165 protein-coding genes, 4 tRNA genes, 2 pseudogenes and 1 riboswitch are annotated in these 230686 nt (G+C 42.5%); of the genes and pseudogenes, 91 read left to right on the top strand and 80 right to left on the bottom strand.

What is annotated here, in order from left to right; genetic code table 11:
• From M1P97_RS03830 to M1P97_RS03910, 17 genes and pseudogenes are all read left to right on the top strand, one after another.
• Positions 1-551 (top strand): annotated as a pseudogene (locus tag M1P97_RS03830) (beta-galactosidase); the annotation flags it as partial.
• 427 nt (positions 552-978) lie between these two features.
• Positions 979-2592, top strand: a complete 1614-nt coding sequence (locus M1P97_RS03835) for an alpha-L-fucosidase (RefSeq protein WP_195375325.1) — start codon at positions 979-981, stop codon at positions 2590-2592.
• A gap of 2 nt (positions 2593-2594) precedes the next feature.
• A complete protein-coding gene (locus tag M1P97_RS03840) occupies positions 2595-5063 on the top strand; it encodes a hypothetical protein (RefSeq protein WP_249388429.1) in 2469 nt (822 codons plus the stop codon).
• A 38-nt stretch (positions 5064-5101) separates the two neighbouring features.
• Complete coding sequence (locus tag M1P97_RS03845) at positions 5102-6631, top strand: sulfatase (RefSeq protein WP_195375327.1); 1530 nt, start codon at positions 5102-5104, stop codon at positions 6629-6631.
• A gap of 20 nt (positions 6632-6651) precedes the next feature.
• A complete protein-coding gene (locus tag M1P97_RS03850; RefSeq protein ID WP_249388430.1) occupies positions 6652-8856 on the top strand; it encodes a sialate O-acetylesterase in 2205 nt (734 codons plus the stop codon).
• Positions 8857-8863: 7 nt separating this feature from the next.
• Positions 8864-10273 (top strand): sialate O-acetylesterase, encoded by a 1410-nt coding sequence (locus M1P97_RS03855; RefSeq protein ID WP_249388431.1) that lies wholly within the window; start codon positions 8864-8866, stop codon positions 10271-10273.
• Positions 10274-10374: 101 nt separating this feature from the next.
• Positions 10375-11316, top strand: a complete 942-nt coding sequence (locus tag M1P97_RS03860; protein ID WP_249388432.1) for a metallophosphoesterase family protein — start codon at positions 10375-10377, stop codon at positions 11314-11316.
• Between the two features lie 14 nt (positions 11317-11330).
• Positions 11331-12668: a GDSL-type esterase/lipase family protein gene (locus M1P97_RS03865; protein ID WP_195375330.1), complete on the top strand. Its 1338-nt coding sequence runs from the start codon at positions 11331-11333 to the stop codon at positions 12666-12668.
• Positions 12669-12800: 132 nt separating this feature from the next.
• Entirely contained in the window at positions 12801-14960 is a 2160-nt protein-coding gene (locus M1P97_RS03870; protein WP_249388433.1) for an alpha-L-fucosidase, read from the top strand.
• Positions 14961-15047: 87 nt separating this feature from the next.
• Positions 15048-17597, top strand: coding sequence for a glycoside hydrolase family 95 protein (locus M1P97_RS03875; RefSeq protein WP_394803876.1), 2550 nt, complete (start codon positions 15048-15050; stop codon positions 17595-17597).
• A 234-nt stretch (positions 17598-17831) separates the two neighbouring features.
• Complete coding sequence (locus M1P97_RS03880) at positions 17832-19277, top strand: sulfatase-like hydrolase/transferase (RefSeq protein ID WP_249388435.1); 1446 nt, start codon at positions 17832-17834, stop codon at positions 19275-19277.
• A gap of 45 nt (positions 19278-19322) precedes the next feature.
• Positions 19323-20378, top strand: a complete 1056-nt coding sequence (trpS, locus tag M1P97_RS03885) for a tryptophan--tRNA ligase (protein ID WP_195375334.1) — start codon at positions 19323-19325, stop codon at positions 20376-20378.
• 231 nt (positions 20379-20609) lie between these two features.
• The gene (locus tag M1P97_RS03890) at positions 20610-21128 is read left to right on the top strand and encodes an RNA polymerase sigma-70 factor (RefSeq protein ID WP_195375335.1); all 519 of its coding nucleotides are present in this window, start codon (positions 20610-20612) and stop codon (positions 21126-21128) included.
• A 102-nt stretch (positions 21129-21230) separates the two neighbouring features.
• On the top strand, positions 21231-21971 hold the full coding sequence (locus M1P97_RS03895) for a porin family protein (protein ID WP_195375336.1): 741 nt from the start codon (positions 21231-21233) through the stop codon (positions 21969-21971).
• A 3-nt stretch (positions 21972-21974) separates the two neighbouring features.
• On the top strand, positions 21975-22820 hold the full coding sequence (locus M1P97_RS03900; protein WP_249388436.1) for a FecR family protein: 846 nt from the start codon (positions 21975-21977) through the stop codon (positions 22818-22820).
• 8 nt (positions 22821-22828) lie between these two features.
• Positions 22829-25525 carry a TonB-dependent receptor gene (locus M1P97_RS03905; RefSeq protein WP_249388437.1) on the top strand — a complete coding sequence of 899 codons (2697 nt, stop codon included), beginning with the start codon at positions 22829-22831 and terminating at the stop codon, positions 25523-25525.
• A gap of 4 nt (positions 25526-25529) precedes the next feature.
• Positions 25530-26591, top strand: a complete 1062-nt coding sequence (locus M1P97_RS03910; protein ID WP_249388438.1) for a DUF4249 domain-containing protein — start codon at positions 25530-25532, stop codon at positions 26589-26591.
• Between the two features lie 4 nt (positions 26592-26595).
• On the opposite strand, the gene M1P97_RS03915 is transcribed toward M1P97_RS03910, so the two are convergent.
• Both M1P97_RS03915 and M1P97_RS03920 read right to left on the bottom strand, forming a co-directional pair.
• Positions 26596-26787, bottom strand: coding sequence for a hypothetical protein (locus tag M1P97_RS03915; RefSeq protein ID WP_229058715.1), 192 nt, complete (start codon positions 26785-26787; stop codon positions 26596-26598).
• Between the two features lie 27 nt (positions 26788-26814).
• The gene (locus tag M1P97_RS03920; RefSeq protein ID WP_195375340.1) at positions 26815-27297 is read right to left on the bottom strand and encodes a cold-shock protein; all 483 of its coding nucleotides are present in this window, start codon (positions 27295-27297) and stop codon (positions 26815-26817) included.
• Positions 27298-27606: 309 nt separating this feature from the next.
• On the opposite strand from M1P97_RS03920, the gene M1P97_RS03925 reads away from it, so the two are divergent.
• Positions 27607-30369: a TonB-dependent receptor domain-containing protein gene (locus M1P97_RS03925; protein ID WP_394803881.1), complete on the top strand. Its 2763-nt coding sequence runs from the start codon at positions 27607-27609 to the stop codon at positions 30367-30369.
• Between the two features lie 18 nt (positions 30370-30387).
• Positions 30388-31410 carry a DUF4249 domain-containing protein gene (locus tag M1P97_RS03930; RefSeq protein WP_249388439.1) on the top strand — a complete coding sequence of 341 codons (1023 nt, stop codon included), beginning with the start codon at positions 30388-30390 and terminating at the stop codon, positions 31408-31410.
• Here M1P97_RS03930 and M1P97_RS03935 read toward each other — a convergent pair.
• The 8 genes and pseudogenes from M1P97_RS03935 to M1P97_RS03970 form a co-directional block, all read right to left on the bottom strand.
• Positions 31382-32281: an endonuclease/exonuclease/phosphatase family protein gene (locus tag M1P97_RS03935; RefSeq protein ID WP_249388440.1), complete on the bottom strand. Its 900-nt coding sequence runs from the start codon at positions 32279-32281 to the stop codon at positions 31382-31384. The genes M1P97_RS03930 and M1P97_RS03935 overlap by 29 nt on opposite strands.
• Positions 32282-32357: 76 nt before the next feature.
• A complete protein-coding gene (locus tag M1P97_RS03940; RefSeq protein ID WP_249388441.1) occupies positions 32358-33536 on the bottom strand; it encodes a glycoside hydrolase family 130 protein in 1179 nt (392 codons plus the stop codon).
• 9 nt (positions 33537-33545) lie between these two features.
• Positions 33546-35348, bottom strand: coding sequence for an aryl-sulfate sulfotransferase (locus tag M1P97_RS03945; RefSeq protein WP_249388442.1), 1803 nt, complete (start codon positions 35346-35348; stop codon positions 33546-33548).
• A gap of 98 nt (positions 35349-35446) precedes the next feature.
• Positions 35447-37195, bottom strand: a complete 1749-nt coding sequence (locus tag M1P97_RS03950) for a RagB/SusD family nutrient uptake outer membrane protein (RefSeq protein ID WP_249388443.1) — start codon at positions 37193-37195, stop codon at positions 35447-35449.
• A gap of 31 nt (positions 37196-37226) precedes the next feature.
• Positions 37227-40241, bottom strand: coding sequence for a SusC/RagA family TonB-linked outer membrane protein (locus M1P97_RS03955; protein ID WP_249388444.1), 3015 nt, complete (start codon positions 40239-40241; stop codon positions 37227-37229).
• A 440-nt stretch (positions 40242-40681) separates the two neighbouring features.
• Positions 40682-40828: pseudogene (locus tag M1P97_RS03960) on the bottom strand (Rpn family recombination-promoting nuclease/putative transposase); the annotation flags it as partial.
• A gap of 8 nt (positions 40829-40836) precedes the next feature.
• On the bottom strand, positions 40837-41874 hold the full coding sequence (locus tag M1P97_RS03965; RefSeq protein ID WP_249388445.1) for an endonuclease/exonuclease/phosphatase family protein: 1038 nt from the start codon (positions 41872-41874) through the stop codon (positions 40837-40839).
• Positions 41875-41935: 61 nt separating this feature from the next.
• A complete protein-coding gene (locus M1P97_RS03970; protein WP_195375124.1) occupies positions 41936-42823 on the bottom strand; it encodes an AraC family transcriptional regulator in 888 nt (295 codons plus the stop codon).
• Between the two features lie 105 nt (positions 42824-42928).
• Here M1P97_RS03970 and M1P97_RS03975 point away from each other — a divergent pair, with 105 nt between their 5' ends.
• Positions 42929-43672, top strand: coding sequence for an SDR family NAD(P)-dependent oxidoreductase (locus M1P97_RS03975; protein ID WP_075555852.1), 744 nt, complete (start codon positions 42929-42931; stop codon positions 43670-43672).
• Position 43673: 1 nt separating this feature from the next.
• Here the strand turns inward: M1P97_RS03975 and M1P97_RS03980 are convergent, their stop codons facing one another.
• Positions 43674-44498 (bottom strand): hypothetical protein, encoded by an 825-nt coding sequence (locus M1P97_RS03980; protein WP_249388446.1) that lies wholly within the window; start codon positions 44496-44498, stop codon positions 43674-43676.
• A 163-nt stretch (positions 44499-44661) separates the two neighbouring features.
• Here M1P97_RS03980 and M1P97_RS03985 point away from each other — a divergent pair, with 163 nt between their 5' ends.
• Genes M1P97_RS03985 through M1P97_RS03995 form a run of 3 tightly spaced genes read left to right on the top strand, consistent with a single transcriptional unit; the run spans position 44662 to position 47776 of the window.
• Entirely contained in the window at positions 44662-45210 is a 549-nt protein-coding gene (locus M1P97_RS03985) for an RNA polymerase sigma factor (protein ID WP_195375126.1), read from the top strand.
• Positions 45194-46468 carry an outer membrane beta-barrel protein gene (locus tag M1P97_RS03990; protein ID WP_249388447.1) on the top strand — a complete coding sequence of 425 codons (1275 nt, stop codon included), beginning with the start codon at positions 45194-45196 and terminating at the stop codon, positions 46466-46468. The genes M1P97_RS03985 and M1P97_RS03990 overlap by 17 nt, the downstream gene beginning before the upstream one ends.
• 42 nt (positions 46469-46510) lie before the next feature.
• On the top strand, positions 46511-47776 hold the full coding sequence (locus tag M1P97_RS03995) for an LVIVD repeat-containing protein (protein WP_249388448.1): 1266 nt from the start codon (positions 46511-46513) through the stop codon (positions 47774-47776).
• 49 nt (positions 47777-47825) lie between these two features.
• Here M1P97_RS03995 and M1P97_RS04000 read toward each other — a convergent pair whose 3' ends face one another.
• From M1P97_RS04000 to M1P97_RS04015, 4 genes are all read right to left on the bottom strand, one after another.
• On the bottom strand, positions 47826-49493 hold the full coding sequence (locus tag M1P97_RS04000; RefSeq protein WP_249388449.1) for a RagB/SusD family nutrient uptake outer membrane protein: 1668 nt from the start codon (positions 49491-49493) through the stop codon (positions 47826-47828).
• A 21-nt stretch (positions 49494-49514) separates the two neighbouring features.
• On the bottom strand, positions 49515-52766 hold the full coding sequence (locus M1P97_RS04005; protein ID WP_195375129.1) for a TonB-dependent receptor: 3252 nt from the start codon (positions 52764-52766) through the stop codon (positions 49515-49517).
• Between the two features lie 115 nt (positions 52767-52881).
• Entirely contained in the window at positions 52882-54042 is a 1161-nt protein-coding gene (locus M1P97_RS04010; protein WP_249388450.1) for a FecR family protein, read from the bottom strand.
• 53 nt (positions 54043-54095) lie between these two features.
• Positions 54096-54617 carry an RNA polymerase sigma-70 factor gene (locus tag M1P97_RS04015; protein WP_249388451.1) on the bottom strand — a complete coding sequence of 174 codons (522 nt, stop codon included), beginning with the start codon at positions 54615-54617 and terminating at the stop codon, positions 54096-54098.
• Positions 54618-55106: 489 nt separating this feature from the next.
• On the opposite strand from M1P97_RS04015, the gene fsa reads away from it, so the two are divergent.
• Positions 55107-55763, top strand: coding sequence for a fructose-6-phosphate aldolase (fsa, locus tag M1P97_RS04020; RefSeq protein WP_195375132.1), 657 nt, complete (start codon positions 55107-55109; stop codon positions 55761-55763).
• 92 nt (positions 55764-55855) lie between these two features.
• On the opposite strand, the gene M1P97_RS04025 is transcribed toward fsa, so the two are convergent.
• The 3 genes from M1P97_RS04025 to M1P97_RS04035 form a co-directional block, all read right to left on the bottom strand.
• A complete protein-coding gene (locus M1P97_RS04025) occupies positions 55856-56251 on the bottom strand; it encodes an HU family DNA-binding protein (RefSeq protein ID WP_249388452.1) in 396 nt (131 codons plus the stop codon).
• A gap of 430 nt (positions 56252-56681) precedes the next feature.
• Positions 56682-59090 (bottom strand): ABC transporter permease, encoded by a 2409-nt coding sequence (locus M1P97_RS04030; RefSeq protein ID WP_249388453.1) that lies wholly within the window; start codon positions 59088-59090, stop codon positions 56682-56684.
• A gap of 19 nt (positions 59091-59109) precedes the next feature.
• Positions 59110-61509, bottom strand: coding sequence for an ABC transporter permease (locus tag M1P97_RS04035; protein WP_249388454.1), 2400 nt, complete (start codon positions 61507-61509; stop codon positions 59110-59112).
• A gap of 203 nt (positions 61510-61712) precedes the next feature.
• Between M1P97_RS04035 and M1P97_RS04040 the strand changes: the two genes are divergently transcribed.
• Positions 61713-62528 carry a response regulator gene (locus tag M1P97_RS04040; protein WP_249388455.1) on the top strand — a complete coding sequence of 272 codons (816 nt, stop codon included), beginning with the start codon at positions 61713-61715 and terminating at the stop codon, positions 62526-62528.
• A gap of 13 nt (positions 62529-62541) precedes the next feature.
• On the opposite strand, the gene M1P97_RS04045 is transcribed toward M1P97_RS04040, so the two are convergent.
• The 8 genes from M1P97_RS04045 to M1P97_RS26240 form a co-directional block, all read right to left on the bottom strand.
• On the bottom strand, positions 62542-63858 hold the full coding sequence (locus M1P97_RS04045; protein WP_249388456.1) for a DUF4933 domain-containing protein: 1317 nt from the start codon (positions 63856-63858) through the stop codon (positions 62542-62544).
• A 287-nt stretch (positions 63859-64145) separates the two neighbouring features.
• Complete coding sequence (locus M1P97_RS04050) at positions 64146-66833, bottom strand: alpha/beta hydrolase family protein (RefSeq protein WP_249388457.1); 2688 nt, start codon at positions 66831-66833, stop codon at positions 64146-64148.
• A gap of 118 nt (positions 66834-66951) precedes the next feature.
• On the bottom strand, positions 66952-67572 hold the full coding sequence (locus M1P97_RS04055) for a TlpA family protein disulfide reductase (protein ID WP_249388458.1): 621 nt from the start codon (positions 67570-67572) through the stop codon (positions 66952-66954).
• Between the two features lie 92 nt (positions 67573-67664).
• The gene (locus M1P97_RS04060) at positions 67665-68891 is read right to left on the bottom strand and encodes a hypothetical protein (RefSeq protein ID WP_249388459.1); all 1227 of its coding nucleotides are present in this window, start codon (positions 68889-68891) and stop codon (positions 67665-67667) included.
• Positions 68892-68913: 22 nt separating this feature from the next.
• Complete coding sequence (locus M1P97_RS04065) at positions 68914-69606, bottom strand: ABC transporter ATP-binding protein (protein ID WP_317242353.1); 693 nt, start codon at positions 69604-69606, stop codon at positions 68914-68916.
• 185 nt (positions 69607-69791) lie between these two features.
• The gene (locus M1P97_RS04070; RefSeq protein WP_249388461.1) at positions 69792-70376 is read right to left on the bottom strand and encodes an RNA polymerase sigma factor; all 585 of its coding nucleotides are present in this window, start codon (positions 70374-70376) and stop codon (positions 69792-69794) included.
• Positions 70373-70765: a hypothetical protein gene (locus M1P97_RS04075; protein WP_249388462.1), complete on the bottom strand. Its 393-nt coding sequence runs from the start codon at positions 70763-70765 to the stop codon at positions 70373-70375. Before M1P97_RS04075 ends, M1P97_RS04070 begins: the two co-directional genes overlap by 4 nt.
• A 23-nt stretch (positions 70766-70788) precedes the next feature.
• On the bottom strand, positions 70789-71010 hold the full coding sequence (locus M1P97_RS26240; protein ID WP_075555876.1) for a 4Fe-4S binding protein: 222 nt from the start codon (positions 71008-71010) through the stop codon (positions 70789-70791).
• 158 nt (positions 71011-71168) lie between these two features.
• Between M1P97_RS26240 and nudC the strand changes: the two genes are divergently transcribed.
• Together nudC and M1P97_RS04090 are read left to right on the top strand one after the other, a co-directional pair.
• Complete coding sequence (nudC, locus tag M1P97_RS04085; RefSeq protein ID WP_249388463.1) at positions 71169-71945, top strand: NAD(+) diphosphatase; 777 nt, start codon at positions 71169-71171, stop codon at positions 71943-71945.
• Positions 71946-71978: 33 nt separating this feature from the next.
• Positions 71979-74114 carry a S9 family peptidase gene (locus M1P97_RS04090; protein WP_249388464.1) on the top strand — a complete coding sequence of 712 codons (2136 nt, stop codon included), beginning with the start codon at positions 71979-71981 and terminating at the stop codon, positions 74112-74114.
• A gap of 75 nt (positions 74115-74189) precedes the next feature.
• On the opposite strand, the gene M1P97_RS04095 is transcribed toward M1P97_RS04090, so the two are convergent.
• From M1P97_RS04095 to M1P97_RS04110, 4 genes are all read right to left on the bottom strand, one after another.
• Positions 74190-74696: a hypothetical protein gene (locus tag M1P97_RS04095; RefSeq protein WP_195375144.1), complete on the bottom strand. Its 507-nt coding sequence runs from the start codon at positions 74694-74696 to the stop codon at positions 74190-74192.
• A gap of 139 nt (positions 74697-74835) precedes the next feature.
• The gene (locus tag M1P97_RS04100; protein ID WP_249388602.1) at positions 74836-75441 is read right to left on the bottom strand and encodes a lysophospholipid acyltransferase family protein; all 606 of its coding nucleotides are present in this window, start codon (positions 75439-75441) and stop codon (positions 74836-74838) included.
• 218 nt (positions 75442-75659) lie between these two features.
• The gene (locus M1P97_RS04105; protein WP_249388465.1) at positions 75660-76196 is read right to left on the bottom strand and encodes a DUF4858 domain-containing protein; all 537 of its coding nucleotides are present in this window, start codon (positions 76194-76196) and stop codon (positions 75660-75662) included.
• A gap of 646 nt (positions 76197-76842) precedes the next feature.
• On the bottom strand, positions 76843-77835 hold the full coding sequence (locus M1P97_RS04110; RefSeq protein ID WP_249388466.1) for an Rpn family recombination-promoting nuclease/putative transposase: 993 nt from the start codon (positions 77833-77835) through the stop codon (positions 76843-76845).
• A gap of 484 nt (positions 77836-78319) precedes the next feature.
• Between M1P97_RS04110 and M1P97_RS04115 the strand changes: the two genes are divergently transcribed.
• Positions 78320-79105: a hypothetical protein gene (locus M1P97_RS04115; RefSeq protein WP_249388467.1), complete on the top strand. Its 786-nt coding sequence runs from the start codon at positions 78320-78322 to the stop codon at positions 79103-79105.
• A gap of 1 nt (position 79106) precedes the next feature.
• Entirely contained in the window at positions 79107-79259 is a 153-nt protein-coding gene (locus M1P97_RS04120) for a DUF6383 domain-containing protein (RefSeq protein ID WP_249388468.1), read from the top strand.
• Positions 79260-79343: 84 nt separating this feature from the next.
• Here M1P97_RS04120 and M1P97_RS04125 read toward each other — a convergent pair whose 3' ends face one another.
• The 8 genes from M1P97_RS04125 to M1P97_RS04160 all read right to left on the bottom strand — a co-directional run bounded on the left by M1P97_RS04125 (position 79344) and on the right by M1P97_RS04160 (position 93885).
• Positions 79344-81737, bottom strand: a complete 2394-nt coding sequence (locus tag M1P97_RS04125) for an FtsX-like permease family protein (RefSeq protein WP_249388469.1) — start codon at positions 81735-81737, stop codon at positions 79344-79346.
• A 16-nt stretch (positions 81738-81753) separates the two neighbouring features.
• Entirely contained in the window at positions 81754-82812 is a 1059-nt protein-coding gene (locus M1P97_RS04130) for a hypothetical protein (protein ID WP_195375016.1), read from the bottom strand.
• A gap of 18 nt (positions 82813-82830) precedes the next feature.
• A complete protein-coding gene (locus tag M1P97_RS04135) occupies positions 82831-85149 on the bottom strand; it encodes an ABC transporter permease (RefSeq protein ID WP_249388470.1) in 2319 nt (772 codons plus the stop codon).
• A 167-nt stretch (positions 85150-85316) separates the two neighbouring features.
• A complete protein-coding gene (locus M1P97_RS04140) occupies positions 85317-87686 on the bottom strand; it encodes an ABC transporter permease (protein WP_249388471.1) in 2370 nt (789 codons plus the stop codon).
• A gap of 23 nt (positions 87687-87709) precedes the next feature.
• Positions 87710-90115: an ABC transporter permease gene (locus M1P97_RS04145; protein ID WP_249388472.1), complete on the bottom strand. Its 2406-nt coding sequence runs from the start codon at positions 90113-90115 to the stop codon at positions 87710-87712.
• 14 nt (positions 90116-90129) lie between these two features.
• Positions 90130-91380 (bottom strand): efflux RND transporter periplasmic adaptor subunit, encoded by a 1251-nt coding sequence (locus tag M1P97_RS04150; protein ID WP_195375019.1) that lies wholly within the window; start codon positions 91378-91380, stop codon positions 90130-90132.
• A 4-nt stretch (positions 91381-91384) separates the two neighbouring features.
• Complete coding sequence (locus M1P97_RS04155) at positions 91385-92863, bottom strand: TolC family protein (protein WP_195375020.1); 1479 nt, start codon at positions 92861-92863, stop codon at positions 91385-91387.
• 128 nt (positions 92864-92991) lie between these two features.
• Positions 92992-93885, bottom strand: a complete 894-nt coding sequence (locus tag M1P97_RS04160; protein ID WP_249388473.1) for a hypothetical protein — start codon at positions 93883-93885, stop codon at positions 92992-92994.
• Positions 93886-94110: 225 nt separating this feature from the next.
• Between M1P97_RS04160 and M1P97_RS04165 the strand changes: the two genes are divergently transcribed.
• Complete coding sequence (locus tag M1P97_RS04165; RefSeq protein WP_249388474.1) at positions 94111-95475, top strand: sigma-54-dependent transcriptional regulator; 1365 nt, start codon at positions 94111-94113, stop codon at positions 95473-95475.
• A complete protein-coding gene (locus M1P97_RS04170; protein ID WP_195375022.1) occupies positions 95472-96473 on the top strand; it encodes a sensor histidine kinase in 1002 nt (333 codons plus the stop codon). Before M1P97_RS04165 ends, M1P97_RS04170 begins: the two co-directional genes overlap by 4 nt.
• A 5-nt stretch (positions 96474-96478) precedes the next feature.
• Here the strand turns inward: M1P97_RS04170 and M1P97_RS04175 are convergent, their stop codons facing one another.
• The 7 genes from M1P97_RS04175 to M1P97_RS04205 form a co-directional block, all read right to left on the bottom strand.
• Positions 96479-99145: an ATP-binding protein gene (locus M1P97_RS04175; RefSeq protein ID WP_249388475.1), complete on the bottom strand. Its 2667-nt coding sequence runs from the start codon at positions 99143-99145 to the stop codon at positions 96479-96481.
• A gap of 110 nt (positions 99146-99255) precedes the next feature.
• Complete coding sequence (locus M1P97_RS04180; RefSeq protein ID WP_249388476.1) at positions 99256-101643, bottom strand: TonB-dependent receptor; 2388 nt, start codon at positions 101641-101643, stop codon at positions 99256-99258.
• 78 nt (positions 101644-101721) lie between these two features.
• Entirely contained in the window at positions 101722-102135 is a 414-nt protein-coding gene (locus M1P97_RS04185; protein WP_229058684.1) for an ATP-binding protein, read from the bottom strand.
• A gap of 14 nt (positions 102136-102149) precedes the next feature.
• Positions 102150-104087, bottom strand: a complete 1938-nt coding sequence (locus M1P97_RS04190; RefSeq protein ID WP_195375025.1) for a SpoIIE family protein phosphatase — start codon at positions 104085-104087, stop codon at positions 102150-102152.
• A 7-nt stretch (positions 104088-104094) separates the two neighbouring features.
• Positions 104095-105036 carry an ABC transporter substrate-binding protein gene (locus M1P97_RS04195; RefSeq protein ID WP_195375026.1) on the bottom strand — a complete coding sequence of 314 codons (942 nt, stop codon included), beginning with the start codon at positions 105034-105036 and terminating at the stop codon, positions 104095-104097.
• Between the two features lie 7 nt (positions 105037-105043).
• Complete coding sequence (locus M1P97_RS04200) at positions 105044-105778, bottom strand: anti-sigma factor antagonist (RefSeq protein ID WP_195375027.1); 735 nt, start codon at positions 105776-105778, stop codon at positions 105044-105046.
• Positions 105779-105928: 150 nt separating this feature from the next.
• On the bottom strand, positions 105929-107119 hold the full coding sequence (locus M1P97_RS04205) for a helix-turn-helix domain-containing protein (RefSeq protein WP_249388477.1): 1191 nt from the start codon (positions 107117-107119) through the stop codon (positions 105929-105931).
• 101 nt (positions 107120-107220) lie between these two features.
• Here M1P97_RS04205 and mnmD point away from each other — a divergent pair, with 101 nt between their 5' ends.
• Positions 107221-107877: a tRNA (5-methylaminomethyl-2-thiouridine)(34)-methyltransferase MnmD gene (gene mnmD, locus M1P97_RS04210; RefSeq protein WP_195375029.1), complete on the top strand. Its 657-nt coding sequence runs from the start codon at positions 107221-107223 to the stop codon at positions 107875-107877.
• Here mnmD and trxA read toward each other — a convergent pair whose 3' ends face one another.
• Both trxA and dnaE read right to left on the bottom strand, forming a co-directional pair.
• Positions 107878-108192 (bottom strand): thioredoxin, encoded by a 315-nt coding sequence (trxA, locus tag M1P97_RS04215; protein ID WP_195375030.1) that lies wholly within the window; start codon positions 108190-108192, stop codon positions 107878-107880.
• Positions 108193-108265: 73 nt separating this feature from the next.
• Entirely contained in the window at positions 108266-112069 is a 3804-nt protein-coding gene (gene dnaE, locus M1P97_RS04220; RefSeq protein ID WP_195375031.1) for a DNA polymerase III subunit alpha, read from the bottom strand.
• 336 nt (positions 112070-112405) lie between these two features.
• On the opposite strand from dnaE, the gene M1P97_RS04225 reads away from it, so the two are divergent.
• The 5 genes from M1P97_RS04225 to tsf all read left to right on the top strand — a co-directional run bounded on the left by M1P97_RS04225 (position 112406) and on the right by tsf (position 116224).
• Complete coding sequence (locus tag M1P97_RS04225; RefSeq protein WP_249388478.1) at positions 112406-113050, top strand: porin family protein; 645 nt, start codon at positions 112406-112408, stop codon at positions 113048-113050.
• A 213-nt stretch (positions 113051-113263) separates the two neighbouring features.
• Positions 113264-113719, top strand: a complete 456-nt coding sequence (gene rplM, locus M1P97_RS04230) for a 50S ribosomal protein L13 (protein ID WP_028729882.1) — start codon at positions 113264-113266, stop codon at positions 113717-113719.
• 5 nt (positions 113720-113724) lie between these two features.
• Complete coding sequence (gene rpsI, locus M1P97_RS04235; protein WP_028729881.1) at positions 113725-114111, top strand: 30S ribosomal protein S9; 387 nt, start codon at positions 113725-113727, stop codon at positions 114109-114111.
• A gap of 136 nt (positions 114112-114247) precedes the next feature.
• A complete protein-coding gene (gene rpsB, locus M1P97_RS04240; protein WP_075555905.1) occupies positions 114248-115093 on the top strand; it encodes a 30S ribosomal protein S2 in 846 nt (281 codons plus the stop codon).
• Positions 115094-115234: 141 nt separating this feature from the next.
• Positions 115235-116224 (top strand): translation elongation factor Ts, encoded by a 990-nt coding sequence (gene tsf / locus M1P97_RS04245; RefSeq protein WP_129729990.1) that lies wholly within the window; start codon positions 115235-115237, stop codon positions 116222-116224.
• A gap of 79 nt (positions 116225-116303) precedes the next feature.
• On the opposite strand, the gene M1P97_RS04250 is transcribed toward tsf, so the two are convergent.
• The 4 genes from M1P97_RS04250 to M1P97_RS04265 form a co-directional block, all read right to left on the bottom strand.
• Positions 116304-117497: a pyridoxal phosphate-dependent aminotransferase gene (locus M1P97_RS04250; RefSeq protein ID WP_249388479.1), complete on the bottom strand. Its 1194-nt coding sequence runs from the start codon at positions 117495-117497 to the stop codon at positions 116304-116306.
• An 81-nt stretch (positions 117498-117578) separates the two neighbouring features.
• Positions 117579-118796 (bottom strand): bifunctional 3,4-dihydroxy-2-butanone-4-phosphate synthase/GTP cyclohydrolase II, encoded by a 1218-nt coding sequence (locus M1P97_RS04255; RefSeq protein ID WP_195375034.1) that lies wholly within the window; start codon positions 118794-118796, stop codon positions 117579-117581.
• Positions 118797-118802: 6 nt separating this feature from the next.
• The gene (locus M1P97_RS04260) at positions 118803-120722 is read right to left on the bottom strand and encodes an LptF/LptG family permease (protein WP_249388603.1); all 1920 of its coding nucleotides are present in this window, start codon (positions 120720-120722) and stop codon (positions 118803-118805) included.
• A 102-nt stretch (positions 120723-120824) separates the two neighbouring features.
• Positions 120825-121208 carry an START-like domain-containing protein gene (locus tag M1P97_RS04265; protein WP_195375035.1) on the bottom strand — a complete coding sequence of 128 codons (384 nt, stop codon included), beginning with the start codon at positions 121206-121208 and terminating at the stop codon, positions 120825-120827.
• 198 nt (positions 121209-121406) lie between these two features.
• Between M1P97_RS04265 and M1P97_RS04270 the strand changes: the two genes are divergently transcribed.
• The 3 genes from M1P97_RS04270 (at position 121407) to M1P97_RS04280 (ending at position 122958) form a co-directional block, all read left to right on the top strand.
• Positions 121407-121480, top strand: a tRNA-Met gene (locus tag M1P97_RS04270).
• A gap of 210 nt (positions 121481-121690) precedes the next feature.
• Positions 121691-122071, top strand: a complete 381-nt coding sequence (locus M1P97_RS04275; RefSeq protein ID WP_249388480.1) for a GntR family transcriptional regulator — start codon at positions 121691-121693, stop codon at positions 122069-122071.
• Between the two features lie 5 nt (positions 122072-122076).
• The gene (locus M1P97_RS04280; protein ID WP_195375037.1) at positions 122077-122958 is read left to right on the top strand and encodes a slipin family protein; all 882 of its coding nucleotides are present in this window, start codon (positions 122077-122079) and stop codon (positions 122956-122958) included.
• A 529-nt stretch (positions 122959-123487) separates the two neighbouring features.
• Here M1P97_RS04280 and M1P97_RS04285 read toward each other — a convergent pair.
• Positions 123488-124426 carry a FimB/Mfa2 family fimbrial subunit gene (locus tag M1P97_RS04285; RefSeq protein ID WP_195375038.1) on the bottom strand — a complete coding sequence of 313 codons (939 nt, stop codon included), beginning with the start codon at positions 124424-124426 and terminating at the stop codon, positions 123488-123490.
• Between the two features lie 585 nt (positions 124427-125011).
• Here M1P97_RS04285 and M1P97_RS04290 point away from each other — a divergent pair.
• From M1P97_RS04290 to M1P97_RS04360, 15 genes are all read left to right on the top strand, one after another.
• A complete protein-coding gene (locus M1P97_RS04290; protein ID WP_195375039.1) occupies positions 125012-127060 on the top strand; it encodes a response regulator in 2049 nt (682 codons plus the stop codon).
• A gap of 1202 nt (positions 127061-128262) precedes the next feature.
• Positions 128263-129555, top strand: coding sequence for a fimbrial protein (locus tag M1P97_RS04295; RefSeq protein ID WP_249388481.1), 1293 nt, complete (start codon positions 128263-128265; stop codon positions 129553-129555).
• A gap of 231 nt (positions 129556-129786) precedes the next feature.
• The gene (locus M1P97_RS04300; protein ID WP_249388482.1) at positions 129787-131160 is read left to right on the top strand and encodes a fimbrial protein; all 1374 of its coding nucleotides are present in this window, start codon (positions 129787-129789) and stop codon (positions 131158-131160) included.
• 33 nt (positions 131161-131193) lie between these two features.
• Positions 131194-132105 carry a FimB/Mfa2 family fimbrial subunit gene (locus M1P97_RS04305; protein WP_249388483.1) on the top strand — a complete coding sequence of 304 codons (912 nt, stop codon included), beginning with the start codon at positions 131194-131196 and terminating at the stop codon, positions 132103-132105.
• A 20-nt stretch (positions 132106-132125) separates the two neighbouring features.
• Positions 132126-133193: a fimbrial protein gene (locus M1P97_RS04310; RefSeq protein WP_249388484.1), complete on the top strand. Its 1068-nt coding sequence runs from the start codon at positions 132126-132128 to the stop codon at positions 133191-133193.
• A gap of 29 nt (positions 133194-133222) precedes the next feature.
• Positions 133223-134491, top strand: coding sequence for a fimbrial protein (locus M1P97_RS04315; RefSeq protein WP_249388485.1), 1269 nt, complete (start codon positions 133223-133225; stop codon positions 134489-134491).
• Between the two features lie 340 nt (positions 134492-134831).
• Complete coding sequence (locus M1P97_RS04320) at positions 134832-135962, top strand: hypothetical protein (protein WP_249388486.1); 1131 nt, start codon at positions 134832-134834, stop codon at positions 135960-135962.
• 31 nt (positions 135963-135993) lie between these two features.
• Positions 135994-136980: a fimbrial protein gene (locus M1P97_RS04325; RefSeq protein ID WP_249388487.1), complete on the top strand. Its 987-nt coding sequence runs from the start codon at positions 135994-135996 to the stop codon at positions 136978-136980.
• 42 nt (positions 136981-137022) lie between these two features.
• On the top strand, positions 137023-139767 hold the full coding sequence (locus tag M1P97_RS04330) for a DUF4906 domain-containing protein (protein ID WP_249388488.1): 2745 nt from the start codon (positions 137023-137025) through the stop codon (positions 139765-139767).
• Positions 139768-140485: 718 nt separating this feature from the next.
• Positions 140486-140932, top strand: coding sequence for an HU family DNA-binding protein (locus tag M1P97_RS04335; RefSeq protein WP_249388489.1), 447 nt, complete (start codon positions 140486-140488; stop codon positions 140930-140932).
• Positions 140933-141065: 133 nt separating this feature from the next.
• Entirely contained in the window at positions 141066-141458 is a 393-nt protein-coding gene (locus tag M1P97_RS04340; RefSeq protein ID WP_249388490.1) for a hypothetical protein, read from the top strand.
• A 1-nt stretch (position 141459) separates the two neighbouring features.
• Positions 141460-141981, top strand: coding sequence for a hypothetical protein (locus M1P97_RS04345; protein ID WP_229058584.1), 522 nt, complete (start codon positions 141460-141462; stop codon positions 141979-141981).
• Between the two features lie 245 nt (positions 141982-142226).
• The gene (locus M1P97_RS04350; protein WP_195374089.1) at positions 142227-142784 is read left to right on the top strand and encodes a DUF3575 domain-containing protein; all 558 of its coding nucleotides are present in this window, start codon (positions 142227-142229) and stop codon (positions 142782-142784) included.
• 8 nt (positions 142785-142792) lie between these two features.
• Positions 142793-144280, top strand: coding sequence for a DUF3868 domain-containing protein (locus tag M1P97_RS04355; RefSeq protein ID WP_249388491.1), 1488 nt, complete (start codon positions 142793-142795; stop codon positions 144278-144280).
• Positions 144281-144383: 103 nt separating this feature from the next.
• On the top strand, positions 144384-144728 hold the full coding sequence (locus tag M1P97_RS04360; protein ID WP_075556837.1) for a hypothetical protein: 345 nt from the start codon (positions 144384-144386) through the stop codon (positions 144726-144728).
• Between the two features lie 120 nt (positions 144729-144848).
• Here the strand turns inward: M1P97_RS04360 and M1P97_RS04365 are convergent, their stop codons facing one another.
• The 4 genes from M1P97_RS04365 to M1P97_RS04380 are packed head-to-tail and all read right to left on the bottom strand — an operon-like array spanning position 144849 to position 149438.
• Complete coding sequence (locus M1P97_RS04365) at positions 144849-145490, bottom strand: thiamine diphosphokinase (protein ID WP_195374091.1); 642 nt, start codon at positions 145488-145490, stop codon at positions 144849-144851.
• Between the two features lie 25 nt (positions 145491-145515).
• Positions 145516-146577 carry a PDDEXK nuclease domain-containing protein gene (locus tag M1P97_RS04370; RefSeq protein WP_195374092.1) on the bottom strand — a complete coding sequence of 354 codons (1062 nt, stop codon included), beginning with the start codon at positions 146575-146577 and terminating at the stop codon, positions 145516-145518.
• A gap of 60 nt (positions 146578-146637) precedes the next feature.
• Positions 146638-147231 carry a nicotinamide riboside transporter PnuC gene (pnuC, locus tag M1P97_RS04375; RefSeq protein WP_195374093.1) on the bottom strand — a complete coding sequence of 198 codons (594 nt, stop codon included), beginning with the start codon at positions 147229-147231 and terminating at the stop codon, positions 146638-146640.
• A 5-nt stretch (positions 147232-147236) separates the two neighbouring features.
• Positions 147237-149438, bottom strand: coding sequence for a TonB-dependent receptor (locus M1P97_RS04380; RefSeq protein WP_249388492.1), 2202 nt, complete (start codon positions 149436-149438; stop codon positions 147237-147239).
• A 62-nt stretch (positions 149439-149500) separates the two neighbouring features.
• A riboswitch (TPP riboswitch) is annotated at positions 149501-149617 on the bottom strand.
• Between the two features lie 140 nt (positions 149618-149757).
• Here M1P97_RS04380 and rimP point away from each other — a divergent pair.
• The 9 genes from rimP (at position 149758) to M1P97_RS04425 (ending at position 159602) form a co-directional block, all read left to right on the top strand.
• Complete coding sequence (rimP, locus tag M1P97_RS04385; RefSeq protein ID WP_195374095.1) at positions 149758-150225, top strand: ribosome assembly cofactor RimP; 468 nt, start codon at positions 149758-149760, stop codon at positions 150223-150225.
• Between the two features lie 9 nt (positions 150226-150234).
• Positions 150235-151506: a transcription termination factor NusA gene (gene nusA, locus M1P97_RS04390; RefSeq protein WP_195374096.1), complete on the top strand. Its 1272-nt coding sequence runs from the start codon at positions 150235-150237 to the stop codon at positions 151504-151506.
• Positions 151507-151529: 23 nt separating this feature from the next.
• Positions 151530-154571 (top strand): translation initiation factor IF-2, encoded by a 3042-nt coding sequence (infB, locus tag M1P97_RS04395; protein WP_249388493.1) that lies wholly within the window; start codon positions 151530-151532, stop codon positions 154569-154571.
• A gap of 2 nt (positions 154572-154573) precedes the next feature.
• Entirely contained in the window at positions 154574-155065 is a 492-nt protein-coding gene (locus M1P97_RS04400; RefSeq protein WP_195374098.1) for a CvpA family protein, read from the top strand.
• A gap of 30 nt (positions 155066-155095) precedes the next feature.
• Positions 155096-156541 (top strand): Fe-S cluster assembly protein SufB, encoded by a 1446-nt coding sequence (gene sufB, locus M1P97_RS04405; RefSeq protein ID WP_195374099.1) that lies wholly within the window; start codon positions 155096-155098, stop codon positions 156539-156541.
• A gap of 24 nt (positions 156542-156565) precedes the next feature.
• Positions 156566-157321, top strand: a complete 756-nt coding sequence (gene sufC, locus M1P97_RS04410; protein WP_195374100.1) for a Fe-S cluster assembly ATPase SufC — start codon at positions 156566-156568, stop codon at positions 157319-157321.
• Complete coding sequence (gene sufD, locus M1P97_RS04415) at positions 157314-158666, top strand: Fe-S cluster assembly protein SufD (protein ID WP_249388494.1); 1353 nt, start codon at positions 157314-157316, stop codon at positions 158664-158666. Before sufC ends, sufD begins: the two co-directional genes overlap by 8 nt.
• A gap of 95 nt (positions 158667-158761) precedes the next feature.
• Complete coding sequence (locus M1P97_RS04420; RefSeq protein WP_195374102.1) at positions 158762-159142, top strand: VOC family protein; 381 nt, start codon at positions 158762-158764, stop codon at positions 159140-159142.
• Between the two features lies 1 nt (position 159143).
• Positions 159144-159602 (top strand): GNAT family N-acetyltransferase, encoded by a 459-nt coding sequence (locus M1P97_RS04425; protein WP_195374103.1) that lies wholly within the window; start codon positions 159144-159146, stop codon positions 159600-159602.
• Here M1P97_RS04425 and M1P97_RS04430 read toward each other — a convergent pair.
• From M1P97_RS04430 to M1P97_RS04475, 10 genes are all read right to left on the bottom strand, one after another.
• Positions 159599-160162 carry an RNA polymerase sigma-70 factor gene (locus M1P97_RS04430; protein ID WP_195374104.1) on the bottom strand — a complete coding sequence of 188 codons (564 nt, stop codon included), beginning with the start codon at positions 160160-160162 and terminating at the stop codon, positions 159599-159601. The two genes, M1P97_RS04425 and M1P97_RS04430, sit on opposite strands and share 4 nt — an antisense overlap.
• A gap of 157 nt (positions 160163-160319) precedes the next feature.
• Positions 160320-163619 carry a DUF5107 domain-containing protein gene (locus M1P97_RS04435; RefSeq protein WP_249388495.1) on the bottom strand — a complete coding sequence of 1100 codons (3300 nt, stop codon included), beginning with the start codon at positions 163617-163619 and terminating at the stop codon, positions 160320-160322.
• 123 nt (positions 163620-163742) lie between these two features.
• Complete coding sequence (locus M1P97_RS04440; protein ID WP_249388496.1) at positions 163743-165329, bottom strand: RagB/SusD family nutrient uptake outer membrane protein; 1587 nt, start codon at positions 165327-165329, stop codon at positions 163743-163745.
• 23 nt (positions 165330-165352) lie between these two features.
• Complete coding sequence (locus M1P97_RS04445) at positions 165353-168652, bottom strand: TonB-dependent receptor (RefSeq protein WP_249388497.1); 3300 nt, start codon at positions 168650-168652, stop codon at positions 165353-165355.
• Positions 168653-168765: 113 nt separating this feature from the next.
• A complete protein-coding gene (locus M1P97_RS04450) occupies positions 168766-169971 on the bottom strand; it encodes a FecR family protein (protein WP_249388498.1) in 1206 nt (401 codons plus the stop codon).
• A 90-nt stretch (positions 169972-170061) separates the two neighbouring features.
• Positions 170062-170646, bottom strand: a complete 585-nt coding sequence (locus tag M1P97_RS04455; RefSeq protein ID WP_195374109.1) for an RNA polymerase sigma factor — start codon at positions 170644-170646, stop codon at positions 170062-170064.
• 139 nt (positions 170647-170785) lie between these two features.
• Positions 170786-172150 (bottom strand): alpha-L-fucosidase, encoded by a 1365-nt coding sequence (locus M1P97_RS04460; protein ID WP_249388499.1) that lies wholly within the window; start codon positions 172148-172150, stop codon positions 170786-170788.
• Between the two features lie 79 nt (positions 172151-172229).
• Positions 172230-173852: a RagB/SusD family nutrient uptake outer membrane protein gene (locus M1P97_RS04465; protein WP_249388500.1), complete on the bottom strand. Its 1623-nt coding sequence runs from the start codon at positions 173850-173852 to the stop codon at positions 172230-172232.
• Between the two features lie 37 nt (positions 173853-173889).
• Positions 173890-177276 carry a TonB-dependent receptor gene (locus tag M1P97_RS04470; RefSeq protein ID WP_249388501.1) on the bottom strand — a complete coding sequence of 1129 codons (3387 nt, stop codon included), beginning with the start codon at positions 177274-177276 and terminating at the stop codon, positions 173890-173892.
• 219 nt (positions 177277-177495) lie between these two features.
• On the bottom strand, positions 177496-178260 hold the full coding sequence (locus tag M1P97_RS04475) for a FecR family protein (RefSeq protein ID WP_249388502.1): 765 nt from the start codon (positions 178258-178260) through the stop codon (positions 177496-177498).
• A 328-nt stretch (positions 178261-178588) separates the two neighbouring features.
• Here M1P97_RS04475 and M1P97_RS04480 point away from each other — a divergent pair, with 328 nt between their 5' ends.
• The 14 genes from M1P97_RS04480 (at position 178589) to M1P97_RS26245 (ending at position 199630) form a co-directional block, all read left to right on the top strand.
• A complete protein-coding gene (locus M1P97_RS04480) occupies positions 178589-179533 on the top strand; it encodes a FecR family protein (protein WP_249388503.1) in 945 nt (314 codons plus the stop codon).
• 232 nt (positions 179534-179765) lie between these two features.
• A complete protein-coding gene (locus M1P97_RS04485) occupies positions 179766-183053 on the top strand; it encodes a TonB-dependent receptor (protein WP_249388504.1) in 3288 nt (1095 codons plus the stop codon).
• An 11-nt stretch (positions 183054-183064) separates the two neighbouring features.
• A complete protein-coding gene (locus M1P97_RS04490; RefSeq protein WP_249388505.1) occupies positions 183065-184624 on the top strand; it encodes a RagB/SusD family nutrient uptake outer membrane protein in 1560 nt (519 codons plus the stop codon).
• A gap of 248 nt (positions 184625-184872) precedes the next feature.
• Positions 184873-186543, top strand: a complete 1671-nt coding sequence (locus tag M1P97_RS04495) for a hypothetical protein (RefSeq protein ID WP_249388506.1) — start codon at positions 184873-184875, stop codon at positions 186541-186543.
• A gap of 214 nt (positions 186544-186757) precedes the next feature.
• On the top strand, positions 186758-189220 hold the full coding sequence (locus M1P97_RS04500; protein WP_249388507.1) for a sugar-binding domain-containing protein: 2463 nt from the start codon (positions 186758-186760) through the stop codon (positions 189218-189220).
• A gap of 9 nt (positions 189221-189229) precedes the next feature.
• The gene (locus M1P97_RS04505; protein WP_195374118.1) at positions 189230-190633 is read left to right on the top strand and encodes an arylsulfatase; all 1404 of its coding nucleotides are present in this window, start codon (positions 189230-189232) and stop codon (positions 190631-190633) included.
• Positions 190630-192681, top strand: coding sequence for a glycoside hydrolase family 20 zincin-like fold domain-containing protein (locus M1P97_RS04510; RefSeq protein WP_249388508.1), 2052 nt, complete (start codon positions 190630-190632; stop codon positions 192679-192681). Before M1P97_RS04505 ends, M1P97_RS04510 begins: the two co-directional genes overlap by 4 nt.
• Before the next feature lie 203 nt (positions 192682-192884).
• The gene (locus tag M1P97_RS04515) at positions 192885-195551 is read left to right on the top strand and encodes a glycoside hydrolase family 2 protein (protein WP_249388509.1); all 2667 of its coding nucleotides are present in this window, start codon (positions 192885-192887) and stop codon (positions 195549-195551) included.
• A gap of 130 nt (positions 195552-195681) precedes the next feature.
• A complete protein-coding gene (locus M1P97_RS04520; RefSeq protein ID WP_394803877.1) occupies positions 195682-196467 on the top strand; it encodes a glycoside hydrolase family 16 protein in 786 nt (261 codons plus the stop codon).
• Between the two features lie 286 nt (positions 196468-196753).
• Positions 196754-197086, top strand: coding sequence for a DUF5684 domain-containing protein (locus M1P97_RS04525; RefSeq protein WP_195374122.1), 333 nt, complete (start codon positions 196754-196756; stop codon positions 197084-197086).
• 147 nt (positions 197087-197233) lie between these two features.
• A complete protein-coding gene (locus tag M1P97_RS04530) occupies positions 197234-198448 on the top strand; it encodes an aminotransferase class V-fold PLP-dependent enzyme (RefSeq protein WP_195374123.1) in 1215 nt (404 codons plus the stop codon).
• A gap of 10 nt (positions 198449-198458) precedes the next feature.
• A complete protein-coding gene (locus M1P97_RS04535; protein ID WP_249388510.1) occupies positions 198459-198860 on the top strand; it encodes a VanZ family protein in 402 nt (133 codons plus the stop codon).
• A 28-nt stretch (positions 198861-198888) separates the two neighbouring features.
• Complete coding sequence (locus M1P97_RS04540) at positions 198889-199512, top strand: ribonuclease HII (protein WP_249388511.1); 624 nt, start codon at positions 198889-198891, stop codon at positions 199510-199512.
• Positions 199505-199630, top strand: coding sequence for a hypothetical protein (locus M1P97_RS26245; protein ID WP_262923222.1), 126 nt, complete (start codon positions 199505-199507; stop codon positions 199628-199630). The genes M1P97_RS04540 and M1P97_RS26245 overlap by 8 nt, the downstream gene beginning before the upstream one ends.
• A gap of 461 nt (positions 199631-200091) precedes the next feature.
• Here M1P97_RS26245 and M1P97_RS04545 read toward each other — a convergent pair whose 3' ends face one another.
• The 8 genes from M1P97_RS04545 to M1P97_RS04580 all read right to left on the bottom strand — a co-directional run bounded on the left by M1P97_RS04545 (position 200092) and on the right by M1P97_RS04580 (position 206480).
• A complete protein-coding gene (locus M1P97_RS04545; protein WP_195374126.1) occupies positions 200092-200517 on the bottom strand; it encodes a SufE family protein in 426 nt (141 codons plus the stop codon).
• Between the two features lie 10 nt (positions 200518-200527).
• On the bottom strand, positions 200528-201484 hold the full coding sequence (locus tag M1P97_RS04550) for a M20 family metallopeptidase (protein ID WP_394803882.1): 957 nt from the start codon (positions 201482-201484) through the stop codon (positions 200528-200530).
• Positions 201485-201545: 61 nt separating this feature from the next.
• Positions 201546-203324, bottom strand: coding sequence for a gamma-glutamyl-gamma-aminobutyrate hydrolase family protein (locus M1P97_RS04555; protein WP_249388512.1), 1779 nt, complete (start codon positions 203322-203324; stop codon positions 201546-201548).
• A 56-nt stretch (positions 203325-203380) separates the two neighbouring features.
• Complete coding sequence (gene gyrB, locus M1P97_RS04560; RefSeq protein ID WP_195374128.1) at positions 203381-205336, bottom strand: DNA topoisomerase (ATP-hydrolyzing) subunit B; 1956 nt, start codon at positions 205334-205336, stop codon at positions 203381-203383.
• Positions 205337-205507: 171 nt separating this feature from the next.
• Positions 205508-205579: transfer RNA gene (locus tag M1P97_RS04565), tRNA-Glu, on the bottom strand.
• 11 nt (positions 205580-205590) lie between these two features.
• The gene (gene rpsT / locus M1P97_RS04570; protein ID WP_007655189.1) at positions 205591-205845 is read right to left on the bottom strand and encodes a 30S ribosomal protein S20; all 255 of its coding nucleotides are present in this window, start codon (positions 205843-205845) and stop codon (positions 205591-205593) included.
• 41 nt (positions 205846-205886) lie between these two features.
• Positions 205887-205958: transfer RNA gene (locus tag M1P97_RS04575), tRNA-Glu, on the bottom strand.
• Between the two features lie 132 nt (positions 205959-206090).
• Positions 206091-206480: a DUF2721 domain-containing protein gene (locus M1P97_RS04580; protein ID WP_129729740.1), complete on the bottom strand. Its 390-nt coding sequence runs from the start codon at positions 206478-206480 to the stop codon at positions 206091-206093.
• Positions 206481-206570: 90 nt separating this feature from the next.
• On the opposite strand from M1P97_RS04580, the gene recO reads away from it, so the two are divergent.
• On the top strand, positions 206571-207296 hold the full coding sequence (recO, locus tag M1P97_RS04585) for a DNA repair protein RecO (protein ID WP_075555991.1): 726 nt from the start codon (positions 206571-206573) through the stop codon (positions 207294-207296).
• A gap of 70 nt (positions 207297-207366) precedes the next feature.
• Positions 207367-207438: transfer RNA gene (locus M1P97_RS04590), tRNA-Arg, on the top strand.
• Between the two features lie 140 nt (positions 207439-207578).
• Here the strand turns inward: M1P97_RS04590 and M1P97_RS04595 are convergent.
• The 3 genes from M1P97_RS04595 to M1P97_RS04605 form a co-directional block, all read right to left on the bottom strand.
• Complete coding sequence (locus M1P97_RS04595) at positions 207579-208160, bottom strand: DUF3575 domain-containing protein (RefSeq protein WP_195374129.1); 582 nt, start codon at positions 208158-208160, stop codon at positions 207579-207581.
• A 197-nt stretch (positions 208161-208357) separates the two neighbouring features.
• Positions 208358-208768: a hypothetical protein gene (locus tag M1P97_RS04600; protein ID WP_195374130.1), complete on the bottom strand. Its 411-nt coding sequence runs from the start codon at positions 208766-208768 to the stop codon at positions 208358-208360.
• Between the two features lie 181 nt (positions 208769-208949).
• Positions 208950-209906 carry a hypothetical protein gene (locus M1P97_RS04605; RefSeq protein ID WP_195374131.1) on the bottom strand — a complete coding sequence of 319 codons (957 nt, stop codon included), beginning with the start codon at positions 209904-209906 and terminating at the stop codon, positions 208950-208952.
• A gap of 152 nt (positions 209907-210058) precedes the next feature.
• On the opposite strand from M1P97_RS04605, the gene M1P97_RS04610 reads away from it, so the two are divergent.
• The 7 genes from M1P97_RS04610 (at position 210059) to nagB (ending at position 221272) form a co-directional block, all read left to right on the top strand.
• Positions 210059-211051, top strand: a complete 993-nt coding sequence (locus M1P97_RS04610; protein WP_249388513.1) for a sugar phosphate isomerase/epimerase family protein — start codon at positions 210059-210061, stop codon at positions 211049-211051.
• Positions 211052-212186: 1135 nt separating this feature from the next.
• Entirely contained in the window at positions 212187-215540 is a 3354-nt protein-coding gene (locus M1P97_RS04615) for a DUF6383 domain-containing protein (RefSeq protein ID WP_249388514.1), read from the top strand.
• 338 nt (positions 215541-215878) lie between these two features.
• Positions 215879-217066 carry an OmpA family protein gene (locus M1P97_RS04620; RefSeq protein WP_249388515.1) on the top strand — a complete coding sequence of 396 codons (1188 nt, stop codon included), beginning with the start codon at positions 215879-215881 and terminating at the stop codon, positions 217064-217066.
• Positions 217067-217394: 328 nt separating this feature from the next.
• Positions 217395-218291, top strand: coding sequence for a diaminopimelate dehydrogenase (locus M1P97_RS04625; RefSeq protein WP_075556003.1), 897 nt, complete (start codon positions 217395-217397; stop codon positions 218289-218291).
• Between the two features lie 10 nt (positions 218292-218301).
• Positions 218302-219150 (top strand): prolipoprotein diacylglyceryl transferase, encoded by an 849-nt coding sequence (gene lgt, locus M1P97_RS04630; RefSeq protein ID WP_195374135.1) that lies wholly within the window; start codon positions 218302-218304, stop codon positions 219148-219150.
• A 3-nt stretch (positions 219151-219153) separates the two neighbouring features.
• On the top strand, positions 219154-220353 hold the full coding sequence (locus M1P97_RS04635; RefSeq protein ID WP_195374136.1) for an FprA family A-type flavoprotein: 1200 nt from the start codon (positions 219154-219156) through the stop codon (positions 220351-220353).
• A 106-nt stretch (positions 220354-220459) separates the two neighbouring features.
• Positions 220460-221272, top strand: a complete 813-nt coding sequence (gene nagB, locus M1P97_RS04640) for a glucosamine-6-phosphate deaminase (RefSeq protein ID WP_122356435.1) — start codon at positions 220460-220462, stop codon at positions 221270-221272.
• A gap of 64 nt (positions 221273-221336) precedes the next feature.
• Here nagB and M1P97_RS04645 read toward each other — a convergent pair whose 3' ends face one another.
• Entirely contained in the window at positions 221337-221822 is a 486-nt protein-coding gene (locus M1P97_RS04645) for a hypothetical protein (RefSeq protein WP_249388516.1), read from the bottom strand.
• Between the two features lie 191 nt (positions 221823-222013).
• Between M1P97_RS04645 and M1P97_RS04650 the strand changes: the two genes are divergently transcribed.
• The 3 genes from M1P97_RS04650 to M1P97_RS04660 all read left to right on the top strand — a co-directional run bounded on the left by M1P97_RS04650 (position 222014) and on the right by M1P97_RS04660 (position 225508).
• A complete protein-coding gene (locus tag M1P97_RS04650; protein WP_249388517.1) occupies positions 222014-223618 on the top strand; it encodes a hypothetical protein in 1605 nt (534 codons plus the stop codon).
• A 140-nt stretch (positions 223619-223758) separates the two neighbouring features.
• The gene (locus M1P97_RS04655) at positions 223759-224373 is read left to right on the top strand and encodes a porin family protein (protein ID WP_195374139.1); all 615 of its coding nucleotides are present in this window, start codon (positions 223759-223761) and stop codon (positions 224371-224373) included.
• 94 nt (positions 224374-224467) lie between these two features.
• The gene (locus M1P97_RS04660) at positions 224468-225508 is read left to right on the top strand and encodes an alpha-L-fucosidase (protein ID WP_195374140.1); all 1041 of its coding nucleotides are present in this window, start codon (positions 224468-224470) and stop codon (positions 225506-225508) included.
• Here the strand turns inward: M1P97_RS04660 and M1P97_RS04665 are convergent.
• Positions 225502-225765 carry a tetratricopeptide repeat protein gene (locus M1P97_RS04665; protein ID WP_195374141.1) on the bottom strand — a complete coding sequence of 88 codons (264 nt, stop codon included), beginning with the start codon at positions 225763-225765 and terminating at the stop codon, positions 225502-225504. The two genes, M1P97_RS04660 and M1P97_RS04665, sit on opposite strands and share 7 nt — an antisense overlap.
• 157 nt (positions 225766-225922) lie before the next feature.
• Between M1P97_RS04665 and topA the strand changes: the two genes are divergently transcribed.
• Positions 225923-228277 (top strand): type I DNA topoisomerase, encoded by a 2355-nt coding sequence (topA, locus tag M1P97_RS04670; protein WP_195374142.1) that lies wholly within the window; start codon positions 225923-225925, stop codon positions 228275-228277.
• A gap of 85 nt (positions 228278-228362) precedes the next feature.
• Here the strand turns inward: topA and argS are convergent, their stop codons facing one another.
• Positions 228363-230156 (bottom strand): arginine--tRNA ligase, encoded by a 1794-nt coding sequence (gene argS / locus M1P97_RS04675; protein ID WP_195374143.1) that lies wholly within the window; start codon positions 230154-230156, stop codon positions 228363-228365.
• Positions 230157-230686: the final 530 nt, after the last annotated feature.

The raw sequence follows: 230686 nt of genomic DNA on the forward strand, positions 1-230686 counted from the left end.
TTCCTTATATTGCTTCAACACTCGACGATCAGGTGATGAACCGATTGGAGAAAGGCGAAAATGTCTTGCTTTTATTGGCTCCGGGAAGTATCTTGCCGGAAAAGGGAGGAGATATTCGTGTCGGCTTCTCGTCTATCTTCTGGAACACAGCCTGGACAAACAAGCAACCTCCTCATACATTAGGTATTCTCTGTGATCCCAAACATCCGGCACTGGCAGCTTTCCCGACAGAGGGTTACAGCGATTACCAATGGTGGGATCTGGTGAGCAATTGCAACGCAATGGTTCTGGATGATTTTCCGGCAGATTACCGTCCGGTTGTACATATTATTGACGATTGGTTCACGAACCGGAAGCTGGGAATCCTGCTGGAAGGCAAGATCGGTAACGGTAAATTGATGGTATGTAGTGTTGATTTGCAAAAGGATCTGGATAAGCGTCCTGCTGCCCGCCAGTTCCGTCAAAGCATTTTACAGTATATGGCATCTGATCGTTTCAATCCGTCTATCTCGATCGATCCGGAAAAGGTCAGAGCTTTGTATAAAAAGTGAATAACATTTTATGGGAAGTGGTCTCGCCTGTGCAGGAAACAATGGTAAACTTAAAATGTTCTATTGGCATTCTTAAAAAAATGTTCTTAAAAAGATGGGAAGCAACGGAGCCGAGACAGCCGGCAAGGTGAATACTTGTAATCTCTGTTGAAATGATTATCCATCTATAAACTAAAAATATCCATTGTCATAGTAAGCTAAAATCCGTTTTTTTGCATAAATTCTAATATCATCAATCAATGAAAAACCTAATTGTAAATCATTGTTAGCTGTTTGAAGGATTGGCTGAACAAGGAGGAGACCTTAAAACATATATGAGTTAAAGTAATCAGTCCAATGAAAGTGACCATAAAATAGTAGACGTTATATAAAAAAATAATAACGAAGAGATTGATTTATAATTAGTTTTGATAATAAATATTTACTCATGAAAAATAGTAGAAGTCTTATATATTCAATTTTATTGATGCAATTGGTAATTGTATCGAATGCTCAGGAAAGAAAACTGGATTGGGAAGAACTACGCAAACATTTTGAATGTCCGGCATGGTTTGCAAAGGCTCGTTTCGGAATATGGGCTCATTGGGGTGCCCAATCTCAGCCGGAAGAAGGTGGTGGTTGGTATGCACGCCACATGTATATGCCGGATGTGAAGAATGAAACCTGGGGAAAGAATGCTTATCCTTATCATTGTAAAACGTATGGGCATCCGTCGGAAAAAGGATTTAAGGATGTGATTCATGCCTGGAAAGCAGATAAACTGAATGCGGATTCTTTGATGCGGTATTTTAAAAGTTTAGGTGCTAAATATTTTGTGATCATGGCAAATCATCATGATCATTTCGACAACTTCAATTCAACTTATCATCCTTGGAACTCTGTTAATGTTGGTCCGAAACGTGATATTGTAGGTGAATTTGAAAAAGCTGCAAAGATGTATGAGATACCATTTGGTGTATCCTCTCATGATGATCGTTTTATGGATTGGTGGCTTCCTGCTTTCGGGCATGATAAGACAGGTGCGTATGCAAATGTCCCTTATGATGGGAATATGACCAAAGAAGATGGTACGGGTAAATGGTGGGAAGGATTGGATCCGGCAGATTTATATGGTTTGCCTCCGGCAAAACGAACACCGGAATGGGTAGAGAGTGTAAAACGAAATTGGGTACAGCGTCATACTGAATTAATTACGAAGTATGATGTAGATATGTTGTGGTTTGACGGGTATGGATTTCCTTATAATGAATATGGGAAAGAGCTTTGTACGACCTACTATAATCATCGTATGCAAAAAGATGGGAAGATCAAAGCTCTAGTTGCCGGTAAGTTTACTAATGAACCGTCAACGATAAAAGATATAGAATGTGGTGGTGCCAATGAGATCCTTCCACAGGTTTGGCAGGGGACACTAACTCCAAATAGCTGGTTTTATAAAACCGAGAGACCTTTGCGTCACAATGCGCGTACCATAATCGAGATGTTGATTGACATGAACAGTAAAAACGGAAATCTACTTCTGAATGTTGAATTGCGTCCGGATGGTACTATTCCGGAAGAGCATAAAGTTATTTTGGATGAAGTGGGAGCATGGGTAAATCTGAATAGTGAAGCGATTTATGGTAGTAAACCGTGGAAAGTTTATGGTGATAACCTGAATTCGATTGTTCAAAGACTGAAAAATGAGAAGAATCCTTCGGAAACAGATTTGGAGGCACTAAAAAAAATGGAAGGGGGAAATGAGCAGTTTAATGAACGTACCATCAGTAGTCCGATATATGGTAGCAATGAAGTACGTTTTACGACAAAAGGAGACGTTCTCTATATATTTGTGTTAAATCCGGAAGAAGGTCTCATTAAGCTATCGACACTGGGCTTGCAATCGAAATATAATCCCGGGAAAATAAAAACGATACAAATGATAGGTGGAGACGGCATATCGAAATTTACTCAGAATGCAGAAGCTCTACTCTTGTATGTACCTTCCCAACGACCCAATAAACAGGCTGTTGTTTTTAAAACTGTTTTTGAAAAAGATTGAATATGAAGAAAGTAATTTTGACAGGAGTTTTGGTAGGCCTTGTTCTTACGGTTGGATGTAATATACAGAAAGAGGTAAAGTCTATTCCGGATGCTATTTCCGGTATTTATCCCCGTTTAGCTTATTATAACAATGAAGGAGAGTGTGGAACAGGTGCGATAGTCCCTTGGGCGGATCGGTTGTGGGTGATCACATACGGACCACATTTGCCCAACGGTTCTTCCGATAAATTATACGAGGTGACACCTGATTATCAGCAGATAGTACGTGATGAAAGCATTGGTGGAACTCCGGCCAACCGGCTGATACATAAAGAAAGCAGCCAACTATTTATCGGTCCTTATGCCATTGATACTACGGGTAATGTGCGGGTCATTCCTTGTTCTGTCATGCCGGGACGCCATACAGGTAATGCCCGTCATTTAACAGACCCGGCCAACAAAATCTATTATGGAACCATGGAGGAAGGTTTCTATGAAGTGGATGTCAATACTCTTGAAGTGAAAGAGTTGTATCAGGATGGTAATAGCAAGAAGGGGATAAAGGATGACACCAATGACGTGCTGCCCGGTGTACATGGAAAAGGCTTGTATTCCGGTCAGGGCGTACTCCTTTTTACCAACAATGGAGAGGGAACGCAAGAGGCACTGAAGAAATTTGATGTGGAAGCGGGTGTTTTAGCCGAATGGGATGGTAAAGACTGGAAAGTGATCCGACGAAATCAGTTCACGGAAGTGACAGGCCCCGGCGGTATTGATGGAAATGCGAACCCGGATACCGATCCGTTATGGGCTACCGGGTGGGATCATAAATCTGTTTTATTGGGAGTGCGTGATGCTAAAAAAGGCTGGTCTTTTTATCGTCTTCCGAAAGCAAGCCATAGTTATGACGGTGCACATGGGTGGAATACCGAATGGCCGCGTATCCGTAATGTCGGAACAGCCTCTCATCCGGATTATTTAATGACAATGCATGGTATGTTCTGGCGTTTTCCTGGTCAGCTAACAGTGGACAACAGCGCAGGCATTCGTCCGCGATCTGCTTATCTGAAAGTAGTAGGCGACTTTACCCGCTGGAATGATCAACTTGTCTTTGGTTGCGACGATTCTGCTCAAAAAGAGTTCCTGAATAAACGTAAGGTCAAAGGGAATATGGAGGGACCCGGACAATCCAATTCCAATCTGTGGTTTACCTCTTTTACGAAACCGGATGAATTAGGCCCGGCAACAGCCGAAGGAGCCGTTTGGACAAAGGAAAGCGTGAAAGCAAACGAAGTTTCCGAACCTTTCTTGTTTGCCGGTTGGCCAAATCGTATCGGCTGGATCAAGAATCAGGGAAAACAACCAGTCACTTTTTCTTATGAAGTAGATGAAAGAGGAACTAACGAATGGAAAACATTGAAAGCTGTTACACTGAATCCCGGAAAGGCCGCAAGTGTACAGTTCTCATCAGAAGATAAAGGAGAATGGATCCGTGTGAAAGCAGATAAAGCCACATCGGCAACAGCCAGCTTTTCCTATACCTCATCCGATGACCGTCCGTTACAGCCTTCGGATATGTATAAAGGACTAGCCTCTGCTACCGATGTAAATGTAACCGGAGGTCTGCTGTATGGGCTTGGCGACAACCGCCGTGCGTTAGGCTTGCTGGCTAATACGGTTGAAAATGGTCAAATTACTGAAACCGGCTACTATGAAATGGGAGATAAACTGGAGTTGATTCGTAAAGAAGATGCTCAAACCGCTGATTTTATCCGGTCTGAATTTGCCATTCCTCAACAGGTTGTATCAATAGAGAATAGCTCGGTGTTGATTGTTGATGATTTAGAACGCAGATGGCGTTTACCTTTAGGGAATGAAGCCTATACAGAGTTGACAAATCAGGGAGCACTCCGTGTTTGTCGCGAAGTTGCAACAGAGCGTGACTTGTTCTTTTCTATGGGAACATTTTATGAACTTCCGGCTGAAAACGCAGACGGTTATGCCAAGATTCGTCCGATCGCTACCCATAATTATCGTATCAACGATTATGCCTCTTACCGGGGAATGCTTGTCCTGAGCGGAGTGAATCCGGAAGAGGGAGCAGGTAATGAACATATAATTATATCCAATGATGGTAAAGCGGCTGTTTGGGTAGGTGTTATCGATGATTTGTGGCTATTGGGAAAACCGGTAGGTAAAGGTGGCCCGTGGAAAGACACAGAAGCGAAAGCCGGCATTCCGTCTGATCCTTATTTGATCGGATTTTATGACAAGAAAGAGTTGATGTTGTCGCATCAGTCTGCCGAAGATATCACCTTCACTATTGAAGTAGATCCGACAGGAAATGGCGATTGGATGGAATATCTGGTGCAACGGGTAAAATCCGGAGAGAAGTGGACGCATAAATTCCCTAAAGAATTTCAGGCTCGCTGGATTCGTTGCTCTGTGGATACTGACACAAAAGCGACAGCATGGCTAGAGTATAGATAAGTTGATCGTAAATATTTGCCATGATAAAATATCAAAAAATGAAGAAAAGAATTATTATATCTGGATTATCGGCAGTAGCTCCGTTGTTATTGTCTGCACAAACGGCACAGCCGAATATAGTCTTGTTTCTGGTAGACGATATGGGATGGCAGGACACCTCCGTCCCCTTCTGGAATCAGGAAACCCCTTTCAACCGTATGTTTCATACTCCCAATATGGAACGCCTCGCTGAGCAGGGGGTAAAGTTTACATCCGCATATGCTTGCAGTGTAAGTTCTCCTACCCGGATTAGTTTGTTTACAGGAATGAATGCTGCCCGTCATCGTGTTACAAATTGGACATTACATCGTAATCAGAATGTCGACAGCAAACATAAAGTACTGGATTTCCCGGAATGGAATGTGAATGGACTTTGCCCGGATGCCAGTATCGAACGAACTTGCCAGGCATTGCCTTTAGCACAGGCTTTGAAAGATGGAGGATATTATACCATACATTGCGGGAAAGCCCATTTCGGAGCAATTGGTACTCCGGGTGAGAACCCCTTGAATTTGGGCTTTGATGTGAATATTGCCGGACATGCCTGTGGTGGTCCAGGTTCTTATCTGGGAGAAGAAAATTATGGGGCTCCAAAAGACGGAACGAAGGATATCTGGGCAGTTCCCGGATTGGAGAAATATCACGGAACAGATGTGTTTCTGACGGAAGCAATTACCCGTGAAGCGATTGACCGTTTAAACCGGCGCGACAAAGCGAAACCATTCTTTCTTTATATGGCGCATTATGCAGTACATGTTCCCGTCAAACCCGATAAACGTTTCTATCAGAAATACATCGATCGTGGCTTGGACGAACGTGATGCTGCTTATGCCACATTGGTTGAAGGAATGGATAAAAGCTTAGGTGATCTGATGGATTATCTGGAGCAGAATAATTTGTCGGATAATACGATTATCATTTTTATGTCGGACAATGGAGGTCTGAGTGTTGAAGCCAGTGTGAGAAGCGGAGAACTCAATGTTCATAATCGTCCGTTGAACAGTGGAAAAGGCTCCGCCTATGAAGGGGGAATCCGTGAGCCGATGATTGTTTCATGGCCGGGGGTAACAAAAGCGGGTACCATCTGTGATGATTACCTGATTATTGAAGATTTTTATCCGACATTGTTGGAAATGGGAGGTGTAAAAATGCCGGATACACCTCAAACGATTGATGGAGAAAGCTTTATTCCTCTGCTCACCGGCAAAGGAAAGAATCCGTCCAAAGGGCGTTCGCTTTACTGGAATTATCCGAATAATTGGGGACCGGTCGGTCCTGGCATTGGAGCAACCTGTTCTATTCGCAAAGACGATTGGAAACTGATTTATTATTATGCTACAGGGCAGAAGGAACTTTTTAATTTGCGAGATGATATTGGAGAAAATCACGATTTATCAGCAAAAGAGCCTAAACGGGTAGAGAAACTATCCAAAGAGTTGGGCAAGCATTTACGGAAAGTGGGAGGCCAGCGTCCTGTATTTAAAGAAACGGGTATGCCAGTGCCTTGGCCGGATGAAGTTCACAAATAGCAACTTAACAAATTGATAAGATGAATAATATTCGAATTTTAGGAATGGTAGCAGGTTTATTATTGCTAATAGCCAATTTGAATGCACAAATCAGTCTGCCGTCCATTTTTACGGATCACATGGTTTTGCAACAGAGAAGCGAAGTTCCGGTATGGGGATGGGGGAATTCCACAAGTATAGTGAAGGTTGTTGGTAGTTGGGCTCCGCAGGATACATCAATCGCTGTTGTCGGACCGGATGGAAGCTGGAAAACAAAACTAAAAACAGTGGCTGCCGGAGGACCCTATACGTTGCATATAATAGGAAACGGTGATCGTGTATTGCAGGATGTTATGCTGGGAGAAGTCTGGCTTTGTAGTGGACAATCTAATATGGAATGGACACCTATGCACAATATTGATAATCGGGATAAAGAAATAGCTGCGGCGAATTATCCGAATATACGTTTTTTTCATATACCCAGGCGTGGTGCTGCGACTCCACAGAATCATGTGGATGCACTTTGGGCTACGTGTACACCTGAAGTAATGAAAGGGACGAGTGCTGTGGCCTATTTTTTCGGTCGTGATTTACAGAAAGAACTGGGTGTACCGGTGGGACTGATTGTTTCGGCTTGGGGAGGTACTCCTGCAGAAATATGGGCTCCTGAAAAACCGATAATGGATAATCCGCAAATATATAAAACGCTTCCAACAAAAGCGAATCCCTGGCATCCCAAAGAACCGGGAGCATTGTATAATCAAATGATACATCCGATTACTCCGTATGGTTTGGCAGGAGCAATTTGGTATCAGGGAGAATCAAACCGTGACTATCCGGAGTCTTATGGTCTTATATTAAAAACACTGATTGAAAGTTGGCGGGAGAAGTTTGAAAAAGAACTTCCGTTCTATTTGGTACAGATAGCTCCTTTTGCTTATGGTTCTGATGATAATGGACCGGCTTTGGTCCGTGAACATCAGGAGTGGGTTTCACGTAATGTCCCCGGAACGGGAATGGTTGTTGTTGCGGATTGTGTTGCAAATGTGAAAGATATTCATCCAACAGATAAGCAAAGCGTTGGTCTGCGTTTAGCGAATATGGCTTTAGGTAAAACATATGGCCGGCTTGCATCCGGTTATGAGAGTCCGTTGTTTAAGGAGATGACAGTCAAGAAAAATAAGGCTATTATTTCATTCTTACATGCTGAAAGTGGATTGATAGCTAAGGGAAAACAAATTGTCGGTTTTCGAATTGCCGGAGAGGATGGGGTGTTTGAACAAGCGGAAGCTAAGATTAAGAATAATACAGTTGAAGTCAGTTCTTCGCGGGTAAAGAATCCGGTCAGTGTTCAGTATTGTTTTGATGATGCAACTATTGGTAATTTGTTCAGTAAAGAAGGATTGCCTGTTGCTCCTTTTCGTACTGCCAGGGATTGTTCTTCTCATGCTCAGGTGTCTGATGAGAATCCGGCTGACAAACCCTGGGCGACCGGCGGAGGCATTAAAAATGCAGAGTGGCATGGTTTTAGGGTGTATGAATCCAAAATAGATGAATTTACCATCTGGATAGCCGAACCCAAAACTCCGGCCAAAGGTAAGCCGTGGGTCATGCGGATACAAGATTTCGGTGATGGTTTCCATTGGCAAATCAATGAAAAATTATTGAATTCGGGAGCTTATGTGGTTGCTATCAATTCGTATAATGTGTATGGTGCCGATTATGGGTTGAACCTGATGGATAGTTTGTATAATGTAGCGCGTCATCATTTTGGCCTGCCCGAAAAATGTGCTTTGGCCGGTGTCTCCCGGGCAGGCCTTTCAGCCTATCGTTGGAGCATACGACATCCCGAACGTGTGGCATGCATCTATTGCGAAGGTCCGGTGTTGGACTTTAAAACGTGGCCGATGTCTTGGTCTCCATCTGCTAATAACTGGGTTGAACTGAAACGTTATTATGGTTTCACCGGTGATGCGGAGGCGATTGCATATAAAGGAAATCCAATCGATAACCTGAAGCCTATTGCAAAGGCCAAAATACCTATCAGGCATGTGATTAGTCTGACGGATGAGCATGATACGAAGATCGTTCCGAATGATAAAAATACCTTGAAAGCTCAACAGTATTTGCGGCAGATGGGACACGATATGGAAGTTGTGGTTACTCCCGAAGGAATGAATGTGCCCTACGCATTTGATGATGAATCAGTTGAATTTATGATTTCAAATGCTGTTTATAATAAATAATAATACAATGAATTACATCAAAACTCTTGCCGCTTTGTTAGTCGGCTGTTCGTTTAGCGCAAAGGCGCAAACATATACTCCGATCTCTTTGCCCGCATTGTTCTCGGACCATATGGTCTTGCAACAGGAAGATTCCGTGCCGGTTTGGGGATGGGGAAACGCTAGTTCGACACTGAAAATCGTAGGCAGTTGGGCTCCTGAAGATACGGCCTCGGTAATGGTTGATGATAACGGTCGTTGGATGGGGAAGATCAAAACAACCCGTTACGGAGGGCCTTATAACTTGCAGGTCTTTACGCCTAATAAAGGGGATGAAGTGCTGTTGAAAGATGTCATGTTGGGTGAAGTGTGGGTGTGCAGCGGACAGTCCAATATGGAATGGTCTTCTGGCAATGGCATAAATAACCAGCAGGAGGAGATCGGAGCGGCCAACTATCCGAATATCCGCTTCTTTAGTTTGGCGAAGCAGGCTAGCAGGTCGCCGCAGGAGGATTGCCGGGCCGTGTGGGAAACTTGTACGCCGACGGTCATGCAAAAGCGAAGTGCCGTGGCTTACTTTTTCGGCAGGCTCCTGCACCAGCAGTTGAAAGTGCCGGTCGGACTGATTGTTTCGGCTTGGGGTGGGTCCAATGTGGAATCTTGGATACCGGAGGAATTGATACCTGACACACCGGAACAGCGGAAACTCATGCAGAGCCGGAAGAACCCCTGGTGGCCGGTCGAATCGGGAGTGCTTTACAACAGTATGGTCAACCCGCTTCTCCCTTACCGGATTGCCGGGGCTATCTGGTACCAGGGAGAGTCCAACCGAGATGATGTCCAGCCGTATGCCACCTATATGAAACAGCTGATTCAAACCTGGCGTAAAGGGTTTGACAAGGAATTTCCTTTCTATCAAGTGCAGATAGCTCCCTATAATTATAAATCGACCGACAACGGCCCGGCCCTGATTCGTGAAGCACAAGAGTTGGTGGCACGTACTGTCCCGCGCACGGAAGTGGTCGTCACCAACGACTTGGGTGAATTTGGCAATATACATCCTGCCCGTAAACAGGAAGTCGGTATCCGGCTAGGTAATATTGCGTTGAAAGAGAACTATGGGATGCTGGAAAGCGAAGAGGTTCGGAGTCCTTTCTTGACCCATGCGGAGGTGGAAAAGAACCGGGTGATCCTTACTTTCAACCATGCGGTGGATGGATTGGTTTGTAAAGGCAAGGAGGTGAAAGGTTTGCAAATAGCCGGTGAAGATGGCGTTTTCAAGGAGGCCAAAGTGCGTATGGAAGAAAGCCGTTTGGTTGTCTATGCATCGGGTATCAAATCTCCTGCCTTTGTCCGTTATTGTTTTGATGACGCAACGGAGGGAAACCTGTTTAATAAACAAGGATTGCCGGTGGCTCCTTTTCAAAAGAAGTTATAGGTGGAATAATTATTAGTAATCTATAAACCAATAAAATAATAATTTAAACGATGAGTTATTTAAAATCAGTGTATTTTTGTTTGGCCGTAACAGTACTGTGTATGGTTACGACTTCTTGTGTAAAAAAAGAAACTCCGGTAAGATTTGCTATCGCATCAGACTTTCATGCTCCGGATGTGCCGGGAGGGAAAGAACGTGTTGAGGCATTTATTAAAGCGGCTAATGACGAGAATGTGGATTTTATCATAGAACTGGGAGATTTCTGCCGACTAGACAGCGCTAGCCAAATATATAGAGAAGTATGGCATAATTTTAAAGGAGAAAAATACCACGCCATAGGAAATCATGATCTTGACCGTTACAATGTAGATGAATATGTACAGGGAATGGGGATGCCGAATCGTTATTATTCGTTTGACAAAGAAGGTTTCCATTTTGTGGTACTTGATGGTAATAATTATTTTGATGGTGAAAACATCCATCATTATGACCATGCTAATTATGGAGCTTTCCCTTATACAAATCATTCTTATTTGGATAAGGAACAGATGGAGTGGCTGGCTAAGGATTTGGCATCAACAGATTTGAAAGTTGTTCTATTTTCTCACCAAAGCCTTGATAGCGAACTGAAGAATGGTGCGGAGGTACGAGCTATATTGGAAAAAGAAAATGAGCGTGCCGGGTTTAAAAAAGTCGTATTGGCATTCAGTGGACATAACCATAGTAATTATACGAAAGAAATCAATGGCATTTCTTACATGCAGATTAATAGTGCTTCCTATGTTTGGATTGGTGAACCAACCCAGACGGAAAAGAGATTTCCGAAAGAAATTAATGAGAAATATTCTTTGATGGCATATTCGATGATGTATGACAAACCATTATATGCTATTGTTACGTTGACGGAAGATGGAGCTGATGTCAAAGGGGTAAAAGCCCAATTTATGCCACCTGCACCTAAAGAAATCGGTTTGGGGGATTCAATAGGAGTCTATCCGTTGGTATCGGTTATAGAGGATGCTTATGTTGAATTTGCAGACTGAAAAAGAGGAAGAGTATGAGATATTTACTTATAACCATTACCCTTTTTCTGTCAATATTTTGTTTCGGACAAAAGATTAAAGTTGCGTGTGTAGGGAATAGTATTACCTATGGAGCCGGAATTGTGAATCGTGAAAAAAATAGTTACCCGGCACAATTGCAAGTTTATCTGGGAGATAAATACGAGGTTCGTAATTTCGGCAGTAATGGGGCTACTACGCTTCATAAAGGTGATTATCCCTATATGCAGACAGAAGCATATAAACAAGCGATAGCCTACTGTCCGGATATTGTTTTCATTAAATTAGGTACGAATGATTCCAAACCTCAAAATCTTTGTTATCAACAAGATTTTGAGTCTAATTATAGGGCGCTTATCCGAAGTTTTGCCCGACTTTCTTCGCGACCACGAATTATTCTGTTATCACCTCTTCGTTGTTTTTTAACAGAAACAGCATCGATAAAAGATCGTGTAATTCAGAAATCTTTTGTTCCGGTTATAAAGGAAATTGCCCAGGATGAAAAACTCGAATATATAGATCTTTATGATTTAATGGGAGATGAATATGATCAGTCATTGATGCCGGACCGCCTTCATCCGTCTTCTATCGGAGCCGGTCGGATTGCTCAGAGGTTATATGAATATTTAAATCCCGAGCAATATGATTCTAATCCTTGCACGCATCCGATATGTGGAAATGAATACCGGAGTGGGGCTGGGTGGAAAGAAGGGGCTGACTGGCATGCGGTGTCAGAGGAAATCACACAAATAGTCTCTTCCAAAAAGCTGGATATTTTGTTTTTGGGGAATTCAATAACACAAGGATTCGGAGGTAGTCGTAGTCTTGTTACTTATAAACCGGGAAAAGCGGTAGCCGACAGTTGCTTTACGAATCTTTGCTGGGAATCTGCCGGTATTTCGGGAGATAGAACAGAAACGTTACTTTGGCGTATTTTGAATGGACGTTATGAAAAATCTGTCCCTTCTTATGTGGTAATAACGATCGGTGTGAATAATATTGTAGCCGGACATCGTGCTGAAGATATAGCAGATGGTATACAGAAGGTTGCCAAAATTAGTAGAAAACAATTTCCCGATTCAAAGATTTTGCTCTTAGGGTTACTGCCTGTCGGGTTGGAGAAAACATCAGAGAGAAGAATACAATATGACTCTATTCATGCAAAATTGGAACAACAAGACTGGGGAAGTATTAAGTATGTGAATCCTACCCCCTGGTTCACGGATGAAGAAGGGCGGTTAAAAGAAGAATTGTATGGTGGTGATCATTTACATCTCACCCCAAAAGGGTATGAAGTGTGGTGTGAACATATGAAAGAAGTCCTTTTTCAATAGCGAATTAACCGGGCATGTAGATTAAGATAACTCTGCAAACCATTGCGTAATTATTTTGTATCGTTAATTTGTTGAATTAGAGAATTAAACTGTATTTTTGATATCTAAATACATTTATCATATTAAACACACATGAAAAAAATCTATTCTTTTTTGCTTGGAACAGTGCTTTTGTCTGCCTGTTCGCAAACACAAGACACGGGTCTGCCTTTTCAAAATACGATTGAAATTAATGAGGAAGATAGTAAAGAACTCATCATACAGAAGGCGGCTCATGTTGTGCCAACCCCAAATCAGTTGGCTGCATTACAAAATGAGTTTATAGCCTTTATCCATTTCGGACCGAACTCTTTTACTCGTATGGAATGGGGGAATGGTATGGAAGATCCGAAAATATTCGATCTGAAGGAACTCGATACCGACCAGTGGTGCGAAGCCATGAAAGCTGCCGGGATGAAAATGGTTATTATTACCGTGAAGCATCATGACGGATTTGTTTTGTGGCAGAGCCGCTATACGAAACATGGAATTATGTCGACCGGCTTCAGAGATGGGAAAGGAGATGTTTTGAAAGATTTGTCTGCTTCCTGTCAGAAATATGGATTGAAATTGGGAGTGTATTTATCTCCGGCCGATTTATATCAGATAGAAAACCCGGAAGGACTCTATGGAAATCTGAGTAAATATACCAAACGGACAATTCCGCGTGAAGTACCCGGAAGACCGTTCGCCAATCAAACGAAATTTGAATTTGTAGTAGACGATTATAACGAATATTTCCTGAATCAGTTGTTTGAGGTACTGACTGAATACGGGCCTATTCACGAAGTCTGGTTCGATGGCGCCCATCCGAAACGGAAAGGCGGACAAACGTATAATTATCCTGCCTGGAAAGAATTGATTCATAAATTAGCTCCGAACGCAGTAATCTTTGGTCGTGAGGATGTACGTTGGTGTGGTAATGAAGCCGGTGGAACCCGGCCGACGGAATGGAATGTGGTCCCTTATCCCGAGAACCCGGATACAACCTCTCATTTCCCGGATATGACAGACCCGGTATTGGCTGATAGGGATAAACTGTATCAGGGGAAATTCCTGCATTATCAACAGGCCGAAACCAATACTTCCATCCGGGAAGGCTGGTTCTACCGTGACGACACACACCAGAAGGTCAGAAGTGCCGACGATGTATTTGATATATACGAACGTGCAGTAGGTGGAAACTCGACTTTCCTGTTGAATATTCCCCCCAACCGTGACGGGAAATTCTCTCCGAGAGATGTCGAGTCGTTGAAGGAAACAGGTAAACGTATCCGTGAAACGTATTCTACGGATCTGTTGGCCGGAGCGAAGGGGCCGCAGGAAATTCTGGATGGTAAGGACGATACTTATTTACTGATGGAGGGTAATAAGAAAGAGTTTGTGATTACAACCCCTTCTCCGGTTACGGTAAACCGTATCATGCTTCAGGAAGCGATCGCGACGAATGGAGAACGCGTGGAGAAACATGCCGTAGATGCCTGGATAGACGGTGCATGGAAAGAGATAGCCATCTCCACTAACATCGGTTACAAACGTATTTTGCGTTTCCCGGAAGTAACGACCGATAAACTTTGTTTCCGGCTGTTGGAATCACGTCTGACACCGGCTATCAGTCATATATCTGCTCATTATTATAAATCTCGTCCGCCTCAGTTGAGTTTCAGTCAGGATGTGAACGGATTAGTAACGATCGAACCACAATTGCAGGATTTTGGATGGAAGTCTCATGGAGAGAATGCCGCAAGTAATCTGAATGCCGGTTATAAGATCTATTATACCACTGACGGAACAGAGCCGACTGAAGAATCCACAGAATATAAAGAACCTGTTAAACTGGATCGCTGTGAACTGAAAGCTGTAGCAGTTTTGCATGGTGAGAAAGGAACTATGTCTGCTGAACGACTGGGATTGATCAAGAAAGACTGGAAGTTGTTGGAGACTAAAGGTAATAGTAATCTGCCTTATCTTGCTATAGATTTAGGAAGTAATCTCGAATTGAACGGATTTGCCTACAAACCGCAGTCTGGTAAGGGCTTTAAAAGGGGAGTGGCAAAAGGCGTTGTTAAAGTGAGTGATGATGGACAAAATTGGAAAACGTTGGAAAACTTTGAATTCGGAAATTTAGTGAATGATCCGAGTAAACGGTATCATTATTTCAAGAAAGCGACCTCTGCCCGTTATGTACGTATCGACATAACCGAAATGGCACAGGAAGGTGAGCTTACGATAGCCGATTTTGATCTGCTCTGATTGAAAATACTTTAAAAACTTTTGATGTCTCCGGAAAACAATTACTTTTGTCTTCCGGAGATATTTTTTTAATCTAATTCTAAATCCATGATTATGCGAGTACTATCTTATTTTATGTGTTTGTTTCTACTTTTGGCGTGCGCGAAAACACCAGAGGAGAAACCCTTAACTTTATGGTATGACAAACCTGCCGGAAACTGGAATGAAGCACTGCCTATCGGGAATGGACATGCCGGGGCAATGGTGTTCGGGGGAGTCGACTCCGAACAACTTCAGTTGAACGAAAATACTCTTTACAGCGGTGAACCTTCGGTGATCTTTAAAGACATAAAGGTCACTCCCGAAATGTTTGACAAGGTGGTCGGGCTGATGAGGAAAGAAAGATATAAAGAAGCAACCGATTTGGTTTGTAAAAACTGGCTCGGACGTTTACACCAATATTACCAGCCGTTTGCCGATCTTCATATTCAAAATAATAAAACCGGAGAAGTCAGTGAATATAAACGTGACCTGAATATCTCGGATGCAATAGCAAGTACAAGATATGTGCAGAACGGCATTCGTTATGAACGGGAAGTTTTTGCTTCAAACCCGGAAAATGTGATTGTCGTTTGCTTGAGAAGTGATAGTCCGGAAGGAATCGATATTACTCTTGATTTTACATCGGAACATCCTACTGCCGTGCAGAAAAGTAAAGACGACCGTCTCGTAGTGCAGGGGAAAGCCCCCGGCTATGTGGAACGCCGTACGTTTGAACAGATGGAAAGCTGGGGTGACCAGCATAAACACCCCGAATTGTATGATGAAAAAGGTAACCGTAAATTCGACAAGCGCGTACTGTACGGAGATGAGATAGATAATAAGGGAATGTTGTTTGAAGCACAACTCAAACCGGTCTTACCTTCGGGTGGTAACTGTGAAATTACCGATTCTGGTATACATATCAGCCAAACGGATGAGGTTTATTTCGTAATGAGCTTGGCGACCAGCTATAACGGATACGATAAAAGCCCCAGCTTGGAGGGGGTAGACCCGGCCGGAAAAGCAGCCGGCATACTTGATAAAGCTACTGCATACAATTACAAGGAACTGAAGAAAAGACATCTTGACGATTACCGCAATCTGTTCAGTCGTGTCAAACTGGATCTGAAATCCGATGAGGAGCAATTAGCTTTGCCGACAGACGAACGGATTATCCGTTTTGATGAGAAGGCCGATCCGGCTTTGTCTGCCCTCTTGTTTCAGTACGGACGCTATCTGATGATCAGCGGTTCGCGTCCCGGGGGACAGCCGCTGAACCTGCAGGGTATCTGGAATAAAGAGATCGTTCCACCCTGGAACTGTGGCTATACGCAGAATATCAATCTCGAGATGAACTACTGGATGGCGGAAACTGCAAACTTGTCGGAATGCCAGGAACCATTGTTCACTCTGATAAAGGAGTTATCGGAGACTGGTGCCGAAACAGCCCGTAACATGTATGGCCGGCGTGGTTGGGTGGCTCATCACAACACTTCTCTCTGGCGCGAGTCGTTGCCGAACGATAATGTCCCAACTGCCTCTTTCTGGCCAATGGTACAAGGATGGCTTTGTAGCCATTTGTGGGAACACTACCTTTATTCGGGCGATAAAGAGTTTCTGAAAAATACGGCTTATCCGCTGACGAAAGGAGCTGCAGAGTTCTATGCCGACTGGCTGGTCGATGATGGCGAAGGCCATCTGGTTACTCCTGTCGGTGTCTCTCCCGAAAACTGGTTCGTAACACCTCAGGGGGAAAATACTGCTTTGAGTATGGGCCCGACAATGGATATGGCTATCATACGTGAAACATTTGAACGTACAATTAAAATGTCTGAAATGTTCGGTCTGGATCCTGAATTGCGAACCGAGTTGGAAGGCAAGTTAGCCAAGCTGCTGCCTTACCGCATCGGTAGCCGCGGACAGTTGCAGGAATGGATGTACGACTTTAAGGAGCAAGATCCCAAACACCGCCATCTGTCTCACCTGTACGGGTTCTATCCGGGTGATCAAATCACTCCCGATGCTACTCCCGACTTATTCAAAGCTGTCGAGCAAAGCTTAAATTTGCGTGGCGATGCTGCCACCGGCTGGTCGATGGGCTGGAAGATCAACTGCTGGGCACGTTTGCTGGATGGTAATCATGCGTATGCGATCATCAAGAACTTATTCAATCCCGTTCAGTTTGGCCCGAAGAATAGAAATGGCGGCGGTTTGTATAGCAATATGCTCGATGCTTGTCCGCCTTTCCAGATCGACGGAAACTTCGGCTATACCGCGGGTGTTGCCGAAATGCTGCTGCAAAGTCATGCCGGATTTATCCAATTGCTGCCAGCTCTTCCGGATGTATGGAGCGAAGGAGCTGTCTCCGGCCTGAAGGCGCGTGGCAACTTTGAAGTCGCAATGAAATGGCAACAAGGCAGTCTGTCTGAAGCTACCATCCTTTCCGGAAGCGGGAAGGAGTGCCGGTTGAGAACATCCCTTCCTATTGTGGTGAAACAGGGTGGTAAAGCGATAGCAACTTCTTCTCCGGTTACTTCCAACGGGAAAGAATACTATGAAACGGTCTTTGCTACTGTAGCTGGGAAGAGCTACCAGGTAAGTCCGATTACTCCCTGAGGAAATCTCTAATACATGGGAAGTATTTATATTTGTCTGCCGATATAATCTGTTGTCGACGCCCTCGGCAATATAAACGACGTCCTCGACAATATTGTTGACGTCCTCGACAATTCTGCCGACGCCCTCGGCAACAGATTCCATCAGCAGGTAATCAGGATAACCTTCTGTCTGACATAAACTTACTTCCTGATAATTATGACAAACAAGCGCATAACAAAAAACAGATATCTTATGAATAAAAAATTGACCTTATTAAGTACTGCCATGCTGTCTGCAACGAGTTTGTTGGCCGTAGACAAAAAGCCGAACATCATCCTGATTCTTGCTGACGACATGCGGGGAACTGCCATGAATTTTCTGGGGGTGGAAGACGTCCATACTCCGAACTTAGATAAATTAGCTGCCGAAAGCACGGTCTTTTCCAATGCCCATATTATGGGAGGAACTTCCGGGGCCGTCAGTATGCCGAGCCGTGCCATGCTGATGACGGGGAAATATCTTTATACGCTGGAAAAGCAGGGATCGACTGTTCCCGAAGATCATATACTGATCGGGGAAGCCTTGCAACAGGCCGGGTATAACTCCTTCCATACCGGTAAATGGCATAATGGATACCAGGCAATGAACCGTTGCTTCAACGATGCGGAAGGAATTTATTTCGGTGGAATGTATGACCACTGGAACGTGCCGCTCTACAACTATAATGCAGATGGCAACTATGGAAAAAAGCGTCCGGTAGTCAAAGACTGGGCGAAGAGCAACGAGGTAACCTACGAAGTGGGCGAATATATGTATTCCGGCAAACATTCGGTGGATATCTTCACGGATGATGCTGTCAGATACATTGAAAAACAGAAAGGAGCCGGTAAACCGTTCTTCCTTTCCGTGGCTTACATGTCGCCTCACGATCCGCGTACGATGCCCGACGAATATATGCGCCAGTACGACCGCGATAATATCCAGTTGCCTCCTAATTACATGGATAAACATCCTTTCGACAACGGAGAACTGGTGATCCGTGATGAGGTATTGGCAGCCATTCCCCGTGTACCGGATGAGATAAAGAAACATATCATGGAATATTATGCCATGGTGACACATGTAGACCGCCGCGTGGGCGATATCATCCAAGCCCTGAAAGAAACCGGAGAGTATGAAAATACGATTATCGTCTTTGCCGGTGATAACGGGTTGGCTGTCGGACAACACGGACTGATGGGAAAACAGAACGTTTACGAACATAGTGTGCGTGTCCCCCTGATGATTAAAGGTGCAGGCAGTAACGCCCAGGGACAGAAGAGTGATAAATTATGCTACTTGATCGATGTATTCCCAACCTTGTGCGATATGGTCGGAACGGATATCCCGTCATCGGTGGACGGCGTGAGCCTTATCCCGGCCATAGAGGAAGACAAGGCGGTGAGAGATTACCTGTATTACTGCTACATGGATAACCAGCGTGCCATATCCGACGGGGAATGGAAGCTCTGCGAATATCATGTGAAAGGTGTACGCACCACCCAACTGTTCAACCTGAAGAACGATCCGTGGGAGTTGAATAACCTGGCTGGTGATAAAAAACAGGCAAAGCTAATCAAGAAGCTGCGTAAGCAAATGACGCTGGAACGGGAGCAGACGAAAGACAATTCGACTTTCTGGGACGGATTTGTATTCTAAAATTACTATCTTTGCGGCTGTTTGAATAAAATAAAGAATTTAGAAATGGAAACAGTAGTAAGTGGCATCAGGCCAACAGGTAATTTGCATCTGGGGAATTACTTCGGAGCAGTAAAGAGTTTTCTGCAAATGCAGAATGAGTATAATTGCTTTTTCTTTATTGCAGACTGGCACTCCCTGACTACACATCCGCGTCCGGCAAATATCCGTGAAAGTGCAAAGACGATCCTGGCCGAATACCTGGCTTGCGGTATCGATCCGGAGAAGGCTACCATCTATATACAGAGCGATGTTCGCGAAGTGGCAGAGTTGTATCTCTACCTCAATATGAATGCCGGTATCGGTGAGTTGATGCGTACGACTTCGTTCAAGGATAAAGCGCGTCAGCAACTGCATATCGACCGTGTAAATACCGAAGAGGGTGATGTCGAGAGAGAGATCTTTAACGAAGGAAACAAGCATAGTGTAAATGCCGGTCTGTTGACTTATCCGACTTTGATGGCTGCCGATATCATTATCCACAAAGCTTTGAAAGTGCCGGTAGGGAAAGACCAGGAACAGAATATGGAGATGGCGCGTCGTTTCGCCCGTCGTTTCAATTCTACCTATGAGGTTGAATTCTTCCCCGAACCTGCCTCTTTCCACCTGACAGAGAAGGCCGTAAAAGTGCCGGGTCTGGATGGTTCCGGTAAGATGGGTAAGAGCGAAGGCAACGCAATCTATCTGATCGATGACGAGAAGGCTATCAAGAAAAAGGTAATGAAAGCTGTTACCGATGCAGGTCCTACGGAACCGAACAGTGTGAAACCCGAACCGATCGCCAACCTGTTCGCTATGATGGATATCGTATCAACAAAAGATACGTACGATTTCTTCAATGAGAAATACAATAACTGTGAGATCCGTTACGGCGATATGAAGAAGCAGTTAGCCGAAGATATCAACAACTTCTGTGCTCCTATCCGTGAACGTATCATCGATATCCGTTCCAATGAGGAATATATGGAAAAAGTAGCCCGCATGGGAGCTGAAAAGGCTTCAGCCAGCGCTGCAAAAACTCTGGCAGAGGTTCGTGAGATTATCGGTTTCCGTCCGTATTGATGATAAGATCATTATAAATAAAAAGGCACGCAAAAAGTAATGTTTTGTGTGCCTTCTTTATTTATGGTATAGTGAAGCCTCCTAATCTTGTATCATCCTATCAAATTGGGTAGTGGATTAACTATCCTTTAGCTCATTATTTCTTAAATATGTGATAAAGAAGCTGAAATTCTACCTGATTATCAGGAAAACTCTTTTACTTTGTAGCGAATAGTTACAGATAACAAACGTATGGCAACCATTTCCAGTGGAGAGTTTGAGCGGTATTTCAAGGATTTGTATAAACCCTTGTGTCTTTTTGCGCTCCGATTTACTGAACGGTTAGATGATGCGGAGGATATTGTCCAACAGGCTTTTGCCGATGTATGGGATAAAAATATCAATAATATACTGATTGATAATCTGAAGTCGTATATGTATCAGGCTGTACGTAACCGTTCCCTTTCGCTTGTAACACAGCCTGCCGATCTGCAGACTACCGACCAGCTTCCGGATATGGAAGACTCATCGGAGGAAGAGCAGATCTACAATGCAGAACGCGACGCCCGCCTGTGGAATGCGATAAACGGCTTACCTCCCGAACGCAAAAAAATCTTTTTACTTTCAAAGCGCGACGGTCTGAAGTACCAGGAGATCGCCGAAGAACTGAATATCTCAATAAAAACGGTTGAGAATCAGATGGGGAAAGCATTGAAGGCATTGCGTGAGACGGCGGTACGTATCTATAACTTTCTCTTTGGTCTGGCGTGATCAAATAAAAAAGTGCTGATCGGAATAGGGGTTTTTTCAGGCTTCTTTGTCTTAGAGACAAATGGTATTACAAATTTTGTTTCACTAAGAAAGAGAATGATGATGAAAAAGATGATTTTTGGAGTGATGTTGACGATGATGTTGATGTGTGTGACGAGTGTCAGTGCACAGTGGTCTGTAACCCCTGAGGCAGGAATAACTGCTATTAAACGGAATAGCTTTACCAATGACAGCTGGCGTGCCGGATGGAAAGTCGGGGTAGGTTTGGAATATCAATTTACACCCCGGTTCTTTTCAATGAAGACCGGGTTGTATTATACACAGCGAGGGTATTCGGAGCAATATTTTTATTACAGAAATAACATGACCTCTCCTGGCGTTCCTTCGCAGACAACAACCGAGTGGTATTCAGGTTCTGTTAACAGACATTTCTTGCAGGTGCCCATTCTGGCGAATTTCTCGTTCGATCTGGGTAAGGATATCCGCCTGAATGTTGGAGTAGGACCTTATTTTGCGGTAAGTCTGGCCGACAGAACGGAGAGCTATATAATGGATTCCAACTATGGAATGTATCCGTACTACGGTGGTTATTACGGCAATGGTTATTATGGCGGTTACTATGGTAATTATTATGGCGGATATTATAATTCCGGATACAATAGGAGAGATCTTCGTCCATTCGACTGGGGAGTGAATGCCAATATAGGCCTTGAAGTAAAACAATGGGTTGTAAATCTGGGATACGAAGTTTCACTCGGACAGGAATATACCGGAGAAACGATACAGGCAAACTATCATAGCTTGAGCTTATCATTAGGATATAAGTTTAAATTAGGAAAATAATAAATGAACAACGAGCAGGGAAATAAATTGGAGCAACGCATTCGTTTCGTAGCGAAACACTACGAGGAAGGACGTTTGGATACTGATAAGGCCTGGCAACAGTTTGCCGGGAAGCATCAGGTACGCCGTACGGTTTCTTTCCGTCGCTACTGGATGGCTGCAGCATCGGTATTTTTACTGCTCATTGGTTTCGGAACTTATTTTATAACAGAACGTAAATCCCCGGAATGGGTGGCTGTAACAACCGGACCGGGACAAATAAAAGAAGTCTACCTGCCTGACAGTACACTGATCTCGATGGCAGGAAGTTCTTCCATACGATATGATGTGAAGACGTACGGAAAGGAAAGGCGTGTAGTGAAGATGAAAGGAAAAGCCTTTTTCCAGGTGACGCGGAACGAAGCACGCCCTTTTTCTGTGTATACTGAACGGACGGAAGTGACCGTATTGGGTACCAGTTTCCAGATAAACGAGCAACCCGGCGGAACAGACGTGAATGTGATGACCGGTAAAGTAAGCTTTGGTGCTACCGGAAGTGAAACGAACAAGGTTATATTAACAGCCGGTATGTCGGCTTCGTACTCTATGGAAAGCAACGGAATAACAATACTTGAAGAAGAAGACCTTAATAGCCTGTCATGGAAAACCAGACAGTTGCGTTTCAATGATACTCCGCTGGAAAAGGTTATCGATGATTTGAATAAATACTATCAGGTAAAAGTAATCAATAAAACAGAAACCCCGAATCTGAAACTGACGGCTACTTTCAATGATCTTCCGTTGGAAGATGTTTTACTGGTTATCAACCAGACGCTGGATACCCGCCTGGCTCCTGATCCCAATAAATAAGTTTACCTATGGGACGTATATGGATATTACTGACAGGAATTCTTATGCTTTTTCCGCAGGTAAAAGCCGGGGGACTGGCTACTGTGGTTAAACTTCCGGTTGAGCCTACGCCTACGGTAACAATGGATATGCGTCAGGTTTCCTTGTTGGAGATATTGCAGGAACTGGAAAAGCAGACCGGGATCTTTTTCTCTTACGAATCATCTATGCTCGATGATTTCCCGAAGATGTCGTTTAAGGCCCAGGACGAATCACTGTCTTATTGTCTCAGAAGATTATTTTACTCTTTGCCTGTTACTTACCGGATGACTGGGCAGATCGTGATTTTGAAACGAAAGCCCCGGCTGTATACCATAAGCGGTTTCGTGCGTGACTCGGTATCCTACGAAAGTCTTATTAATGCTTCGGTATTCGAACGCAATACCAGGAGTGGAACAACAACAAATAATTACGGCTTTTACAGTATTACTCTGCCTCCCGGGAAGGTCACCTTACGAGCCTCCTTTGTCGGTTATGATGCGAAAGAGGTCACCTTTGAGTTATCTCGTGATACGCTGGTCGATATACCTTTACATGCTATCGGGACATTGGGGGAGATTGTCGTGGAGGGCTTGAATCCCCGGTCGGAAGTATTAAATACACGTACGGGGGTAGTGGAGGTACCCTCCTGGCGCATCAAGTCGATGCCGGCCTTGCTGGGGGAGACGGATGTGGTGAAAACCCTGCAACGACTGCCCGGCGTTGCAGTAGGGGTGGAAGGGATGACCGGTCTCCATGTGAGGGGAGGCAATGCCGACGGAAACCTTTACTTGCTTGACGGTAACCCGGTTTATCACACCAATCATCTGCTTGGTTTCTTTTCAGCCTTTAATCCTGATGCCGTCAAGAATACGACATTTTATAAAGGGAGCTTTCCTGCCGAATATGGAGGAAGGCTCTCGTCGGTTGTAGATGTGAGGACAAATGATGGCGACCGTTACGAATATCATGGAAACTTCTCTATCGGTTTGCTCGCTATGCGGGGGAACCTGGAAGGGCCTATTATAAAAGGGAAATCTTCATTCAACGTTTCCGTCAGACGTACCTGGATGGAACTTTTCACCTGGCCGATACTAAAAGCTGTAAATAAAGACAGGAGCGATAAACTGAAAGGCGGGTATCACTTCTTCGATATGAATGCCAAAGTAAACCACTCTTTTAGCGACCGCACCCGCCTTTATATGAGTTTTTATATGGGTAGCGACAGTTATCTCAATGGAGAAGAGTTTAGTTATGGAGATCGTCTTGGTAAGGATTTTCGTTGGCGGTGGGGAAATCTGATCGGTTCAGTGGGAGTGAATCATGTATTCAATAATAAACTGTTTGCCAGTTTTACGGCGGGATATACACGTTACCGTTCGCATATCATACAAGATAAGGCAGATTATGCACAGTCTTCCAACGTTAATGAAGAAAGGGTATACAACCAGGAAAGCCACTACCGTTCGGCTATGGAAGATATGAGCCTGCGTGCATCATTCGATTACCGTATACATGAGAAACATCGCCTCCGTTTTGGTGGTGATTATCTGTTTCATAATTTCCGCCCTGAACAGAATACGATGAAGAGCTGGTATAAGGATTCGGTAAAATCGCAAGAGACAAATACGATATATGCCAATTCGCTGATTCACGGGCATGAAGTCTCTTTGTTTGCCGAAGAAGAGATGCATGTGATGGAACGCCTTAAGACGAGTGTAGGTTTGCGATATACATTATTTACTGTACAGGGGGAGACTTATCAGTCTTTTCAACCGCGTTTGTCGATACGTTATCTGTTGGCCCGTAACTTCTCTGCCAAACTGTCATATTCGAAAATGAATCAGTATATCCACCTTCTTTCCAACAGCTATATCAGCCAGCCGACAGATATCTGGGTGCCCGTAACCCGTAATATCCGTCCGATGAATGCGCATCAGTATACCGCCGGGCTTTACTATACGCTTAACAAGCTGTATAATTTCTCTATCGAAGGATATTATAAACGGATGAACAACCTGATCGAATACAAAGATCGCTTTCCGGTAGGGATCGATTATTCCAATTGGGAAGAACGGGTAGGGGAAGGCTATGGCCGTGCCTACGGAATGGAACTTATGGCGCAGAAGAAGACAGGGCGTTTGTCGGGCTGGATCGGTTACACATTATCCTGGTCGGATCGTCTCTTTCCGGATGGAAGTGTAAATAAAGGCCGGCGTTTTCCTTCCAAATATGATAACCGTCATAAGGTAGACGTCGTGGCTACTTACAAATTGTCTCGCAAGGTGGAATTGACTGCCGCCTGGATGTTTGCTTCCGGTAATTATATCACGATCAAGGATCAGGTGTATCATGGAGGTACGGGACAGACGAATAACGGCTATTTACATGGTAGTGGCATCATTTCAGGGGGAGACGGTTACGATTATGCATCCAGTTCCCGAAACAATTACCAGTTGGCTCCTTATCACCGTCTTGACCTGGGGCTTAACTTTTACCGTTATAAAAAGAAGGGGCGTATGGGAATTTGGAATCTTAGCCTTTGTAATGCTTATTGCCACCCGAACCCGTTTAGTGTTGAGACAAAATACGACACTGATTCCGTTACCGGAAAACGAGAGATCTATCTGGAGCAATCGATCTTGTTTCTGTTCCTGCCTTCCGTATCATATACCTATAAATTCTAATACGATGAAGAAAATATTATCCATATTACTGCCACTTTTGCTTTTATGCATTTCTTGTATACGTGATGTCGTGCTGAAACTCGATCCGGTGCCTCCGGTATTGGTGTTGAATGCGTCTATCACACCTGAACGCGAGGTGGCTGCATTTCTTTCGAAAAGCTGGTTTTTACTGGATAGTGTTCCTGAATGCGATCTTCCTGATAAGGGAGTGAAGATAGATGTGTATGTAAATGATACTTTCCGTGGCAGTATGCAACGTTCGGATAATCCGGCTGACAGTACCGAATACAAAGGACAGTTTAAGTTGTCCGGTTGCCATGTAAAGGCTGGTGATAAAGTGAGGTTGGAAGCCGGGGCATCCGGTTTCGATCCGGTAGCGGCAGAGACGGTGATCCCTCAGAAGACGGATATTATTTTACTCGACACAGTGGGATTTCTCAAACCGAATTCTTTTAGCTCTCATCTTTTAAGGATGTATATTACGTTGCACGATAAACCTGCTGAACGTAATTACTATCGTCTGGTTGTGGAACAATTGGTTGAATTTCATAAAGGTGACAGTGTGATGTGGGTGAGTACGTTTTGTGATGAAACATGGAGAAATACCATTACCGGTGATGATCTGGTGGATACTTTTGATAATTTCTCTTTTTACGTTTTTCGGTTGACTTATGATGATCCGGTATTCCAACCCGATATTCCTTCACTAGCTTATTATGACGGCCCTTATTGCCGAGGTATTTTCCCGGATGACTTGTTTAATGGAAAGGATTATACGGTGACAGCTTCGTTCACTCCCAATTATTCATTTGTCACCGACACCTTGTCGGCCACCGTACATTACGATGTCCATCTTTTGTCGATTTCGGAGGCTTATTATAACTATCTGAAAGTGATCCGTAACTTCTTCATCCCGTTAGGGGATGCTAACATGGATGCTTTGCTGGAACCCACTTCCACCTATTCAAACGTAACCGACGGCTTCGGTGTTGTGACTGGCTATCAGAAATCGACACGTCGCATCACCATGCCCATCGGCAGTGTGCCCCCTTATTACGAATGGTAAGTACTTATACCATCGAGGGGTGCAGCTTTTTGTAGTTTTCTATGCGAATCGCTCTTTCTTCGGGGGAAAGATGGGCAGGAAGTTCAATCGTCGTCCTTGGGCTGATAGCTATAAGAACCACTTCGCCTACGCTTTTTTTATACTCTTTCAGTGAATTCTCTATTAGCTGGTTTGTTAAACTTCTTTCTGATCGCATATTCTTTTCTTATTAAATGATTGTTTATTAATCTTCTGATGCCTCTTCTACGGCGGGTAATTCGTTTTCCAGGCGAATGTTGATCGCATTCATGCCTTTCATGCCGCGTTCGAGGTCGAATGTAACGATATCCCCTTCGGTAATTGCCGAAGACAAGATATTGTTTACATGGAAAAAATATCTTTCCCCATTTGATAGTTCTTTGATAAAACCGAATCCTTTAGAGGTATTGAAGAAGTCTACTTTTCCTTTTAGGATAACCGGTTCCTCTTTCTCTTTTTTAGGTACCGATATCAGTATCTCTTCCTGTTTAATCTCTTCTTTTTTGACATTTTCTTCCGGTGGAGTCGAGGTAATCACCCCATTCTCATCAACATAAGCAATCATGTCTTCGAAGCTGTTCGCTTTAGGAGATAGTTTTCTTTCTTCTTTCTTTTTTTGTTTTTCTGCTCGTTTTGCGAGTCTCTTTTTTTCATTTTCACGTTTGTCTACGGTAACGGATCTTGCCATGTAGCTAATAATTTTATTATAAGATAAATACTAATTCGGAGTAAGGTGTAGAATTAAAGGAGAGGCCTGCTTAATATAATGTGTAAATAAGGAGAACTGTGCAATAATGATTCGTAACTCTAACTCTTTCACAAAGATAAGAAAATAAATCGAAGAATCCTTTTTTCTGTATAGATTTAAAAATAAGATACAATAGTTGGCATATATTAGTGGGACGGGGATTCTCGATTTATTCTGTTATTTTTGTCCTGCCCGATAGGGGTATTTCCGGAAATCCAGTCTAAAGGATAGATATCAACAATGAGTAAGATGAAAAAAGTATCCCCTGCAAAATTATTTGCCCGTGTTACAATGGTTGTGATGATGATGATGATTGCTTTGTCCGCCCTCCAGGCGCAGACAAGAGGTGCGGATGAAACACGGAAGGTTACGTTGAATATGCAGAAGGCTTCCATGCGGGAAATTCTCGACGAGATCCAGAAGCAGACCGGGGTAACCTTTTCCTATGAATCATCTTTGTTGAAAGAGCTTCCGAAAACCAGCTTCAAAGCAGAGAGTGAGGCATTACCGGATTGTCTGGAGCGTTTATTCGCAAATCTGCCGGTAGTGTATAAGTTGACAGGAAACGTGGTGATCCTGAAGCGTAAACCAAAGCAGGTAACGGTCAGTGGTTTTGTGCGTGATGCGAAATCCGCCGAATCCCTGATCGGGGCCTCGGTTTATGAAGCTAATACCCGGATGGGGACGGCTTCTAATAATTTCGGCTTTTTCAGTTTGACATTGCCTGCCGGAGAAATAAAGATACAGGCGTCCTATATCGGATACGGAAGCCTGGTGTATGATCTGGAAGAATTGGACCGTGATACAACATTGGCAATAGACCTGGTGCCAACAGCTTCTTTACAGGAAGTGGTCGTGACGGGGGCGGCGAATAGTAAACAGTCGGTACTCAGTACGCAAATGGGAGCTTTGGAAATCGATCAGAAAACAATCAATGCAACACCGGTGATGTTCGGTGAGGCGGATATTATCAAAACCCTTCAGTTGACACCTGGTGTGTCTGCCGGTACGGAAGGTACGGCTGGTATGTATGTACGTGGTGGTAATGTCGATGAAAATTTATTCCTGATAGATGGTAATCCTGTATATCAAATCAATCATATCGGAGGTGTTTTCTCCGCATTTAATTCGGAGGCGATCAGCGGTATGGATTTCTTCAAGGCTGGTTTTCCGGCTCGTTATGGCGGACGTTTGTCGTCGGTAGTCGATGTACATACCAAAGAGGGGAATATGAGAGAATACCACGGAAGTGCTACACTCGGTTTGATTTCCGGCAATTTGAATCTTGAAGGACCTATTATAAAAGATCGTACCTCTTTCCAGATCGCTTTACGGCGTACCTGGCTGGATGTACTTACTGCTCCGGCTATTGCCATAACTAACGGGATCATCAAGAAGGATGGTTCGAAAGTTCGCGGACGATATGCTTTCCATGATTTGAATTTAAAAATAAACCACCGTTTCAGCGACCGTAGCCGGATGTATCTGAGTCTTTACAATGGTAATGATGTGTTGAAAGGTGGAGGAAGTGATTTTTCGACTTCGGATGATGAAAAGGAAAAGTTCAGGGATGATACTGATATCTCTCTTCGCTGGGGAAACCTGATGGCTACGGCAGGATGGACGTACGTGTTCAATAATCAGTTATTCGGAAAAGTATCGGGTGTGTTTACCCGTTACCATTCCAAATTGAAGAATACGGAGAAATATGTAAATGGTGAGGAGGGGGATGATGAATATTACAATACATTTAATGAAACGTCTACACAAACGGGGATTATGGATGTCGGTTTACGTACTTCGTTTGATTACTTACCACTAGCATCCCATCATATCCGGTTTGGGGGTGATTATCTGTTGCATCGCTTTCGTCCCGAATATAATGAAGCCGCTTCTTCTGTAACAAATATCCAGGATACGACTCGTATAGGTAAGGTTTTTGCTAACGATTTGCTCTGGGCGCATGAAGCCGGTGTTTTTGCGGAAGATGACTGGACACTTTCTTCTACTTTGAAGTTGAATGCTGGTGTGCGTTTCAGTTTGTTTAATATACAGAATAAAACGTATGCTGGTTTGGAGCCCCGTGCTTCGTTTCGCTGGTTGATGAAAGATGATCTAAGTTTCAAAGCGTCTTATGCGCGAATGAACCAGTATGTGCACCTGATAAGCAATAGTTTTATCAGTTTGCCTACAGATGCATGGATGCCGGTGACACGTACACTGAAACCGTTGGTAAGCGACCAGATTTCGGCCGGATTTTACTATTCATTGAACAAAGAGTATAATTTTTCACTCGAAGGATATTATAAACGAATGAATAATCTGCTGGAATACCGTGACGGACATACCTTTACACCCTCTTTCCAGAATTGGGAGAAAAAGATGACATCCGGTAAGGGACGTTCCTATGGAGCTGAGTTGATGGCACATAAAGAAACCGGGCGTTTGACCGGTTGGGTGGGGTATACTCTTTCCTGGTCAGATCGTAAATTTCCGGAATTAAATAAGGGTGAACGTTATCCGGCTCGTTTTGATAACCGGCATAAATTGAATATCGTAGCTATGTATAAGATTACTCCAAAAGTGGAGTTGTCGGCTGCCTGGTCGTTTGCTTCGGGTAATCATACGACACTTTCATTGGAAAATTATGAGCAGTCAGGAATCCCGGATCTTGGTTTACCGCCTAATAAATATTATGGTGGAGGCTATAATCCAAGTGATAGTCGTTTGGAAGCTGTTGATTACTATGAGGGACGTAATAATTATCAATTGCCTTCTTATCATCGCTTGGATCTGGCGATTAAGATTTATCGCCCGAAGAAAAAGGGAAGGATGGGCATCTGGACAGTCAGTATCTATAATGTATATTCCCGCATGAATCCATTTATGATTTACAAATCAGAAAAAGTTGTTCCTGATCCTGATAGTAAATGGGGAAGGTTTGTCCCGGCATTCAAGCAGGTAGGTATTATGCCTATTATTCCTTCTGTTTCCTATACATATAAATTCTAATCAACTATGAAGTATCTTATGAAACATACTATTTTATTTATCCTGTTGTCAACAATCTTTTCTTCGTGTGTGAAGTATGTCGATCTGGAAGATCTGCGTCCAGATCCAAAGTTAGTATTAAATTGTGTGGCGCAGACAGGAATGCCGTTGACAGCAACGGTTTCACGTACCTGGTTTTATACAGATGAAAATCCAAACATAATAATAGAGGATGCAAAGGTCAGTCTTTATGTGAACGGACAATACCGGGAAGATATGACATGGCATGTGGAAGAGAGTGAATATAATTCAAATAGTTACTACCGGGCTTCCTATGTTCCGTCTGAAGGTGACAAGGTACGTCTTGAGGTAGAGAAAGAAGGTTTTAAAGATGTTTCGGCAGAATGTGTATTGCCGGTAAAGCCAGAATTGCTGAAATTGGAGGTTGTGCGGGAAAAGTATACCGGGGAATATCAGTATTATGATTACCAAACTATATATAAAACAACATTCAAAGACAAACCTCAGGAAGGAGATTGTTATTTGGTGTGTCTTGCAGTGGGTAATCCTGATTCTGAGTTAGACTTTGAGACCGGTGAAGAGATTTTTTCGGGTATGTATAATTGGGGTACTATTCATCCGGACTATTCGTATGAACCGGTATTTAAAAATAAAATATCTGTGTTGGATGAATTGTTTGGTAATGATTGGTTATCAGGAAATGGTGGCCGCCCTTTCTCCGATGAATTAATTAACGGACTGGAATATACGTTGAAACTAGTTACTAGTTCCTACAACTACGGATCAGGTACGGGTAATGAGGAACTCCCCAGTAATAAACCTCCTCGCTATGTAAAGGTTTTTCTGTATACTCTTTCAGACTCTTATTATCAGTATTTGATGGCATTGGCAGAATTGGCTGATCGTTCATTTAACAATGACCTGGTGGATGCCGGACTGGCCGAACCGATACGTGTTCTCAGTAATGTAGTCGGAGGAACCGGCATATTAGGTGCGGCCAGTGTGGATACGCTTACTGTGGAAGTTCCATACAGATACTAACCGGATAATGATCCGAAATCCCTTCCAGTTCCTCTCCGTTGTGAACTGCAGCACCGATGCATTTGGGAGCCAAAGCCGGTGAAACCAGGATATAGTCCAATCGTTCGCCAAGCATCTTCAGGCGTGGATCGCCCCATTGCCATTCATATAAGGTGGCGGCGGGATACGACATCCGTTTTTCTGCCGGGACAAACATCTTGACGGGATCGGCAAAACCGATGGAGAGAAATTTGGACAATACCGAGTAGTCGAACTGTTCACCACGCATATTGCCATATTCGGGATGACTCTTGTCCCATCCCTGCATATTCTGTCTGAGTTGGGTATGTGTTTCGACTTCGTCGGCATCGAAAGGGGAGTAGGCGTTGAAGTCGCCCATGACCATACAGGATTCGAGTTTGTTTTCGCGGATATATTGTGTGATCGCTTCAGCCTCTTTCAAGCGGTATTTCCATTCGAACGGGCTGAGGTGCGTAACGATAATATCCAATCCGTAAGTTTGCGCATGCAACATACCATGCCAAAATCCTTCCACCTGCTTCTTGACTACATCGATGGGTTTACGGGAAGTAAGCCCTACCGGATAACCCTCTTCTTTCACGATGGCAACATACGGATGACCATAAGAAGCGGCCAGTGCCGAGAGGTCTTTCTCATTGATGCCGACAAGTTCCTCCAAGGCTACGATATCCGGCTTTTGCCGGTTCATCCATTCGGTGAAACGGGTCTGACGTGCCGCATCCTTTTCAAAACCGTTCCAGATATTGTATGAGATAACTTTTATACTATTTGGTGCCTTTTCCTGACTGATGCCTTTGAGTGCGAATAAAGAGAATAGAAGAAGCAAACCTAGTGTTTTCAATGTTTTCATGATAATTGTTCCCTAGTTTTATTGATCCGGTAAAGATAATAACTCTTTTTTATTCTTACTCTAGACAGAGGGATAATTATCCCCCTTCATATTGTTTGTTCCGGTCTATCAATTCATTGATCTTAGCCACCGAGGCAGCAGACCGCAGGCCGTCTTCCGGCGTATTCATACAATAGTCGACGAGTAGTTCCACGGTCGAAACCGCTACATGCATCCGTGTATCGCAGGAGGCATAATAAATGAATACCGTTCCATCCTCATCGGCTATCCATCCGTTGGAGAACAAAACGTTGGATACGTCACCTATACGTTCTTCCCCTTTCGGAGCCAAAAAATAGCCGCCGGGCTGTGCGATAACCTTTGTGGGGTCGTCCAGAGCCGTCATGTACAGATATAGTACATAACGAAGCCCGGCGGCACATGCCCTGACTCCGTGGGCCAGATGTAGCCAGCCTTCGGGAGTCTTGATGGGATGCGGACCTTCCCCGTTTTTTACTTCTTTGATTGTATGATAGTAGCGTTTATCGATAATTAATTCGGAGAGAACATTCGCATTTGCCATGTCATCTATTAATGCCCATCCGATACCGCCCCCGCTGCCGGCTGCAATAAAGCCATCTTGCGGACGGGTGTATAAAGCATATTTGCCGTATACAAACTCGGGATGCAGGACAACATTGCGCTGCTGGCTTCTGGTTACCAGATCCGGTAATCTTTCCCAATCGACCAGGTCTTTCGTACGGACAATTCCCGCTTTAGCCACGGCGGCCGACAGATCTCCTGGCGGTGCATCCGGATCATGCCGTTCACTGCAAAAGATACCATAAATCCAGCCGTCCTCGTGTGCCGTCAGGCGCATGTCGTATACGTTGGTTTCCTCCGGATCGATATCCGGCAAGTTTACCGGACGTTCCCAAAACCGGAAATTATCCACTCCGTTCGGACTTTCGGCAATGGCAAAGAATGATTTCCGGTCGCACCCTTCCACACGAACCATCAGCAGGTATTTCCCTTTCCATTTGATAGCCCCTGAGTTCATACAGGCGTTAACCCCGATCCGTTCGAGACAGAACGGATTGGTTGCCGGATTCATATCATACCGCCATTCCAGCGGGATATGATCTTTGGTAACAACCGGGAATGTATATCGGCGAACGATGCCGTTCGTGTTTTCCGTTAGCGTATTGGGGCGTTGCAACAGGGCTTCCTGCTGCTGTTGCAACGCATGTAGTTTTTGTTTAAAGAGATTGTTCATATATCGTTTTTATAAATTGTCCGGATATAATGTGATGCGATTGGCCCTCTGATAAACGACGGAAGGTATTTCCAATTCAAAAATAATTTGCTGCGTATCTGGATCGATTTCGACGACACGTCCGCCGCTGCTACCGTCACTGAGCGCATTACTCATGCCCGGGCAGAACAAGCGGTTGCCTGTCTGCGGCAGATACTGAACGGAAGACCGGGCCGGAGCGTAGTACTTGTGACCTCCTTCTTTACCGAACTGCCACACCTGTCTGACCGTACGTTGTTTCTCATTTACTTCATATTCGACAGCTCGGCTGTAAAGCGATTCGTCGTCGAACCGCGACAGGATGAAATTACGTCCGTATCCGTTGTCGAACACCATGATATTTCCGTTAGGCAGGGTGATGGCGGTATGTGCTCCCCAGGGCCATTCGAAATCATTGCCGCTTTTTTCTCCTGAAATGATCTCCGGATCGGTGATAGGAGTACCGTCGGCATGTAACGGTTTCAATAACAGATTCTGATATTTGTCATGCCAGCCGCGATGCGGCGAGATGATCCATTTTACGCCTCCTGCATGGTTAAATTTGCATACTCCCTGGAAACGTATGGTAGCGAGGTAATCATCCCCGACTCCGACGATCGCATTGTTGTGTGCCCAGTTCGATTGTGTCTGTCCGAATGCCGCCCCCGGCAAACTAGGGTCTGTCAGTTCGTAGCGTGCCGAGTCGATCATGGCGGCCAGGTCCCATACCTGTGTTATGGTGCCTTTCACCGGGTCGAGTTCCAGCATATAATCATTATAACGTATATCTTTCCCGTTTGCCAACCTGGCGGATATTTTGCTGACCGTAGCCAGTAATTTCCCGTCAGCATTTTCGGCTACATCATGATGAAAGGAGTATCCCATAGCTCCCAGATCCCAGCTTTGAACGATCTCTCCTACGGTATTTACTTCTATCAGTTTGTTCCGGTATCCGTCTCCGTTCAGATAGTTTCCGCTTTTCATCCGGGAGAGTCCGCAACCGATATCGATATGGTTTAATTCCGGATGGTTAGCCCAGTCCAGCATCCACCGTATCTCTCCGTCGGCATCTATCATATAAGGGATGGCTGTATCAGCTTCCGATTCTCCCGGCGAACTAATCAGGTTCATTCCCGGTTCCATCCGGGCAAGGTTGGCAGTGACTACATTTGTTTTTTGCGGCAAATGAGGATTCTGGAGTTTTCCTGTTTGAATATGAATGATGGAACGGGCATGCTCGTTTCCGTCTTTATCTGTGTAAATCAGAGTGACTTTATTGTTATAGTCCGGGTATAATCCCAGGATAGTCACTGTTTGTCCTTTTTCAATACTTCTGAAAAAATGTGTTATGTCTGGCGTCCGGTATCCGTCTTTACTGTGGACGATCAGTTTCATGCGTCCCAAAGCCGGAAGGTTCATAACCGCATAAGCCGATAGCGGATTGTACCCTGAAGGATTGACAATCACGTTGGTAATCAGTTTATCGATCGAAGTGCCTATACTGGGTAGGGTGTAAGTGCTACCATTGACAAAGGTCAAGGTCGATTTCCATTCATCTGCATTTGTTGTCAAGCTTTGGACAGTGTTTGAAGGGAGTGTGATGGTTTTTGTTTCGAAGTTAAGAACATAATTATCTCCCTCCACTGCGGAAGATTTCAACAGGTCGCTTTCCTGCAATTGATTTTGGATACTTTGTATGGCTATCGTACAATCTACATCATCATTCTCACTGCATGCTGTTGCCATGAGAATAAATGATAGGAATGTAAATATGTATATACTTGCTGTTTTCATAATCCTATGTTTTTCAGAAGATAATATGTATAAGATGTTGCAAATGCTTTATTATGAGAGTGTGTCAAAAGTCGAGGCTTTTGACACACCCTTTTACTTTATTGCCAGTCCGTTTTCTGTTCCAGGTTGAGGTTGGCATCTACTTCACTCTGCGGGATCGGGAAATATAAATGCTTCTTCTGGAGATTGCTGAAATTCTGACTGTCTATGATCTGTCCGGTAAACCGGTAACCGGTGATCATGCCGTTTTCCCAGATCGGTTCCCATACTTTCGTATCGGTCTTTCGGGCCTGCATGATCGATTTGAACTCATCGAAGCCGTACCAGCGAACCATGTCGTCCCAACGAACATTCTCACCTGCGAACTCCAGCAGTTTCTGGTTGCGCAGTTCTTCCATGATCGCCGATTTGTCTCCCAACTGTTTTTCCGGCAGGCCGGCACGAACACGGATACGGTTGATATCCCTCATGGCACCGGCATTATCACCCGTTTCCAGGCAGGCTTCCGCATGCAAGAACAATACTTCGGCAAAGCGCATGATCCGGTAGTTGGTGATACGTCCGGAATTATTCGAATACATCGTACATCCCGCCTTGTTCCACCACGGTGTATGCTTCTTCATCAGGAAACGTCCTTCTTTTCCTTCGATGTCGGGATAAGCAGGACTCATGCCGCTCTTGATCCTATACTTGTCGTCACCTTCAGGAAGCGCCGTGTATTTGAAAATACTGTCGAAAGGGAAAGAGTCGAAGAATGTCTCATCTTCTTTCACATCGTTATAGTCGGAGTATTTGAAGAAACAGGTCGTATATAAACGTTTGTCCCATTTGGTGTCGGAGCCTGAAGGACGAGGTTCTGAAACAAACTGTTTGACCAGGAATGGAGATGGATGCATTTTATACCAGCCACCACCCTGGTTCAGACCCGTTCCGGCTCCCCCTTTCAGTGTCGGACCGAAATAATGACCGATCACATTCCCCATGAAAGCATTGTCGCCCGTACTGCTACCCCAAGCATCACCGGAATCACCGAATGCTTCAAAGTTGATTTCCCAGACAGATTCCTGGTTGAATTCGGTATCGTCGCGGAAGTTCTTTTCGTAATCGGCCATCAGATCGTAGCCGTAATCATTCATTACAGACTCCAGTTCGGTTTTAGCCGCAGCAAAATCACCTTTCCAGAGATAGGCTTTCCCCAGCATAGCGCTTGCCAGCCCTTGCGTCACTCGTCCGGCTTCTTCGCTGGGACGCGTTTTAGGCAGACGTGCCTTTGCCTCTTTCAGGTCGGCGATTGCCTGATCCAGGATTGCTTCGGCAGAAGATAACGGGTGGGCTTCCGGGTCCGCATCCTGAGGCAGGGTACGGAGAACACCTTCGTTAAAATCGGTACGTACACGGAAGTACCAGAAACCGCGCAGGCAATAAGCTTCGCCTAAAAGCTGGTCGAGTTTCGTTTTGTCCATATCTACATTCGGAGCTCTGTACAGGAACTCGTTGGCAAGCTGGATACCTGTGTATATATATCCCCAGCAACCGTTTCCGGTATTCGGGGTATTGGTAAAGGCCAGTGTCTCCCAGGTGCTGGCTTCTTCGCCGCGGGTAGGATACATGTCGTCGGCTCGCATCTGGTAGTGCAGGATACCTTCATAACCTCCGTAGTATCCCCAGCTCATACGGCGTATCGGATTATAAGCGGCAGACAGCCCTTTCATGACATTCGCCTCATTCACCCAGAAGGTGGCGGGTGTCTGGTTGTTGGGATTGACTTCATTCAGGAAGCTATCGCTACAGGAAGTCATAAGCATCGGGACTATCGCCAGCGAAACTATATATTTCTTGAAATTCATATTCATATCGTTTTAGATTTTACATAATTAATTAGAAGTTCAACTGCAGACCGAAAGTGATAGTACGTGCCGAAGGATAACGGCCGTCGTCGCAACCGCGGGTCATGATGCTGGAGTCGCTGTCGGCTACACCCAGGTCGGGGGTATATCCTTTGTAGCTGGTGATAGTGAACATATTTTCCATAGCGGTGTACACTCTCAGGCTCTGCATTTTAGCTTTCGATACCAGGGCTTTGGGCAATGTATAGCCGAGTTCCAGGGTTTTCAGGCGAAGAAACGAGCCGTTTTCGAGCCAGCGGTCGGTGTATCCCCAGTTCGTACCGTTGTTGTCGTTACCCGATATGTAGCGGGGCACGTCGGTGTTACGGTTGTTCTCGGTCCAACTGTTGGCACGTACGGTATACTGGTTGGCTGTCACTTCATTGTAAACAGTAGTGAAGTACTGCGCATTATAAATTTTATTGCCGAAGTTACCGTCGAAGAACAGGTTCAGGTCGAATCCTTTCCATTCCGCTCCCATATTGATACCCAACGTGACTTTTGGGAAAGCGCTGCCGCAATCCTGGCGGTCGAGGTTGTCGATTTTACCGTCACCGTTATAGTCTACATATTTCAAATCACCCGGTTGGGCATTCGGCTGGATCATGTTACCGTCTTTATTCACGTAGGCGTTGATCTCTTCCTGGGTTTGGAATATACCGTCGGTCTTTATGATATTGAAGTAACCGATGGGGAAACCGGTCTTTGCATAGGTGATAGCACCTTTGTCATGCGGGTTGAAACCGGTCCATTCGTCGCGCGAACCGTTTACTTTCGTCAATTCATTTTTGATGAAAGAGGCATTTACTCCTACATGATAGTAGAGTTCACCCACATTGTTACGATGTTTGATGGCAAGTTCCAGCCCTTTGTTCTCTACTGTACCGGCATTAACGACCGGCGTTTCTCCCAATCCGAAACTGCCCGGTTGAGGCATCGACAATAGCATATCTTCCGTTTTCTGTATGAAGTAATCCGCACTCAGGGTGAACATATTGTTCAGGACACTCATGTCAAGACCGATATTGATCGTTTTAGTCTTTTCCCAGGTAACATTCGACGGTGAAACCCAATTCACTCCGGTGATAGCTCCTTCCCAGAGAGAGGAACCCATTACGTTGTTCAGACCTGTGCCGACAACCGATTGGGTGGCATAGTTACCGATACCGTTCAGGTTACCGAGTGTACCGTAGCTGGCGCGTACCTTCAACTCGTTCATTGTTTCCCTGGCATTTTCAAAGAAACTCTCATTCATCACATTCCAACCGAGAGAGGCGGAAGTAAATGTTCCCCACCGATGGCCGTCTGCAAATTTGGATGAACCGTCGCGACGGATAGAGGCTGACAACATATAACGGTCGGCATACGAGTACATCACACGTCCGAACATGGAGATCATTGTATTAGCCCAGGCGCTGCCGCTGGTGGTTTGTGTGGAAACGGAGCCGGCTCCGATAGTGTTCAGTCCTTCGGGTAATCCCGTACGACCGGCACCGAAACCGCGCTGGCTGTTTTTCTGTGAAGAATAACCTACCAGGCCCGATACGGTATGGTCTCCGAATGTATTATCATAATTGATCGTGTTCTCGATCAGCCAGCTGTTTTCCCAACTTGTGTCTTCACTTAATTTGTAATCAGGATTCTGAGAGGTGGAACTGAATACATAAGGAACTGTGTAGTTGTAATTGCGGCGGGTATACTTATTGATACCGACGTTGAATTTGTATTTCAGTCCTTTCAGTCCGAGGTCTACTTCGGCGAAACCATTCAATAGGATATCGGTACCATGATTCTGGATGTCATACGCTTCTGCCCAGCCTACCGGGTTGTCGCCACGTGTCCAGGTCGGGGCTTGTCCCCAGGTACCGTCTTCATTATATGGTTTCCACATCGGAACCGCTGTCAGGGGAGAGGTGAAGGATACGCTTTCTTTATCCTTCTGCCAGAACTTCATCATGATGGTCGAACCCATGCGTACATGGTTGTTGAACAGGGAGAATGTATTCTTGGCACGGATGTTCCAGGCTTCATAGCCGGTCGTCTTAACGATACCGTCCTGTTTCAGGTAACTGCCGGAAAGGTTATAGGTGGAAGTTTTGTTACCTCCGGATACGTTCAGGCCGACTTTGCTTACCATGGCTGTACCGTACAGTTCTTTCTGCCAGTCGGTTCCTTTGCCTCCGCTCCAGTTGACCAGTTCGTCGGCTGTGCTGTAACCTGTCATCTTGGCGAAATCGCGCAACTGGTTACCATCCATTACGTCGATATATTTGGCTACGGACTGTATACCGGTATAAGCGTCTACGGAAATACGGGTCGGTGTTTCCAAACGTCCGCCTTTGGTGGTGATCAGTACAACCCCATTGGCGGCACGCGAACCGTAGATGGAAGCGGCGGAAGCATCTTTCAATACTTCGAGGGACTGGATATCCGACGGGTCTACCATATTGATATCTCCATATACACCGTCGATCACATACAACGGGGTGGTAGAGCTCATCGAGCTGATACCACGGATGTTAATGTTCATGCCTTCACCGGGTTGTCCGTTGGGTGTCGATACGGTGACACCGGCGATACGTCCCTGCAGGGCGGAAGAAGCACTACGTGCGACACTGGCCTGCAACTCTTTTCCGGAGACGGAAGCAACGGCTCCTGTCAGGTGACTTTTCTTTACCGTACCGTAACCGATAACGACTACTTCATCCAATAATTCGCCGTCGGCCATGGTGATGTTGATTTCGTTTCTGTTACCCACTGTCACGGTCGACGGTTGCATACCTACATAGGAAAATTCGAGCACTTGTCCCGGCTCTGCCTGAATAGTATAGTTACCATCGATGTCGGTAGTGGTTCCTTGTGTGGTTCCTTTGATAACAACTGTCGCTCCAATGACCGGATTGTTTTCCGAGTCTTTTACCGTACCTTTTACGGTCATTGCCTGCTGCGCCCAACTCGCGAGAGTGAATGCGCCCAGCAATAATGAGAAAGCTAGTTTTCTGTTCATAATGTTTGTTTAAAGATTAATTACTATTTCATCTGATGCAAAGATAGAGGGGACAGGAGGGCGAAATCAAGTAGGATTTTTGCGATTAGTAATGATTATTTATCAAATTTTTAAATATGTCCCCCTGTTGTTTTAGGCTTTATTTACTGAAAAGACGGAGCGTATGGGGAAGGATGAAGGAAAAAAGAGAATTGGGGAGTTAAGATTTTATCAGGTTGTGATAAATTAGTATTGTGTTGTTTAACATGGAGATAAGAGAGCGGAATGCTGTATGTGTTATTATTTGGTGTGTGTGGCTTTGACTTATTGTAAGATGTATAATGAAAGAAAGTATGAGCCGGTGCGAATGGTTCACGTTTGATAATAACAGAAACAAAATCAGCCGGGTTGTTATGCATTTAAAACAACCTGGCTGATTCAATATATTATACAATCACAAATTACAATTTGTCAATCTCTTTCACCGACAATCCGGTACATTGGGCTATTGTTTCAGTATTTATTCCCTGTTTTTTCATATTCGCAGCGATAAGGTGCTGACCTTTCTTTAAGCCCTTCTCCAATCCTTTCTCCTTAGCTTCTTCCACCTCTGTGATTATCTTGTGAGCTGGAATGTGGCCAGAACGGCTTTATGGTCGGTAGGCCAGATTCCTTGCGGTTCGATAATCGGGTCGGCTGTATTTTCAGTTACCCGTTCGCCACGTAGGATATCGCCTTTAGGTCCGACGATCGTTACGTCTGTCAGGTTCAGTCCTTCGAAAGGAGCATACATGATAAAGTCGATGCGGTCGCGGTCATCGGCTTCGGGTGACCAGACCAGTTTTTCTAGTGCGATATCAGGGCAGTCTCCCGGACAGGTAAATCCCGGGTGAGTAACCGGATCAGGATATTTTTCACGATAAGAATCTTTGTATCCGGCTTTTTCCAGCATAACGGAAACGTCCCAGGGGACAATCAGTCCGTAATGGTCGCGCATATCTTTCGTTGCTTCCGTCCAGTCCAGATGGGAAGGTTCGTTGAAGTCGCCACCCAGGATAACGATACGGCCGGCAGCTTTGTCTTTTTCGGCAACGCTGATGAAACGGGCCATTGCGTCGTCTCTTACGGAGGCACGGTTCAATAGCAGGATAGAGTCGAGGCTGGTAACCGGTTCTATCTTTTCCCAGTCGTTACCGTCATATCCGCGTGCATCGTAATAAGCGCAGTTACGGTAATCCAGATGGGCTGTATAGACGGCAAATTCCTGATTGCCTTTCTTCGTAACCAGGCGGTAAATACTACCCCGGTCGTCATTCAGGGGATAAACGGTACTGCTGTCGCTGATCGGATAGCGGCTCAACAGGCCGGAGTCTTCGGTGTAGAATGAATAATACGTCTGTCCGCGTTCTTTCAAAGCCTCGACGATACGGTCGCAGAAACGGGTGTTGTGATAATTACGGACTTCACTCAATGTAACGAAATCGGCATCGCTGCGGACAATCTCGTCGGCTACGGCGTCGAAACCACCTTTTACCACGGTACCTTCCTGCCAGATATTAAATTGCAGAACTTTAAATGTCTCTGTCTTTTGACAGGATGAAAAACAAAAAACAGCGAGTAACAACACGAGTGCTGTAAATAAATGCTTTTTCATGATATGTGTCTTTATGTATTTTATTTAGCTCCGCGAAATTAGTTATTTTATCAGGGCTGAACTAAACAATTACCTTCTTTTTTCGATAGTTTTCTCTAAACTCTGTCGGTGGCATCCCTTTTTTCTTCTTGAAGATCCGGTTGAAATTCGACAGGTTGTTGAAGCCGCAGGCATATCCGATCTCTGCTACCGATTGTGATGAGTCGATCAGGGCACGTATGGCAAACCCCAGGCGGATGTCCGTCAGAAAGTCTACAAAACTTTTCGAAGTGCGTTGCTTGATATACCGGCAGAAAGACGGTTCGCTCATATTGATCAGGTCGGCTACGTCCGACAGGCGAAGCTGTTTGTCGTAATTCTTATTCAGATAATCGATCACTTTATTGATACGCGGATCTTTTTCGTGAGGCTTTTCCTGACGGATGAACGAATGGCTGGCCAGTTCCCGGATATCTTCCGAAAGGGAAAGCTCGTGCAGGATCATAAGTAACTTCATGACCGAGTAGAAGCCATCGGTCTCACAGGTGATGGTCTTCAGTAACGGACGCACTTTGTTGATCGCCTGCGTACCGAACGCAACCCCTTTCTGTGCCCGTTCGAAAAGTGTCTTGATGCTCTCGAATTGGCTCCTGTCCAATAATTCGTCCGGCAACGACGAACGGTGGAACTGGATGGTTATCTCGTGTATACTTTGCGATTTGCATTCGTGGTTTACCCATGCATGTTCCAGTTTCGGATTTGTAATCAGTACCAACTCATCGTCTCCAATCGTTTCAACGGAATCCCCAACTATACGTTGCGCCCCCTTGGCGTGTTCTATGAAGTTTAATTCATACTCCGGATGTACGTGGATTGGAAAGTTGAATGTAGATTTGAGACGCTCGATAACGATAAAACAATCTTTGGAAGATAGTGGCGATACTTCCTTAAATAATTCGGTTCCAATCATATATTATAGTATTTCGTATACGCAAATATAAATAATTATTCCATCTATTGGAACAAACTGTCATCTTTTCTTATCTTTGCAAGCTACAATCAAACACGATGCATCATGGATGGTAAGAGAGTCTTTGTAACCGGTGGTGCCAAGGGCATAGGGGAATCAATTGTTTCTGCATTCTGTAAAATAGGAGCCCGGGTTGCTTTTTGTGATACAGACGAAAAAGCGGCTGAACGTTTGTGCGACCTTATGCCATCATACGTGCAGTTCTTTAAGGCTGATGTAAGTGATGAAAAAGCTCTTCAAGAAGTTATCAACAGACTTATCAACATGTGGGGAGACGTGGATGTGATTGTTAACAATGTGGGGATCAGTGAGTTTTCCCCATTGGTCGATACAAGTATTGAACAGTTCGACAGGATACTATCAACAAACCTGCGGCCGGTGTTTATAACTTCACGCGCACTGGCTATTCACCGGAACAATGAGGAAGGAAAGAAACGTTACGGACGGATCATCAATATTGCTTCTTCCCGTTATTTGCAGAGTGAACCGGGTTCGGAGGGATATGCCGCTTCCAAAGGTGGAATTGTTTCCCTGACGCATGCCTTAGCGCTTTCTTTCAGTGATTATAATATTACGGTAAACTGTATCAGTCCCGGTTGGATACAAAACGAAGACTACCGTTTGTTGAAACCGGCCGACCACAAACAACATCCTTCCGGCCGTGTAGGCCGTCCTTCGGACATTGCAAGCGCCTGCCTTTTCCTGGCTGCCCCTGAAAATGATTTCATCAACGGGCAGAACATCGTTATCGACGGGGGAATGACAAAAAAGATGATTTATGTAGAATAAATCAATTGAACCCGATTCTTATATTTTTGTTTTTTAATGCAGGGTAGATGAGGAACTGGGGATCCATCCGCTTGTTCCACGGATTGTATTCGAAGTTTACACCGATACCGATGCCGATATCATCTTTCACTTTGAATTCGAAAGCACCACCTACGCTCGTATGATTATAAAACGGATTCAGCAGCATTTGCGGATTGTTCCGTTCCTTTTTCTCGTAAAAGGTATATTGTGCCCAACTTCTGAGAGTCAGCCAATCGGTAGCCTCATAACTGGCAGTCGCATTGAATCCTCCCATAAAGTCGGGGCTGGGATTGAATGGTGTGAAATAGCGTCCGGCAAAGGCTCCTCCCGTCAATGTCCAGCGATCCTGCTGCCATACCAACGATGAACTGATCTGGGTCAGACCTCCTGCACCGGGCCAGGTATATTGTTCACCGACTGTCAGCAGACCGGTAGTCTCGCTGATTGGAGTGAATGAAAACTCCTGGAAATCGAATGCCATCGGCGATACACGGCGTATCATCGGAGCAAATACATTAAAGAAAGGACGGTAAGCAAGAGACAATACTTGCATATCCATCGGACGCTCGTCTACCAGGGGAGGAAAGTCGGGGGTAAATTCCCTGAGCTTCTTTTCCAGGTCCGTCCGGGTAGATGGAGTATATGTTTTATAGGAGAATTCCGGAATATTGAAGTCAAATTGTTTAAACTTGGGAACAGCCGTAACTTTCCCTTCACGATTAAGAACAAAGTCCATAGTGGACTGGGCACGACTCTGAAAAATACATGCCACCAATATTACTATTATAAAATATCCCCGCTTCATACACAACATCATTTTATTGTTGCGAAGTTAGATTATTTACTTTAAAATAAGCAATTTATTCAACCCCTATTTCTCTAAAAAATATTTATTTTGTATTTTCTTCATTGTTGTTGCAACTTTCGGGAGAATGTTTTCATCATACAAATAGAGAGTAATATTACCTATGGACGAACAGCTGTTAATTGCCGGATGCAAGCGTGGGGAGTCGTGGGCTCGTAAAGAATTGTACGAGCAATATGCCCCTATGATGATGAGCGTATGCATGCGGTACGTAAATAACAGGGAAACTGCTCGCGATTTGTTGCAAGACGGATTCATTAAGATATTCACCAAGATAGGGAGCTATACAGGTACCGGGGCGTTTCCCGGATGGGTGAGGCGGGTGTTTGTTACAACAGCTCTTGAATATCTGCGAAAAAATGATGCAATCCGGTTGAGCGTTAATTTTGACGAATGCGGGGAGTTTCCGGATGAGGTGGATGTATCGGTCTTGGACCGTTTATCCGCCGACGACCTGCATGCCTGTATCGCTCGTCTGCCAAATGGCTACCGGACGGTCTTTAACCTTTATGCCATAGAGGGTTACTCTCATAGCGAAATAGCCGAGATGTTGCATATCAGCGAAGTTACTTCGCGGACGCAGTTCATTCGTGCGAGGAAAGTGTTACAAAAAAGTGTTCAATTATTAATCAAGCATGAAAATGCGCAGTGATACGGATCATAGAGAACAGTTGGATGATTTCAGCGAATTCATGAAGCGGAAACTGGAAGACCACCGGTTGCCTGTTGATGATCTTTGCTGGGAGGAAATCGAGCCGCGTATGAAGTCCCGCCAACGGAACCTCCTCTGGTGGATCGGTAGCTCTGTGGCTGCTGCCATCGCTGTAATGCTGTTGTTACTCCCTTTTCGGATGGAGGAGAAACTGAGCGAGAAGATAAATGAACAGATGGCTTCCGCATTAACGGAAGAAGAAATAGTACCGGATAGTATTGAAGTTTTTCCGGATGAAGTGGTAATTCCTGTCGATAAGACAGTTCATACAAAGAAACTGATCGCCGCAGTATCTGTAAAACAACCTGTTGTAAATATGGATGAACAGCCGGATGGGATTGTAACAGACCTACAGCCGGGAATGGAGCAAGAAATAGATAATATTGAAGAAACTCCTGCAGCAGAACCTGAAAAAGAAGAGAAAAAAGAGTCGAAGAAACAAATCGACTTAAATAATTACGATTCGAAAAAATATCGCTTTGCTTCGCCGAATAAGGGGAAGAAGGAGAAAAGGAACTGGTCGGTAAATGCTTCGCTCGGGACAGGGGGAGATGTCTCTCTTAATTTATTAGGGAATGATAATGCTGTTTTCGATAATGATTTAAACAATAGTGTTAACCCCGGTCCTCCCATCATTCCACCGGTAGTCGATCCTCCTTATACGAATAACGGAATGATCCCTGCAGAAAATTATGGAGATATAGATTGTTCGTTACCACTTTCTTTCGGTATGACCGTACGGAAAGATTTCAGCCGGTATATTGGAGTCGAAACAGGTTTGGTATATACCTATTTATCATCGCGTATGAGCCAGGGTGGCAAAGTTTCTTACAATTCCAGACTCAATCTGCATTATCTGGGTATACCGGTCAATCTGGTTGTCAACTTATGGGATAATCCGAAATGGAATATATACCTGTCGGGAGGCATGATGCTGGAAAAAGGGTTGAGATCGAAACAGATACAACATACATATTCCCTGAGTGGCATGGAGACATTGGTGGAAAAGAAAGGTATTTCCGGCGTACAATGGTCGCTGAACGGATCGGTAGGCGTTTCCTATCGTCTGTACCGGGAGTGGAGCCTCTATCTTGAACCACGTATTTCCTACTATTTCAATAATGACCAGCCGGTTAGTATCCGTACCGAGAACTCGGTAATCATTGGATTAGGGGCCGGTTTCCGCTTTGAATTCTAATAATATATTATATAGAGTATTAATCAACAAAATTTGTATAAGATGAAAAAACTAATGTACCTGTTTTTTATGTCGGTGATCTGTATGTTGTACGGATGTAACGACGATATGAAAGTGAAGGAAACGATTACCTTTACAGTGAATAAACCGATTTTAATGTCTGCGGATGCTTTTCGTTCTTCCGTGAAGGTGAAAACGCAGCCGGAAGAGATCACCCAACAGGGTAAGATCTGTTTTTATGAAGGTTATCTCTATATTTCCGAGCCGGGAAAAGGTATCCATATCATTGATAACCGTAACCCCTCGTCTCCGTCTCCGGTTGGTTTTATAGAATTGATCGGTAACGCCGATGTGGCTATCCGTAATAATATGTTGTATGCCGACTCGTATGTCGATCTGGTTTGGTTCGATATCACTAACCCGGCCTTACCGGTATTAAAGAACCGGTTGGAAAATGTATTTCCTTATGCATTTCCTCCTGTTGAAGAAGGAACGATCGATTATCCGATGTGTGAAACGGCAGCCGCAAATTCACAGATCGTAGTGGGATGGACTCAGGTAGAGGAGAGTTATACATATGAGTATTATAAGGATCAGATAATGTATAATGATGCTATGACGAATTCGTCGGGTAACAGTTCCGGAAGTTCAACTGGTGTGAACGGTTCGATGTCCCGTTTTGGTTTCTATCAGCATTATCTTTATGTAGTGTTGAACAACCAGATGAGTATCTTCGACCTGTCAGGGGATAAACCTGTTAAAGCTGTTGATAATATCGGTATCGGCAGTAATGTGGAGACTATTTTCAGTTATAAGGATTATATGTTTATGGGAACTCCTACCGGTATGTTGATCTATTCTGTTGCTGATCCGTTAAATCCGGAATATCAGTCGATGATGTGGCATGTATATGGTTGCGATCCGGTAGTTGTCGAGGATGATATCGCTTATGTGACTGTTCATGCCGGTAATAATTGCGGACAGAATTTCAATGAACTGATCATTCTGGATGTGAAAGATGTAAAGAATCCCCAGCCGATTGTCTCTTATACCATGACCAAACCGAAAGGCCTCGGTATCGACAACGGAACACTCTTCCTCTGTGACGATGGCCTGAAGATCTATAATGCCTCCGATCCGCAGACACTGATGGCAAACCGTCTGGCTCATTACTCGGGTATGGAAGGGTACGATGTGATTCCGCATGATAACGTATTAATGATGATTGCAGATGACGGTATCTATCAGTACGATTATTCGAATCTGAAAGAGATTAAGCAGTTGAGTAAACTGGCGGTGAAGAAGTAATAAATACAAAAGAGGAAATCCTGTTAAAGGATTTCCTCTTTTGTATTTATTACCAACCGGTAGGTTGGCTGATGTTCGGATTGGCTGTCACTTCCTGTTGTGGCAATGGCCATGAATCGTATTTAGGAAATATACAATTACGTGTTTCAATTGTAACGTACGAATTGTCATTGGGGTTCCAGGCTCCGTAAATTGTGCCTTTCATCACTTCGTTACCGATGTTCCAACGGCGGATATCATCGTAGCGTTTGCCTTCGAAGCAAAGTTCAATACGACGTTCGCGACGATATAATTCACGTACTTTTTCCTGTGTATTGTAAACCGATTTATCCATATTCGGCATACCGGCGCGATGACGGATCATATTAATGTATTTTTCTACATCCGGATTTTGCCAGTCTCCTGTTTCTACCAGGCATTCAACGTAATCCAATAACACTTCTGCGTATCGGTAGATCATGAAATCAAGGCTACCTCCGGCTGATGCGCGATCTTGCTCGTCGATATACTTTTTCACTAAATAGCCTGAACGGGATGCTCCACTTTTGCCTATATAGTCACTGCTATTCGGATTAAACGGCTCAAATGTGTAATTGGAGATCGACGTATTATCGTTCGGCAGTAAAATCGTTGCATACAAACGAGGGTCTCTTGCTTTATATAACGGATCTTTTTGATATTGTTCGCGTTCTGATGCCGGAAGAGACTGGATTGTTTTTCCATCAATTGTTTCGTATGTATCGATCAATGATTTTAATGGTGCACTTACGCCCTGCCCTCCCAGTATGGTAGACATGTTTCGGAACCATATATTATCCAATCCGTTGGATTTGAACATTATTCGTTCTTTGTTCTGTTCACCCGCATAACTGAACAAATCGCGGTAGTTCTTACCGGGATCATCGTTTTCCGAAGATGAATAATAGAGTTCAAAAACACCGGAATCGATTATTTTTTTTGCTGCATCTTTTGCTATATCGTATTGATGGAATTGTAGGTTAATATCCATTTTCAATGCTAAAGTGGTAGCTTTTGACATACGATCGCGACGTCCTTCATCCCATAAGAAAGGAAATACATCATTATCTGTAATACTCAGTACTTCATCCAATTCACGATTGATAAACTCCAGACATTCGTTGACGGTATTACGGGCTTTGTAGATGTCGGCCGGGAGCAATGATTCTTCTACAATAGGTATACCATCGTTGCGACCATACCAGTTGAGTAAACGGATATGGTACCATGCACGCCAAATCTTAGCTTCAGCCTTCATTCTCGTACGTTCTCTTTCATCTGCAAAATATGCATTATCAACGTGCTCCAGAAAACGGTTACAGCGTCGTATGCGAAGATAATAGTTTTTCCAGGCATCAAAATAATACTCCCAACCGGTCGGTTTGTTGTTGTCTGTGGGAGGAACGAGCGAACCATTACCTAAGTTAACTATACGTTGGTCGAAATTAGAATAAAAGTACATGTTATCGGTTGCTCCTTCCAGGAAGACAAGGCTCAATTCATCGCCTCCCCAGGCACCTTTTACCCAAAGCTTGCATTGATCCAATGCAGCAGAGCATTCATTCATGGTAGCCCAAAATTGGTCGTCGGAAACCTCTGTAGGATGATTTCTTTCCAAAAAATCATTACATCCGCTAAAAATCGACATTGTGCAGGATAGTAATGCTATTTTTACTGTTGATATTGTATTCAGTTTCATAATTTGAAATTTATAATCGGATTAGAAATTAAGACTTACACCCGCAGAATATGTCCGGACAAGCGGATAAGAACCTCTTTGACCGCGGTTTTCCGGATCTGTTAGTTTTTCTTTTGCAAAAGTGAATGGGTTCTGTGCATTCAAATACACATAAATATTAGTGATCCCAATTTTCTTTAGTCCCAACTGATCGAATGTATAGCCTAACTGTATGGATTTAACACGGCAGAAACTGGCATCAAAATACCAGAAGTCGGATGTGTGATAGTTATTTCCATAAGAAGAATTAGGAGCAAGTCGTGGATAACGTGCATTGATATTTTCCGGAGTCCAGTAATCCAGTTGGGCTTTCAATGGAGTAGAGCCGTCACCGGATGTATTCAGACCAAATGAAAAAGGTTCCGAATAATAAGCATCCACACCTGTTACACCCTGAAACAATACATCCAGACTCCATTTTCTATAGTTTAAAGAAATATTGGCAAAGTAACTTAGATCAGGTTGTTCCGAACCTCTGATTTCCCGGTCATCTGTTGTAATTTTACCATCATTGTCTCTGTCAATGTAGTGAATATCACCTGGCTGTTGGCCATCGAAAATAACAACACCTTCTTTGGGTATCCATTCTCCGGCTTCATTTTTTGTGAAATCACTTTCTTGTAGTAAGCCGTTGGTAGGATAAATATAATAACTGTCTAAAGCGTATCCTATCTGATTGATTTTATTCCCCTTGTCATAAGGAGCTCCAAATAATTCTTCAATTTTATTCTTGTTTTGGGATAGGCCTCCATGAATGTTGAAACCAAAGTCTTTTGTTAGTTGTTTGCCATAATTCACATCCAGTTCCCAACCTCTGTTACGTACCGTTCCTGAGTTGATAGGAGCAGAGCCGATGCCACCGATAAAGGAAATAGGAGGTTCTATAATCATATCGGTTGTTTTCTTATCGTAATATTCGAACGTAACGGCAAAATCTCTGAACAAGCGGATATCTGTACCGATATTTAGCATATGTACTGTTTCCCATGTGATATCCGGGTTTCCAAATACTGTTTCATTACCATTTGTTCCATCGATAAGCGTCTGATATTTGTATAACCCGATATTCTCATTACCGAGTAATCCGTAAGAAGCTCTAAGTTTGAATTCGTTCAGTTTACTCTTGAGTGGTCTCATGAATGCTTCTTCATGAATATTCCATCCGGCTGCAACAGAGGGAAATACTCCGAATTTATTGCCTTTACCAAAACGGGAAGAACCGTCCCGGCGAATTGTCCCTTCTATCAGGTAACGACGGTCGTATGTGTAATTCGCTTTTGCAAATAAAGAAGCCATGGCCCATTGATCCCAGTCGCCGTTGTTCGTTAACTCCTGATTGTATCCTCCGATAGCGAACAGACGGTGCTTTTTGCGTTCTAAAGTATATTCTGCAGTAGCTCCGATATAGTAGTAGCTGGAACGTCCTTTTTCCGCTCCGTGATAAGCCGACCATGTTTGCAGGAATGCTCCGGAATTGTAATCAAAGAAATTCCAGGCAGCACGTTCCTCTCTCTTGGCACTACTGCTTACCCGATAAGAATACTGGCCACGTAAAACTAAATTCGGGATCACTTCCCAACGGGGAGCAATATTGATACTGACATTGTCTTCCAGATAATTTCTGATACCTCCACGTTCCATCAAAGCTGCCGGGTTTCGTTGTTCCGGACGGTTTCCATAATAGACTTGATTGTTACCCTCTTTCATCGGATAACGTGCTACTGTTGTCGGAGGTGTTGAATACAGATAATCCAATACGCCTGTTAATGGTTCATCCCGATTGGTACGGTATGAATTGAAGTCCATGTTTACAGATAAATTATCTAACAGACTGACAGATGTGTTTGCCCGAATATTCAGTCGGTCTGAATTCGTGTTATCTATCAATGCGTCATTTTTAAGATAATTGGCCGTCAAGGCAAAACGTGCCAGGTTACCACCTCCCGATACGGAAACGGAATGACTTTGAACAGAGCCGTTTTTAAACATATAGTCAGTCCAATCGGTATTCGGATAATTGATAGGATCTTCTCCGGAAAGTGTTTTGGCGATCGCATCGTCGCTAAAAGTCGGCGAACCTCCGATATTTTTCTGGGCTACGTTGACCATTTGCATGTATTCTGCCGCATTGGCGAATTCTGGAAGATAGGTTGCTTTCTGAATACCGTAGTAACCGTTGTAAGAGACATTAATCTTACCCGGTACACCACGTTTTGTCTTTACGACAATGACACCGTTTGCTGCGCGTGAACCGTAGATCGCTGCTGCCGCCGCATCCTTCAAAACGGTAATGCTTTCAATGGTGTTTGGGTCCAGGTTATTCATATCCATGGGGACTCCGTCGACCAATACCAACGGATCGCTGCTTCCCAAGGTAGAGATACCACGTATCTTAATCGAAGCACCATCTGCTCCCGGCAGGCCGGAACCCTGTGTCACATTTAACCCGGTGATACCACCCTGTAATGATTGCGACAGGTTTGTGATAGGGCGGCTGTTCAGGTTTTTGGAAATGTCTAACGAAGCGACAGAAGAGATCGAGTTTAACTTCTTTTCTTCTGAGAATCCCGTTACAATCACTTCGTCCAACTCCTCTGTGTCTTCCGACATGGAAACAGTCAGGTTACTGATAGCACGGTTGACGACATATTCTTGTGATTTGAAACCAAGATAGTTGAAAATCAGTATGTCACCTCGTTTGGCCTTAATTGAGAAATAACCGTTCTGGTCGCTTACTGTGCCTAAAGAAGTGTTTTTAATAGTAATATTTACGCCGGCCAAAGGAAACGGAGGTTCCGAATTTTCCATAACCTGACCCTGAATAGTCCAGGCCCTGTCGTCTGTCTGGCTAACGACAGGTTGTTCGTTTTCTTTTCTAGCGATAGCAATATAATTATCTATCTGTTTGAAAGTATAGTTGTTACCGAGCACAGCCGTCAATGCCTCTTTTATGTCCGAAGTACGAATATTGACAGATACACTTTTATCACCTGCCAGCTCTTCCGTACTATAGGCGATTTTAATACCGGATTGCTGCGATATAGCATCCAGTATTTTTTCTATCCGTGCATTTTTGAAAGATAGGTTTAAAGGATGATTTTGTTCCAAAAGCGATTCAAATGCATGTGCACTAAAAGAAACTGTTGATAATAAGCCACTAAGTAATAATAAGAATAATGATCGTTTTAAGACTTTTTGTGCTTTGTAAAAGTCTTCCGATATTCTTTTTTCCATAAATTTGTAATTTACAGGTTAAACGAAAATGAAACTATTGTTTTTTTAATCTGTTACAGAGGCGGTATCTGATCCATACTGCCTTTGTTGTTTTTCATAATAAATATTTTCTACATCATTTCTCCTCCTTTATTTTTTTAATGTTAATAGTATTAGTACCTGTTCTCTCTAGCTTGACTTCTGAAGTATAACTGATAACTTCCAGCAACTTGTCAAGGTCTATATCTTTTTCAGCAATCAGTGAGTATCGGTTGTTTTTCAAGCATTCATCCTGATAAACCACTGTAAAGTCATACCAAAGTTGAAGCTTGTTGATTATTTCATCCAGTGTTGCATGTTTGAAGATGTATTTGCCGTCGATCCATGAGGTATAAAGTTCGGTATCTACTGTGCGGATATTTGTCCGGTCGTTTTCTTTGTTATAGGTAAACTGCTCGGAAGGCTTGATTATCTGTGTGTCTCCTTGATTAGCACGCACTGAAACAGAGCCTTCGATTAAGGTTGTACTTATTGTTTTGTCTTTTGCATATGAACAAACATTGAAAGTAGTTCCCAATACGTTTATTTCCATTTCGTTGGCTTTTACAATAAATGGTTTCTCCTTGTCTTTAGCTACTTCAAAGAAGGCTTCGCCTATTAAAGTTACTTCTCGTTTGTTTCCGGTAAACAATGTCGGGTAGATCAATTCTGATTCGGAGTTTAAATGAATATGTGTTCCATCGGAAAGGATCAGTTGATACGTTTTTCCTTTTGGGATGATAATATGATTATTCTGTATTTTATTCTCAGCAATTTTGTTTTTTGTTTCATAAACGAGCTTTTTTTCAGCATCATTTTTTATGGTGATATGTTTTTGTTGTCTGGCAAACGATCCTTCGTTCAACTTGATCGTTTCTCCATTCTCCAGTAATAAAGTCGGTTGGTCATAATCATTCACATTGACTTTACTGATAGGAGCTGTTTGGGGCTTATTGGTAAAGAATACGATTCCTATGGAAAGAACAATGGCAAACATTGCCGCATAGCCCAGCCATAAAGATATGTTTTTCTTTTTATGGATTGTTTGTCTTTGGATGTTTTGCCAGGCTTTGTCTACATCATATGTTTGTTCTTTTGTTTTTAGTGAAGTTTTCTGATACAATCTTTGGGTTTTAGCATACTCCGCCTGGTTTGCGTCAGATTCCTCCAACCATTTTGACAGGCAGAGCAGTTCCTCTTCAGTGGCTTCACCTGCCAGGGATGAGAGAATTATTTGATATATTGTTTCAGATGTCATTTTCTTCCTTTTTGTATATTGACAATTGAGGAAGAGAAAATGGGTAGGTGAAATCAGAAAAAAATCAGAAAAAATAAAAATGTGAGATGCTTTAGCTCTTCACGCATGATCCGGAAAGCTTCTCCTATATGGTATTTGACAGTATTTATCGAAATGTCAGATACTTCTGCAATTTCTTTATATCGCAGTCCTGTAACGCATTTCAGTAGAAATATCTCCCGGCATTTTGTTGGCAGTTTCTGTAAGGCCAGTTGCACTTCTTTTTGATAGATGAAATCTTCCTCTTCGTTCAATTGTTCTTTCCATTCTTCTCCTAAGGTTGTCAAAAAGTCTTCTTTAACGATTTCTGCTTTGTAATAATTGATACAACTATTTTTTATCGAACGATAGGCATACGGAAGAAATGTTTCTGTAGTAATAGATAGATTCTTTTTCTCCCATATGGAAATGAAAAATACCTGAACAATATCTTCCCGTACCTGGGAATCAATAATATATCTGCCTGCATAGTTACACAGGTGAGAATAATATTCCCGGAATAATTTTTCGAAGATTTGTTCGTCCAATTTTAACATAAATGATTATTTACTCTTTGATAATAGTATCATTGCTTTATTTTCCTTTCCCCTTTTATTCCTCAATATAGCTTTGTACTTTCAATAGAATTGTGAATTATCGTGTATACTGCATTATTTATATTAGTTCTATAAGAACTATATCCTCGGCAAATGCAAATATAGTCTATTTTTGAAACAATAAGTTAAATGGCGAAGAATTATACTTTTATATTCTGCTCCTTTAGTTAAATTATGTATCTATATCAAAGCTTGTTCTCTGAATGCCATTTTATCTTAATCTGCTTTAATTGCTAATAATCAATCGCTTACAGTTTAAGGAAGCAATAGTTCTTATAGGACTATTGCAAATTTGATTAGATGATACTCTTTTTTCGCTTTGGGATAAACAGAAGTATTTGCTTCCCTTTTTGTAAATAAATTACCAGAGAATAAACTATTCGATAGAGGACATGTTATTTTAATAGAGGCATTAAAAGGCATAAAACAATGAAATTTTTTATTGACACAGCGAACCTGGATCAGATTCGGGAAGCAAACGATTTAGGCGTATTGGATGGCGTTACAACTAACCCGTCTCTCATGGCCAAAGAAGGAATCAAGGGAGTAGAAAACCAGCGGGCACACTATCTGAAGATCTGCGAGATTGTGGACGGAGATGTCAGTGCGGAAGTGATATCGACCGATTATGAAGGGATGATAAAAGAGGGTAAGGAACTTGCTGCTTTGAATCCGCATATTGTAGTGAAGGTTCCTTGTATCGAAGCGGGAATCAAAGCGATCAAACATTTCAGTGATGAAGGGATCCGCACCAATTGTACGTTGGTTTTTTCCCGTGGGCAGGCTCTTTTGGCTGCAAAGGCCGGTGCTACCTATGTTTCTCCGTTTGTAGGGCGTCTGGATGATATTTCCAGTGACGGTATTGAACTGGTGAAAGGTATTGTCGATATGTTTTCCTATTATGCTTACGAAACGGAGGTACTTGCTGCTTCTATCCGTAGTACACAACATATTATCCAGTGTATTGAAGCCGGAGCCGATGTGGCTACATGTCCGTTGTCGGCTATTAAAGGTTTGTTGAAGCACCCGCTTACCGATAGCGGCCTGGCTACCTTCCTGGCTGATTATAAGAAAGTGAACGGATAACAGAAATATATCAGACTTCATGAGGGTGTGTCCGGTTTATTTGTTTTTGACACATCTTCATGAAGTATTTATGCCGGATGTAACCTTCAAAGTCACTTTTCCGGATCGCGTTCGAACTTTATTCCTTTCAACTTTTTGTTGATAACTTTGGATGCACGGAAATTAAGACCTTTCACCGTGATAGACTCCGCACGTATTTCATTCTTCTTTTCGATCGGAGGACTTTGAGCCGAGACGGAAAAAGTCCCGAAATCACTCAGGCAAACGTCAAATCCTTGTTCCAGAAGGTCGATAATACTGTCCTCGATCAACGCCCATGAATGCGATAACTCAGCCCGAAGAGGCCTCGAACCGTGTGAAATATAGTCGAATAACTTCTCTTTATGGATCGTTCCGCGGCTGATTACCTGTGGATAATAGCCTTTTACTTTTTCCCCTTCCTTATTCAGGTTGTCACGGATAGGGGTAAATTTATACCTTATACTCATCGTGTCATATCTATATTAGATTATACAAGTTCTGTTTAACAGATTAACTATAGCAAGATAGGCTTTTATTTTCATAACCTCGATAAATATTCATATAAATTTTGGAATTTTTGAGTGCATAGAAGTATTAGAAATTGTGTAGCGAAGTAACCGGAAGTATGTAGATAAGTATTTCCCGGTATACAGATAAGTATTATATATACTGTACACTATATCATATGTAAGTAGTACATGATACTTACAATAGGGTGTACAGGTTATTATTTATAAAAAGTACAGTATATATAGTAGTTATCTGCATGAAAAGAAATACTTCCTTCTAGAGTAAAAAACAGGTTTTCATATGGGAAGAGTTAGTTCTTTGAAGGACAAAGAGAAGGGTACGCTTTCCGTATATTCGTGTTCGGGAGCGTACTCTTTTTGATTGGTGTTATTCTGTTTTCAGCGAATCGACCGGATTTCCCGAAGCGGCTTTGTAAGTATGCCAACTGACTGTCAATAACGTGATGAATAACACGATAACTCCACCCAGCAGGAGATGGAAGACAGAAATATCTGTATGATATACAAAATTCTCCAGCCACCGGTTGAGAAGAAGCCAGGTGATAGGAATGGCTATAACAAAGGCTATTCCGATCCAGCCAACGAACTGTTTGTTTAACAACAACATGATCTTTAGCATACTGGCTCCATTTACTTTTCGTATACCTATTTCTTTCGTGCGTTGTTCTGTGGCGTAAAGCGCCATGCCGAATAGACCGAAGCAAGTCAGGAAGATACTGATCAGCGAGTACATAATCAGTAATTTGGCTAACTCGGTTGTCCTGCTGTTACGTTGCATAAACTCTTTGAAGACATCCAGGTAAGTGAAGTGTTGTCCCGGATTCATCTCTTCCCATATCTTTCCGATGGCTGCTATGGTCTGCTGGCGGTCTTTCCCTACTTTGATTTCAGAAAAGGCATATCTTTTGTCGTCATCCTGCCCAATGTAAATGATGCTGGGGTAAACATCTTCTTCAAGCGAATTGGCAAATATATTTTCGGTAATGCCGGCAATAATTAATTGGAGAGAATTATTGTTCTTTGCATATTCTTCGGTATCCTTGTCGTATTTGCTTAGTAGCTGACCAACCGGGTTTTCTCCAGGAGGAACCTGAAGGTCTGCATATTTTCGGGTGATGTAAACCGGAGTCTGGTATTGTACGAGTGCCTTATCCGGCTCTACTCCCTCTATAAGATTGATTTTGAATGTTTTCAAAAAGTCGCGACCTCCCATATACTGTGCTTTCATATAAAGACCTTCAGTGCCGTCAGGATTCTTGACATTCACGGGGGCTAATCCCATATTCAGTAAGGGACCACCGCTGAGCGTTACATTCTCTACACCGGGTATTTTTTTGATTTCGTGCACAAATGCCGGTAAGTAGGAATTGTCTGTACCCCAATTGCCTACCTCTATCAAGTCGCGATAACCTTCTCCGCCTTTTTGCGTAAAACGAAGCTGGCTGTTTACCGTGAATGTCGCGATAATCAATCCGATGGAAACGGTATATTGGGCGATGGAAAGAGCGGTAACAATCCTTCTTCTTTTATTTCCGGTGAAAAACTCGCGGTAGCCGGAGGCCGACAACTTACTTATTTTCCGGCTTATATAAATGGATGGAATTATGGATAACAGGAAGATAAACAGTATAATAACCGGCAAAGCCTGCCTGTTGAAGAAGAAGGCGGTATGTATATTTCCGGAGACGATTGAGTTGAATACCGGAGTTAAGTCATGCGTAATCAATAGAGATAAAAGGAAGGCCGTAATAACGGTCAGGAATGTATCGAGGAATAGCTGTTGGTTGATATCCTTTTTCGTCGCACCCATCAGTTTCTCGGTATGAATCATTCGCACTTGTTGCAATAGGCGGGAGAAATTGAGATTGATATAATTGAAGCAGGCAATCAGCAGGATTAGAACGGCTGAAATCAGTCCCACATAAAGCAATGTCTTCTGGCGGCTGTTGAGGAATGTGAAACCTTCCTGAGTGTATTTCCGGAAATAGCTTTCCTGTAAGGTGTAAAATTGGTATTTCCCATCAGGGACAAACGTATGCAGTCCGTCTTTATTTATCTGTTCGGCAAACTTATCAGTATCGATGGGGCGGTCGGTCATCAGGAAGCATAATCCACCGTTGGTTGTGCCTCCGTTTCCGGTTAATGCTTCGAATTTGAGGTAAGACTGGTCGTGCGATTGGAGGACGGCTGCCACCTGGTAGCTTGTTTCGTTGGCTTTCGTTTCGACTGTGCCGTCTTCTTTGCGTACAGTGGTCGTGCTGTTCTGACCTGTGGTGATTATTTGGCCGATTGGGTTCTTGTAGCCAAAGTACTTTTGGGCACAGGCTTCTGTCAGGGCAATCTTGTTCGGTTGTGTCAGCGCTTCGTTCAAATCTCCGGTTACTACTTTATAAGGGAAGAAACGGGGAAAAGACGAATCTGTTATCACAATTGTGATAGGGCCGAAATGGTTGTTGTCTACCTTGATATAGTCCATTCCGATGTTATTTAATCGCAGATAATCGGTTACCTCCGGATATTTCTCCTTTATCTCGACAGGAATACTGCCGACAGTGAAACAAACCCGCTCGCCCGGTTGCAAAGGGGAATCCTGGTCCATCATATAGATATGACTGCGATTCGGATTATCCGCCTCCAGGTTGTATTCATGGATGACAAAAGCAGCCAGCATATTCGTACAGGCAATTCCGATTGCCAGGCTGATGATAGAAATAATGGAGAATGTCTTGTTCCGCCACCAGCTTCGCAGGACGAGTTTAAATGCTACAGCTTTCATATTCTGATTGATATTTAGGTTATTCACTTCTTAATACTTTCACCGGATTGGCTGAAGCCGCCTTGTAGCTGTGCCAGCTGACAGTAAGAAGTGTGATGAACAGGACAAAAAGCCCGCTTATCAGATAGATGCCGATACTTATATCCGTACGGTAGACGAAATTTTCCAGCCAACGGTTCAATAGTAACCAGGTAATAGGTATGGCAATGATAAAAGCGGAACCTATCCAGGTGATAAACTGACGGTTGAGTAACAGCATGATCTGCGGGCTGGTCGCTCCGTTCACTTTCCGTACGCCGATCTCTTTGGTACGCTGCTCGGTTGCATAGAGTGCCATTCCGAACAGGCCGAAGCAAGTCAGAAAGATACTGATAACAGAATACATCAACAATAGCCGGGAGAGTTCGGTTGTTTTCTCGTTCCGTTGCAGGAAAGTCGTGTACACATCCCGGTAGGTGAAATATTGGCCCGGATTTACCTTGTTCCATACTTCCCGTACGGTGGCGAGAGCCTTTTCCTGATTGCCGTTGAGGCGTATGTAGATATAATTGAAGGCATTGTCCGGGCTGTTGTTGATCTGGATAGTGAACGGGTTCACTTCCTGTTCGAGCGTATTGGTATATAGGTTATCGACAATACCGGCAATGGTGGAGACCGGCAGGTTGTCAGTATCGGCATAGTCTTTGTTGAGGTCTTTATCGAATAGATTCAACGGTTTACCGATGGGGTCTTCGCCTTTTGTGACCAATAGCTCTACAAATTTTTCGTTGACGTAGACCGGACGTGCGTATTTTTCTACTGCCTTGTCGGGAGGAAGTCCTCTTTTCAATTTCAGTTGCAACGCATCCAGAAAATCGGATTCACCGAAATAGTTGATTTGCGAGGTGTATTTTTCGTTGCCGTTTTCATCGGAAAGGACAACCTGTTGTATCCAGCTGTTCAGGATAGAACCTCCGGCAATCGAAGCCTGAGCTATTTCCGGATGTTTTTTCAGTTCGCGGGCAAAAGGACGTATGTACGAACCGTCTTCCATCCAGTCGCCTATCTCGATCAGGTTCTTGTAGTTATCGCCTCCCTGGCGGATAAAAGAGAGCTGGTCGTTTACCGTCAATGTCGCGATGATGAGTCCGATGGAGATAACGTATTGTATGATGGATAAGGAAGTCACGATCTTTCTCTTCTTGTTTCCGGTAAAAAACTCACGATATCCGGAACCTGAGAATCCGGATATTTTCCGTCCCATATAGGCGGCTGGAACAATGGACAATAATAGGATAAAGCAGCAGATAACGGGTAATGTCTGCCAGTTGAAAAAGAAAGAAGTATGTAACCGGCTGTTCACTACCGAGTTGAATACAGGCAGCAAGTCGTGTGTAATCAGTAAAGAGCAAAAGAAGGCAATGATGACTGTCAGGAACGTATCCAGGAAAAGCTGCCGGTTGATCTCCTGCCGGCTGGCACCCATCAGTTTTTGCGTATGAATCATCCGCACTTGTTGAAGCAGGCGGGAGAAGTTGAGATTGATATAATTGAAGCAGGCGATCAATAGGATCAGGATGGCAGAAATTAACCCTACATAGAGTAATGTCGGTTGCCGGTAGTTTATGAAATCCAGTGTTTGTTGTTTGGCAGCATGGAAATAACTTTCCTGTAAAGTAGCCAGGTAATAGTTCCCTGTTTCTCCTTGTAAAGTAGGGATTTTGTCTCTTTTCAATTGCGTTTCGAAAGTTGTTCGGTCGATGGCTTTGTTCATAAGCAGTAAGCAGGGACCGCCAAAGAAAGAACCGGTAATTCCGGTGACTGCTTCCAGGTGTAAGAAAGGCTGTTCCCTGTCGGCTATGACGGCTGCAACCTGGTAGGCGTGTTCGGGGTTGGAGTTGTCTTTTGTGCCGAAGTCATCATTGGGGAGACCGAAATAGATGATTTTACCGATCGGATCGGCTTTCCCGAAAAGTTTTCGGGCCGTTTCTTCCGTGAGAGCCAGTTTATCCGGTTGTGTCAATGCTTCGTTCAGATTGCCGTTCAGTACTTTGTAAGGGAAAAAGTCTGTTAAAGACGGATCGACAGCCGTAAGGTTGATCGGGGAATGTTTTATTTGATCGACAGAGATATATTTGACCGATTGACTCGCCATCCGCAGGTAACTTTCAACTTCCGTATAATTTTCTTTAAGCATAGGCGGGATGGATCTGTCGGCATACTGCACCTTTTCTCCGGATGCCATCGGCGAATCCTGGTTAAGCATCCAGATACGTTCCTTATTGGGATTCCCGTTTTCTATGCCGTATTCGTGAATGGTAAAGACGGTTAACAGGTTTGTACAGGCAATGCCTATCGCCAGGCTGGCAATAGAAATGATGGAGAATGTCTTGTTCCGCCACCAACTGCGAAATACAAGTTTTAATGCGACTGCTTTCATAGATTTTATATTGTGTATTTCATGCTGTTCCTTTCGGAATGGCATTTCAAATCTATTCCCTTTCTTTTTGCGGGGCAAGGAATAACCGGAAATAATCAGGGTTCACGGTAAAATTGTCTAAATATTTGACAATGGATCATAGCCGGTAGAAGTATTATCCGGTAACTTTTACATATTTGAAGGTTAAATGTATCTTTGTTGGTATGATAAACGGTAAGATTATAGTAGTAGATGATAATGAAGCAGTGCTTAAAACGTTGCGGGTGATTCTTTCGCGTGAGTTTAAGACGGTTGTCTGTGTTTCGGTGCCCACTTTGTTGCCCGCCTTGCTCCGGGAGGAAGATGTGGATGTTGTTTTGCTGGATATGAATTTCGGTACGGGAAAGCAGAGCGGGGGAGAGGGATTGTTCTGGCTGGACCGTATCCGTGAACAAGCTAATCCGCCGGAAGTGATACTGATCACTGCTTTTGGCGATATAGAACTAGCCGTTGCCTCATTGAAAAGAGGGGCGGCAGACTTTATCGTGAAACCTTGGGATAATGAGAAGTTATTATCTACTGTCGTAGCAGCCTGGAACTCTCGTTCCGGGAGAAAACAAAATTCCTCTCGAAAGGAATCTGAATTTCTCTCGGAAGAAACTGATCCTGTCGTTACTTTGCTGGTCAATTCTCTTCTCCGGAAATATGCGACGGTCTATGGAAAACCATTTCCCGGTATTACCCCCGATGCATTGCATAAATTATCCGATATTATTCTCAATGGAGATCTCACTCTTTTGCAGCAGACCATAGAGCGTGCTGTTCTCCTATCCAACTCCTCTTTATTGGACAGCGATGATTTTTATATGGAAGATCCGGTTCCGGCTTCCCATCCCGTTACGTTGGAAGAGATGGAGAAGCAGTTTATCCGTGAAGTACTGGCTGATAAAAAAGGAAACCTGACCCTTTGTGCCCAACAACTCAATATAAGCCGGCAAACGCTTTACAATAAGATGAAGAAATATGATCTTTCTTATTGAATAGATCTTTAGCTCACTTTACTACGATCATCACATACTGGTTTTCCTGTATTCTTTTGTTATCGAGGATATCCAGTAATTTTTGTTGCTTCGGAGAACCGGTCCGTTCCACACTTTCGCGCATTTCCGTCAGGGTGCGGATCATATAGAGATAACCGTCTGTTTGACCGTCCGGCCAGAAAGTCATTCCACCATCGAGATCATTGGTAAAGCCTTGTTCCCTACGTGGAAGTACATACGTTTCCCCCTTTTCTTTCAGGTAAACGGCCTGGTAGCTAAGTGTCGGTTTATATTCATATTCGAAATTCAGCCAGGAGAGGATCTTCGGGCCTTTCTTCTGGTATACGCCCATGAATAAGCCTTTAGGGTTTTCATATAATGTACGTAGCCACATTTTTTCATCTTTCACGCCTTGCCCTTCCGTATACTCTGAAAAGATGCCGGATTTTCCGAAATGGATATTATATAACGGGACGACTGTTTGCGGATCACGCAACTGATATACCGTATCGCAGAAAGGGATCATGAATGTCATTTGATCCTGTGTGTCATTCCAATAGGAGGTCTGGAAAAACGGAATGTTATCCGTCTCTTTTCTCGAGAGTGTCGATTGTTCTTTTAGCTTGAATTTACAAAGTGTTTCCCCTTCCATATTAAACGTCAGTAAACAGTTCGGGATACCGGTTGAATTTTCATAATGGCTTAACATATATCCGGAAGAAGAGAATCCTGCCAGTTTATCGTTCCCCTGGTTGATAAAATATTTCTTTTCTACTGTTTCCGGGAAAATATATCTGCTGATTGTCAACATTGTATCCAGAGGCGGTAGTTCGACGATCTGCGGATAAAAAGGATCCTTGGTTCCCCTGTTATTCTGATCTTTACCGCTCAATGCACAATACATGCGAGAAGTTTTTTTGTCGTAGAACAGGTTGTGTCCGTTCATTTCATTATTCCATTTATAGGCCAATGCTTTGAACCCGTAACGTTTGCTCGGTCTTCCGTTTTTCCGGTAGTAAATACGCGGATTATTGAATGTCAGAAAGGCATTGCTGTCCGGTATTGCAATAGCTTGTGTGACTGTATAATTGCCGTCTCCCACAATATAATAATCTATCTCAGAAGCAATCTGGCTGAGTTTTAATGGATTCCTGTCTTTGTTGAGTGCCTCTTCGAGGTCTATATGGATTGGAATAGCAGAATTATCGACCTTGCCTTCATACTTAGGAGGAGTGACCGGACGGATGTTTGTCTCACTTTTTTCTTTACAACTACTTAGCATACTGATGTATGTAAGACATATACAGATAATGGTAAGATAATTTTTCATGGTATCGTTTATTATGATCGCTTCAAAAGTAAATATTATTTATTTCTAAAGCAATCATAGAAGTACGGAAGATTCATATTTTTACGAAAAAATAGTAAATATATTGTTTGTTAGTGATTTAAATGTTTTGTTTGTGTGTAATAATCTAAGAAAGAGACGCATGAAAACAGAGTTTGAAACTCTTGGCCGGATTGTTAATCACATTAGCAACCGTTTCTTGCGGTACGGGAGGTTGTAGTTCCGGGAGCAGGAATATTGGGGGGATTGAAATATCCCCCCTCTTTTAGTTAATATCCTAATTTAAACTCCTGATCGACAGCCGGAATACCTTCACTCATCCATTGGGGCATAGGTTGGCCGTTTAAGTAATGCTGGAAGAACTGGAACATACGTTTCTGGAAATCGATACGGTTTGCCAGGCGCATCGGCCAGTGTATTTCTCCTGTGTAATTGAGCATCCATACGGGTTTTTGCAAACGTTTGAGTGCTACAAAGTACTCGATACCCTGATACCAGGGCACATGACCGTCGTTGTCATTGTGCATAATCAGGATAGGAGTCGTCACCTTATCCATATTGAAGAGGGGAGAGTTTTCCATATATTGCAACGGAGAATCCCATAAAGTACCTCCGATACGGCTCTGTCCGTGCTCGTACTGGAAAGAACGGTTCAGCCCTGATCCCCAGCGGATTCCACCGTAGGCACTGAACATATTGACTACCGGTGCGCCTGACTCTATGGCAGAGAACAGGTTCGTACGGGTGGCCAGATAAGCGACCTGGTAGCCGCCCCAGCTATGTCCCTGGGCTCCGATAGCCTTTTCATTTACATATCCTTTGGCAATCAGCGAGGTGATACCCGGCATAACGCAGTTGAAACAGCTTTCTCCCGGATAACCGTCTACATAACGTACGTCCGGGTTGAAAATGATATATCCGTTGCTGGTATAGAAATGATAATCGATCGTCGAACGATGTGGCTCCGGCATGTGATAGGCGTAAAGGGTTTCCGAATTGCGTTCGTAGAAATTCACGATTACCGGATATTTCTTGTTAGGATCAAAGTTTTCAGGTTTGTAGACAACGCCTTCCAACGGTATGCCGTCCAGTGATATCCATGAAACCAGTTCCGCTGTACCCCAGTTTATTTGAGCTTGCTGCTCGCCTCCGTTCGTCAGTCGGATAGATTTCTTGAAGTTCAGGTCAGACAGGCGGACATCCGGATATTGTTCGAATGTTTCAGAGGTGTAGATCACGGCATCGGCTTCTTTCGCTTTTACCGGAGTTTTCAACATGAAATTACCGGCCAGCAATGTTTTGGGAATGGCCGGAGTCGAAAAGCGGGCATTGTAGAATCCTGTACCTTTTGTCTTTTCGTTGAAAGCCAATAATAACTGGGATTCGGCTAAATCGATGAATTTCTTTTCCTTATCCAATCGGATTACCCGGTAAGATAACTGCTCTTTGCGTCCGTTTACAGTGAGGTTGACAGGAGAAGTCTGGGCTGTAGGATCGAATTTCCAGATGTCGTAACGATCATAGATCAACAGGAAACGGTCGCCGGCTGTCCATCCCGCCAGTCCGTGTGGGGAGGGATAGTCGGGAACATCATTGTCTTCATCCCAGGCCGCAAAAGACTTGGGAGTTGTCAGGCGGTATTCTTTACCATCGTTCATCGAACGCGTATACCATGAACTATCCTGGGCACAATACCAGTAAGCAAATGTTCCTTCCGGAGAAAGACGCATACTGGTATTTGCTGCTTGTTTGATCTGTTGGCGGTTACCCGTTTCCAGGTTCACCGTATAGATATCGTAACGGCTTCTTCCTTCCCACATCTGTTCAGTGGCATAAGGCAGATTGGTCGACAGCAATGCAATCGGGGCATCTCCTTCTATTGCGGTCTGAAGATCAGGTATTTCAATGTTTGCCAGTTGGATCGATTTGTTATCGTTGATGTTGTATACGGCTGCATACGTTTTTTTCAGGTCCTTTTGCTTGTTATATACCTGTTGGGTGTATTGTACTGCTTCATCCCATTTCCATATCTGTACATCGGGACGGTTTTCAGCCAGTATAGTCGTGTCTTTCTGTTGGGGAGCCGGTGCAGTACCGAAGAAAAGCCGTTCGGCATTTTTTGAAAAGCGGAGGTCGCCATTCTCGCTGATAACCCAGCCGTCTGGGATAAAAGTTTGTTTGCGGTCTGCAACCAGGCGGGCAGAGGCATTGTTCTCGGACAGATACAGGGAACATTGCGTGCCGATGGAATCTTTGTCCGGACTATGCAGGAAAGCTATTTTGCTTCCGGCTTCATCAAATGTTACTTTTTTGATGACTCCTTTTCCTTCGAAAATCAATGAGCTACCTTTGTCGGGAGTAAAAGTGGACAGGGTGGAATCGGTTGTATAATATAAGATATTTCCTTTTTTAGCGAAACCGAACTCTTTGACGTCGGCTAGCAGTACCTCTTTGGCTCCGTCCAGTGAGCGGACATGTAATACGCTATCGGATTTACTGCTTCTTTTATAGGCGATCCAGTCTGCTGTCTCAGATAATTTGTATGATTTTAAAGAATCGATCGACTCCTTCTTATCCGGAAGATTGAAGATAACCAGTTCGTCGGCAGGCATCTCTTCGTCTTTTACTTTCTTTAGTTTTAATGCTTCTACGGTTTCCAGTTCCGGCTTTTTGGTGACCAGCAGATAACGGGAAGAAGCGGAGAATTCGGCATGTCCGGCAGGACGAAAAGATGCGGTCATTTCTCCTTTGGCGTTATAAACCAGTATGCTGGCATCCCCTCTCCAGGGTTCCATTTTGCAGGCAACCCATTTCCCATCGTGTGAAATAGCCTGTTCGGTGATCCGTTTCCAGCTAACCATCTCGTCGAATGTCATTGCCTTTTTGGCCTCCTGCGCAGAGAGTGTGCAATAAGCACTCAGGCAGATTAAAAATGCCAATTGTTTCAGATTCCTCATATGATCGATTAAGTGTGTTATGTTTATGAAATGCAATATTACGCTTTTTTAGTTTTACCACAAAAAAAGCGGGGACCTTTACCGGTCTCCGCCTTCATAAAATGTGATATTTCGAATATTATTTTTTCAATTCATCCTCGATCATCTCTTTCATCTTCTCAACTCCCATAAAACCTACCTGGAAATGAACCGGTGTTCCGTCTTTAGCCAGGACCATATAAGAAGGTACGCCATTGATTCCGAATTTCTTTCCCCAGAAGTCCCATTGGTCGGAAGTTACGCGGTAGTGTTCACCTTTAATATCCGGGATCATCTGCTCCCAGGCACCTTTAGGCGAATTTTCTCCGGCAAGATAGAGGAATACGACGTCTTTTCCTTCGAATTCTTTCTTTACAGGCTCTGATTGCTGCATAGCCATACGACAAGGGCCGCACCACGTTGCCCAGAAATCAACGAAGACGACTTTTCCACGGTAAGGGGTTGTAATGGCATTGAATAGTTCCTCTGCAGGGACATCGGCGATATTAACCCGGTCGACCGTATAGCCGGATTTCTTTTTGTTTTCTTCGATAGTCTGTTTGAGTTTGTTATTCATCGTTGCCAGTATGTTTTTGATGACAGGAGATATCTTATCCGCCTGAGCCAGTTCTTCGTCGGTAAGCGGTTTGAACTCCTGGATAGGACGTGCCAGTCTTTGAGCTGCTATCAGGTCGAACAGGATGCCTTTGTCTGTGCCCATTAATTTGGCAAGATCTGCTGTATTGTCCGGGAATTCTTTTATTCCTTCCGGAAGAGGCTGTCCGGAGATGTTTGCGTATTGGAGGCTTCTTATTATGTTACTGTAATAAGAAGCATATAATCCGATGGGATCGTTAGGAACCAGACGCGGAACAAAGCATAATATTCGGCAGTGATAACCGGTTGTACGAATCCAACGGCAGCCGAGTCACGCGGAATATTGTTGGCTCTCCGGTAGGCATATTCCAATACATAGTACCCCATTAATTGCATTGCTGTCTCCATATCGGCATTCAACACCAGAATTTTACGATACGCATCGCTGATATGCGGATATTTATCGAGTTCTTTCAAGCCTTCCTCTCTACGGTCCAGCCAGTATTGTTTGAACTGATCGATGTTCATGGTAGCTACATCCTTAAACATTTGATCGTAATCTTCCTGCGAACTGATACCTACCGGCAGAGCACGCAGCGGCCCATTGCATACTTCATTGTTTAATGCAGCCAGAGCACCGCTGAAATAGTACTTTTCTCCCAGTGACGGTTTATCTTTCTGTAATTTTGATTGTGCACGGCATATCTCGGGGAAGTTTATTTCGACAGAAGTCGTTTCTCCCGGTTTCAGGTAGACCGGAGTCTGCATGAAATTGGCAGATATATTAACCACTGAGATATGGTTAAGAGGCAGTTCCAATGTGAAATCACCCTTATTGTCTACTGATATTTTATTTTCATCCACATCACCGGTCACCGGGTTATAAGCCCATGTAGATCCCTGTAATTTCATTTCCGGTCGGAAGCCTGCGATATGGCCTTTTAGTGTGGCGATACCGGATTTCAGTTCCGGAGTTTCCAGAACAGGAGACTCTTTCGGGTTCTTTTTACCTGCAAGAGGTGAAAAAGCCGGTTTCTCATCCAAGTGGATTCCCCAGATGCTGAATGAGCCTTCAAAATCTCCTTCGGTGAAATCGACAGTCGTTGTATTTTCAGGTAGCGGCGGGAAGATCATTTGAAAAGAATATGTCCCTGATTCCGGCATCCATATTTCTTTATCCGGTTCCATGCCAATACCCGACAATATTTTATATTGCTTTCCGTCGGCCTGCAGATAGCTGTCTTTTGCAATCTTTATCCACATGTTGGGACGATAGAACGCATCTATATAGACAATTGTCGCCGTGTCGCTTAATACGATCTTTTGAATTTCGATAGAAGTGGAACTCCATGCGTCAAATGCCGGTAATTCAACTACTCTTTCTTTCGCTTGTATCGTTGTACAATAAAGGAGTACAATGAGTAATGATAGGATTTGCTTCATACTTGTAGAATTTAATTTGTGTTTATACAATAGATTCCGTTACAACCTGACCGTCGAACAGATTAATGATGCGTGAGGCATATCCGGCATCGTGCTGGCTGTGGGTTACCATTACAATGGTAGTTCCTTCTTTATTTAACTCACTAAGCAGGTTCATTACTTCCTGGCCATTCTTACTATCCAGGTTACCGGTGGGCTCATCGGCAAGGATCAGTTTGGGGTTGGCTACTACAGCGCGGGCAATGGCTACACGTTGTTGTTGTCCTCCGGATAATTGCTGGGGGAAATGTTTCTCCCGATGAACGATAGCCATACGTTCCATAGCCTCTTTTACCTTTTGTTTTCTTTCGGAGGCTGATACGCCCATATAAAGCAATGGAAGTTCGATATTTTCATATACGTTCAGTTCGTCTATCAGGTTGAAACTCTGGAATACGAAACCGATAATTCCTTTACGAAGTTTAGTTCGCTGTACTTCGGTATATTTGGATACTTCCGTTCCGTTCAGGTAATACTCACCGGCTGTCGGGTTATCCAGCAGGCCGAGAATGTTCAGTAGCGTAGACTTGCCGCAACCGGAAGGTCCCATAATAGCTACAAACTCTCCTTCTTTCACTTCAATATTCACTTTATTCAAGGCCCATGTTTCCACTTCTTCTGTGCGGAATATTTTCTCTAATGCTACTGTTTTAATCATGAGTAAAAGATATTTAATTTGCCAGAGAAAGAACAAAAGTTGTGCCACGTTTGTAAATGATTGGCATATAGCAAGATGTGTGCTTTTGTGTTATTGGTGTTTGTGCATATCCGCACGAATTCAGTTCGGAAACGCACATAAATTCGTGTGTTTTTTCGGACTAAATATGTTGTCCCTGTTACTTTTAAATGGTAACAGGGCGTTTATAATATATCCTCATACAAATTATATAACCTTTTCCGAAGGAATAATACTGCATATCGTTTCCTGGAAATCAATGTGTTGACCGGTATTCCGGTCGATTCCGCTATCTCTTTGAACGGAATACCTTCCAGTTCCGTCAGCTCAAAAACAGTCCGCTGTTCATCCGGCAATTCGAGTAAAGCATGTTCCAGCTCTTCCCACACGGTGGAACGGATGAAATCCATTTCCGGCGACTGGTCTTCATCAGGCATCAGGTCGGAAAGCTCTTTCAGGAAAGTTCCGTCGTCTTCGTTAGTAGAGAGAGACGGCATTTCTTCCTCACGGCGTTTCCGGCTCCGGTCGATGATCTGGTTGCGGGCAACCGAATACAGCCAGGCGGCGATCTGTTCGATAGGATCGTCCACCCGATCATTTTTCATGAACTGGTAGAATACGTTTTGCAGGATATCTTCGCTATCTTCTTTGGAGGAGACACGTTTGGCAATGAAGCCTCTCAGTTGTGCCTGATATTTCCGGAAGATATCCGCAACCCGTGTGTTTTGCTCTGTGCCGGCAGAAGAGGTGTTTGTCGATATTTCTTTCATTGAGGGTCGTTGCCGGGAGTAGGTTCCTGCCTGTCAAATTTATCAAATCTACCGTTACGGAAATCAGCCATCTGCCTGCGGATATGTTCCCGGCGTTCTTCCCATGGCATATTCTTCATCTGTTCGTGGAACCGTTCGTGTTCTTCCCGGCTACCGGCGAAAAAGCCCCGCGGATGATGGTGGAAATGCCTGAAACCGCCAAACCCTCCGAACAAAAGGCGGCTAAGTACCATCAGACCCGCTGCCTGCCCGTAATTGATGGCCGACCAACCGATGATAGAAGGAATTAGCAAATTCCATAAATACATTGTACCTAAAATAGCTAGAGCGAACAGGGCTGCAAAAATCAGGAAAGCAAATCCCCCTCTGAATATTCTTGAATTTCTCATTGTGATATAATTTACATTGTTTATTATTCTGTTATTAACTCTATGGCATGTGTCCGGCAGGATTTTACACAGTTCCCGCATCCGACACAGTTTTCCGGATTAAGTACTGTGGCATAACTGCAACTACCGTTATTCACCATCTTCAACACTTCTCTCCGGCATCTCTTTACACAATCGCCGCATCCACTGCACTCATACGCAAAGACTTGTAAAGATATGACTTCTTTTCTCTTTCTTCCGAACATTTTCTGTTTCCATTTTTAAATTAAAAAATCTATTTAGTGAGACATGCCTTCTATTTTTGTAGACGATCGGCGCGGAAGAATATTTTAAATAGAAATCTTTTTTTTGATGTATGTTTTACATTAGTCTGTATATTTGTATCGTTCAAAAGTAAAAAGTGATGAGCGATATAAATAATACACCTGTATTCTGGTTTATTTTCTTCAACGACCAGTTACTGCTTCAGAAAAAAGGTGAAACATATACAATCCCTTATAGTGTCAATCCCCCTGTTCAAGCCGGAAATGTCTTGGAAGTCGGTTTACTTCAGGATATTCCCTGTCGTACAGCATCGGTAGGTACACCGTTGGTAGAGACTTCCGGTTATCTGCCGATGGGATTGCGTGCTTCGTACGATTTTCTGGATGGTGCTTTACATAAGATGGCGGGGAAGGCGTATGAGTTGGTTTATTGGGATCTGCATAGCCGTTTTTGTCCTTCATGCGGAACAAAAACAGTGATGCAAACAGCTATTTCCAAGCAATGCCCTGCCTGTAAATACGAGATTTATCCGGCTGTTTCCGCTGCAATTCTGGTATTGATCCGTAAAGAAGATTCTATTCTTTTGGTTCATGCCCGTAATTTCAAAGGTTCTTTTCATGGATTAGTAGCCGGTTTCCTGGAAACAGGGGAGACATTGGAAGAATGTGTAAGACGCGAAGTGATGGAAGAAACCGGACTCGAAATCAGTAATATAACTTATTTCGGGAACCAGCCCTGGCCTTATCCAAGCAATCTGATGGTCGGATTTATTGCCGATTATGCCGGAGGTACTATCCGTTTACAGGATGAGGAATTGAGCGAAGGAGCGTTCTTTACAAAAGAGAACCTGCCCGAACTTCCCCGAAAACTCAGTCTGGCCCGTAAGATGATCGACTGGTGGCTGGAACAGCCCTGATAATGATAGTTGTACAACCTAAAAAATAGTATTATGTGTAAAAAACTTACCTTTTTTTGCTGTTTGGGACTTTTACTGTCGGCATTGCCCATAGTAACCATCACAGCACAGGTTACCACAGCGGATTATCTGCGTGCAGATACATTCCTGAAGTGTTCCGGTAAAATGTATTCTTCTGCAGTAATACCTGCATGGCTTGACAGTTCGCATTATTTCTGGTATAAAAACCATGAGCGGGGCGGTGATTTCTATTATCTGGTAAATGCAAAAACCGGGAAAAAACAGCGGGGTACGGATAAAAAGCAACTTGCCGCTTTCTTGACCGGCAAGCAGAAGCTGTTGGCCGAGATCCTGTTGAAGGAGGGGGATGAGAAGAATGCAAACTACCGGAGAAACGGAGAAGAAGCTAAGCCGGTTGTATCGCCTGATGCTAAATGGGAAGCCTATATCCGGGATAACAATGTATATATCTGTCCTGCCGGGGATGAAAAAGATAAAAAGAAAGAGGAGATTGCCCTGACAACCGACGGGACGACAAACCTGTTTTATAGTTCATATATGATCTGGTCGCCCGATTCCCGTAAACTGGCCACTGTCAAGGTACGTGGTGTGCAGGAACGCCGTATTCCACTGATCGAGTCGAGTCCGGAAAGTCAGCGTCAGCCAATTTTGCAATGGCGCGATTATGCCAAACCCGGTGATGTGATCGAAGTATGCCTGCCTGCCTTGTTCGATATAGAGTCGCGCAAGCAGATTCCGTTGAATGTGGAACCTTATGCAAATCAGTTTACATTGTATCTGACCGGTTGGCGCAAGGATAGCCGTGCTTTCACTTTTGAGTTTAATCAACGTGGACATCAGCGTTATATCGTCGGTGAGGTAAATGCTACCGATGGAACGATCCGTCATCTGGCCGACGAACGGTCGAATACTTTTATCCATTATTATCAGAACTACCGTTACGATCTGAACGATGGTAAAGAAATGCTTTGGAGTTCGGAACGCGACGGTTGGCGGCATCTTTATCTGATGGATGGAAATAGCGGCAATGTAAAACAGCAGGTGACCCGGGGTGAATGGGTTGTCCGCCGGGTAGATTTTGTAGACGAGGCCAACCGTACGGTTTATTTCTTTGCTTCCGGTTTCAATAAAGGAGAAGATCCTTATAATCTTCATTATTGCCGTATTAATCTGGATGGAACAGGATTTACCGATATGACACCTGAAAACGGGAATCACCGGATCTCTTTCTCTAAAGACCGGGCTTATTTTGTGGATACTTATTCACGACCGGATCTTCCGGCTGTCAGCCAGTTGAAAAAGACGGAAGATGCTTCGGTTGTAACCGTACTTGAAAAATGTGATGTCAGCGACCTGGTGGCTGAAGGCTGGCAGATGCCTGAGGTGTTTTCTGCAAAAGGAAGAGATGGAAAAACGGATATCTGGGGGAATATTTACCGTCCGACCGGTTTTGATCCGTCACGTTCTTATCCGGTTGTTGAAATGATTTATGCCGGACCGCACGATTCGCATGTGGACAAAGACTTTAAACCGGCTCACCACCTGATTTCCCGTTTGGTTGAATTAGGCTTTATCGTGGTTTCGATCGACGGAATGGGTACATCCAACCGTTCTAAAGCTTTCCATGATGTTTGCTGGAAGAACCTGAAAGATGCCGGTTTTCCAGATCGTATTGCCTGGATAAAAGCCGCGGCTGAGAAATATCCATCGATGGATACCTCACGAGTCGGTATTTACGGTTGGTCGGCGGGCGGACAGAATGCCATGGCTGCCTTGTTGTTCCATAATGACTTTTATAAGGCGGCAGTCGCTTTATGCGGTTGCCATGACAACCGTATGGATAAGATCTGGTGGAATGAGCAATGGATGGGATATCCTATCGACGAGTCTTACAGTGCTTCATCGAATGTGGATAATGCTTATCGGCTGAAAGGTAAGTTGTTGCTGATTAACGGCGAACTGGATGACAATGTAGATCCGGCCTCCACGTTGCAGGTTGTCAATGCCTTGATGAAAGCGAATAAAAAGTTTGAACAACTCTATCTACCGGGTAAAAGCCATGCTTTGGGCGGCCCGTACGAAATGCACCGTATCCACGATTTCTTTGTTAAGAATTTATTGAACCAGGAACCTCCCGAGTGGGAATAATATAAAAATGGCACAATATGAATACCGAGCGTTAATCGTATTCATATTGTGCCGTAAAATGTTGAGTTGGTTGTTTTATTGATTTTCCAGTGCGTCTACCCATATATCCAGGCATAACTGCGGATATAGATAAAAACTTTCTTCAAGAGTTCCTACAGCTTTCATCTTTTCGGATATCTGATCGGCAATAGCCGGTTTGGAATCGATAAGCAGGTCATAAATGATATATGAAAAAAAGCCCGGATTACCTTTTAGAAACTTATCCATCACCAGGTAATAGATATTGGGGGAAGCTGATAATACGAAATCTTTGAACTCCTGATATTCAGTAGTCTCCATGTATACATGGGGATTGCTTATATAAGCCATTTCTTCACATTTTACCAGGAACAGATCGAATTTCTCATTAAATTGTTTCTTTTCAGATTTGGAAGGGAGTTTCATCCCCATATTGATCCTGGCCCGTAGGTCGGGCGTGACTTTATAGACATCCGGCTCCTGAAAGTCTTCACCATCACAGGATGTAAAGAATATCAGAGCGATTGAGGCAAGCAGAAGTGCCAATATTTGTAATTTAGTCATAAATGTCTGTATATTTTTATTTTATTTCTTAATTATAAGACGCAATACCACAGCGAAAAGCTGCACTTACCACGTTTTATCTGTCTTTATTAGTAAAACGGATAAAAAATAAAAATACTGCATAACATATGAAAAAAAATTACACTTTAATACTGCCGGTCACGGTTTGTTCGGTTTCAGCAAAAAGCTCTGCGAAAGGTTTTCCTTTCACGGGTATAGGATCGTGGATGATGAGTTCGATACGATTACCGAGTCCTAAAGGAAAAGTACCCCATTTCGTCATCTTCCATGAATTGTTGATAGTTACTGGAACCATATAGGCCGACGGTGCATACTTACAGAGGATTTTCAGCCCGTTTTCGGCAAAAGGGCGAGGTTTACCCGTTTTGCTTCTTGTCCCTTCCGGGAAAATTACTGCCGAACGTTTGTTCGTTTCAATATATTCAGCCATTATGCGGATAGCTGTCAATGCCTGCTTCGGGTCTTTCCGGTCGATAAGTACCGATCCGCCATGGACGAGGTTGTATGAGATGCTGGGAATGCCTTTGCCAAGTTCGATTTTACTGATAAATTTAGGGTGTACTTTGCGCATGAACCAGCAGATGGTGGTAATATCATACAGGCTTTGATGGTTCGAAGCAATTATCAGGGGAGAATTAGTCGGTAACTTCTCCAATCCACTCACTTTGTATCTTGTTCCCAACACGTACGTGTTGAATACTAAGAAAAAACTCAAAACATCCACACTTTTTTTGTGTGCTTTGTAACCAAACAGGTTGAAGCATATCCACTGTACAGCGTGGAAGAATACTAACGTAATTCCAAATAACAAATAGTAGATAACTGAAAGTGGATACGAAACGACTTTTTCCATCTTATCCTTTAAATTGTATATTCATAAATTCGACCTTGCGCCTGTAAATAATGCGACAAAAGTATGAAAAAATTATTCTACTATGGTGATTAGGGATAATTATTGTAGTATTTCTGTGTTTGCCAGCGTTGTGCATTTCTCCTTTTGGAGCGTGCGCTAGGCATAAAAACTTGTTGAAGCATATCGTCGAATGAGATGCCTGAAGGTTTTTGAGCGTTAGCCCTGATATCGGGGGAGACGTAGAAGGAACCGAACATTTTGATACGGGGTAGGGGCTTGTCGAGTCCGTAGCGCATAAAAACGGCGGGAGGCAAATCTTTTAGTGCCACTTTTCGATTGGGGTTGTGTTCTTCCACATCCTCCGGGCGTACATATTCGGAGAAATCTTTCAGTACGTATGAAGCGGGAGAGGTGGATGGTGCCATGATCATGTTTGATGCCGGTTTATCGGAGTTGATGAGTGTTCCGGACTCTATTGCTTTCAACGCTTCCTGATTCAGTTCTATCTTTTCTTTGCCGGAAATGACATTTTGAAGCCATACCGAATCCTTTTCCGTCCATTGACCGTATACATATTCTGTACCGCTCAGGCAGATCAACATCCATATAATTAATCTTTTGCTCATCTAAAATTGTTCAGCTTCCCGCATTTTATTTATAAAACGCGTGGGAAGCTGAAATACTGCATGGCATTTATGTTTATTTAGTTTCGATCACTTCTTTTACCTTTGCTTTGGAAGGTGAACGCCATATCAGCGATATCATCTTCCAAAATCCACACAGATGTTATATTGGCAGACCATGATACCGGACGGATGTTTAGCGACAAAATCCGGCAGGTATATCTGGAGTTACCCTGGTTCACGAAAGCTACTTATTCTTCTCCTTGAGATCCCCCTTTCAGGCCCTTTTACACCCGGGGTTGAACGATGCTAAGACCCGGATCCCAATACCCTTTACACCCGGGTCTCGGAAAAGAAAAGTTCCTACTTCGCTGAAAATAAGTTATATACCCAGCCTGTTTTGCTAGGCTGTTTTATGATAGTATGATGGTTAAAAATGGAACTGTCACACGAACTATCATAGTCTGTAAGCATTATATTTCAATACGCAAGAAGTTAAAAATGATAGTATGACAGTTCTGTTGGACAATATCCGTTTATGTATAGGTTCATTATTGCTGAAAACGATTCCCTTGCCACCAAATGAACCTGCAAAAAGAGCGATCTCGTCGGAGACCGCTCTTTTGTTTTCTGTTATATAATGTGGATTTTACAACGCCTGTATCTCGGCTTCACTCAGACCGGTGGCTTGAATGATAGATTGCAAATCCATCCCAAGCCCCTTGAGTCGGGTAGCGACACTTCTGACACCTTCGACAAGACCCTCAGCTTTACCTTCCTTCAAACCTTTCTCCATCCCGATCTCTATCCCCTCTTCCAGCTTTGTCTCCATACAAGCGTATAAGTCACGCTCTGTTGACAGGCTGAGTTCATAGGCCAACCGCTCGTCGGGGGTCATGCGTTCGATCTCCACAATGCTTTTCAGCTTCTGGAAAATTTGCTCGTTTAATTCCTTGGGTAATCGTTCCATGATCTCGATATTGTTTAATACAAATAAAAACTTCTTATATAACGTATCGCACTGCGAAAGCGCCAACCTGAATTTGGGCATCTCCAGATAAACCTCCGTAAGGGTATCACTGAAAGGCTCCTTTAGTTCACGGTCCATACGGATCACATCCCAGCGATACTTCTCAGGATGCTTACGGTCCATGATATAGTTTAAAACACAAACTACATACACACGGTTCACCGCATAGTTCCAACGAAGACGTTTCGGCACGGTTTTACCGCAGTTTTCTTCGCTATTTCCTTCTCTGCTCTTTTCCCAAGCTGTCAACTCTTCGAGTTCGTGTTCCAATTGCTCTTTTGCATAAGAGGCCTGTTGTTGTATGGCAAAGGAGGCATAATACAATACTCTGTCGGAGAAGTATTTCTGAGAACTTTTCTGCATTTCAACGATTATCATTTCATGCTTATCTGTTTCGCAGAAGATGTCGAAGACCGCTCTCCGGTCGTTCCGGCACATACCCAATGCTTCCACATTACGGAAGGTGATATCTGTTATCGTTTCATTGAGCAGACTGTTCAGAAACCGGATAATCATATCCTTGTTAATCTCACTTCCGAATATTCTCTTGAAGCCCTCATCGGTATAGGGATTGATAAACTTCTCCTTTGGAGGAAAATACTCATTCTTCATAGCTAAGATAGTTTTATGGTTTGGCCCGTTATCACCTTGATAACGTGGTGATGTGGCAAATGTAAATATTATATACCAAATAACAAAGCTATTGATTCACTTCTTGACAGATTTGAATGTTTCATTATTTGACAGTTTTGAGCAATCATTGAAGCTATCCCCTTATCAAAGAGACTCCGCCATTACAGGTTCATTTGCCGTCTGCTTTAGCTGACGGATTACAAGTTGTTTCTCCTTCTTTGGCTTTAGCCACATTTCTCTGTAAATAAAGAGACTGTTTAAAATGGGACTAAAGTCCAGAGAAATAGATCATTTACTGATCCGTCAGTTAAAACTGACGGCAAATAAACCTGTAACTGGGTTTGTCTTATTTATGACTGATAGCTGATGGACAGACAGGGGCATTTTCCTATATTATTGACTCAGTTATTTCTAATCTTGATGCATATTAATCCGCCAACGGGTATATAGTAAAGTCTTGTATATGGAAATGAACGACACTCATCGGATACTTTCCCAGGAAGGCTTCCATTTTATAGGCTGCTGTGTACCTTGCCGTGTTTATGCCGCTCTGCAGAAAAAGACTTTGGTTCATGGTAGCGATAAGGAGAACAATCCGCTGAATGATCGTTATGTAAACCGTGGTCATAACAATCGTTATCAGTATCTGCTGGTGGTTAATCCGAAATATGTTCCTGAAGAACCTTGTACAATACCTGGTCACCCGACTATTCATCCGGATACTACTTATGGTCGCTTCCTGGTTAATTTGATCGACTCTGCTGTTTATACTAACAAGTATGGTGAAATTCATGCTAATAAATTCATTAACGATAAGGAAGCTGATGAAACTTACGTTAAGTTAGGATTTGTTTGGGGATACCGTACAGGTGATAATTTTTACCTGACCGAAGGGCAGAACTTCAAGAAAGTAAAATCAGTTATCGACTTGAACAGCCGTGACTTTAACATCGCCAAGTTTGCATTCCGTTACGTAAATGCTGCTTCTAACGATGAAAACGGAGTATTCAATATCCAGACTCGTTACGTAGATTACAACTCTGCAATCAAAGTAAAAGATCAGAAAGACCGTCGTGAAAACAACAATGGTTATCTGAAGACTATCAATGGTGTGGTGGTTGTTACTGAAGGTGTTGCTCGTGGTGAAGAATTCAACCTGGCTGCAGAATCATCTGCCCCTGTTGCTAACGAAAGCATCGATGCATCTACAGTATCAGTAATTGCAAAGGAAGGTGCCGTAATTATTTAGGGTGCTGAAGGCAAGGCAGTCTATCACTAACGTTCTTGGTCAGATAATTGCCAGTACAGTAATTTCTTCTGATAATGCAGAAATAGCTGCTCCAGCCGGTGTAGTTGTTGTAGCTGTTGAAGGTGAAGCAGCTGTTAAAGCAATCGTAAAATAAGTAACTATTTATAATCAATAAATTTAAATTGACTGCGTGGTGGGCGGTTCGCGAACCGCCCCTACCAATTTTTTGCTTGTAACTTTACTCTGCTTTTACCGCTTCTGCCGGATTTGTCTGTGCTGCTTCTTTCACCTGGCGGAAGATAGATAACAATACAATTATACAAGTAATGAATAATACGGCTATAAAAGGTCCTGTCGTCAGTCTGGTGTGATTGGCATAGGTTTCCAGCCATCGTTGCATCAGGATAAATCCCAATGGCAGGGCGAACAGGTTACTGATGATAACCAGTATCAGATATTCCCGGAAGAAGAGTTGCAGGATATGCAGGAAAGTGGCTCCATTTACTTTGCGGATGGCGATTTCTTTTTTCCGTTGCTGGGCAGAAAGAGTGACCAGTGAATAAATACCGAAAGTGGAAATCAGGATACAGAGGATCGCAATGATACTGAATACGCAGAAGATCACTTTTCCCGGGCGATTGAATTTGTCGACCAGGTCGGTTAGTTTTATACACAGACTTTCTTTGCTGACTCCATGGACATTTAGTTTCCGGCTCACATTCACGATATGATCCAGTACTTCTTTCTTATGTTCCGGAAGATAGCGGACATAAAAATATTGCACAGGCATATACTCTTTTACATCCTGATCCTTATATAGCCGGAAGAAGGTTTTCTGCACAGGGTATTGCATAGGGGCATAAATATAATCCTTGATAACGCCGGCTACTTTCTGGTTCGAAATGCCTTTACTATTGTATATGGAACGTTCCAGCAAATCTTCATACCCCAAATCTTTAAAACCGGTTTCATTGACGATATAATCGTCCGGATTGCTTTCTCCAATCCAGCTTCCTTGCTTTAAAGTCATTTCAAAGAAGGAGAAGAATTCTTTACTGACGATCATTAAAGGATCCCTTCTTTTGTGATCGGGTTCAGTAGGGTCGAACGATAAATGGGTGTTCATAGAGCCGTACCAATCCCCCTGTTCTGTGAATATCCCGGAATTGGTTGCCGTATAACAAACGTCCGTTACATACGGATGATTTTGAAGTTCCGGCATTAATACTCTCAGATCTTGTTCATACGCGTTTTCGTATCCCATATCTACCTGAATCACATTTTCATAATTCAATCCCTTATCCTTTGTCAATATGAAATGTAACTGTTGGAAAAGGATGAGTGAAGTGATAAAAAATAACGAGCCGATAAATATCTGACCGACAATTAACCCACGTTTAAAGATCACAGGGTTAGTATTCCGGTTGCACAATATATTCCGTATAGGAAGAATTGTGAGTAACCAGAATATAACGGTACTGGCGACTAAGGATATGATTACATTCGAAAATAACGCGGCTTTGTCGATCCGTCGTGATATCCCCTCGTAAATTCCATAGTGATTCCAGGCCGTATAACTTTCGTAGTAAGGGAAGATGGCTTCTATCAGGCAAAATGCCAGTAGATAAGCCATGAGCATAGGGAGGAATAATTCGATCCAGCCTTTCAACAACATATCTTTAGGGGATGCCCCGATGCACAGATAGGTCCTGTTTTTGGTTTGTTTGCGTTGTTGTTGTCCGATAAACAAGACCAACAGATTCATCAATGCACTCAGGAAGGCCATAAAACCGGCTAATGCCAGAATATGGATATTTCGTATTCTGTTTTCCAGTTCGGGATGGCAATATAAATGGACTTCCGGGAGTGTCCGCAAATTGATTTTCCACCGGTCGATATGCTCTATGCCCCAAGGGTCATCTGCATGGCTTTTATAGGCCGCAAGCTTTTCTTTTACTATATCCGTATTTGTTCCTTTCATCAGCCGGATATATGTTTTATTCCGTCTGACGTTGGGGATTGGCTTTACTTTGTTGATTAATAGGAACTGGAATATTAAATCCGAATTGTCCGGATAGTTTTTTATGACTCCGGTGACAATGGGGCGGGTTTGACCATTCAGTTCGAATGTCCTGCCGACGCAGTCCGTTGTCCCGAAAAACTTTTTTGCTGTATTTTCGGTGAGGATAACGGATTCCCCGTTCGGATAGGTACCTTTATAAGTTCCGGTAATGAAATCTGCCTGAAAGAAATCAAAAAAGGAATGATCACATATCAGACCGTATAACATCTGGCTACTGTGGTTGCTTTTTATCGTATAAAAGCAATCAGTAAAGGTGCAGACTTTTTCAATTTCGGGTAACAACTTCTTTATCTCTGCCAGGTCGTTCACATGCAACTGGTCGAGATCAGCATCGGCACCAGTCGCTTTTTTAACCAATCCGGTTGTTGTAAGGCAATAAACGCGGTCGTTGTTGGGATGGAAGTTGTCGAAATGCGTTTCCCACCACAACCAGTATCCACCTAAGACAAAGGCTGTAAAACCGATAGCCAGACCAATGATGCTGATAATGGCTTGCGTTTTATATTTAAATTGTTCCCGGATGGATACCTTAAGATAGTGTTGTATCATGAATTATGTTCGTTTATCAGATTTTTCCTTTCAGATCATATTTTACTACGTCGCGTCCTCCTTGTTCGTTCGGCGACAAAGCTAATAAGTATTTACCTGATTTCTCCGTGGCGATCTTACGTAAATTGCGATCGGCTTGTAAGGTGGCTTTATGTTTTCCGTTCCAGTCGAATACATAAATGACCGAATTGCCGATGAAGTTTGTCGAACCGTCGAACAGACAGAATACATATTGGTTTGAGCTGCAAATATCTATAAAACATTTTTTGCTCTGTTCGGCGTCCAGGTGCTTATTGGTAATGTCGGGAACCGGGATAGTGTAGTAATCGGCAAAAGAAACAGAACCTGTCATCTCGCAATTAAGATCGTAGAAATTTACGCAATCGATAAATCGAAGAGCAGCTACGATCACTCCCTTTTCTTCATTAACAACCAGGTCGCTGGCGTAAGCTTCCCTACGTACATTATCGGGCATGGGGACGGTGATTTTAGGATAGGCTGGAACTGCATATTGTCCGGAAGTACCATTGGAAGAATAAAATACTTGCGGTTTTCCCGGACTGAACGATACGGCATACAGGTCGCTTGCTGTAAGACAACAATTTGTGAATCCGCCTCCCGGGTTATATTTCGAAAGTGAATTTGTTTCACAGGATATGAAAGGGGAGGATTGTGTCTGATTTAAGTCGACCCGCTTCAATAGATGTGAGTCGTTCTCCCAGATCGTGATTGTATTTCTTTTATTCTTGTTGACATAATCGTATTTAGTAAAAGAAGGGTAGGAGATAAGGAACGTGTCTTTTTCCCTCATCTCTATCTGGTAAAGGGAGAAATCGTTTTTGTCTCTGACCTGCAGGAGCGTATCACTGTAATAGTCCATAAAGGCATAGTAATCGTCCGTAATGCTGATGTCGTAATAAGTATGTACATTTTCTCCGGCAAAGACTACCTGGCCTGATAATGTGTTTGTGATGTCTGTATCGACCTTATACGTTTTTACGGCCCCTTTGTTTTTCGATTCGGAACAGGAGAAAAATACGGATAGACAAGTGAGAAAGCATACTAATTGTTTCATATCTATGTTGTTTTAAATTTATTCAGATTTAATTGTTTCTGCCGGATTCTGGTTGGAAGCCCTCCATATCCGCCAGCTTGTGCAGAGTGTGATAAGAAGTATCAGTGAGAGCAATATGGCCGGATATATCCACCAGTCGATACTTGTTTGAAGCACGTAATTCTGTACCCAGGGTTTCATAATGAGGTAACCGACCGGGAAAGCGACAGCGGAGGCGATGAACAATAGCAACATATATTTCAGGAAGAAATTGCGCATGATATGACGTGTCGTTGCACCATTCACCTTACGGATGGCTATTTCTTTCCGGCGTTGTTCACAGTCGAGGGTGACAAGTGAAAAGACACCGAACAGGGAGATCAGGATACATACCAATGTAACAAAATCGAGCATCAATAACAAGGCATTCTCTGATTTCAGGAATTTGGCATATTCCTCTTCCATATTCCCTACATGGAAGTATTGATTGTCCGGATTCAGCTTCTTCACCAGTTGCTCTATCCGCTGTTTGCATTGAGGCCAGGTTCCTTCCTGGTATTTGAAAAGAGCACCTTCACCGTTGCCGGAATTGAATTCTTTGGGGAATACCAACATGATCGGTTTGGTAGGGACGGTAGGCGGGGCAATATAGAAATCTTTGACTACCCCGGTAATAACGTATTGCGATTCTCCTTTCAAGATTGTTTTCCCGACGGGATGATTCATATTCAATGCCTTTATCCCGGTCTGGTTTACCAGAATCTGATTGCCGGCAGCATTGGAGGGCATGGTGCCTTCGACCAATTTCATTTCGTAGAACCGGAAGTATTCCTGATTACAATCGATCAACTCGAAATTTACGACTGAGGTGGAATCTTGCCGTCCCTCCCATTCATTTACGCTTCGGAAAGAGCGGGCATAGCGGGGATAGATAGCAGACAGTTTATCCGGGAACACCTCCGTAACAAACGGTATTTTACCTATCTCCTCTTTCAGTCCGCCAGCGGGTGGATAGACATTGACATTTGCCCGGTTAGTCCGTTCGAGACCGTAGTCAGCTTGGTTCAGGTGATAGATCTGTTTCATCAGTATGACAGAACAAAAGATGAAACAGATACTGATTATGAACTGCGCAACCATACTGATCTTCTGGAATACGTTTTTGTTTCTACCTCCGGCAGAACCTTTCAGTATACCGTTTAAAGTTTGACGCCTAAAATAATAGATCGGATATAAAGACAATAGGAAGGATAGAATAACAATGATCCCGGAATACTTCACCGCCGAAAGATAAATCGCAGTGTTTTCAAGTTTTATCTCAGAAAGTTCTTTAAATGTAGGCAATGCAAGCTCAATCAGTATCAGACCTGTAAACAGGGCTAATACCAGCGTTAGCATATATTCGACGGCAAACAATACGAGCTGGTTGCTATCCGATGAGCCGCATACTTTGCGGAGGGCAATTTCCCGGTTGCGCATACGTATCCGGGTAACGAAGAGCGTCAGATAGTTGAATAAGGCACAGAGGATAACTAAGCCTCCGGCCGAAGCGAATAACAAGATATGTTCGTATTTCACCGTAACTTCCCGGTTGGGGCGATCGTAACGCATTGCCGTGATCGGCGTAAGTTCTGTCTTACTGATTGAAAAAGAAGGATCCTTATCTGCTTTAAACTCTTCCAGTTTTTTTTCGAAAGACTTAATATCGACACCTTTCTGCAGCTTAATGAAAGTCTGCCAGGAGGAGACATTCCACTCTTCATCGTGCCCGTTCGAAGTGAGGATTTCAAAAGGCATATTGCTATGTATGTCCCAGGGCTTTACGATGGCACATACCTTCCTGTTCCCGTAGATGTCGATCTCTTTACCGATCGGATCTTCTGTCCCGAACAGTTTGCGAGCTAGCTGGTCGGTAATGGCTATCTCTTGATTATCAGGAAGCATGAAGTTACGGTTCCCGTTGATCACATCAAAGCGGAATATTTTCATTGTAGCCGAATCGACTCCTATTTGATATGAACTATATTTAGCTCCTTTATATTTAAACTGGCAGTTCCAGGCCTGCATATTGCAGGCAGCTTCTACTTCCGGGAATGTCTCTTTCATAAAAGCAGCCAGCGGATAAGGCGTGATCTGGGATAGGCCGTCGTTATACATATCAGATGTTATTCGTACCATATAGATACGGTCGGCACCGTCATGAAAAGTATCGTAAGTCTGTTCGTAGCGTATCCATAAAGTAGCCAGTGCAAAACAGGTAAACCCTACCGCCAGGCCAACAATACTAATGATGGATTGCGATTTATATTTAAGCAGGTTACGAACTGCCAGTTTAAAATAGTGTTGTAGCATATTCATTGTTGTGCGAATATTTATTGCAAGTTTACTAAATAAAAAGCAAAATACATGCCAAAGGGGTAAGTGCTTGAAAACATTGTTGTTATGTATATTTATTATACTTGTTCATCGTGTGTATTCGCACGTAATACGTTCATTATCGCACTGTTTTACAGGGGCAATCGTTTTTATTCCGTTTTGACGGCTATTGCCGGATTGGTTCCGGCAGCTTTACGTATCTGCCAGATCAGAGTGAATAGGGATATGCCGCCGGTAAGCAGAAATGCTACGGCAAAGAGCCACCATGATAAAGGCGCTTTGTTTGCGAAGTGTTCCATATACCGGGTGATAACCAGCCAGGAAACCGGAGTGGCTATTATAAATGAAAGTCCCAGGAGCCTGTAATATTTTCTTAATAGCAATTTTATGATAATTCCCGTCGTTGCCCCGTTTATTTTGCGGATTGCTATTTCTTTGTACCGTTGCTGAATGTCGAATAAAGACAAGCTGAATAACCCCATTGAAGAGATCAGGATGGAGATCACTGCAAAGACGGAGTAGATACGGGTAACTAACCGGTCTTTTTCATACATGGCACTGATCTCGTCTTCTACAAATGTATATTCGAATTCTCCCCCGACAGTTCTGGCATGAAGCTCTTTCAGAAACCTGATTGCTTCCCGGCGTTGTCCGGGAACAATAGAAGCCATTAGTTTACCGGGCCAGAAAAGCTCGTCTTTTACGTCTTTTGAAGTCATGATGATCGGCTGGTTCTGTTGTGAGAGATGTACCACCTGGAATTCTGGAGTGAACCCTTTGACCAGGTAGGATTTGAGTCCGTTGTATGACTCCATTTCCAACTCGGTAGGCATCTGTCCTCCTTTACTGAACAATCTTTTTGCTGTTTCATTCATCAGTATCTCATTCTCATTTTTCGGTAGTATATCTTTTGATACCGGAATTTCATATATGTCGAAGAAACTATTATAAATTTTCACATGAAGTACTTCCTGCCATTCTCCCCCGGGGATACGCATTTTCTGTTTATTGAATTGATCGTTCGGTATTTCGTATGGACTCAGCCCGTAACTGTACGATTGAAACAGGGGAGATGCTTTGATCGCTTCCTGCACATTGAATGAGATTGCATCGGATCGTTGTTGGTCTTCCGGTCCGTAGCTCATTTGGGAAGAAGGACGTATGAACCATACTTTTATAATATCCCTGGTACGATATCCCAGGTCGGCATTCAGCATAAAGTGTAGTTGTTTCATAAAAAACAGCGAAGAAATAATCAGACAGAAGGTGATACCATACTGGATAACTAAAAAGAGGGAACGGGTGCTCATTTTATTTTTCTCCGGGACAACCCCCTGAAGCGAATGGATCGTCATCCGGAAATTGTAGTTGAAAAAGGGATATAGTGTGATAATTAATGGCAGCCCTAAGAGAATGCCGATGGACAATAGCATATTGAAAGACGAACCGACGATGGTGGAGATACCGAGCAGATTTATTTGTAACGGATCAGTGACTTCGATGATCATCCAGCCGAGAAACAGGGCGATGGCTGTTAATACCAGATTTTCTGTATACAACTGGATAAACAGCTGGGCCGGCCTGGCCCCGAATACTTTTTTCATTCCTAATTCCCGGCTACGCTTAATGATAACGACAGAACTGATATGGACAAAGTTGAACAGGCCGATCAATAAGAGAAGGATGGCAACAAAAGAAAGAACTTTCAGACTATCCGGATTCCCTTGCCAGAAGGTGTCCTGGCCTTTATCCGTTGTTTTATCCATATAGAGTTTGTCGAGCGGGATCACTTGGAATAGGTAATTTTTATCACCGGCTGCGTAAAGGTTTGCTTTTAGCTTGTCGTTGATTTGAGTGATATCGACACCCGGAGAAGCCAGTGCTATACTGTAATAATTGACAGGTGGCCAGCGCCATTGCAATTCTTTCGATATCAACAGGTCGAAGTGTAATGAACTTTGTGTATCCGCATTTCCGGTGATACCACTGATGGTCAGTATATTCCCATTGTATTCAATAATCTTACCAATTGGGTTTTCTTTGCCGAACAGTTTCTGTGCGAACTGTGCGGTAATAACGGCCTCTTTTGGATTGGCCAGCAAACGGTTGTGGTTTCCTTCCAGTACCGGGAAATCCAATAACTGTAAGAAAAACGTATCCGTAGCCAATATGTGTGCATTGAACTTTCGCTCCTCCGTTTTGATCTCCACATTGTTGAGGGAGACGAAGGAAGTTCTTTTTTCTATCTCCGGAATATCCAACGGGTTGATATACTCTTTCTTCAAAAGGACATTGTCGGTCGTGAACAGGACGGGAGCCTGATCTCCGTTTTCCCAATGGCGCACACTGAGATACAGCTGCTCATGATTTTTGTTGAAATGATCGGTTGTCGCTTCGCTGTATACGTACCGGCTGATAATGATCACGCAGGCCAGGCTTAAAGCTAACCCCAGTATATTGATAGCGGTGTATAACCGGAAACGCATCAGTGAACGTATGGCAAATAAAAGTATTTTCATGTATAGAGCTTGTTACGGTGTTATTATTCTGCTTTCATGGCTGTTGCCGGATTTGTTTGTGCAGCTTTCCGTATTTGCCAGATCAGTGTTGCCAGAGAGATTCCGGCTGTAACGATCAGGGCTACAGCAAATATCCACCAGGATACGGAGGTTTTGTTTGCAAAGTTTTCCAGGTATCTGAAAATAGCCAGTAGCGAGATCGGAACGGATATTATGAATGCCAATCCCAACAGTTTAAAATATTTACGCAACATCATTTTCATAACAACTTCGGTTGTTGCCCCGTTTACTTTGCGGATGGCTATTTCACGGTATCGTTGCTGTACGTCGAATAACGACAGGCTGAATAGTCCCAAAGAGGAAATCAGGATAGCTATGACCGTAAATATAGAATAGATATAAGCCGCTTTTTTATCCTCTTTATACATGGCATTTACATCGTCTTCTACAAATGAGTATTCAAAATCTCCCCCGATGGTCTCGTCGTGTAATTTTCTAAGAAAGGCGATTGCTTCCTGTCTTTTACCAGGCTGAACCACTGCTGTTAGTTTACTGTTGTAAGGTCTTGATTGCGCGATCGATATAACAAGAGGTACAGCCGGCTTTGCCAAATGGGTATATTTAAAATCTTTCACAATGCCAATGATTTGATAGGCTGGGTTTTGAGACATTAATTCCTCATCTCCATTCCACCATAGACGTCTTTCGGGCTGTAGTAATGCTGTTTCCAGGTTGGTAATACCGAAGAGTTTTTGCGCAGTTTCATTAATGATGAATTTGTAATCAAGTTCCGTATCTGTCGAATCGTTCCAGAATCGTCCTTCCTTCAATTGTAGTTCGAATATTTTTAAATCGGTACTACTCATACTGGTCGACTTAACTTCTTTAAATTCGCCATCGGGTGTTTTTATCCGGCTACCGTAATCTTGTATTTCATTCGGACTTTCACCAAACGTCCAAGCGGAGAACAAAGGGGAACTGTTTAATTTCTGTTTGATTTCTTCATTCTTTTTACCCAGGTCTTCAAAAAGCTTCATTATTTCTTCCTGTGGTAATGTATGGGCGGTAGGGGGGAATTTAAGAAATTGTGCTTTGATAATATCTTTTGTACGGTATCCCAGATCTGCATGTAGCATGAAGTTGAGTTGTTTCATGAAGAATAACGAAACAATGATCAGACAACAGGTAATAGTATATTGGAAGACCATGAAAATAGTTCTCGATACAACAGAATTTCCACTAATATTTACTGATCGTAATGATGATATAGGAGTAGAGTAGTTATATTTTATGAATGGATATGCCGATGTGATGACCGGTAGTACGATTAATATGGCAAGAGATAACAACAGGTCGAATTTAATATTATTCACTTGGGTAATCTCCAGTAAGTTACTTATTGCTTCTCCGCTTATTTCGATCAGTAGCCAGGCAATGAACAAAGCTCCTCCGATCATGGCCAGATTTTCGCTAAGCAGTTGTACCAGCATTTGTGTCGCTTTTGCTCCAAAGACCTTTTTCATACCCAGCTCCCGTGCCCGTTTGAGCATCAATACCGTGTAAATATTGATAAAGTTAAAAATACCGACCAACAGGATCAGAAAGGCAACACCGGATAGTATCATTATATTGCCAAAGTTTCCCTGTTGAAAGGAGTCAGTGAACCGATTGACGCTATCATCGAAATAATTGTCTTTTAAAGGTAACAGTTGGTAGAGGTTTACTCCCTCCCGGTCATTGGCTACCAGTTCTTTATTAAGCTTTTGTATATCTGTGCCCGGATTTAACAGTAAGCATGCGCTAAACATATAACCCCAGTTCTTTTGTAACTGGTAGGAGACCAACATGTCAAACTGTATGGAACTTTTTTCTACAGGCTCTTTGAGAACCGCAGTTACGGTTACCATCTGGCCGCCGGAGCAGAGTATTTTTTTACCGATAGCATTTTCTTCGGAACCAAATAATTTTCGGGCATATCTCTGATTTATAACAGCATCCTGCGGGCCTTTTAATAGGTTTTGTTTATTTCCTACCATCACATCGTATTCCATTATCTGAAGAAATACGGTGTCGGTAACAATAATGCGGGCAGTGTGTTTTTGGTTGTCGGATTCTATAATATCTTCCGGTAAAGTGGAAAAGGCGGTTATTTTCTCAATGGACGGATTGTTTTCAAGGACAGGATCGCCTGCTCCGGTTCGACTATTGAAGCTATAAGAGAACCGGGGTTTGATCTCACTGTCAAAATGCTGTGTACCCAGGCAAATACGATCCAGATTCTGATTGAAATGATCGACTGTCAGTTCCCGAAATACATAACGGGATATAATCATGACACACGCCAGACTCATCGCCAGTCCCAATATGTTGATAATCGTATAAAGCCGGAAACGGCTAAGTGAGCGTATCGCAAGCAATAATATTTTCATGGTATCTATATTTCTTATTTTAATATCAGCTCTTCCGCGTCTCCAAAAGTACTGTATCCGGTGACAATAACCTTATCACCCGGTTGTAATCCGCTGGTGATCTCATATTGTTGCGGGTTTTGGCGACCGATACCGATCGTTACTTTCCGGGCTTTCGTACCGGCTTCGTTCAGTTTATAAATCCATTGTCCGCCGGTAGTCTGGAAGAAATCGCCACGTGGGATGACCAGTGCTTCTTCCGGTTGTCCGAGTTCGATCTGTACACGGAAGCTTTTTCCTATACGGACATTCTCGGGGGAGGCTTCGGTGAAGACCAGGTCGACATCGAAGTTACGGTCTTTTACTTCCGGAACGACTTTGGTGATGCGCAGCGGATATTTTTTCCCTTGCCAGCTGATGGTGGCGGGCAGGCCGGTCGTGATGCGGTCGATATAGTATTCGCTTAATGCCGTATGCACTTTGAACTGATCCAGTACTTTTATTTCGGCTATCGCTTCGGTACTCTGTACCTGTTGGCCGGGTGTGACTTTTACAAAACTAAGCTGCCCGGCTAAAGGGGCACGGACAATTAAGTTGTCCATACGTTCCTGTGCACGGGCGTACTTTTTCCGTTCGCGTTCGAGATCGTTTTTCATCAGTTCGCGGCGAAGGATCGTGGCGGCACTGTCATGGCGCAAACCTTCCAGTTGGAGGGCCGTACTCTGGGTCTTGTAGGCGAACTCATCGCGTTGTACGTCCAGCTGCGCTTTACTTTTTACCCCCATACGGAATTCCTCTTCGTCGAGGGCAAAGCTCTTTTTCAGGCGATTGAGTTCGTATGTGGTTTGTAAAGTTTGTTTTTGAAGGTCGAGGCTTTTTTGTTCCATTTCGATCTCTTTTTCCTGATAAGAAATCAATTGCTTTTCCCATTCGTCGCGTTGGTCGTCGATGGTACGTACCAGATCCGGATTTGTCAGGGTCAGGATAGTATCCCCGAGTTTCAGCATGGTACCTTCCTCTGCCACGATACGTTCTACGCTTCCGGCCTCCCGGGCATTGATCTTAATGGTCAGGATCGGTTGAACCACTCCTTCCACATCTACATATTCCAGGAATTTATCGGCTGTCGCTTCACCTATGATGAGATTTTCGGCCTCGGTACGTAGTTTTCGTCCGCCGGAAGCGACGATCGATACATAGACCAGCAGGATAATAAAGGCTATACCTCCGGCAATATGCCAGCGGTAACGGTAATATACAGGTTTCTTTTCAATAGGTTTGTCCATTATCTTATTTCATTAATTGTTCGTAATTGAATGTAAGTTCCCGGCCTTGCTCAAAATCATAGCCGGTCATGCTGCGCAGGCCGTAATACAGGCTCCAGTAATTGTATAAAGCGGTTATGTAATCCCGTCGTGCCCGGTCTTTCTCACTGATGGAAGCGTTGAGGTCGAGGATGGTCGATTTACCCAGGAGATATAACTTTTGTGCCACATCGTTCCTGCGCCTGGCTGTCTGATCTGTTTTTTGTGCGATCGTGACCTTGTCGGCTTGCAGGTTGAATTGTTTGACCATCTTGATTACATTCAGTTCAAAGTCGTTGCGCGATTGCTCTACCTCCGTATATATTTTGTCGCGGTTACTGAGGGCCACTTTGACTTTTCCCTTGCCGACACCCCAGTCGAGGATGGGAATCCGGATACCGAGACTTATCAACTGTTGATCCATCGGGCTGCGGTAGGCTTCTTTCAGGTGTTCGTTTGTCTGGGTCAGTCCGAATTGCATGTACAGGTCGGCTTTGAAACCCCGGGATGCTTTCGCTTGTGCCACGGCACTTTCACTTTCTAGTTGGCGGCGTTGCAGATATTCCGGTTCGGGATTATTTTCGTAAGCCAGGGCCAGGGCCTGTTTTACATCGACAGTGAAATGAGGAATTTCCCCGTTTGTTATGGAAACCAGCTCCGAAGCATCTTTGATTCCGAGGTAGCTGCGTAACGACTGGATACAATCGTCAACTTCGATACGGGCATTCATCATATTGGTTTGCTCCGTCAGGAGATTCAATTCCAGTTGCAGCATTTCATTCTCTGTGATAGTACCGATATTGTATCTTCCCTGTGCATATTGATATAAGGTGTCGGCATTAGCATAATTATATTGGGCTATTTCCCAATTGGTCTGCGCGGTGGCCAGTTGAAAGAACTGTGTCGTGGCCTGTGCCGCTACAAGTTCTAACGTCTCTATCAGGTTCTTGCGGGATTCGGTGTAACGCAATGGTTCTATTTTGCGGTCCCATTTGAATTGGTTATACCCGAACAGGTCTTGTTCGTATCCGATAACGACCGGACTGCTGTTATAAGAACTTGTTTTTTCAGAGAATAGATCCAGCCGTTGTAGCGCAGTCTTGACGAAGAGGCTACCTCCTGTCAGCGAAACATTCTGGTTGATAGTGAATCCCGCATCCACCATCAGTTGATTCCGGTGTACGAAACTTTCTCCCCCGTCAGGTAAAGTAACCGAACTGATCGACCGGTTCAGAGAAGGGGAGGAGTTGAAGGTCAGACTCGGTAACATATTGGCCCGGAAAGAGCGCCAGTTCCAGTAAGCAGCCCTGAATGAATGGCGGGCAGCGATAGCCTGGGGAGATTGTTCCTGTGCTATGCGGATGGTTTCGGACAATGTCAGGCGTAACGTATCCTGCGAATGAGCCGGGATAACGGTCAGTATGGCAAGGATAGCGGATAATATGTATGTTCTTGAAAGTGTCATGTCTTATTAAAAACAAATAACATGCCACGTTTTTAAAGTATTGATAATTAGTATTTAAGATGATGGTGGGTTTTAATGATCAGTGCGTCTGCGCACAAAGAATGTGCGCAGACGCACAGTTGATACGATCAGTCGTTTTCCTGCCAGTTATATAGATTCACTTTTTTATGGCGGCTTACCTGTTCTTTTACTTCGGGGAAGAAACGGGCCAGGATATTATATAATCCCGGATCGTACCGTTGTAGTTCTTCACGGGTATTGATCTTGTTGTGTTTACCGTCTCCTCCGTCGTTATCGACTTCTGCATTTACATTAAACCAGTTCTGAACACCTTCCGCCCAGTATTCTTCAATATTTGTCGAGGCATATACGTTTTTCCAGCGTCCTCTGGCGACGGCGGCGTCGAGAGAGGCCTGAAGTTCATCGTTGAAGTCCGGATAGACAGGACGAATACCTACATTATGTATTGTATGGGCAAATTCATGGATCAGAATGTCTTCCGCATGATATTTGTCGATCTGGTAAGCCAGGATATTTTCTTCCGCGCAGGTGGAGAAAGGCATATGAAGCGTACCGCCTAACCCTCTGGCCCGCACATCCCAGTTCAGGGTCGTATCATTCACCAGGAATGCATGTTCGGGGATATCGGTAGTCCCTTCGTAACGCGCCATGATCCCGATACGGGTATCCCGGCTGGTCATCGATTCAAGTACCTCTTTGGGTAGAACATCGGTTAATGCTTTGATACTTAAGTAGGCCGCATAGAAACAAGAATCGGGTACGCGCCAGGAACTGACCACATGGATACCGTTCACATTCATGTACTTTTTGTAAAAGGGATCGAGTTTCAACCGGGTTGGCGGTGTCGTAATCTGAGGAGTGTCGATCAGAACAGCCATTACTGTTTCTTCTGTAGGCATGTCTTTTCCGGAACATGCGCCACCGGTCTGTGCCGGATGTTGGCAACTAAACGTTACAAGTAGTGCCAATAAGCAAGGAATAATAAGATGGATTCTTTTCATAATGAGAGTTTAAATGATTAATTGTTGCTTGTACAAATATAAAGATTTATTTGACCTGTATGTGTTTTCAACTGATTTTATTATAATTGATTGTGTTAGATATCGCGTGCAATATCGCACGAAAAACGTTCGTATCCGCACATGCTGTCTATTGTTTTAATCCTTATCTTTACCCCCGTTACCAGGTCTGTCAGGAGACTAAAAACTGATGAAAGGAAATAGATTATGAAACAGGGAAAAATACTTATCATTGACGACAATGAGGATGTCCTCTTTGCCTTGAATTTATTGCTGGAACCCTATGTGGAGCAGATACGTGTGACCACACAACCCGAACGGATTGAACATTTTATGGAGAGTTATGCACCGGATGTGATTCTTCTCGATATGAATTTCCGTCGTGATGCTATCAGCGGGCAGGAAGGCTTTTTCTGGCTTGAAAAAATAAAAAAGGTCGACCCTGATGCTGTCGTCCTTTTCATAACTGCGTATGCCGATACCGAAAAAGCTGTGCGTGCCATCAAGGCCGGAGCAACCGACTTTATACCCAAACCCTGGGAGAAAGAGAAATTGCTGGCAACTTTATCTGCTGCCCTGAAGCTTCGTGAAAGCCGGACCGAAGTACGATCCTTGAAACGTCAGGTTGCAGCACTTGAAACAACGGAGGAGGCCGGCTTTGAAATTATAGGCGAAAGTAATATTATGCAGGATATTTTCTCTACTGTTGAAAAGTTACGCCATACGGATGCCAATATCCTGATCCTGGGGGAGAACGGAACGGGCAAGGATCTGGTCGCTCGTGCCCTGTACCATCATTCGCCACGTGCCGGACAGGTTTTTGTCGGGATCGATCTGGGGAGTATACCCGAACAACTTTTTGAAAGCGAACTTTTCGGTTATGAAAAGGGTGCTTTCACAGATGCCCGCCGGGATAAACCGGGACGTATGGAAGTAGCCACGGGCGGTACCCTTTTCCTGGATGAGATAGGAAACCTGAGTATGCCTATGCAAGCTAAATTGCTCACTGCGATAGAGAAGCAACAGATCACCCGTCTGGGAGCTACCCGACCGGTCTCCATCGATGTTCGCCTGATATGTGCAACCAATATGAATATACGGAATATGGTAGAGGAGGGGACTTTCCGCCAGGATCTGCTTTATCGTATCAATACGATCGAATTGCATATACCGCCCCTTCGCGAACGGGGGAACGATATCCAGTTGCTGGCCGATTATTTCCTTTCCCGCTACGCTCGTAAGTATAAGAAAGAGATCAAAGGTCTGAGCCGTGATGCACGTAACAAGTTGCAAAATTATGAATGGCCCGGTAATGTCCGTGAATTACAACATGCCATTGAACGTGCTGTTATCCTGTCCGACGGGCAAATGCTGAAACCGGAAAACTTTATGCTCCAGCCCTCTGCTTCAAAGAAGAAAGCCGACACAGAAGAACTCAATCTGAGTATTCTGGAGAAGGAAGCTATCGAACGTGCCCTGCGCCGTGCCGACGGAAACGTGACCCGTGCCGCTGAATTACTGGGCATTACCCGTTTTGCCCTGTACCGAAAACTAGATAAGCTGGGCTTATGAAACGTTATATCGTCCTGATAAAGATCATATTGATCGTGCTTTTGTCGCTGGCAATTGCATTCCTATTATTGAAAGGTCTTTATTTTACGACAGTTATGGTAGGAGTGATCCTGATCCTGTTGGCTTGTTCTTTATACTGGGATCAGAAGAAAACAATCCGTAGGATGGAACACCTGATCGCTAATATACATTATGGCGATCTGAACCTCTCTTTTCCTGTCCCCTCATCGGGTGGGGCGGAGGCAGAGCTCACCCGCTCTATGAATGAGGCATTGAACGCTTTCCGTTCGAGGCTTTACAATTCAGTCGTGGCTGAAGCGGAGACAGAAGCCTGGCAAAAACTGATCCGTGTATTAACTCACGAAATCATGAATTCAATTGCGCCTATCATTTCTTTGTCGGAGACAGTAACGGAACGTGCCGAATCGAATGGGATGAATGAACGCGATTATGGGATTATGCTCCAGGCCATACAGACAATTCACCGCAGGAGTAAGGGCTTACTGGACTTTGTAGAGAACTATCGAAAATTAACCCGTATTCCGGCACCTACTATGCAGTTGTTTCCGGTATCGGCTTTGTTTGATGATATTCAAAAGCTGGTACCGGCAAATGATGTCCGTTTCGTTTATTCTATTAAACCTTCCGAGTTGAGGTTGTATGCCGATCGCGGTATGATCGAACAGGTACTTATCAACCTCTTGAAGAATGCGGTGGAAGCTTGTAGCGAAAGCCTTTCTCCCGAAGTACGTATAGAGGCTTTCAGGCGGGACGGGATACCTGTTATAACCATATCGGATAATGGAAGCGGAATCGTACCTGAGGCACTTGACAAAGTCTTTGTCCCGTTCTTTACCACCAAGCCCGGAGGGTCGGGGATCGGGCTCAGCGTGTGCCGACAAATTATGAATCGTCATGGAGGCAATATTACCGTTACTTCCGAAATGGAGAAGGGAACCGTTTTTACGATGCTGTTTCCCGGAACACGTGCTTTATAAGCTTGTTACAGAAGATCCGTAATTTTCTTTTTCAGATCATTAGGTTTGATCGGTTTTGCTATGTAACCATTGAATCCGCTGTGGCTGACCCGTTGTTCATCTTCGGCAAAAGCAAAAGCGGTAACGGCGATGATCGGGATAATCGTATTGTCTTTACGTATTTCCTGGGTAGCCTGATATCCGTCCATAATAGGCATCTTAAGATCCATGAGGATCATGTCCGGATGATATTTATGGTATAAATCGATGGCTTCCTGACCGTTCCATGCATGTAGCAGGTTATAGTCTTTCAGGATCGCTTTGATCAGGGTATAATTACTTTCGTTATCTTCTGCAATCAGCAAAGTGGAGGCTTTCTTATCTGTCTGGTTCCCTGTGTTTATTTCTACTTTGTTGGAACTAACGGGAGTTATATGTGATTCTTCTATAACCGTGTCGGGTAATGTAAACCAGAAAGTAGACCCTTGTCCAATCTCAGACTCCACACCGATCTCACCACCCAGTTTCTGCACGATCATCTGGCTGATAGATAGACCGAGTCCTGTTCCCTGTGCGAAGCTATCCAGTTTGACAAAGCGTTGGAATACGCTGTCTTTTATTTTCTTGTCTATACCACAACCTGTGTCTGAGACATAGAAAATTAGCTGATTTTCTTTATGCTTATACCCGAAACGTATGCTACCCTCTTTTGTGAATTTGATAGCATTATTGATAAAGTTTGTTATTACCTGCGACAAGCGGTTCTTGTCTGTTCGGATAATGCAATGAGGCATTTTCTCGACGAATGAAACCTGTACACCGTCGGCAGCTTTCAGGCGTGATGTTTGTTCGATATCGCATAACAACTGATTGATGTCGATATCCGAATAAACAAATTCAAGCGTGTTGGCTTCAATTTTCGAGAGGTCGAGTATATCGTTGATTAATTGCAGCAATAGTTCATTGTTGTTGTTGATGATGTTGATGTATTCCTCACGTTCCTCACTCTCTTCAGTCATAGCCAACAGTCCGGAGAAACCGACGATAGCGTTGAGCGGCGTGCGGATCTCATGGCTCATATTGGCCAGGAAGGCTGATTTCAGATGATCGGATTCTTCCGCTTTTTCTTTAGCCAAACGCAATTCGTTTTCTGCCAACTTCTGTTTGGTGACATCCTCTTTCTTGAAAATAACTCCCAATAAGCTGTTATTCGAATCGATGATCGGATTGGCAAGGGTGTGTATATATTTTCCTGGTTCGCATTCTTTTACTATATCGAAGGGTTTTTTACTCTCCATGGCGGATATCAGTACGCAATTCTCACAATAAGGCTTCTGGCCGTCTTTTACGATACAGCAATTCTTCGGACCGTATTTGGGGACACATAACATTTTGATCTCATTTTCCCATTTTACGGAATAGTCGGGCTTGATGAAACGGATGGACGCCTGAATGTTGTTCATAATGATCTCGTTGTCTTTTTGCAGGTCCATCAACTTGTCTTTCAGTCTGTTGGTTCTGAACAAGAAGAGAAGGATCATTAAAAGGAAAACCAGTAATATGCAGGCAACGATCAACAAGATTTCGAACCTGTATTTTACAAACAAGTTTCCTTCCGTATTGATCAGGATAGACTCTTCCGGCAGTATTTTTTTGTCGATGTTGAACTCTTTCAGTTTCCGTGCATCGAAAGTATAGGCATTGGGGATACTTATCGCCCGCAAATCTTTTTGTTGCACTTTACCGGTCAGGATATCGATTGCCTGTTTGGCCAGATCTTTCCCGATCGGCCTGTATTGGGGAATATACCCACCGATCGCCCAGTGGCTTAATCCGGTAGAGGTCAGGGTAAATGCCGGTAAGGTTGGGTTACTAGACATCATGGTGTATGTGGCATTCCCTACATAATAACCATCGTTCACGTCAACGCGCCAGGTCCCGAGCATGATGGCTGTTTCCCTGGGGAGTTGCTTTATTTGTTCAATGATGGTATATATGTTATTTTTCCGGCCATCCAATAAGATAAGGTCCAGATCGGGAAATGATTTCATATCTTTTTTTACCAGCGCTTGCAGGGCGATGCCGCCATAGCTGTTGTCTGTTATTAAGGCTATGTGTTCCGTGGAAGGATAAAGGTTTTTGATCAGTTGGATATTTCTGTTAACGTCATACGTATACAGAAAACCCGACAAGAAATGTTCCTTGCTGATTTGATCTTGTATATCGATACTTTCAGGATCCCAGTCAGAAAGAGTGACGCTTGAATCCGGTAATATGACGGCATTGCTACTCACCATTCCGCATAAAATAGGAATACCTTTTAGAACGGGTTCATTCTGTGATAAATAGGAAGACCAGGCTTCTTGTCCGAGAATTATAGTGATCTGTGGGGTATTCTCATCCTTGTATTTATTGAGCAGGGTTTTCATTTTACCTTTCCATAAGGGAGCTTCCGGTAAACTTTTACAGTTCATGTTCTCGATAATAACGGGGGCGGTTCCTCCCAGCCGTTTATATTCTTCCATGAATTCGGAAATGTTTTGGGTGGTATTACGGGTATCTGGGTTATATGAACTGATGATGAGGATTGGGTGAACCTCTTCTGCTAGTGTCGGTACAGACCATGCCAGGCATACAAGTATAAGTAGAGTTTGTATGTGGTGTATAATATTTATTAGAACTGCTTTATGCATTGACTTTTCCTCTGGCAAATTATTATCTGTTTTCCCGGCTACAAAAATAGGAATAATTTACTATCTATTGCAGAACTATGGTTAATAAAAACGGAAGAAAATCAAGGCTGTTATATTTCAATCATGATTCCTATGCTGGGCAATAATGTTCCGGTCATACGTTCTATTGGTTTTAACTCATACTGTTGCTTCTCCTGTGGGGCTTCAGGATTAAGTATTTTTCCCGTTTTAATATAGACATCCTGCTCTTTGTACTTGGAATTAAGTACATTCTGTATGTCGATATAGAGGCCCAGCATTATATTTTTCAGATAGAATGTTTTGTCGATACGCAAATCCAGTTGGGTGAACGGTTTCAGGCGTTCACTGTTGAAACGGCTGTAATCGTAGTAGAGGCTTCCGCTGGCGTCCCATGCATCTACATAACTACTTTTTTCGACATCATAGGGAGTATAGGGCGCACCGCCTACTACCCGTAGCTTTGCTCCCACATCCCAGTTCCTAGGGAGTGAATAAGTTCCGCTGAAAGTGAGAAGATGTTTGTTGTCCCATGCGGAGGGTATATATTTACCTGTATTTCTTCCGTCTTTGTATTCGCTGCGGACATAGGTATAGGAAGCGATGAATGTAAGGCCCTTATAATTATACCAACGCCCCATCAGTTCCACGCCGTAGGCACGTCCGGTGGCGGTGGAGGTGACAGCTTCGTTCCCCAGTACACCGTAGTCTGTCCCTTTGGATGCCAGGGGGATGCTGTCGATAACCGACATCGGGTAATAGTTATAGTGTTTGTAAAATCCTTCAGCCGTAAATTTAAGGTAGGATGAAGGGCGGTATTCCAGTCCTAATCCGGCCTGGTCGCTACGGATGTATTGCAATTCGTTGGTTTTATTTACATACTCTCCGTTGTTGTCTTTGAATCCCATTACGGTGTAAGGCGGTAATTCGTAGTAACGTCCCAGGTTGGCATTCAGAAACATGTCTCCTGGCAGCCGGTACGATAGCGATAGGCGTGGAGATAGCTGGTCGAATATATTATTCATTTTCGATGAATAATTATTGGCATCCGTACGGAGACCCAGTGAGGCGGTGAAACGTTCGTTCACGCTTTCATAGATAGCGGTAGCGTACAATCCCCATTTCCAGAGTCCCAGATCTGTCTGATAGTTGATTTCTTTCGGAATGGTAGTAAATTGTTTCTGGAATGTATTGTTCGTATATTCCGAATAATCGATATTTCCCCCTACATGCAGTTGTATATAAGGCAGGCGGAAGATATTTTCAGTGCGGAGTTTATTTTCTATTTCATCCGACCGGTAATTCAGGGTGAGGTTGGCCGGTGAGCTTTCGTCGTTATCGCGGTATTTTATGTTTTTATTGTTCATCTGGCTGCGGCTGACGATAAGAGAGTAGATATTACGCCCCGTATAATGCTTGTATACGGCACCCAACGTATAGGTCTTCTGTTTTACAACCGGCAGGTAGGCAAGGATATACTGGTTCTTTTCACTCATATCCTTCATCCCGGTATTCAGTTTCATATCGTCGATCGCACCTAGCCCTATAAATGTCAGTTCATTCTTCTTGTCGAAAGCATGTTTGATCTTGAACTGGGCATCCGTGAAAGTCGGAAGAAAAGGTAAACCGATCATATCGAACAGGAATTGCAGATACGAACGGCGTACAGACACCTGATAGGTCGTTTTCTCTCCTAACGGACCGTTGGCCGATACACCTACATCAGAGGCCCCGAGCGTACCCCGCAGAGAGAACTTTTCTTTATTCCCATCCTGCAACTTAAAATCTAACACAGAACTGAGCGCATTCCCTCTGGCGGCGGGGAATGCGGCTGAATAAAAGTTTACTTCACGTACAAAATCAGGGTTGATGATTCCTACCGGCCCTCCGGAAGCCCCTTGTGTAGAGAAGTGGTTGATATTCGGTATTTCGACTCCATCTAAAAAGAAACGGTTTTCGGATGGACCGCCACCTCTAACCATCAGGTCGTTTCGGAAGGCTGCCGTAGAAGCCACTCCAGGGAATGATTGTACTACGCGTGAGATATCCCGGTTACCCCCGGCACTTTTCTCTATCTCCTTGAAACCGATGACACGTAATCCCAGCGGGCTTTCTGCCGTTTTACGGAAAGGGGAGGCTACTATGTTTACTTCCTGCAAGCTTTCGCTGGCAGTTTCGAGTTCGACCGGAAAATAGACATCTTTATTAGCAACACGGAACTCAGCTGTTACAGTCGGTTTGTAGCCGATAAAAGAGGCCTGTAGCCGGTAACTACCGGGAGTAACCCCTGTTATCTCAAAATTTCCGATGGAGTCGGTAGCTGTTCCCTGAGTGGTGTTCCATATCAGGACGGTAGCATAAGGGATCGGTTCGCCACTAACCGTTTCTTTTACGATTCCTTTTATGGAATAACTCTTTTGGGCCTGTACCATCTGGATGCAGGCAAGAAACAGTAAAATAGCGAAGAGTTTCTTATTCATCTTTGTATTCTTATTAAAAATGACAAAGGTATATAAAAACTACGACTGTGGATCATGTACGATCCGGTTTACATGGCTTTATAGATTCTTTTTCATTATCAGCAGATTTTCATCCCCCAACCGTTGGTACGAAACCTCGTTCATGATACTTCGGATAAGGAAAATCCCGAGTCCTCCGATGGCCCGTTCTTCGATCGGCAAATTGATTTCGGCATCGGGTACCTGTGTCGGGTCGAATACCTGCCCTTTATCTGTCAACAGGAAGATGAGTTGTTGTGGACTGGAAGTCACTTTCAACAATATTTCATGCTGTTCCCCTTCCGGGTATGCATACATGATGATATTGGCTACAGCTTCTTCCAGTGCCAGGTTGATATTCATCGTGGTCTCTGAAGACAGATCAAGTACCTCACCCAATTCTTCAATGAATTCATATAAATGGGATATTTCTTCCAAATTGTTGGTAATCCTGATTTCTTTATTCATCATCATAATGGAGTCCTTTCTTATTTACTAGTTTCCGGTTCGTAATGTATTGCTAATATTGTTATATCATCGCTTTGGTCGGCCATTTGCACATGAAATGCAACCGAACAGATAATGGTGTTCACCATTGTTTGTATATCTTGCCGGGTATTGGCAGCCAGTGTCTTTTTCAGATTCTTTTCTCCGTATAAGTCTTTTGCTGTATTTTCCGCTTCTGTTATTCCATCGGTATAAAGGAATATTTTAGTACCCTTTTCAAGATCGATGGATTCGTCCGAATATACATAATCCGACATAATGCCTACTATCAATTGTTTTTGCGTTTCCATGAACGATACACTTCCGTCAGGGAATATCAATGCCGGAGGGTTATGGCCGGCATTGCAGAGTTTAAGTTTTCCGGTTTGCAGATCCAGTATGCCGACAATAAGTGTGATAAACATGTTCGACTCGTTATTTTCGGAAATAGAGTTGTTCATTCTTGTTATGATCTCCGAGGGCGAATCTATATTATGTGAGATGGTGCGGAATAAACTCCGGGCTATGGCCATGAACAGGGAAGCCGGAACACCTTTTCCCGATACATCCCCTATGATAAAGTAGAGCCGGTCGCTATCAATGAAGAAATCATATAAGTCGCCCCCTACTTCCTTGGCTGATTGTAAGATGGCATATAAATCTACATCATGGCGACCCGGGAAAGGAGGGAATGTTTTAGGAACCATTCCCATTTGTATTTCCTTGGCGATAGACAGTTCGCTTTCAATACGCTCTTTGCTAGCAGTCGTTTCGCGGAGTTTGACAACATAATCGAATAGTGATTGTTGCATATAGGCGAGCGAATCGTGCAGGGTTTTTATTTCATCGTGTGAGTTGACTTGCGGCAACTTCACGTTGAACCGTCCGGTAGCAATGATCCGGGCGGATTGTGAGAATTGTGCCAGCGGATCCACCAGGCGGCGGATAATGATATAAATGATAAAGAATAAGATCAGCATCCCTGCCAATGATACAAAGATAATTTGTTTGGAGATCGTGTCCAGTTCTTTTAAGATAATATCGGGTGGACAAACGTTGCCCACCGACCAACCGATATGAGGAATAGACGTGTAAAAAACATACACCGGTTTTCCGGCGAGATTGATTAACGCCGTCCCTGTCTGTTGCGCCAGCATTTCCCTGCCGATTTGCTCTTTTTCAGGGGTGTTGTTGGCCTGCGCATCGGTGAAAATGGTTTCATTCATGATCTTTGAACGATCCGGGTTGGTCAAATAGCTGCCGTTACGACTTAATAAAAAAGTAAAACTGGTCGTATAAGGTTTTAACTGCGATACCATATCCGTGAATTGGGACAACGAAATATTAGCTGTAAAGATCGCATATACTTCTCCTGTTTTGTCATATAAAGGCATGGAGAACGTACTCATTATGAAGTTTCCTCCCCCCTCGTCATAATAGGGTTCGCTCCAGTAGTTCTGCTTCAATAATTTCGGGACCAGATACCAATCCATACAAGGATAATCGTAGATAGGACTTCCCAGCACCGCACATTCGATCTTTCCGTCCATATATGAAGCATAGGGCATGAAATATTTCCCTTTTTCCTTGTAGTAATCGGGGACGAAAGCAATACCGCTGCTGACGATCAGGTCATTGTTTTTGGCAACAGCCATAACGATGCGGAACAATGAGTCCGGATCAGCTTTGCTTTCTTCTATCATCCAGCTTGTCTGGTTCATTGTTGTCTCTACCGTTTGCAGTAGATCACCGATTTTGGAAGCCATGTTCTGTAACTGTTCATGAGTGCTTTTTATGGCAAAATCGGTAACCTTTTTACGGCTATATGAATAAAACAGTGTAATGATAACGATAAATACTATAAGCGTGAATGAGAGTACATAAATGCTCATCCGGCTGGCAAAAGACTTGAATTGAAAGTATTGTCTGATAGGATGCATAGGATAGTTATTTAACGAAATCAGAATAATGTATATCTTCTCTTTCCTGTTCATTCAACAGGATGTCTGAAGCCAGTTTGAAATCTTCCGGACTCAGATGGAATGTTCGTTTGTTATAACTTTCATCCACTTGCAGCCGAAGTACTTCTTCCAGCATTTGGCGTTGATGATAACGGTTGGTTCCGATATTGCCGTTACGTACGAACTCCATTACGATGTCCAGGGCTTCTTCCCTGTGCTCATTGGCCCATTCCCAGCCCCGGATGCTGGCGCGCACGAGTTTGGGGATGATATCTGGATGTGACAGGTAGAAGTCTTCGGCCACGTATAGTCCGTCTTCTGGCAGGTTGTAACCGTAGTCGGAGAAACGTAGCAGGTAAGTAGAATTTGGCTGTAATCCGTATTCTGCCAACTGTAAATATTCGTTGTAGCTGCCTACAAGGCATATATCGACAGCCCCGGCAAGGAATATATTGACACCGCTGTTGAAGCGTATCCATTTACCGCTGAGTTGGTAACGTGTAGCGATTCTGTCCAGTAGATTCTGGCTCAGGTGGTTCCAAACGGCTATCTTTTTTTGCTTTAATCCTTCCAGGTCTTTTAGAGGTTGGTGGCTAACCAGCATCAAGCTGTTTTCCTGTGAGGTTTGCATCACATTGACAATTTTGGCACCGGAGGCCCGTGCTGTCAGGGCAAATGACAGGTTCATGACGGCAACCTGGGCTTTTCCGCTTTGTAAGACAGAAAAGGAACTTTCAGAGATGGCGGGATGCATAATATGTACATCGAGCCCTTCTTCTTTGTAAAATCCCATTTTATCTGCCACATAATAGCCGGTAAATTGAGCTTGTGCTGTCCATTTGGGGGTAATCGTGATGCTTTGCCCCTGTGCCATATCCGGTTTATATAGGAGAAAAAGCAATAAGTAGAGGATGTGTCGTTTGATCATAAGTTTGTCAGTGTATGGTGAACAGGGAAGAACAGCCTGTCATATCGAAAATATTACGGATCTCAGGTAATACACCTTTTAGTACGAGTAGCCCGTGCGAACTGTCTACTTTCTTTTGCATCAGGATAAAGCAACGCAGTCCCGAACTACTTATATAGGTTAAGTTCTCGCAGTTGATAACGATCTCGGGTGTACCGTTGTCCAGTACAGGGCGGATAACGGATTCAAATTTACGGGCATTCAGTGTATCCAGCCGTCCTTCCACAGTAATAATAACACCTCCTGCGACCTTACATATATTGGTATTCAATGAACTTTCGGGTTCCTCGATCGCTCCCAGCCCTTTGGTCAGCATCAGGAAGTTCTGTGAGCCGTCGGTATGAAAGGCTATTTCATCCATTGTCCTGAAAATAAGGAAAAAGCCTAATCCTCCGGTTAACATATCTTCTAAGGATGATTTTTCAGATTTGTTCTGGGGCAGGGTCGGATCGAATGTCATCCCATCGTTTATTATCATACAGTTTATATCTCCGTTCACCTGGCTGACCTTTAGTTTTATCTTACCTTTCGCTCCGTTAGGATAAGCATGGTGGATGGTACAGCTGACAGCCTCTTCAATTGCAAGACAAATACGTCTTGTTGTGGCGGAGGGCAGGAAAAGACTTACCCCCAGTGATTCGATAAATCGGGTGATACGAATTATTTCTGATGAATCGTTTTCAATGATAATTTCTTTTTCCATCTTTTTAAGATAAATAATATTCTGTATTAATACCGGAACCATTTGTGTTGGTCGCAAAAGTATGGAGAAAGTTTCGAATGCCTTGTTTTTCTTATGGGTTCAATCTTGATGAAAGGTATAAATCTCTTTGCAATTCGTATATTTGGGCCGTTACTCCTGTTGTTTGAGCCACTCTTTAGGTGGTATTCCTATCACTTGCCGGAAAGTTCTGCTAAAAGTGGTTACATGTGAGAAGCCGGATTCGGCAGCTACTACTTCCTGTTTCATCGAGGGGTTTTGGAGCATCAACTCCTGTGCATATGTAATACGGCAGTTGTTGATATATTCCGAAAATGTGCATTGGTATTTCTCATTTATCAGACGGGATATATAGCAGCGATTGGTTTGTACCATGGCTGCTACTTCATCCAGGCGGAGATCATTTTTTAGGTATATTTTATCTTCTTCGATCAGGCGGGTAAAAAGGGAAACAAGCCTTGGGTTATAGCTCTTTTTTTTATCACAATCATCAGTCAGGGTATTATTGTTTTGTTTTTCGGCAAGATCGGCCTGTGCAAGTTGGCGGGCAAAATCCTCTGCAGTATACCGGATATGGTAACCTGCATAGGCCAATATATAGCTGGAGATTGCGAAAAAGATAAATATAGTGTTGACGTACAGCGGGCGCGAGCTATAACTGTTCAGGTCTGCCAGTACAGCAATGAATGTAAGTAACGAATAGATCCCGGTAGCTGCAAATATAAAGTAAAAGTTCCATTGGAAATGTTCGTCTGGATTGGAATAGAACTCTTTTAACTGGAGCCGGTATTTGATGATCCGGAATGAAAAGTAAATAAACGCGACCAGCGTTTGAATGCTGATAACGATAATGAACAGTACTTCATCCCAGAAATATTGTAGTTTAAATAAAGGGTAATCGACCGGGAAATGTTTTTCTCCGTAGTTGAACAGGAAATCACGGGCATAGATGATGGAGTTTTCTTTTCCCATCAAAAAATAACCGGTAGCAGTCAATGCTGTTAATATAAAAGGAGGGGAAAACGCCATTATAAGCCACCATTGGAATTTTTTTGTATCTGTCAGCAGTTTGGCATAGATCATGTGGAGCGGGTAAAGCATCGGGAGGCAAAAAGTATAAATGATATCCTGCCAATAGCGGTTTTCATAATCGGTATCGGGTACGAAAAAACTTCCATATATATAGAATACTATGGAGCAACATATCAGGTCGATTGCCAGGACTCGCTTGGTCCGGAAGTTTTTACCTTTTTTTATCAGCAAGGCAAAAGCCCAGAACAAACAGACAAAAGAAGGAGTGGAGAGGATAAAATATTGTAGCATCTATCTTATTACTAGTAATGATTTCGAATGTAAAAGTAATCAATTCTATATTTTTATATCTTTGTAGAATCTAAAAAATAATGAAAGCGTAAGAAAATCATATGAGACGAGAACTACAACAGACGGCAGACGGCAGTCATACTTTGTTTATCCCGGAAATGGACGAACATTATCATTCGGTAAACGGAGCCGTACAGGAGTCGCGACATGTATTTATTGAGGCAGGATTGCATCACCAGGTTAAAAAGGATATTACCGTTTTTGAAGTTGGTTTCGGAACAGGGCTGAATGCCTTTCTTACGCTTCTGGATGCGGAAGAAAATGACCGCCATGTAAACTATTATTCCATAGAACTGTATCCGCTTGAACCGGAGCTTGTACAGGCTTTGAATTACGGGGAAGTGATTTGTCCCGAAAAGAAGGAACTGTTCGATACCCTGCATGCAGTCGCATGGAACGAGCCGGCAAATATCACCGGACGGTTTACCCTGCATAAGATACAGGGTGATAATAACAGTTGCGAACTTCCCGAAGGAATAGACCTCGTTTATTTCGATGCCTTCGCACCTGATAAGCAGCCGGAAATGTGGAATCAGGATATATTCAACAGATTATATGTACATATGGCAGATGGAGGAATCCTCACCACTTACTGTGCCAAAGGAGTAGTACGTCGTATGATGCAAGAGGCCGGGTATTCTGTTGAAAGAATACCCGGCCCCCCGGGAAAGCGCGAAATGCTCCGCGCTATGAAGTAATTATAAAAGTGCGTCGATCTTTGCAACAAACGCAGGCTTCTGTGCTGCACCTACCTGTTTGTCTACCAACTTTCCGTCTTTGAAGAACAGTACAGTCGGGATATTACGGATACCGAACTGAGCAACTACATCATTGTTGTTGTCGACGTCCATCTTTCCGATTGTAACTTTACCTTCATATTCGGTAGCCAGTTCATCGATGATCGGGCCTACCATACGGCAGGGACCGCACCATTCTGCCCAAAAATCAACGACCATGGGCTTGCCGGAGTTTACCAACTCCTCAAAATTTGCATCTGTAACTTCTAGTGCCATAATTATATATCTAATTTAAATTGTTCCCTTTTCGAGGTGTCAAAAGTACTAATTCTTTCTACACCGTACAACTTTAGCCGTTTATTTTGAAATCAATATTTTCGTTCTCCTGCAAGAATTCCACTAACTTACCGGTTACATTCAGCCGGATATTCTGTGAAAAGAAATTTTGTGAAATGTTATGTTCGCCATCGACCACTCTAAAATATAACAAGCTCTGTCCCGGATTGTTTTTGATCAATACCGATAATTCATTGACTGTAGGCTCGTCGAGATCGTGGATCGGCAAGGTGATACTGATCTTTTCGATCAGCTTGTCCTTTTCATCCTGCAACAAACGAATGGAACCGATATTGAAATCGAGTTCATTCTCATTCCAGCGACGGGGCTCTACGCGGGCATTGATAAGCAGATACATACCCTGCTTGCAGTATTTACTGTATTCTATATAGTTGTTTCCGAATAAAGCAATCTCGCCACTACCGGTGAAGTCTTCTATTTTAACCACTCCATAAGGTTTGCCTGTCTTGGTCATTCCCTCACGGAAGTCGGTAACGATACCGCCCAGCAGTATTTCGCGTCCTTTCAGGCTCTCCCGGTCGTTGATCTCTGCCATTCCCGTATTGCATACATAGGTTAATACGATGCGGTATTCGTCCAGTGGGTGAGCGGAGAGGTAGATACCTACCAGTTCCTTTTCTTTATTCAAACGTTCCAGGTCGCTCCAACGTTGGCAAACCGGAATTTCCGGCTTGGTAATGGCTACCAATAGATCGTCACCACCAAATAAAGAGTTGGCAGCAGAACTTTTATCCATCTGGAACTTATTACCATAGCGTACCAGTGTATCCAGGAAGAGTTCACCTTTGCCCGTTTCAGCAAAGAACTGTTCGCGTTGGATGCCGAAGTTGTCGAATGCACCTGCCAAAGCCAATGATTCGATGTTCTTTTTATTGCACGATGTCAGGTTGACGCGTTCCACAAAGTCGAAGATGTTCTTATACGGCCCATTTTTCTTCCGTTCTTCAATGATATTCAGTACGGCCGATTCGCCGACCCCTTTCACGGCTCCCAGTCCGAAACGAATGTTCTTGTTACTATCGACGCTGAACTTCAGGATAGATTCGTTCACATCAGGTCCCAATACCTGTATACCCATCGCCTTACATTCATCCATAAACTTCGTGATATCCACGATGTTGGACAAACTTCGGCTCAGTACGGCCGCCATGTATTCGGACGGATAGTTCGCTTTAAGAAAAGCGGTCTGGTAAGCGACCCACGAGTAGCAGGTTGCGTGACTCTTGTTGAATGCATAAGAAGCAAACTTTTCCCAGTCGGACCAGATCTTTTCAAGTGTCTTCGCTTCATAACCGTTTGCCTGGCCACCTGCCATGAACTTCGATTTCAGGTGGTTCATCTTGTCGATCAATTTCTTACCCATCGCCTTACGCAGGGCATCACTTTCACCGCGGGTGAAGTTTGCCAGCAGACGCGACAGAAGCATGACCTGTTCCTGATAGACCGTAATACCGTATGTATCTTTCAGGTATTTTTCCATGACGGCGATATCATATTCGATCGGTTTACGTCCGTGCTTACGGTCGATAAAGTCGGGAATATAATCCATAGGCCCCGGACGGTACAGGGCGTTCATGGCGATCAGGTCTTCGAACTTGGAAGGTTGCAGCTCTTTCAGGTACTTTTGCATACCGGCGGACTCGAACTGGAATGTTCCGGTTGTTTTTCCGGTGCAATACAATTCGTATGTTTTCGGGTCTTCCAGACTGATATGGTCGATGTCGAGTTCTTTACCGGTTGTCAGACGGATGTTTTCAATCGCTTCTTTGATGATGGACAAGGTTTTCAATCCCAGGAAGTCCATCTTGATCAGTCCGGTTTCCTCGATTACTGAACCTTCATATTGGGTAACCAGCATTTCTTCGCCGGTTTCTTTATCTTTTGCGGTACTTACCGGAACAACGTCGGATATATCGTACCGTCCGATAATTACACCACAGGCATGTACTCCCGTATTACGTACGTTACCTTCCAGCATCTGTGCATATTTCAAGGTATCGCGTGCCAGCGGATCGCTTCCGGTGGCCGCTTCGCGCAGTTCGGGTACGTAATTGATGGCATCTTTCAACTTAAACTTCTTCATATCCGGAATCTTATCCGGCACCAGCTTGGCCAGGCGGTTAGATTCGGAAAGCGGTAGTTTCTGCACACGGGCAACGTCCTTGATAGCAGATTTGGTTGCCATTGTACCATACGTAATAATATGTGCTACCCGGTTGGCTCCGTATTTTTCCGTTACCCAACGCAATACTTCTCCGCGGCCGTCATCATCGAAGTCGGTATCGATATCGGGGAGGGAGATACGGTCGGGATTCAGGAAACGTTCGAACAGCAGGTCGTACTTGATCGGGTCGATCTTGGTGATCCCCAGACAGTAGGCTACAGCCGAACCGGCAGCCGAACCACGTCCCGGACCTACCGATACGCCCAACTCTTCGCGGGCTGCTTTAATAAAGTCCTGCACAATAAGGAAGTATCCGGGGAAACCCATTGTCTTCATAATGTGCAACTCGAAATCCAGACGTTCCCTTACTTCTTCCGACAGATCTTCACCATAGCATTCTCTGGCTCCGTCGTAAGTCAGCTTCTTCAGATAGTCGGCTTCCAGCTTGATACGGTAAAGTTTATCGTATCCGCCCAGTTTCTTTATCTTGTCTTTTGCATCATCTTCGCTCAGTACCACATTTCCGTTCTCATCGCGGGTAAACTCTTCGAACAATTCCTGTTCGGATAGTTTTTCGCGGTACGACTCTTCCGTTCCGAACTCTTCGGGAATGGCGAAGGTCGGCATGATAGGGCCACTGTCGATCGAATAGAACTCCACTTTGCCGGCAATCTCGAGCGTGTTGCTGAGGGCTTCCGGTATATCGGCAAAGATGGTATTCATTTCGGCCGTCGTTTTCATCCATTCCTGTTTGGAATAGCGCATACGGGTCGGGTCGTCGAGGTCTTTTCCGGTACTCAGGCAGATCAGGCGGTCGTGTGCCTCGGCGTCTTCTGCGTTTACGAAATGGACGTCGTTGGTGGCGATCAGCTTGACGTTATATTTGTGTGCGAGTTCGATCAGTACCTTGTTGACTTCCTGCTGTTTGGGGTAGGTGGTACAGTCGGCATTCGGATCGTGTGTTTCGTGCCGTTGCATTTCCAGGTAATAATCTTCGCCAAACAGTCTCTTGAACCATTGGATAGACTCTTCCGCCTTGTCGATCCGGCCGTGCATGATGTGCTGTGGAATCTCTCCTCCCAGGCAAGCCGAACAGACGATTAGATCTTCATGGTATTTTTCGAGCAACTCGTGGTCGATACGCGGACGTCCGTAGAAACCTTCGGTCCACGAGATAGATACCATCTTGATCAGGTTCTTATAACCGTTCATGTTCTTTGCCAATACGATCAGGTGGTAACCGCTACGGTCTTCCTTGAGACTTTTATTATGCCGGCCGTTGCGGGCGCAATAGCATTCGCAGCCGATAATGGGTTTGAATATTTTTTTCTTTTCAGCTTCTATTAAAGCCGGGATCTCTCCCAGGCGTGCCTGTTCTTCGGCAGTAAGTTCTTCTTTCCCTTTGAGTGCTTTCTGTTCTTTTTCCAGATCTTTGATAGCACCGAGCGGCTTCCCGTTCTTCTTGGAAACCTTGTTGAAGAACTCTTTTATACCGAACATGTTACCGTGGTCGGTAACGGCTATTGCGTTCATGCCGTCTTTCTGCGCTTTGTCGATCAACGCATCAATAGAGGCTTGACCATCCAGTAACGAGTACTGGGTGTGTACGTGTAGATGTATAAATGGTTCCATATATGATTGAAAAACTTTTTATTTTGATCTAACAAAGGTACTATTTTTTGTTTGGAAACGAGTGCCTCAATCTCTAAAACAGATATACCTTTAACTTTCCAGTTCGAAAGTTTTCTCAAATCGCTGTATTAATGCGGGAGGTGTGAGTTCGTGTATCGTATCGTTTTTCACGAACAGGTAATATGGATACCGTTCAGCATGATGGATTCTATTTGTCTGATTTTAGTTATTTTCTACAGATGAATCTTCTTTCTTGAATCATACGTTAAATTCATAGAATAAGTATCATCATTAGAAAAAAAAACTATCTTTGTTCGGTAGAAAAGAGCATTTAGTATGAAAAGGATCGGATTGGTAATAATATTGGTGATGTTGATGATTGTGCCGGCTGGCGCACAAATCACTTGGGGCGTGCGTGGCGGTTTGGCTTATTCGTCACTGGTACAGAAAATAGATAATAATTATCAATCGGGAGCCCGTTTCGGATTCAGTGTGGCCGGGTTGGCTCAGATACCTTTATATAAGAAATTGTCATTGCAGCCGGAAGTCGCTTTTGTGAATCAGGGTGGTAATTACCTTTCCAATATCCCGGATGGAGATGGTACGGGACGGCTTTATCCGAAAACAAAATGTAACTACTATTCTATTCAGGTACCTGTAAATCTGGTTTATACTTTTCAGTTTACCGATGTTTATTTCAGTGTGATGGCCGGTCCGGCTGTCGATTTCTCCCTGTTCGGGAAGATGAAAACACAGGAAAATGTAAATACCGACATCATTTTCGGTCAGTCCGGCGAAGCAGACCTTAAAACCTTTGATCTGGGAGTAAATATCGGTTTGCAGGTCGAATATTCCAACTTCTTCTTCTCCGTATCCGCCCTTTGCGGAACGCTCGACCGTCGTACATCAAAACACGATGGCGAATCGTCTCTTTATCAAAATAACGTAACTTTCTCTCTCGGCTATTATTTTCGTAAGTAAGTATCCCTTCTCTCTTAGCGGTTCATAATGAAAAAGATGTACAAATATTTTGTATTTCGAAGAAAAGCCGTACCTTTGCAAGCCGAATATTATCAAATTGTACTAAGGGTTTAGTTTTTAGCACATTATTACGTCAAGTGTCCGTAGTGATAATGGTAGTGAGAAACTGAGCGCTTGTTTTTTAGAGTTATTAATTAATTAATTTATTAAGCAGTGGATACTTTAAGTTTTAAGACCATTTCTGCAAACAAAGCAACTGTAAACAAAGAGTGGGTCATCGTTGACGCTGATGGACAGACTTTGGGACGTCTTTGTGCAAAAGTAGCAAAACTTTTGCGCGGTAAGTATAAACCCAATTTCACTCCTCATGTTGATTGTGGTGATAATGTAATCATTATCAATGCAGATAAAATCGTTCTGACAGGTAACAAATGGAACGATCGTGTTTATTTGAGATATACCGGATATCCCGGTGGACAGATCGCATATTCTCCTGCAGATTTGATGCAGAAGGGCGAAGATCGTCTGTTCAGAAAAGTAGTAAAAGGTATGTTGCCTAAAAATCGTCTGGGTGCAAAGTTACTGGGTAACTTATATGTATATGCAGGAACAGAGCACAAACACGAAGCTCAACAACCTAAGTCAATCGATATAAACTCACTTAAATAATAACTATGGAAGTAGTAAATGCAATAGGAAGACGTAAAGCAGCAGTTGCTCGCGTATTCGTAAGCGAAGGAACGGGAAAGATAACTATCAACAAACGTGATCTTGCAAATTACTTTCCTTCTACAATCCTTCAGTTCATTGTTAAGCAACCGCTTGCAAAGCTGAATGTTGAAGAACAATATGACATCAAGATCAACCTTGACGGTGGTGGTTTCAAAGGTCAGTCGGAAGCTGCTCGCTTGGCTATCGCTCGTGCTTTGATCAAGATTAATCCGGAAGATAAACCAGCGTTGAGAGCAGAAGGTTTCGTAACTCGCGATCCTCGTGCTGTTGAACGTAAGAAACCGGGTCAGCCAAAAGCTCGTAAGAGATTCCAGTTCAGCAAACGTTAATGTTATTTGTGAGTTTCTTACAAGGACAAAGCGTTTAGTATCTAAATTGTCGGGATTTCTTTTGCATGCAGACATGCCGGAGGACTACCTGATAGTTGAAAATTAAACAGAAAGTAAACGATTTAAAAAGAAAAAAATGTCAAGAGTTAATTTTGATCAGTTATTAGAAGCTGGTGTACACTTCGGACACTTAAAGAGAAAGTGGAATCCCGCTATGGCTCCTTACATCTTCATGGAGCGCAATGGTATTCATATCATTGATTTATATAAAACAGTTGCTAAAGTAGACGAAGCAGCAGAAGTAATGAAAAACCTGGCTAAGCAAGGTAAGAAAGTGCTTTTCGTTGCTACTAAAAAACAAGCAAAACAAGTTGTCGCTGATAAGGCTGCTTCTGTAGGTATGCCTTACGTTATCGAACGCTGGCCGGGTGGTATGTTGACTAACTTCCCGACTATCCGTAAAGCCATCAAAAAGATGACTACTATCGATAAAATGACAAAAGACGGTACATTTGATAATCTGTCAAAAAGAGAAAAACTTCAGATCACTCGTCAGCGTGCTAAGCTGGAAAAGACGTTAGGTTCTATTGTAGACCTGACCCGTCTGCCGTCTGCTTTGTTCGTTGTTGACGTGATGAAAGAACATATCGCAGTTCGCGAAGCCAACCGTCTGGGTATTCCCGTTTTCGGTATGGTTGATACTAACTCTGATCCTAACAACATTGACTACGTGATTCCGGCTAACGACGACGCTACTAAATCGGTAGAAGTTATCTTAGGCGCTATCTGCGAAGCAATGAACGAAGGTCTGCAGGAACGCAAAGCTGAAAAGATCGATACAGAAGCTGCCGGTGAAGGCGAAGGTCCTAAAAGAGAACGCAAAGGAAAAGCTACTGTAAAGAAAGAACGTACTAAGAAAGAAGACGAAGATGCTTTGAACGCTAAAGTCGCTGACAAGTACGCTAAAGATATCGAAGAATAAATATAATTGACAATTGACAGTTTGCAATTGACAATTAGAATATAAAACAATGGGCAATTGGCTTTTGACAGTAATTGTCAACTGTCGGTTGTCCATTGTTGTTTTTAGAATATATAAACAATTAAATAAGGAAATAAGATTATGGCTGTAACTATGGCTGATATTACCAAGCTGCGCAAAATGAGTGGGGCTGGTATGATGGATTGTAAGAAGGCTTTGACCGAAGCTGACGGTGACATCGAAAAGGCAATGGAAATTATCCGTAAAAAAGGACAGGCAATCGCTGCTAAACGTTCTGATCGTGAAGCTGCTGAAGGTTGCGTGTTGGCTAAAAAAGACGGTGAGTTCGCTGCTACTATTGCTTTGAAGTGTGAAACAGACTTCGTTGCTAAGAATGAAGACTTCGTTGCTCTGGCTCAGGCCATCCTCGACGCTGCTGTGGCTAACAAGTGCAAGACGTTGGATGAAGTGAAAGCTCTGCCGATGGGTAAAGGTACTATACAGGACGCTGTTACTGACCGTAGCGGTATCACTGGCGAAAAGATGGAACTGGACGGCTATAACGTAGTAGAAGGTGCTTACACCACTGTTTACAACCACATGGGTAAGAATCTGCTTTGTACAATAGTAGCTTTCAACAAGGAATCGGACAATGTAGCTCATAACATAGCTATGCAGATTGCTGCTATGAACCCTATCGCTATCGATGAAGATGGTGTTCCTGAATCAGTAAAAGAAACTGAAATTCAGGTAGCTATTGAAAAGACTAAAGCTGAACAGGTTCAGAAAGCTGTTGAAGCTGCACTGAAGAAAGCGGGTATCAATCCTACACATGTGGATAGCGAAGACCACATGGAAAGCAATATGGCTAAAGGCTGGATTACAGCTGAAGATGTTGCTAAAGCTAAAGAAATCATCGCTAAGGTTTCAGAAGAAAAATCAGCTAACTTACCTCAGCAGATGATCGAAAATATCGCTAAAGGTCGTCTTGGCAAATTCTTGAAGGAAGTTTGTCTGTTGAACCAGGAAGATATCATGGATGCAAAGAAGACTGTAAGAGAAACAATGAAGGAAGCAGATCCTGAATTGAAAGTGCTTGCATTCAAACGCTTCACTTTACGTGCTGAATAATTAGCGTAAGCAATGAAATAAAAAAAGGGACTCCGAAATTAATCGGAGTCCCTTTTTATGTTATAAGAATTTACTTTCCTTATTTTAAAGTAGTCAAAGCATTTTTAATACGTTTGATGGCTTCTACGATGTTTTCATCGCTGGTAGCATAGCTCATACGGATACATTCGGGAGCACCGAAGGAAGTACCGCCAACGCAGGCAACGTGTGCTTTTTCCAACAGGAACATAGCCAGGTCGTCAGCATCGTTGATCGTATTTGTGCCGTCTGTCTTTCCGTAGTAGTAGCTACATTTCGGGAACAGGTAGAAAGCTCCTTCCGGTTTGTTGATCTCGAATCCCGGAACTTCCTTAGCCAGGTTGACGATCAGGTCGCGGCGGCGTTCGAATGCTTTACGCATATCTTCAACCGGCTGCTGTGAGCCTGTATAAGCTGCTTCCGCTGCTTTCTGTGATACAGAGCAAGGACCCGATGTATACTGTCCCTGAAGTTTGTTTACGGCTTTTACGATCCATTCCGGTCCGGCAATGAAACCGATACGCCAGCCTGTCATCGCGTATGCTTTGGAAACACCGTTTACAATAACAGTACGATCCTTCATGCCTTCAACAGAAGCAATGCTGTGGTGTTTGCCGATATAGTTGATATGTTCGTAGATCTCGTCGGCAATAACGATGATTTCCGTATGTTTTTTCAATACTTCTGCCAGGCCGGCCAATTCTTCGGCACTGTAAACAGAGCCTGTCGGATTGGAAGGAGAGCAGAGGATCAATGCTTTTGTCTTCGGAGTGATAGCTGCTTCCAACTGAGCCGGAGTGATCTTGAAATCCTGTTCGATACCAGCCGGGACAATTACCGGGTTACCTTCAGCCAGCTTAACCATTTCAGGATAACTTACCCAGAACGGTGCCGGAATAATTACTTCGTCTCCCGGATTTACCAATACCAGAATCGTGTTACAAACGGATTGTTTAGCTCCGTTCGCACAAGAAATTTGATTGGCTGTATATTCCAATCCGTTTTCATTCTTCAGCTTGGCAACGATCGCATTACGTAATGCCGGGTAGCCGGGAACTGGTGAGTAACGAGAGAAGTTATCATCTACCGCCTTTTTTGCAGCTTCCTTAATGTGATCGGGTGTGTTGAAATCAGGTTCTCCCACACTCAGGTTGATAACATCGATACCTTGTGCTTTGAGCTCATTGCTCTTTTGAGACATCGCCAATGTTGCCGAAGGCGATAAACTTGCTAAACGATCTGAAACTTGTGTCATGACACTGCTGTTTGTATAGGTTATTTTAAATAGTTGCGACAAAAGTAATTAATAATCGGTATTCCTGCAACAAATTGCTAATTATTTGATATTGTGAAGTACATGTCCCATACGTTCCTTCTTTGTCTTCATATAAAACTCGTTATATTTGTTGGGAGTTACTTCGATAGGAACGTTTTCTACAATTGTCAAACCATAAGCTTCAAGGCCGACCCGTTTTATCGGATTGTTTGTCATCAGGAGCATTTTAGTGATGCCGATGTGTTTCAGGATTTGTGCTCCGACGCCATAATCGCGTTCATCGGCCTGGTGTCCGAGGTGCAGGTTGGCATCAACGGTATCCAAACCTTCTTCCTGGAGCTTGTAAGCTTTCATTTTATCCATCAAGCCGATGCCGCGTCCTTCCTGGTTCAGGTAAACAATGGCTCCACGTCCTTCCTTTTCGATCATTTGCATGGCTTTATGCAGTTGTTCGCCACATTCGCAACGCATGGAACCGAAGATATCTCCGGTGGCACAGGACGAATGAACGCGGACCAGAACGGGTTCTTCGCCGGATATATCGCCTTTTATCAAAGCGATATGTTCCAATCCGTTGCTTTTCTGACGGAAAGGAATCAGATGGAAATGACCGTATTGTGTGGGCATATCTACTTCCACGCCTTTGTCTACGATCGATTCGGTTTGCAGGCGGTAGGCAATCAGGTCTTTGATACAGATAATTTTAATATCGAATTTCTTAGCCACTTCCACCAATTGAGGCAGACGGGCCATTGTTCCGTCTTCATTGATGATCTCGATCAGCGCTCCGGCAGGGAAAAGTCCCGCCAGGCGAGCCAAGTCAACAGCTGCTTCCGTATGTCCGGCACGGCGGAGTACACCGCGGGAACGGGCGCGCAACGGGTTGATATGTCCCGGACGTCCCAGGTCAGACGGTTTTGTCTGGGGATCGGCTAAGGCACGTATCGTTTCGGCACGGTCGAACATGGAAACACCGGTAGTACAACCGCCGCCCAGCTTATCGACTGTCACGGTGAACGGAGTTTCCAGCATAGAGGTATTTCTGGCTACCTGCATATCCAGATCGAGTTCCTGACAACGTTCTTCCGTGATCGGAGCGCATAATACGCCACGACCGTATGTCATCATGAAATTTACTTTTTCGGGAGTTATCTTTTCTGCAGCTACAATAAAGTCACCTTCGTTTTCGCGATCTTCGTCGTCGACAACGATCAGGAATTTTCCTTCGCGGAAATCTTCAATTGCTTCTTCGATCGTGTTTAATTTGAAATCACTCATATCGTTTTAATTTTTAGTTTCTAAGCTCTTGATCATCTCTTCCAGTTCGAGGCTTGTCTTTTGTACTACCTGTACATCATGGCGCAACAGCTTGCGCTGGTACGTGGCAAGCAGATAGATCGGCAGTCCGATCGGAAAGAAGAGACCGAGTGCCAGTCCGATCTTTCCGTTCAGGTTGGCATTCAGTTGGTTGTATCCGCCTATGACCGGATAGTCCATTAATTTGTTCAATAGCAGGTTCTGGTCGGAGTTGGCCAGTTCCTCAATGATGCTCTCCATCTCTTCAGCTAGTTGTTCGGCTGTCTGATCTTTTCCTCCCTGTTTCCAGAAAGTAATATAATTAAGCCAGCGTTTGTGACCCTGTAAATAGGAAGCACAGTCGTTTGCCAGTTTTTCCAGGCGTGGAAGAACAGATACGTAGTTGGGGGTGAAGATGATTACTTCTTTCTTTTCCACCTTACGTCCGGAACGTTTTCCGATAAGATTTTTCAGTGCGTTCAGGTATGTATCTGCATTTAATATCACACTATCGTTTACGGCTTTGTAAGTTAGGAATATACCCAGCGGAGCCAATACGGCTGAACTCAACCACATACCTTCCCAGGCTGCCCATACACCGTCACGAGCCATTTTAAACCCGATGTTATCAATAATGTAGTAGAAAATGAACAGGATCACAGAGATCACAACCGGCATACCCAGTCCCCCTTTGCGGATAATCGCTCCCAGTGGGGCCCCGATAAAGAAGAATACCATACAGGCAAATGACAGGGTGAATTTCTTATGCCACTCAGTCATGTGGCGGCGGACCTTCGAGGCTTCATCCCCCATTGTTGCCGCTTTAAAATAGTAATCGGCCTTTACACTCTCTATGTTCGATTTAGCACGTACAAGTAAGGCCGCTTTACCACTGGGTGCTTCCGCCTGGTATAGGCTGTCGAAATTGATGATTATAGCCGGTTCATTTTGTTTGTTGACTAATGAGTCTGTATTTGTCTCCTGACTCGTTTTATCCATATCAGACTCTGCCCTTTTGGGTTTGGAGAATGAACGGCGATAAGACATGTCATAAACACTTTTCGCATTCAACTCTTTTATGCTGTCGAGCCTTACGGTCATTGAATCGATGGAGGTCTGCAAGTCGTTCAATTTTTTCCCCATATACTGGTTGGCCATGAACGATTCGTCCGTACGGGTGAAGTTCGCATCGAATTCGATAAGAATTTCTTTGGAACTGAAACTTTCCCTGCGATACGGAACAGCTGTTTTTGCTCCCGTACTGGCCTGAGCTTTCAAATTCTCAAACGATTCGCCGTTGAAGAGCGACAAAACAAGGAATAATTTATCAGCCGATGTTTTCAACCGGCCGGAATCAGCAACGATAACACGTGCATTGTTGAAACCTTCCGAATAATCGTAGATCATCACATCTTTCAGCAGCCCCGTCTTATTGTCCTTTTCTTTTACATATACATTATATCCGGTGATTTCCCCATAGAATACCCCCTCCGGGATATCCAGTTCGGGCGATTTCTGCCGCATGGAGTAGAGTAGGGAGTATAATTTGACCTGGACGACAGGCATGGCGTTATTCTGGAAAAAGAATGCACCGATGCTTATGACGCCAATCGTTATCATAAGCGGTCTCATTATATGTATAAGTGATACCCCTGCCGATTTCATAGCCAGTAATTCCAGGCGTTCACCCAGATTTCCGAAAGTCATCAGAGACGCTAATAAAATGGCCAATGGTAAAGCCATCGGGAGGAGGAATAAAGCAGCATAAAAAAACATTTCGCCGAGCACAGGAATTCCCAACCCCTTTCCCACCATGTCGTCTATGTACCTCCAAAGGAACTGCATGAGTACAATAAACAGACAGATACCGAAGGTCATAATGAACAACGGCAGGAAAGTCTGCAGCATAAATGTATATAATCGTTTTATCTTCAACATTACCTATCCGGGTTGACGGGGCAAAAGTAGTGTAAAAAACGATAAGTACATGACATAAATCTCTAAAACAACCTAAATACCGAGTGTACGTTTCAATTCATAGACTTGCGAGTCCCACAAATTGATCGAATCTTTCTTTTCATCCGGCTCGGCAAAGTCGGTAATTTCAAGAGCGGTTGCTCCGGTGAGCTCAACAGTGTGAATTAAAAATTCGAAGTAAACATTATCATCCTCCTCATCTGCCCAACGATAACGGATACTTGTTTCCGGTTTTACGGCCAGTACTTCGGCTTCCTGCTCATCTCTGTCCCACTTAAAAATATAAGTGTTGTCATTGATTGTTACATCATCTGCGAACCATGCGGATAGTCCGGGAGGTGTGGTGAGGTGATTCCATAAACTTCGTCGCGAAACTTTATCGAAAACGTATTCGATATGAAACTTCTCTTTTTTCATCTTTTCAGCTATTATTTGTGCAGCAAGATAGGCAAAAGATTGCTATTTGCCAATATTCTTAGAATAAAAAAACAGCTAATTTTTAAAGGCTTAGCTGAAAGCCCCGAAAAATAAACGATTTTTTTTCGTGAAACTGTTGCATAATATAAAAATAACCTCTACTTTTGCAGCGTCAATAAGGGAAATTGACAACATGATGGCGAGATAGCTCAGCTGGTTAGAGCGCATGATTCATAATCATGAGGTCCCCGGTTCAATCCCGGGTCTCGCTACAAAATAAAAGGCTTACAAGAAATTGTAAGCCTTTTTTGTTTATCTGACGGTGGCTTCTATATACATTATATATAGTTCCTTATTTCTAATAATTCAAAAGATGAAATTTTTTTTATAAAAACAGTGCGAAAAGTTTGGAGTAACAATTTTTTTTATATCTTTGTCATATATAAATAGTACAATGTTTGTTTAATATAATATGAAATTGTATGATTAAGTTTTTATTAGATTACTCCAGCGGCGTACCGGTCTATCGTCAGATTATCGATCAGATTATATTTGGCATAGCATCCGGGCAACTAAAACTAGGTGAGCAACTTCCTACGGTCAGGGCGCTAGCCGTAGAGTTGAAGGTGAATCTGAACACGGTATCCAAGGCATACAAGGAATTGGAAATCAAAAACATATTGGAAACCCAACAGGGCACGGGAACGTTTATCAATAAAACAGAGAATGTAATATTGGAAAAGGAGAGGGAAGATAAGCTGAAAGAAATTTGTATACAGTTTTCTTCTGTGGCTTTCAGTTATGGCTTTACTCTTAGTGAAATCATGCAGGAATTGAAAAATATTGAAACCTCTAAAAAATAATACTTATGACAACAAATGTAATTAACAAGGGATGGTTTAATCCTATTTCTCTTTCCGTATTGCTGGTACTGATTTTTTTATCAGTCGTTCTGCATGTTTTGCATATTGTGAATATGCCGGTTTTGTTGCTCTTGATTCTCATTTCCAGTTTGTTGGCTCTTTCAATCCGTGTGGCCGACCAATGGGAGCGGGCAGTGGTGTTGCGTATGGGTAAATTTAATGGTTTAAAAGGTCCTGGCCCATTTATGATCATTCCTATTCTTGATAGTGTATCTGCTTATATCGACCAACGGGTACGGGTAAGTGCTTTTAAAGCAGAGCAAACCCTGACGAAAGATACAGTGCCTGTCAACGTGGATGCTGTTGTGTACTGGACGGTTTGGGATGTGGAGAAAGCGGCTTTGGAAGTACAAGAGTATCAAAAAGCCATTGAGCACATAGCCCAGACGGGGTTAAGGGATACAATCGGTAAACATGAGTTATCAACTCTTTTGCAGGAACGCGATAAGATTGCTGAAGATTTACAGCACGTTTTAGATAGAAATACAAATCCCTGGGGGATTACCTGTCAAACTGTTGGTATTAACGATATCGCTATACCTCAGGATCTAGCCGATGCCATGAGTAAGGAAGCCCAGGCCGAACGCGAAAGAAGAGCCCGTGTCATTCTGGGAACGGCGGAAACCGAGATTGCCGAGAAATTTGAGTTGGCCAGTAAAAAGTATACTGATAATCCTGTCGCGTTGCACCTCAGAGGGATGAATATGCTTTTCGAGGGGTTGAAAGAGAAGGGTTCTATGATTATAGTGCCGAGTTCGGCATTGGATACAATGAACTTGGGAGCTATGGGAGGATTAGCATCGCTGGCGAAGAGCAACGAAGTATAATGAGTTCTGAAGAATATTTTGAACGTGGTATGCCCGTTCTCTGTTGCCAGGCTGAATTGGCAGATCCGGCAGGCCTATAAGGTTAAGGTCGGCTGTCTGAAATCGGACAAATCTGTCCATAAGATACAAAAAAAGCCCCCACTCTCTGTTTGTCTGTAAAAACAAGCAAAGAGTGGGGCTTTATTAATTATGTAACCTCCCGGTTATGTTAATTAAGGTTTGCCTGCAGAATTAAGGGATTCTGGCAAGCAGAGTATAGGGTAAAATTTCACAAATTGTATTGTGTCTACAAATGTACTTGTATAGTTATATAATAGGGGCAGGTATTCGTATCACACATAGGTGGTATTTGTGTCAACCCTTTTGTTGGATGACTTGTGTTGAATTTGAAGGATTTGTTAACAGGTGTATGACTATCGCTAATGATGGTGTTCCTATCACTGAGAATCGCATATTTGAAAAAAAACGGCGCACACGCGGAACAATCCGGATGTACGCCTTTATGCATATAAAAAATTGAGGGTCGAAATTAACCGATAGTGACGTGTTGAATAACTGTACCCCAGTCTGTTACAACAATATTGCCACTATTTTTAGAAAGATCGAAAGTCATTTCTGACTGTTCTCCTTCGTTTACAGACACTTTCTCCAAATTTTTGACATTTTCGGAAGAAAGGATCATGTTATCGTCTTTGTAAAGCTCGATAGTGATATTAGAAGCCGGCAGGATAGTTGTTTTGTCGGCAACTACATTTCCTTTTTCGTTTAAAGTGGCCGGAATGATATATTCAATATCTTCTCCTGTCAATTCACCGTTGTGATTAAAAGAGCTTTTTGTTTTCTTTACTTTATAATAAAAATTACCTTCTTTTGAATCCAGAACTTTGATAATTCCTTTTGTGACCAAAGAAATAGAAGATACTTTACGTTCGATTTTTAAAGTTTCAGTGCTTGATTTAGTTGATGTGTTGCTTTTCAATGTAACTTGTCCGTAGAACAAATCACCTGGCAAAGAAGCTGCAACGCCATTGTTTTGTTTCAGGCTCACCTGCAAATCGGAAATGATGTTAGCCTGGTTCATTGCACTGATAGTTTCGTTTTCACCAGAAATGCCGGCCCATGCCACAACTGTGATCTGTTTTGATTCCGGGCATGTAATTTCGATCGGTTTAGCCTGCAACAGATAAGTTCTGTCAACATTGATTTGCTTGTAGAAATCACCTTGCTGATCGAATACGAACAATGTAGTCTGATCCACATCGCCTTTAACCGTAATGTCTTTGTTGTCTGAATAAGCTTTCAGAACGACTGAAAAAGAAGTATTTTCTTGATTAGAAGCATTTTCGATGATGCTGTTATCGATACTGGAAGTGGAATCGCTGTCTGCAGAGCAACTTGCTAAAGAGATCATAGCGATCAGCATGCAAACAGAAAACAAACAATTTGTGAAAATTTTACCCTTTTTCATGACCTTAATTTTTTATATGCTTTGAAATTACCCTATACTGTCGGAGAGATTTTTTTGTTCGGTTAAGACCCTCATCAAAACCTTTTGTCTCTCATCGACATTGCAAATATAGATACAAAAACGAGATGGGAATCAAATATATGTAAAATAAAAGTTAAAACGATCAAAATAGTTGCTGAAAATATCAAATAAATGGTTGTAAAACTCTCAAAAGGAGGTGAAAATATCATTTTGGGCTTATTTTTCTCTTGTTCTCACTGTCTGTCTGTAAAAAGCGTGTGATATGAATGGCATTGTTTACTGATAGGAATACATCTTGTTTTGGTTGGTGTTTATCCAGGCAAGAATGAATATATTGTTCTTTTGAGGCGATGAAATGTTTTGTTTGATAATACCAATCGTCATAAATAGCCGAAACAAATTTGATAGTCATGTCTTTTAACGGAAAAAAAGTGTCGTTGATGTTCGAAAAACGGAATATTATTATCATATTTGTACATGGATTATGTAGCGATTAAAATTTGCAGTTGTGGAGGTCGGGATATAGAATAATCTTGGAATTAAAATTATATATATATATCAATTATGAATAATAATAGAGCTTTGTTCAGGAAATGGACTGTGTTTCTTGCTTGCTTTGTTTTATGCGGGCAACGTGCGTTTGCTGCAGGAGAAGCTGTTGATACTATCGACATTATTGTACTGGCGTTCACTGTTCTTTTAGCAATACTTTTTATCTCCGCTTGTTTTTATTTGAAAAAGATGTACACAGGCTTTACGGGGCAGTCGAAGATGATCGTAAAAGAAAACGAGTCGTTGGTCCGGCAGAGGGATGAAGCAGTGGAAAAGAGCAAAGAGTTGGAAGTCGAAAAAGCGGCTCTGGAAGAAAGTAAAGATTCCATTGAGGCCAGACTCACTGAACTGGAATCCCTAAAGGGCGAGTTGGCAACGGTGAATGAAGAGCTTGCCCAAAAGCTTATCGAGAAAGAAACAATGATCTCTACATTGAATGGTAATAAGAAAGATCTGGAGCAGATGCTTGTTGCCAAGATAAAGGAAAGCGACTCGCTTCAACGTGAGGTGGCCGATAAATTGTCGGAAGCGGAGCAACGGTTGGTGGAAGCTGAAAGCATACATGATAATTTCTTTATCGAAACGATCCATGAGATGCGTACCCCTCTTTCACTGGTATTAGGTTCGCTGGCCTTGATCGTGCAGAATAAAGATGAGAGTCAGGAAATGTCGACCCAATTACTTTCAGCCTATCGAAATACACTGGCTCTGCAGGACCTTGCCGACCAGTTGATCGGGACCAGGCGGGCAAACGATGTCGCCAATTATTTGCGTATCGCCCGTTACGACCTGGTGGAAATATCCCGCCAGATATGTGACTTGTTCGTAGATTGGGTTGCAATGAACAATGTAGACTTCCAGGTCAACACTCAAACGTCTATGCTCTGGATATGGCTCGACCGTCGTAAAATGGAATATGCTTTGCGTACATTGTTATCTAATGCATTCAAAAATACTTTTGCTTACGGTAAAGTTTCTTTAAACCTCTCCGTCGTTCAGAAAGACGGCAGAGCATATTGTTCCCTCTCGGTAGAGGACGAAGGATTAGGAGAAAATGCCGGTACTCGCCGCGGGTTACGACAGGTTTCCGACATGGTAGATGATATCGGTGGTATTTTCAGTAATGAAACGACTACGGCAGGCACTGTCTATACCTTATTAATACCGTTAGGCAAACAACACCTGCTCGACCGTCGTGTGGAATTTGTAGAACCGGAGGCCGACCTTGTAAAGTTGAACGACCGTCAGAAGGAAGAAATTGCTGAATTTATCCAGATTATCCCGCAAAAGAAGACAACGGGAAAGAAAATACTGGTGATCGACGATAGTGACCAGATCCGTTGGTTCCTGAAACATGTCTTTGCCAAGGAATATGAGATATTCGAAGCCCGTAACGGAGAAGAAGGGGTACAGGTTGCCCTGGCTACCTTGCCTGACCTGGTGCTTTGTGATGTTATGATGCCGGTGAAGAATGGTTTTGAAACTTGTAAGATTCTGAAGAATAATCCCCGTACTTCCCAGATCCCGGTTGTCATGCTGACAGCCAAGGTAGAAAGTGAAGATGTCATCACCGGAATTGAAGCCGGGGCAGACGATTATATCACCAAGCCGTTCGATGTCGAAATACTTCGCAGTAAGTTGAACAGCCTGGTGAAACGCCGTGACCAGTTGAAGCAGTATTTCACCAGTAACCTGGCTGGTAGTACCGTGGTCGATGCGGATCAGAATGAGCCGGCCTTACCCAGCAATCCGTTCATGGATCTGGTTGTGAAAAATATCGAGATGCATCTCGACGACTCCACCTTTGAGGCAAAGGTGCTGGCAGACTCATTGAACATGAGTCTGCCTACATTATATCGTAAGATCAAACAGTTCTCTGATTGCAGTATCCTGGAACTGACGCGTACGATCCGCCTGAAAAAAGCAGCCGAATTGATCCAGACCCAGCAATATTCCGTGCAGGAAGTAGCAGAAATGGTCGGATTCAATGATACGGCCACATTCCGTAAGCGTTTCACGGAGCAGTATGGGACGACGCCTTCGCAGTATGGGCAGCCGTAAGGATTGTGACAAAACGATTTGTAAATTGCTGAGATAGTAGCAGTATGTTACAAATAAGCCCGTCCTTGTGACGGGCTTATTTGTTTAAATCCGCTTCTGGAATTTGTTTGAATACAATAATTAACGATTGATATGCCTGATAGTTCTTTATAATCTCGTTTTAAACGAATTTCAATTTCGTTTAAAACGAAAAAAAATTCCTTTTAAACAAAATGTAGTTTGGTTTAAGGTTGAAAATATGTTAAATACGGTCCGGTGAAAAAGAAAACAGGCTTTTGTAAGGTTAAAATTATATGTCGGATAACATGTTTTTTGTATGGCCTACTTTATTTTGAGGATGAAATAAAAATGTTATAAAGGAACGAAATAACTTTATTGTCCGTCTCTTGACACGAAATATGTTAATAAAAGTGTAAAAGAAGGAGTGCGAATGTCGTTTTTCGTAGCAATATGACAACTCTTAAATCTTCTACAATCTCATGAAATAAATCATCTTCGTACTACGATCCATATAGCTTCGGTAAAGATGGGGTAAAATAACATTTTGCTAAATGGTTTGTTTGTTCACTTCTTGTCAAATGTGAATGTTTCTAAGATTGTCAGATTTGAATGTTTCATTATTTGACAGAAATGAGCTATCATTGAAGCTATCCCCTTATCAAAGAGACTCCGCCATTACAGGTTCATTTGCCGTCTGCTTTAGCTGACGGATTACAAGTTGTTTCTCCTTCTTTGGCTTTAGCCACATTTCTCTGTAAATAAAGAGACTGTTAAAAATGGGACTAAAGTCCAGAGAAATAGATCATTTACTGATCCATCAGTTAAAACTGACGGCAAATAAACCTGTAACTGGGTTTGTCTTATTAAGGACTGATAGCTGATGGACAGACAGGGGCATTTTCTTATATTATTGACTCAGTTATTTCTATATTTTAATAACCTCCCTTCTCCCGCAAAGATATTTTCACCCATCTTTTGAGAGCAACGCACATGTTCTTAAAAATCTATTTTTTGCCTTAAAAAAAGATTTAGAGTTTTACCTATTATTATTGAGACTGATACCTATCCACGGTTTTTCAGAGTGGCTATACCTTTGCATTGTCATCAGGAAACAAATTATCGTATAGGGTAAAAGTTATAATTCTCCCATGGCTAAAACTGGTATTTATTAAACGTATTATATAACTTCAAAATTTAAGAATATGAAACTTAGAAATTTATTGTATGCAACAATGGTTGCATGTGCATTCGCTTCTTGCTCGAATGATGACGATCCAATTGATAATGGTGGGGGTAATGAAGTAACAACAGGTGATGCAACATTAGAAGTAAAGGTTGCAACACCGGCTTTAACAAAAGCAGGGGAAGCTGATAAAACGATTACTTCTTTATCTGTATTGGTTTTTGATGCATCAACATCTAAGTTAGAGGCAATAGGAACTGATGACGCTGGAAAAGCAGGAGTAGGTAGTTCTGTTATTGCTGAAGGTATTACTGCTGGTGCAAAAAAAGTATTTGTTTTAGCTAATGCAAAGGAAAAAGTTGAAGCTTTTGTGGCAGGATTGAAAAATGATAATGCAACAACTTTAACTGCCTTTTTTGCTACAACTAAAGATTATGCAAATGAGGTTGATGGCACACTGTCTATGAATAGTGGAGTTTATGATGTAAATATTCAAGCTGGTATAACAAACTATTTAGGTTATACAGAAGACCAAGTAGCTGGTTATAATGGTCATTATCTTAGCCAAGCAGCAGGCAACGCTGTTAAATTGTATCGTAACGTAGCTAAAGTAGTCTTAAATAAGATTCAGATTACAGCAGACGCTACTAAGTATAAAAATGCAACCTTGGATGTTGAGGATGTTTTTATTTTACATGCTAATAAAACAACAAAACTTGTTGGTGCTAATGGAGATTCATGGGGGACTACTGTTCCAGATTCCTACAATTATTTGAATGGTGCTTCTAATGGCTTGTATTCTGATACTTGGGTTAAATATATGACTGATAAAACAGATAAGAAAGTTCAAAACTATCTAACAGGTTCAAACTATGAAAATTCTATTGACTTTGGTTGGAATCTTACTCAGAATATAAACTCCTCGTCTGCATGGGAACCAAAAGCATACTCTTATGTATATGAAAATACATCAAAGGATATTTATACATTGTTAGTTGTTAAGGGGAAATTTAAATATGGAGATGTACAAAATCCTGAGAGCAGATATTATTCTGTAGCAATAGGTAAAGATGGTGTGGCTGGTATTGATAATGAAAGTTTTGAGTATGATGTACCATCCAGTTTTGATGGTACACGTACAGGAAAGTTATCAGGAACAGTTCGTAACTTACAATATAATGTCGATTTGAAAGTTGCCGGTCCTGGTTATACAACTCCGTTTGGTCCGAAAGCTGAAGATGATACATTCCTGGATGTTAAGGTTGAGGTTGTTAATTTTGGCTACGTAAATCAAGAGACTGAAATAGAATAATATAAAATATTTTTCTACTAATAAAAAATGCTTCCGATAGGAGGCATTTTTTATTAGTAGAAAACAGAATATAGGGTACTTTTATAATATTCCGTGGTAAATCTATCACAGGAATAAAGTTGATTCATTTATCTATAAATATAGAGAGTTGTACCTATCTCTGTTTTATGATAAACAGGCTACATTTGTAATGTAATAATAGAGTATAAACAAAAGAAAATCAATATATCTATGAAGCTGAAGAGTTACATATTTTCTATTCTGGCCGTAGCCTTATTATCGTGTTCTACAGATGATGTGGATGACGTGATAAAAAAAGAGGAACCTTTAGTATTTAATGCAACACTATCCTTAGCAATTAAAAGTGATGTTAAATCTAAGGCTATTAATGCAGACTACAATAAAATACAAAAACTGTCTTTGGCAATTTTTGTGAAAGATAAATTATTGAGCTATACTGAAGTAACAGAAGATGTTACCGGAATAAAAAATATACCGGTAGTTGCCGGAGAAGTCAAACTGATTTTGTTCGCCAACTATTTTGATGATGAAAAATTGAATGAAATAAAAGAAGTCGGCACTGATATTTCGAAATATAAAGAATTAGAAGTCTCATTGGATGGTGAAAAGAATGTCAACCAATCTGATAATTCAGGAAGTGGTTTGACAATGAGTAGTGAAATTTTACAATATAGTCTAAAGGCAGGACATAATTATATTGGTATTGAAACCGAAACAGATGGATACGTTGTTACAAAAGAGCCTGTAAAATTGAATCGAAATGTATCTAAGGTTCAGCTTGAAACCATTTTCTTACATCCAAGTGATAATTATAAAGGAAAAGGAGACGTAACTTTCAAATTAACAGATTTCTGTGTGGCGAATGTGAAAAGTCGTTCAATGCTTATTCCTGATAATGGTACTACAGAAGTTCTTAGCAATGAATCTTCCTTCTGGTTTTGTGGCACGTACGCCGATATTGAAGGATCTTTGAAGCAAGGTCGTGCAACGGAATGTTCTTATTTATACTACGATGTAATTAATCCTCCTAAAGGTTCAAATAAAGATGATTATAGTGTAATGAATATCCGTTACCCTTTCCTGAATAATGATCTTTGGGTCTGTAGTGGTAATATTTTTGGACTGGATGTTGATAATCAATCAATAAAAGAAATTAAAGCAGAGTATCAATATGGTGTGGATTATTCAGACACTGAATATCCAAAGATAGGTATAGCCTATGGTGCCTTTATACCGTTAGGTACATATTTTTATGTATACGAAAATATGTCAAAGGGGGAAACTAATAGAACATTACTGATTATAAAGGGTGACTATACATACGAACCTACAAAAAAAGGGGAAAAGGTTGTAATGAAAGATCGATATTATGCTGTGACAATAAATAAAGAAGGGGAGTCGGATTATCTTAATAATACTCTTGAACATGTATATGTGAAACGGAATAATGTCTATAATGTTCTTTTAACAATAAAAGGGCCAGGTTCTGATACTCCGTTTGGTGTGCAAGATCCAGCACATATCAGTGCTTTTGTTAAGGTAAAGAACTGGGATGTAGTAAACCAGGAAGAAGAAGTCGATTAATAGAAATATAGGGGAAAGAAAAAATATTGTATTATGAAATATCTATCAGTTATAAAAAGATCTGTATATCCGTTTCTATTGATGCTGATTATACTGGCCAGCAGTTGCATCAAGGAAGATTTGGATGCGTGTTACAAACTCACGTTGAAAGTAGAGAATGCGAAAGGGGATGATATCACCACACTGGACGGAGAAGTGAAAAGTGCCATATTGTTTGTGTATGACGAAAACGGTAAACTGTTGGAAAAACGCTCTCTTGACGAAACTTTTATCACCTCACGTAAAGAAATCATTCTCGACTATCCGGCAAGCAGAAATTTACATATTGTGGCTTGGGGTAATGCAGAAGAAGGTAATCAAGAGGTTGACGAGTCGAGCGAACTGGCCGGACTTACCGTAAAACTTAAAAGTCAAAACGAACTGGCACAGTCTCCCGACAGATTATACTATGGAAATAAAGATGTAACGACTGTCGGCAATGGAACAGTGGCCGGCGGCGATCAGGAAATAGTGATCCGCTGCAAGGTGGGTACAATAACGATGGAAACCATTGGTCTCGATAATGTCAAACGTCTGAAAGGTCTGAAAAGTACTACCGGTTTGAATTTTTATATGGATCGTACCCTTAATACATTCAATGCCGAAGGTACGTTGGTGGGTGATAGTGTATATTATAATCCGGACAATCAGACAAAGGCTGCAACTCCAACCGATATCGAAACTATAGATCCTAATAATGTGGTGGCAGGCGAGAACCTGACATTTCGCCTTAATCTGGGAGGAGATAATGAGTATACCCGTACTACCGACGATGAAGGAAATCATTTTGCCACAACGATAGAGAATAACACCCATGTGCAGTTTGTCTTTGGTGAAGACGGAACACTCTCTGTAAAAGTGAAAGTGACTCCCTGGGGTGTGGTAGATGATGATGTAGAGTTATAATAAGGTAAAAAACGAAGAAAATGAATATAAAAAATATACTGATAGCGGGAGTTGCCATAGTGTTGGTAACTGCTTGTTCAAAAGATAAAGATCCAGTTGCCGGCGATTGGTCTGATGCTAAGCTAACGATCGGAGTGAAAGCTTCAGGAGCTATAACGAAAGCTGCTGGCGATCCAAATGCCTTGGAAGGTGAAATGTATATTAATAATCTGGCTGTTGTCGTGTTTGATGAAACCGGAACTGTCTTATTAGGAAAAAAGCAGGAAGATGTAAATACCAAGGATGGAACTGCCTATCTGATAGATGTGCCGGCTAAAGCGACTAAAGCCAGGATTATTCTGTTAGCCAATTTGCCGAGTGGTGTTCTTGATAATGTGACAACTTATGATGGTTTCCAATCTATGCTGGCAGAACTTTCTGCACAGTCACAGGCAAATCTGACCATGAGTAGCCAGGTAATCGTAACGAATAATGCACTTGTTGCTGATGATAACTATCTGGGATATGAAAGTATGGGAAGTGAAAATATAAACGGCATATCATCACCTCTGGAAGTAACTCGTTTGGCTGCACGTGTAGAAATTGTAGGCCTGCATACCAATTTTGCCGGTTCCAAGCTGGAAGGACGCACAGTTCGCGTAGAAGATGTATATATTCAAAATCAAAAAAACGCATCCCGCTATTTCAGTGCAGGTTATTGGGGAGCGGTTGTAACAACCGGTCATTTTGGTAGTAGTTCTAAAGTGACATTCAATAGTTTGATTGACGATAATAATCCTATACTGACTACTTCTTATCGCAGTTATGTTATGGAAAACGATGCAAGTGAGCAAGCTACTCAATTAGTAGTGAGGGCTACCTTGTTAGCTTCACAAAATTATGAAGCACAGACGAAAACATTCTATGTAACCGTCAATGCAGACGGTCTGGCTAACAAATACGATCACAATTTTGTGAAACGCAATTATATATATCGTTTAAATATCACATTTGGAAAAAATAGCTTTGAGATCCTGGACGGTATACTCGACGTCAAAGTCGAGGTAGTAGGCTGGGGCCCGGTCAACCAGAATGTGGAAATAGAATAATAGGGTAAATAATTTAAAATATAAGACTTATGAAATTAAGAAATTTATTTTTAAGCACGTTGGTTGTATGTGCATTCTCTGCATGTACTAAAGACGACGATGGCATACATGTGCCGGTGGAACCGGTAGATGCTTCTATTTCTTTTGCTACGACTACGCTTACTCAGACAAAGGCTGTTAGCGATACAGAAGGTAAAACGAAAGATACATTTGTAAACGAATTGTATGCGTTTATATTTAAAGTGCCTGCCGATGAAAACAATGTGGCCAATATGACATTGGTAGGTTGGGGGAAAGCCGACACCAAAGATGGGCAGTCGGTTACAACGATTAATCATATAATCATAAAAGTAACCCCCAATTCAACGGATGAAACTAAAGCTTCCGCGGATGTTTTCAAAGCCGTTTTGGTAGCTAATCCGGGTAAAAGTTTCTCTACGTCGTATGCATCATTGGCAGCCCTGCAGGAAGCAACATTGACAAATTCGATTGAAACTTATCCATTTAGTAAGAGCCCTTATTTGCCAATGGTTAGCGAAGTAATTGATGTAAAGAATATCGTTCCTATTATAAAAGGTGAGAATGGCACAACTTATAATGAAAACTGGATTAGTGGTGATGGTAAAACTGTTACTAAACCATCTGCTGATGATAGTAATATAACTAAACCGCAGGATGCCGGCACAATTGAACTGATTCGTCTAGTAGCCCGTGTTCAGGTAGAACAGATTAAAAGTTCTATTCATGACGCTTATCCGGGATCTTCGTTTGAATTGACTAATTTGTCATTGGTGAATGTACGTCCTTTGGCAACCATGGAGAATGGAATAGGTAGTACTTACGAGTTTGTAAAAGGGTTCGAGTCTAAAAACTATCAGGCGGTTGACAAATGGATATATCCTGATTTTACTGGAGGTCTAATAAATGCTGATTATGAAACGGCATTAAGCCAAAAGTGTAATGTTGTTTTTTCAAATGAAAAAGAATCCTGGACACCAAAGGAAAATAAGTTTTATAGTTATGCTTTCCCTAATTCATCAGGAGGCTTCCAGACTGCTTTATTGATTACGGGGATCTTTAAAAGAAATGCAACTGATAGAGATGGAGAAGTAAAGAATTTCCGTGTAATATTAAAGGATAATGAGGTAATACGCAACAATGTTTATAAATTGATTATCACCCTTACAGGTGAAGGATCTTCCAATGAAGACAAGATAGAATTGAATGCACATGTTTCTGCTCAGATTGAAGTCGCTAACTGGTTTGTTGTAGACCAAACAGAAACAGATGTAAATTGAAATATAACATATAAAGGTAGAGTGTACAGAGGCATGGAGTTTCCCATGTCTCTGTTTTTTTATTGTTACTATGTGTATACCTTTCATTACTGATAGGTAAGGCTATCAAAAACTGAAATTTCTCAATTTTAGACATATATACCATTACAAAAACTATAAATCAATCAGTTTGTTGGCATTTCTATCGCCAATCAAAGGCACTTCTATCAATTTAGCAGGTTGCGATTTTTACCCCTTAATCTTGAAAGTTTCGCCTATCGCCACCTCCTTATATTAGCCATACATTTGCATCGTAAGACAAATGAAAATGATTTTAGAAACGATTTATAAGTGTAGGGTCATGAAAATTATAAATACATTATCGGTTTTATTATTCCTGTTTATTGCAGTTGCTTGTTCGATGGAAGAAGATGTAATAAATGATATAGATAAAGAAGTTCAATCAGCATCTGAAGTATATGCAGCATTAGGTGTTTCTTTAGCAGCGGACGGAGTACAAACCAGGTCATCTGAGTATAATGAAGAAGACGAAGATAGCAATCCGAATACTAACGAAAACGTAGTAAGAAATTGCTATGTTGCTGTTTTTGATAATAGCACCAAAAAATTATTAGCATCCCGCTTATATAGTGGTGATGAAGTGAAAGGTGAGGGTTCTGTTTATACCTTAGGTAAAAGCATTGTTTTTAAGGTATCGAAAGATGAAGCTGAACGTCATGACTTGGTGTTTGTAGCAGTTGCTCATATGAACGATAATGATAATATATATGGAGAATCTTCAAGTATTCGTAAAGGTATTCAATCATGTTCTACTTATAATGATTTAATGAATTTTACTTTGAAAGAAGATCCGACTGTATTAGTGAAAGTTGGAGAACTTTCGATAATGAAAGACGAGTATAAAACATATATGAATATTTCTCCGAATATGATTAATGAAGATGGTTCTGCTTTGTCTGGTATAAAGCCGATTAGGATAAAAGTTTCTCAACGTTCTGCTGCGATTCAACTTGATAAGTTTGCTGTTGAAAGTGAAATAGGAGTGGTGTCGGATGTTGAGGTAAAAAGTCTTCAGTTATTGAACATGGTGTATTCTACAAATGTAGGAGGTTTTGATAGTGACTCTGATATTGATGAAGCATATCTTTTAGAAAAGGGGAAAAATGGAATTAATGATTTGTTAAAATACCGTTTTTACACATATGAAAATCCGGAATCAAGTTCTGATAAAACAAAGTTGCGCATAGGTTATTCATATAAGTTAAATGGAAAAGAGGAAACTGGTTTTTCTACGATCACGATAAAATCTCCAGGAGAAGATGGTTCTATTGCAGAAGTTAGAGCTAATCATCTCTATAAATTGTCGGTAACAGTTAAAAACGGAGTGGTCGATGTAACAACAAAGTGTTATACCAAAGACTGGTTAATGAATGACGTGGAGATTATAGAAGCTGTAGAGAATGCGTATTAATAATTATGGGGTAAAATAAAACTAAGTTATTATGAAACTGAAAAAGATATTATTGTTAGTAGGTATCACTTGCGGAGGTTTTTTATCGTGTACCTCAGAATCTATAATTGATGAACCTGTTATAGAGTCTCAGGAGTTGTCTATCATCTTGACAACAAGTAATAACCTGTCTACAAAAACTACAGTTGGGGTAGCTCCTTCTCCTAAAGAAAAGAATATCAATGATTGTCATGTTGCGATATTTGATGCGGATGGTAAACGTATATATAGTGAAAATTTCTTAGAAATGGGAGAGCATGTTGATACGGATTCAAAATATACTTTGAAATTAGGTCTTGTTCGTACCTTTGGAAAAGGGGTAAAGGATATAACGGTTTATATACTTGCAAATGCCGGCAATTATAGCATGTTTGATAATTGTGAAAACTATTCGGCATATCAGGAAAAAGGTATCGTTTTAACTGAAAAGTTTCAGGAGGACAGGTTGCTAAAAGCAGGATTGGTATCAGAGACATTTGAATATGATCCTGATGATTTAGCTGGAAATGTGAAAGAAATTACTGTACCTTTGACACAGTTGTCTGCTCGTGTGGATTTTGGGGGTGTAGAGGTTGAAGGCCAGGGGGCACAAGTTGGAGGTTATAGTCTTTCATCTTCATTTGTCGGGATAAACAAGAAAACATCGGTTACTATCTACAATAACGAGGCAAAAGAAAATACAGTTGAGGATTTGAGTACTAATCCCATATCTTTAGAACTCAAAGAATCCCCATCTTTTTATACATATGAGGGTGGACAAATTAAGATTCTTTTGGATGTGGATTTTTCTTCTTTACACAATGGTGATGGAGCTACTAAAAAATCATATACATTAGACCTTTCTTCTGAAAGATTTGTAAAAGGAAATATCTATCAAATAAAAGGTAAGATAAATCCGGCGTTACCTTCCAAAATTGTATGGGAAGTAATTCCTATTCCATGGAGAGAAACACAGGTAATTATACCTGGTTTTAATTGATTTGTCATAAAATAATGGTTTTAATGATTAAAATAAGACATAATGAAACGATATAGATTACATATTACCACATTGTTGTTAGGTTTTATCTTTTTATTAGGATGCTCTGATGAAGATCTGGCAAAAAAAGATACTGTAGTAGATGGTATTCCTACAACAGTCAAGTTTGGCTTTTCAACGGATGCTTTAGTTAAGGTTGTGACTAAATCGCAGCTCTCGGAGGAAACGGAATCGAGGGTGGAGGATTTGTTTGTACTGATTTTCCATGAGGTAAACGGTAACTGGGTAGTAGAGAAAAGTGATTGGGTTACGGATGGAATGAATGAATCGAAGGGCTCTTTTACGTGGAATATTACTTCCGGAACGAAAAGAATTTTTGCAGTTGCTAATTCGAAAGTTTCGGCTTATAATGCTTTGTCACAAAATTTAGAGAATGTTGAGACTTTTGAAGAGTTCAAGAATTTATCGGCTGAAATGGAAACAAACGATATTTTCAGGACTGGAGCATTATTGATGTGTGGTTCATATGGAGATACAGACTTAGGAGAAGTTACTATCGATTCATCTGTAAATGCAACCTATAATAGTCTAAAACTGAAAAGAGTGGATTCACGTATAACTTTTAGTGTTTTATGCAACAATTCTCGTGCAAAATTTACACCGAAAGAATGGTATGTTGTGAATATACCCAAAAAAAGTTATGTGTTAGGTCGGAAAGATGGTGATATAATGAAGACTTCCCAGGACTTGGCAGAAGATTACAGTTCTTATTATTATGAAAAATCATCGCCAAAAAATTTTGAAAAACTATCGACGGATTCAAAAGGAGGTGGTAGTTTCACTTTTTATATGGCGGAAAATATGCGGGAGGCATTAAACCCTATTAAGGATTATCAAGAAAGAGAAAAACAAAAGAAAACAGATACGGGGGAGTTGGTTCCTGAGAAAGAATGGAATTATGTGGAAAATGGTGCTTTTGAGAATGTAGAAGCGGAGGCTACTTATGTTGTAATGACTGGTACCTATGTAGAAGAAGCTAGCAATTTGCGGGCAGAAGTTCGTTATACTGTACATTTGGGGTATGTAAATAATGTAAGTGATTTTCATAGTGATCGTAATAAAGCATATACATATACTGTTACTATCAATGGAGTTAATAACATTATAACAGAGGTTAAAGATGGGACAGAAAACCAGCCTGGTGCAGAAGGACAGGTTATTATATCACAAGATTTGAAATTGGTAGATTCGCATTATGATATTCAAACAATTACCTTTGATTTGGATAAAGTGTCGGAAAATGCATCGTTTGCTGTGAAAACTCCTTATGATAAAAATAATGAAGGATATGATTGTAAAACGGGAGAATTAACCGCTTCTGATTATAAGTGGGTTCAATTTTTGGAGAATAAAAATGGTTCTACATCTTTGCAGGCTTATCCTTTACAAGGGCAAGGCTTAAAGAGTATAAAGGATGTGATTGATGATTTGTACAAAAGGTCTCAGTCGTCAGAAAATAAAGACAAAAGTAAAAAAGTTGTGTATACTGTCTTTATTGATGAATTTTACTATGACACGGATCCGAAGTCTGGAAAAACTGTTTCTTGGAAAGAATTTGTTAATCAACCTAATCGTGAGATGCATATATTGTGCAATACTGCATATAGTCCGGATAAAGCAAGTAGTTTAACAACTTCTAGTTTTATGATTAGCCAACGATCAATCAAGACGTTTTATGATATAGAAAATCCATCTGTATCAACCGCATGGGGGATTGAAACTGAAACAGAAGGCTATAAACGTGTTACGGCTAAGAGTCGGAGTGGAAGATCTGATTCTAACGGGCATGATAATATGATTGCTGAGGGAGTAGTAGATAAAGACTGGAATAAATATGTTGCTGTATCAACTAATAAACAAAAAAGTGAAGATGCTTATACAGCTTGTATGCAGCGTAACAGGGACTTGAATGGTAACGGTGTTATTGATGAAAATGAAGTGAAATGGTATTTGCCTGCAGAAAATCAAATGTTTGGTTATTGGATTGGAAAAGATGCCTTGCCTTCGGAGGTTCATATAGTACCTAATGGCATACAGGATTATGTTCAAGAATCAAATGGTAATAAGCTCTATTATAATGCAAATTATCATTTTATAACTAGTAATGGTTTAACTTTTTGGGCAGAGGAAGGTGCTTCAACTAGTCCGGGAGTGAATAATTCTGGAAGTGACGGAAAATTCGATTATCGTTGTGTACGTAATTTAGGTTCAGTTACTTCTTTTGATGAGTATGTGGATTATAAAAATTATATTTTTGATTTGGGAAAATTGAGTTCGAAATCATTGAGAGAGAGTATTGTAAAATCGGAATTATCAGTGGAGGACGAATTGCATACAAATAACTTGCCCCATAAACGATTTCAATTGTCAAAGGATTATGTGAAAGGGACTTTATCACGTAATGATGTTTTGTTGCAACAGACTTTGTGTGATAAATACGTTGGGAGGAAAGATCAGACTATTTCTGGGGCAGGAGCATGGCGTATGCCCAACCAACGGGAAATGGCTTTGATTTGTGCTTATGCAGCGGGTTCAGGGAAAGATGTTGAACTAGATAAGGGTAACTATGTAATATCCCATACAAAATCTTCATTGGCTACTAGAAATGAGGGATCGGGGTATAAACCAGGTTCTGTATATACATTGGAGAATAGAGGTGGCTCATATATTATTTCTTTATATCAGGGTGAGAAAGGGAAAGTCCGTTGTGTGAGGGATATTCCTTAAGTGAGAGTAACTTTATAGTAACAGTATCAATGTTTTGGTATATTTTTCTTTGAATTTAAGAAACAGTTTCTATGAGAAATGTAGTAGAATAATAGTCTCTAACTAGAAATATTATCCTTTATCTACCAATAACCTTCCGTAACCGGACATAACCTGATATGGCATAAAACCGCCATCCTATCTTTGTCTCATAATAGAGAAACAAAGGTAGGATGGCGTTGCTGTTTTGTAGTCTTCCGGTTCTGGCGGAAAGAAATAAAACAAGCTAAAGCGCATTAGAACGCACAAAAGTGAAATTAAATGAAATAAAGTGCCTGAATGTTCCCGAATAATCCCGTATCCTTCTGTAGGGTTCCCCGATCCCTGACAGGTATTCTATCTTTATATCATAATCAAGAAACAAAGGTTTGATGATGTGGAAATTGAAGGCGAATGCGTAGTTGTTCGTCATTGTGTGGGGGCACCGGGGTAAGTAACTTATTAAAGTTTCTAAAAGATTGCTGTTTCGGGGAAGCTGTGAGAACCGGAGAAAAAGCTTTTTTATAAGTCTTAAAGAATTAAGGGGTTGTTTATTAGTCTGTTGTGCTATTTGAGCGCTCTGTTCTTATTGCTTTTTCTCCCTTTAAACATAGTGTTTCTTTGCAGTGTAATCGATTATTCAGTGAAAAACGATGAATTCATTATATCTTTTTTAATAATCATTTAATAACAAATTATCATGGGACTAAAGTATGTAGTTAAGAAAACTGTTTTCGGTTTTGATAAAACCAAGACACCGAAGTATGTAGCCCGCCCTTTATTGGCAGGTACAGTGAATTATCCTGCTCTTTGCGATCAGGTAACCAAGGTAGGAATGGCACCGCGCGGTGTAGTGAAAATGGTGACCGATGGTCTGATAGATGCCCTTATCTGGAATCTGGAGAACCATTTGTCGGTGAAACTGGGCGATTTCGGGACCTTCCGTCCTGCTTTCGGCTGTAAAAGCCAGGAGAATGAGAAGGATGTGAATGCTGAATCTTTGCGCCACCGCAAAATCATCTTCACTCCGGGTGCTTATTTCAAAGATATGTTGAGTGACGTAAGCATCCAGAAATTTGAAATCCCCAAAACCGACGAAACCGGTGCGGGAGAAGGAGGAGAAGACGATCGCCCGGTGATTGAGTAACCATGATGCCGGTATTGGAGTGCTCGTCAAGGAGTCCCAATACCGGCATTGTTGTGAAAATTGATAATTTTTTGTCAATTGGATGTCACTAATAAATATATATTACTATTTTTATAGAATAGACTTATATTATATGGTAGATATCACGGATAATAAATTTTCAAACGATTTTATAGAGGGAATGATAAAAGACAATCGGATTCCGTCTAAACGATCAGAGCGTAGTTGTGGCTTTAAAAAAGAAAATATAAGTAGGTCTGAAATCTTAGCATGTTGGGATAACGGGTTATCTTATTTTTATAAAGACGAATATAGAACACGACGTCCTGATCTTTTTATTCAAGCTGACAGTGATGGCAGTGAGTTTTTAGTAAGACTTATTGTTCCAGAACATGCCGCTTGTGCCAGCGATATTTTGTATGAAACTGTAAAAAAGTTATGCAAAAAAGAAAAAGGCCATTTATACTGTAAGATTCATAACCGTCCTTCTTCCCGGCATACCAGAGATAGAAAAATTTTTCTGTAGCATGACATCAGAGCAACTAAAACAGATGTATCCTATGTATACGGCTGATATGTTGGATGATTTATTTGAAAAGTTGGTTGATGATTATAAAAGTAAAGAATATGAAAAGTGTCGGAATATCTGCATCGAAAATAATTTGAATTTTGCATTGGAAACCCCTTTTGCTGATAATTTTGGACTGGATGAGGTTTTATTGTTTAAAAAGAAAGGTTATTCGATAAATGGTATCCTGTTTGGATTAAATACTGTTGAAGAATCTATCGCCAATGTAGCCTTAAGGGTTCAAAAGAAGGGACATGATTTACTTCTGGAGTCTATCAGTTGGAATTTCAAACATTCTTATTTAAATGTATATAATCATATAAATCTATTTGACCAATTACACTTTGTTCATGCACAGTCTGTAGCAGAGAATCCTTTTTTATTCGCATCTTATTCGGAAGGCATTATCAATTTTTCTTCTTCACAGCTTTCTGTCCCATTATGGTTTAGGCTTTTTGCACAATATTCATATAAAACTTGAATATTCCCCGTTTTTTGTTATTCTAAGTTTTTTTTAATATCGAAGGGGGATAGGCGTTTCTATCTCTATCTTCCGATAGAAGCGGTATTCTTATCAATTAGTGGAAAGATGGTAGATTTACCCTATTAAGTTGAAAGACTTGCCTATTATTGGTAGCGGATCAAATATCTACCTTTGCAATCGTTGATAATCTTTCTTTTTATGTAGATTTGCAGGGTGGAATGAATAATATAATAATGATGTATATGAAAAAAGTACTTTTCCTCTTTTTGCTTCTGGTTGGAATGACGAATGTCTACGGGCAGAAGTTTGCGGTGAAGTCTAACTTACTGTATGATGCAACGGCCACCATTAACCTGGGTGTTGAGGTTGGATTGAGCAAAAAGTGGTCGTTGGACTTGTCGGGTAACTATAACGGTTGGATGTTGGGAGACGAAGCCCGTCTGAAACATTGGCTGATTCAGCCGGAAGCCCGCTATTGGCTGTGTGAAAAATTTAACGGCCATTTCTTTGGCGTACATGCTCATTATGCAGATTATAATGTGGGGGGGATGAAAATTCTTGGAAAGAATATGGAGGATCATCGTTATCAGGGTAACTTGTACGGTGCCGGTATTTCGTATGGATATCAGTGGTTGTTGAGCAACCGTTGGAGCATGGAAGCTGTGATCGGTATCGGTTGGGCACATCTGGATCACGACAAATATCCTTGTGCAGCCTGTGGATCCATTGAAAAGAGTTATACGAAAGATTATTTCGGTGTAACGAAAGCCGCTCTTTCTTTTATCTACTTTATTAAATGATCGGGAAAATGAAGAATAGAATGAATATATATATGGCTGTCGCATTACTGGCAGCCGGTTCGGTGAATACTTTTGCACAAACAGTAGAAAGTCCGATCAGCGTGTCGTGCAACGACCTGATGCAGAAAGGGGATTCTCTTTATATTGATGCAACGATCCGTGTACAAGGTAAACTGATCGAATCGCGTAAATCGTTGACATTGACTCCGATGCTTGAAAGCTCAACACAGAAAGAAGGTCTTCCTTCCATCCTGTTGAACGGTAAAAATCGTCAGAAGGTGTATCAGCGTGAAGTAGCCCTGAAGAATTTGCAGGATGAACCTCGTTACAAAGTGCTTCGTGCCAGTGATGCGGTAGAGCATACCATCCCTTATAAAATGACAGTGGCCTGGGAACCGTGGATGAAAGATGCACGCTTTGTCCTGGCTCAGGATTTGTGTGGTTGTGGTAAGGAAGAGGCGGTGGGTCCGCTGCTTATTGCGGACAGGATACGCATGGCTCCGACGGAACGTTACGAGGTACAACCGACGTTGGCTTATATTTCACCGAAGGCGGAAACAGAAAAACATCGTGCAGAAGTTGGTACCGCTTACCTGGATTTCCAGGTGGGTAAATCGCAGATATTGCCGGATTTCCGAAATAATGCAGCCGAGTTAGCGAAGATCAACCAAACGATCCGGGCGGTTACTTCCGATAAGAATATCACTCCGAAAGGAATTTTCCTGAAAGGGTATGCGTCTCCGGAAGGTAGCTATGCCAGTAACCAGCGGTTGGCCGATAACCGTGTGAAAGCATTGCGCGATTATATCCGTACACAGAATAATTTCGGTCTCGATTTCTTTACGCTGGCTTCCGAACCGGAAGACTGGAAAGGTTTCGGGGAAAAAGCAGAAGCTGATATGGATATTCCGGCACGTGACGGGGTCTTGGCTATCATCAACAGTAATGACGAACCTGACCGGAAAGAAGCGAAGTTGCGTACTTTGCAAGGAGGAGCGGCTTATCGTTATGTATTGAATACTGTTTTCCCGTCATTGCGTCGTTCCGAATATCGTATCGATTATACCGTACGTGAATTTACCGTAGAAGAAGGACGTGAGATTATCAAGACACGCCCGCAGCAGTTGAGCCTGAGTGAAATGTTCGCTGTCGCCAACAGCTATGAGACGGGAAGTAAGGAGTATAATGATGTGTTTGAAGTGGCTGTACGGATGTACAGTTCTGATCCTGTGGCAAATCTGAATGCTGCAAATATCTCTATAGGAAAAGGCGATTACGCGGCTGCAAAAAATTATTTGTCGAAAGCAGGTGATTCAGCTGAAGCAATTCATGCCCGTGGTGTTCTGAAATTAATAGAAGGTGATCTGGATGGTGCAGAAGTGCTTTTGAAGCAGGCTGAAGCGGCCGGTGTAGCCGGTGCGGCAGAGAATTTGAAGGAGTTGCAAAAGAAAAGAGAGGATAACACCCTTTTTGATAGTTTCAACATACATAATTGATAGTATCAACGTATATGATTGATAGTTTTACCGTATGTGATTTGAAAGAATTAGGCATACTTTTGTATCAGATTGAATCATGAAAAAACAAAACAATAATAATATGGAACTTACATCATTAGTTGAGAACGTTCTAGTGAACGAGATCGACAACCAGAACGGAGTACATCTCTATCTGGAAGGAAATAAATGGTGTGCCTATGAACGTTCCGCTTATTACCTGGCAAAATTGAAAGTGCCGGTAGTAATAAAAAAGGAAATTGTTCGTGAAGGCTATGATGTGATCCTGTTGAAGGCATTTTTTGAAGTAGATGATATGTGTCTGCCTCTTGCTCCTAAGACAGTCTTGAAACAAGTAGCAGATGATAAGTTATTGTTTCAGGTGAATGACAGTATTGATGGTTTTCCCGAATGGAAAGCTTGTCAGTTAAATAAGTTACCAGCATAAACTGAGGCCGTGAGGCTTTAAATATACTAAGTTGTAAAATTGAGGGTGTATTAAGTCCCCGGAAGTGATTGGTTATCCTTCCGGGGCATTTTTTTTTAATTGGCAGTTGGCAAGTGACAGTTAGGCGGGGGAAAGTGTTTGGAAATAAACGATAAGGCGGGCGTCAGGGGAAAGGGTAAGGGTGAATTCTGTTCCCACTGCTTCATTTAGCGTGCCTTGCCACCAGGCTGTCAGTTTACGGTGGGTGATGGGCCAGCGTAAACCTTCTGTCGTTATTTCCCCACAGGGATACATCGAGAAGATGGATATTTGCTGACCGGGCTCACATTTCAGAGTTGCTGTATGCAATAAGGGGATAAATAGCCCGTAGTCGGACATCATTTCTATCCGGTGGAATAAAGGGGCGTAATCCATCAGTAAGGATATATTTCCCAATGTATGGTCTTCACGGAGACCGGTTGCTCCGAGGATCAGTATCTTTTGATAACCGGAAGCGTGGGCGAACCGGACTGCTTTTGTGAGATCATTTATTTCCTGGTCTTCTACTACGTGAATACGATCGGCGTATTGTTCGAGCATTTTCTGTGGAATACTGTCGAGATCGCCTACGATGGCTGTTGGGGCCAGTCCCCGTTCATGAATATTCTGTACGGCTCCGTCGCAGGCAATAATAACCGGGGCATTTTTTAGAAGTTCCAGTGGCCGGTCTGTTTGCGGAAAACTTCCGTTAGCAACCACGACACAATCATAAGGTGTTATCATTTGTATTTATTCCTTTCTTTATTTTTCATTCTTTTAATTCAGCTTCAATTTCTTCAATAGAAGGCAGGCTTCCTTTAAAGTCTTCCGGGCATAACCGGGTTAGCTCATATTCTGAAACTCCGATGGGTTGACCGATACCTTTTAATGAGTACTCGGCAATAAAACTATCTTTATTTTTACATATCAGCAAACCTATTGTAGGATTATCTGCGGGATGTTTCAATAAATCATTTACGGCTGTCAGATAGAAACTAAGTTTCCCTGTATATTCCGGCATGAAATCGGTAGCTTTGAGTTCAATAACGACATAACATCGTAATTTCAAGTGATAAAAAAGTAAATCCAGATAAAAATCTTTGTTGCCGACTTGTATCGGAACCTGACGACCAACGTATGCGAAACCGGCTCCCAGTTCGATTAGAAATTTTGTAATATTGTCGGTTAAGGCGTTTTCGAGTTCTCGTTCCTTATAGTTGTCGGTCAGCGTTAGAAAATCGAAATTGTAAGGATCTTTTAATAGTTGTTGGGCCAGGTCGCTTTGAACTGTTGGCAGTAAACGGGAGAAATTAGAAATGGAGTGCCTTGTTCGCTGAAATTCCTGTTGTTTGATGTGTAGATCCAGCATGCTGCGACTCCAGCCGTGTTCGATGGTTTTATGGATATAGAACGAGGCTTCTTCTATGGATTGGCATTGAGCAATAATACGCAGGTTATGTCCCCAGGGTATTTGGGATACTAATTCTTGAATATCTTCTGCGATCTCTAATTGGCCAACAACTTGTTGGCCAATTGTAATGTGTTTATAATAAAACAGATACCATTGTTTTATGTATTTGATATTACTGATAGAGAATCCTTTCATATCAGGAAATTCCTGTTGCAGATCAGTACTTAATTGTTTGATCAACCCATCGCCCCATTGTGATTGTTCCTGTTTGGCAACTATCTCTTTTCCCAAATCCCAATATAGGTTGATTAATTCGGTATTGACTTTCAGGGCAGCTTTGATTTGACTGTTTCGAATACGAAACTTAAGGTCGATGAGCCATTGTTTGTATTCGAGATCGGATTTAAGAATTGTGTTCATAAGGTTTTGTTATTAGTGAATTTGTATGATTTTACAAATGTAGAGGTTATTTTCAATATTTCATATTTGTTCTCTGTTTATTCCTTTCTTTTTCCATGTATAATATCCGGCAACGGCCAGTATTGCGTAGCAAATATACAAAAACATAGTAGGGTAAAGTCCTCGTAAGTAATAAAGATAGACGGATACGAAGTTTACGATAACCCAGAATATCCAGTGCTCGATGATGCGACGGGCCAGCATCCAGGTGGCGACGATGCCGACCGAAGTGGTGAAAGCGTCGCCCATCGGGATGGGAGAGTCGGTGAAGTTGTGCAGCACGTAATAGAGCAGTCCGTAGATGGAGAGGATAGCCAGGGCTATCCCTCCGAATAACGGCCAGGTGATAGGACGGTACAGGATCGTTTCGGAGGCCGGTTTTTCCTTATCCGCCGTTTTATCTGTCTGCGTCCATTTCCAGAAACCATAGATGCTGATCGCAACATAATATATGTTCAGGCCCATGTCGGCATATATTTTCGAGAAGAAAAAGACAAAGACATATACCAGGGAGGTGAGGAAGCCTACCACCCACATGGCTTTATGCTGCCTGATTTCAAGCAACAGGTAAAGCAACCCCGTTACTACTCCGAAATATTCCAGTACTTGTTCCATCTTTCTTAAAATTTGAAAGTAATACGTGCCATTGCGCTGGTTCCTGCCTGTGTGAAATAACCGTCATCTTTTTTCAGGGTCCCATTTTCTATATAGGAATAAACCCAGGCATTTGTTTCATATTTTTCGTTGAAGAGATTGTTGATGGTTACATCTACGCCGATCTCTTTGATGAATTTCGGTTTGAAAACATAACCTACCCGCAGGCTGTTAACGAAATAAGGATCTATCGATCGGTTTTTTGTGGAGGTGTTATCGATATATTGACGGCCGACAAACTGCGAGTTGAAGCTGGCAGAAAATCCTTTCAGGTTGAAATCGAACATGCTGTTGGCTATGATACCCGGGGAAAAAGCGATATCGGTTGTTCCCAGGTATTCACTGTTTTGTCCTTCTGTATCCCAATTGTCCACATACTGGGTGAAGTTTTTTATCTTATTGCGACTCAGTGTTACATTTCCGTTCCAGTCGAGCCAGTGCGTGATACTTACACCGCCGGTCAGTTCGATACCCATGCGGTAACTGTCTTTGATGTTACTGGTCAATGCCTCGCCGATCTCACTGATCTTACCGGTCAGGATCAGCTGATTATTGTAATCCATATAATACAGGTTGGCTCCAACGCGGAAATGCTCGTTGCCGAAGCTATAACCTGCTTCGTAATCATATAAAGTTTCATGAACGGGACGTTCGTCGGCGGCTGCTTCCGTGAAATTGTCGCGGTTGGGTTCGCGGTTGGCTACGGAGAAGGAGACAAATGCGTTATGTCCTCCCTGCTGGATGTTGATGCCGGCTTTCGGATTAAAGAAGTTCCAGTGTTTATTCACGTCGACATTGTCGCCTGCTTTATCATCGCTACCTTCAATCGTGTAGTGGATACCGCGGTATTGCAGGTCGAGGTATCCGTTTAACCAGGGGAGTAGCCGGTAGTTTGCTTTTATATAAGCATTATAGTCCAGTTTATTACCGGTGTTGCGATAGTATTCGTAATCGGGTACCGGCAGTGCTTCGCTGTTTTTTACCCACATGACACGGCCGAAGTGGTCACCGCTATATTTATTAACGGCAGAACCGAAACTCATCTGAAGACGTTCGGTACGGTAGTTGGCACTGTAAACTGCTCCGTAGAAGTCGTTGTCCAGCCATTTGCGGCGGACCAGGTCCGAACGTGTTATCGTATCCCCTTTCCCGTTGATGTAGTATGCGGGTAGTTTATATGACTTGAACTTTGCGTCGGCTTTATAGTCTTCGTAATATCCTTCTCCGTGTGTGTAATGGAGGGTCAGGTTCATATTCCACAGATCGCCCAGGCGTTGGCTGGCCATCAGGTGATAATTTTGCTGCCAGTAGTTGTCGGTCTGGTTGTCGTAGAATTTAGTGACCCCGTTTTCTTGGTATTCGCCGCATGGGTTATAGGTGCGGTTGCTGTTCAATAGATAGGAGGGAACACCGGTCCAGGCCTGGTAGGTCTTTTCTACATTCCCGAAAGTCTGGAAACGAACTAGCGTATTGTCGCCATAATAAGCGGCGGAACCAAAATAAGAATGCATATTGGCTGTTGCGCGGTCGATATATCCGTCACTTTGAATGTTGGAGTAGCGGGCATCGAAAACAAAATGATCGTATAATAATCCGGTACCAGCTTTGACGGAGTTTTTTACAGTTCCGAACGAACCTGCGGAGATCGCATATTCTGCATAAGGCTTCAGGTCGGGTTTCTGCGTTTGCATGGCAACGGTCGCTCCGAAAGAGGCTGCTCCGTTGGTGGAGGTTCCTGCTCCACGTTGTATCTGTATGTTATCGACGGAGGAAGCAAAATCGGCCATGTTTGCCCAGAATACGGTATGTGATTCGGAGTCGTTGACCGGGACACCATTGACGGTGATGTTTATACGGTTGGCATCCGTACCGCGGATACGGAAGCCGGAATAACCGATACCGGTTCCGGCATCCGAGGTCATGATCACGGATGGTGACTGGGAAATGAGGTAGGGAATACCCTGTCCGTCATTCTTCCGGCTGAGTTCTTTTTTTGATAATTCGCTGTAAGCGACAGGTGTGCTTTGGGATACTTTGGTGGCGGTGACCACCACTTCGTTTAGAGATACATCCCGGGAAATTTTGAGAGAATCGACAGGGTCGGACTCATTGCCCGCAACTGCGAATGAAGCCAGAGATCCGGCAAAAATAATCAATACACTTTTCATCCTTTTGTCCTTAAAGTTTAAAACCTGATAAGTGAATAGGTGAGGTGTGTCGTGTGAAGAAGTATACCATAGTTTACAATTCCCTTCGACGGCATTATCCGTATCAGGTAATATGGGTATCATCTCAGCCTGCGGTACGTTCTGTTTTTTGAACGTTGCAAGCACCCCCTTGTATTCAGCATGCAAAGAAACGGAAAAAAAAGGAGAAAAAGATAGATTTTATTTGAAAACTCGCTGATTATTTGTATATTTGCGGGCGATTAAGCGAAGATGAGGAGGGGGCGGGTAGTCCCCTTCTTTTGTTCTTAACAGTATGTTTATGATTGAAAAGGGAGTAATAACTCAGTTGGTTGAAGAAAAATTGGCTTCTTCCGACAATTATTTAGTTGACGTGGTGGTTAAGCCGGGAAACCTTATTATTATCGAGATAGATAATGATGAGGGTGTTTGCATCGATGATTGTGCAGCATTGAGCCGGTATGTGGAAGAACATCTGGACCGTGAGGTGGAAGATTTCGAGCTGGAAGTAGGTTCGGCTGGTGTTACTTCTCCTTTTAAAGTACTTCGTCAGTATGTGAAGAATGTAGGAAACGAAGTGGAAATGTTACTGAAGAATGGCGTGAAGCTGTGCGGAGTTTTGAATTCGGCAGACGAAAACGGGGTGGTAGTTACTGTTGAAAAACAGGTAAAACCCGAAGGTTCCAAGCGGAAAATGACAGTTCAGGAAAATCAATCCTATACATTCGATGAAATAAAATATACAAAATACCTAATAAGATTCAAGTAAAGAAAGATTATGGCCAAGAAAGAGGAAACAATCAGTATGATTGACACCCTTGCGGAGTTCAAGGAGTTGAAAAATATAGATAAGGATACGATGATCAGCGTATTGGAAGATTCCTTCCGTAACGTAATCGCTAAGATGTTTGGTACGGATGAAAATTATGACGTGATTATCAACCCTGAGAAAGGTGACTTCGAGATCTGGAGAAACCGTATTGTTGTGGCTGATGATGAACTTGAAGATCCGAATCTGCAACTGACATTGACTGAGGCCCGTAAGATCGATGCCGACTGTGAAGTGGGTGAAGAAGTAACTGATGAGGTCTTTTTCGCCGGTTTCGGACGTCGTGCCATCCTGAACCTGCGTCAGACACTGGCTTCGAAGATTCTTGAATTGCAGAAGGATAGTTTATATGCTAAATATAAAGATAAAATAGGTACAATCGTTGCTGCTGATGTATATCAGGTGTGGAAGAAAGAGATCCTGTTGCTGGATGACGAGGGTAATGAGTTGCTGCTCCCGAAATCAGAACAGATTCCTTCCGATTTCTACCGTAAAGGTGAGACCGTTCGTGCGGTTGTACAAAAAGTGGATAATTATAATAATAATCCTAAGATTATTTTGTCGCGTACGGATAAAATGTTCCTGCAGCGCTTATTCGAACTCGAGGTTCCTGAAATTAACGACGGCCTGATCATGATCAAGGCTATCGCGCGTATCCCGGGGGAAAGAGCCAAAGTGGCTGTCGAGTCGTATGACGACCGTATCGACCCGGTAGGTGCCTGCGTTGGAATGAAAGGTTCTCGTATCCATGGAATTGTTCGTGAATTGAGAAACGAGAACATCGATGTAATTAATTATACATCCAATGTGTCGCTGTTTATCCAGCGTGCATTAAGCCCGGCAAAAATTTCCTCTATACGAGTGAACGAAGAAGAGCACAAGGCAGAGGTTTACCTTCGTCCTGAAGAAGTTTCATTGGCTATTGGTAAAGGCGGTTTGAATATTAAACTGGCCTGTATGTTGACTGAATACACGATCGATGTATTCCGTGATGTGGAAGGCGCTGATGAGGAAGATATTTATCTGGATGAATTTACAGATGAAATAGACGGCTGGGTAATTGAAGCATTCAAGAATATAGGTTGTTACACGGCTAAGAGCGTTTTAGCGATGCCCCGTGAAGAACTTATTGAACGTGCCGACCTTGAAGAGACGACAGTCGATGAGGTACTTGCTATCTTATCTGCCGAATTTGAAGACGAAAGTCAAAATCAGGAATAAAAAGTATTACGACAAAGTTAGATATGCCCATAAAATTAATACAAGTACAAAGGAAATTAAACGTAGGGATCAACACGGTTGTTGAATTTCTACACAAGAAAGGTCATCCTGTTGAAGATAATGCAAATCCCAACACGAGGATCAGTGATGAACAGTATGCTTTGCTCGTAAAAGAGTTTGGAAAGGATCTGCCTAACGGTGGCTTTGAGCGTCCGCGTGTGGTAGAACGTCCTAACAGAGATAGAGATAAAGAAAAAGAATCGGCTTCTGTGAAAGAAGAGAAGACTTCAGAAATAAAAACAGTGATCCCGGAAGAGTTCAAGCCTAAAATCGTAACGAAGGGCCATATCGACCTGGATGGACAGCATAGAAAACATCAGGAAGCTCCTGAAGTGAAAAAAGAAGAACCGGTTGCTACCCCGCAACCTGCTGCCGTGCAACAGCCTGTGGTGAAACCGCAACCTGTAGTCGAAGCAGCTCCTGCACCTTCTCCTGCACCTGAAGTAAAACCTGTGGAAGCCCCTGCCAAACAGGAAAAACAGGAACCGGTTCGCGTGGAAAAGCCGGTGGAGAAACCTGTGGAGAAAAAAGAAGTAAAAGAGATAGTTGTGGAAAAAGAAAGAATCGAAGAGAAAAAACCGGAGGTTATTAAAAAGCCGGAAACGACGACAAACTCTTCTGAAGAAGTGAGTAATACGACCGCAGAAAGTCATTCTTCGGCTGAGTCGGAAGAGAATAGCCTGTTCCGGTTGAATACTCCGAAGTTCGAGTCGAATATCAAGGTTACCGGTAAGATTGACCTGAATGCCTTGAACCAGTCTACTCGTCCTAAGAAGAAAACAAAGGAAGAGAGACGGAAGGAACGCGACGACAAACGCGATAAGTTCGGTAACAACAGACCCGGACAGCCGGGATTCCATAAAGGGCCGAAAGATCCGAATGCCAAACCGGGTGCACCTGTTAAGCCCGGAGCTCCTGTTAAGCCCGGCGCACCGGTTAAACCGGGTGAAGGTGGTGCAGATGCTAAAAAGAAACGTAATCGTATCAAGAAGGATCGTGTCGATGTAAACAACACACCGGGTACAAACTATAGCCGTCCGGCCAACCAGTCGGACCGCAAGCCACGACTGAAAAAGCCTGTTAAGGCTGAAGTAAGTGAGGAGGATGTACAGAAGCAGATCAAAGAAACCCTGGCTCGCCTGACGAACAAGGGTAACAAAAATAACAAGGGTGCCAAGTACCGTCGTGATAAACGTGATGCCGCCGTTAAACGTGAGCATGAATTGCAGGAACTGGAGGAACAGGAAAGCAGAGTATTGAAGCTGACCGAGTTTGTTACGGCAAACGACCTCGCCAACATGATGGACGTTCCTGTAACAAAGGTTATCGCCACTTGTATGAGTATCGGTATCATGGTTTCTATCAACCAGCGTCTGGATGCGGAAACGATCAATATTGTTGCCGATGAATTTGGTTTCAAGACTGAATATGTCAGTGCAGAAGTGGTGGAAGCCATCAATGCCGACGAAGAAGACGATAACGAAGAAGACTGGGTAGCACGTCCGCCCATCGTAACAGTGATGGGACATGTCGACCACGGTAAAACTTCTTTGCTGGATAATATCCGTAAAGCGAACGTTATTGCCGGTGAGGCAGGAGGTATCACACAGCACATCGGTGCTTACAATGTGAAACTGTCGAGCGGGCGCCGTATTACCTTCCTGGATACTCCGGGTCACGAAGCGTTTACCGCCATGCGTGCCCGTGGTGCGAAGGTAACCGATATTGCTATCATCATTGTAGCAGCCGACGATGCCGTGATGCCGCAGACCATCGAAGCGATCAACCATGCTTCTGCTGCCGGTGTTCCTATCGTGTTTGCTATCAATAAAGTGGATAAGCCTCACGCTAATCCGGAGAAGATCAAAGAGGAACTGGCAAATATGAACTATCTGGTTGAAGACTGGGGTGGTAAGTATCAGAGCCAGGAAATCTCAGCCAAGAAAGGCATGGGCGTGGAAGAGCTGCTTGAAAAAGTATTGCTGGAAGCAGACCTGCTGGATCTGAAAGCTAATCCGAAGAAACGTGCTGTCGGTTCAATTATCGAATCGTCGCTGGATAAAGGACGTGGTTATGTATCGACGGTATTGGTAGAAAACGGTACACTAAAAATGGGTGATATCGTACTGGCCGGAACACATCATGGACGTATCAAGGCTATGTTCAATGAACGTAACCAACGCGTAGAAACAGCAGGACCGTCTGAACCAGTATTGATTCTGGGTCTGAACGGTGCTCCACAGGCTGGTGATACATTTAATGTATTGGAAACTGAGCAGGAAGCACGTGAGATCGCTACCCGTCGTGAGCAGCTGCAGCGTGAGTTGGGTATCCGTACCCAGAAGATGCTTACGCTGGATGATATCGGTCGTCGTATTGCGGTTGGTAACTTCCAGGAACTGAACGTGATCGTGAAGGGTGACGTGGACGGTTCTGTCGAAGCCTTGTCTGACTCCCTGATCCGTTTGTCTACCGAAGAAATCCAGGTGAATGTGATTCACAAGGCTGTCGGTCAGATCTCCGAATCGGATGTTGTACTGGCTGCCGCATCGAATGCCATCATTATCGGATTCCAGGTTCGTCCGTCTGTACAGGCTCGCCGTAATGCGGAAAAAGACGGTGTTGAAATCCGTTTGTACTCGATCATCTACGATGCGATCGAAGAAGTGAAGAGTGCGATGGAAGGTATGCTTTCTCCGGAAATCCGGGAAGAGATTACCGCTTATGTGGATGTTACCCAGGTATTCAAGATCACGAAAGTCGGTACGGTTGCCGGTTGTGTGGTTAAGGAAGGTAAGATCAAACGTACGAATAAGATCCGCCTGATCCGTGACGGTATCGTAATATATGCCGGCGAACTCGGTTCACTGAAACGCTTCAAGGATGACGCGAAGGAAGTTGTGGCCGGTCTGGATTGCGGTCTGAATATCACTAACTTTAATGATATTCAGGTAGGTGACGTGATCGAGTCTTACGAAGAAACCGAAGTTAAGAAAACTCTATAACCATGAACTGGTTGGACATCACATTGCTATGTCTGGCAGGAATTGGATTTGTGAAAGGCCTGTTTGATGGAATGATCAAACAGGTTGTTTCGCTTATAGCCCTCCTTGTTGCTATCTTTTTCTGTGCAAAAGCGGCTGCCTGGCTGAAGGGATATATCATTGCCCTGGGGTGGTTTCCGCCCGAAGGAATAACGATCCTTAGTTATGTGGCCGGTTTTATCCTGATAATGGGAGTTGTTTTATTGGCAGGGGAAGTTGTACATAGGGTGATAGGGGTTACACCTCTCAGTATATTGAACCATCTGGCTGGTGGATTTCTCGGATTAGGCTTGATGATCGTATTTGTCAGCCTGTTGCTGAATATACTGGAAGGCATTGATCGTGGTTCGGTACTGATCCCGCGGGAATCGAAGGTCGAATCCCGTTTTTATAATTCAGTCAAAGATATAGTTCCAACCATTTACCCCGGAAATTTGTTCTCATGGAAGGAGTAAATGGTTTGTTTTAAATATTAATATATAGATATGCAGGAGTCAAACGACATAATTAATGAGGTAACGAGCAGTGATTACAAGTACGGCTTCGTTACCGATATTGATACGGAAGTGATTCATAAAGGATTGGATGAAGACACTGTCCGTATTATTTCTGCCAAAAAGAATGAGCCGGACTGGATGCTTCAGTTCCGTCTGAAGGCTTTCCGCCACTGGCAGACACTGGAGATGCCGACATGGCCTCATTTGAACATTCCGCCGATCGATTATCAGGATATAATCTATTACGCAGCTCCAAAGAAAAAAGAGGGTCCGAAAAGTCTGGATGAAGTAGATCCGGAATTACTGAAAACATTCGACAAGTTGGGTATTCCTTTGCATGAACGTGCACAGCTGGCAGGTATGGCAGTGGATGCCGTGATGGATAGTGTGTCTGTAAAGACGACTTTTAAGGAGACCCTGGCAGAGAAAGGTATTATTTTCTGTTCGTTCAGCGAAGCGGTACAACATCATCCGGATCTGGTACAACAGTATCTGGGCAGTGTGGTAAGTTATCGTGATAACTTTTTTGCGGCGTTGAACTCGGCTGTATTCTCGGACGGATCGTTCGTGTACATACCGAAAGGGGTACGTTGTCCGATGGAACTTTCTACTTATTTCCGTATTAATGCGGCAAATACAGGACAGTTCGAACGTACGCTGATCGTTGCCGATGATGAAGCGTATGTAAGTTACCTGGAAGGATGTACCGCCCCGATGCGCGACGAGAACCAGTTGCATGCGGCTATCGTAGAGATTATAGCCAAAGAACGTGCCGAAGTGAAATATTCGACAGTGCAGAACTGGTATCCGGGTGATAAAGAAGGCAAAGGAGGTATTTATAACTTCGTAACCAAGCGCGGATTGTGTAAGGGTGAGGGCAGTAAGATTTCGTGGACACAGGTGGAAACCGGTTCAGCCATCACCTGGAAATATCCGAGCTGTATCCTGGCCGGAGATAATTCGGTCGGAGAGTTCTATTCGGTGGCCGTAACAAACAACTACCAACAGGCCGATACCGGAACGAAGATGATCCATTTGGGAAAGAATACCCGTAGTACGATCGTATCGAAAGGTATTTCGGCCGGTCATAGTCAGAATAGCTACCGGGGATTGGTGAAAGTATCTCCACGTGCAGAAGGAGCCCGTAACCATAGCCAGTGTGACAGCTTATTATTGAGTTCTACGTGTGGTGCCCATACATTCCCTTATGCCGATATTCAGAATGAAACGGCTGTGGTGGAACATGAAGCTACGACAAGTAAGATCAGTGAAGAACAATTGTTCTACTGCCAGCAACGCGGTATTTCAGTAGAAGAGGCTGTCGGCCTGATTGTAAACGGATATGCCCGTGAGGTAATGAATAAGCTCCCGATGGAGTTTGCTGTCGAGGCTCAAAAACTACTGACTATTTCTCTGGAAGGGAGTGTCGGATAAATCAAATTGTCAATTAATAAAGTTATGTTAGAAATAAAGAACTTACATGCCAATGTAAATGGCAAAGAGATATTGAAAGGGATCGACCTTTCTGTGAAAGCCGGTGAGGTACATGCTATCATGGGACCGAACGGTTCGGGTAAAAGTACCCTTAGCAGTGTGTTGGTCGGTAATCCTGCTTTTGAGGTGACTCAAGGTGAAGTTATTTTCAACGGAAAAAATCTGTTGGATCTGGAACCGGAAGACCGTAGCCGTGAAGGTATCTTTCTGAGTTTCCAGTATCCGGTTGAAATACCGGGTGTAAGTATGGTAAACTTTATGCGTGCCGCTCTGAACGAACACCGTAAATATAAAGGTCTTGAACCGGTTTCGGCTACAGATTTCCTGAAACTGATGCGTGAAAAGCGTGCAATCGTCGAGCTGGACAACAAGCTGGCTAGCCGTAGCGTGAACGAAGGTTTCTCAGGCGGTGAAAAGAAACGCAACGAAATATTCCAAATGGCTATGCTTGAACCTAAGTTGGCTATCCTCGATGAAACCGACAGTGGGTTGGATATCGATGCCCTCCGTATCGTGGCAAATGGCGTAAACCAGTTGCGTACACCGGAGAATGCGGCAATCGTGATTACTCACTATCAGCGCCTATTGGATTATATCAAGCCGGATGTGGTACATGTGTTGTACAAAGGCCGTATCGTAAAGACTGCAGGTCCGGAACTTGCTCTTGAACTGGAAGAAAAAGGATACGACTGGATCAAGAAAGAAATGGGAGATGAGTGAGATGAGAGCTGAACAACAATATATCGATCTTTTTACCCGCTATGAAGACCTGGTGTGCCGGCATAGTGCAACGGTGATGAATGCGCCGCGTGCAGAGGCTCTGGCTGATTTCGATCGTCAGGGTTTTCCTTCGGTAAAAAGTGAAGATTATAAATATACAGATGTCGCGCAGGCATTTGCTCCCGATTATGGAGTGAATATCAATCGCCTGGCTATACCGGTGAACCCGTATGACGTGTTCCGTTGTGATGTCCCGAATCTCAGTACTTCACTTTATTTTGTGATCAACGATACGTTTTACGATAAGATGATGCCCAAAGCACATCTGCCGGAAGGTGTATATGCCGGCGGACTGAAAACGTTTGCCGAGAAATACCCGGATGTGGCTGCCCGTTATTACGGCAAAGCTGCAAAAAGCAGTCACGACGGCATTATTGCTTTAAATACTATGCTGGCGCAGGATGGCTTTGTGCTTTATGTGCCGGAAGGCGTAGCCGTTGAGCGTCCTATCCAGTTGATCAACATATTCCGAAGTGATGTGGATGCGATGGCAAACCGTCGTATCCTGGTGATCATGGAACCCCGTTCGGAAGCAAAATTGCTGATATGCGATCATAGTATAGATGACGTGAAGTTCTTGGCTACACAGGTGGTAGAGATTTTTGCCGGTGAAGGTGCCTATTTCGATTATTACGATCTGGAGGAAAGCAGCATATCTACTACCCGTTTTACTTCTGTACATGTGAAACAGGAGGCTTCCAGCAATGTCCTGGTGAACGGTATAACGTTGAATAACGGACTTACCCGTAATAACTATTATATTGAGTTGAATGGTGAGTATGCCGAAACGACTTTGTGTGGTATGTCGGTTGCAGACCGTGAACAACAGGTCGATACATATAGCCATATTACACATGCAGTGCCGAATTGTACCAGTACCGAATTGTTCAAGAATGTTCTGAACGATCAGGCTGTCGGTATTTTCAGCGGTCGTATCCTGGTGAAGGAAGATGCCCAGAAAACGGCGGCCTATCAAACGAACCGGAATCTTTGTGCTACCCGCGAAGCCCGTATGTACAGTAAGCCGCAACTGGAAATCTATGCGGATGATGTAAAGTGCTCGCATGGTATGACTACCGGACAACTGGATGAAAATGCCTTGTTCTATATGCGAAGTCGCGGTATCCCTCTTAATGAGGCCCGGATGATGCTGAGTGTCGCATTTACGTCAGATGTAATCGATTATGTTCGTTTGGATGCGTTGAAAGACCGTTTGCATAAGTTAGTTGAAAAGCGTTTCCGCGGTGAATTAGCCCGTTGTGCCAATTGCCGTATCTGTAAGTAAGATATTATTCTGATCTATATAAAGGCCCGGATGGATGTTATGTCTGTCCGGGCTTTTTTGTTTATCTTTGTCATTCATCAAATCACATTTATATTATGCAGTTGACTCATATTGCTATCTGGACCAATGAACTTGAGCGTGCCCGTGAATTTTATGTGAACTATTTTAACGGGAAAAGCAATGAAAAGTATGTGAATCCGAAAAAAGGTTTTGCCTCTTATTTTATAACCTTCGAAGGAGGGGCTTCCTTGGAAATTATGCAACGGACGGATGTCACAGAAGAGAAAGAGGGACTTTTTATCGGTCTTGCACATTTCGCTTTTTCGGTCGGTTCGAAGGAGAATGTCAATAAAATGATCGAATTATTCCGTAAAGAAGGATATACCATCCTCGGGGAACCTCGTACTACAGGGGATGGCTTCTATGAAGGGGCTGTATCCGATCCTGACGGAAATATTGTAGAGGTAATTGCTTGATATGGAAATACAAATCCAACAAACAACAGATTACCCTTACGATCTGCTTCTATTGGCAGATCCCAGTCGTGAATTTGTCGATAATTACCTGAAAACATCGGATTGCTTCGTCGCTGTTTTTGAACAACGGCCTGTCGGAGTAGCTGTTGTTCAAAAGCAGACCGAGGATATGGCCGAATTGATGAATCTGGCTGTTGATGAATCTTTTCAGCGCAGAGGGATCGCACGCCGCCTGCTTCGTTATATATCGGATGAATGGGCATCGGTAAACAGCCTTTCCCGTTTGAAAGTATGTACCGGTACTTCCGCTCCGGGGCCTTTAATGCTTTATCAACAGGAAGGTTTTGACCTGAAAGAGTTGGACCGTGATTATTTCGTACGGAATTATCCGGAACCCATTTGGGAGAACGGTGTGCAATGCCGGCATCGGTTGATACTGGAAAAAGAATTATGTTGCTAATTAAGGAATAAGAAGAGGAAGACCGGATAATAATCCTTCAGATTGGTATGCAGTTTCTTTAATGCTTTAGAAATGTGATATTCTACACCTTTAGTAGTTATACCCAGAGCTTCTGCAATTTCATTATGAGATTTGTTTTCATAACGGCTCATAACAAATACAACTCTGGTCTGTTCGGGTAAACCGGCCAGGGTTTTATTTACTATTTCCTGTGCTTCAGCGGTGAATAGTTCGCCGGGATCGCAGGCTTCGAGAGTGGATATACGGGTATTTAATTCCCACTCTGCATGGTTCAATAGTTGTTCGTTTACATCTTCCCTTACCTGGAGGTGCTGAAGGTAGTTGAGGCATTTATTTTTAATAATGGTAAGAATATAAGCCGGAGCATTCGAATTTTCTTCCAGCGAATGGCGGTTTTCCCAATAATACATCAAAGCTTCAATAGTAAAGTCCTCGGCAACGGCAATATCCCTTACATACGTATTCGCAAAGCGGATAAATCTGCCTTGATAATCAGTAAATAATTGATTGAAAGCTTTTAAGTCTGTTGTATTCTCCATTTCTAAGGCTTGTAATGCGACGTAAATATAATAAAAATAGTGTTATAAATTCCTTTTTGTCTTTATAATCCTATATAGATAAAAAAGAACGATCCTCTATTGTTTCAGAGAATCGTTCTTTTATTTGGTTTACTCTTTATTTATCAAAGAGTGGTTGTCATTCAGGCATTTGTTTAGCCCAGATATTACCGGGATATAGCTGGATTGCCTGTTTGAACTCCTCGTTTGCCTTAGAGGGATTGTTTTGTAAGAAATGTATCAGCCCCGAATAATACAGGATGTTGCTTTGTTGTATATTCTGGTTTGCTTCTCCGAATTTGGCGTATGAATCCATCAGGTTGGTTTGCATACGTTCCAGGCTTTTTTTCATATCTGCCAGAGTAGCATCGGCTTCTTCGTTCCTGTTCAGTTTTCTGAGTGATTTGACTTTGTAATAGTTCAGGTCAGTCAACCGGTTTCTGAAATCGGTATTTGCTGATTTCTCAAAGCATTCTTTGGCCTTGCCTGCCTGGTTCATTGCTTCATAAGCGACACCAGACAGATAATAAACTTTTGCTTCATATCCACCTCTTGGTGAAGGAGCTACCTCGAGGTTGACAGGATACTGGTTTGCCTGGTCGAATTCGTTGATAGCCTCTTTGTAACGTTTTCCTTTCAATAGCTTCATTCCTTTCAGCATATGCGAGTCCACATAGATATCGTGAACCTGTCCACCGCCTTCCCATAGATGGAAATGTCTACTGTCAAGTATTTTTATCGCTTTGTCATACAGGCCGGCAGCATTGTACAATGTGAGTAAGCGCATAACGGCATCATCGTGCTTCATGACTGTTTTCAGATGAGATTCCAGTCGTTTTAATCGCATATCTGCCGATACGTTTGCTTGTTCATAGATCTTATCCGATTCTGTCAGTAGGAGAGGATCGTTCGGATTGGCTTTGATAGCCATATCATAATACTTCATGGACTTATCCAGTTCATTCAGGCAACCATAGCCGAAGCCGACATTACGACAGGCAATGGCGAAAGACGGATTAAGTTCTGTGGAACGTATCCAGTGGTCGAGGCCTGCTTCTTTCTGTCCGAGATAGTAAAGTAAATTTCCCAGGTGATAATGAAGGAATGAATTGTCCGGACTTTCTTTTAATAAAGTCTCAAACAGGTTGATCTCTTCTATACGGAAAGGATAATTGTTCAACGGAGATAATGATCCGGCCTTATCCAGACAGGCAATAGCTTCAGTCTGATTGTTCTGTTCCAGTAAATTATATGACTTGTAATAATAGAGCAGCGGATAAGATGCATATGGATCTCCCAGAGCTATCGCTCCGTTTAGCAATGCCAAAGCATCTTCGGTAGCTCCTATTTTCATATAGTTGGAAACGACTTCCAATAACTCTTGTACGGCAATGATCCCTTTACTGTTATGATTGGTTCCGGTATTCAGGAAAGAGGTGCTTTGGGAGGCCAATAGACTGGCTTCCGCTGCGCTCCAGTAATCCAGCGGATCGATTTGTTGGATGTAACGGATTGTTTCCTGTGCTTCTTCTTTCTTCCCCTGCATCCGGAGGATATAAGCCTTTAACGTTAGAGCCTGAAGATCGCGTTCTCCCACATAAAGGGACTGGGTGATCATGTCCATGGCTTGTTTATAGTTTTTGTCTTTTACAGCTAATACGGCCAGTTCATAGAAAGAACGATGTTTGAAATCGGGCGTCCAGGTCGCTGCCCAATAGGCGTCTTTCGCTTTGCCCGTATTTCCGGTCATTTGATATAGGTATCCCAGATAATATAAGGCTTCCGTATTTTTGACGGTTGTGTAGTCATGTGACAAACGGGTCTGGGCACGGTTTAGATGTAATGCTGCTTTATCCCATTTCCCTTGGCGGATATAATGTTTGCCGACTTCGATGTTAACACGTGCATCCATGGAGTCACGCAACAGGGCTTCATTATAAAAGTCCATGTAATCCAGGCGTGCATTATTGAATTGATCGACACGTAACCCGGCCAGATAGAGTTCTTCGTTTGTTTTGTATTCTTTAACTGGTTTGGTGCCGTCGATAACTTTAGGAAGCGGCTTTTCTTCCAGTACGATCGGACGATAATCGACCAGCAGGTTTCCATTTGCATCGTAGAGTGCGGTATACAATGCTGAGGCGTCTGACGGATCGGGAACGGATACCTGACCGAGGAAATATTTATCGGGGTCGATATTGATTCGTTTATCCATTAGTATCTGATCTTTGTATTTTACCACGACACGAGCATTCTCATACAGTGTGGTTGCACAATAACCTACACGGTAGTTGTTTCCTTCGATCGGTTCAAAATTCACAGCAGCGTCGTCTGTCGCATTTTTAACGCCTTTGATACCTTTTACCGGATACCATATCTGGCTGAATTCCCTGATTTCGCCAGGGTTTATCCAGCTATAATCCGGTTGGTTGTCGGAATAACCACCTACCATTAATTCCAGATAGTGCCCGTCATTGTCCGATAATATTTTGTTCCACATCTCACCATTTTCATTATTACCCCATAAAAAGAATTTCTTTCCGGGAACGACATGGCGGTTGGCTACGTGCACTGTTCCGGCATCTTTCCCATAATCGTAACCAGCCAGAAATGACATTTCACTTCCCCATGCGAAAATAGAGCGGGAGCTGCCTGTGAAATTTTTCCACCACGACAAATCTTCTATTTTCCCATCACCGACGGTCGTTTCTCCTTGCGGCCAGTTAGTGAAGTATACTTTATGATGATCTGCACCGAATTGTACATCAGGCGGGAATATCACCTGATATTGATCGTTACAATGAACAGATACATTGGCCCAATAGAGCATCGACTGGATCATTGGGGTCGGATTGATCACTTTTATTTTAGCTTCCACCCATGAACGGTTGGGATATACTGAAACACCTACCGACCATTTCAGTCGGTGGCGTAGTTCGGTTTCTCCTACCCATACCGTTTTACTCCCGTCTTCGTTTTCTTTCATAGTCCAGTTAACCGGCATATAGCTGCTTGCACGGTGATGATCGGGTATATTCCATTCCACACCTCCCGACAACCATGCCCCCAACATTCCGATCAGGGCGGGTTTTACTCCGGTTTGGGTGTAAAAGAAATGGTAATCGTTTGTTTTGTCGGAAGCGGCAAAGATACGGCCTCCGATTTCCGGAAGAATAGCGATGTCGACGTATTGATTATCCAACCGGAGTACATTATAATCCTGCTCAGTTTTCTTTTCTGTCAATACATCATATAAAGGATAAGGATAAATATATCCTTCGGCTCCCTGGTAGACACGTCCGGTAAAGAATATCGGATCGATCTCCGGATTGCCGATCTGGTAAGTAGGGATCTTTTCTGTTACGGACTTCATGTTAACCTGTTGTCCCCAAAGGGAACCTGCACATAATAATAGAAGTGGTAAGAATTTAGATTTCATGGTAGTAATAATTAAATATACGCATACAAAGGAAATTAAAAACATGAGAGAGGATAAAAACTGCCCCGAGATCACTCTCGGGACAGTTACATGTAGGCTTAAGCCTTTAGACTAATATCTGTTTTATCTTTTCAAATTCGAGTTCAACTGAGTATCTGATGACGGATATGGCAGATAAATAGATTTCTCACCTTGCCAAGTTACTGATTCAGGTACATTGACACCTTCTTTTAGCATAACACCCGGGGCTACTTCGATGGGTGCATTGATTTTGCGTTCGTTGAATGTTTTTTCCAACAGTTCCATACGCATCTGGTCATCACGGCGTGTAACCAAGGCTACCCAGTAACCACAAACTTCCCAACCATGTTCCTGAAAAGCTGCATTTGCAAAAGCATCACCACTTAAACCACTTTGCAAAGGTTCCAGTCCGGCACGTTCGCGAACCTTATTAATGCATTCGTAAGCCATTGCATTCGGGGTACCGTCAGCACGCGCTTGTGCTTCTGCATACCATAAAAGAACTTCCGAATAGCGGATCAAACGATGGCGATGTCCGTTTGTTGATACTGAAACATTGGCAGGCTTTGTATAATCATAATCACCTCCGTCTTGGCCAATTGAAAAGATGGAAAACATCGGATGCTGTTCGGGTATGTCTTTATCCCACCAATCGATTAATTCAGCACCGACTTTGTTGCCTTTTAGGATTTTCGGGTTGTAAGTCGCATCCTTACGCGGACCGGCAGGAAATTCTTTCCAGAACTTGATTTCGCCCCAGCCATCACCCCAACCACCGAGGGATTCAAACATATTACTGTTGGTCATCTGTGAGTCTTCGTCCCATTGGAATGAACCGGAATAATTGATACCGACAACCGTTTCATTGGTGTAGTTATGGCTAATTGCATATACATTTTTATAATCAGGTTCGAGGATATATTCATAATCTCCTTTGTTTACTCCATCGATCACTGCTTTTGCTTGTTCGGCAGCCGAAGCGTAATATTGTGTCTGCTTCAACGGCCAGCCAGCCATTGCCATATAAACAGCAGCCAGGGTGGCTTGTGCAGCCTGCTTGGTGATATAAATATTGGCTCCGCTAATATATCTCGGTGCGGTGGAATAAGTGGTTGGAAGAGTCGCTACACAATCCTGCAAATCTTTAACGATCTGATTGTATACTTCTTCAATGCTTGCCAACGGACGTTCGTAATTGATTTCATTATCCAATACCAATGGAACTTGTCCCCAGCGGCGGACCAGCCAAAAGTAGTTTGCGGCACGCCAATACTTGGCTTGACCAATTGCAATATTGAGCTCTTCTTGCGTAGTCGGTGTCTTTTCTGCATTTAGGATAATATAGTTGGCCGCTTTGATAGCTGTATATCCGGTAGACCATGAGGCGTCTACGCCCTTATTGGCATCTGTCGGGTGGAATCCGTCCACTTCAGCATATGCCTGTTTGTTACTACCTGAATTTGTTGTCAAGTCGTCACCTTGCCAGGAAGGAATCGTCGGGTTTGTATTAACTTGAATATCGCAAACTTTGCGATATAAGGCATAGGTTGCCATGTTCAATTCATCCTGAGATGCGAAGAAGGTTTCTGCGATTAATTGCCCCTTCGGATCTTCATTGAGAAAGTCGTTACATGATGAGGTTGATAGCATCACCAAACCTAAAGCACATATTATATATTTAGTTTTCATAAGAATTCTTCTTTATTTAATGGTTAGAAATTCATGCGGACACCAAAAGTATACGAACGAGTTAACGGATAGGCTCCTAAATCAATACCATCGTTTATATCGATACTGCCTGTACCAGGATTTACAAAAGAGATACCGGCCGGATCCATACCTTTATATCCTGTAATGGTAAATACATTCTGGCAACTGAATGTAAAACGCAGGTCTGCGAACTTAGCCACAGTCTTCGGCAGATTGTAAGACAAACTGATATTGTCTAAGCGGAAGTAGCTGGCCGATTCCAGGAATTTAGTAGAAGTGGAAGCCGACTGATAGTCGTTGCCAGATATTGTGACAGCCGGATAACGGGCTGACTGTCCTTTTGTGGCAAAGTTATCATTCATGTATTCGCGTAATGTAACAAATGCAAAGTCACCAGTCATGGCTGTTCCGGTAAAACGAAGCAGATTCAATCGATCCGCACCGAACGAACCTGTAAAGAACATGTTCAAATCCCAGTTCTTCCAACGCAGACTGTTATTCCAACCCAAGGTGAAGTCCGGGTTTGCCTTTCCGATAAAGGTACGGTCTTTACTATCAATAATTCCATCTTTGTTTCGATCTACGAACGTATCATGTCCTGTTTTGTCTAGCCCTTGCCATTCGTATCCATAGAAAGAACCGATCGGTTGTCCTACTTCTATACGAGACACACCGTCTGTCGGAATCATACCGGAAACAACATTTGCTCCGGAAATAAAGTCCAATCCAGCCAGATCTTTTACTTCGTTCTTAAGATAGGTTCCGTTAATGGTCGTATTCCATCCGAAATCCGGTGTATCAAAAATAGTAGCATTGACAGAGAAGTCGACACCACGGTTGCTGATTTCGGCGGCATTCACCCAATAAGAACCACCGCCGTCATAGGAGGGTATGGTGCGTTTCAGCAAACCGTCTTTCGTACGTTTGTCGAAGTAGTCTAATGAAACGTTCAACCGGCGATTGAGTACGCTGAAATCAACACCCAGATCGAACTGATGTGTTGTTTCCCAAGATAATTCCGGAGTTGCTTTCGTTTGTCCGATCCAATAACCGGTGTATTTGGAGGTTCCGCCAAAAGCATACAATTCCTGTTTCATCAAGCCTAATGTTTCATACGGGTCGATAGCCTGGCTACCGATCACACCATAGCTGGCCCGGATTTTCAGATCTTGAACAACGTTTTGTTTTTGCATAAACGGTTCATTACCCATTGACCAGGCAGCGGCAATAGATGGGAACCAGCCCCATTTGTCTTGTGTGAACTTAGAAGAACCGTCGGCACGTAACGTACCGGTTACCATATAACGATCTTTGAAATTATACATTACACGGGCAACACCGGAAACCAATCCCCATTTAGTATATTTATTATCCACTGTACGGCTAGAGGCCATATTGGCGTTCCACCATCCAACACTTTCCGTCAATAAATTCTGACCGTTTACGGATAGATAACGATATTCGGATTGGGTAGCCTCATAAACAGCTGTAGCTGTCAACGCGTGATCGCCCCATTTGCCTGTATAGGTAAAGTTGTTCGTAGTCTGTAAAGTCATGCGATAAGCATCGTTGTTACCCATGCTACTTTTACTATCAACCTTTTTCGTTCCAAATGAATATCCTTTCAGATCGTTATAATCGATGCCGTTACTGGTCGTAAAAGTTAATCCAGGTAAGATATCGAACTTTAAATCGATACGGGCATTGACGATATCGGTCATCGATTCACCCATCTGTTCTTTCAACAGACCTACAGGATTCAACTGCGTTAACGCACTGTAGTTGTCTCTAACGTATGTACCATCGTCATTCATGATGCCGAGTACCGGTGCATAGTTCATTGCAATATTAACGATATTATCTTTGCCTGTATTGAAGTTGGCACTCTTCCGGACGTTATGCGAAGCGTTCACATCGGCTGTCAGGTGCAGCCAGTTTGTTAGTTGCGAAGTGATATTGGCACGAGCCTGATAACGTTTGTTGTTGTTTTCGATTACCACGCCGTCTTCTCCGGTGAAGTTACCCGAAACCAAATACTGTATCTTGTCGCTACCACCGGAAAGTGTAAGGCGATAATCTTGTGTTACACCATTCTGGAAAATTTCATCTTGCCAGTCGGTACCTGCTGTTCCGTTTTGGAATGCCGACAGTTGATCAGAAGAAAAGGTATTTGCCCGATATGTATTATACAAAGTGGCAAATTCGTACGGGTTCAACGTATCGTAGCGTTTTGCCACTGTTCCGACACCTATACGAGCATCAAACATGATCTGACGGGAATTGGCTTTACCAGTCTTTGTGGTAATTAATACAACTCCGTTTGCACCGCGTGAACCGTAGATGGCAGTTGAAGAAGCATCCTTCAAAATTTGCATCGATTGGATATCTTCAGGATTCAAACCAGTCAGGCCGCTTTCACGAACGATGCCGTCGATTACATACAATGGGTCGTTGCTGCGGTTAATAGAACCGGACCCACGTACACGAATCTTTACTGTTCCTCCTGGAACACCGCTGCTTTGTACCTGTACACCAGAAACACGGCCTTGCAAAGCATCGGACACCTGTGTGATCGGTTGATCTTTAAACGCTTTACTGTCTAATACGGATACCGAACCGGCTAAGTCGGCCTTTCGTACCGTACCATAACCAACTACTACAACTTCATCAAGTGCTTGGCTATCTTCCTTCAATGTAATATTGAATGAAGACTGGCTACCGACTTCAATCTCCTGTGGGAGATAACCTATGTAAGAAATCTGCAGAATCGCATTTGCCGGAACGTTTTCCAATGTAAACTTACCATCGAAATCGGTGATTGTTCCGTTTGTAGTACCTTTGACAATAATGTTGGCACCGGTTACCGGCCCCATATCGTCTTTTACTACACCGGAAATAACACGTGTATCCTTCTGATTTGTTTCAGTGTTTACAGGTGTTTCTTTTCTTGAAATGATTATCTGACGATCAGATATAGAATAAATATTTTCCGTGCCGGAAAATATTTGATCAAGTATCGTGTTTATCTGTTGATTTGTAGCTTTGACAGACACTTTCCGATTCAGGTCGATCGCTTTGTCGAGATAAAAGAAAATAAACTCGCTATTATTTTCTATTTCATTAATTACTTCTTTGACTGTTTTATTCTCAGTTGTTATAGAGAAAGATGTTTGCTGAGAATATGTTTCTGAAGCAAAGCAAGTTCCAATAGTTAAGAACGTCAAAAGCAGAAAAATCTTCATGGTGCGTAATAATCTCTTTTTGTTTGGTTTTCTTTGACTAAACCTTGTGTTCTTTTTCATATATGAAACGATTTAAGTTTATAAATACGGTTTAATGCATGTGAAATTGAATGAGTGGACAAGTTGCTAAATACTCGTCCTGTTGTTTCTAAGGATCCATGTTTGTTTGATTTTTAGGGTTTAACAATAATATTTATGTATTCGTCGTTTTTTATTATCTCTATCGGAGCTGCTTTCTGAAGTGCATTGAATACTTCATCCAGATCTTCTTTCAAATCCAGTTTGCCACTACAAGTCAGTTCGTTTACTTTTTCATCCCAGTTCATTTTTATTCCATAGTATTTGCAGAGTTTTTTCAATACGATATTAAGTCTTTGTTGGTTGAACTGGTAATATCCATCTTTCCATGCTACATAATCTTTCGTGTCTACATTTGAAACGCTACTCTTATTGCTTTGATTATCATATAAAAATAACTGATTTGGATTTAATGTGCTTTTCTTTAGACCTTTGGCTTTGATCTCCACTTTTCCTTCTACCAATACGACATCACTACTGGATTCGTTTTCATAAGCAGAGACATTGAACTGGGTTCCCAGATCCCGGATCTCCATTGTTTTTGTTTTTACAATGAATGGCCGGTTTTCATCATGCACAATATCCAGATAGATTTCTCCTTCGACAAAAATTTCCCGGTTATGATCTGTAAATTTTGCAGGATAGATAACTTTTGATCCGGAGTTCACCCATATTTTACTTCCATCTATAAATGTAATAGAAGAGCGCTTTCCTATAGGAACAATGAGTTGGTTGAATGATTGGATTTCTTCTTTCTCTTTTTCTACTTCAACACTTTGGGAGTTTACACTTACACCTCCTTCTTTCTTGTACTCAACCTCGGTTTCCTTCCCTTCAAGAGATAGTTTCTTGTTCTCTGAAAGGATTAACTGTACATTTTGTGATGGATCGTCGGTATGCGGTATAGATTTTATGATTGCCTCATAATTAATCTCTTGTTTATTGGAATATATGTTATACCATTCATAAGCAAAAAGTAGGAGTAAGGATGCAGCGATTCCTACTGTAATTTTTATAAAACTGATTCGTTTTTTCTTTGAGTCATATTGCTCGTTGGCAGTCTGAATTCTTTTCCATAGATTTTTTTGTTCTCCAAAGGATAAACTGGAGCTATCGGTAGAAACTTTTATATTTTTGAGGAAAAAGCGAGCAGCTTCGATTTCGACAGCCAAAGGTGCATTTTCTGCCTGAAGCTGTTGCCAGAATAAACGATCTTTTCCCGTTGGGTGTAATTCCGATTCCAGAAAATAATCATCACTCAGTAATTGATGTGCTTTATATTTAGTATAGTCTTTATTCATCTTTAGGGAGTCGCTTTTGTTATAAGGATACAGCAGTCCTCAATTTATACTCACCTAAAAATGATTTTTTTATTTAGCATTAGAATTTTGTTATTTTAGAGAAATGGAAAGTGCCAATATAAATATTTCCACAGAACCGTAACTGGCTCTGATTTTCTTTAATGAGCGTTGGATCAGGTTTTGGGCTGATTGGTAATTCAGATTCATCAAAATACATATTTCATCCATGCTTAATTCCTGAATAAATCTGTAATATATGATCTCTTTCTGCCGTGGAGGAAGTGAAGACAAAATTTCTTTTAATTTTCTCTGCTGATTTGTATATTGCTCATTTTTGATGAAAACTTCTTCAACCGTTGGTTCCAGTGAGAATTGAATATTCTCTGGTAGTTCCCGGTCATAAAGAGATTCTTTATAGAGAGTCCGGATAAGGCAATTCTTTAAAGAAACGAATAGGTAGACTTTTATATTTTCAGGAGTGACGAGACGGTCCCGGTTTTTGTATAGCGAAGTGAAAACTTCTTGTATACAATCTTTTATGATTTCAGAGTCGGATGTGAAACGAAGACCATACCGGTACAGAATTTGTACATAAGTATTGTATATCCAGCAATAGGAATCATTATCGCCGGAAACGAATTGGCGCCACCTTATTTTAGTCTCGTCTACTAGCATGGTTATGTATTGTTTGACAAATATAAGACATTTATTATGAAAAACAAGGTTTATAGTTTTGGATTGCTGAATAATATGCTGTAAGCAAAAAAGGTTCCTGTTTGAATATAAGCAGGAACCTTTAGTTATCACTTTTTTCTTATAATGTCTCAAAAACAGCGAAATTCAATATTTGGGGTTCTGCTTTCGACTCTGTTACAATAAGTTTGATAGCATCGAGTTTCTGGGGATCGAACCGGTTAATATGTTTGTGCCCGATGCAGGAACCGGAAGACAGATCGATCCACTCATTATCCTTTTTCCCTTTTAGAGTATATTTTAAAACTCTTTCTCCTTTAGATATGTCTTCCTGCATAATAACGCGATCGATGCTGGTCGGCTTTTCGAAAGCCAGGATGTATTCTGATCCGGTTCCGGAAGTTTGTTGGAGGGGTGTACTGTATTGCCGGTTTATCTCTTTACCTAATGCTTCTATCCGGCGAACATCAGCTTCCGGGATAAGCCCTTTGTTGTCGACAACCAGCCCTAATAGCATATTCGTATTTCTTCCAACACTGGTTTCATATTTTGTTAGTAGCTCAGGTATCGTGAACATCATGCTGTCTTCTCCGGCTGTCCAAAACCAACCGCCCTGGAATGAACGATTCCAGCGCAAGGTGAAGTCAGATTCTCCCGGACACCAGAACGGGGCAAAAGGATCACCGTTCAGACCGTTGATAACACGGGTGCCATCTGCATTTGTCGTAGAGTCGGCCGTAGACCAGCAAGGGTAGGGGGCAACACCTTCTTCGTTGCCGACCCATCTGACCAGATTCGGGTGACCATAAGGGCCCTGGAAGGCAACAGCGTTGGGCTGTAACTTTTGAACTAGTGATAACACGTCTGCACCGCCCTGTTCCCTGGAGAGTACACCTCCGTCGAACCATATTTCAAACAATTCGCCGTAATTACTCCACAACTCGGTTAGTTGTTGTGTTACGATCTTATTGTATTCCTCCTGGTTGACCGGACCTCCTTCCTGAACAATTCCCGGATTATCTACATACAGATAGCCATTGGCCGTGGTGCTGGCATAGATACCCGGTTTGATGTTATATTTTTTGCAGGAAGCAACAAAATCGGCAACAATATCTCCTTCACCATTTTTCCAGGGAGATTGTTTGATACTGTAATCGTGTGCTTCTGTCGGCCACAAGCTGAATCCGCTGCAATGTTTGGCAACAAGTACTGCATATTTAGCTCCCAGCTTCTGGGCCGTTTCCAGCCATTGATCGGTGTTTAAGTCTGTCGGATTGAATATGGAAGCGTTCGGGTGTGTCCCCCAGTTCCTGAAATTATAATCCGGTTGATAAACCGGCATGTCGAAATGGATCAGGACTCCCACTTCTGCATCCGCCCAGGCTAGTTGCCGGGCATTGGGAGTAACTATCTTCGTTGTCTCTTTGGGTGAACAGGATATGAGGACAGATAGAGCTGCCAGTAATCCTATAACTGTTTTTTTCATGATTGAGTCAGATTATATTTCAGATACAAGTATAGTGAAAAATAATGAGCCAATTAACTAATTGGCTCATTATTACTGTTTACCAATCCGGGTTTTGTGGTAACAAATTAGGATTGTAAGTGAATTCGTCGGTCGGTATCGGACGCAGGTACAGACGATCGTACCATTTACGGGTCATATTTCCGTATAAAATACGATAGTTTCCGGTGTCCGGATCACGTGGTCCTAAGTACGTTTTCTGGTTTTCGAGTAGTTTACCGGCTTTCCACCGGCACAAGTCGTTCCATCGAATGCCTTCGCAAGCCAATTCTACCCGGCGTTCACGGCGGATCTCGTTGAGTAACGGAGAAATGCTAACTTCCCAGTTAGGCCAGTTCGGGTCGGTAAATCCTACATTGGTCGTCAGATGAGGCATGCCTACACGATCGCGCAGTTTATTGATCGTTTTGTCCAGTACAGCCTGGTCGCATTCACCTAATTCGGCTTTTGCTTCTGCGTAGTTCAATAGCACTTCACCATAACGGTAGATCAGATCATCCAGCGTACATTTAATATATTCATTGTCTTCGGCCAGCGGAGAATACATCTTATATAAACGATAACCGGTGAAAGTCAGATTATTGAAGACCGGTGAATTCTCATATTCTTCCGAACCGTCGGCTAAGATAGCAATAGGGCGATCAGGAGTATACACACATTGTTTCAAACGTGGGTCACGATTCTCAAATTCATCCATGAATTTAATATCTCCCTTATAAAGATTACTTAATCCGATCGGTTTACCGTCTGTACACAAGAATGATTCTACGAAATCTTTGGTCATTCCGGTACCAACTTCACGAACGGTACGCGGACGGTTGTTCATACGTTTGTCTGTAATATAGGCGGTAAAGAAGATTGCTTCTTTATTATTCGTATAATCCTGCTGGTTGAACAAGGCATGATAATCATCTTGAATATTACCGGTTGAATAGATATCGAAGTTACCGCTGTTGATGATTCTTTCAGAGGCTTCCACACTGGCACGCAGATATTTGTCTGCGTTTTCCATGTTTCTGTATTTTCTCCAGGTTCCTTCAAACAGGCAAACTCTCGATTTCAGTGTTAAAGCGGAGTATCTGCTAAGCCGGGTATCTGTCATTGTTTCCGGTAGCCACTCACTTGCTTTATCCAGGCAGGCACAGATCGAGTCTATAACCGTTCCGCGGTCATTGCGTGGATTGTATAGCTCTTCCGAAGAAGTGGTCAGGTCTGTAGTCAACCAAGGTACGTCACCGAAACGGAGTACTTTTTCATAATAGAATTTAGCCTTGAAGAAATAGACTTCACCGACATACCGGTGAATGTTTTCTGTTATTCCTTCAACCGTATGATAACGTGCCAGGAAATAGTTACAGCTTCGGATGTTTGCCCAGTCACTCTTCGCCCAGCCTCCGCCGGCAGTAGGAACGGTATAATCGCTCCAGATGAAATCGTCTTTTGTCTGATGCGCCTGGTTGTCGGACGCATTGTCGTTGCCATAGGCACCGGTATTATCCAGTGTGGTATAAAACTGGTTGGCAAAGTTTTTCAAGTCACTTTCTGTCTTCCAATAAGTCTCGTCATTGATCTTATCTTCCGGGTATAAATCCATGAAATCGTTGTTACATGCAGAAACTCCGAGTAGTAAAGACAAGCTTGCAATATAATATACTTTTTTCATTCTGTTTTTAATTTTAATTATTCTACAATATTCTGTCTTAGAATGTCAGGTTAGCACCAAAAGAGAATGATCTGATGAATGGATAAGCATTCACTGTTGCCAATTCCGGATCGAAAGTATCAGGCATTCCGGAGAATTCGAACAAATTGTCCGCATTGAAGTAAACTCTCAGTTTGGAGATCTTGGCTTTTTCCGTAATGTATTTTGGAATAGTATAACCGAGAGCCAGCTGTTTACAACGGATATAAGCACCATTCAACATGAAACGGGTCTGGTTTTCGTTTACGGCAGAACCATTCATACGGGCACGGGGGAAGAATGCATCGCGGTTGTCTTCTCTCCAATAGTCGTAATTCATTTTCTGCGGAACAGACCATTGAGAAGTATAATGAGACAGATAGAATGTTTTTGCAGGGATGATATCACGTTTCATGGTTCCCTGGAAGAACATGGTAAAGTCGAAGCCTTTATATTCTGCTGTACCACGAATACCGAAGTTATAACGTGGAGTTTCGTTACCGATGATCTTCATGTCGCCAGGGTTATTGGCTGTGTTTTCTCCTTTTGTGACTTTGCCGTCACCATCCAGGTCTGCAAACTTCAGGTCACCGGCATATTGAGGATAACCAACAACTTTCGATTGATCCCATGAAGACGCTTCTTCATCCGATTGAAATAACCCATCTGTAACGAATCCCCAGATTTCCCCTAATTTTCTTCCTTCATAATAACTGTCAGAAAGATTCTTTGTCGGATTATCATATTTAGTGATTTCAGCCTGATAGTCTGATAATGATAACGTGGCACTATAGGCCAAGCCATTTTGTAATGTGGATTTCCAGGTTAAAGCCAATTCCCATCCTTTCGTTCTCAGGTCGGCGGCATTCATTTGCGGTTCACTGGTGCCGAGAATAGACGGCAATGTTTTAGACTTTGTCAACATATCTTCCGTTGTACGTACGTAGTAGTCGAATTCTCCGGTCAGTTTACTGTCGAACATAGAGAAGTTGAAACCTAAGTCCCACTGCTTAACAGTTTCCCATGTCAACTGGTCGCTTACCAGCCCTGGGGCATATACACCCATCTGTTTTTCTCCGTTGAATAAGTAACCAACTTCACCTGTCGAGTAGGAGGAAATATACGGATAATAAATATCGCTACCGCTTGTATTGTATATTACCTGGTTTCCTAATGCACCGTAAGAACCTCTGATTTTGAAGTCATTAACGATGTGCGAGATCGGTTTCCAGAATTTCTCCTGTGAAAGCCTCCAACCCAATGAGAAGGTAGGGAAGAATGCGAAACGATCATCTTTCGGGAAACGTGAAGAACCGTCGTAGCGGCCGTTTACCTGTATCAGGTATTTATCATCATATGCATAGAACAAACGGAAGAATGCACCACGGATAGCCCACTGGTTCATATAGTCACTCGTTGTACGGTCGCCGGTTGCCAGATTCAGGTACGGAATATCATTAGCGATCAGATTATTTCTGCTCAGTCCTACTCCTTTGTATGTTCTTTGTTCCTGATTGAATCCGATCATACCTTCAAAAGCATGCACTTTATTGATTTTCTTTTTATAAGTAGCATATGCATTGAATACGTCATATTGTGATTCATTTTTCGTATATGAAACCTGGTTCGGAGAAGTGTGCGGGAAAATAGAACCCGGATTTCCGTCAGCATCATAATCGATATATTCGCGAACATGGTTCTTAAAAGAGTAGTTATAATAATTATATGTATAGTCGACATTGATTTCCAAACCTTCCAGCGGGTTTAGTTTTGCAAATGCCGTCGCATACATATTGTTATTTCTCATTTCGGCAGAACCTCCCTGAGACAGCCATGCTGCCTGGTTTGTGAAGTAACCGTCACCGCAATAACCTGCAAAATGTCCGTCGGGATGGTAAATAGGCATCAGAGGACGACTGTCGCCTGGGATCGTTGCTCCCAGGGAATTGCTCCCATATTTATTTTGTGGACCGGTATTCATTTTTACCATCGATAGGGTCGCTCTCAGTCCAACCTGCAACCAGTTGTTTACTTTGTAGTTTACATGCTGTAAGACATTGAAACGCTTATAATCTTCATCTGTCCATTTAGAGATTCCATCTTGTTGGAACATACCGGCCGATGTCATATATTTGGCCGTTTCGCTACCTCCCTGTACACTGATATTGTACTGCTGCATCGGATAACTATTCTTATTCAACGCTTCATACCAATCTGTATTACCACAGTAACGATATTTGCTGGCAGCATCGTCCGGATGATGGAATACCGGAGAATTATTGACAGGGTCATTATAGTAGTTTCTAACATGTTCCATGGTAATGTTATCAAAATAATTACTACCGTTACTTGTCATATTGGCATCATTCATCCATTGAGTATATTCCATCGAGTTCATATATTTGGCATGAACGGTCGGGACATTGATGGAATAGTTGGCACTTAAAGAAACGACGGGTTTTTGTGTAACGAAACCTGTTTTAGTCGTGATCAGGATTACACCGAATGCTGCACGTGCTCCGTAAATGGAAGCTGATGCGGCATCTTTCAACACAGTAACGTCCTTTACATCCTGTGGGTTGAGCAGGTTGGGATCCATTTCAATGCCGTCTACCAGGATCAACGGACCACCACCGGATAAATTGGTAGTACCACGGATATTAAATTTAGAGCCTGTTCCCGGTGCACCGTTAGAAGATGTAATATTCAAGTTGGCAATAGCACCTTGTAAACCGGCTCCCAGGTTGGTAAGCGGGCGGTCTTCAATAACTTCCGAGCCGACAGTGGCAACAGAACCTGTCAAGTCTGCTTTTTTCATTGTTCCATATCCGACCACGACCACTTCTTCCAGTGTCTTGGAATCTTCTTGCAGGATGATTTCCATTCTTCTTTTAGAATCAGCCTTTATTTCCTGACTGACATAGCCGATAAAGGTAATAACCAGTGTAGAGCCCGACGGAGCGTTGAGTGAAAAGTAGCCATCTACATCTGTTGTTGTACCGTTGCTTGTTCCCTTTTGTATAATGTTGGCCCCGATAACGACATCTCCGTTTGTATCAATAACTTTTCCTTTGATAGTACCGTTCTGTTGTGGAGCAGCGTTCATATTCTGCTTTCCCAGGACAATATGGTTACCTTCTACAGAATATGTGATACCCGAATCAGCCAAAAGTTCTTTAAGCACTTCCGAAACAGGCCGGTTTTTAGCCTTTAAAGACACCTTCTTATTTGTGTTTACCTGGTTGTTATAAATAAACAGATAATCGGTCTGGAGCTCTATTTCGTTCAGTATACTTTCCAGTTGAACATTTTTCTTATTAATACTGACCCTTGCATTTTGTGAAAATGTATTATCTGCATATATATTTAATATGCAAACCAAAAGCAGGAATGTTGTGATTCTCATAATTCTGAAAAATTTTAAAGGTCGCGGTGCCCAATAATTACACCTCGATAAAGTGTTTTCTTTCATACTTTACTATGATTTGAAGTTAATAAATTAGATAATTTGTTTGTGTTAATTGGATGCCTGCCGGTTATTGCCCCCCAGCGAATAGCCGGCATTGGTGGTTAACAAGTTTTTATTTCATACGCATTTTAATTTAGGTGAAACATTCTGTTAAAATCATTTGATATAAATAATATGTTTGTCGTCGTCGCGCTGATAAGAAAATCTGATATCTTTCTGCAGGACTCTTAGCGCATAATCCACACCGTCTGTTTGTCTGAACTTTCCGGTATATAGATATTGTTGTACTTGTTTATTAGTTATGTGTATATTTATTCCATAATATTTTTCAAACTCTTTCATGATCGAAGCAAAAGTTTCATTTTTGAAACAGATCAATCCTTCCCGCCAACGATATGGATTGTAGTCGTCTACCGGCATCACCCGCAGTTTTCCCTTATATAGATAGGCTTTATTGTTGGGGGTAAGCATCAGGCTCTCATCTTTATCTGTGAGCGATGAGATTTTCACACATCCTTCCATCAGAGTTGTCTCGAATTTACCGGTGTCCGAATAAGATTCGACATCAAATTGTGTTCCGAGTACTTCTACGTTATATTTGGGAGTTTGTACGATAAAAGGTACTTTTTCATTTCTAGCCACATCGAAATAAGCTTCGCCGTCTAGCTTGACCAGGCGTTCACTCGAATTGAAGGTGACGGGATATTGAATTGTTGTCCGTGCATTTAGCCAAACATTTGTACCGTCTGGTAATGTGATATTGATGCGTTGACCGGCCGGTACGGCAATGGTCTGTAGAGGGATCAGAGCTTTTTTTGTTTGCATCTGTTGATAAACCAAACTCCCGCCAAGCGTAAGAGCAATAATGGCCGCTATTTTGATTAACTCAGTTCTAAGAGAACTCTGTCTTTGTTTTTCCATTCGAAAGAATTATAATTTTCTTTCGAATGGAAAAAAAAGATCATCCGAATAGAATAAAAAATAGAATGAAATGTAAAATATCAAATTGTCATTACTATACCGGGAAATTCAGATTTCTACCCTAGGTAATTTGAATTAATATTACGGGTAATATTTTTTAACGTATCAGAAAATGGAGATTTCTTTCTTTTTTATTACAATCTGATAGTTTTATCAGAGTTGTAAAGGAGGGAGAAATATGGTATTGTATAATTTTTTTTATTTCTTTACTAGGGATATTTATTTGTGAACTGCTATTATTATAGATGGACTATTGGAGACATTCAAAATGGACAAAGATATATTATATAAGTTTTTCGAAGGAACAACATCTTTAGAAGAGGAGAAGGATGTGAGACTGTGGATGGAAGCATCTGCAGATAATCGACGTGCCTTTTTTAAGGAAAGAAAGTTATTTGATGGAATGTTACTTTTAGGAGACGAGAATATAATCAGATCAGGAAAAAAGAGATTTACAATTAACTTTAGTTCTCTTAGAACTGAGTTAATTAAAATCGCAGCGGTCGTAGCAATAACCTTAGGAGGCAGTTATATTTATTTCCAGACTTCAATAGAAAAGGAGCTGATGGCAATGCAGACTATTTTAGTTCCGGCGGGTCAGCGGATTAATATTACATTGCCTGATGGTACAAATGTTTGGCTAAATGCCAGAACATCATTGAAATATCCTACAATGTTCAGCAAGAAGAACCGTCAGGTAATATTGGATGGAGAAGCCTACTTCGATGTTGCAAGAGATGAAAAAAAGCCTTTTATCGTGCAAACCGATAAATATAATGTGGAGGTTTTGGGAACCAAATTCGATGTAGATGCCTATGCTGAAACGGGAGAATTTGAAACTACGCTGATGTCGGGTAGCGTAAAGGTAGCTTCGGTAAACGATCCGGCACAGGAATTAATGTTAAAACCGAACAATAAAGTCTATTTACAAGATGGTAAGTTGCTGGTTACTTCGGTTAGCGATTATAATCCTTACCGATGGAAAGAAGGATTGATCTGTTTTAAGGATGCAACTTTTACTTCTATCATGAAAGAGTTTGAGAAATATTATGGATTGAACATTCATGTCAAAAACAAAGAAGTAGGAAAGTTTTTTTACACGGGTAAATTCCGACAGACAGACGGTATAGATTATGCTTTAAGGGTTTTACAGAAAGATATAAAGTTTACCTATCAGCGGGATGACGACAATCAGATAATTTATATCGAATAATTGAAAGAAATTAGTATTAAATATTTTATTAACCTTAAAGAAAGGAGCTTATGGGATATACATGAAAACAAAAATGCCGGCAAACGCTGGGGGGCAATTACCGGCATTCAATCAACACAATTCAATTAATTAAACTGTATTAACTTCAAATCAACACAAAGGTATGGAAAAAAACTCTTTGTCGGGTAGGTATTATCCTAAATCCCCGCAACTTAAACAAATCTTTAGAATTATGCGGATCACCACATTTCTGTTATTAGTCTGTGTTTTTTGCTCTTTTGCAGAAAATACGCATTCTCAGAATGCCAGAGTGAGTATTACCAGAAGTAATACTCATCTGGAAGATATATTAAGTGAAATAGAAAGTCAGACAGATTATCTGTTTATTTATAATAACCAGGTGGATATCAGTAAGAAACTTTCTATTAAAGTGAAAAATAAACCTGTTTCCGAGGTTTTAGATAATCTGCTGAAAAATATGGGTGTCAGTTATGCTATGGAAGGAACACATATTGTACTGACAAAAAAAGCTGACACCCCTCTTCTTGTACAACAACAAGCAAAAAATGTTACAGGTACAGTCGTGGATGTAAATGGTGATCCGGTGATCGGTGCAAATGTGGTTGTCAAAGGTACGACTAACGGAACCATCACAGATATAGATGGACAGTTTGCCATTGAAGCTGATGCAAAATCAGTTTTAGATGTATCTTATATCGGATATCTCACAAAAGAAGTTATTGTAGGAAATCAGCAATTGATACGCATCGTATTGTTGGAAGATACCAAAGCACTGGACGAAGTTGTGGTGATCGGTTATGGTACACAGAAAAAGGCAGACTTGACAGGTTCAGTTGCAAATGTAAATACTGAGAAATTGAATACCCAGAGCAATGCCAATATTGGTCAAGCATTGCAGGGAAAGATTGCAGGTGTGGATATTGTTTCGCAAGGTGGAAATCCTGGGGCTGGTACCCGTGTTATGGTGCGCGGTATCGGCACATTGAATAATGCTGCTCCTCTTTACATTGTCGATGGTATGTATATGTCAGGAATTGATCATATCAACCCCAATGATATTGCCAGTATAGATGTATTGAAAGATGCTTCTTCCGCTGCTATCTATGGTTCTCGTGCTGCTAATGGTGTAATTATCGTAACGACAAAAGAAGGTTCGAACACTGAAGGTAAGCCAATTATTGATCTTTCGGCTAATATAGGAGTCAGCGCTCCATCCAAATATTTGGATTTACTGAATGCTGCCGGATGGGCGGAGGTAACGACTGTTGCCCGAAAGAATGCCGGTTTGGAACCTCTTGAAATGGCTATGAACTTAGCTTCTAAACCGGATAATGACTGGCAGAATATAATGTTTAACCCTGCTTTGATGCAAAACTATGCACTTTCTGTAAAGGGTGGAGGAAAATATTCAACCTATTACAATAGTGTGGGGTATACGAATCAGGATGGTGTTATGAAAGGTACAAACTATCAACGTTATACATTACAGAGTAAACAGGATTTCAAAAAAGGTATTTTTGCTGCAGGAACCAACCTGGTTTTGACTTACGATCAGAGTGATCCGTTGTATAGTGCAATTCGAGGCGGTATGGTAGGACATACGTTACAGTCTATTCCAACCCTCGAAAAATATGACTCGAACAATGTCGGAGGATATGGCGGCCTGTATGGTGACGTGGTGAACCTGCAACATCCAATGGGAATGGTTGATGATAATCTGGAAAATCGTTACAATGAAAATGTAAAAATATATGCCAATGCTTATGTTTCGGTAGAACCGATAAAAGGTTTGAAGTATAAGCTGAATTTAACTCCGGACTTCCAATTCTATCGTTATAATAATTACGAAGGTGTGTATGATTATGGGTTGGCAAAGAATGATCTTACACAAGTAACCGAAGAGCAGACAAGGACGCGTAACGTGCTGGTGGAGAATTTGTTGACCTATGATCGAACTTTTGGTGATCATAAGATTTCACTGCTTGCCGGTTATACTTATCAGGATTCCCGTTACCGTTTCTTGCAAGCTTCAGGACAGGGCATGCCTACAGGAATTACAGAAATCGATGCTGCAGCCGGTGGCTTGGCTGCAAGTGGAAATTCAACCCGTAGTGTGTTGACTTCTATTTTGGGACGTGCTTTCTATTCTTATAAGAATCGATATTTGTTAACTGCTACAATTCGCCGGGATGGTTCATCCAAGTTCGGTTCGAACAATCGCTATGGTAATTTCCCCTCTGTTTCTGTTGGTTGGAATATGGCTGAAGAAGATTTTATGAAGAAGAATGTAACATGGCTTGATCAATTGAAATTGAGAGGTGGCTATGGTGTGCTTGGTAACCAGGAAATTGATAATTATCAGTATGTTTCCGTTGTATCGACAGGTATAAATTATCCGAATGGAAATGGTGGTTTGATACAGGGAGCATTCCCTAAAACTTTTGCGTCACCGGATATTAAATGGGAAGAAACTTCAATGACAAATATCGGTGTAGATTTCATGGCCTTACAGAATCGTTTGACATTGACGGCTGACTGGTATGTGAAGAACACAAAAGACATTTTATTGAAAGTGCCCATTCCTATTTCAACCGGAGGTTCAAACGACCCTATCCGTAATGCAGGGAAGATTCGTAATAAAGGTTTTGAATTTAACTTGGGCTGGAATGATGTAATCAATAAAGACTTTTCTTACGGCATTAACTTTCTGGGAACATTTAATAAAAATGAAGTGATTGAAATGGGTTCCGAGTCACAGGCTATTACGGGTGGTACAATACATGGTGGAACTTATACAAGTAAAACACTGGCAGGTTATCCTATCGGAGGTTTTTGGTTAATACCGACTGACGGTTATTTCAATAGTGCAGAAGAGGTTCAAAGCTACCAAAAAGACGGCGTGTTGATCCAACCAAGTGTCGAACCAGGTGATATCCGTTTCAAAGATACTAACAACGATGGTACAATCAATGACCAGGATCGTGTTTATTGCGGCAGTCCGTTCCCTAAATTTACTTATTCAATCAACGGTAATATTACTTATAAAGATTTCGACTTTTCTTTTGGCTTTCAGGGTGTATCCGGAAATAAGATATATAATGCAACGAGACTTGAACTGACAGATGTTACTCGTGGTACTAATTATCTGGCAAGCTGTCTGGATTATTGGACTCCGGAAAATCAAAATGCTTCTCAGCCTCGTTTGATCTGGACTGACCCGAACCGTAATTCACGTTCGGAATCAGATCGTTACTTGGAGAGTGGTTCTTATTTTCGTTTGAGAAATCTGCAGATCGGTTACACGATCCCTTCCGTTTTGTTTAAAGGATTCGTTCAGAAAGCTCGTGTATATATAAATGCAGATAACCTGTTCACCGTTTCATCTTACTCAGGTTATAGTCCGGACGTAAACTCGACAGATGTTTATTCTCGTGGTTTCGATGAATTTATGTATCCTTCTAACCGTACATTTATGTTAGGAGTAAATGTAACATTTTAAATAAAGAATTTATGAAACGAATATACAAATATGTAATAACCAGTGTCGCGTTGGTTATAGGTCTGATGTCTACATCTTGTGACTCACAGTTGGAACAAATTAATCCGAATAAAGCGACTGAAGATACTTTTTGGAAAGATGAGGCTGATTTTGAATTAGCATTGACCTCTTGTTATACACCTCTGAAAAATGCCCTGAATGGAGGATATTACGGAACCCGTGGAGTCATGATGCGTATTGCACGTGCCGATGAGGTTGAATTCAGAAATGATATCAGCGATGTCTTTCAGGCATGTTATTTTACGAATACGAATGGAAATGCCCTTTCTCAGGGAATGTTCTATCAGTTCTATAATGCTTTGTATAGAACAAATTCTATTATGCAGAAACTGGATGAAAAGGGAGGAGATTTCTCTGAAGATTTTGTGAATAAGGTAAAAGCTGAATGTCTGTTTATCCGTGGTTTTTATCTTTTCCAGTTGGGAAAAGAGTTTAAAGATGCTCCTCTACGTTTAACGGCATCTCAATCGCCTTCTACTTTCCCATTAGAAAAGTCTTCACAAGCGGATATTTGGGCACAAGCAGAATCTGATTTAAAAACTGCAGCTTCTTTATTACCGGTTAAGAATGATGTTGTCGGTAAACCTACAAAAGGTGCAGCTTATGCTATTCTAGGTAAGATTTATGTCTATTTAGAAAAATTCAATGAAGCGATTGACGTTTTGGAACCATTGACACAGGCTCCTTATACGTATACATTGGTCGACGATTTTGCTTGGAATTTTGATGAGGCTCATGAAAATAATGCCGAGAGTATTTTTGAATTGTTAATGGAACCGGTAGGCGGAACAGATATCTGGGGTGATGGTGAAAATATAAATTCTACTCAGACAAATACACGTCCAAAGGAATACGCTGCAGCCGAAGCTGGTGGTTGGTATGAAGCAAATCCGACTCGGCAGATGATGAACCTCTTCCTGAAAGAAAAAGATAAAGATGGAAATACAGATTATCGTGCTCGTTCGTCTGTAGCTTGGGATTATCCGGGATGTATGTATTATTTGAAAGATTTCAGAACCATTATACCGGAAGCAAAATGGAACACATACTGGATCCTTAAATATCAGAACTGGAATACTCAGGAAGCTGAATCGGATCCGGCCATGTCGTCGATCAATGAACGCGCCGTGCGTTATGCTGATGTGGTTTTGCTACTAGCTGAATCTTATTTGCGTAGTGCGGACCGACAGAATATTACGAAGGCTATCGGATACATCAATCAAATCCGTGAACGGGCAAACTTAAACCCATATAGTGGTGCCAGTTCGTTTGAAGCAGTTTTCCAGGATTTGGAACATCAGCGTGCACTTGAATTCTTTGTTGAAGGAGAACGTTTTTATGACCTGCGCCGTTGGGGATTGCTGGAAGATAGAATGCAAACCTGCAACGAATCGCGTTACAAACAGCTGATGACAGGAAAAGTAGGTAATACGAACCGCTACTATTATTATCCGATACCATCTAAGGAATTGGAAACTAATATATTGTGTACACCGAACGAAGGTTGGTAATTATATCGTCATTTGAAAGGCCGACTATTCTAACATAATTCTATTATGTGTCGGCCTTTATTTGTGTTGAAAATAGTAATTACACTATTTATTCTTATTATTTAATTATGATTCTATTTGTAAAGTCCTTTTTTTTATTTTGTTAGAGAAATTGTGCGACGTAGATTTATTAATGAATTAGACTTTTTCAAATAGACTGAATTATCCTATGTTTGAAAGTGAAAAAGTTTTTTGTAATAAAAGTAGAAATGGAAAAGACTATTAAAATTACTTGCATATTGGGTTTGCTATGCTTGTTTAGCCTATTGTCATGTGAGGATAAAGTTCAATATTTGGATGTAGAAAAAGAATTGGTAAAAACTCGTAGTATACCTCAGATTACTTCGAGTGTATTTGATTGGGAAAATACGAGTAGTATTATTTTGTCCGGTTATGGAAATACTATACTGCCTTGGTATAATGCCTCTGAAAGTAATATTCCTGATTTTATTATTAAAGATTATAAGGTCGCTGATGGGTGGAATATGATTTATAATTTTTGCAATGATCCTGTACTAGCAAAGAAAGGAAAATATTATTTGATGTTTTATAATAAATTTACAGGGATTCTTCGTGTTTTCTATTATAACATTTATAATGTAACGAATGCTAATACTACCTTATGGAAGGTTAGTTTGGGAACTCAATCTTCGATGCTTAATAGTGTGGATCATTTTACATTACCAATTAATGATAGAACAATTTCGTTTGCTTATGTGAGTAATATTTTAGATTTGCCTACAAAGGCAATCGCAAAAGGATGGAATTGTTTTGATATTGAATTTTGTTTTGATCCTCAAATTGGTACAAAGGAACAAAAGTTTAGTATTGGTGTTTATGATATTAAAACTCAAAATATTTCATTGAAAGGTGATATAAACTTACAATCAGATGGAACCATAATATCCTTAACGAGTCGTAATCCTGCAAGTGAGACTTTAAGTGGCAGTTCTACTAGTTTTGGAAAAACTGCGGCTGATTCTATAACAAATAAATTAGGGAAGAAAATATTACCTGATCTTATAAAAGGGGCAGTGAGTACGATTATAAGTGGAGGTGTTGGAGGATTAGTTAATGCTGGAGTGAATTTGGTATTCGGGTCTTTTCTTGGAAAATTGTCAACAACAACTCCATTGTCTCAAAGTCTTAGTTTTAAAACAATAGGGAAAGTTGATACTAATGGTACGATTACTTCTGAGCAGCAGAGTAATATTTTGCCTGTAAACAATTTAGTTATGCCGGGAACTATAACTGGAGAATTAGATAACATAATGCCTTCTTATAATGATGTGTTTGGAGTATGGAATTTATCATCTTCGCCTATTTTGCAGATGAGTGATGAAGCTCTTTGGGTTAGAAAGCCAGTCCTTTCTCCTGAATATACAGCACAATATGATTATAGAAGAAAAGTAAAGTTGGATGAATCTTCTATAGATGTAGTGATTAATCCGGTAGTAAGAAATCTTATTTCGAATTATAATGTTAAAACAGAAGTTGTATATTACGATCTGTATGAAGGTGATCCTAAATGGGGACAAAAATATTATTCGGGTTACACTTCATGGCTAAAAATGACAGGTGAAGGGAAATTGTACTCAGATGATGAATATATTATTTATAGAAATCCTGATATTGATCAGAAGGTCCCGCGTCCATACTATCCACAATCCGGATTAATAGAAAGAGTAGATCGTTTTGGAGTTGAAAGATGGCTGGAGAGAGGATGTGGAGTGTTTAATCCTAATTATGTAATTAAAGTTAGTGTCACTTTATATCCTAAATCTCCATATAATACAACACCAATAGTTATCACTAGAAGTTATATTCCTGAGTATAAAATAGTAAAAGGTCTGTTAGATTATAAGAATGAGTATAATTAATTATTGAGAATAAGTATATTGTATTTATCAATAGGATTGAATGGTGAAAAACAATTTTTAGTGTATGCTTAATAGGATAAATGGATAATTTTTATAGTTATTAGTTTTTAAGGGCCAGTATCGATATTATTGATTTAGTATAAGCTGGCCTTTTTTAATACCCGGGAAAAGAACTTTAGAATTGTCTTATACATATCATGTTAATTTTTATAGTATGAAAAAAGTTTATAACAAGTCCTGTTTTTTTCTCTTTCTAATTGCTTGGTTCACTTGTGTTCCGGTTATTTATGCTGGTGAAAAACTAAGTTTCAATACTTGTTGGAAATTCTATCAGGGGGATGTGGGCATGGAGGCTATAGAATCATCGTATGATGATACTGGCTGGAAACAACTCTCTCTCCCCCACGACTGGAGCATAGAGGGTGCGTATGACCAGATTGCTAACGGTACAGACTGGCAAAGCGGTTTTCTGCCGGCAGGAATAGGGTGGTATCGTAAAACTTTTGTTTATGATCCGACGTGGGTAGCAAAGAAAGTTCGTATTCAGTTCGATGGAATTTATCTGAACAGTGAAGTCTGGATCAATGGTCATTCCTTGGGAAAACGTCCGAACGGATATATCGGTTTCGAATATGATCTGACCCCTTACCTGAAAGAAGGTGATAATTGTATCGCAGTAAAAGTCGATCAATCCAAACCTCTTACCGCGCGTTGGTATACCGGTTCCGGTATTTACCGGTATGTTCGTCTGCATATATCTTCTCCTGTGCATATTGCTTATTCTGGTGTTTATTTTAAAGTAGATACGTTCTTACAAGATAAGGCGTTATGCGCTGTCAATGTTTCTGTGGTGAATCCGGATAAAGAAAAAATACGGGTTATTTCTTGTTTGCAGGATAAGAATGGGCAGACGATTGCCCGGAGCATCGGATCGGAAGACACACTTTTCGAAGATAAAGTGGAAATGAATGTTGTCAATCCGGAACGTTGGTCTCCTGAAAGTCCGGTTGTTTATACATTAATATGTCAGTTGGAAAAGGAAGGAAAGATATTGGATGAGGTACGACAACTAGTTGGTTTTCGCACTTTGGAGTTCAGTCCTGAATTTGGTTTTAAGCTGAATGGGAAGGAAACAAAATTAAAAGGAGTCTGTGATCATCATACGGCGGGGGCAGTAGGAGCAGCCGTTCCGGAGGATATCCTCTACTATCGGTTGAAACTTCTGAAAGATATGGGATGCAATGCTATTCGTACATCTCATAATCCTTTTTCGCCGGAGTTTTATACGATGTGTGATACGATAGGGCTGATGGTTTTGAATGAAGGGTTGGACGGGTGGAATACACCGAAAGCTGCCGATGATTACGGTAATTATTTTGATGAATGGTGGAAGATGGATATGACTGATTTTATCAAGCGCGACCGTAATCATCCGTCTGTCATTATGTGGAGCATTGGAAATGAAGTGAGTAAAGCATCGCAGGAGGTACAACGCAATCTGGTCGATTTATTTCATTCACTGGACACACGTCCGGTGACACAGGGTGGAGCCGATCCGACCCGGGGGATGTCTGTCGATTATGAAAAGAATTTTGGGATGCTCGATGTTGTCGGTTTCAATGGCAATGGAGAGGAAGTCGGCGAGTTTGAGAAGTTCCGGAACGATTTCCCGTCTGTATGTGCTGTTGCGACCGAAGTACCGCATACCTATCAAACCCGTGGCGTCTATCGGACAAAGACTCAATGGAGGAGGAGGGACTTTCCTGCTCCCTGGGAAAAGAAAGATCCGATAAAATGGGACAAGTTTGAGAAACGGGTGTTTCCGATCCCGGACCTGAGTGAGGAGGAGTTTTTCCCGGAGGAAAAGGCTTATCCGTATTATCAGTCATCGTATGATAATGCTTCGGTTCGTATCAGCGTTCGGAAAGCCTGGCAGCGGACTTGTTCATTTCCCTGGCTGATGGGTGAGTTTCGTTGGGGCAGTTTTGATTATCTGGGAGAAGCTGAATGGCCGCAACGTTGTGGAAACTTTGGAATTATCGATGTCGCAGCCATGCCGAAAGATGCCTATTATCTGTATCAAAGCCTGTGGAGCGATAAGCCGATGGTACACCTGTTACCGCATTGGACGCACACCGGTAAAGAAGGGAAAACAGTTCCGGTCGTTGTATATACGAATTGCGATTCGGTTGAATTGTTTTTAAATAATGTATCTTTGGGCATTCAACCTTATATAGGCGAGCAATTGATCTGGAATATTCCGTATGAAGCAGGTTGCATTGAAGCAAAGGCGAAGATCGGAAATGAAATTGTGGCAACAGATATACAGCGGACAGCCTCGTCTCCCTATACTGTCGGTTTCTCGGCAAATAAACTTAAGTTGAAAGCCGGATCATCCGAAGTGTCGCGACTCGAATTGTCAGTAGTCGATCGGGAGGGTGTTCTGTGTCCGTATGCTTCGGATGAATTATCTTTTGAACTGGATGGTCCCGTCCGCTTATTGGGGGTGGACAATGGAGATCCGGTAGATATGTTCCCCTACAAGCAACCTCGTTGTAAGAGCTTCAGAGGAAAATGCGTCTTGCTGGTACAGGCTACCGATATGCCGGGGGAAGCAGTAATCACCGTGCGTTCGGATAAACTGGCAGAGAAGAAAATAACGTTAGATATAAAATAGTAATAAGAAATGAAAACACAACTCGTATTATGCGTAGGCGGTTCCCTGCTAGCCGGAATGTCAGCTTGTAAAAAAGAGGCTCCTGCAAAAGAGGTGCCAATGAACGTGATCTACATTCTGGCCGATGACCTCGGCTATGGTGACATAGGCTGTTACGGTCAGCTGAAAATCAAAACACCGAATATAGACAGGATGGCACAGGAAGGAATGCTGTTTACCCAGCATTATGCCGGCTGTACGGTCAGTGCCCCTTCCCGTTGTTCGTTGATGACCGGATTGCATACCGGACATTCACAGATCCGGGGAAACCTGGAAATCAAACCCGAAGGACAGCAACCGATGACTGCCGATACCTATACGCTCGGTAAACTGATGAAGTCGGCCGGTTACACGACCGGAATCTTCGGTAAATGGGGATTGGGGTATCCCGGTTCCAGTTCTGTTCCATCCAATATGGGATTTGATGAATTTTTCGGTTATAACTGCCAGCGTCAGGCACATTCCTATTATCCGGATCACTTATGGCATAACAATGATACGGTTTTCCTGCATGAAAACGATCATGAAGGCCGGCAGGTCTATTCGCAGGATCTGATCCATGAACAGGCCTTAAAGTTTATCCGTGATAATAAAGACAAGCCTTTTTATGCAATGTTGACTTATACATTGCCCCACGCAGAACTGAACCTGCCGCATGACTCTATCTACCGGATGTATGAAAATGCATTTGAAGAAGTTCCTTATGACGGAAAGATGGGATATCACCCGTCTGAAAAACCTTATGCCTCTTTCGCGGCGATGGTAAGCAGACTGGATAAATATGTCGGCGATGTTATGGCCGAACTTAAAGAACTGGGATTGGATAAGAATACGATCGTGATCTTCACCAGCGATAACGGACCGCACCGGGAAGGTGGAGCGAACCCGGATTATTTCCTGAGCTACGGACCACTGAAAGGTGTAAAAAGGGATGTTTATGAAGGAGGTATCCGTGTGCCGATGGTAGCTTGGTGCCCGGATAAGATTAAGGCGGGTGTTAAGAACGATCATATCAGTGCCTTCTGGGATGTTATGCCGACATTGGCTGAATTGACAGGTGTTACTTTGCCTGAAACCGGAGACGGAATTTCTTTCCTGCCTACCTTATTTTCGAAAGACGGACAGAAGCAACATGAATATTTGTATTGGGAATTCCATGAACTGAACGGACGCGAAGCTTTACGCAGCGGCAACTGGAAACTGATCCGGCAGCCGATCGTTGGTGAAACCATTCTGGAACTCTATGATTTGAGTTCGGATATTCATGAGGATAATAACCTGGCTCAGCAGAATCCGGAGAAGGTGAAAGAGTTGGAGGTATTAATGGACGGTGCACGTACGGAATCACCGTTGTTTAATTTCGGAAGAAAATGAAAACGACTTTATTAGCTTGTTTATTATTCGTTACGGGCAGTTTGTTTGCCCGTAACCTGGATAAAACATTCCAGCTATTACCACAGCCGCAATCTGTTGAAGTCCTTTCCGGGAAAGGATTGAACTTCGGAGAATTGTCGTATGTATCGTCTGCCGAGGGTGCTTCGATCCCTGTACTGGGTGAGATTGTAAACGGATTACCTCAAAGCAAACGTGCCGGTAAAGGTGTCTGGTTTCAATTGTCGACGACAAATGTACCAGACTCTCCCGAAGGATATGTGCTTGAAATATCTGATAAAGGGGTAACCGTTACATCGAGAGATAATGCCGGGCTTTTTTACGGTGCACAGACATTGGAGCAGTTGCTGGAAGACAGCCGTGATTTTAAGAAGGAAATACCTTCGATGAAGATAACGGATTATCCGGCAATCGCCTATCGTGCTGTCCATCTCGATACCAAGCATCACCTGGATCGTATGGAGTACTATTACCGTATGGTGGATAAGTTGGCCCGTTATAAAGTGAATGCAATAATCTGGGAATTGGAAGATAAGTTGCGTTTTACCCGTCGTCCTGAAGCCGGTGCTCCGAATGCAATCAGCAAACAGGAGATGCAGGCTTTATGCCGTTATGCGAAGGAGCGGAATGTGGAGATCAGTCCGTTGGTACAAGGTCTGGGACATGCCGGATTTATTCTGAAGCACCATTGGGAATTGCGGGAGAATCCGGCAAGCGACTGGGAATTCTGCCCGTCCGATCCCCGTACGTACGAGGTGCAGTTCGATCTGTATCTGGATGCGCTCGAAGCAATGCCTTACGGGAGATACCTGCATGTAGGCGGGGATGAGATAACTGCTATTGGTATCGATGACCGTTGTAAGGCTACCGGAAAGTCTGCATTCGAGTTGCAGATGGTATGGTTGAAAAAGGTTTGTCAGTTTGCTGTCGATCATGGTCGTATTCCTATATTTTGGGATGACATGCCGCTTAAATATGCCGCTCTGTGGGAACTGGCTTTGAGCGATAAGACGGAAGAGGAAGTGGCAAAGGAATGGAATACTGAAAAGCTGGACAAAGCGATCGATCTCTTTCCGAAAGAATGTGTGTATATGCGTTGGAAATATGAAGATGCGACCGCTCCGGCACATCGAAAGCTGCTGAAATGGTATAGCGATAAAGGGCTGAAAGTGATGGGAGCAACTGCTGCGTCAGCTGGTGACTCGCCTTTCCTGCCACGTAATAACACACGGTCGGGATATGTGAAAGGTTTCAGTCAGCTTGTTGCGGAAAATCATCTGGAAGGAATTCTTGCAACAGCCTGGGATGACGGCTCTCCGCATCTGGAAACAGTTTGGCGCGGTTATATCGCGCAAGGTGAGTTCGGCTGGAATCCGACAGCACGGGATATAGAAACCTTCAAGAAGGTTCATGCCCAGCGTGAATATGGTTTCCGTCCGGAAGAGAACCGGATGCAGTTTCTCGATGAACTGGAAAAAGCAATCTTCTTCTTTGACGGAGCATTAGTCACTTCCGGACGGAGAAACCCGGCCTGGGGAACAACGGCCTTTACACTGATGGAATTGCCGGATAATGCAAATCCGGGTATATGGAGCGAAACATATAAAGAGAAAATAGCGAAAGCCAAAGAGGAAGCAAAACGCTATGAGCTTATTGCAAGTGGAGTTCGTACGGCTGAAAAAAATGCTTTGCGTAACCGTTATACCCTGGAAGTGTATGAGCAAACGAATAATTTACAAAACTATCCGACCCGTTTGATACTGGCATTGAATGAGTATGACACGGCGAAAGATGCTGCTGCCCGCAAAGCCACTTTGGATAAAGTTGTCGGAGTTTGTAATTATTTCAACGAAATGCGTTCCAGCCTGGAAGCTGTTTATTCGGAAACCCGTTTTATGCAGCAACCGGAAGGTTTTATTGCCGATATGAACCACCATAACCATTTGTCATCGAAAACAGAAAATAGCGACTGGCTCTATCTGTATGAAATCCCGATGATAAAGAAAGTGCTTCAATGGGTAAACCAATAAAGTGAGAAGTATGGGCCAGTTTAGAAACAATTGAACCAAAAGGGCTGAAAAATGAAATTGTCGGCCTGCACTGTCATTTATTGATGAAAAAAATGAAATTGTCGACTAACACTATCATTTTTTGATGAAAAAACTAATAGCGTAGGCCTACACTATCATTTATTGATAGAAAAACTGAATTAATAATATATAATTTATTTACCATGAAGAAAATAGCATTAATACTATTTATTTGTTTGCTGTGTCTCCCCTTATGTGCGGCGCATCAACCGGAGTTTTCTACAGCCGGTTTCTTTCGGATGGAAAATACCGGACGTGATGTTTATTCCATGAATCCGGCCTGGCGTTTCTATAAGGGGGCAGTGCAGGGAGCCGATGCAAAAGAGTTTAATGATAAAGACTGGACAGTCGTTTCCCTGCCACATGGCATTGAATACCTGCCGACTGAGGCCAGTGGTTGCATTAACTATCAGGGGGAAGTGTGGTATCGCAAGCATTTTACACCCGATGCCGCTTTGAAAGGAAAAAAACTATTCCTGCATTTCGAAGCAATCATGGGGAAAAGCAAGGTGTTTGTAAACGGTAAGCAACTGACCGAGCATTTCGGAGGTTATCTTCCTGTTGTGGTGGATGTAACGGACGTACTCGACTGGAATGGCGATAATGTGATTGCTGTATGGACAGACAATAGCGACGATCCGTCCTATCCTCCCGGAAAAGCCCAGGATGTATTGGACTATACCTATTTCGGAGGTATTTACCGCGACTGCTGGCTGATTGCTCATAACAATATCTTTATCACCGATCCGAATTATGCGGATGAAGTAGCCGGAGGCGGATTATTTGTCGCTTATAATAACGTATCGGAAGCTTCGGCTGATGTATTGTTGAAAATACAACTGCGCAACGAAACGAAAAAGTCGTTTACCGGTGTCGTGGAATATGAATTGCAGCAACCCGATGGTCAGCAAGTCGCTTTCCTGAATGCAAAGGTCCGCGTAAAGCCGGGTAAATCTGTCAGCAGTTCTGATAAGTTGTTAGTGAAGAACCCGCTTTTGTGGAGTCCATCTTCACCTACATTGTATAACCTGTTGGTACGTATCCGTGATGAACAAGGGAATGTGATCGACGGTTATCGCCGCCGTATCGGTATCCGTAGCATCGAATTCAAAGGAAAAGACGGTTTCTGGTTAAATGGTAAACCGTATGAGAAGCCGTTGATCGGAGCGAACCGCCATCAGGATTTTGCCGTTGTCGGTAATGCGGTGGCTAACAGTATTCACTGGCGTGATGCGAAAAAGCTGAAGGATGTAGGTATGGAAGTGATCCGTAACGCCCATTGTCCGCAAGATCCCGCCTTTATGGATGCCTGCGACGAACTGGGATTGTTCGTGATCGTCAATACTCCGGGTTGGCAGTTCTGGAACGATGCTCCCGAATTCGCCCAGCGTGTGTACAGTGATATCCGTCACCTGGTACGCCGCGATCGTAATCATCCTTCGGTCTGGCTGTGGGAACCGATATTGAACGAAACCTGGTATCCGGCAGACTTTGCCAAGAATACCAATGATATTGTACATGCCGAGTATCCTTATCCGTCTTGCTATTGCGGCAGTGACAGTGAGGCACGCGGTCATGAGGTCTTTCCGGTTCTCTTCTCCCATCCCCAGAATGCCGATCAGGAGTGGGCTATAAAAGAACTGGATCCTTCGAAAACTTATTTCACCCGCGAATGGGGAGATAACGTAGACGATTGGAATTCGCATAACTCTCCCAGCCGTGTGGCCCGTAACTGGGGCGAACAGGCTATGCTGATACAGGCACAGCATTATGCTTCCCCATCTTACCCGTATACCAGCTATGATGCTTTGTATCAGACATCCCGCCAGCATGTGGGAGGATGCCTGTGGCATTCGTTCGACCATCAGCGCGGGTATCACCCCGATCCTTTTTATGGAGGGATCATGGATGTGTTCCGTCAGCCCAAATACTCCTATTATATGTTCAAGGCCCAGCGTCCTCCGGTAAAAAGTGATCTGATAGCTGAGACAGGACCGATGGTCTTTATTGCCCATGAAATGACTCCTTTCTCCGGCAAGGATGTGGTGGTTTACTCCAACTGTGATGAAGTACGCCTGACTTTTAATAAAGATGGAAAGACTGCCACCTATAAAAAAGATAAGAACAGGAAGGGAATGCCTTCACCTGTTATCACCTTCCCGGATATGTATGATTTTATGGTGGATAAAGCACTTTCAAGAGAAAGGAAGCAGGAGGATGTCTATTTACTGGCAGAGGGCCTGATTGACGGAAAAGTGGTTGCGACCCATAAGGTGACTCCTGCCCGTCGTCCCGAAAAGCTTTTACTCTGGGTGGATAATGAAGGAACGAATCTTGAAGCGAACGGTTCCGATTTCGTAACCGTGATTGCGGCCGTAGCCGATAAGCAAGGTAACATCAAACGTCTGAATAACTATTTTATCAAATTCAATGTAGAAGGTGAAGGCAGACTACTGGGTGGTTCGGACGTAATGGCGAATCCGGCTCCGGTAAAATGGGGAACGGCTCCTGTTCTTGTACAGTCGACTTTGAAACCGGGTAAGATCAAAGTAACAGCCAGCGTATTGTTTGAAGGTTCACAGATGCCGTTAAGCGCAGAACTTGAATTTGAGAGTAAACCGACCTCTTTCCCGTTGATTTATGATCAGGCTGATGCCGCCTTGATCCCTGCTTTTTCTGTTGAAAGCGGTCAGGCTGCAACTGTTAAATCTTCTGCTGAACGGGAAGTGGAACGCCTGAAAAAGGAATTGAATGCTTTGAAGCTAAAAGAAGTGGAACGGCAACAAACTGAGTTTGGCGAGAATCGGTAAGCTTTAAACCTGGAATAATAGAGCTATTGTTCTCCATCATTTCATTTTGTCAATAATCGAATATAAACTGAATGGCTCAAACCTGACAAAAAATGAATATCTTTATCCCAAACTCTAAATTTAAAGAATTATGACGAAAACTTTATCAGGACTTTTAGTCTGTATCGGTGTAATGTGTGTACTATCATGTACCCAGCAGCCCAAAGAGTGGAAACTGGTTTGGGAAGATAATTTTGATCAGGGGGATAGTTTCGATCCTGCTTCCTGGAGTAAGATACCCCGTGGAGGATCAGACTGGAATAATTATATGTCCGACTTCGATTCCTGTTATGCTATGCGTGACGGGAAACTGATTCTGCGTGGATTGGTTAACTATAGTTTGCCTACCGACACAGCTCCTTTTATTACCGGTGGAGTTTATACGAAAGACAAAGTCGGTTTTAACAACGGTCGTTTGGAAATCCATGCCAAGCTTAACGGTGCCACCGGTGCGTGGCCTGCCTTTTGGCTGTTGCCACAGGATGGGAAATGGCCGAACGGAGGTGAGATAGATATAATGGAACGTCTTAATAATGATAGTATTGCTTATCAGACTGTTCATTCAAACTATACCTTTAACCTGGGTATCAAAGATAATCCGAAGCAAGGCAGTACCGGTTTGATAAACAAGGATGACTTCAACACATATATCGTTGAGATGTATACGGACAGTCTTGTCTTTTTCATCAACGATAACCATACGTTCACTTATCCGCGTATCGAAACAGACAAGGAAGGGCAATATCCGTTCAGTGATAGCCAGTTCTATCTTTTGCTCGATATGCAGCTCGGAGGTAGTTGGGTTGGAGCAGTCGAACCTGCTGATCTTCCTGTGGAAATGGAGATCGACTGGGTGCGTTTTTATCAGAAGAAATAATACCTTTTAGTGAATAAATTTTAATGTATAAAAAGAGCGTTCGTGATTTTATTTGCGGACGCTTTTTTGTTTACAAACGGGTGTTCTGTCCGGGAATAGCCCTTTTTCTAGTTCCCTTGACTCTAATACCTTAAAATATAATATAGAGATATTGATTGATTATTAATTGAAGTCTGTATAAATGACTATAAGAGGGTGTTTTTTTCTTTGGCTTAGTAACAATTGTTTGATATAAAAGGTTTATATTTGCGATGTTAATAATATTAAATATCTAAAACTAACTGTAATGATTGGATCTATTATTCAGCTGGCGTTATGTATACTAATGCTTGCCAGCATGTGGAAAATTTTCGAAACTTTCGGCCAGAAAGGATGGGCATGTATTATTCCGTTTTACAACATCATCGTAATGTTGCGTATCGTAAAATGGGAACCTGTAAAATTCTGGTTTTTCCTGATCCCTATTTACAACATTTATCTTTCATTCTTGCTGTACAGGGATATTGCAGCAAAGTATGGTAAAGGTGACAATGCGTATGCAATAGGCTTGCTTTTGTTACCGTTCATTTTCTTCCCGTTATTGGCGTTCAAAGAAACTCCGATAGAAGGTGTAGAGTAATTTAGTATGTAATGAGGGGAAAGAGCCTTTCGCTAAAACGAAAGGCTTTTTTTATATTCTTATATCTGTATAAATGAATATCTCTCCGTTGTTAAAATAAACATCGTATCTTTGGCGTTTGTTATACGATTAAAGGTACAAGTTATTATGTTAGATATACAAGCTATCCGGAAAGATTTTCCAATACTGGAGCATAAGATATACGATAAGCCGCTCATTTATTTCGATAATGGAGCTACCACCCAAAAGCCCCGCCAGGTGGTAGAGAAGATTGAAAGCGGCTATTACAATGTGAATGCCAATATTCACCGTGGCGTTCATTTCCTGAGTCAGGCGGCTACCGAAGCACATGAAGAGGCTCGTAAAACCGTGCAGTCGTTTTTGAATGCACGTTCATCCAATGAAATCATTTTTACACGCGGAACAACGGAGGCGATCAACCTGATTGCATCCAGTTTCACTGACGAGTGCATGTCGGCGGGTGATGAAGTGATCCTATCCGTTATGGAGCATCATTCTAATATCGTTCCCTGGCAGATACAGGCCGCAAAGAAAGGTATTGCACTGAAGGTGATTCCGATGAACGAGAAAGGTGAACTCGATATGGATAAGTTCCGCGAACTGTTCTCGGAACGTACAAAGCTGGTATCTGTTACCCATGTATCGAACGTGCTGGGGACTATCAACCCGGTAAAGGAAATAATAGAAGAAGCACATAGTCATGAAGTTCCGGTGTTGATAGATGGTGCACAGGCTGTTCCTCACCTGGCAGTGGATGTACAGGACCTGGATGCGGAATTCTATGTTTTTTCAGGGCATAAGGTATATGGCCCGACCGGTATCGGCGTGCTCTACGGCAAAGAAGAGTGGCTGGATAAACTTCCTCCTTACCAGGGTGGTGGAGAGATGATCGCAACTGTTTCTTTTGAGAAAACGACTTTCAACGAATTACCGTTTAAGTTTGAAGCCGGTACGCCCGATTATATCGGTAGCACGGCTTTGGCAGAGGCCCTACGTTATGTGAATCGTTTGGGGATGAATAATATCGCGGCTTATGAAGAAGAACTGTTGCGTTATGCGACTGATAAACTGAACGCTATCGAAGGAATGCGTATATTCGGACAGGCCGCAGATAAAGGAGCCGTACTTTCTTTCCTGGTCGGTAATATTCATCATTATGATATGGGGATGTTATTGGATCGCCTGGGAATAGCTGTCCGTACGGGGCATCATTGTGCACAGCCGTTGATGCAGGCGTTAGGTATAGAAGGAACTGTCCGTGCTTCATTCTCTTTCTACAATACAAAGGAAGAAATAGATGTCTTTGCCGCCGGGATAGAACGTGTAAGAAAAATGTTTTAAGAAATAGTCTATGTTATATTATCTGAAGAAATATCCAATATCCTTGACAATTATAGCTGTTGTGATCTATTTGTCGTTCTTCAAACCGCCTTCAGTGGAGATCGGTAAGATACCGGGGATAGATAAAGTGGCTCATATTTGTATGTATGCCGGATTGTCCGGGATGTTGTGGGTAGAGTTTTTACGTAATCACCGGAAGTATGACGAGGTGTTGTGGCATGCCTGGATAGGCGCGGTGCTTTGCCCTATCCTGATGAGTGGAACAATCGAACTATTACAGGAATATTGTACGTCTTACAGGGGAGGAGACTGGTTTGATTTTCTGGCCAATATAAGCGGAGTTACCCTGGCCACCTTGTTCTCTTATTTCGTATTGCGCCCCTGGATGATGAGGAAGAAGATGATAGATTAAATTAGATACTACTTAAATACTAAACTCTATGTTATTACCTTATATGGAAGCCGACCGGATAGAAGCCGGATGTGATGAAGCGGGACGCGGATGCCTCGCTGGTTCTGTCTTTGCGGCAGCGGTTATTCTTCCTCCTGATTTTAAGAACGACGATTTGAACGACAGCAAGCAATTGAGCGAGAAAAAGCGTTATGCCTTGCGTCCGATCATCGAGCAGGAGGCGATAGCCTGGGCTGTAGGGATTGTCACCCCTGAAGAAATAGATAAAATCAATATACTGAAAGCTTCTTTTCTGGCTATGCACCGGGCGATAGACCAGTTGAAAGTACGGCCGGAGCATCTCCTGATTGACGGAAACCGTTTTACCCCGTATCCCGAAATTAACCATACCACTGTTGTAAAAGGTGACGGCAAGTATCTGAGCATCGCCGCCGCTTCTATCCTGGCAAAGACCTATCGTGACGATTATATGGATGAGTTGGCTAAAGAATATCCCGATTACCACTGGACCGAAAATAAAGGTTATCCCACTAAAGCCCACCGGGAAGCCATCCGTGTAGTCGGTATCACTCCCTATCACCGGAAAACATTTACTTTATTACCCGAGCAATTAACGTTAGGATTATCCGACTCTCCTTATTTGGATGAATAGCGGTATGCTGAACGATAAAGAAGCCGAAGCAATGAAACAGTTTTATAAAATCTTAAGCCCCGACTCGGATAAGAATATGGCATGGCGTATCAATATGATTGCGAAAAGAAATACGTAATGAACAATCTACACAATATTTTTTTTTAATAAATCCTTCCTTCATTCAGTTTTGTGCTTATGTGATTGATCTTCATGATTATATGTATGAAGGAAAATGATTAGGATGAAGGATTTGTTCCGGATTTTGAGTTTTTTTATTCATAAACACTCGCTTCCGGTATTATAAAAAAAGCGAATAACCTTTGGTCGGTTAGTTGTTTACTTATTCTATTCTAACGCATGGGTAGTGACCTTTTGATTCAATACTCCTTTATTCTTTCTTATTTGTCATTAATCGTATACTTGTTTGTCAATTGTCAAACGCTTATTCGATAACTGACAAATAAGCGTTCGACAAATGACAAACAATGAAAAGGTAGTCATTTTTATGATAATAGATTATTATATATCCCGTTATTACTCGTTACTCCAGCCTTACTCTTTGCCTGAAGAAGTAATTTATTTTCATGTCGTGTCGGATTATCCTTGTTCTTTTGTCCGGAAAGCCAGTGCGTACATACGCATCTGTTTAACCATGGCAACCAGGCCGTTTGAACGGGTTGGGGAGAGGTGTTCTTTCAGACCGATCTTTTCGATAAAATATAGGTCGGTATCCAGAATTTCCTGCGGTGTATGTCCGGACATGATGTTGATCAGTAACGAAACGATACCTTTTACAATCACTGCATCACTTTCACCTTTGAACAGTATCTTACCGTCTTCATAGTCCGCCTGGAGCCATACACGGCTCTGGCAACCTTCGATCAGGTTACTTTCTGTTTTATACTTTTCTTCCAGCGGGGGAAGTGAGTTGCCTAAATCGATCAGCAACGCATACTTGTCCATCCAGTCGTCGAAGGCTGAGAACTCTTCAATAACATTGTCCTGAAGTTCGTTGATAGTCATCGTTGTATTATTATTTCTTTTGTCTGTTATATACTACTTCCAGAACCGTTTGCCCTACGGCTTTGAGGGTTTCGCGGTCGATATTCTCCATATTGTCTTTTTGCGTGTGCCAGTACCAACCGAAACCGTGGTCACTTTCCGGGTCATAGTTGATAATGTCGATGCAAGGAATGTTGCGGCCTTTGATTACATACTCATGGTCGTCGGTGATGGCACCGCCGGTTGCATTGATAAAGTATTTGCCGTATCCCAGGTTACGCGCTGTACTCCAAACCATTTCGACAATGTTGGCTGCTTTGCTCAGTGAGAGTTGTTCTTTGAAGAAGGTTGCATTTTTAGCTCCTACCATGTCGAGCAGGATACCGAAGTCGGCACGATAGTTCGGTACATGAGGGTTCTTTGCCCAGAACTGGGTACCGAGACACCAGGTGTCAGGTTTGTATTCGTCGACGAATTCGGGAGTACCGTAATCTTCGGCATCAAAGAAAATGATGTCGACGCCTATTCCTGGATCTTTCTGTCCGATCTGGCGGGCTATTTCTAGCAATGCACCTACGCCACTACCTCCGTCGTCAGCACCGTCGATCGGTTTACGGTAATTAGCCGGATCGGGATCATGGTCTGAGTAAGGACGCGAGTCCCAATGAGCGAAAAGCAAGATGCGTTTATTGTTATCCGGGTTAAAGGAACCGATAATGTTTTTGGCTTCCAGGCCGGTATTATCGTATGCGGTAAGAGTTGCTTCCTGTTCGTATACTTTGGCGCCGAACCGTTTCAATTCGGATGCCAGGTAGTTGCCGCAAGCTTTATGTGCGTCACTATTCGGGACACGGGGACCGAATTTAACCTGGTTTTCTACATAAGTGTAGGCGCTGTCGGCATCGAAAGAAGGCGTACTTGTTGCAGGCACAGTCTGGCTGACTGTTGTATTTTCGTGTTGTTGATTCTTGGCCTGGCTGCATGCCATCAGCGAACAAGCCAGCAGTGTTATATATAAAATATGCATCATCATCTGTTTAGATTATCTTTTATCTATTATAGGCTGCCTGTACACGCGACATGACCCGCATCAGGTTGCCACCCCATATTTTTGCAATATCGTTTTCACTGTATCCCTCTTTGAGAAGTCTAACGGTGATGTTTATCAGTTCGTTGCTGGCCCGGCAACCGATCAGTTCGCCGTCACCGTCGAAATCGGAACCGATACCCACATGGTTGATACCGATCAGGTCGACAATATGATTGATGTGGCGGACAGCATCGGTAAGAGAAGCCTTTTCTGCCTCTTCGTTGATGAATCCTTTGTACAGGCAGATCTGTACGACTCCTTGTTTGGCGGCCAGTGCTTTCAACTGTTCGTCGGTGAGGTTGCGCGGATGGTTACACAAGGCACGGGCTGAAGAGTGGGAGGCGATGATCGGTTGTTTGCTAAACTCCAATGCATCGTAAAACGTACTTTCGGCTGCGTGTGATATATCTACCAGTATTCCCAACCGGTTCATTTCTGCTACGACCTCTTTCCCGAAAGGGCTCAGGCCACCCCATTCCGCTTCACCGCGGGCAGAGTCGCATATATCGTTACTTCCATTATGACAGAGGGTGATGTAGCTGACTCCCAGCTCTTTGAAGCGGGATATATTGTTGAGGTCTTTACCGATGGCATAACCGTTTTCCAGCCCCAGCATGATCGCTTTCTTTCCGGCGTCTTTTGTTACCCATACCTCCTGTGGAGTGTGGGCTATATTCATTCTGCCCCGGTTTATCTCCATCTGGCGATGAATTTCCTGCAGGCGGTCGATTGCATAATCGGTTGCCTTTCGTAACGATTCGTCGTCGCGTTTCCCTTGTGGAATATAGGCCACCATGATGGCAGAGTCTACCAGTCCTTCTTCCATGAACGGCAGGTTTACCTTTCCACCTTCCTTCTTACCAATATTGAACTGGCCGGGGAAGATCATCGGGGTATCTGTATGCGAGTCGAGTATTACATTCCGTTGGTGGATGCGTTTGGCTTCTTTGAACAAACGCGCGGATTCAACATGATGTTTGAATAACTCGAGCATCAATTCATCACCGTAGGAGGCCATTGCTTCCGGATGCCATTGTATGCTGAATATTTCTTTTTCCGGGTGCTCCATTGCTTCATTGATACCATCGGGAGCTACTGCCGTTTCCTTGAATTCGGGTGCGACTTCTTTTACTGCCTGATGATGAACTGAGTTAACTAGTATATCCGGTTCTCTTTTCAGTATTTCGAAAAGACGGGAAGAGGTATCGGTGATACGAACGGAATGGGATGCCTGTTCGCGGGGCATTGCCTGGCTATGTTTGAGTACACCGCCTTTGTGCTGCGAGTAGATATCTTGGTAAACCGAACCACCGAAAGCTACATTGATAAGTTGATGACCACGGCAGATACCCATGATCGGTAACTGGCGGTTAGCCGCCAGCCTGAGCAGGATCAGGTCGAACTCGTCGCGGAATGTATCTACGTCCTGCAACTGCGGTATCGGTTCTTCTCCAACATAAAGCGGATTGAGATCTCCGCCACCGCTCATCAGTAATCCGTCCAGATCGGATACGATAGCTGTAAGTGCTTCTATATCTGTTATTACCGGGATCAATACCGGAGCACCTCCGGCTTGTAGTACGGCTTGTACGTATGTCTCGGCTATACAGGAAAGTCCGTCTTTCCGGTTTGAAGATATTCCTATGCGGGGAGGCTGAAGTTTTTCTTTCTTTGGTGTAAAGTTGTCAACTTCCCTGTATAAGGCTTCTAAACTCGGACGACGGACTTGATTATTCATAACAAAACTGTTTTAGTTGACGGTTGACAGTTTTTTATCTGTCCACTGTCCACTGATTAAGCATCAATGTTTGCGTAAGTTGCATTATCCTCGATAAACTCGCGGCGCGGACCTACTTCTTCACCCATTAACATGGCAAATATCTGGTCTGCTTCAGCTGCGCTGTCGATTGTAATCTGTTTCAGTGTACGGTTCTCCGGATTCATGGTCGTGTCCCATAACTGGTGATCGTTCATTTCTCCCAAACCTTTGTATCGCTGTGTGTGAATCTGATTTTCATTACCACCGCCATATTTATCAATAAATGCCTGGCGTTGTGCTTCAGTCCAGCAATATTCTTCTACCTTTCCTTTTTTACACAAGTAAAGGGGAGGAGTTGCCAGATATACATAACCGTTATCGATCAATGCACGCATTCTGCGGAAGAAGAAAGTAAGGATCAATGTTGCAATGTGGCTTCCGTCCACATCGGCATCGGTCATGATGATTACTTTATGATAACGGATCTTGCTCAAATTCAATTCTTTCGGATCTTCCTCTGTACCTATAGTAACACCCATCGCACGGAAGATGTTCTGTATTTCTTCGCTTTCGAAGATTTTATGATCCATCGCTTTCTCCACGTTCAGGATCTTACCACGAAGCGGCAGGATAGCCTGGAACACACGGTCGCGGCCCTGTTTAGCCGTTCCGCCTGCAGAGTCCCCTTCGACAAGGAATAACTCACAGATTGCAGCGTCCTTCGAAGAACAGTCGGCCAGCTTGCCGGGAAGTCCTCCGCCGGTCATCGGCGATTTACGTTGAACCAGTTCGCGCGCTTTGCGTGCTGCCTGACGTGCCTGGGCAGCCAGAACAACTTTTTCAACGATTATCTTGGCTTCTTTCGGATGTTCTTCCAGGTAATAAGTAAGAGCTTCACCGATTGCCTGATCTACGGCACCGGTCACTTCGCTGTTTCCTAACTTTGTCTTTGTCTGTCCTTCAAACTGCGGTTCAGCTACCTTGATGGAGATAACAGCAGTCAGACCTTCGCGGAAGTCGTCGCCCTGTATCTCTACTTTTGCTTTTTCCAGCAATTTTGAATCTTCAGCATATTTCTTCAAGGTACGTGTCAGACCACGGCGGAAACCAGCCAGGTGAGTACCTCCTTCTACTGTATTGATATCATTTACATACGAGAACACGCTTTCGTTGAAAGAAGTGTTGTATGTCATCGCCACTTCAACAGGTATGCCTTGCTTTTCTGTGACGATGTGGATTACATCGGGAATCAGGGATTCTTTGGAACGGTCTACATAACGAACGAATTCTTTCAACCCTTCTTCCGAGTGGAACAGATCCGATTTATAGGTTCCGTCTTCTTTCTGGACACGTTTGTCTGTCAGTGTCAGATTGATACCAGCGTTCAGGAATGCCAATTCACGTAAACGTGTTGCCAGTATCTCGTATTTGTATTCCGTAACGGTAAATATCGTCGCATCCGGTTTAAAAGAGATGGTCGTTCCGGTTGTTGTCGCTTCACCGATCACTTCTACGCCATGTAAAGGCTTTCCACAAGAGTAATCCTGCATATACAGTTTCCCTCCTTTGCGAACTTCAGCTTTCAGGTAAGTAGAAAGAGCATTCACACAAGATACGCCAACACCGTGTAATCCGCCGGATACTTTGTAAGTCCCTTTGTCAAATTTACCACCGGCATGCAGAATGGTCAAAACCACTTCCAGGGCTGATTTGCCTTCTTTCTCATGAAAATCTACGGGGATACCACGACCATCGTCCGATACCGTGATCGAATTGTCTTCGTTAATAACTACGTCGATCTGGGAACAAAATCCGGCTAACGCTTCATCGATCGAGTTGTCGACAACTTCATATACGAGATGATGGAGACCTTTTTCACTGGTGTCGCCAATGTACATGGACGGCCTTTTACGTACTGCTTCTAACCCTTCAAGTACCTGAATACTGTCCGCAGAGTACTCTCCGGAAGTATTCTTAATTTCTTCACTCATGAGTTTCTATCCTTTAAAATCACTAATTATCTATATCTCTAAAAATGCTAACAAATGTAGTGAAAATAATTGACTTAGCAGGCAAATGTAGTGTAAAAATAGCAAAAAAGCAGGGTGTTAAAAAGACATGACAAAGCGGTCGGATTATAATTAATCCGACCGCTTCTAAAGTAGCCCATAGGGGAATCGAACCCCTCTTTCAAGAATGAAAATCTTGCGTCCTAACCGATAGACGAATGGGCCGCAATTATTCCTTATGCAAGCTTGTTAACGTGCTTTGTCAATTTGGATTTCAAGTTGCCAGCCTTATTCTTATGAATAACGTTTTTCTTAGCAAGCTTATCCAACATAGAGCACACCTTAGGTAACAGAGCCTGAGCTTCGTTCTTGTCTTCAGTTGCACGCAGTACACGCATTGCATTTCTAGCTGTTTTAGCATGATATCTATTCTGCAAACGTCTTGCGTTAGTCTGTCTGATCCTTTTGATTGATGACTTGTGATTTGCCATTTCTTAGCTATTCTTTATTGAATTTTTAATTTTGTTTATTGTAGCCCATAGGGGAATCGAACCCCTCTTTCAAGAATGAAAATCTTGCGTCCTAACCGATAGACGAATGGGCCATCATGTCAAAGTTCTCACTTTCAGCGCTCTGGGGTTGTTGATTTCCCGATTGCGAGTGCAAAGATAGATGTTCTGTCTGAACTACCAAAACATTTCAGAGGAAAATTTAATAGAACACAACGTTTTAACTTCTATTTAGAACCTATATCCTGCAGGTGTATTTCCAGCGCCTTAACGGAAATATTTATTTCCCAGATACATACACATAGTGATGCGGCTAAAAGTAATAGGGCGATTCCGAATATCCATGCCGCGATAATTTGCCATGAAATATAGATGAAGAACATGGAAATTACACAAAGCAGCAGACTGAGTATACCGAGTATTTGCATGGAGCGGGTCAGATAAAGCCGTTTACGAAGGTTGGCTATCTGTGCAAAATCTTTCGGATCGTGCGATTGCTGATGCTTTTCTTTTAATGCCCGCACAACACTGGCATACGACAGGAAGCGGTTGGTATAAGCCAGCAATATGAGTGATATGGCTGAAAATAGAAGTGACGGGGTAGTTAGATCCAACATAATTAATAATGTATTTATACTATTATAACCTGCAAATATCGTAAATAGTTTGTTGTTTTGTATCTTTGTCTGCCATAAAGAGGTGAGATTATGTTATGTAAAACGCGCGGGATTGTCCTGCATGCTATTCCATACAACGATAAATATTCTATTATATATATGTATACGGAGGCTTTCGGACGGGCTTCTTATCTGGTGGCACGCAACCGGGGAAAGAAATCGACCGTGTCTAAAGCGCTGTTTATGCCGCTGTCCGTTTTGGAGATGGAGGTGGAGCATCTGAATAAACGTGACCTGCACCGTATCCGTGAGACGAAGTTATGCTATCCTCTGACCGAACTGTTCTGTAATCCGGTGAAGAACGTATTGGCTCTGTTCCTTTCCGAGGTATTATTCCGGGTAGTGAAGGATACGGAACCGGATCCACGGCTTTTTAATTATCTCTATGAATCGATACATCTGCTGGAATACGCAGATAAGGGAGTCGCTAACTTTCATCTGGTATTCCTGCTTCGTCTGCTTCATTATCTGGGAATTTATCCGAATGCCGATTCTTTTTCTTCGGGCTGCTATTTCGATATGCAGAACGGTGTTTTTATAGACCGTATCCCTATGCACCGGCATTATTTAAACCGGGAGGAGAGTCAGGTCTTTGCTCGTTTATTGAAAATCAGTTTCGAAAATATGTCGCTTTATTCTTTTTCCCGGCAGGACAGGGTCGGAGTAATCAACCGTATTGTTGAATATTACCGCTTGCATTTACCGGAATTCCCGGAAATAAAATCCCTATCGGTGATGCAAAGTCTTTTTGATTGATCAGATTACCGCCTGAATACTTGCCAGTTTAAGGAAAAGATTATACTTTTGCCGCACTTATGTAAAAGTTGGTCTTGTAGTTCAATGGATAGAATAGAAGTTTCCTAAACTTTAGATCCGGGTTCGATTCCCGGCGAGACTACAAAATAAAGGGCTGTATTGATACGAATGCTTCAGATACAGTCCTTCTCTTACTTAACCAGTACTAAAGTCCATTCCGGACTTTCTCCTTTTTTGCTTATTTCATAAATATATACTTTGGATATAGCCTGTGATACGTTCCTATTTAAGGATGTAGATGAGGCTTAAACCGGCTTTGGTGGGGCCAAAGTAATTCCTGTGGCCCTCTTTGATCTTAGTGCCACATTTGCCACAGGAATATTTATCATAATCCAGATAAGCATAGCCTACGCCGATCGTAGCTTCTATGCTCAGCCGTTTATTTAGTATCCACTGGTAACCGTATGAAACTCCGGCACCGTAGAGGTTGCCTTGATAACGGTGGTCTTTCAATCCCAGCATTTTGATGCCGCCAACGTTGTATTCGGCATAATGTGCATGAAGTCCGAAAAAGTGTCCGTTAAATCGCTCGCACGTCCAGAAGCGTAGTTCGGGTTGAACCAGCCAGTGTTTGAGCTTTTTGCTATCGGAAAATGTCCATGGATTGTAATTTCCCGACAAGTCAAGTGTGAATTTATCGGATAATCCTATTTCGAACCCCAGATTTGGGGTTGTAGTCGCCCAATATAATGCGTTTGTCTTGATGGCAAAAGCCGGTAAATGGTTCTTATTCTCTTTTACTTGTGCTGTCATGCCGCTGACAAATGCATAGATAATGCATATTATCAATATTCCTCTTCTCATTGTACTTTTTACTCACAAATTGTTAAAACTCTCAGAAGAATCGCCCTTGTCCGGTAACGTTTTAATAATCCAGTGTTTACCATTTAGGTGTCTTTCTCTCTTTTGAATTAAAACAAGCCTGATTAAGATAAGTTTTGGAAAGTATGTAGAATAATATATTTTGACATAAAATTTAGCTTCGATGATACTCTTTAAGGTTAAAAGGGTTCAAAAGTGACATAATCATCGCCTAAATAACCGGATAATTCATCAAAGTATATGCGCAGATTGTCAAATATGACGTAGTCTCCATTGGAATATTCCATATAGATAGATCCATAGTAGTCATCGTCCCATTCCCAATAGAAATCATATTTAAATTCTTTGAAATCACCGGGGATATCGCTGTTATGGCGAATAATGCTTTCTTCTCCTCTGCCATCACTATGGAAAATAAGTCGTTGCTCGCAATAGTATCCGTCGACATCATGATACTCGTCCCACCATCCGGCGTTATTACAAAGAATATATTCCGGATTATCTATAGGATCGAGTGGTTTGTCCACACAACTATTAAATCCGCAGAGTATGGCCAATAGTAATATCAGGTTGAATATATTCTTTTTCATAACGGTTACATTTTATGGGACAAATATAGTCTTTTGTGTTCAAAGTATAATCTTATTACAACAATGTTTGTTTTTAAGGATTAGAAAAAGGTGAAACCAAATGACAGGTTCGACCGTAAGGGCGGTTCGCGAACCGCCCCTACCAACGACACTACATTCAAATCTGACAATAATTGAATCTTTATATTTCTATATCCGGCAATTCATTTTCTACTGTTTCTTCCCATTTCCCATTATCCCCTATCGTTAACTGGAATGTGTTATCCGGTTCATCCGTTTTGGGTGGGGTGTATAAAATTCCGGTATAGCGGATTGTTTTATTTCGGATGGGGAGGATGTTAGTGACGGTTCGTTTACGCATGACATTGTTACTTACGTCCGTAGAAATGAGGGTTGCCGATATTTTTGTTTCTCCTTCGGGAATAAAAGAGAGGAACGAGTGAGATGTGTTGGATTGCAACTTCTCTTCCTGCGTGAACTGATGAACACGTTGGTACAGACCGAAAGAGCTAATCCCTTTCCCTGTTCTAATATTGAAGCGCTCCGGATAATTCTCGACAGATAATTCAAATGTCTCGATCTCATCCGGTACAGGATCAGATGCACAGAATTCTATCCTTCCGATGATCCGTTCCAGGGATATAAATTCGCTGGTTGTTTCATTAAGGCCGGTAATGAAAGAGCCTGAATGATAGAAAGTGTCCGAAACTTCATCGAAAGAAAAGATATTTTCTGAAAATGCAGCTTCTTTCGAACTATGGGCCAGAAAACAAACCTGATAGTTTCCTGCCGGTAAGGTGTCGTAAACAATACCGAAATCCTCCCCTGAGTCTATCTTATAAGTAATATGTCGAATCGGTTCTTCCGGTTTTTCTCGGTTGAACACTACATATTCTATACGGGAACACAGATCACCCACTTCTTTTTCCGGACTTTCTTCGTCGGGTATTTCCGGTTCGGGGATCGTGTTAGGCGGCATACTGCGAGTAGGGGAGAATGGAAGCACCTCTTTTTGTAGTTGAACACTAAATTGCACCGGAAATAAATTCTGTACAATTTCAATTTCGTCCGAAGCCGGACTACTGCAGCCTGTCAGACAAATGATGCAGGCTAATGCATACAAGTCTTTCTTTTTCATAGCAAAGGAATTGTTAATGATAAAATCTACACAAAGAAAATACTTATTTCGGAATTTAGAAAATATTAAGGAGATAACTTATGGATTTGCAGGGAACTTTCCTAGTTTTGTAGAAAACAGACTCAATGTAATAACCTTAAAATTAAAAGAAAATGGCGCGTCCTGTAACATTATGTACCCTGCAATGGGGTGACTTACCTCTGGAAACAGTTTGTGAAAAAGCGAAGGCTTTCGGGTATGACGGATTGGAACTGGGTTTACCCAATCATCTCGATGTTCGCCGTACGGATCAGGCTTATTATGACGGTATAAAAGAATTGCTGGCCAAATACGACCTGAAGCTTTTCTGTATTTCCATCCATCTGATCAGCCAGGCGGTTTGCGATAATATCGATCAACGGCATAAAGCGGTACTTCCCGATTGTATCTGGGGAGACGGTGAGCCGGAAGGCGTACGTCAGCGTGCAGCGGAATATATGGTACAAACGGCCCGTGCAGCCAAAGCATTAGGTATCGATGTGGTTGCCGGATTTACGGGTAGTCCCATCTGGCATTGGCTTTACTCTTTTCCTCCCGTTACGGATCAGATGATTGAAGACGGTTATGCTGATTTTGCACGCCGTTTCATCCCGATCATGGATGAATATCAGAAGTTGGGCATTCGCTATGGTCTGGAAGTTCATCCTACGGAAATAGCATTCGATACTTATTCTGCCCGTAAGGCACTCGATGCATTGAATAATCATCCGGCTTTCGGCTTCAACTACGATCCGAGCCATCTGGGTTATCAGGGAGTAGATTATGTGGACTTTATCAATCAGTTCCCCGACCGTATTTTCCATGTACATATGAAAGATGTCTACTGGAGCGATACCCCGAAACAGATCGGTGTATTCGGAGGACATTCCACTTTTGGGGATTCCCGCCGTTACTGGAATTTCCGTAGTATGGGACGTGGTAAGATCTGCTTTGAAGAAATAATCCGTGCCCTGAACGATATCAATTACCAGGGGCCGCTATCGGTAGAGTGGGAAGACAGCGCAATGGATCGTGAGCATGGTGCCCGCGAGTCTTGCGAGTTCGTAAAGCGAGTGGATTTCCAACCTTCGGGGCATGCGTTTGATGCATTCTTTGAGAAGAAGTAATAAATGATTGACTAGTCCTAAATAACTGTAACGGTTATTTAGGACTAGTCATCCAATCTGTATTTATTTGGTTTCGTGTCACCTGTCACGCCTTGTAACTATATGTGTGTCAGCTTTATCATGTGACACGTTTCTGTGAAGGCTATAAATATCTCCGATTTTGCTGTATTCTCCTCGTATCCTCTTCTGATCTGTATAGGTCGGACAATTTGTATTGCTCTTTCCTACCCATTGCCTGCAACTAAAGTTTTAGTATAGGAAGGCTAAGCCTCAGGCTCCTGATAATTAATGTTTTTCCTCCTTGATTTTGTAAAAGTAAGGTATGCTTTACAAAAATGTAAGGCTGGCCTTCTATATTAGTAAGGCATGCCTTACATTTACGTAAGGCTAACATTACATTTTTAAAAGTGTGGAGAAAAAGTATTATTTGTCGTGATGTAAAACCTTAGCTTTCCTATACTAATTGCTTAGTCCGTTAGAACAAGAAATCAGAGGAAGCAAAAGGGTGTTTTTTTTACTTCTTATGTAAAGTCGTGATAGAAAAATGACAAAACAGAGGTGAAGGCTAGTGTGAAAGCAAAAAGTAGACTGGTGTCACTGTTGTTGGCTGTAAATCAACTATATATGCTGTATGTGAAAGGTGAAGGGGGAGCTGCGAAAACATACTGTAAGGCGGATATAGTGGTGAAATGAGCGATAAAAGATCTGCTTGCGGCATCGCTCTAATAAGAACTATGTGCCTATACATTATTATATATAGCAAAAAAGAGAAATGTGAGGAAAATGAAGATTTGATAATTTGAAGATTGTGATATAGTCTTTGAAATATAAAGGAAGACATAAAAAATGAATGGCTACTGAAAACGTTCCTTTTTTATCGTCAGCAAAATTACATATAAGTTTTGAATCTGCAATTTAAATCAAAAAATAATTTCCAACTGTATATGCTTTCTTATCAACATAATACCAAAGCGAGTACGAATATTTAGTTTTTAACGACCAACCCATCTCTTCTTCCTAATGAATGGCTAGAAAAAAGGAACGTTTAATCTCGTCATTCAGTTGAAGACGATCTTTAAACCTCTTTCAAACGGGCTTTTTAAGTAACACTATTATTAATATTAAATTTTAAATTATGAACAAAAAGTTTTCTACGCTAATGGCCGGTTTATTGCTGGCAGGAGGTGTGTTTACTGCAAATGCACAGAAGGACTCGAAGGAGATGCCTCGTTCTGCAGCTTTTGTTGGTAGAGACATTGTTGAATTAGGTCAGGTTGGCGAAGGTTCCGACACCTATAAAAGCAATGGCTTTTACCAATTAAGCTTTGAGAAGGGGGACAGCGTACTTGCTATGTTGTGGGATGCTACCAATGGCAAATACAGATTGATGGCTCGCGAACTGAAGAAAGCGAACACTCCGTTGGATAACACTTTGTGGCAGGTTTCTGCTAGCTGGGACAAGACATCAGGTACAATTAACTACGTATTCGTAAACAAAGCAACATTACTTCCTTTACAGGTTGGCATTCCAGATAGCCTGAACGTTGGACGTGATGCCTTTATCGAAGGTTCTGTAACCAATTGGGTTTGGAATCAGAATGTAAAGAGAATGGGTACAAGTGCTCTGAGATCAACTGTCAATGTATCCGAATCTGTATGTTTGACATTGAAGAGCGATACCGTACAGGTAATGAGCTTCCATTCGGACACAACAGCTTATCCGTTTGCAAGTGCACTTAAAGTGAAACCGGTAGAAGCCGGTCGTGTGATCCTGACAGCTGACCAGATCAACTCTAAATTAGCGAATGTAACAGGAACAGAAGGAACTCATGTTGAGTTTACTTTTGATCCGGAAGTTAAGAATCCGATTGCGGAAAATGCAAAGAATATTTTGACTGATATGGCTTGGGTTGCCAGAGGTTGGAGTTGGGAATTGCAAGCTGATAGTACTTTGGCTAAGGGCAAAGGATTTGAAGTCCCTGACTTTAAGAATTTTGCTACTAAAGATACTTTAATTGCTGACAGTACTCTGGTTCAATTCATCCCTTATCTGGATTATCAGAAAAATGGAGTAGACTTGAAAAAAGTAAGAGTATTGATGGTGGATACCGCTTATTATGATGATGCAATGAATAATAAGTACAATCTGAAATTGGCCGCAAAGACACTTGCGAAGCAAAAAGATAACTACCCAGGTGCAGATTTGGATACTATCCTTCCGAATAAGAAACCTGTAGCTTATGCAACCTTCCAGGATCAGTCATTATTTAAAGTAATTTACGAACCGACTTATGATCGCGTTATGCTTCAGGCTAAGCAGGTTACGTTTATTGCAAAAGATTCTTTGGCTAAAAAACAAACTTGGGCTCTTCAAAAACAAGCTGCCGACAGTCTTAAATATGACGGATTTGTTGCTGCTTCCAAGTTAGACACTGCTTCTTTACATACTGATACAGTTGCTTATAACCCAATCAAGAGTAACATGATTAAATTGGTTTATCTGACTCCTGATCACTCCGAATTGACAGTGGATGTTCCTGATTCTGTTGATGTTAAGGCTGAGGATAAAGGCTATAATGGTGCTCTTACAACAATCAAGATGAATGGAACTAAGAATTTTGGTCAGTGGACATATGCTAATATTCCGGCAGGTTTCTATTATATCCAGAATGCAAAGGAAAAATCAACAGCTTTGATTCCTGCAAATGGATGGGCCTATATGGATTTAACAGCAACAAACAACTCTAATAATGGAAATGTTGTTTATTCTGCTGAAAAATTTGAAACAATGCCTTCTGCTCAATGGTATATCTCAGGTAATGCCGGTTACTTTACTATAAACAACCGTGAATCAGAAAAAGTATGGTCTACACAGTACTGGTATGCAGTGAAAGATGCAGCAGGTAATAATATTCCTAATGTGTATACTAACTATGGAACATCTGGTAGCGCTGGTATTGGTACTATATCTAAAGATACAATTCGTTTGGTGGAAGTTCCGGTTAATGTTTTGAAAGATGCATTTAATGGATATCTGAATCTTACTCAGGCTGAAGCAAAAGCCGATACTTCTGTATTTACATTTAAATATGTGACTCCGTTGAATGTAGATCTAGGTCTAACCATGGGGAGCGACTCTGTTCTGGTAATGAAAGACGGTGAAGCTATGAACTTTAAGCTGGAAAGAGTTACTAAGGATGATACTGAGTATGGTATTAAGTCTGCTTTGTCAAGAGTTCTTTATTACATCTATTCAGATGAAGTAAGCAGTAACTCAACTGAAACTACCGGTTACCACAACAGAAAATATGTAGTATTGGAAGGTGGTAAATACAGATTGGCCAACATACTTGTAAAGGATAATGCAGATGGAACAACAGCTTTTGAAAGTGGTGAATTCGATAGAGCTCAGTTCTATGTAAAGGAAATCGGTGAAGTTGGAAAGAACTATGTATTGGTTGATCCGAGACTACAGAATCTGTCTACTACAAATCAGGGTGCTATTGCTGAAGGTGTAAGAATGGCAATGGATCAGACAGCTTTGACTATGCGTGCTAACGCTCTTCCTTCAGTAGCTGAAAATGTTTATACAAACAGCTTATTGAACATTGTGAAAGCAGCTGCCGGTAACTATGTATCCGATTTGGCTTATGGTGATACTGTAACAGTATTCTCTAACGATTATCCAGAAGTGGTAATGTATGAAAATGAGGGTTTGTTGGCAATGTCTTCTCTGGAAGTAGGTCGTACTTACAACACTGCAATGTTTGTTGATACAGCAAATGTAAGAAACAACACAGCTAAACCTCAGTATATGTTCGTACTTCGTCCAGAATTCGATCCTAACTGTAATTATCCAACCCATGTACACCATGCAGTGGAAGGTGATTACCTGATGCATTTGACAGATTCTGCAGCCGTAGATGCTAAATACACTTGGGAAAACAGAAAGTTCGCTCGTTTAGGATTCATTCCTGCCCGTCACGAAGGTGATATCCTGACAGTGAAGAGCACAGGTGATGAAATCAACCTGTCTGACAATTCAAAAGATCAGTATTGCACATTTGCTTTGCGTTATGTAGATACAACTCGTGATGCATTCTATCTGGAAACATTGATGAAGAAAGGCACTCCTGGTGATAAACATAACAATGAAATACCTGATCAGAAGGGTTGGGTAAGATGGCACAATGGTGTACCTGTAGTAGTAGATGATTTGTCTCAGGCTGGTAAGTTCAACTTCGAAGCAACATCTGATTCTCCTGTATCAAACGAAACTATCGGTACATCTACTATCAGCGTAGTAGCAACCAACGGTGGTGTAATCGTTAAGGGTGCAGAAGGTAAGAAGGTTGTAATCAGCAACGTACTTGGTCAGACAATTGCAAATACTGTAATCACATCAAGCGAAGCTACAATCGCAGCACCTGCAGGTGTAGTTTATGTAAAGGTTGATGGTGAAGCTGCAGTTCCTGCAATCGTAAAATAAATAGCTTAGATTTTTAAATAATCAATAAATTTAAATTGGCTGCGTGGTTCTGGAAGTAGCCAAGTACCCTGCGACGGGCGAAAAAGCGGTCAGTATTAATACTAAAGTAATGAAATAAAGTTCTTCTGTTCGATCTCTGTGAAGAGCAAAAACAGACAAAACAAAGCTCCGGAGATTTGTCTTCGGAGCTTTAATTCCTGAGCATTAGTACTTCATGTGAATCAGTACTTAAATCCTGATTCCGGGTATATTAAAAATGGGAGAGATAATTAACAGAATAATAATATTTTAAACAACTGAATCGGATAGTAAATACAACTACTGATCCGCATTAAATTATGAATAGACATCAGACAATTGTTTTATTGGTCATGTTTACAACAGGGTGTACGGCTCCGCGTTCATTTATACCGCAGAGAATCGAAGAAGAAACCGCTCAGGAACGCATTCAACTGTCGCGTATACAATCAGTTCCTCAGCTACAGGTGGATGCCTTGTCGGTTTATGGTCGGATGATTGAATACTTTGTAAATCCAGATGAAATGATCCTTATGGAGAAAACATCAGAAACACAGCAGACCGTGGCACACTGCTTTAGTGCTGCTCTTTCTTTTAAACCGGGTAACACAGCGTTACTTTCGGCTTACAGCGGTAACCGGATAGAACTGGAACGTCTGAACCGTGAACTGGGTCTTCTTATGGCAGATGCCGGAGAGGGAATAGAAACGATCTGCATTACCGGTTATGCCTCGCCTGACGGCACAACGGAACGTAATGAAGAACTGGCAGCCGGACGTGCCTTGCATTTTAGTAATTATCTGAGCCGGAAACTGGCTATACCCCGGCAGAAGATCACTGTCGGAACCTGCCAGGAAGACTGGGAAGGATTACAACGACTAACGAAGGATGCCCATAAGCCGTATGCAGCAGAGGTTGCGGCCATCCTGACCCAAAATACTGAACCTGATGCCCGGCGTAAAGCCCTGAAGGCACTCGATAAGGGGCGCGTTTGGAAAGATATGGAGCAAACGCTGTTTGCCCGCTTACGGCGGATGGAACTTGAGGTGAGTTGTCTGGTTCGTGAACCAATCCCGGAAGATGAGAATAGCGGTGGGAAAAATGCCATAGACCTGAATCGCCTGCTGGCTCTGTTCAACAACCGTCCGGAGCAACTTTCACTGGATGAACTACTGATGGTCGGTCAGGTGTTTCGCCCCGGTACGGAACAGTTTCGTGAAGTCTACGAACAGGCAGCTTATCGTTTTCCGGACTGTGTCTCCGCCCAATTGAATGCCGGAGCCGCCGCCCTAGCCGCCGCGGATATCGAGGCGGCACGCTTCTTTCTCGGACGGATAGAGAGCGACCCGTGTGCATGGATCGACCTGGGGATACTCTCACTTATGGAGGGTGACATGGGCGGAGCTGCCGACTGGTTCCGTAAGGCATTGCCAGTGAGGCCGATACTGGCACGAACCAATTTGGAATTACTGAAAAGAATGGAAACCTCCCGGCTAAAGGGAAATTAATCATGCGAATAAGTAGTTAAGTCTGGATGTTCATCTGACCTTATAATCAATAAATTAAAATGGACTGTGTGTGGTTTTGTATAAGCCAAGTACCTCGTGAGGGCGAACAAGCAGTCAGTATTAATATTAAAGTAATGAAATAGAGTTCTTCTGTTCGATCTCTGTGAAGAACAAAAACAGATAAAAGTAAGTTACCTCGGCTTTAGGGTCGGGGTAGCTTTATTTCTATATATCATTTATCACCTCATAACTTTTCTTTATAAGCTTCGGATGGATTTTCGCCATAAATAATTAACTTTGCAGTTGGTTGAAAAGTAAAAACTAAAGTATGAAGAAAATTAGAGCCGCCATCGTTGGATATGGCAACATTGGAAAGTATGTGTTAGAGGCCCTGGAAGCTGCTCCCGATTTTGAAGTGGCAGGTGTTGTACGTCGTAATCCGAATGACGTACCGGACGAACTGAAAGCTTATACTGTGACTGACAGTATCACTAAGTTAGATAAAGTAGACGTTGCTGTTCTTGCAACTCCTACCCGCAGCGTAGAGACATACGCAAAAGAAATTCTTTCATTAGGTATCAATACGGTAGATAGCTTCGATATCCATGGAGGTATCGTAGACCTGCGCCGTTCGCTGGATGCTGTGGCTAAAGCACATAATACGGTTGCTGTTATTTCTGCCGGATGGGATCCGGGTAGCGACTCTGTTGTGCGTGCCCTGTTGGAAGCAATGGTTCCGAAAGGAATTACTTATACAAACTTCGGCCCGGGCATGAGTATGGGACATACGGTTGCCGTAAAAGCGATCGAAGGAGTGAAAGCTGCTTTGTCGATGACAATACCGATGGGTACAGGCGTTCACCGCCGTATGGTTTATATCGAAGTGAAAGACGGTTACGATTTCAAGCAGGTAGCTGCGGCTATCAAAGCCGACGATTATTTCGCACATGACGAAACACATGTAATGCAGGTGGAATGTGTAGACAATTTATTGGATATGGGACACGGTGTAAATCTGGTCCGCAAAGGTGTATCGGGCAAGACGCAGAACCAGTTGGTTGAATTCGATATGAAGATCAACAACCCGGCTCTTACGGCCCAGATTCTGGTAGCTGTTGCCCGTGCAAGCTTTAAACAGCAGCCGGGTGCTTACACTATGATCGAACTGCCGGTGATCGATATGATCTGCGGCGAAAGAGAAGACTTGATCAGACGACTTGTTTAATACAAAAAATATGCTCGACTTTATTACCTGGACGGCTGACCCCGCCATCTTTTCCATAGGTTCACGCGAAATACGCTGGTACGGACTTGCTTTTGCTATCGGTTTCTGGATTGGTTACACCATCGTGAGCCGTATGTGGAAAAATGAGAAACTTCCTCCTGCATGGATCGATTCCCTGCTTATTTATACCATGGTAGGAACTGTGGTCGGCGCCCGGTTAGGACACTGCCTCTTTTATGATCCCGGATATTATCTGGCCAATCCGATTGAGATTTTCAAGGTTTGGGAAGGAGGACTGGCCAGTCATGGCGGTACGTTAGGTATTGTTATTGCCATCTACTTTTATTCCAAACGCATTACCCATAAGAGTATGCTTTGGACATTCGACAAATTGGTTGTCCCCACCGGATTGGTTGCGGCTATGATCCGTCTGGGTAACCTGATGAACCATGAGATATACGGTCATCCGACCGATCTTCCCTGGGGATTCCGTTTTATTGAAAATCTGCATGCCTGGAAGATGGGAGCAGAGCCGATCTTTACGGTACCCAGCCATCCGACACAGTTATATGAGGCTTTATGCTATCTGGTTACCTTCGGGATTTGTATGTGGCTTTACTTCATAAAAAAAGAATGGAAGCGGGAAGGCCTTATTTTCGGAGTCTTCATGATCTGTGTATTCGGTTCGCGTATTTTCATCGAGTTCTTGAAGAATAACCAGGAAGCTTTCGAAGACAGTATGATGTTGAATATGGGGCAGTGGCTCAGCATTCCTTTTGTTCTGGCCGGTTGTTGGTTTGTCTGGAGAGCAATGACAAGAAAACCGAATAATTATGAGGAATTAAAAATAAAAAAGTAAGTAATGTACAAACTAAAAGAAATAGCAGATAAGGTATATTATGTAGGAGTCAACGACCGTCAGAAGGCCCTCTTCGAAAATATGTGGCCACTGCCGTACGGTGTTTCCTACAATTCATATTTGATTGTGGACGAAAAGACTGTATTGGTTGATACAGTGGATGTTTGCTACTCTGATATATTTTTGAAAAAAATAGCGGATGCTCTGGATGGTCGTACACTCGACTATCTGATCGTGAACCATATGGAACCCGATCATGCCGGAAGTATCCGCCTGCTGCGCCAGCAATATCCGGATGTGAAGATCATTGGAAACAAGCAGACATTCGGTATGCTGGACGGATATCATGGTATTACTACAGGACTTCACGAAGTAAAAGAAGGTGATACGCTCGACATCGGGCGTCATCAGCTTTCTTTCTACATGGCACCGATGGTACACTGGCCGGAAGTGATGGTGACTTACGACTCGACAGATAAACTGTTATTTTCAGCCGATGCTTTCGGTACATACGGCACATTGGATGGCGGTGTGATCGATGAAGAAATGAATGTAGATCATTACTGGGAAGAAATGATCCGTTATTATTCCAATATTGTCGGTAAATATGGAAATCCGGTGCAACGTGCTTTACAGAAACTTTCTACTTTAGGAATTGAAACGATCTGTTCGACTCATGGCCCTGTATGGCGTAAATATGCCAAAAAGGCGATTGAAATATATGACCGTTTGAGTCGGTATGAAGGAGAAGACGGTGTTGTTGTTATCTATGGCAGCATGTATGGCAATACGGAACAGATGGCGGAAGCGATCGCTTCGTCTCTGTCTGCTCATGGTGTGAAAAACATTGTATTGCACAATGTCAGCAAAAGTCCTGCTTCCTATATACTGAAAGATGTATTCAAATATAAAGGTCTTATTATCGGTAGTCCGACTTATTCAAATAGCCTGTTCCCCGAAGTGGAAGCCGTGTTGAGTAAGATCGAAATGCGTGAGGTGAAAAATCGCTTGTATGGCTATTTCGGCTCCTTTACTTGGGCCGGTGCCGCAGTTAAGCGTTTGACAGCTTTCGGTGAAAAGATGAAATGGGAAACCGTTGGTACGCCTGTTGAACAAAAACAGGGTATGAAAGCCGATAAGTATGAAGAATGCTGGGCTTTGGGCGAAGCAATGGCGAAACAGTTGACAGTTAAAGAAAAGTAGATCTAAAAAAACTATTAATAACCTAATCAGTTCCGGTTTGCAGAAGAGGGTGACTATATCTGTCACTTGTCAACTGTCAACTGTCAACTGAAAAAACACAAACGTTATGAGACTAATTATTGAACCAGATTACGAGCAACTCTCAAAATGGGCTGCTAATTATGTAGCTGCAAAGATTAAGAAAGCTAATCCGACAGCTGAAAAACCTTTTGTTTTGGGATTGCCTACCGGATCGTCTCCTCTGGGTATGTACAAGAATTTGATCGAATTGAACAAGCAGGGTGTTATCTCCTTCCAGAATATCATCACTTTCAACATGGATGAATATGTAGGATTGCCGAAAGATCATCCGGAAAGCTATCATTCGTTCATGTGGAACAACTTCTTCAGCCATGTAGACATCAAGCCGGAGAATGTAAATATCCTGAACGGTAATGCTCCCGATCTGGAAGCCGAATGTGCTGCTTACGAAGCTAAGATGAAAGCGGTAGGTGGTGTGGACTTGTTCCTGGGGGGTATCGGTCCTGACGGCCATATCGCATTCAACGAACCGGGTTCTTCTTTGTCTTCACGTACTCGTGTAAAGTCTCTGACTACAGACACGATCATCGCTAACTCTCGTTTCTTCGATAACGATGTAAACAAGGTTCCGAAGACATCTGTAACGGTTGGTGTAGGTACTGTACTGGATGCTAAAGAAGTATTGATCATGGTAAACGGTCATAACAAGGCTCGCGCTTTGCAGCAGGCTGTTGAAGGTTCTATCAACCAGATGTGGACAATCACTGCTTTGCAGATGCATCCGAAAGGTATTATCGTAGCTGACGAAGCTGCCTGTGCTGATATCAAAGTCGGTACATACAACTACTTCAAAGATATCGAAAAAGATAATCTTTGTCCTTGCAGCTTGTTGAAGTAAGGATTAAAAGCTTATAGAACAAAAAACGGAGCTGTACCGAAAGGAGACAGTTCCGTTTTTTTATTTAGTCCTTATTTCCCGATATAATACCCGGATCGTTATCCATGTTCTGAACGGCTTTGCGGATGCTTTTTAACTTTTTTCCGAAATTCAGGTTGAAGTTGAATTTGACCACTACCGTTCTTGCCATATTGTTACTGTGAATGTCCGATTTTACCGGATTGAGGGCTGACCAGTTTTCATTTTCCGATCTGTACGTACGGATAAAAGGATTATATAATCCTGCCATTACCGACCAGGCTGGCATTTTGTGTCCGACCATAAGTGTATGCATCAGGTCTCCTTTCATCAATTGTTCCCCGTAAACGTATCTGTTGGGTGGAACAATGGTGGCAAAGTTGGCGATCCAGTGACGATACGAAAAGTCGAGATTGATGCGAAGCGATTTCATTGTGTAGGTATGTAAATAGTTGTTGCCATGACTGATGTAGCGGTTGAGTCCAGGGATTTCCTCTCCGTACCTGTAACAGGTCGATGGGCTGTTCCACATCGTTGAGGTAGGCCTTGTACTGATTTTGATAGCTATCTATTATCTGTGACGAATGACCGGAAAGAATATTTTAAAAAAACAGGGATTGTTCTATTTCCTCTGCAATAGTTTCAGGTGAAGGACGTTTATATAGATACGATTGATTTTTAATCCCATTTACTAGTATTTACTTTTTTACATGGAATGAGAGTATGAAAAAAGCATTTGGTTTACTTGTCTGTTTGTTGATATTTTGTCCTTTTATGAATGCGCAGGAAGAGAAAGATATTGTGATAGGACAAACGGTGGAAGGGAAAGAGCTAACAGCTCGTGGCTTTGAATTTGATGGCAGGGTTAGGAAATATAAGATGGATACTACAGCTACCTTTTTTATGGTACAACTGGGACATCTGACCCCGAACGGAAAATCTTATAAGAATAAAGGCGAGTTGGTGGTCTTTAATTATCAGGAAGGAAAAGAATTGTGGAGAAGGAAGATGAATTACATGAGCGACCAGTTTGTTTTACTTCCTGAGGGAGTTCTTTTTAATTCCAAAGGGGTTAAGAGTTTCTATCTGGATTTACAAACCGGACAAGAAAGATGGAATAAGAAAATATTCCCTTATGTGATGGATTTTCAGAATGGTAAAATTCTGAGTTATAAAAACGGCGTTACAAAAAATCTGGAATGTTATGAAATGAACTCCGGGGAACATTTGTGGACTCGGGAAGTTCCTCATGCATATGGTTGGAATTACGATGGGTGGGTGAATGACTCGACCCGGTTGATTGTTTCTGACGGGATACATTTGGTGAATATAAAGGATGGGACAGGAAAGAGTTATCCGATGGTAACCGGAACCACTAATTATAGTGGGGCAGTGGCATTGGGGGCTTTAGGTATATTGACTGGGGTTGTGGCCGGAGTGTCGGTGATGCCGACCGGAGGAAATGCGGTAGCAGAACTGACTTCGAATATGTTGAGAGAAGATTCTTTGCTTTATTTTGCTAGCCGTACGCAATTGCTTTGCTTGGATGATCAACTGAATATGAAGTGGGGGTATCCGCTTCCAGAGGATCTTACTTCACATTCTCAACTTTTTGTTTATGATGATAGGCTTTACATGATCAATTATGGTAGTGGGTATCGTGGAAACTTAAGGGATTTTTCTTCTGCATACGAAAGAGATATGATGGAAGTCAATATTGGAAGACCTTTCATTGCCAGCTTCGATAAGAATACCGGCAAAAATATATATCTGACGCAGCTGACGAAAAAGAAAGATCGGATTGAAGGTGCTTGTCTGAAAGAGTTGAGAAATACATTATATTTACTGTTCGATGATGGAATGTCTTTCTGTCAGTTAACCGATAGTGCAGAGGTTGAGGTGTCTCCCTGGGATGAGAAGGCTAATGGCAAGTTACAAGGCTTTTTATCCAATTCTTTTTATCTGATAGATCCGGATAGTACTTCTTTTAGAAAAGTTGTACCATCCGATTCTGCTTCATGTTTTGTTTATAATAACCAGTATGATGTATTTGAAGTCGATGAACAGATGAATGTGATCCGTACTTATCGGAATACCGAATTGTATTTTACTAGTCTAAATATGGACGGTTATTCTCTAATCAGTCAGTTCGGAATTAAATATCTGATTGATTTTAATGGAAAGAAACTTGCCACTTTACATCTTCCATTTGATTTATATCTGGTAAAAGATAAAGTATATACACTGGATAAGGATAGAAATAAGATTCTGGAAATAAACCGGAAAGAGCTATTTCCGGAGCGGGTTATCGACAATCCGATAATATAATAAGTGAAAATCTTTGTATTTTAATTTAAGTATTTATCTTTGGTCTGTGTTTATGAGTAAAAGCAGACATTGCGGAAATAAAATCGTTTAAGTTTATTGAGATAGTATTTTGTGTTTAATATCTAAAACAATTATGTAGTATGAAAAAGATTGCATTTTTATTACTTCTTTTCGTGGCATTTCAGGTAAGTGCACAAGAATTTCATTTTATTCCGAAGATTGGTTTAAATATGGCCAATATGACAAATTCCGATGGTGCAAGTATGAAAGCCGGTTTAAATATAGGAGTTGCCGGCGAAGTGATGATGACTAATCATTTTGCTATTGAGCCGGGCATTTATTATTCAATGCAGGGATTCAAGGTAAAAGAGAGTGGTACTACAGCAAAATTAAAAAATGATTATCTTAATATTCCGATCCTGCTAAAAGGCTATGTATATGAAGGATTTAATTTGTTTGCCGGACCGCAACTGGGTTTTAAAGTTTCTTCAAAGGTAAAAGCTTCCGATTCTGGTACATCAGTCTCGACAGATGCTTTGAGTGATTGGTTTAAAACTTTTGATTTTTCATTAGTGGTCGGAGCCGGATATCAAACTTCAATGGGATTACTGTTTTCTTTGAGTTATAATGTGGGGTTGACAAATACTCTGAATAAGGATAATATTGCTTCTGCAATACCGGGAGTGTCTTCTTCTGATATTGATGGAAAGAGCCGTAACGGTGTACTTCAGCTAAACGTAGGCTGGCGCTTCTGATAGATTTAAAGCCGGATTATGCAAACTTTAAAACGAAATTTGGATAATTCGGCTCTGAAAGAATAATTATTTTTGTGGTATAAATTTTATTACCATGAAACAGACTTTTGTAACTTTCCTATTCTTATCCTTGTCTTTGCAATTACTTCGGGGACAAGAACAGATATTGCCGGTACCTTCCACGCAACCAAGTCCGGCTCAGCAAAAGCAAATTGCCCGCAAATATGGAATGTTTATCCATTTTGGAATTAATACTTTTCATGATCAGGAATGGACAGATGGTTCGAAACCGGCTTCCTCTTACCGGCCAACAGCCGTCGATGCAGACCAGTGGATCAGGGTGGCAAAAGATGCTGGAATGAAATATGTTATTCTTACGGCAAAGCATCACGAAGGATTCTGTCTGTGGGATAGTAAGTATACGGAATATGATGTGGAAAGCTCGGGTAATACCACAAATGTGATTGAGGCGATAGCCAAAGCCTGTAAGAAATATGATATTGGTTTGGGATTGTATTACTCTTTGTGGGACCGAAAAGTGAATGCCGATGTAAAAGATAAAAGTCTGGATGTAAAGTATAATAAGTATTTATTGCGCCAGTTGGATGAATTGATCGATATCGTACAGCCATATACAAATATAGTGGAGTTCTGGTTTGACGGCGGTTGGGAAAAAGAAAATTACCGTTGGCCGGTGAAAGAGATTTACCGGACGATCAAATCGAGACAGCCGGATTGCCAGATCGGTATAAACTGGACGATCGGGTTGCCTGACAACCCCGATGCTCATCCTGTATTGCCGGAAAACCAACAGGAAGGCTATCCGATCCGTTATTTCCCGAGTGATTTCCGTTTAGGCGATCCGTATCTGCCAGTTGATAATGATCCGAAAATCTTTTCACACGATGGAAAAGAGTATTATATGCCTTGGGAGTCTACTATCTGTATCAGCGAACGCTGGTTTTATAATACAACCGACCAAAAGTATAAATCGGTAGATGAACTTGCCCGGTTATACCGTCAGTGTACGAAGAATGATAATATCCTTATCCTGAATTGTCCACCAGCCCGTGATGGTAAGATCCGGGAGAAAGACATCCAGGTTCTGAATGAGTTACGTAAGCAACTTCAGTGATTATACATATCTTTGTTATAAAAATCTAATATTTTGATCTGGGCATTATACGCTGTTTGTGCCGGACTGTCCGGGTTGAGCTCTATGGCTGACAGATAGTTGTTCAGAGCCTGGCGTATATCTCCCATTTTGCGGTATACATTTCCTCGCAGGTAAAACGCTTCATCGTCTGAAGCGTTTTTTTTAATGTACTCATTCAACAAACGCAATGCTTCGTCTGTTTTATTATCGTTGATAAGTTGTCTGATTGTTTCCATGTCGAAATAATGTGATATTTTGTGGACAAAGATAATTCTGAAGTGTTTACATACATAATAATCACGGTTTAAAAAACTGTTTTTTTGTTACTGATGTACGGTTGCGTTAATTATTTGTGTATGTTTGCACTCGATTTCTAAAAAGTGAAAAGTGATTATGCAAAAGAATCTGGTAATAGTGGAGTCACCCGCCAAAGCAAAAACCATAGAAAAGTTCCTCGGAAAAGATTTTAAGGTTATGTCGAGTTACGGGCACATCCGCGATTTGAAAACGAAAGATTTTAGTATAGATGTTGAGAACAATTATGCTCCTCAATATGTGGTCCCGGCTGATAAGAAGAAGTTGGTTTCCGAATTAAAATCCGAAGCAAAAGCAGCCGAACAGGTATGGCTCGCATCCGATGAGGACCGTGAAGGAGAAGCTATATCCTGGCATCTGTATGAAGTTCTGGGGTTGAAGCCGGAGAATACAAAACGTATTGTTTTCCACGAAATTACCAAGAATGCTATTTTGCATGCTATCGAAACACCACGTGATATCAATATCAACCTGGTGAATGCTCAACAGGCTCGCCGTGTATTGGATCGTATTGTGGGTTTCGAGCTTTCTCCTATCTTGTGGAGAAAAGTAAAACCGGCTTTGTCTGCCGGACGTGTGCAGTCGGTAGCTGTCCGTCTTATTGTTGAACGCGAACGTGAGATCAACGATTTCGTTTCGGAAGCTGCTTATCGTGTCATTGCTAATTTCACTCTTCCCGATGGAACAACTATCCTAAAAGCCGAATTGAATAAACGTCTGAAGGATAAGAAGGAAGTAATGGAATTCCTGGAATCCTGCAAGGCTGCTTCTTTCACTATTGACGAGATCACAAAAAAACCGGTAAAGAAATCACCGGCACCTCCTTTTACAACATCTACCTTGCAGCAGGAAGCAGCCCGTAAACTGGGTTATTCCGTGTCGCAGACCATGATGATTGCACAGCGCCTGTATGAGTCCGGATTGATTACCTACATGCGTACCGACTCAGTGAACCTGAGTGATCTGGCGTTGGGAACTGCTAAGGAAGCTATTCTGGAAACTTACGGAGAGAAGTATCATAAGTTCCGTCAGTACCATACAAAAAGTAAAGGTGCACAGGAAGCGCACGAGGCTATCCGTCCTACTTATATAAGTAATGTAGAGATCAATGGTTCCGCGCAGGAAAAAAAATTATATGAATTGATCCGTAAACGGACGATCGCTTCCCAGATGGCAGATGCTGAATTGGAACGTACAACGATCTCTGTTTGTATCGATGATAAGAAAGAAAAATTCGTGGCTGTAGGTGAAGTGATCACTTTCGATGGTTTCCTTCAGGTCTACCGCGAAAGCTACGATGATGATAATGAAAAAGAGCAGGATAAAGAGAATGGTTTATTACCCCCTGTTAAATTGCATGAAGTTTTGACATTGAATGATATCGTGGCAACGGAACGTTTTACGCAACGTCCGCCGCGTTATACGGAAGCCAGCCTTGTTCGTCGTTTGGAAGAATTGGGTATCGGGCGCCCTTCTACTTATGCTCCTACTATTCAAACGATTCAGAATCGTGAGTATGTGGTAAAAGGGGATAAAGAAGGGACCGAACGTGCTTATACTGTTATCTCGTTGGCTAAGGGCAAGATCAAAGAGGCTGATAAGAAGGAGATAGTGGGGGCAGACCGTAACAAGTTAATGCCTACGGATATCGGGGCGGTAGTTAATGACTTCCTGATGGAATATTTTCCTTCTGTATTGGATTATAACTTTACGGCCAGCGTCGAGAAAGAGTTTGATGCCGTGGCTGATGGTGAAATGGTCTGGACAAATGCAATAGATAAGTTCTATAAAATGTTTCATCCGATCGTGGAAGAAACAGCAGCTATAAAAACGGCCCATAAGGTGGGAGAACGTGAGTTGGGTATCGATCCGAAAAGTGGGAATCCTGTCTTTGTGAAGATCGGCCGTTATGGTCCGGTTGTACAAATCGGTCAGGCACATACGGAGGATAAAGAAGCTCCGAAGCCTCAGTTTGCTACCTTGATGAAAGGTCAGTCAATCGAAACGATTACATTGGAAGAAGCGTTGAAGCTATTCGACCTGCCTCGTACGATCGGCGAATATGAAGGAAAAGAAATGGTTGCAGCAGTTGGACGTTTCGGACCTTTTATCCGTCATGACGGGAAATTTATCTCTATCCCGAAAGATCTGAATCCTCTTTCTATTACAGTAGAAGAGGCTATCGAATTGATCGACGAGAAACGGAAGAAAGACGAACAACGTTATCTGAAGAAGTTCGATGAAGATCCGGATCTGGAAATATTGAACGGTCGTTATGGCCCTTATATAACTTATAAGAAGGCTAACTACCGCATTCCGAAGACGGTTACTAATCCTGAAAAGCTGACGTTGGAAGATTGCATGAAGATCATTGCCGAGGCGGCTGAAAAACCTGCAACAACGAAAAAACGGACTACAAAGAAAAAGGCCTGATCGGTAAAGATCAGAAGGGCATAAGAAAAAAGGATCCTGCTGATTAACTCAACAGGATCCTTTTTGATGAGTGATATTTCTGTTCTTACATTCTTTCCGGAACTTCGATACCCAGTAACGACATACCTGATTTTACAATTTTAGCAACGTTGGCAGATAATACCAGACGGAATTGTTTGATCTCGGCATTCTCTTCGCGAAGGATGGAGAAGTCGTGGTAGAATTGGTTATACTCTTTTACCAGATCGTAGATATAGTTAGCAATGTATGCCGGGCTGTATTCTTTGCCTGCCTCTTTTACTGTTACTGCATAGTCTGCGATCATTTGGATCAACCCTTCTTCTTTTTCTGATATAGGCGTATTTACCGGTAATTGTTCCGGTAAGACAATGCCTTGTTCGGCAGCTTTACGCAAAACAGAACAGATACGGGCGTAAGTGTATTGGATGAATGGACCGGTGTTTCCATTAAAGTCGATCGATTCCTTCGGGTTGAAAGTCATGTTTTTACGCGGATCGACTTTCAGAATGAAGTATTTCAGGGAACCCAAACCGACAACGCGGGAAATATTGGCGGCTTCTTCCGGAGTCATTTCGTCTAATTTGCCTAATTCCTGTGATATTTCGTGGGCAGTGCTGATCATTTCTTCCATCAGATCGTCGGCATCGACAACAGTACCTTCACGGCTCTTCATCTTTCCTTCCGGCAGTTCAACCATACCGTAAGAGAAGTGTACCAGGCCTTTCCCGAATTCGAAGCCCAGTTTATCGAGCAGGATAGAAAGTACCTGGAAATGGTAGTTCTGTTCGTTACCGACAACGTAGATCATTTTATTGATCGGATAATCGTCGAAACGTAGTTTTGCTGTACCGATATCCTGTGTCATATATACGGAAGTACCGTCGGCTCGGAGCAATAGTTTCTCATCCAGTCCGTCTTTGGTCAGGTCGGCCCATACAGAACCGTCTTCGCGGCGATAGAAGATCCCTTTTTCAAGTCCTTCCATCACTTTACCCTTCCCTTCCAGATAGGTTTGGGATTCGTAATAGATCTTGTCGAAGTCTACGCCCATCATCTTGTAGGTTTCATCGAAACCGGCATATACCCAGTTGTTCATCTTTTCCCACAAAGCACGAACTTCTGTATCTCCGGCTTCCCATTTGCGAAGCATTTCGCGAGCTTCGGCCATGAGCGAAGACTGGGCTTCTGCTTCTTCTTTTGTCAGACCTTTAGCTTCCAATTCTTTTAATTCCTGTTTGTAGTGTTTGTCGAACAGTACATAGAAATCGCCGATCAGGTGGTCTCCTTTCTTGCCGGATGATTCGGGAGTAACGCCGTTACCCCATTTCTGCCAGGCAAGCATCGATTTACAAATATGGATACCGCGGTCGTTTACGATATTGGTTTTAACCACCTTATTTCCGTTAGCCTTCATGATCTCAGACAAGCTGTAACCAAGCAAGTTGTTACGTACGTGCCCTAAATGCAAAGGTTTGTTTGTATTGGGAGAAGAATATTCGATCATCACCAGAGGGGATTGATCTGTGACAGGAATGATCCCGTAGGATGGTTGTACGTTGACCGTATTCAACAGATCGATCCAGCAAGGACCGGCAACTGTCAGGTTCAGGAAACCTTTGATCACATTGAATTCAGATACGGCCGGTTCATTTTTCTGCAGGTATTCGCCGATTTCCTGTGCTGTCTGTTCCGGTGATTTCTTCGATGCGCGAAGGAAAGGGAACACAACCAGGGTAAGATGTCCTTTAAACTCTTTTTTTGTCTTCTGCAACTGTATCTGATTGGCTGAAACATCAACTCCGTACAGTTCTTTTATGCCGGCAATGATTGCTCCGGTGATCTGCTGTTCAATAACCATATTTTTACTTATATAATATTCGGATTTTATTTTGCCGCAAAGGTACATGATTATTTTCTAAAAACCTTCGTATGGGATTTCGAATTAGTAGTTTGACGATCCTCTACGTGTCCGTTAGAATGAAGGTGTGATATTTTTATAATTGTTGATTTTGTTTATAAATCGACAAATGCGACCGATATTTTTTCAACAATAGTAAAAAACGAACCTGTCGATGAATGGTAGTTTCAATAAATGAAAACAAAAAAGAATACTTCCTTGGTATGGGTCGTTGTCTAAGACATTGATATATAATAACAGAAACAGGAATAGGCTGATAAATACTTTGAGAACCACGATCTTTGTAATTGAAAAAAAAAGTGTTTTTGGGATAATAGAGAATGAAACAAGTATTAGTATTGAAAGATTTTGTGTCAATTTTGATATTTTGGAATTCATTTTCAAGACGATGGTTTTGGTAGTGTGATTAGGAGAGGTTGTTGATAACCGGATATATGGAAGTATGAAGGTTATGGAATATTTATATACTG

It is taken from the genome of Parabacteroides leei, from assembly GCF_023369805.1.
GTDB lineage: Bacteria > Bacteroidota > Bacteroidia > Bacteroidales > Tannerellaceae > Parabacteroides > Parabacteroides leei.

Bases quoted from the DNA above. Each gene is read 5' to 3' on its own strand.
- M1P97_RS03835 (WP_195375325.1), top strand. From the start codon at position 979: ATGAAAAATAGTAGAAGTCTTATATATTCAATTTTATTGATGCAATTG.
- M1P97_RS03840 (WP_249388429.1), top strand. From the start codon at position 2,595: ATGAAGAAAGTAATTTTGACAGGAGTTTTGGTAGGCCTTGTTCTTACG.
- M1P97_RS03845 (WP_195375327.1), top strand. From the start codon at position 5,102: ATGAAGAAAAGAATTATTATATCTGGATTATCGGCAGTAGCTCCGTTG.
- M1P97_RS03850 (WP_249388430.1), top strand. From the start codon at position 6,652: ATGAATAATATTCGAATTTTAGGAATGGTAGCAGGTTTATTATTGCTA.
- M1P97_RS03855 (WP_249388431.1), top strand. From the start codon at position 8,864: ATGAATTACATCAAAACTCTTGCCGCTTTGTTAGTCGGCTGTTCGTTT.
- M1P97_RS03860 (WP_249388432.1), top strand. From the start codon at position 10,375: ATGGTTACGACTTCTTGTGTAAAAAAAGAAACTCCGGTAAGATTTGCT.
- M1P97_RS03865 (WP_195375330.1), top strand. From the start codon at position 11,331: ATGAGATATTTACTTATAACCATTACCCTTTTTCTGTCAATATTTTGT.
- M1P97_RS03870 (WP_249388433.1), top strand. From the start codon at position 12,801: ATGAAAAAAATCTATTCTTTTTTGCTTGGAACAGTGCTTTTGTCTGCC.
- M1P97_RS03875 (WP_394803876.1), top strand. From the start codon at position 15,048: ATGATTATGCGAGTACTATCTTATTTTATGTGTTTGTTTCTACTTTTG.
- M1P97_RS03880 (WP_249388435.1), top strand. From the start codon at position 17,832: ATGAATAAAAAATTGACCTTATTAAGTACTGCCATGCTGTCTGCAACG.
- trpS (WP_195375334.1), top strand. From the start codon at position 19,323: ATGGAAACAGTAGTAAGTGGCATCAGGCCAACAGGTAATTTGCATCTG.
- M1P97_RS03890 (WP_195375335.1), top strand. From the start codon at position 20,610: ATGGCAACCATTTCCAGTGGAGAGTTTGAGCGGTATTTCAAGGATTTG.
- M1P97_RS03895 (WP_195375336.1), top strand. From the start codon at position 21,231: ATGAAAAAGATGATTTTTGGAGTGATGTTGACGATGATGTTGATGTGT.
- M1P97_RS03900 (WP_249388436.1), top strand. From the start codon at position 21,975: ATGAACAACGAGCAGGGAAATAAATTGGAGCAACGCATTCGTTTCGTA.
- M1P97_RS03905 (WP_249388437.1), top strand. From the start codon at position 22,829: ATGGGACGTATATGGATATTACTGACAGGAATTCTTATGCTTTTTCCG.
- M1P97_RS03910 (WP_249388438.1), top strand. From the start codon at position 25,530: ATGAAGAAAATATTATCCATATTACTGCCACTTTTGCTTTTATGCATT.
- M1P97_RS03915 (WP_229058715.1), bottom strand. From the start codon at position 26,787: ATGCGATCAGAAAGAAGTTTAACAAACCAGCTAATAGAGAATTCACTG.
- M1P97_RS03920 (WP_195375340.1), bottom strand. From the start codon at position 27,297: ATGGCAAGATCCGTTACCGTAGACAAACGTGAAAATGAAAAAAAGAGA.
- M1P97_RS03925 (WP_394803881.1), top strand. From the start codon at position 27,607: ATGAAAAAAGTATCCCCTGCAAAATTATTTGCCCGTGTTACAATGGTT.
- M1P97_RS03930 (WP_249388439.1), top strand. From the start codon at position 30,388: ATGAAACATACTATTTTATTTATCCTGTTGTCAACAATCTTTTCTTCG.
- M1P97_RS03935 (WP_249388440.1), bottom strand. From the start codon at position 32,281: ATGAAAACATTGAAAACACTAGGTTTGCTTCTTCTATTCTCTTTATTC.
- M1P97_RS03940 (WP_249388441.1), bottom strand. From the start codon at position 33,536: ATGAACAATCTCTTTAAACAAAAACTACATGCGTTGCAACAGCAGCAG.
- M1P97_RS03945 (WP_249388442.1), bottom strand. From the start codon at position 35,348: ATGAAAACAGCAAGTATATACATATTTACATTCCTATCATTTATTCTC.
- M1P97_RS03950 (WP_249388443.1), bottom strand. From the start codon at position 37,195: ATGAATTTCAAGAAATATATAGTTTCGCTGGCGATAGTCCCGATGCTT.
- M1P97_RS03955 (WP_249388444.1), bottom strand. From the start codon at position 40,241: ATGAACAGAAAACTAGCTTTCTCATTATTGCTGGGCGCATTCACTCTC.
- M1P97_RS03965 (WP_249388445.1), bottom strand. From the start codon at position 41,874: ATGAAAAAGCATTTATTTACAGCACTCGTGTTGTTACTCGCTGTTTTT.
- M1P97_RS03970 (WP_195375124.1), bottom strand. From the start codon at position 42,823: ATGATTGGAACCGAATTATTTAAGGAAGTATCGCCACTATCTTCCAAA.
- M1P97_RS03975 (WP_075555852.1), top strand. From the start codon at position 42,929: ATGGATGGTAAGAGAGTCTTTGTAACCGGTGGTGCCAAGGGCATAGGG.
- M1P97_RS03980 (WP_249388446.1), bottom strand. From the start codon at position 44,498: ATGAAGCGGGGATATTTTATAATAGTAATATTGGTGGCATGTATTTTT.
- M1P97_RS03985 (WP_195375126.1), top strand. From the start codon at position 44,662: ATGGACGAACAGCTGTTAATTGCCGGATGCAAGCGTGGGGAGTCGTGG.
- M1P97_RS03990 (WP_249388447.1), top strand. From the start codon at position 45,194: ATGAAAATGCGCAGTGATACGGATCATAGAGAACAGTTGGATGATTTC.
- M1P97_RS03995 (WP_249388448.1), top strand. From the start codon at position 46,511: ATGAAAAAACTAATGTACCTGTTTTTTATGTCGGTGATCTGTATGTTG.
- M1P97_RS04000 (WP_249388449.1), bottom strand. From the start codon at position 49,493: ATGAAACTGAATACAATATCAACAGTAAAAATAGCATTACTATCCTGC.
- M1P97_RS04005 (WP_195375129.1), bottom strand. From the start codon at position 52,766: ATGGAAAAAAGAATATCGGAAGACTTTTACAAAGCACAAAAAGTCTTA.
- M1P97_RS04010 (WP_249388450.1), bottom strand. From the start codon at position 54,042: ATGACATCTGAAACAATATATCAAATAATTCTCTCATCCCTGGCAGGT.
- M1P97_RS04015 (WP_249388451.1), bottom strand. From the start codon at position 54,617: ATGTTAAAATTGGACGAACAAATCTTCGAAAAATTATTCCGGGAATAT.
- fsa (WP_195375132.1), top strand. From the start codon at position 55,107: ATGAAATTTTTTATTGACACAGCGAACCTGGATCAGATTCGGGAAGCA.
- M1P97_RS04025 (WP_249388452.1), bottom strand. From the start codon at position 56,251: ATGAGTATAAGGTATAAATTTACCCCTATCCGTGACAACCTGAATAAG.
- M1P97_RS04030 (WP_249388453.1), bottom strand. From the start codon at position 59,090: ATGAAAGCTGTAGCATTTAAACTCGTCCTGCGAAGCTGGTGGCGGAAC.
- M1P97_RS04035 (WP_249388454.1), bottom strand. From the start codon at position 61,509: ATGAAAGCAGTCGCATTAAAACTTGTATTTCGCAGTTGGTGGCGGAAC.
- M1P97_RS04040 (WP_249388455.1), top strand. From the start codon at position 61,713: ATGATAAACGGTAAGATTATAGTAGTAGATGATAATGAAGCAGTGCTT.
- M1P97_RS04045 (WP_249388456.1), bottom strand. From the start codon at position 63,858: ATGAAAAATTATCTTACCATTATCTGTATATGTCTTACATACATCAGT.
- M1P97_RS04050 (WP_249388457.1), bottom strand. From the start codon at position 66,833: ATGAGGAATCTGAAACAATTGGCATTTTTAATCTGCCTGAGTGCTTAT.
- M1P97_RS04055 (WP_249388458.1), bottom strand. From the start codon at position 67,572: ATGGGCACAGACAAAGGCATCCTGTTCGACCTGATAGCAGCTCAAAGA.
- M1P97_RS04060 (WP_249388459.1), bottom strand. From the start codon at position 68,891: ATGAAGCAAATCCTATCATTACTCATTGTACTCCTTTATTGTACAACG.
- M1P97_RS04070 (WP_249388461.1), bottom strand. From the start codon at position 70,376: ATGAAAGAAATATCGACAAACACCTCTTCTGCCGGCACAGAGCAAAAC.
- M1P97_RS04075 (WP_249388462.1), bottom strand. From the start codon at position 70,765: ATGAGAAATTCAAGAATATTCAGAGGGGGATTTGCTTTCCTGATTTTT.
- M1P97_RS26240 (WP_075555876.1), bottom strand. From the start codon at position 71,010: ATGTTCGGAAGAAAGAGAAAAGAAGTCATATCTTTACAAGTCTTTGCG.
- nudC (WP_249388463.1), top strand. From the start codon at position 71,169: ATGAGCGATATAAATAATACACCTGTATTCTGGTTTATTTTCTTCAAC.
- M1P97_RS04090 (WP_249388464.1), top strand. From the start codon at position 71,979: ATGTGTAAAAAACTTACCTTTTTTTGCTGTTTGGGACTTTTACTGTCG.
- M1P97_RS04095 (WP_195375144.1), bottom strand. From the start codon at position 74,696: ATGACTAAATTACAAATATTGGCACTTCTGCTTGCCTCAATCGCTCTG.
- M1P97_RS04105 (WP_249388465.1), bottom strand. From the start codon at position 76,196: ATGAGCAAAAGATTAATTATATGGATGTTGATCTGCCTGAGCGGTACA.
- M1P97_RS04110 (WP_249388466.1), bottom strand. From the start codon at position 77,835: ATGAAGAATGAGTATTTTCCTCCAAAGGAGAAGTTTATCAATCCCTAT.
- M1P97_RS04115 (WP_249388467.1), top strand. From the start codon at position 78,320: ATGGAAATGAACGACACTCATCGGATACTTTCCCAGGAAGGCTTCCAT.
- M1P97_RS04125 (WP_249388469.1), bottom strand. From the start codon at position 81,737: ATGATACAACACTATCTTAAGGTATCCATCCGGGAACAATTTAAATAT.
- M1P97_RS04130 (WP_195375016.1), bottom strand. From the start codon at position 82,812: ATGAAACAATTAGTATGCTTTCTCACTTGTCTATCCGTATTTTTCTCC.
- M1P97_RS04135 (WP_249388470.1), bottom strand. From the start codon at position 85,149: ATGAATATGCTACAACACTATTTTAAACTGGCAGTTCGTAACCTGCTT.
- M1P97_RS04140 (WP_249388471.1), bottom strand. From the start codon at position 87,686: ATGAAAATACTTTTATTTGCCATACGTTCACTGATGCGTTTCCGGTTA.
- M1P97_RS04145 (WP_249388472.1), bottom strand. From the start codon at position 90,115: ATGAAAATATTATTGCTTGCGATACGCTCACTTAGCCGTTTCCGGCTT.
- M1P97_RS04150 (WP_195375019.1), bottom strand. From the start codon at position 91,380: ATGGACAAACCTATTGAAAAGAAACCTGTATATTACCGTTACCGCTGG.
- M1P97_RS04155 (WP_195375020.1), bottom strand. From the start codon at position 92,863: ATGACACTTTCAAGAACATACATATTATCCGCTATCCTTGCCATACTG.
- M1P97_RS04160 (WP_249388473.1), bottom strand. From the start codon at position 93,885: ATGAAAAGAATCCATCTTATTATTCCTTGCTTATTGGCACTACTTGTA.
- M1P97_RS04165 (WP_249388474.1), top strand. From the start codon at position 94,111: ATGAAACAGGGAAAAATACTTATCATTGACGACAATGAGGATGTCCTC.
- M1P97_RS04170 (WP_195375022.1), top strand. From the start codon at position 95,472: ATGAAACGTTATATCGTCCTGATAAAGATCATATTGATCGTGCTTTTG.
- M1P97_RS04175 (WP_249388475.1), bottom strand. From the start codon at position 99,145: ATGCATAAAGCAGTTCTAATAAATATTATACACCACATACAAACTCTA.
- M1P97_RS04180 (WP_249388476.1), bottom strand. From the start codon at position 101,643: ATGAATAAGAAACTCTTCGCTATTTTACTGTTTCTTGCCTGCATCCAG.
- M1P97_RS04185 (WP_229058684.1), bottom strand. From the start codon at position 102,135: ATGATGATGAATAAAGAAATCAGGATTACCAACAATTTGGAAGAAATA.
- M1P97_RS04190 (WP_195375025.1), bottom strand. From the start codon at position 104,087: ATGCATCCTATCAGACAATACTTTCAATTCAAGTCTTTTGCCAGCCGG.
- M1P97_RS04195 (WP_195375026.1), bottom strand. From the start codon at position 105,036: ATGATCAAACGACACATCCTCTACTTATTGCTTTTTCTCCTATATAAA.
- M1P97_RS04200 (WP_195375027.1), bottom strand. From the start codon at position 105,778: ATGGAAAAAGAAATTATCATTGAAAACGATTCATCAGAAATAATTCGT.
- M1P97_RS04205 (WP_249388477.1), bottom strand. From the start codon at position 107,119: ATGCTACAATATTTTATCCTCTCCACTCCTTCTTTTGTCTGTTTGTTC.
- mnmD (WP_195375029.1), top strand. From the start codon at position 107,221: ATGAGACGAGAACTACAACAGACGGCAGACGGCAGTCATACTTTGTTT.
- trxA (WP_195375030.1), bottom strand. From the start codon at position 108,192: ATGGCACTAGAAGTTACAGATGCAAATTTTGAGGAGTTGGTAAACTCC.
- dnaE (WP_195375031.1), bottom strand. From the start codon at position 112,069: ATGGAACCATTTATACATCTACACGTACACACCCAGTACTCGTTACTG.
- M1P97_RS04225 (WP_249388478.1), top strand. From the start codon at position 112,406: ATGAAAAGGATCGGATTGGTAATAATATTGGTGATGTTGATGATTGTG.
- rpsI (WP_028729881.1), top strand. From the start codon at position 113,725: ATGGAAGTAGTAAATGCAATAGGAAGACGTAAAGCAGCAGTTGCTCGC.
- rpsB (WP_075555905.1), top strand. From the start codon at position 114,248: ATGTCAAGAGTTAATTTTGATCAGTTATTAGAAGCTGGTGTACACTTC.
- tsf (WP_129729990.1), top strand. From the start codon at position 115,235: ATGGCTGTAACTATGGCTGATATTACCAAGCTGCGCAAAATGAGTGGG.
- M1P97_RS04250 (WP_249388479.1), bottom strand. From the start codon at position 117,497: ATGACACAAGTTTCAGATCGTTTAGCAAGTTTATCGCCTTCGGCAACA.
- M1P97_RS04255 (WP_195375034.1), bottom strand. From the start codon at position 118,796: ATGAGTGATTTCAAATTAAACACGATCGAAGAAGCAATTGAAGATTTC.
- M1P97_RS04260 (WP_249388603.1), bottom strand. From the start codon at position 120,722: ATGCTGCAGACTTTCCTGCCGTTGTTCATTATGACCTTCGGTATCTGT.
- M1P97_RS04265 (WP_195375035.1), bottom strand. From the start codon at position 121,208: ATGAAAAAAGAGAAGTTTCATATCGAATACGTTTTCGATAAAGTTTCG.
- M1P97_RS04275 (WP_249388480.1), top strand. From the start codon at position 121,691: ATGATTAAGTTTTTATTAGATTACTCCAGCGGCGTACCGGTCTATCGT.
- M1P97_RS04280 (WP_195375037.1), top strand. From the start codon at position 122,077: ATGACAACAAATGTAATTAACAAGGGATGGTTTAATCCTATTTCTCTT.
- M1P97_RS04285 (WP_195375038.1), bottom strand. From the start codon at position 124,426: ATGAAAAAGGGTAAAATTTTCACAAATTGTTTGTTTTCTGTTTGCATG.
- M1P97_RS04290 (WP_195375039.1), top strand. From the start codon at position 125,012: ATGAATAATAATAGAGCTTTGTTCAGGAAATGGACTGTGTTTCTTGCT.
- M1P97_RS04295 (WP_249388481.1), top strand. From the start codon at position 128,263: ATGAAACTTAGAAATTTATTGTATGCAACAATGGTTGCATGTGCATTC.
- M1P97_RS04300 (WP_249388482.1), top strand. From the start codon at position 129,787: ATGAAGCTGAAGAGTTACATATTTTCTATTCTGGCCGTAGCCTTATTA.
- M1P97_RS04305 (WP_249388483.1), top strand. From the start codon at position 131,194: ATGAAATATCTATCAGTTATAAAAAGATCTGTATATCCGTTTCTATTG.
- M1P97_RS04310 (WP_249388484.1), top strand. From the start codon at position 132,126: ATGAATATAAAAAATATACTGATAGCGGGAGTTGCCATAGTGTTGGTA.
- M1P97_RS04315 (WP_249388485.1), top strand. From the start codon at position 133,223: ATGAAATTAAGAAATTTATTTTTAAGCACGTTGGTTGTATGTGCATTC.
- M1P97_RS04320 (WP_249388486.1), top strand. From the start codon at position 134,832: ATGAAAATTATAAATACATTATCGGTTTTATTATTCCTGTTTATTGCA.
- M1P97_RS04325 (WP_249388487.1), top strand. From the start codon at position 135,994: ATGAAACTGAAAAAGATATTATTGTTAGTAGGTATCACTTGCGGAGGT.
- M1P97_RS04330 (WP_249388488.1), top strand. From the start codon at position 137,023: ATGAAACGATATAGATTACATATTACCACATTGTTGTTAGGTTTTATC.
- M1P97_RS04335 (WP_249388489.1), top strand. From the start codon at position 140,486: ATGGGACTAAAGTATGTAGTTAAGAAAACTGTTTTCGGTTTTGATAAA.
- M1P97_RS04340 (WP_249388490.1), top strand. From the start codon at position 141,066: ATGGTAGATATCACGGATAATAAATTTTCAAACGATTTTATAGAGGGA.
- M1P97_RS04345 (WP_229058584.1), top strand. From the start codon at position 141,460: ATGACATCAGAGCAACTAAAACAGATGTATCCTATGTATACGGCTGAT.
- M1P97_RS04350 (WP_195374089.1), top strand. From the start codon at position 142,227: ATGAAAAAAGTACTTTTCCTCTTTTTGCTTCTGGTTGGAATGACGAAT.
- M1P97_RS04355 (WP_249388491.1), top strand. From the start codon at position 142,793: ATGAAGAATAGAATGAATATATATATGGCTGTCGCATTACTGGCAGCC.
- M1P97_RS04360 (WP_075556837.1), top strand. From the start codon at position 144,384: ATGGAACTTACATCATTAGTTGAGAACGTTCTAGTGAACGAGATCGAC.
- M1P97_RS04365 (WP_195374091.1), bottom strand. From the start codon at position 145,490: ATGATAACACCTTATGATTGTGTCGTGGTTGCTAACGGAAGTTTTCCG.
- M1P97_RS04370 (WP_195374092.1), bottom strand. From the start codon at position 146,577: ATGAACACAATTCTTAAATCCGATCTCGAATACAAACAATGGCTCATC.
- pnuC (WP_195374093.1), bottom strand. From the start codon at position 147,231: ATGGAACAAGTACTGGAATATTTCGGAGTAGTAACGGGGTTGCTTTAC.
- M1P97_RS04380 (WP_249388492.1), bottom strand. From the start codon at position 149,438: ATGAAAAGTGTATTGATTATTTTTGCCGGATCTCTGGCTTCATTCGCA.
- rimP (WP_195374095.1), top strand. From the start codon at position 149,758: ATGATTGAAAAGGGAGTAATAACTCAGTTGGTTGAAGAAAAATTGGCT.
- nusA (WP_195374096.1), top strand. From the start codon at position 150,235: ATGGCCAAGAAAGAGGAAACAATCAGTATGATTGACACCCTTGCGGAG.
- infB (WP_249388493.1), top strand. From the start codon at position 151,530: ATGCCCATAAAATTAATACAAGTACAAAGGAAATTAAACGTAGGGATC.
- M1P97_RS04400 (WP_195374098.1), top strand. From the start codon at position 154,574: ATGAACTGGTTGGACATCACATTGCTATGTCTGGCAGGAATTGGATTT.
- sufB (WP_195374099.1), top strand. From the start codon at position 155,096: ATGCAGGAGTCAAACGACATAATTAATGAGGTAACGAGCAGTGATTAC.
- sufC (WP_195374100.1), top strand. From the start codon at position 156,566: ATGTTAGAAATAAAGAACTTACATGCCAATGTAAATGGCAAAGAGATA.
- sufD (WP_249388494.1), top strand. From the start codon at position 157,314: ATGAGTGAGATGAGAGCTGAACAACAATATATCGATCTTTTTACCCGC.
- M1P97_RS04420 (WP_195374102.1), top strand. From the start codon at position 158,762: ATGCAGTTGACTCATATTGCTATCTGGACCAATGAACTTGAGCGTGCC.
- M1P97_RS04425 (WP_195374103.1), top strand. From the start codon at position 159,144: ATGGAAATACAAATCCAACAAACAACAGATTACCCTTACGATCTGCTT.
- M1P97_RS04430 (WP_195374104.1), bottom strand. From the start codon at position 160,162: ATGGAGAATACAACAGACTTAAAAGCTTTCAATCAATTATTTACTGAT.
- M1P97_RS04435 (WP_249388495.1), bottom strand. From the start codon at position 163,619: ATGAAATCTAAATTCTTACCACTTCTATTATTATGTGCAGGTTCCCTT.
- M1P97_RS04440 (WP_249388496.1), bottom strand. From the start codon at position 165,329: ATGAAAACTAAATATATAATATGTGCTTTAGGTTTGGTGATGCTATCA.
- M1P97_RS04445 (WP_249388497.1), bottom strand. From the start codon at position 168,652: ATGAAAAAGAACACAAGGTTTAGTCAAAGAAAACCAAACAAAAAGAGA.
- M1P97_RS04450 (WP_249388498.1), bottom strand. From the start codon at position 169,971: ATGAATAAAGACTATACTAAATATAAAGCACATCAATTACTGAGTGAT.
- M1P97_RS04455 (WP_195374109.1), bottom strand. From the start codon at position 170,646: ATGCTAGTAGACGAGACTAAAATAAGGTGGCGCCAATTCGTTTCCGGC.
- M1P97_RS04460 (WP_249388499.1), bottom strand. From the start codon at position 172,150: ATGAAAAAAACAGTTATAGGATTACTGGCAGCTCTATCTGTCCTCATA.
- M1P97_RS04465 (WP_249388500.1), bottom strand. From the start codon at position 173,852: ATGAAAAAAGTATATTATATTGCAAGCTTGTCTTTACTACTCGGAGTT.
- M1P97_RS04470 (WP_249388501.1), bottom strand. From the start codon at position 177,276: ATGAGAATCACAACATTCCTGCTTTTGGTTTGCATATTAAATATATAT.
- M1P97_RS04475 (WP_249388502.1), bottom strand. From the start codon at position 178,260: ATGGAAAAACAAAGACAGAGTTCTCTTAGAACTGAGTTAATCAAAATA.
- M1P97_RS04480 (WP_249388503.1), top strand. From the start codon at position 178,589: ATGGACAAAGATATATTATATAAGTTTTTCGAAGGAACAACATCTTTA.
- M1P97_RS04485 (WP_249388504.1), top strand. From the start codon at position 179,766: ATGCGGATCACCACATTTCTGTTATTAGTCTGTGTTTTTTGCTCTTTT.
- M1P97_RS04490 (WP_249388505.1), top strand. From the start codon at position 183,065: ATGAAACGAATATACAAATATGTAATAACCAGTGTCGCGTTGGTTATA.
- M1P97_RS04495 (WP_249388506.1), top strand. From the start codon at position 184,873: ATGGAAAAGACTATTAAAATTACTTGCATATTGGGTTTGCTATGCTTG.
- M1P97_RS04500 (WP_249388507.1), top strand. From the start codon at position 186,758: ATGAAAAAAGTTTATAACAAGTCCTGTTTTTTTCTCTTTCTAATTGCT.
- M1P97_RS04505 (WP_195374118.1), top strand. From the start codon at position 189,230: ATGAAAACACAACTCGTATTATGCGTAGGCGGTTCCCTGCTAGCCGGA.
- M1P97_RS04510 (WP_249388508.1), top strand. From the start codon at position 190,630: ATGAAAACGACTTTATTAGCTTGTTTATTATTCGTTACGGGCAGTTTG.
- M1P97_RS04515 (WP_249388509.1), top strand. From the start codon at position 192,885: ATGAAGAAAATAGCATTAATACTATTTATTTGTTTGCTGTGTCTCCCC.
- M1P97_RS04520 (WP_394803877.1), top strand. From the start codon at position 195,682: ATGACGAAAACTTTATCAGGACTTTTAGTCTGTATCGGTGTAATGTGT.
- M1P97_RS04525 (WP_195374122.1), top strand. From the start codon at position 196,754: ATGATTGGATCTATTATTCAGCTGGCGTTATGTATACTAATGCTTGCC.
- M1P97_RS04530 (WP_195374123.1), top strand. From the start codon at position 197,234: ATGTTAGATATACAAGCTATCCGGAAAGATTTTCCAATACTGGAGCAT.
- M1P97_RS04535 (WP_249388510.1), top strand. From the start codon at position 198,459: ATGTTATATTATCTGAAGAAATATCCAATATCCTTGACAATTATAGCT.
- M1P97_RS04540 (WP_249388511.1), top strand. From the start codon at position 198,889: ATGTTATTACCTTATATGGAAGCCGACCGGATAGAAGCCGGATGTGAT.
- M1P97_RS26245 (WP_262923222.1), top strand. From the start codon at position 199,505: ATGAATAGCGGTATGCTGAACGATAAAGAAGCCGAAGCAATGAAACAG.
- M1P97_RS04545 (WP_195374126.1), bottom strand. From the start codon at position 200,517: ATGACTATCAACGAACTTCAGGACAATGTTATTGAAGAGTTCTCAGCC.
- M1P97_RS04550 (WP_394803882.1), bottom strand. From the start codon at position 201,484: ATGGCATGCAGCCAGGCCAAGAATCAACAACACGAAAATACAACAGTC.
- M1P97_RS04555 (WP_249388512.1), bottom strand. From the start codon at position 203,324: ATGAATAATCAAGTCCGTCGTCCGAGTTTAGAAGCCTTATACAGGGAA.
- gyrB (WP_195374128.1), bottom strand. From the start codon at position 205,336: ATGAGTGAAGAAATTAAGAATACTTCCGGAGAGTACTCTGCGGACAGT.
- rpsT (WP_007655189.1), bottom strand. From the start codon at position 205,845: ATGGCAAATCACAAGTCATCAATCAAAAGGATCAGACAGACTAACGCA.
- M1P97_RS04580 (WP_129729740.1), bottom strand. From the start codon at position 206,480: ATGTTGGATCTAACTACCCCGTCACTTCTATTTTCAGCCATATCACTC.
- recO (WP_075555991.1), top strand. From the start codon at position 206,571: ATGTTATGTAAAACGCGCGGGATTGTCCTGCATGCTATTCCATACAAC.
- M1P97_RS04595 (WP_195374129.1), bottom strand. From the start codon at position 208,160: ATGAGAAGAGGAATATTGATAATATGCATTATCTATGCATTTGTCAGC.
- M1P97_RS04600 (WP_195374130.1), bottom strand. From the start codon at position 208,768: ATGAAAAAGAATATATTCAACCTGATATTACTATTGGCCATACTCTGC.
- M1P97_RS04605 (WP_195374131.1), bottom strand. From the start codon at position 209,906: ATGAAAAAGAAAGACTTGTATGCATTAGCCTGCATCATTTGTCTGACA.
- M1P97_RS04610 (WP_249388513.1), top strand. From the start codon at position 210,059: ATGGCGCGTCCTGTAACATTATGTACCCTGCAATGGGGTGACTTACCT.
- M1P97_RS04615 (WP_249388514.1), top strand. From the start codon at position 212,187: ATGAACAAAAAGTTTTCTACGCTAATGGCCGGTTTATTGCTGGCAGGA.
- M1P97_RS04620 (WP_249388515.1), top strand. From the start codon at position 215,879: ATGAATAGACATCAGACAATTGTTTTATTGGTCATGTTTACAACAGGG.
- M1P97_RS04625 (WP_075556003.1), top strand. From the start codon at position 217,395: ATGAAGAAAATTAGAGCCGCCATCGTTGGATATGGCAACATTGGAAAG.
- lgt (WP_195374135.1), top strand. From the start codon at position 218,302: ATGCTCGACTTTATTACCTGGACGGCTGACCCCGCCATCTTTTCCATA.
- M1P97_RS04635 (WP_195374136.1), top strand. From the start codon at position 219,154: ATGTACAAACTAAAAGAAATAGCAGATAAGGTATATTATGTAGGAGTC.
- nagB (WP_122356435.1), top strand. From the start codon at position 220,460: ATGAGACTAATTATTGAACCAGATTACGAGCAACTCTCAAAATGGGCT.
- M1P97_RS04645 (WP_249388516.1), bottom strand. From the start codon at position 221,822: ATGTGGAACAGCCCATCGACCTGTTACAGGTACGGAGAGGAAATCCCT.
- M1P97_RS04650 (WP_249388517.1), top strand. From the start codon at position 222,014: ATGAAAAAAGCATTTGGTTTACTTGTCTGTTTGTTGATATTTTGTCCT.
- M1P97_RS04655 (WP_195374139.1), top strand. From the start codon at position 223,759: ATGAAAAAGATTGCATTTTTATTACTTCTTTTCGTGGCATTTCAGGTA.
- M1P97_RS04660 (WP_195374140.1), top strand. From the start codon at position 224,468: ATGAAACAGACTTTTGTAACTTTCCTATTCTTATCCTTGTCTTTGCAA.
- M1P97_RS04665 (WP_195374141.1), bottom strand. From the start codon at position 225,765: ATGGAAACAATCAGACAACTTATCAACGATAATAAAACAGACGAAGCA.
- topA (WP_195374142.1), top strand. From the start codon at position 225,923: ATGCAAAAGAATCTGGTAATAGTGGAGTCACCCGCCAAAGCAAAAACC.
- argS (WP_195374143.1), bottom strand. From the start codon at position 230,156: ATGGTTATTGAACAGCAGATCACCGGAGCAATCATTGCCGGCATAAAA.